Here is a 230,686-nt window from a genome sequence, read left to right on the forward strand (position 1 = left end):
GGAGCCCATTGGAAGGAATGAACTTCAATTCTAAAGTGACTCATACCTTTGTAAATGGAAATCTGGTCTACGACAATGGAAAAATAGCTGAAGAAAAATTCGGAGAGCGATTGCTTTTTGAGGTTCAGGAATAAAAAAAGAGGCTGTTTCAAAGTGAAACAGCCTCTTTTTTTATGTATAGAAATTATTTCTTAGGTTTATTGCTCATATAGAAAGTAAGTTTTCCCCCTTTTGTAATATCAGAATGTTTTAACGTAAAGTTTTTGATCTCTGTACCATTGAGGAGAATCTTTTGAACATATACATTTTTTGGATTCTGATTGATGGCTTCAATTTCAAAGGTCTTTCCATTTTCAAGGTTTAATACTGCGTGATCTATTGCCGGACTTCCAATTGCATAATCTCCGGAGCCTGGTGCCACCGGATAGAATCCAAGGGAGCTTAAAATATACCATGCACTCATTTGACCAGCATCATCATTTCCTCCTAATCCATCCGGAGTCGCTTTATACTGCATTTCCAGAATATGACGGATCTGGGCCTGTGTCTTCCATGGCTGTCCGGCCCAATTGTAAAAATAGGCTACATGATGAGCAGGTTCATTACCATGAACATACCCGCCAATAATCCCTTCACGGGTAATGTCTTCAGTATCAGCAAAGAATTCATCAGACAGATGCATTGTGAATAATTCATCAAGTTTGGAAGCGAATTTTTTCTTTCCACCCATTAAAGTGATGAGCGCATCAGGATTTTGAGGGACAAAGAAGCTGTAATTCCAGGAATTTCCTTCAATAAAACCCTGTCCGTGAGTACTTAAAATATCGAAATCTTTTTTAAAACTTCCATCTTCCAGACGAGGTCGCATAAAGCCAATGCTTTTGTCAAAATTATTTTTCCAGTTTTCCGAGCGCTTAATGAATTGGTTGTAAATTTCTGTTTCTCCTAAATGTTTTGCTAATTGAGCAATGGCCCAGTCATCATAAGCATATTCCAAAGTATTGGAAACAGAAGTTCCACTTTTTTCAGAAGGAATATACCCTAAATCGATATATTGTCCGATACCTTCGTAATCTCTTTTATTGGCTGTTTCTACACAGGCTTTCAAAGCTTCTTTCGCATCACCGGTATATATTCCTTTAATAATAGCATCTGATATTACACTTACACTGTGATAACCACTCATACACCAGTTTTCATTCGCATAATGAGACCATATGGGTAGCATTTTTAGAGAAAACTGTTCATAGTGTGCCATCATTGATTTTACAATATCATCATTTCTTTTAGGCTGAATAATGTTGAATAGGGGATGTAAAGTACGGTAGGTGTCCCAAAGTGAAAATGTTGTATAGTTTGTAAAACCATTTGCTTTATGAACATTCTGATCTAAACCTTTGTATTCTCCATTAGCATCCATATAAGTAGTTGGATTAATGAAAGTATGATACATTGCGGTGTAGAAATTTGTCTTTTCTGTCTCAGAACCTTTAATGATAATTTTGTTTAGCTCTTTATTCCAGCTTTCCTGTGCTTTAGCTTTTACTTGATCAAAAGATAAATTTCCAGCTTCTTTTTCCAGATTATCTATCGCGTTATTTTGACTTACGGGTGATAAAGCAAGCTTTACTTCGATGGCTTCATTTTCATTGGTGTCAAAGTCAAAATTCATTTTCAGATTTCTTCCGGCTATTTCAGGGAAATTTTTAGTCTGATCAAATTTTCTCCAGAATCCTCCATATACCTGCTTTCCATCATAATTTTTTTGACCATATGATTTGAATGGTTTTGAGAATTGTATCGCAAAATATACTGTTCTTGTTCTCGCCCAGCCACTGGTCTGCCTGTACCCGGTAAGGGTGTGGTCATTTTCTACACGCACGTATGTCCAGACATTTTTTCCATCATAATTATAAATTCCTGCCATCAGATCCAAGATAATATGGGCCTGATCAGATTTTGGAAATGTATAACGCTGAACGCCCACTCTGGTTGTTGCAGTAAGTTCAGCTAAGATATTATGATCCTCCAGTTTTACTTTGTAATAGCCTGCTTCTGCTTTTTCGTTTTGGTGGGAAAACCGACTTCTGTATCCGTTTTCTGGATTGGAAGCCGTGCCTGGATTAAACTGTAGTTTTCCGATAGTCGGCATCATTAATAAATCTCCTAAATCAGAGTGGCCGGTTCCGCTAAAATGGGTTGAACTGAAACCAACAATAGTTTTGTCCTCGTAGCGGTAGCCTGCACAATATTTATACACTTCTCCATTATACTTTCCATTGAGCGCATACGAAATGGTATCTGTTTCGGGACTTAACTGAACGGAACCAAACGGGACGGTTGCTCCGGGATAGGTATGACCCATTTTTTCAGTTCCGATTAAAGGGTTTACATAGTGTATCAGCTTTTCAAATTGTTGACCTTTTGAATAATGGCCGAGAAGTAAAAGGAATATAACTGCAAAAGTTGCCGTATTTTTCATGAATTAAGATATTTTCAACAGTAAAATTAATTAAAAATCGAAGAATAATCATTTACTGCTTTATTTTAGATGGAATTCGTTCGGTATTTATTTTTTTTCAGAAAAACGGAAACCTATTCCGTGCAGGTTTTCAATCAAAATATTCTGTTCATCAATAAGTACTTTTCGTAATCTGGAAATAAATACATCAAGGCTTCGACCCATAAAATAGTCATCATCTCCCCATATTGCTTTCAGGATATCCTGCCTTTTTACAACAATATTTTTGTGTTGAATAAAATATAAAAGCAGTTCAGATTCTCTTTGTGTAAGAGATATTCTGTTTTCTATATCCTGGAGGGTGTAGTTCCTGGGATCAAAATCATATTTTCCGACCTTGTATTTTAACTGGGGAATATCTGTTTTCCTTGTCCGTTTCAGGAAAACTTCAATTTTCAGGATCAATTCTTCTATGCTGAATGGCTTTACCAGATAGTCATCAGCTCCTATTTTCAGTCCTTTGATCCTATCTTCTTTTAAAGCTTTTGCAGAAATGAAAATGATGGGTATTTCAGAGTTTTTACTGCGGATTTCCTGGGCTACTTCAAAGCCATTCAGTTCCGGCATCATAATATCTAAGAGACAAATGTCAAAGCTCTGACTATTGAATGCATCAAGTGCAGATTTTCCATCCGAGTAACAGCTGATATCATAATAGCTTTCCAGGCTGTCCTCTATGAGAAAAGATATCGTTTGATCATCTTCTGCATATAAAATTTTAGATTTCTGCATACTACACATTATTATTAAATTAAATAAGGGAAAAAGAGTGTTATAGTAATTCCCTTATCTGCATTGTTCTCAACGGAAATTTTCCAGTTATGCTGTTTGACAACTTTTTTCACATAGAATAACCCTAATCCAAAGCCATTGATTTCCTCTGATCTTTTTGTATTTACCCTGTAAAACTTCTCGAAAATATCTGGAATATTTTTAGCAGGGATTCCCATTCCATTGTCTTTAAACTTTAAATATAAACCTTTTGAATCTTTATAGGCTGAAATTATAATCTCAGGTTTTGTTTCACAATATTTTATAGAATTATCTAAAATGTTATAGATGATATTTGTGAAATGAAATTCATCTGCCATGATGAAGAAGCTGTTTTCAATATCCACATGAATGGTGATATTTTCATTCTTTTGCTGTAGGGTATTCGCAATTTCCTGAATAAATGGAAGTAATATGATTTTCAGGGGTTTTAATAATAGCCCGGAAGAGTCATTTTTAGCGATATTAAGTATTTTTTCAATATGATGATTCAGCTTATAACTTTGATTAATAATGATGGAGGTATAAGTTTGCAGTTTAGGGTTTTCCTGTACAATATTCTGCTTGCTGAGAGATTCCGAAGCTAAAAGTATCGAAGATAAAGGAGTTTTAAATTCGTGAGTCATATTATTGATGAAGTCACGCTGTAATTCAGAAAACTTTTTTTGTTGAATAATAGTATAGATAGAATACACATAAACCAGCAGAATGATAATAAGCGCAAAGGTAAGTACATACCAAAACCTTAATGAGCTTGTCAGATAAGTTGCTTTATTAGGAAACCGTATTGAAAAATAATAAATGAGATTTTTGTGCTTGGGAAAATTAATGACCTTATCACTGGGAGGCTCTTGATTTTTAGACATAAATTTTCCATAAATCATTTTATCACTATGGCAGTTGTATAAGGCGTATACGTAATCTGTATTTATTTGGAAACGGGTAAATTCTGTCCTGAGGTAATGTTCCAGCACTACAGGGTGAAACTCATTGTTGGTATTAACCACATAATAGTCATTGGCAATATTCTGTACAGGATTTTCTGTAAAAGAAGCTTTTCCTCCGGACAATTTTTCTGCTACTTCTAATAATGCGATATTTACTTTTTGATTAAATTTTTTATCTTCAAGATTGTATGCCTGCCGGGTCCATAGAAGCTGAGCTATTAAAATTCCTATAATAGCAATGAATCCCAGTGTTATAATGATATTGAGTTTTTTGATTTTCATTTCTGAAACAATATTATCCAAAAATATCTATTAATCTTTTATCATTAACAACTTGTTAACAAATGTTTGACAGCGGTTAACAAGTTGTATAGGTAATCCACTTTACATTTACTATTATAAAAGATAATAACCGACTCTTTTCCTATTTATAACTATTAAAATTTATACTCATGAAAAAATTAAAAATCACTGCGCTTTTGGCTGTTTTGGCATTCGCGCCATTTTATGCAAACACTTTTGCTGTTGAAAATCCTTCATTGGTAAGAATCATTGCAGATGCAATTAAGTGGAAATCTGAATCTATAGATGTAGGAAATATTCCTCAAGGGAAACCAAAGCTGATCAGATTCGAATTTACGAATACCTCTTCGAAACCTGTTGTTATTGAGAATGTAGCACCATCATGTGGGTGTACTACAGCGGATTATACGAAGACTCCTATAATGCCAGGAAAAAAAGGATTTGTAGAAGCAAGCTTTAATGCAGCTGCCGCAGGTCCGTTTATGAAAACTGTTAATGTTACAACGAGCGAAAGTAAAACTCCTAAAACACTTTCATTTAAAGGGGTGGTTGTAGCGTAATATTTTACTGCCCAAACACATAAAAAACAAAGCAACCTTGTCATTCTTTACAGGGTTGTTTTTTTATAACCTTTACTGATCATGATTGATCTACTCTCCTTATTGTATGGAGCTATTGTTCTTTTTTTTGTTTGACCTTTTTAAGATAACCCAGAGAATAACTATTTATAACATTATTATTTATCCCATTATTTTAAATGGCATCAATCCAATATTTAGTATTTTTAGGAAAAAATAAAATTATATGAATTTATATACACAACCCATGTTGCGTGAGGACGCACTAAAAGATAAAGTAGCTATTGTCACAGGAGGAGGAAGTGGTTTAGGAAAAGCAATGACCAAATATTTTTTACAGCTTCGTGCTAAAGTGGTTATTACTTCAAGGAATCTGGAGAAACTGCAAGGAACCGCTAAAGAGCTGGAAGAGGAAACAGGAGGTAAGGTTCTTTGTGTAGCTTGTGACGTCAGAAACTGGGAGGAAGTAGAAGCAATGAAAGAGGCTGCTTTAAAAGAGTTTGGGAGAATTGATATTTTACTGAACAATGCAGCAGGTAATTTTATTTCTCCAACAGAGCGGTTAACGCACTCCGCTTTTGATTCTATTTTAGATATTGTTTTAAAGGGAACAAAAAACTGTACACTTTCAATAGGAAAATACTGGATAGATTCTAAAGTACCGGGAACGGTTTTAAATATCGTAACGACCTATGCATGGACTGGTTCTGCTTACGTGGTGCCTTCCGCTTGTGCAAAAGCCGGGGTTTTGGCAATGACAAGGTCTTTAGCTGTGGAATGGGCAAAATATGGAATCCGCTTTAATGCAATTGCTCCCGGACCATTCCCGACAAAAGGGGCGTGGGACAGATTGCTTCCTGGCGATCTGCAGGAAAAGTTTGATATGAGAAAGAAAGTTCCGTTAAGAAGAGTAGGAGAACACCAGGAGTTGGCTAATCTTGCCGCTTATCTGGTTTCTGATTATTCGGCTTATATGAATGGAGAAGTCGTAACCATAGATGGTGGAGAGTGGCTTCAGGGAGCTGGAGAATTTAACATGCTGGAAGATATTCCACAGGAGATGTGGGATGCTTTAGAAGCTATGATCAAATCAAAAAAATCGAATTAATTCTATAAGTTAAAAAATCCCGAAATTGTAACAATCTCGGGATTTTTTTTACCTATCTAGGAAGACTATAAATTTATTCTAATGAATTGTAAAATCCCAACCCTTGTTTCGGCTATTGCAGTATTCCTGTTTTCAGGTTCTGCATACGCTCAGGAGACTCCAAAATATGATTATGTAGAAGCATTTAAACCTTTTTTCTATCCTCAGACAGGTACGGAGACCCGTTCTGCAAGCGGACAGCCAGGCCATGCTTACTGGCAGAACTCGGCAGACTACAATCTGAATGTCAGCCTGAATGATGCTAAAAATGAAATTACAGGGACTGCTGAAATTAAATATACGAATAACAGCCCTGATCAGCTGAGCTTTTTATGGTTACAGCTTGATCAGAATTTATTCCAGAAAGATTCTCGTGGTAATGCTTTAGTCCCGATGTCGGGAAGCCGAAATGGAGCTCATGGCGAAAAGCTAGAGGGCGGATATAAAATTAAATCTGTAAAACTCGATGGTAAAGATGTGAAATACATGGTTACCGATACGAGAATGCAGATTGATTTACCAAAGGAACTCAAGGCTAAGGGAGGTGTTGCGAAAATTACAATTGATTATTCTTTTGTATCTCCGGAATATGGCTCTGACAGAATGGGGGTTCAGGAAACTAAAAATGGTAAAGTTTTCACCATGGCACAATGGTATCCGAGGATGTGTGTGTATGATGATGTTTTAGGCTGGAATACGATGCCATATCTCGGCGCTTCGGAATTCTATTTAGAATATGGGAATCTCACGGCCAATATTACAGTTCCTAATAATCAGTACGTCGTGGCCTCAGGAGAACTTCTTAACGAAAAAGAGGTGTACAGCAAAACTGAAACTGAAAGATGGAACCAGGCTAGGAATAGTGATAAAACAGTCATGATCCGCCCGGAATCTGAAATTACTAAAAATCCGTCCTCAGGAACTAAAACATGGAGGTTTAAGATTGATCAGGCAAGAGATTTTGCCTGGGCATCATCTTCAGCATTTGTTCTCGATGCTGCAAGGATTAATTTGCCAAGTGGAAAGAAATCTTTAGCCATTTCAGCTTATCCTGCGGAAAGTGGAGGGGATAAAGCATGGGGAAGATCTACAGAGTATACCAAAGCAGCTATAGAACATTACTCTCAAAAGTGGTATGAATATACTTATCCAGCGGCAACTAACGTTGCGGGTAATGAAGGCGGAATGGAATACCCGGGTATTGTATTCTGCCATATGGACTCTAAAGGAGATGACCTTTGGGGAGTTACGGATCATGAATTTGGACACAATTGGTTTCCAATGATCGTAGGGTCTAACGAAAGATTATTTGCCTGGATGGATGAAGGCTTTAATACGTTCATCAATGAGCTATCAACAGAAGCCTTCAATAAAGGTGAATATTATAAAAAAAGAAATATTGCCCAGACAGGAAGCTATCTGATGAGTGATAATTTTGAAACAATGATGGTAGGTGCAGACAATATGAAAGAAAGAAATATTGGTGTGCTTGCTTATTTTAAACCAGGTTTAGGAATGGGAGTTCTGAGAGAATCTATTCTGGGACCAGAAAAATTTGATAAAGCTCTGAGAACATATATTGCCCGTTGGGCCTTTAAACATCCTACGCCCTGGGATTTTTTCCATACCATGGAGAATGTTTCAGGAGAGGAGCTGAATTGGTTCTGGAGAGGTTGGTTCTTCAATAAATGGAAAATCGACCAAGCTGTTAAAGGAGTTAAATACGAGGATGGTGATTATAAAAAAGGAGCTCTGATCAGTATTGAGAATATTGGACAGCTTCCTATGCCGACCACTGTTCAGGTGAAGTTTAAAGATGGAACGACACAAACTATAAAACTTCCTATTGAGCTTTGGAAACGTAATAATGAATGGACTTTTAAAATAGATTCTGCGAAAGAAATTGACGAAGTAAAACTGGATCCAACTTCACAAATCCCAGATATAAATCCTAAAAATAACACCTGGACCTCTGCCAGCGCAAAACCTGCCGAAAAGATTGACCTGAAAGGATTTAACGGGACATATGGTAGTAAAGAAGTTCCCATTAAAATAACCTTTACTGAGAAGAATGGACAGCTTTTTGGACAGGGAACAGGACAGCCAGAATTTCCTTTAAGCTACGCTGGGGATAATAAATTTACTTTTGATGAAGCCGACTTGACGGTTACCTTTAGTAAAGACAAAAAAGTAATCACTTTTTCACAGGGCTCAAAGGAATTTAAATTCAACAGGGAATAATTTCTTTTCGTGAACTGCTGAATATTTAACAATATAGTCATCATTTTAAAGCTTCTCTCTTGTGGAGAAGCTTTATTTTTGTTGAATTATTATTTAAAATAGATGATTATGAATTTTAGGCTTTCAATTTTACTGGTGATGTTTTTTACCATTGGTTTTTCGCAGGATCTTAAAGTGATGAGTTTTAATATCAGGCTTCAGGTGGAATCTGATAAGGAAAATGCTTGGACGGAAAGGAAACAGGATGTAGAGGATTTATTAACGTACTATCACCCGGATTATTTTGGAGTCCAGGAAGCGCTTCCGGAACAAATGAGAGATCTTAAAAATGGACTGAAAAATTATGACTACATAGGAGTAGGAAGAGACGATGGGAAAGAAGAGGGTGAATTTTCAGCTATTTTTTATGATAAGGAAAGATTACAAGTGGTGAAATCCGGAACTTTCTGGCTTTCGGAGACACCTGAAAAAGTTTCAAGAGGATGGGATGCGGCCTGTAACAGAGTATGTACCTATGCCATCTTTAAGGATAAAAGATCTAAAAAAGAATTTCTGGCAATGAATCTTCATTTTGATCATGTAGGAAATGTTGCAAGAACAAAATCTGCAGAATTAATTCTAAAAAAAATAAAAGAACTGAATCCTAAAAATCTACCAATGACTTTAAGTGGAGATTTTAATTTAACAGATACAAGTGAGCCGATTAAGATTATTTCTCAGGATTTAAAAGATAGTTTTTATCATTCTGAAACAAAGCATTACGGTCCTGTAGGTACTTTCACTGCATTTAACGTCAATGAAATTCCAAAAGACAGAATCGACTATATTTTTGTAAAGGGAATGAAGGTGAAGTCTCATAGACATATCAACGACAGACGAAATAATCTGCTATATCCCTCAGACCATTTTCCGGTTATGGTAGATCTGTCTCTATAAGAACCATATTACTTTTTTGGAAAATCAATTTCGAATCCAATGCCTCTAAGGGATTGGATTTTTATTTGAGGGTCATCACTGAAATATTTTCGGAGTCTGCTGATAAATACATCAAGACTTCTTCCTGTAAAATAATCATTAGCCTCCCATAAATTATTAAGAATATCATCCCGCTTTATGGTTTGATGATTATGTTTAAGGAGGTAAAGTAAAAGATCCTTTTCGCGAATAGTGAGGCGCACATTTCCTTTGGGATGTGATAGTAAAAGCTTTTCTGAATCTAGAAAATAATCACCTATTTTGAGCTGTGTTTCTATAGCCGGAGGGGTGCTTCTTTTTAAGATATTCCTGATTCTAAGAATCAGTTCTTCAGGATCACAGGGTTTGGCGATATAATCATCAGCGCCCATTTTTAAACCGGTTAACCGATCTATTTTCTGATTTTTGGCAGTAAGAAAGAGCAAGGGAAATTCTGGTTTTTCTTTTAGAATTATTTTGGCTAAAGAAAAGCCGTCGATATTTGGCATCATAATATCAAGAATGCCAATATGAAAGGAGAAATCAGAATTTAATAAAGGCAATACTTCTTCAGGATTTTGAAACCAGGTTACCTCAAACTCATCCAGTTCCAGATATTGTTTAAGGATCATTCCAAAGTCTGGATCATCTTCTGCTAAAAGGATTTTAGTTTTCATAAGGCATCCGTATTTTAAAAGTTGTTCCTTCTTTTAGCTGGCTCATTACTTCTATCTTTCCATTATATTTTTCAATAATTTTTTGAATAAAATACAAGCCTAAGCCTAACCCTTTTGTATTGTGGATATTGTTTGATTGTATCCTGTAGAATTTTTCAAAAATATTTTTTAATTCCTTTTTTTCCATTCCTTGTCCATCATCGGATACTTTTATTTCCAAATGCTGTGACAGATGGGAAATACTGACCTGGATGGAAGATGCTCCATACTTTACAGAGTTTTCGCAAAGGTTTTTGATGATCGTTTCCATCATGCTTTTCTTAAAAGACAATTCCTGCGTGGCTTCATTTTTTAAAATAAACTGTATGTCTGGATAGGTGAATACCAGATCCTGAATGAAAAAGTCCCAGTCTTCAGGTTTTATGGTACTATCTCCTTCCCCTTCATCACTATGGAGCTGTGACATCAGATTTTCAAGCCGCATAATCTGTCTGTCTATAAGGGGGAGGGTTTCCGGGTCTAAATTCTTTTTTAAAGCCTTTGATGCTATTTTTAAGGTAGCAATTGGGGTTTTAAATTCATGTGAAATATTATCTACTACAGTATGTAAGACTTCAACCTGCTTCTGTTGCCTTATCAGATTGTTGAAAGTGAATAAATATAATAATAAAACACTTGATAAAAGGGCAACACAGCATAAGATCAGTAAGGTCATTTCTCTGAAGATAATGCTTTTAATATTCAGGATCTCAAAACCTGTTTCGCTGCTGGTTACAAATACATTCTTTCGGTCATAGTTTTGATTACTGTCCGATCTTGATGTAGAGGAAGTTTGCCACCTTCCTGTTTTTGAAATACCAGCTTTTATAAGTTTATTATCCGTTTCAAAAAGGGTAATAGGTTTATCAATAAGGTTGGTATTGGTAGGAAGAAAAACAATGGATAGATATTCAATTTTTACAGCGACTTTGTATCCCTCTTTTTCAAATTGTTTGTCTACGTAAAGACTGAATTGCTTTTTTGTTCTTTTTCTGGCTTCTTCAAAGAGATTTAAAAATACCTTTTTGCTGATCTTTTTTTGATGATACAAAATAAACGTGTGCTGCAGCGAATCATCTGATACCTTTCTGAGCCCGCTGTTGTCTTCCAGATCATCTGTATATATCGTTAATTTGTTATACACATTTTTGTAAACATCTCTCTTGGTTACCTGATATGTTTTATACATAAAATACCCCTGAATTCCTAATAGAAGTAAGAATACAGTCGTAAAAAGGCTAATAAGATTTTTACTTTTAGAAATCATCAGAACAAATATAAAACTTTCCCTTTCTCCCAATGGGCATTAACTCATCATTAACCTTCTATTAACCGAAATTATCCCTGATAATATACACTTTTGTACCAGGAGATTTTTCTTCACCTAAAATTAAAAAAATCATGTATAAGTTTCTACTTTTCTTATGTCTGCCTGTTCTTTTGTTTTCTCAGAAACAAAAAATAGAAGGGACCGTTCAAAATAGCCAGGGTGAAAAACTACCGTTGGTATCTGTTGCTGTTTTAAATACTAAAAATGAATTGCTAAAAACTTTAACGACCAATGAAGCGGGTGGTTTTACGATAGAAGGAGTATCTGAAAATTCAGTAAAGCTGGTTATTAAAGATCTTGAATATGCATCGTTTGAAAAGAATCTCGATCTGGGAAATCAAAATGGGGTTTTAACTATTATCCTGAAAAAAGATGTTCAGGATATTCAGGAAGTGGTAATGACGAAACAAAAGCCTTTGGTTAAAAGAAAAATAGACCGCTTAGAGTTTAATGTGGAAAATAGCAATATTGCATCTCTGAATGCGTGGGAGATCCTAAAAAAAACACCAGGTGTTACAGCAACTAATGATGTTCTGGGAATAAAAGGAAGTCAGGCGATTTTAGTTACCATTAATGATAAAAAAGTAATGCTGACAGGAGATGAGTTGAAGAATTTACTTGAAAATACACAGGGAGATGAGGTGAAATCCGTTGAGGTCATCACGAATCCACCGGCAAAATATGAAGCCTCAGGAAGTGCTGTTTTGAATATTGTGATGAAAAAAAATAAAATAGAAGGGTATCGCGGTGTTGCTTCTTCTAAATACATACAGACAGAATATGCAAAAGGAGTGGCCGGGATTTCCCAATATTACAAAAAAAATAAGCTATCCCTTATGGGAAGCTATTACTTTGGGACCGGAACTTATTATCGGGAAGGTGTAGATTATGTAAATTATATTGAAGACCAAAAACGATGGATAAGTACCATGAATAGGAAAGATAAAAATAAAAGCCAAAATACTTTAAATTTTAATCTGGAATATGAAATTGATAGCTTGACGAACGTCAGCCTTAATTATTCAGGATATTTCAGTCCGAAATCTTTTGGAACCTACGATGTGCCGACTTTAATATATAATAGTCAGGATGTTGTGGAATCCAATTACAGAACAATAAATGATCATTATTCAAGAGGGATCAATAATGCATTAAGTTTCCAGATGGATCGAAAATTGAACAAAAAAAGTCAATTGACATGGACGAATTATTTTGCAGGAAATAATGCCAGAAAGTTTCAGGATGTTCTTACTTATCTTGACTTTGTGAACCAGGCTCCACACGAGAATAATTTTATCACAGAAAATAAAAGTAATGTACAATTATATTCTACGCAGGCAGATTATCAATGGAAAGCCGATCACTGGGAGATCGAATCTGGTGCAAAATATAGTTTTGTAAAAACGGATAGTCAGCTTGATTTTTCTGATAATGAAAACGGCCAATTGCAGTACAGGGCAGATAAAAGTAATATTTTCAATTATAAAGAGCATAACTTTGCTCTCTATTCTTCACTGGCTTATAATCCAGGTAAATGGAACTTCAAGGCGGGGCTACGGGCAGAAAAGACTGATTTAGAAGGAATAGTCTCTGAACCTTATGAAGTGAACAAAAACAATTACTGGAAGTTGTTTCCAACCCTTTATGCGCAGTACACGACAGAAAGCAATCATCAGTTTGGTCTCTCATATGGGAAAAGAATATCCAGGCCCTCTTATTCCTGGCTGAACCCCGCAAAATCCTATTATAATTTGTTTTCATATTTTCAGGGAGATCCTAAATTAAAGGCGACTATCATTCATAATCTTAATTTTAATTACACGTGGAAGGAATGGAATCTCGAGCTGTATTACAGAAAAGAAATTGATCCATCTATGGAGATCTCCTATCAGGATCCAGGTAACAACAACTTAATTTATCATTATACCAATATTGAAAAAGCTCAGGCGTATGGATTGAGCTTCTATAAAAGCTTTCAGCTAAAGCCATGGTGGAGCTTAAGTTTATCCGAAAATGTAGAACATAATGAGAATTATTTCATCGGAGTTGATCATAATTTGTATAAAAATAAAGTCTGGAATTGGGTTTCTGATGTTTCAACAAGTTTTACTTTGGATAAGGCGAGTGAATGGAAAATAGAAGTGGGACACCGATATAATTCTCCTTCTATACAAGGGACTTTTAGAATTTCAAGTTCTTCGGTTAGTTATTTGGTGATGAACAAAAAGTTTTTCAACAAAAAACTGGAGGCAAGTCTTTTATTTAATGATATTTTCAGAACTTCCGGAGAGAAAATCAGTACCAGATATGCGAATCAGGATAATTACTATAAGGATTATCGTGATACGCGAAGCTTTTCAATTTCTTTAAAATATAATTTTGGAAATCAGTCCGTAAAAAATGCAAAAACGATCAAAAAGACAGATGAGCAGGGGCGGATGTAAAAAACATACGTTAAATTTTACTAAAATAAGGTTGTACTTCATGATTAATTGCAGTTCTCTGTTACATTTTCTCTAATTTTGAGACTTATTTTTAAAAATTAAATATGAAGAGACTGCTTTTTGGATGGTTAATGGTGGCTTCAATGCACTATTTTTCAGGACAAGAACTATACATGCCGAGAAATATAAAAAAAGCATATGAGAATGGGACGCGTGATATTTCCGGAGCTCCGGGAAAAAATTACTGGCAGAACAAAGGAGTATATAATGTTGAGGTAAAAGTAGATGCAGGGACAAAAATTGTTTCTGGAAAAGAAACAATTTCTTACACGAATAATAGTCCAAATGATTTACATTCATTAGCCATAAGATTCGTCAATAATCTTCATAAACCACAGGCTCCAAGATCTGGTTTTGTCTCAAAAGATTTCTTATCATCAGGTTTACATATCAAATCTTTTGTCGTGAACGGGCAAAAGTATAATATAAACAGTGATGATTGGGGAACGGTAGAGAGCGTTAAATTACAAACTGCTTTAAAGTCCAAATCAAAGTCTGAAATTAAAATAGAATGGGAATACCCCTTATCTGTACAGAGTGGAAGAGAAGGACAGATAGATCCTGAAACATTCTATGTTGCTTATTCATTCCCAAGAATCTCTGTATATGATGATTATAATGGGTGGGATATGCTGCCACATTCGGACAGACAGGAGTTTTATAATGATTTTAATGATTATAATTTTGCCATCACTGCTCCTAAAAATTATGTAGTTTGGGCAACCGGGGATTTTCTAAATCCTGAAGCAGTTTTGCAGCCTAATTATCTAAAAAGATATAAGTCTTCTTTAAAAAGTGATCAGCTGATTCATATTGCAACTCTTGATGACATGAAATCAGGAAAAGTCACTAAACAGAATAAATGGAATACCTGGAAATTTAAAGCAGGTAATATCACTGATTTTTGTTTCGCTCTTAGTAATCATTATGTCTGGGATGGAGCAAGTGTTCAGCTTAAAACAAAAAGAGCGAGTGTACAGGCAGCCTATAAGGATGGTGCTAAAGATTTTGAACATTATGTAGATTGGATGCGTTATAATTTAGACTGGTATTCTAAAAACTGGCCGGGGGTAGAATATCCATATCCTGTAATGACTGCTGTTCAGGGATATGCTGATATGGAATATCCAATGATGATCAATGATACAAGTATCCCTGATGATTTTCAGGATGCGAGATTGACAGCAGATCATGAAATCGCACATACCTATTTCCCTTTTTATATGGGGATTAATGAAACCCGATATGCTTTTATGGATGAAGGCTGGGCAACGACATTGGAATATCTCATTGGGATTGACGAAAATGGTGAAGCCAAAGCAAAAGAATTTTATCAGAATTTCCGAGTTAAAAAATGGATCAACGATCCTTCAGCAGAACAGGATCAGCCTATCATAAGCATGAGCACACAGGTAAGTGGTGCAGGATATGGAAACAATTCATATGTTAAGGCATCATTATCTTATTTAGCTTTAAAAGACTATTTGGGGGACGATTTATTTAAAAAAGCATTACATCATTATATGAACAACTGGAATGGAAAACATCCTGTTCCATGGGATTATTTTAATTCAATGAATACTGGTTCGGGAAAAGATCTTAATTGGTTCTGGAATAACTGGTTTTATACCAATAATTACATAGACCTAAAGGTTACAAAAGCGGTTCAGGAAAATGATCTGCTTACTGTAAATGTTGATAATGTTGGAGGATTTGCAATCCCTTTTGATGCAATAATCACTTATGATGACGGTGGAATGGAGAACCTTCATTTTACACCTTCTCTATGGGAGAAAAATCAGAAACAAACTACACTTACAGTTCCAATAAAGAAAAAGGTGAAATCGGTAAAACTGGACGGAGGTCTTTTTATGGATTATACTCCGGAAAATAATTCAAAAAATTTATAACAAAAAAGCCTTCAGAACTTTGAAGGCTTTTTTATTGACTAGAAGTAGGCGGTGAGCCTTAAGCCTATTGTTATATACCTGATTTTTTCTTTGGAAAAGGAAGTGTTAAAAACTTCATTCATTTCATCATCATTCGTGACAATATCACTGAAGTGATAATGTATGGTCGATTTTATCTGATTATATTCCGCATAAGCGGTAATTCCCAATTCAGGATTGAATTTATAAGTAAGTGCACTTCCCAAATTGAATCTAAAGGCATTCGAGGGTTTATAGCTCGCTAGTTCAAGTTGATTATCCGGTGTGTCAATATGTTCGCTTTTCACAAATATTTTTCCGCTTGCCGGGGTTGAATACCCTGCGGTTGCCTTTAGTGTAACTTCCCAGTTTTCAGAAAACTCATGAGAAAAATAGGGGCCAATCCCAAAATTTAAAAATCCTAAAGACTGGGTTGTGATATCAAAGTTTTCATAGTGTTCTTCGTCGTCTAATGTTAATCTTTGGGGTTTTATCGGGAAGCTGCTAAAACTCAGGTCTCCTCCGATTCCCCATTTTTTTGAAAAGAAGTAAGCACCTTCAAGTCCCGCTTCGAAACCAACTTGCTTTCTATCGTCAAGTTCAGATTCTTTCAAAAAGTTGGTGGTAGCCAGGGACGATCCCAGTTTTATAGAAAGAAAAGAAGGATTGCCATTGCTTTCTATTCGTGAAAGCAGGCTTAAATTATCCCCTTTGTTTTTATAAATTTTATCAATAAAAAAATATCCCAATTCTGTTGAGATAATCCCTACCCCTGCACCCGCGAGGATGTCAGGCATCCAATGTCTGTTGTTTAGATTCCGGCCAAGTCCTGTAAGAGTTGCTGCTCCATAACCTCCAATACTGTATGCGGGGTTTACAAGACCATATTCTTTATGTAAAAAACTAGCATTGGTAAAAGCCATTGCTGCATGTCCTGATGGAAAAGAGTTTTTTGCAGAAGCGTCCGGACGTTCAACCTTTGAGGTGTATTTTACTGAGTTTACAATGATTGCCATAATGGCTAAACTCGTGGCATAAGATAAAGTCGCTCTTCCCATATTATTCCGACCCTTAACTCCGGCTAATTTTAAACCATATACCGTAGCTGCAGGAGCGTACTGAAGATAATCATCAAAACTGGCCTTAAATTCGGGGATATAGCGATTTCTGATTTCACGGATATTTTTTCGTTCACCCCATGTGGCAGCTGATGCAGCAAATAATAAAGCAGGAGCAATCGATTTTTTCATCCATTCTTTTTTAAAGAGAGGTTCTTTTTTAGGAAGAGGAGCTGTTTCTAAAAGGGTATTCTGAAAGTTATTTTCAGGTTGAATGGTGTCTTGTGCTTTACATAAATATAATGTTAGCAACATGCAAGATGCTAGTGCAATTTTATTTATCATTCCGTGTTTTTTTGTGAAGTTTAATTTAAAACTTCGCCAAAAATATAAAAAAAATCCTTTCACAATTTTGTGAAAGGATTTTTTAACATATAAAAAATTTTATAAAACTCTTAAACCTGCTCTTGGACCAGATGAGGTGACAACAGCCTGCATTCTTGTTCTTTGTCCGGCTGAAAACATGAACATGGCAGCATCGTCTACATAATCCATATAGTTCATAAACATAATTGATCTAGATACACCACTGCATGTATTGTACTTAGGGTAGGTTGGTTTGCCACTGCTGGCTGTAGTCTGTGTAGGGGTATCAGCTACAAGGTCATTTCCGCAATTAGCATCTCCCCAGATGTGTCTTAGATTTAAATAATGTCCCACTTCGTGAGTTGCTGTTCTTCCAAGGTTGAAGGGAGAGGAAGCGCCTGTCTTTCCAAAAAATGGAGCAGCAATAACAACGCCGTCATTCCATAACCCTGCAGATTCCGGGAAAGTAGCATATCCAAGAATTTGTCCCTGGCTGCTTGGCATACTGCCTACCACCCAGATATTTAAATAGTTGGTAGGGTTGGTTGCATTGATACCTCCTGTAGACGTTTTTTTCATCGCGTCATTAGCACTCCAGCTTGTCTTCGTTGTGGATTTTCTAACTGTATTTGATAATTTAAATCTTACTTTTACATCACCGGATTTTACGGATTGAAACTCTGTAGGTATTTTTGTAATATCACTGTTTGAGCCTCCATAGTCAGCGTTAAGGACTGCAATCTGTTCTGCGATTCTGGCATCAGAAACATTTTGAGCTGCAGTGTTGTATAGTACATTCACTACCACAGGTATTTCAACTGTTCCGTCCGCAAGAACTTTTCCAAGTTTAATGTCATTGGCTAATTTTTCTGTATTCGCCTCAATAGTTGCATACTTTTGTCTGAGCTCAGGGTTGCTTTGAAGCGCTTGTTTTCTGATTTCTTCTGAAGGACAGAATCTTTTGCCATTTAAATCTGAAGAAGTGGCTGATTTGTTTGCTGCATCTTCACTCTGATTGGAAACATTGTCGCTGTTACAAGCTGACATAAACCCTAGTGCAAGGATTCCGAATGCTAGTTTTTTCATAGATTTCAATATTTATATAGTTTGTGGAAAAACTAAATTATAGTATTTTGGGCTAGTTTGCAAGATTCGGTTTTTTGTAAATTGATAATGATTTCTGATTTTTTGTATTCATTAATTTAGATATGTGTTTCATTTTTTATCTATTTTAGCTCTATTGATGCTGTTTTTATGTGTTTTCTGTATTTCTATAATTTCCATGTTTTATTTCATGTTTTTCGAATAATTATGTAATGAAAATTGCTATTCATTGCATACTTCGTAAATTAAAATTGTCTCATGTCGATATCATTAAATTAAATATAAGTCTGTGAAATAGTGAAATGTGTAAATATAATATGACTCTTAATTTTTTAAAAGAAAAAGACCTTTCTCAAGAATGAGAAAGGTCTTTCTAATATTATAAAAAAACTCTAGTAAAGTCTCAGTCCTGATCTAGGTCCAGAGGCTGATACTACAGCTTGCATTCTTGTTTTTTGATTAGCTGTAAACATAAACATTGCTGCGTCATCAACGTAATCCATGTAGTTCATGAAAATTTGAGAACGGCTTACACCACCGCATACTCTGTTAAGTGGATAAGAAGGTGTCCCGAAGTTTGGACCAGGTGAAGCTGGAGTGTCGTTTGAATAATCTGTCTGACAGCCAGCATCGGAAGAGCCCCAAAGATGCGGCAGATTAAGATAGTGACCAACTTCGTGAGTTGCAGTTCTTCCTTGATTAAATGGTGCCGAAGTTCCGGCTCCAGTTCCTATAAAAGGAGCACCTATTACAACTCCATCTAATGAAGAAGAGATTGTTCCTGGATAATACGCATAGCCCAATGTATCATCTGTCATTTTGTTCACGATCCATATATTTAAATAGTTGTCAGGTGAAGTGGCTGCAATACCTGTGCTTGCAGATTTCATTTTATTTTCATCAGGATTCCATACGCTTGTATTGCTTTGTTTTCTAACGATTTTCTCTAATCTGAATCGTATTTTAGTGTCTCCTGCTTTTACTGGGACGAATTCTGAAGGAGTGTTGTTGACGTCCGAATTGGTTGCTCCATAATCTTTATTCAGGACATTGATCTGCGCCTGTAGTCTTGCGTCAGATACATTGTCGGCGCTGGTTTTATAAACAACATTGAATACAACAGGAATTTCTACTGTACCATCAGCAAGTACTTTGCCTACTTTGATGTCGTTGATGTGCTTTGAAGTGTATTCTTCAATCGCAGTTACCCTTGCTCTTGCTTCAGGATCTGTGCTCAGTATTTTATCCCTCATTTTGTCTGATGGGCAAACTCTCTTGCCAGTTAGATTTGATGAAGACTCGGGATTGTTTAGTTGGCCTTCATTTTGGCTGGATAGATTGTCGCTATTACAAGCGGATAGGAATCCTAAGGTAAGGACTCCAAATAGTAGTTTTTTCATAAATTTCAATATTTATATATTTTGTGGAAAAACGAAAATATAGTATTTTGAACTATTTCACAAGGTGGTCATTTATGTATTGATACTTATTTTTATGTTTTTGTAATTAAATATTTAAATCTTCGTTTTGTTTTTTATGATTTTATATGTTGCCTGAGCTGTTTTTGCGTGTTTTTATTATTTATACAATTTCCATGTGTATTTAAAATACTGTATTGTAATTATGTAATGAATTGTTATTTTTATTGAATAATTAATAAATTACATCTCTTGTTTATTATATTAATTTTAATAACGTTTATAACGAATAAAATAAATTCAATTATTTATTTTGTAAAAATAAAACAAGCATTAAGTGTATTTTAGTGGATTTGTTTTTTACTTGAATGTAACGTGATTCATATGCTGAAAAATCCCTTTCTGATTTCAGAAAGGGATTTTTTTATATCATATTGAAAAAAATAGTAATCTGTTAAGTTGCCTTTGGATGCATAGAGAAGTATGTACTTTTCTGATGTTATCTATTTTGTAAAGGTTTAAGAAACTTAATCGAATCCATTTTTCATTGCGAAAACGGCCAGGCCTACCCGGGTTTTTAGATCTAACTTTTCACAAAGCTGATCCCTGTAACTTTCCACTGTTCTTGGGCTGCAGCACATCTTGTCTGCAATCTCTTTATAACTGAGTTCAGTTACAGTATATTTTAAAAACTCCTTTTCACGGTCAGAAATCCTGACACTGTCCTTGGCTTCTTTTTCGCTATTTAAGTTAGAAAATATAATGCGGGATGCCCATTCAGGATAAAAGAAACCTTCCGTATTTAACTTTACAAGGGCTGTTTCAAGATCTTTTGGATGCGTGTTTTTTAAAAGATAGCCTTTTGCTCCGTTTTTGATCATTTTAATTACACTTTTATCATCTCCCTGCATGCTCAAAGCCATCACCTTAATATCAGGATGGTTTTCCTTAAGCCAAAGAACAGTTTCGAAACCATCCATAATAGGCATACTAATGTCCAATAATATAATATCAGGAATTTTACTGTTATTTTCGAATTTCTGGATCATATCCTTTCCATTTTCACAGACGTAAATTACTTCAAAATCTTTAAAATTATCTATGATGCCCTCCAGCGCTTTTGCGATTAGGACGTGGTCGTCTACGATAACAATTGTCTTTTTCATGGCTGTTTTTTTAAAGTGATATTAACGGTAGTCCCTTTGTTTTTTAAACTTTCCAGGGTGAAATCTGCTCCAATGATTTCGGCTCTGTTTTTCATATTTGTTAATCCTATTCCATTCGATCTTATATTGGACCTGTCAAATCCAATACCGTCATCTTTAATATTTAGCTCCCAAAGAACTTCATCAGATGTGTTTAGGTTGATCAGAATATTCTTGCACTTAGCATGCTTGATGCTGTTTTGAATAAATTCCTGGGTAATCCGCAGGAGTACATTTTTATGGACAAACCCTAAATCAAGTTGATTGAAATTATAAGTGAAGCTTACATTGCATCTTTTGAAAGCATTGGTATTGTCTACTTCTTCCTGGATTAAAGTTACAATTTCCTTTTGGTTGATATTGTCATCAGTCAGTGTTTTCGAAAGACTCCTTAAATCCTGTAAAGACTGGTTGATAATCTGTGAAACTTGTTCTATTCGCTCGTTTACTTCAGAAACCTTATTTTCGTAAAGAAGTTGTTGAGTATAGAGACTTACCAATGTTAATTTTTGTCCGATATTATCATGGAGCTCACGTCCAATCTGCTGCATGGTTGCCTGCTGAATTTCCAATTGTGTAGCCAGAAGTTCTTTTTGATGAATTTCATTTTTTATTTCAATTTCAATCAAATACTCTTTTTTTCGTTGTTTATATTTTCTGATGTAAACCATTACGGCTGCTACAAACAGTACAAAGAATATATTGAATAAAATAATGGTTATTAAGAGCTCTGTTTTCCCCATATAAATGAAATTGAGAATAATAAGTACATGATAATCCCTGATATCAGGAAATAGTCAAAATAAATATTGAAGATTCCCCGGTACTCCCTGATTAAGGTCAAAAATGTCCAAAATGGCAAAGTTCCAATATAAAATAAAGTGACACCAAGATTAATATAAAACATCCTGTTTTTGCCAAAATCAAGAATGCTCGAAGAGTTGATCTGCTTATAATATTCCATTACCACGAGAATCATGAGTATAAGACAGCCCAGGGTATAATTTACTGAGAACATGATCTTATTGGTGGAAAAAAGAATTTCGCTTGGGATGAATGAAAGCAGATAGACTAATGATAAAACAGTGAATAGCTTCTTGTTTTCAAAAGACTTCGCTGCATACAGCCAGTAAAAGAATATAAACTGAACAGGGATGACAAAATAATTGTAAAAAGCAGCTTTATTGTATTGCATGATTTGATCACCCCATTTTCCTATGGCTTCACAAAGAAAAATAAAGATTAAAAAATACATGAAATATTTCCAATATTGATTTTTAATTTGCTTATATGATAAAATAGATATAAGTGCTGCAAGCCCCTCTATCCAGAACATAGATTCTTGTATCACTTTTTGGAAATCAGTCATCGTGCTTAGTGTTATTTAAATAAATTGTAAGAGGAATTTCTAGTATGATTCTATTTTAACGCCATCCGGTGGAATTAGATTTCCGTGATTTTGAGCTAGTCCTTCTTCTTCAGTAGGTTCTGCACTACGTGATTTTAAGGCCATTGCAATAGCTTGTCCATTAGAATTCGGATTAAAATCATAGTCTAAAAAGTGGCCCTTTTCATCCTGCTTTTTCATTGTAGGAACCATTACCAGTGTATGTCTTTCTGCATATTCTTTTGGTACGGTATGGTTTTCCATGATTTCCCAGTTTTCAGCTTTTGGATAAGCTGCATAGTAGAATCTGATGCCCAGATCATTTTCAGTTGTGGTAGGATTTACTTTTTTAGCTTCTTCTTCAAGGGTTGAAATAAACTTTTTCAATTTAGGTAGGTCAAACCAGATAGAGTGTGCATCACTCATTTCAAGATTTGAATTAATAGCTTCTAATTGATTATTACGGTAGTTGTTAATCAGTTCCTGAATAAATGCAGTTGTCATGGTGTTTGGACTGCTTAATGTGGCAGTGTCACCTTCAAGGGTAGGTTTTGTTTCCATAATGTTAGTTTTTAAACACATTGTTAGTTAGTAATGCAAATCTCGGAAAAATTTTAATTTAATTAACAGGTGTTTTTCCTATATGTTCTCCGTGATTTTACGGATTGTATTCTTTCGATGTATAAAATGGTATTTTTACTGAAAATGTGATATTTAAACTTTATGTTAATTATATTATTTTTTTTGTTAAAATAATGAATTATTACATTTAATTCTACAGAATTGGATATATTTACTATTCTAAAAAAATAATTTTGAAAACAAAAATTTTTAGCGTAGCCTTTTTAGGCCTTTTGTCGGTTTGGGTGTTATTTCAGTCATGTAATGGTGATAGTGAAAATGATTTGTCTAAAAATAAAATGATTTCTCAAAATTACAAAGATCAATTGATCAATAGTAAAACTGCGCAATCACTTGGAGACATTTATATGGCTAACAACTATCATTTATTGTCTGGCGGTAGAACAGCTAGGGGATTATCCGGAGAAGATGCAAAACAAGTAATCTATCCAATAGAAGTGTTGAGTTCCTATGTAGATTATGTGATCGGAAAAGTAGGTGAAGATGCATTAATTGGTGTCAATGTAGGACAGTATCCTCTTGATCAATTAATAGATAGTCGCCAGAGACAAGATTATGAAGGATATCAAACCATGTTCTTAATGGCATATAAAAATACAAGCGATACTATTTCAGTAAATAACGCAGTAGAAGCTCTGAATCATGGAAATCTTATTCCACCAGATGCAACATCCTATGATAAAGAGCTGTTGGATAAGAATTTTGAAAATTATGTAATTACAGATGAGGCCGCAATGCTTTTGTATAATACCTATACTTTTAATAATGAAAAGACATTGAATGCAGAAGGGGTTGAAGTACAACGACAATACTTTTACAGTGTCAACGTATTAAGAGATTATCTTCAGTATGTAAAAGAGCAGGCTAATTTGAAAGGAATTACCGATATAAATATTTCAATCAATATAGGACAGAACAGCTTCGGTTCAGATGTGTCGGCTAAAGGAAAGCAAAAGGCAGGAGATCAGTGTATTTATTTCACGGCATTTCCTAGAGGGAATAATATGAAAGATATGGCAGGGAATCCTCTTAATACCCTTTCTGCACTTAAATAAAATAAATTAAGATGAAATAAAAAAGGTGAGAATTTATTCTCACCTTTTATTTTTTAGACACATGGGTATCTCCTGATGTCTTTACATGTATTGTCTGCGGTACAGCATAATCCTGGTGGGCATCCGCCTCCGAGATCACAATAAATTGGTGCAGGGCCCGCTCCCACAATTTTCTTTAAATCATTTCTTTTTAACTTTTTCATAATAGTCTTTGTTTTAATTACTAAAAAATTTGGTAAGGATAAATGTATGAATAAGTATTCACATGGTGACTTATTTAGTAATAAAAAATAAGTGCTATAGATTTGGTCTACAGCACTTACCACAAAAATAATATATATGAAAAAAACTACTTTATTTTTCTGCTGGTCTGAAAACCAGTCCTGTTTCATCGAAATAATCTAAAGTGATTCTATCACCATCATTTACAGTTCCTGCCAGAATTTCTCTTGACAGTTTATTTAGAACTTCCTGTTGAATTACCCTTTTTAAAGGTCTCGCTCCAAAAGCAGGATCATATCCTTTATTCATCAGATAATCTACGGCATCCTGAGTAGCTGTCATGATAATGTTTCGTTTAGCGAGCATATCATTGAAACCTCTCAATTGATACTGAACGATTTTTCCAATTTCTTTTTTCCTCAATGGCTGGAACAATACGATCTCATCAATTCTGTTTAAGAATTCCGGACGTAAAGTTTGTTTCAATAAATCAAAAACTTCATCTTTTGTTTTATCTACGATCTGGTCCTGATTCTCTTCAGTGATATTTTCAAAATTCTCCTGAATTAAGTGTGAACCTAAATTCGAGGTCATAATGATGATTGAATTTTTAAAATTGACAACACGTCCTTTATTATCCGTTAAACGGCCATCATCAAGAACCTGCAACAGGGTATTGAAAACGTCTGGATGTGCTTTTTCAATTTCATCCAAAAGAACAACTGAATAAGGTCTTCTTCTTACAGCTTCTGTCAGCTGTCCACCTTCATCATATCCTACATATCCCGGAGGGGCACCTACCAATCTTGAGACAGAGTGACGTTCCTGATATTCACTCATATCAATTCTGGTCATATTATTTTCATCGTCGAATAGAAACTCAGCCAATGCTTTGGCTAATTCCGTTTTACCTACTCCGGTTGTTCCCAGGAAAAGAAATGAACCGATTGGCTTTTTCTCGTCACTTAACCCAGCCCTGTTTCTTCTGATCGCATCTGCGACAGCTTGTATAGCTTCGTCCTGACCAACAACTCTATGATGAAGTTCTGTTTCAAGATGTAATAATTTTTCTCTTTCAGACTGTAAAAGTTTAGTAACCGGAATTCCTGTCCATTTTCCAATGACTTCTGAGATATTTTCTGATGTTACTTCCTCTTTGATCAGCTCATTCTGATGATTTTGCATTTCCAATTCAAGTTTCTGCAAAGCATCCTCTTTCTCTTTTATTTTTCCATACTGGATTTCTGCTACTTTAGCATAATCTCCGGCTCTGGAAGCTCTTTCAGCCTCTAGCTTTAAAGATTCTATGTCTTTTTTGATCTGCGTAAGATCTTCGCTTTTTTGTTTTTCTTTCAACCATTTTGCGTTGATCTCATTTCTTTGTTCAGAAATTTTTGAGATATCTTCTTTTAAATGGTCTATTTTAGTTTGGTTACCTTCTCTTGAAATCGCAGCCAATTCGATTTCCATCTGCATCAGCTTTCTATCCAGAACATCCAGTTCTTCCGGTTTGGAATTGATCTCCATTCTCAATTTTGCGGATGCTTCGTCAATAAGGTCGATGGCTTTATCCGGTAAAAATCGGTCTGAGATATATCTCTGAGACATTTCAACGGCAGCGATAATTGCTTCGTCTTTGATTCTTACTTTATGATGCGCTTCATATTTGTCCTTAATACCCCTGAGAATAGAAATTGCAGATTCTGTATCTGGCTCTTCCACCATTACTTTTTGGAAACGTCTTTCAAGAGCCTTATCTTTTTCAAAATATTTTTGATACTCATTTAATGTAGTTGCTCCGATTGCTCTTAATTCTCCTCTTGCCAATGCAGGTTTAAGGATATTAGCGGCATCCATAGCGCCCTCTCCACCTCCTGCTCCTACCAAAGTATGGATCTCATCGATGAAAAGAATGATCTGTCCGTCGGACTTAATCACCTCATTAACTACTGATTTTAAACGTTCTTCAAATTCTCCTTTATATTTTGCACCCGCGATCAGTGCTCCCATATCCAATGAATACAATGTTTTATCCATTAGGTTTTCAGGAATATCGCCGGAAATAATACGATGAGCAATTCCTTCTGCGATAGCTGTCTTACCAACCCCCGGCTCACCTATAAGGATCGGATTATTTTTAGTTCTTCTCGAAAGGATTTGTAATACACGACGGATCTCTTCATCACGTCCGATTACCGGATCCAATTTTCCTTCGGCTGCTAATTCATTAAAGTTTTTAGCATATTTGTTTAAGGCTTGATAAGTCTCCTCTGAACTTGCAGAGTTTGCCTTGCTTCCTTTTCTTAATTCTTTTATAGCTCCTTCCAACAGGCTTTTGGTTACACCCATATCTTTTAACATTTTAGAAACCTCCGAAGATGTATCTAAAAGAGATAACCATAAATGCTCAATGGTCACAAATTCATCACCCATCTTTTTTGCGATATTGGGTGCATCCAATAAAACTTTATTGGCAGATTGTGATAGGTATATATTGCCCCCCTGAACTTTGGGAAGTCTTTCCAGGTTTTCCCGGTTACGTTCTCTTACTAGGGTGGCGTCTGCTTCAGACTTTTTCAGTAAAAATGGTGAAATGTTTTCATCTACCTGGAAAATACCTTCCAAAAGATGTTGTGGTTCTATGCTTTGATTGCCTAATTCCATAGCAACTTGTTGTGCTGCCTGGATGGCTTCTTGTGATTTTACAGTATATTGATTTAAGTTCATATTTTATATTTTTGGGTTGAGTTTTGGATTTTAGATTTCAGACATCAGATTTCAGACCATAAGACTTCGAATTAAAATAAATTTTAAAATCTTTATCTAAAGTCTGATGCCTTCATCTAATTTTAATCATTTAATTCGACTAGCATATCGCAAAAATTGTTCAATTATTGAATTTTCAAATTTTTAGGACAAAATTTCCGAATATTGTATTTTGGGTAAGGGTTTCACTAGACAAAATTTCCATTTTTTGAAATCCAGTTGTAAATTTTGACATCTTCAATAATTTCCAAGTAGGGTTAAAAGGAGTAAATGAAACTTTTATAACCCAAAAAACGACAGATTGGATCAAAAAAGTTACTTTTGTATTTTACTGATGGAACTTAAAGAAAAACAAAGAAAAATTTTAGACGAGGCCGTTCAGCTTTTCAAAGAGAAAGGTTATATGGGCAGCTCTGTGAGAGACTTAGCAACCCAGTTGAATATAAAGGCAGCTTCCCTGTATGCCCACATTCGGTCAAAAGAAGAGATTCTTGAGTGGATCTGCTTTGGAATTGCACAGGATTTCTTTATAGAACTTCAGGAAGTACAGAACACAGATATTGATCCAAAAGATAAGCTCAATTTGTTTATTGACAAACATTTATCGGTTGTTCTTAAAAATCCCGATGTTACCCATATTTATTCTAATGAATGGAAGCACCTTGAAGAAAGACTTCCTGAATTTGTGGAATTGAGAAAGAAGTATCAGCAAGAAGTTGAGCAATTAATTTCAGCCATTTATAAAGCTGAAAACTGGGAATTAAAATCATCTGTTTTTACAACGAGATTCATTCTTCATACTTTAAATAACTCTTATTTCTGGTTCAAAAGAAATACAGAATCTACCACAGAAATTACCGACGAGATCAGAAATAAAATACTGTTCGGGCTTTTGGGTAATCAAAAAAGTAATTAATTTTTACATCCTGATTATTTAGAACTATTCAAAATATGACGAAAATCATAAAAATTTTGTCAGCTCCCAAAATCTTTTTAAATTTACACCTAACAAATGTTAGTTAGTTTTTATGGATTTTGAAGTTGAATATTTGAAGCTTGACCAGTTGAGACAGCTCCAGTCCGAGAGATTGGTGAATTTGGTCAATTATCTTGAGGATAAATCGGATTTTTATAAAAGGAAATTTGATGAAGTAGGAGTAAACTCTAAGGAGATAAGGTCAATTGCAGATGTCACAAAGCTACCCATTACGTACAAACAGGATTTAAGAGATAATTATCCGTTCGGATTATTTACGGTTCCAAAGCATGAACTTCAACGAATTCATTGCTCAAGTGGAACTACTGGAAAGCCAACTGTTGTAGGATATACTAAAGAAGATGTGGATCTCTTCAGTGAAGTGGTTGCAAGATCATTGAACGCAGCAGGCGCAAAACCGGGAATGCAATTGCATAATGCTTACGGATATGGGATCTTTACAGGTGGATTAGGACTTCATTATGGAGCTGAAAAGTTAGGGATGAGTGTTCTTCCCATTTCGGGAGGGATGACAACAAGACAAGTCGATCTCATTATGGATTTTAAACCCGAAGTGATTTGTTGTTCGCCATCTTATGCACTGACAATTGCTGATGAATTTTCTAAACGGGGGATTTCAGCAGATGAGATTAGTTTAAAATATGCCGTTCTGGGTTCTGAACCCTGGACGGAGATTATAAGACACCATATTGAAGAAAGACTAGGTGTTCATGCAACGAATATCTACGGTTTAAGTGAAATTATCGGACCGGGAGTGTCGATGGAAGATTTTGAAGAGAAAGGAGGATCTTACATTTGGGAAGACCACTTTTATCCGGAAATTTTAGATCCCGTTACAAAAGAACCGGTTCCTTTTGGAGAGGAAGGAGTTTTAGTCATTACTACCTTAACGAAAAAAGCAATGCCTCTTTTAAGATATTGGACGAATGATATTACAAGTCTTTATTATGATGAGAATGGAAAAAGAGGAATGGTGAAAATGAGACCCCTTCTGGGAAGAGCAGATGATATGCTGATTGTAAGAGGAGTGAATGTTTATCCAAGCCAGATCGAAGAAGCTTTTTCACACGTAGAAGGAGTAGTTCCCAACTATTATCTCACGCCCATTGAAAAAGAACAGATGTGTGTAGCCTTGGATATTGATCTCGAAATAGATGATGATTTTGTTAAATCTCAACAACTTGAAATAAATACCGATGATTATCTTATTTTTGTCGGGAACTTTGGAAAAAATATAGAAAACGAAATAAAGAAAAGAGTAGGGATAACCACGAAGGTTAAAATTCATACTCAGGACAGCTTGCCGAAATGCGAGGGTGGAAAAATTAATAGAATACTTAAGAAAAAATGAATTCATTTTATAAACTAAAAACTGTAAAAGTTCAGAAAGATACTGATGAAGCTGTAAATGTTGCAGTGGAAATTCCTGATGAGCTAAAAGATAAATTCAGGTTTAAGCAGGGACAATACCTTAACTTCCGAATGATGATCGACGGAAACGAGGAGAGACGTTCTTATTCTATCTGTAATGCTCCAAGTGAAAAAAGCAATACATTAGAAGTATTGGTAAAACTTTTAGAAGGAGGAAAAGTTTCTGGATATTTTAATGAGCATCTTCATATGGATGAACTCTTGGAGGTGATGCCACCAATGGGAGGATTCAATACAAGCTATCACCCAACGAATACCAAAACATATGTTGGTTTAGCGGCAGGAAGTGGAATAAGTCCGGTTCTTTCCAATATTAAAGAAAGCCTTTATCAGGAACCTGACAGCAAAGCTTACCTGTTCTATAGCAACAGAAGCATGAATCATGTTATGAAAAAAGGTGAAATCGATAAACTGGTTGAGCATTTCAAAGGAAGGCTAAACGTTGTTTATCTGGTAAGCCGTGAAAAACATGAAGATCCTATTTTTGAAGGTAGAATTTCTCCTGAAAAATTAGATCATTTATTTGAAAGATATACGGACATCGATGTAAAAGAATCTACCTTTTTCATTTGTGGACCTGCCGAGATGATCAAAGGAATTTCTGATTATCTAAAGAAGGAGAAAAAAGTACCTGCTATTCAGGTTTTATTTGAATACTTTACGGCTCCGGATGATGAAAATTCTGAGGAAATGAGCGATGAATTCAAAGCTATTGCCAATATTGAAAGTATGGTAACGGTAATTATTGATGATGATGAATATTCGTTCCACCTTAATTCTAAAAAAGAGAGTATCTTAGATAAAGCATTGAAAGACAATCTTCCTGTACCGTTTGCTTGTAAAGGAGGAGTGTGCTGTACGTGTAAGGCAGAGGTTCTGGAAGGAGAAGTTTTCATGGAGAAAAACTTTGCGCTTACCGAAGACGAGGTAGCAAGAGGATTTGTTCTTACTTGCCAATGTCACCCAACTACCAATGTGGTGATGCTTAATTACGACGTTTAATTGTATTATTGATTCATTGTAAAATGTATTCATGAATACATTAATACTTTTTACATTTTACAAAAAATAAAAGATATGGACTTAGAAAAATTTGTTCAATACGTTCACGAAGAAAATAAAGTAGAACCAAAAGATGTGATGCCTGATGATTACAGAAAACTATTGGTTCGTCAGATATCACAGCATGCCCATTCTGAAATTGTGGGAATGTTACCGGAAGCTAACTGGATCTCCAGAGCTCCTTCATTGAGAAGAAAAATGGCTTTGTTGGCTAAAGTTCAGGATGAAGCAGGACATGGTTTGTACTTGTATTCTGCTACCGAAACTTTAGGAAACGGAACGATCAGAGCTGATAGAGATGCTACATATGATGATATGCTTGAAGGGAAAGCGAAATATTCAAGTATTTTCAACTACCCTACATTAAGCTGGGCAGATATCGGAGCAATCGGCTGGTTGGTAGATGGTGCTGCTATTATGAATCAGGTAATGCTAATGGGGAATTCCTATGGTCCTTATTCCAGAGCAATGGTGAAGATCTGTAAAGAAGAATCTTTTCACCAAAGACAAGGGTACGAAATCCTGATGGCTCTTTGCCGTGGAACGAAACAACAGAAAGAAATGGCTCAGGCTTCGTTAAATCGTTTCTGGTGGCCAGCTCTAATGATGTTTGGACCTAATGATGACAGCTCACCCAACTCTAAAATTTCAATGAACTATAGAGTAAAGCGCGAGAGTAACGACAGTCTTCGTCAGAGATTTATTGACGTTACCGTTTCTCAGGCTGAATTCTTAGGATTAACGGTTCCGGATAAAGACTTGAAATGGAATGAAGAAAGAGGTCATTATGATTTCGGAGAGCTTCCATGGGATGAGTTCATGACCATTTTAAAAGGAAACGGGCCTTGTAATAAGAAAAGATTACAGACAAAAGTAAAAGCGCAGCAGGAAAACCTTTGGGTAAAAGAAGCGGCGGCAGCTTTTGCAGAGAAACAAGGAAAAGAAGTAATATAGGAAATTAGTGAGAGTTTTATTTCAATTACTATTTTTCTTAAGTATTTCCTTTTTTAAAGGACAGGATCTAAACAAACTTGCAAACCTTTCTTCTAAAATAGAAAATGAAAGAGAAATAAGAATTTATGTAGATAATGGAATTACAAATAGCGGAAAAATTTTTAGAATTTATCAAGAGAATAACAATAAGTGGAATGCAGAAGTTATACAATGGTTTTTACCTGAAAAGATAAGTGAAGATGAGTTTGAAATGATTCCAGCCAAGGTAAATAAACTAAAATCCAAAGATATACTTGAGAAAGCCTTTGTAAATATTGAAGCTATGAATATAGGCCACCTGCCAAAAGAGGAAAATTTTAATTATAAAACATCTAAATCAAAAGCTGTTTATGATGATGAAAATGGATATGTATTATTGACGCGTGAAATTAGTATTACAGATGGGGTAGGCTTTTCAGTAAAATATAAATCGAATAAAAAAGAAAATGAATTTCATTATTCTAATCCTAAATCTTATTTAAAAGATACTCCAGGAATTGATGAATATGAAAGCTTCATGAAAATTTTAAAATATGTTGAAAATAATTTTAACATTCAGTTAGATTAAAAATAAAGAAAAATGAGTCAATTAGATATGTGGGAAGTGTTTATTCAGACTAAACCAGGTTTATCTCACAAACACGCCGGAATAGTACAGGCACCAACAGCAGAAATGGCTTTGCAGAATGCAAGGGACGTTTATACAAGAAGAAAAGAAGGAACTTCAGTTTGGGTTGTTCCAAGCAAATATATAGTGACTTCAGAAGGGGTAGATCAGGAATCTTTCTTTGATCCTGCAGACGACAAGCTATACCGTCACCCGACTTTCTATGAGATTCCTAATGATGTAAAAAACATGTAATTAATATAGATTTGAAGATATGAGATATCAGACCCCAGACTTAATGTCAACATCTGAAATCTAGTGTCTGAAATCTGAAATTTATTAAACAATGAACCCATTATATAATTATTTATTAAAACTAGCAGACGACAGTTTCATTATGGGACAGCGTTTGTCTGCGTGGTGCGGTGAAGGTCCTTATTTGGAGGAAGATATTGCATTAACAAACATCGCATTGGATGAACTTGGACAGGCCAATAACTTTTACGTTTATGCTTCAAGAGTGATCGATAACGGTAAGAGTGAAGATGATCTGGCGTTTTTAAGATATGAACATGAATATCTGAATGCGCATCTTACAGAACTTCCCAATGAAGACTATGCACAGACAATTCTTAAAGTGTATATTTTTTCTGTGTATCAGAAACTGATGTATGAAGCATTGTCAAACTCTACAGATGAAGAACTTTCAGCGATTGCTCAGAAATCTTTTAAAGAAGTCAGATATCATTACACTCATGCTGCATCGTGGATGAAAATTTTTGCCCAGGGGACAGAAGAAAGTAAAACCCGATTGGTTAAAGCAATTGAAAATATCTGGGAATATACAAAAGGATTATTTGCGAAAACAGAAGGTGAGGATGATTTAATAGCTCTGAATATCGTTCCTGATACTGATAATCTTTACGAGCAATTTATAGCGATTACAGAAAAGGATTTTGCTGATTTTGGATTAGACTACCCGAAAGATCATTTCATGCAGCCAAAATCAAGAACCGGATATCATACTGAATATTTTGGATTTATTCTTTGTGAATTACAATATATGCAGAGAGCTTATCCGGGATGTACCTGGTAACAACAAATGAGTTAATTTGAAAATAGGCTAATTTGAAAATGGCGGACTGCCTTAATTTTCAAATTTTCAAATTTTTTAATTCTCAAATTAATAAATGAAAAATCCTTTAGAAATATTAGAAATGGTTCCAGATCCGGAAATTCCGGTAATTAATATTGTGGAACTGGGTATTGTAAGAGAAGCGAAGGTTACCAGTGAGAATTCTGTTGAGGTAACAATTACGCCTACTTATTCTGCCTGCCCTGCTATGTTTACCATTGAAGAAGATATCATGAAGATCATGAAGGAAAACGGCTGGGATGCAAAAGTAGTGACTAAAATGTTTCCGATTTGGACAACAGATTGGTTGACAGATGAAGCAAGAGAAAAACTTCGTGTTTATGGAATTACACCTCCCGAAAAAGGAGCAGATGAACATCATATTGGGAAACCTAAAAAGTGTCCACGCTGTGGTTCGATGAATTCAAAACAGATAAGCAGATTCGGATCTACATTATGTAAGGCTTCCTATCAATGCTTAGACTGTTTAGAGCCATTTGACTATTTTAAATGTCATTGATTTGACCTGTAAATACGTGCCTGTAGGATTGAATTGGCTATTTTATTTGCTGCATTGTAAAACTGCTTAATTGTTACATTATTCTACATTGCTACATTGTTTTATATTGTTAAATTAGAGCATTGTTAAATAATAAATTAAAAAACTATGTATACACAACTTGATATTGAAACACATTTTGACGGAAAACTCAAAATCGCTTACCTGAATCAACCAGAAACGATGAATGCTCTTACAAAGCCATCTTTATCAGATTTAAAAGATTTTATTAGTGATTGTAATAATGATGATACGGTAAGATGTGTGGCAATTTCCGGAAGAGGAAGAGCATTCTGCTCAGGTCAGAATTTAGATGATGCTTTCGTACAGGGTAACGAACATCATGATAACGATATCATAAGAAAAATTGTCGTAGACTATTACAATCCTTTGGTTACAGAAGTGACACATTGCAGAAAACCTGTTATTGCACTGGTAAATGGCCCTGCAGTGGGAGCTGGTGCTATGTTAGCACTTATTTGTGACTTTGTTTTAGCTGTTGATAAATCTTATTTTGCTCAGGCATTTTCAAATATAGGATTGATTCCAGATACTGGAGGAACTTACTTCTTACCTAAATTATTAGGAAGACAGCTGGCTAATTACCTGGCATTTACAGGGAAAAGATTATCCGCGGAAGAATCAAAAGCCCATGGTTTGGTAGCAGAAGTTTTCACAGAAGAAGAGTTTGTTCCAAAATCTATGGAAATATTAGAAAAGATGGCCAATATGCCAACTGCTGCCCTAAAACTAACTAAAAAAGCTTTCGCTCAATCATATACCAACACACTAAAAGAACAACTTGAGCTAGAAGGTGATCTACAACAGGAAGCTGCTGAAACAGAAGACTTCATCGAAGGAGTAAATGCCTTTTTACAAAAAAGAAAACCTGATTATAAAGGAAGATAAACTTCGTATTAAAGTATTCATGTAAAATGTCTTGATGATTCTATGGGAGCTCTTAATAAGAACAAATTAGAATTTCACATCTTTTACATGAATACTTTTTACATAAATACATTGTACAAGAAAAATGAATGTAGGAATTATCGGTGCCGGAACTATGGGAATAGGCATCGCACAAGTAGCTGCAACGAATGGATGCAAAGTTTGGGTATATGATGCCAATCCAAAACAGGTAGAAATGGCTACTGTAGGTTTGGAAAAAACATTAACCAAATTGGTGGATAAACAGAAAATTTCGGCAGAGAAAATGACTGAAATTTTAGCTAATATTTCCATTGCTACAGAATTAAAGGATTTTAAAGACTGTGAACTAGTCATTGAAGCGATTATAGAAAACAAAGAAATCAAAACCAAAGTTTTCACAGAGCTGGAAAGTCATGTTTCAGAAAATTGTGTCATAGGTTCTAATACATCATCCATTTCTATCACCTCTCTTGGTGCAGAATTACAAAAACCTGAGCGTTTTATTGGAATTCACTTTTTCAACCCTGCGCCATTAATGCCTTTAGTGGAAATTATACCTTCTTTACTAACCGAGAAATCTTTAGCGGAGAAAATGTATAACCTCATGAAAGACTGGGGAAAAGTTCCTGTAATTGCTAAAGATATCCCAGGATTTATCGTTAACAGAATTGCACGCCCTTTCTATGGGGAAGGCTTAAGGATTGTTGAAGAGAATTTAGCAACACCGGAACAGGTAGATGATGCAATGAGAACATTAGGAAACTTTAAAATGGGTCCTTTTGAATTGATGGATCTTATTGGGGTTGATGTAAACTTCTCTGTAACCACTACTGTTTATAAGGATTATTTTAATGATCCGAAATACAAACCTTCTCTATTACAACAACGTATGTCTGAAGCTAAGCTTCATGGCAGAAAAACAGGGAAGGGTTTCTTCGACTATAGTGAAGGAGCTGAAAAACCTGTTGCTCAAAAGGATGATACTTTATATCAGGAGATCTTCCTAAGAATTATTTCAATGTTGATCAATGAAGCAGTAGAAGCTAAAAGATTAGGGGTTGCTAATGATGAGGATATTGAATTGGCAATGCAGAAAGGAGTGAACTATCCGAAAGGATTGTTAAGTTGGGGAAAAGAAATCGGCTATTCCAAAATATCTGAAACCTTACAAGGCCTTTACGAAGAATATCAGGAAGAAAGATACAGGCAAAGCCCTTTGTTGAAAAAGCTTGTATAGTTTGAGTACTACTGATACAATGGATTTAGACCTGTTCAGGTCTGAACTGGAGCAAAGGCTTTTGATGGCAAAAGAATATTTAATTCAGGAGCTTTCCTCGATTGATGATGATCAGGAAAGACTTGAATTATTAGGGAAATTCAATGACCAATATAAAGAGCTTACAAAAAGGATAGCCAATGAAAATAGGATTGATCTCAATGCTCAGTATCAATCCGGAGATTTTTCATATGAAAAAATAATTCTTGGTAAAACAATGGATATTTATGATAAGTTGGCCGATGAATTATATGAAGAAATAACAAGCGCAAATTAAAAATGAATCCAAGACAAGTTGCAGATTATATGCTCAATCAGGATTATTTTTCCCAATGGATGAATATCAGAATGATTGAGGTCAAAGAGAATTATTGTTTAATAGAAATGCCCATCAGGAAAGAGATGATCAATGGGCTTAAAACCGTTCACGGGGGAGTTACATTTGCTTTTGCAGACTCTGCACTTGCATTTTCGTCCAATAATTCCGGGGATGCAGCGGTAGCTTTAAACTGTATCATCAATTTTACCAAAGCGGGAAAAGAAGGTGATATTTTCAGAGCAGAAAGTAAATTGGTAAATGATACCAGAAAGACAGCCGTCTATGACATCCAGATTACCAATCAAAATGAAGAACTGATTGCAAAATTTGTAGGAACCGTTTATAAAATTGGAAAAAAAGTAACAGAATTATAAAAAGATAACAGACGTCAGATACCAGATATTAGATTAAAAATGTCTGACATCTGGTATCTGAAATCTCAAAATCTAAAATAAAAATGAAAAACGTATACATCATAGATTATATCAGAACTCCTATTTCAAAATTACAGGGAGGTTTGTCAGAAGTTAGGGCGGATGATCTGGCTGCTGTAGTCATTAAAGAAATTGTTGCCAGAAACCCTGAAGTTCCTGTAGAAGAAATTGAGGATGTTATTTTTGGTTGTGCTAATCAGGCGGGAGAAGATAACCGTAACGTAGCCAGGATGGCTCTTTTATTAGCTGGATTGCCGTACAAAATTGGAGGTGAAACTGTAAACAGGTTGTGTGCTTCAGGAATGTCAGCTGTAGCTAATGCATTCAGATCAATTGCTGCCGGTGAAGGAGAAATCTATATTGCTGGGGGAGTAGAACATATGACACGCTCACCTTATGTAATGTCAAAACCAGGCGCCGCTTTTGGAAGAGACAGTCAGATGTTTGACACCACATTTGGATGGCGTTTTGTCAACCCTAAAATGAAAGAGTTGTATGGGGTTGACGGGATGGGAGATACTGCTGAAAATTTAGCAGATATGCACCAGATCAATAGAGAAGATCAGGATCGGTTTGCTTTATGGTCCCAGATGAAGGCTACAAAAGCTCAGGAAAGTGGAAGGCTGGCAGAAGAAATTGTGAAAGTAGAAATTCCACAGAAAAAAGGAGAACCTAAAATTTTCGATAAAGATGAATTCATAAAACCTACATCTTCTATAGAAGGGTTGGGGAAACTTCGTCCGGCTTTCAGAAAAGAAGGAACCGTAACAGCAGGAAATGCTTCAGGAATGAACGATGGTGCAGCAGCACTTATTCTGGCAAGCGAAGAAGCAGTTAAAAAATATGGATTAAAGCCAAAAGCTAAGATCTTAGGATCTGCCGTAGCTGGGGTTGAACCAAGAATTATGGGAATTGGTCCTGTAGAAGCTACTCAAAAATTACTGAAAAGATTAGATCTTTCTTTAGAAGATATGGATGTTATTGAACTAAACGAGGCGTTTGCTGCACAAGCTTTAGCAGTAACAAGAAGTTTGGGATTAAAAGATGATGACTCAAGAGTGAATCCAAACGGAGGAGCTATTGCAATCGGACATCCGCTTGGAGTTTCAGGGGCAAGAATTATTGGTTCTGCGGCTATGGAACTTCATAAGCAAGATAAAAAATATGCTTTGTGTACCCTTTGTATTGGTGTAGGACAAGGTTATGCAATGGTAATTGAAAAAATGTAACAATCTAAAAATGTAGCAATGTAACAATCCATTATCATGCTGAGCGTAGTCGAAGCACCCAATTGGTATACTGTTACATTGATATATTGTTAAATTAAAAACTATGAACATCTACTCATATCATGGAATTCGTCCGGTTATAAAACCATCTGCCTATATTCATCCGCAAGCGGTGATTATTGGAAATGTGGAGATCGGCGAAGAAGTTTATATCGGTCCCAATGCTGTAATCCGGGGGGATTGGGGTAAAATAATTATTAAAGACGGTGCTAATGTTCAGGAAAATTGTACCCTACATGTATTTCCAAATATTGAAACCATTTTAGAAGAATCGGCACATATTGGTCATGGAGCAATTATTCATTCCGGACATATTGGGAAGAACTGTCTTGTTGGGATGAATGCCGTTGTAATGGACAAAGCGGTAATCGGAGAAGAATGTATTATTGGTGCATTAGCTTTTGTTCCTGCGAATTTTATATCTGAACCCAGAAAGCTGATCGTAGGAAGTCCCGCAAAGATTATCCGTGATGTTTCCGATGATATGATACGCTGGAAGACGGAAGGAACAAAATTGTATCAGGAATTAGCGAGAGAAGGAAAAGAGGCTATTTTACCTTGTGAACCTTTCTCTGAATTTGTAGAACAAACACCCACCAAAATTGTTGATTACAGCATTTGGGCGGACATTAAATAATTAGGAAGGTAGATTATGATAAAGAAAATTTTTATAGTATGCGGTATTTTACTGACCTTTAAGTTTGTAAGTATAGCGCAAACTACAACTGTAAAACCTCTTACCATTGGAGAAATAAGAACTTTAAAATCCAATGTTTTAAAGGAAGATAGAACCTTAAATATTTATCTTCCTAATGGTTATGATAAGACAAAAGCTTATCCCGTAATTTATCTTTTAGATGGAAGCATCAATGAGGATTTTATACATGTGAGTGGATTAGTACAATTTTTTAATCAAATGTATGCGATGCCACAGACTATTGTTGTAGGTATAGCTAATATCGACAGAAAAAGAGATTTTACTTTTCATACTGATTTAAAGGATTTACAGAAAGACTATCCTACAACAGGGCATTCCGATAGATTTATTAATTTTCTTGAAAAGGAATTAAAACCATATGTGGAAAGCCAATTTAAAACCACAGATAAATATTTGTTTGGCCAATCTCTTGGAGGACTTTTAGCAACAGAAATTCTTCTAAAAAAACCAGAGATGTTTGATAATTATTTTATCATTAGCCCAAGTTTGTGGTGGGATGATGAGAGTTTGTTAAAGCAGGCACCACAGCTCCTTGCAAAATCTGCAGATGCTAAAAAATTCGTTTATGTTTCGGTAGGAAAAGAGGAGCACCCTGTCATGGTAAAAGATGCAGCATCTCTATATGATGTTCTCAAACAGGCAGGAAAGAAAAACTGGACGGTTGAATACAAGGTAATGGAAACTGATAATCACGCTACGATACTTCATAGAAGCCTTTATGATGGACTGGTAAAACTCTTTCCTTACAAAGAACAAAAATAATTTAGAAGAAAATAATTAATCTCTTTTAAGTTTCAGGAAGATGAAGTCGCTTCTGTAATATTACAAAGCATTTTGTTGTATCATAGATAATAATTTTATACAAGTATTTTATCATGAAAAAACTATTGTTAATTTTAAGTATATTCTTAAGCTTTATCGTATACGCTCAAAATTCTATACCCTTTACCCTTAATGAATATGGGCATATTATGATTAAAGTAAAGGTGGATAATGTAGAAGGAAACTTTATTTTTGATACCGGAGCCGGGCTTAATGTGTACTTTGATAAATTTGCCAAAAAGCTTTCTAAAAAGGAATCGTATAATTTTTTTGTTGGACATAGAGCCACCGGAGAAGCGATAGATTGTCCTCTTTATCATTCTGAAAGTTTGGTAATAGGTAAAAGTGAGTTTAAGAATCAGACATACAGTACCTTTGATGTCGATTTTCCTGGTATTGATGGGTTAATTTCTCTTCAGATGTTTCAAAATATACCCGTAACCATTGATTATGAAAAGAGTAAATTGGTATTTGGGGAACTGAAGAATAGCGATAAAAAGAAATCTATTGATATTCAGGTTGCTGATCAGGCAGGAAAAGCAATTGATATTTTTACGAATGTCAAGCTAAATGATAAAATTACGATTCAGGTTTCTCTTGATTCAGGATCTGGAAAAGGAGCATTTAGTTTTAGTTCCCGGTTTTTAGATGTTTTGAAATTGAATAAAGCTGATTTTAAAATTACAGAAGCAAAGAGTGATTTTAATGATGCAAAATCCAATAAAGTGTACAGCGGCAGTATTGCTCAGATTTCTACAGCGAATGGACTCGCTAAAGTTCAAAATCTTAACGCCCGTTTTGTAGATGGGCTCATCTATGAGGGGATCACCGGAATCGAGTGGATCGGGAAGAAGATAACGATCAGTATTCCTGATAAGAAAATATATATCATAAAATAAATAAGACCAACCTATATTACAGTAAACTCTGTTTTAAATTATGGAAAAACTAAAGAATTACATCTACGGAGAATGGGTAGAAGGAACCGGAGCCGGTATTCCGCTTTATAATGCCGTAACCGGCGAGCAGGTAGCTATTTCGGATACTGAAGGCCTTCAATTTGAGCATGCTCTTGATTTTGGAAGAACTGTAGGATACAAAAATTTATCCTCAATGACTTTTTATGATCGTGGGGAAATGCTGAAGAAAGTAGCATTGTATCTTTTGGAAAGAAAGAAAAAATATTACGATTTATCATATAAAACAGGAGCAACTCACGTAGATTCATGGGTGGATATTGAAGGTGGTTTTGGTACTTTCTTTACCTATTCCGGACTAGCAAAAAGGATGCTTCCCAACACACCGTTTTGGGTAGATGGTGAAACACAGAAAATTTCTGCAAACGGAACTTTTTTAGGAACACATATTCTGACTCCAAGTGAAGGGGTTTCTGTTCAGATCAATGCTTATAACTTCCCTGTTTGGGGGATGTTGGAGAAATTATCCACTTCATTATTGGCGGGGGTTCCTTCTATCGTTAAACCTTCTCCTTTTGGTTCTTACCTTACTAATGCCGTATTCCAGGATATGATTGAAAGTGGTCTTCTTCCTGAAGGTGCTGTGCAATTAGTTTGTGGTGAACCCGGAAATATTCTCGACTATGTTCAGGATGGAGACTCAGTCCTATTCACAGGTTCTGCCAATACGGGAAGAAAATTAAAGTCTTTACCTTCTGTGGCAGGAAATGCAGTACGTTTCAATATGGAGGCTGATTCTTTAAACTGCTCAATCCTTGGATTAGACGCAAAACCGGGAACACCTGAATTTGATTTGTTTATCAAAGAGGTTCGTAATGAAATGACAACCAAAGCAGGGCAAAAATGTACAGCAATCAGAAGAATTATTGTTCCTGAGCATTTAATTGGGGATGTACAAAGTGCTTTATCGAAAGCTTTGGATCAGACTAAAATCGGAAATCCTTTAAGCAGAGAAACCAGAATGGGATCTTTGGTTGGAAAACAACAATATGATGAAGTTCTTAGAAAAGTAGATATACTTAAAACTGAAACAGAACTTGTATATGACGGAAAGCATGAACTTGTAGATGCCGATTATGAGAAAGGATCATTTATGAGCCCGAAATTATTTCTTAACGACAGACCTTTTGAAAAAAATATATCTCATGACGTAGAGGCATTCGGACCTGTTTCTACATTGATGCCTTATAAAGATGCAGAAGAAGCTGCAGCACTGGCAAAAAGAGGAAAGGGAAGTTTGGTAGGTTCTATTGTTTCTCATGATGAACAATTCGTTGCAGAAACTTCATGGAAAATGGCTTCACAGCATGGAAGAATTTTTGTTCTGAACAGAGACAGTGCAAAAGAAAGTACAGGTCATGGTTCACCACTTCCTACATTGATGCATGGAGGACCTGGTAGAGCTGGAGGAGGAGAAGAAATGGGTGGGTTAAATGGGCTTCATTTCTTCCTTCAAAAAACAGCAATTCAGGGATCACCGGATATTTTAACAGCGATCACTAAAATTTATCAACAGGGAGCTGAGAAAAAATTTGCAGATAAACATCCGTTCCAAAAATATTTTGAAGATGTTGAGGTTGGAGATTCACTTGAAACGGCGGGTAGAACTGTTACCGATGCTGATATCGTTAATTTCTCCAATGTTTCTTGGGATCATTTCTATGCACACACTGATGCTACGAGTTTAACAGGAACTATTTTTGATAAAACAGTAGCTCATGGATATTTCATTCTTTCAGCGGCAGCAGGATTGTTTGTTTCCGGTAAAAAGGGACCTGTAATTGCTAATTATGGACTGGAAAACTGTTCATTCTTCAAACCTGTTTATGCTGGAGATACAATTACGGTTTATTTAACAGCTAAAGAAAAGATCAACAGAGGCGTGAAAGGCAGAAACATTCCTTCTGGTGTTGTAAAATGGATGGTTGAAGTAATAAACCAAAGAGATGAGGTGGTTTGTGTGGCTACGATTTTAACATTAGTTGCAAAAAAATCTCCATTCATCGATTTAAACCTAAAAAATATTCAGAAAACTTTAAATGGTTTATCTGAAAATACTCAGCCTAACTGGGGAAAAATGTCTGCACAACAGATGATTGAACATCTTGAGCACGCGGTTTTGGTAAGTTTAGGTGAGCCTGAAGCTGAAAAATGTTTTACACCAGAAGAGCAATTGGAAAAATGGCAGGACTCTCTTTATAATCACAGAAAAATGCCAAAAGATTTTCCAGCACCTTTCTTAGCTGAAGATGAAACTCTGCTAGATCTACGTCATAAAAATCTGGAAGCAGCAAAGCAGTCTTTCATAGATAATTTGAAAAGATTCTCAATTTATTATAAAGAAAATCCACAAGCAGAACATATGAATTTTGTGTTTGGGAAACTAAATAAAGAAATGTGGGAACTGATGCATAGAAAACATTTTACCCATCATTTTGATCAGTTTGGGTTGATTTAATCCTTTATTAACAATACAAAAATCAGCAATCCATTAAAGATTGCTGATTTTTTATGAAGTAATCTCCTTAGTTTTCGGTTTTATATATCTTAAATACCAATAAGTTAAAACAGGAAGGGCAAGTATCTGAAATATGAAAACGAATAGTGATAAAAGACCTTCAAGTTTATTTTCATTAGCCTTAACGAGGATCTGATCTCCTAAAGGACCGTTCGAGAAAATAACGATATTGATTAAATTCCATCCCAGATGTAATCCTATCGGCAAATAGAGTGAACCTGTCTTTGCAAAGGCGTAAGCCAATATCCATCCGAAAATGGCTGTCATTGAAAAAATAATTCCCATTTGAAATGGGTTTCCGAAAGCATTGTAGGAAAACCAGTGATAGATGCCAAAGCTTACAGCGGACAGGATGCAGGCTATTTTTATTCCCAACTTTTCAATAGCTAAATAAAGCAAGGCTCCTCTGAATATAAGTTCTTCAAATAAAACAGATTTTACTGTAAACCATAAACTGATTAAAACAATATACCCAGTCACCTTTTTGTTCAATACCCAGCTATTGTCAGTGAAATTAACGGACATCAAATGATAAAGAGAACAACAGATAACGGCTAGCAAAAAACCAGCACCTAACTGATGTATTCTTTTTCTATACAGCTTAAATCCCAGGACAGATAGGTTTTTCCTATCAATAATCCAAAGCAAAAACCAGGAAATGATAAGCTCAGCTATAATTCCGATCATGGGTTAAAAGTTATTTTTTAAAATAACAGGTTGTGCTATTATTTTAAAACTAAAATTACTTAAATTAATTAAAAATCAAAATGTTTATCATAATAAGATATGGATCACAAATGGGTATTAACTTTGGTTCAAATAAACTATATTTTTAAAACTTAATACAAAATCATAAAGTAAAGAATGAAAGCAGTCTTTCATAGATAATTCGAAAAGACTCTCAATTTATTATAAATAAAATCCACAAGCAGAATATATGAATTTTGTGTTTGAGAAATTAAATAAAGAAATGTGGGAACTTATATATAGAAAACATTTTATCCATCATTTGATCAGTTTAGATTGATCTGGTTTAAAATAAAATAATGATATTTGAGGGAGTTATATGGCTCCATTTTTAATTAACAAAATATTATGGAATTAAAATTTTTTAAAGACTTTGACTTAACTGTTTTTTGGGATAATGATGATTATTCAATAAAGGAATATATTGATGTTCATCCAGATGACGAATTAATTTCATCAATTGAAAGAGATTTAGGATATAAATTATCAGATTCCTATATAGAATTAATGAAACTACAAAATGGAGGAACTCCAAAAAAGACCTGTTTTCCAACTTTTGAAAGTACTTCTTGGGCAGAAGATCACGTTGCAATTACAGGAATTATGGGAATCGGAAGAAATAAAAGATATTCTCTTTGTGGAGAATTAGGAAGTCAATTTATGATTACCGAATGGGGATATCCTAATGATGGAATTTATATTTGTGATTGTCCCTCTGCAGGTCATGATATGATTTTGTTGGATTATTCAAAATGTGGTAAAAATGGTGAACCGGAAGTTGTTCATGTAGATCAGGAAGATGATTATAAAAAGACATTCGTTGCTAAGAATTTTGAAACTTTTATTAAAGGTTTGAAAGATGATGAAGAATTTGATTAAGTAAGAGTCGAATAATGAAAGATATAACCTTTGCCGATAAAGTCATTGAATTTAATAAAAGTCTTCATTATCATGGAGACTTACCAGAGGAGTTTCATGTACTGAATCCTTATTTTGACAATCCTGAAACAATGGGGGTAATGCAAAAGTTTTATCACAAATATTACCATGATTCAGAACGTAGAAGATTTATCATTGGGATTAATCCCAGTCGGAACGGAGCAGGAGTAACTGGAATCCCATTCACAGATACAAAACGACTGGAAAGCGTCTGTGGAATACCCATGGAATCTGCCCATACCCATGAAATTTCATCTGTTTTTATGTATGATATGATTGAACAATATGGAGGCCCGGATGAGTTTTATAAGGAGTATTACATCAATTCCCCCTTTCCTTTAGCTATTGTAAAAAAATCAAAAAATGGTTGGTTAAATGCCAATTACTATGACGATCGCAGTTTATTTGAAGATGTTAAAGGTTTTATGATTACATCTCTAAAAAAGCATATCAGTTTAGGCCTTGATACTTCAGAGGTTTTTATTCTGGGGAAAAAGAACGCTGATTTTATTTCAAAACTCAATAAAGAAGCTCATCTCTTTGAAAAAATGACCATCTTGGAACATCCGAGATATATACAACAGTATAAACTGAAAGAAAAGGAATGGTATATTGATAAATATATTCTAGCTTTAAAGAGTAAAATCGAGTTTTAGTTCCTGTAATTACTTATCAATTTATGTGTTAATCCCACAGTTTTAAATTATTTTTTTATTAGATTGTATGAAATCCTTTCCTGAAAATATCAAATTTAAATACAGTTGGCGTACTTATCAGAAGAATTTTTTGAATCACCTTAATGAATATCTCATTGATAATCATTTGCATATTATTGCGCCTCCTGGATCTGGAAAAACAGTATTAGGACTAGAGGTTATGTTAAGGCTTAACAAGCCAACATTAATTGTTGCTCCCACACTTGCAATCAGAAACCAATGGGTGCAAAGATTTTGCGAATTGTTTTTAGAAGTTGAAGATATGCCGGAATGGATATCTACGGATCTTAAAAACTTGGGTTTTGTTACAGTTACTACTTATCAGGGTATTTATTCTGCGTTTACTAACTCGATGGATTTGGATAGAGAACAGGATGAAATATCCTCAAATTTTAATGTTTCAGAGATTGTAAAAAAATTAAAGAAAAATAAAATTGAGATTTTTATTTTCGATGAAGCTCATCATTTAAAGAAGGCATGGTGGAAAAGCCTGATAGAACTGAAGCATGAAGTTAATCCTATCATTATATCCCTTACTGCAACTCCTCCGTTTGATGTGTCAGCTTTAGAATGGCAAAGGTACATTCAACTTAATGGTAACATTGATGTGGAAATATCTGTTCCGGAGTTAATGCTTGAAGGTGATTTATGTCCACATCAAGATTTGGTTTATTTTACACTTCCAACAGAAAAAGAGCATCTGAAAATTGAACATTATTACACATCCGCAAATCAATTTTTTGACGAAATCGGAAATGATGATATGCTTCTTAATACTCTTGAAAATCACCCCGTTTATAGAGCTCCACAAGAGCATTTGGAATGGATATATGAAAATATTTCATCTTATTCATCCGTTTTGATTTATTTACATTTTAGAGGAAGGAAAATTGCCGAAGTACATTTTGAAATTATCGGAGATCAGGAAAAATACATTCCTGAGTTTGATTTTTTTTGGATGGAGGAACTATTGGATTTTTATTTATTTGTTGATGATAAAAATGTAACAGAACATCGTTTAAAATTAGAAAATAAACTTAGAAGAGAAGGTTTTATCGAAGACAAAATGGTGGTTTTTTTTAATAATAAAAATTTAGTTAAAACTTTAAATTCAAGTGTTGGAAAATTTAATGGAATAAAAGAAATTGTAGACTTTGAATATTCGGCATTGCAAGACGAATTAAAAATGGTGATCCTTACTGATTTTATTAAGAAGGAGTATCTTAGTAATGGGATTGAAAATAATTTTAATCTGGATAAATTAGGCGCAATCCCAATTTTTGAAAAATTAAGAAGGGAAAATACTCACAATGCAAAAATTGGGGTTTTAACAGGAAGTATAATTATTATTCCTATGACAGCTAAAGGTAGCTTCGATCAGCTTTGTTCTAAAATTTCTATTTCAAACGAGTTTATGTCATTACTGCCTTATGATGAAAACTATTTTATAATTCATGTTAATGATCAATTAAGAAGTCATATAGTTCATATCGTTACTGAAATTTTTCAATGGGGGCAAATTCAAATTTTGATTGGAACAAAGTCTCTTTTAGGGGAAGGCTGGGATGCTCCTAAAATGAATTCTTTAGTTTTGGCAAGCTTTGTAAGCTCTTTTGTTCTATCTAATCAGATGAGGGGAAGAGTGATAAGAACTCAAAAAGATAATCCGGATAAAACTGGAAATATTTGGCATTTAGTATGTTTTGATAAAAATAATACTTCAGGAGGAGAAGATTTTAACGTGCTGAAAAGACGTTTTAAAACTTTCGTTGGGATTTCTAATGACGATGACCCTATTATAGAAAATAATTTTGAAAGACTTCGTATTAAAACGATAGGGAATGTTAATGATATAGCATCGATTAATAAAAGCACTTTTTTATTAGCTAATGAAAGAAATCAATTAAGTAAGAAATGGAAACTAGCTTTGGATAAAGGGAATATTCTAATAGAAGAAATTAAAATACCTCTTGAAAGTAATCGAGAAGCTAAACAAATGAAACTGAGTTACCTCAGTAAGATGATGAGTAATTTTTCAATGATGATAATCTCTTCTTTTGTAATGTTTTGGTGGGATTTCTTTGTAGGAATGTTTAAGTCTGCAAAATCAGTACATTTTGAAAATAACTTCTCTTGGTTCGCTTTGATATTTGGATTTGTCGGATTTGTGACTTATAGTGGAAAGTTTTACAGAGCGCTGAAGCAATATTTGAAATATAAAAATATTGCAAAGCATATTGAAATATTTGGAGATATTATTTTAAAGAATCTTTTAAAAGAAAAGATTATAATCACGCCCATTGAAAAATTAAATGTTATTAGTACTAAAGATAGTGAAGGAAATGCAATTTGCTATCTGAGTGGTGGAACTAACTATGAAAAGGCTCAATTTATAATGACTCTACAAGAACTAATTTCACCAGTTGATAATCCCAGGTATTTACTTAAACAAAAAACTTTCTCATTTTTTATAAAAGGTGATAATTATTATCCGCTTCCTGAAGTATTTGCCAAAAATAAAAAGAGCGCTGAATTTTTTAATAAGACTTGGAGTGAATTAATGGACAAGTCAGAGTTAGTTTTTACAAGAACAATTGAGGGAAGAAAAATACTTATAAAATTGAGATTTCAATCACTAATGAAAAGGAATGCAAGAATTGAGCATTTACACAAATGGAGCAGATAAAACAAATCCCCTGAGTTATTCAAGGGATTTTCCATTTGTGTAAATAGAATACTTCACGGTACAATCTAGCTTATGATATAATTTTCATGGTTATTAGTTTTTATTGTCGTAAGCTATTTTTTTATGATCTTGTAGGATCCGGAAGAAGTTTTGATGTGATATACTCCTGTAGGGAACTCGGAAATATCTGCATCGGTCACTCCTTTTTTAATATTGATACTTTTTATCAGTTTGCCTTCCTGACTGTATATTTCAGCTTTTGAATCTTTTTGAGTTTCTATTGTAAGGGGGCCGGTTGTTGGATTAGGATAAATGCTGACTTTGTCCACTGTTGCTTTTGCATCATTTGTAGCAAGTACAATTCCGGTATCTTTCACCCAGGTAAAGGCATCAAAATCTGCATAAGTATATGCTCCACCTAATGTGAGTTGAAGTTCATCAATAATAATGTTTGAATAGTTCTGCCCATTAAGATTCGTCAAATCAACTAAGGTATGTCCATTTGTTGTTCCTAGAGAGGTTGCAAAACCGGTAATTTTCGTCTGCATAAACTTTGTTACCCCGTTCAGTTTACCAATGACTGTAAGATCTCCAACGACATTTTGATTCAAAGCGTTGTTGGATAGGAATACCCAAAACCGGTTTACTTTGAATAAGTTAGAGGTAGTCTTAATGCTGAAAGAAGCTCCTGCAGCTACAGATCCTGAATTATCAATATATCTGTTATCATTTGCTGTTCCGTTCCAGCCAGTTCCTGGGTAGTTTGCTTGTATATCAAAAGTTGATACATGAGATATTATGTTGAATATTACTCCATTATCAGTAAAGTTGGTACTACCGTTGGATTCTGTTTCAAATACTTCTGTACTCGTCTGCCCAAAAGAAAAAATAGAAATGAGCATACTACAGATCATTAAAAAAGTAGTGCTTTTCATAATTTTAATATTTAGATTATTGTATTTGTAGAATTTTTACTCTCTTGAAGGATAGATGCCAGCAATACAGATAATATAATTCAAACCAAGATATGGTGGCATATTATTAACGGGCATATTCTGTCCTGTAAATGAGATTGACTGAGGATTGATAACAGTATCTGGATTTGCATCATTCACAAAACTAGGTACTGCATTGAAATCTCTTCCTACCTGTGTTCCAGTCATAGCAATAGCCGATGATGCAGTAGGTGCCGATGAGTTGGCATTTTTGTTAGCCACTTTCAATTGAAAACCTCCCATACTTGGCATATTCTGCTGTAATAGAGTTGTGGTATCGCTCCCTGCAATAATACCTAGAGGATAAGATTTACCACTTGCATTACCTGCGCCTAATGCCATACGTCCAATTAAATTTGGTAAAGCAAAAGTGGTAATACCATCACCGCCATATGTTGTCCCTAATAAAGAGAATAAAGCGCTATTCTGTGCGATACTTAAAAGCCTTCCATCGCAGAACATCCAATTTCTTGGTGCAAAATTTCCTGCAAATAGCTTTACTATGCCCATGTATTCTTCCATAATAATAAGTTTTTTCGGTGTTAGCTTTTTACTACTCTTTGAATGATTTTAGAATATCGCTGAGTAGCTTGTTTTGGTATCCCAAAGGAACAACATAACTAAATGGAAGGGTAGAGTAGAAATTACTAAATTGTAGAGTCCGTATTTTTACGTATTGACTTTATAAGATGGAATTGGTTTTAAATTGCTATAAAATAAATACCGGATCAAAGCAGTAAATTTTATAGGTTTAATTTTCGTTAACAGCCTCTATTTAGTATTTTTGTGACAATCCAATTAAAATTAAAAATGAACGAGTTCGTAATATCAGAAATTAAAAACAATATCGCCGAAATTACTTTCGGAACTCCTAAAAGTAATGCACTTCCCGGAGCAATTTTAGAAAAACTTGCACAGACTATTTTAGATGAAGGTGAAAAGAGTGAGGTTAAAGCTATTCTCGTAAAAAGTGAAGGGGAGAAAGCTTTCTGTGCAGGGGCAAGTTTTGACGAACTTCTGGCTATCGAAGAGCTAGATGCTTCCACAAAGTTTTTTGGAGGTTTTGCTAAAGTTTTAAATGCAATGAGAAATTGTGGCAAAATAGTGGTGGTAAGAGTGCAGGGAAAAACGACAGGCGGGGGAGTTGGTATTGCGTGCGGTGCTGATTATTGTTTTGCAACAAAAGATTCTGCGTTGGCGCTAACGGAGATTAATTTAGGGATTGGGCCTTTTGTGATCGGTCCTTACGTTGAAAGAAAAATCGGAAAATCCCAATTTTCAGCAATGGCTATCGATGCTGATTTCAGATCTGCCGAATGGGCAGAACAACATAATGTGTATCATTCAGTTTCAGAAAATATTGAGGAAATGGATACTAAACTTGAGAAATTTTTGCAAACATTATCTTCAAGAAGTAGTGATGCATTAGCTTTAATTAAAAAAGTATCATGGGAAGGAACAGAGCATTTTAATGAATTAATGCCGGCAAGAATCCATATGAGTGCGAGCTTGATCCTGGAAGATTCTGCAAAGAAAAATATTGAGTCTATTAAGGAGAGACTGAGAGCAAAATAAATAGATAGTATTAAATAATTAATACCGCTGATGATGCCAGCGGTTTTTTTATTTAAAAACTTTAGATAATATTTTGGAGATTAAAAAAAATATTTAACTTTGTAATTCAAAGTTCTTTATATGGATTCAAAAAATTATCACGAAGATCTGTCCCATATTCGTTCTATGATGGAACGGTCATCCAGATTTATTTCACTGAGTGGGTTGTCTGGCGTTTTTGCTGGTCTTGCTGCTATTGCTGGAGCAGTATACGTCTATTTTGTTTTCCAGAGAGAAGGGATTGACTACTTTAATGGTGACCGGAATATTTACAGCCCTGCATTAGTTAGAGAATTGATGATCATAGGGACTTTGATCTTATTTGTTGCGGTGCTTAGCGGATATTTTTTTACGGCCAACAAAAGTAGAAGAAAAGGATTGAAAATCTGGGATGCTACAACAAAACGTCTTTTGTTAACCTTTTCTGTTCCATTAGTAACAGGAGGTGTCGTATGTCTTGCGCTCTTGTATCATCATCTTTTTCCATTAATTGCGCCTGCAACATTGATTTTTTACGGATTAGCGTTAGTAAGCGCTGAAAGATATACTTTGACCGATGTCAAATATTTAGGATATTGCCAGATTATATTAGGATTAATTACTTTATTCTTTTTAGGTTGGGGACTAATTGCCTGGACGCTTGGATTTGGAGTCTTACATATTGTGTATGGATTAATTATGCATAAAAAATATAAATAGATATATGAATTTTGGGGGTGAAGAACTAAATCCTGCAACCTAATACCTGATATCTTTAAATTATGATTAAAATAAATCAACTCAACAAAGAATTTGAAAGTCGCGTAAGATTGGGCATTATGTCCGTTCTTATGGTTAACGACTGGGTTGACTTCTCAGAAATGAAAGGATTGTTGGAAATTACAGATGGGAATTTGGCAAGTCATAGTAATGCATTGGAGAAAGCAGGGTATATAGAAGTGAAGAAAGAATTTGTAGGGAAAAAGCCAAAAACTTCCTATCGTGTTACCCAAAGCGGAAGACAGGCTTTCACAGAGCATTTGGATGCGCTTGAAAAATTAATAGCAAGATAACTGCTATATTTTTTTACCAATTAACTTTGTATTTCAAAGTTCTTTGTTTTGTTTAAAATTAGAAAAATAGCAATGACAAGAAAAACATTCTTAAAAAGGCTCTTTCAGCTTTCTGTGATCGGATCTTTTCCGGCCTTGTATTCCTGGCAGGTAGAGCCTTTCTGGGTTGAATTTGTTGAACACAAGCTTCCAATCCGGAATTTACCTGCGAATCTTGAAGGTAAGACTTTAATGCAGATTTCCGATTTACATGTAGGGAATCGCTTTGATTGGAACTTTTTGATCGAGTCTTTTCAAAAAGCGCAGGAGTTCAAACCTGAATTTGTAGTGTATACTGGAGATTTTGTTAATCATGGAACCATTCAGGAACAACAGGATTTAAAAACAGTAATGGAAAAAGCCGTCTATGGAAGTCTGGGAACCTTCGGAATTTTAGGAAACCATGATTATGGATCAAGCTGGAATGACATTGGACTTTCCAGAAGTATCTGTGAAATTTTAGGTGACTTTGGAATCAGAATGCTGAATAATGAGCAATATGAAAAGCACGGTCTCAACTTTATAGGTTTTGAGGATATGGTTTCACCCAATTTTAATCCTATGCTTGTCATGAAAGATTTAGATCATTCGAAAGCCAACCTCGTCCTTTGTCATAATCCCGATGTATGTGATAAAGATGTATGGAATGGATATAAAGGCTGGATTTTAAGCGGGCATACCCATGGAGGTCAGTGCAGGATACCCGGAGTGATCACCCCTATTCTCCCTGTAAAAAACAAGAAATATGTTTCTGGGGAAATTGATCTTAAGGATGGGAGAATGCTTTATATCAATAGGGCTATTGGACATTCCTATCAGGTCCGGTTTATGGTTCGTCCAGAAATTACAGTTTTCACATTAAGAAAGGCTTAATTAAAATAATCAAACTATGAAAAAATTACGTGTTCAGTTTTTACTTTTTGTATATGGGAAAACCCAGAAGCTATACAGGAAATACTTTAAAAAAAAGAAAAGGCAGTGGCAATTTAATGAACAACAATTGCTAAGCTTCCGCGAAGATTCTTTGGGCAGAAAACTTGGAGAATTTTATAAACGCTATGGTTTTACCATGATTCCTAAAATGGAAAATCATGATGTGCACCACTTGATAACGGGCTGTGGGACCAACTTTGAAGATGAAATTGCAATGCAATATCTTCTTTTAGGAAATGGGAAACTCAATGCACATCTTTTAGGAGCTATTGTACTGGGCACATTGATCTTACCTGAATATTTCAAAATGTATATAAAAGCATTTAAAAAAGGTCAAAGTATGAGGCCATTTTATCAGTGGGATTTTGAAGCATTGCTATGGCAGGATTTTGAGCATCTCAAAAACTTTATTCAGCAAAAAAATACAATAACATATTATTAAATACATCATGAAAACACATCACTATATATTACTTACGACCGCCATCTTTATCAGTCTCTTTTACAATGAGAATGTAGGGTTGAATTTAGGGATCTTAGGAATTGTTTATTCCTTATTGACTTTGTACAAAACACCGGAAAGAAATAGAACGAAAATCTTTTACGTTTTAACTGTTACAAGTATTGTTTCTTCCGTTGCTTTTGCATGGTATGGCGATTTTCCTTCATTTCTGGCGATCGTAAGTTCATTATTACTTTTGTCCTATAGATCTAAAAATAAAAGATTGAAACCTCTTTTATTAATTCCCGTTTTTGTTGTGAATTGCTTTACATTTTTATGTCGGTTTTTTAGTTTTGAGCAATGGCTTCCAAAAACAAACGTTTCAGGTTTGTGGCAAAAAGTTTTTGCTCTTATTCTAATCCCTCTGGTATTGATTGCCGTTTTCTTTGGAATTTATTCTGCGGGCAGTAATCATTTTGCCAATCTATTTACCAATATTGAAATAGATGTTAATTTCTGGCAATTATTCTGCATTACTGTTTTAGGGATTTTTATAGCGTTCAATTATTGGAATTACACGGTTGAGAAGCTTATTTATAAACAGAATCATTTTTTAGATAATGACTTTCACGAGAAAAATAAAACAATAAAATCCACCTATTCTTTTCTGGATCTTGATGTAGAGAGAATGAGTGGGGTTATCTCCTTTTTTTCATTAAATATATTGCTGGTTTTCTTTATCATTTCTTATAACTATGAACAGTTTTATGAAGTGTCGAAGACTCCCAATCAATTATCAGAAGAGACGCATGAAAGAGTAAATGCAGTAATTATGTCTATTGTTATGGCCATTCTTGTGATTATGTTTTATTTTAAATCCAGTTTTAATTTTGATCCAAAGGCAGGATTAATGAAAACCCTGGCGAAGGTCTGGATTTTTTTAAATGGAGTATTGATCATTTCTGCAATGATAAAAAATTCAGAATATATAATCAATTATGGCTTCACGTATAAACGACTGGGAGTTTACGCATTCCTCATTTTATCATTAATAGGACTTATAATGACTTTTATCAAAATACATTATAAAAAAAGGAATGCATTTCTTTTTAATACCATGACCTGGTATTTTTATGGAACAGTTTTGGCTACTAGTTATATCAATTGGGGAGGATTTATAACTTCTCAAAACATGAAAAGAAATGATTTTGTAGTCAAGTACCATTTAGATTCTATCAATTTCAATGAAAAAGAAATACTTGAATTTGCTGAGAAAAAAAATGATCAAATATTAAAAAAACAAATTATAAGTAAAGTTAGAAAAGAAATATCGCCAACTTTTCTTTCAAAAATTCTTTACTATGAAACACTAAAAGAATAGTTATTATGAAAAAGTCCTTATTGTTAATCCCTTTAATTATTATTTCTTGTAAAAAAGAACCAAGTTTGACAGAAGCAGTTAACAAAGATTCAGTAATGGTTGCGGATAAGCATCCTGAATCTACAGTTGATTCTGCTGAAATAAGAAAAAGAGATTCTATTATTAATAATTCTCCTGTCACTAAGCATGTCTTAAAAAAAGGAGTGATGCGAAGTGAAAAGGACGGACAAATTATAAGGACTGCTGATGCTTCCCAACTTCCCTTTACCGTAGGGGAACAATTTACTAAAGAAGGGCAGGAGCTGATTCTTAAAATTACAAATTATAAAAAGAGTGATGTTAAAGCTTCTATTTCTACTAAAGAAAAAGATTTTAATATCAGGTTTAATCAGATAAAATTACCGAATGGGGATTACGATGGTCCTTTTGGAAGAGAGATCTTTTATCAGGTTGCAGGCAAAGGAGAAATATGGTTGATTATCGGGAAAAGTAATATGGCGTCCGGGAATACAAAAGGAAGTTTTTCTGTAACTGTAGAATGATCTTTGGTATAGTTTCTGTAATGTAATTGTTATATTAAGATTTACAATTATGAAACATATATTTTTGACAGCAATTGTAGCTTCGGCTGCTCTTGTTAGCTGTGGAACAGTACAGTCATTAGTTCAAAATACATTTCCTTATACTGCCAGTGTTTTAGTTTCAACGGGAGTTCCGGCGGATAAAGAAGTTTCTTCTACCGCAACGGCCTCTAATGTGCAAACGTGGTTTGGAGGAAATAACAATGCCAAAATAAAAGATGTAAGGTTAGCCGACGCCAAAATTTCTGTAGTCTCCCCATCTGGCGGAAATTTAAGCGCTTTTAAAAATATTAAAGTATATATTTCTTCCTCAGGAACTGGAGAAAAATTGGTTGCTTCGCGTTCCAATATCTCCTCAAACAGTTCCAGTTTAAATCTGGATTTGAATAATAACGGATTTTTAGATGAGGTCGTGAAAAGCAATGGAGTGACCGTAAGAACGGTTTATGAATTGAAAAATCAAACAAGTTCAGATATGAACTTAAAAGTGGCACTTAATTTTAGCAGTATACCTGCAAATTAGTTTTTATAAAAGTTTATGTAAGAAAAACGTCTCTCATTTTGAGAGACGTTTTTTAATACTATTTATTCTTTAATGAATTTCTCAACAGTTCTTCTCTTACCGTCTGTTGCATTGAGAAGATAGTTTCCTTTTGGAAGATGAGAAATATTTATTTTTTTATCAGCCGAAGGAGTTCCTTTAAACATTAATTGTCCTGTCATAGTATAGATCTCGAAAGTTAGACTTTTATCCTCTGAATTTTTGACTGAAATGAAATTTGAAGCTGGATTTGGATAGACTTCAACTTTTAAAGGACTTAAAATCTGATTTTTAGCAGAAAGAGTATTTCGACTTCCTTCTAAATATTCTATAGCAGCTTTAATGTTCGGAAGAGGACCAATTTTTGTCGCTAAATTACCTCCTTGAGGAATACCTGTATTAATCAAAATATTTCTCATTTGAACAGGAGTAAGGTATTGCCCTGTTTGTTGATAATTAAATGACTGGATCAGTATAGCTGCGGAAGCAACTATTGGAGTTGCAGAACTGGTTCCATTAAAGAGATTATAAGTTCTGTTATTATCATTATCATATTTAGCCCAGGAGCCATAACCGGCAGCCAATACATTTTGACCCCAACCCTGTACATTTACTCTTGAACCATAAGTACTGAAGCTTAATTTAGAATGCTGAGCTGTATCGGATCCGGCACCTACCACAATGGCACCACTATTTCCCCTTGCGTTGTAAGCAGAATAAAATGGATCATCTAAATTTTCATTTCCATTTCCGGCAGCAGCTATAATAATAATTCCTGAATCAGTTGCAGCCTTTGTAAGATCCCAGATAACATTATTATATTCAGCGAGAACGTAGTTGGAATTTTGTCCTCCGGTTTGCATTTCATATAAAATAATGTCGCCAGCATGCGACGCATTTATTGAACGTGAAACAGCGGCAGCTCTATTGTATGAAGTTGTTGTCCATTCCAAAAAGCCTTTCATTTCAGCTGCATTATAAGCCGCTCCCGAAAGACCGATATTATCTTTTGCTGAACCAAGAATACTCATTACGGAAGTACCATGATCAAGAAAACCATAATAAGAACTATTCGGATTGGTTAAAGATGAGTTAGGAGATACTCCAGATTCAAATTGTATAGCATTTTGATTAACAAGCATTTCATGGGATTTATGGAAACCATATTCCACATCACGGACCCTTACGTTTTGGCCGGTAATTCCCCTGGACCATGCATAATTTACGTTGATCCCTGGATTAGCCAATAGATAAGTTTGATTGGATTCCAGGTTTGGAGTTGCAACAAAAGTATTGATGAATGGCGGAACAATGGGCTCATTGCTTAGTATTGAGGCATATTCAATTTCTTTAAAGTTTTCAAAGTTCTGAGCCAGCTTTATAATATGGTCATTATCTTTTACAGGAGCTTCCACTTTATAAATTCGTTTCAGCTTTTCAACGGATTCTCCCGAGTTGTTGTTCTTTTTACTGGCTTCTGTCATTTCATCCAGTTTTTTAGGGCTGAAATCCAGTTCATAGACAAATGAAAGCTCATTTTTTTTCACAAAATCCCTTAACGAAGGATTTTTGCGTAACACATCATTAATGAGATCATCCGGGTTATTTGTTTTCGTAAAACAGACATACAGGGAGTGAGATCTCGAATTTTTTTGTAGCTCAAACTGCCCTTTTCTGCTTTGTCCAAATGATAGGACAGAGACGGAAAGTAATAAAATAAGAATTTTTCTTTTCATAAGTTTTCGTATTAAAATTTCAATAATTGGTGAAATAAATGTATTAAATTCTATTGATATTTTAATAAAAACGAATGAAGTTTTAGAAATTTATGATTTTGTTTGGCTGTCTAATACTATTGTTACAGGGCCATCATTGGTCAGAGAAACCTTCATATCCGCTCCAAAAATCCCACTTTCTGTTTTTAAGCCTGATTGAGCAATCTCTTGCTTAAAATAATCAAAAAGCGGTATTGCCTTATCAGGTTTTGCTGCTTTTATAAAAGACGGACGATTCCCCTTTTTATAATCTGCTATAAGAGTAAATTGGCTGATGCAAAGAATTTCTCCTGAAATATCTTTTATGGAAAGATTGAGTTTTTCATCCTTATCACCAAAAATTCTAAGATTTAAGATTTTTTGTACCAACCAATCTGCATCAGTATTTTCATCATTTTCATCAACACCCACAAGAAGCATAAATCCCTTGTTAATTTCTCCTACGATTTTTCCATCTACTTTTACTTGAGCTTCAGAAACTCTTTGTACTACTACTTTCACGATTTAATAATAAATATTTAAGACTCTGCTTGCTGCATTGTAATTATAAGGATAAGTTTTGGGTGGCAGGTTGGTGCCTGCTGAAGGCTGACCGGTAAGCAAGATCCATTTTGCATTATCTTTAGGACAAACAATGCTGATGTTATCTTTTACCTCAAGAGTGGTATCAGCATCTGGGCAGATATGGGGTGCATTTCTATCAAACACCATAAATTGATTTTCAGATCTGCGCACAACAATTAAACCCCGTGTTCCGGATTGCTGCTCGTTGATATAGACCCAACCCTGAGGTTGTGTTAAATTATAATAGGCAGGAAGGTTAAGGTTTAAAACTACGTTAATCGGACTATTGGGAAAACAGCTTACAGTATCTTCTCTGCTTCCACAAGAATTAATAGTTAATATGCTGGTTATCAATAAAATAAAAAAGGATGAGATTGAAAAAGTTTTTTTCATTTCAATTTAAATTTTTATATATTTGTAAAAATTAAACGATTACAACACGAAAACATTGTCCGACAAATGTCGGATTATTTTTTTATACTAAAACTAAATTTTGAAAATTATGGCAAGCTATGTTACAAAGGAGGGGTTAGATAAAATGAAAGCTGAGCTGGAACAGTTAGAAACTGTAGAAAGACCTAAGATTACTCAGCAGATAGCAGAAGCAAGAGACAAAGGCGATTTGTCTGAAAATGCAGAATATGATGCAGCGAAGGAAGCGCAGGGAATGCTTGAAATGAGAATTTCTAAATTGAAAGACGTTATTTCTGGTTCTAAAATTATAGATGAAAGTCAATTAGATACTTCAAAAGTTTCCATTTTAACAACCGTGAAACTTAAAAATAATGCGACACAGCAACAGCAGGTTTTTACCTTGGTCCCAGATAATGAAAGTGATTTGAAGACAGGTAGAATTTCAGTTAATACGCCTATTGCTAAAGGCTTATTGGGTAAGGTGGTAGGTGAAACAGCAGAAATTGTTTTACCAAACGGAAATAAATTATCTTTCGAAGTACTTGAAATTACCTTGTAAAGACTAACTTCTAGAACCTGATTATGAGTACGATATTCACAAAAATCATTAATGGCGAAATTCCTTCTTATAAAATTGCAGAAGATGAGAACTTTATCGCATTTTTAGATGTAATGCCTTTGGTGAAGGGACACACCTTAGTAGTTCCTAAGAAAGAAGTTGACCTGATTTTTGATCTGGAAAGTGAAGAGTATAAGAATCTTTGGGCTTTTTCCCAAAAGATCGCTAAACAGATCAAAGATGCGATTCCATGTGTAAGAGTTGGAGTTGCTGTAGTAGGACTGGAAGTGCCTCACGCACATATTCATTTGATACCATTAAATAAAGTGGAAGATATGAATTTCAGAAATGAGAGATTGAAGCTAACGGCTGAAGAATACACCGAAATTCAAAACTCAATCATTAATTCTTAAAAAAGTAAAAAATCGTGAAAAAGAAATTTTTTGCGATTTTCTTTAACATATATAGTATATAATAGTATGAATTCAAACCAATGTTCTTTCTGTGGTAGAAAAAGAAATGAAGTACAGATGCTTATTTCAGGACAGAACGGATTTATTTGCGAAAATTGTATAGAGCAGGCACATTCCATTGTTAAAGATAGTGGGAGTAAAACTGAATTTTCACCTGCAGAAAATATAGACACCCTTAAAAAGCCTAAAGAAATTAAAGAATTTCTGAACCAATACGTAATTGGACAGGATCAGGCAAAGAAACAGCTTGCAATAGCAGTATACAATCATTATAAAAGATTGCTTCATGCCCAGGACGAGAACCGTGAAGTTGAGTTGGAAAAATCTAACATTATCATGATCGGTGAAACCGGAACTGGAAAAACATTACTTGCAAAAACTATTGCGAGAGAGCTTAATGTTCCTTTTTGTATTGTCGACGCGACAATATTAACGGAAGCGGGATATGTAGGGGAAGATGTAGAAAGTATTTTGTCGAGACTCCTTATGGTTGCTGATTATGATGTGGAAAAAGCAGAGAAGGGAATTGTATTTATTGATGAAATAGATAAGATTGCCAGAAAATCTGATAACCCAAGTATAACCAGAGACGTTTCTGGAGAAGGGGTTCAACAGGGCTTATTAAAATTATTAGAAGGGAGTATTGTCAATGTTCCACCTCAGGGAGGAAGGAAACATCCTGATCAAAAATACATCCAGGTAAATACACAAAATATATTATTCATTGCCGGTGGTGCTTTTGATGGGATCAAAGAAATCATCGAAAGAAGAATGAATAAACAAGCTATTGGATTTAGCTCTGAAAAAATAAATAAAATAGATGAGGATGACTATGTATTAACAAATATTAATGCAATTGACCTTCGTTCTTTCGGATTAATTCCCGAACTTTTGGGTAGATTTCCAATCATAACATATCTGGAAAAACTGACAAAGGAAACGATGGTCCGTATTATGAAGGAACCAAAAAATTCAATTATAAACCAGTTTATAGAGCTCTTTAAAATGGATGGCACAGAATTGGTATTTACGGATGGTGCTATTGAAAAAATTGTTGACGAAACTATTGACAAAGGATTGGGAGCCAGGGGACTTAGAGGAACAACTGAAAAAGTCTTGGAGGATCATATGTTTGCAATAGGTGAGGAGAAAAAAATAGTATTAACTGAAGATAATATTATTGTTAATAAATAAAAATAATTTTTTTATTATGAAAAAAATCATACCTTTGCGGGTGAGATTGTATTATAACACACACAAATAATTTATACAATGAGAAAAAGTTTATTTGCTATAGGTCTTTTAGCAATTAGTTATTCTGTTCAGGCGCAGATATTATGTCACGTAGACGCTAATGCTAATATGTATGTAAGTAAGGGCACGCTAGTTTATAGTGGTGGAGGTTTACAAATGAAAGCTAATGGTACTATCGAAAACCATGGGAATTTTATGGTTTCTGGTACAGGTACTGATCTTATTAAAACAATAGATGCTTCCAATGCTGATAAAACAGAAGCTAACGGAGGGGGAAATTTTATTAATAAGCTTAATGAGCCAACTGCTTATGCATCTGTAAATACCAATAGCTCTGCGGCTACTCCCGTTTATACGTATGGACAATTATTCATCACAGGTATTCCACAAGCGAATATTACTGGGATAGTTGATCAAGAGTTCAGACAAGTTCGTCACGGTGATTACCAACAAGTTGGTATGCCATTCTATTTTAAAACTCCATCTACTTTAAGTACTGAATTGGGTAAAACATTCACTCCAGTAAGAAAGTCAAAAAATGATGTTCTATATTGGAATAACAATACAGTACAATTTGTTCATTTATCACCAGTCAATGGTATTTACAAATTTGGTGATGCTGCACCTCCTTACGCTTATTGGGCATTGGGTGGAGCTACACTAGATGTAAGTAATACTACACGTACTGTAAAGGGACGTCCTGTGAGTGATGTCAGCGGAGCAGGTGTTTTTGGAACTAGCCCTACACTACAAAATGCAGGAGCTGGAATTAACTTTGGAGCAGGTGGAAATAATCTAAATGCATATAGAGAAAAATACAATACCTATGCATATGATCCATTCGAAATTCCTTCAGGTGGAGCAGCATGGACAGGTAATTATGCCAGAAACATGTATCAGTTTGGTAATCCATTTTTAACCAACCTTGACCTATCAAAGATTGCATATAACGAGCCTGCTGCTAATGGTGATGGCGTAAATCTTAGTAATATTTATGGTGTAGTACTTGATGTATCCGGAGTTGTAAATAACCAGGGTGGAACAACTACAAGTGCTTTTAAAGCGATCACATTCAATGCTGGTGTTCCAACAGGAGATATCGATTATATGATGATTAGACCTTTTGGTGCTTTTACCATTAAGCTTAATAACAATAATAATACTGATGTATTAAACTTTGGTAATCTTAGAAGATTTAATTACTACAGCAGAGCAGCAAATACTGATTATAATGTTAATGCAAGCAGATCTGCATCGGCTAATACTAACGGTACTGTAAAGCAGTTAGGAGTTATTGCTCTTGATGCTAACGGTGCTGAAATAGGAAAAACTTATTATGTAGTTTATCCTAATGGTACTACTGGTCATGCTGCAAATGCAAAAACACAATATGCAGCTTCAACAGCTGATGTTATTGGTACTTTTGAAGAAAACACAGCTGGAGGATACGACAATGACTATACTTCAAAATATTGGTTACGTATCAATGAAGCTAATGAAAATGATTTCAAAGGGAAAAATGTAATGTTAGCGACTTACAGTGCTAATATTAAATCTTTTAAATTTGAAATTAGAGAGAATGCTGAATTGGTAAATAAAGGGACACACCAATTATCTTCAGGTACAGGTTTCTATTACAAAGCTCCAAACGGAACAGTAACTGAAGCAAAACAAGGAGATGTAATTCCTGCTGCCGGAACTGAGTACAGTTTATATTACGGTGCACCTGAGGCATCCACAGCAAGAAATATTGCAAGTGATGGAGCAAATATTAAGCCTTCATCAAGAACTAAAGTAGTTTATAACCCGGATATTACAAATTATATAGTAAGATTTGATCCGGATTGGAAGAAAGCAGATATTGAAGTTTATGATATGAGTGGTAAACTAGTAATCTCTAAAAAAGCAGTTAATACTTCTACAGATTTTGTAATTGAATTAAGCAATTCTATTAAAAACTCTTATGTAGTAAAAATTGTTTCAGATAAGGGAGAAACTGTTAACACTAAAATCTTAAAATAAAATATATGAAAGCTTTAAATAAACTATTATATAGTCTTTTTCTTTTTGCCTTTTGTGTATTAAATGCACAAGGAACAGGCCCTGGGGGACAACCTCCTCAGCCAGGTGGACCACCTACTGGTCCTGGTGGAGATTCAGTGCCAATTGATATGTATGTTTATGTACTGTCAATAGTCGCGGTAGCATTTATTGTATTTTTCACAAAAAAATACAAAAGTCAAAAAATATAAAATTTTTATTAAAATAAATAAAACTCTCTGATTAGTCAGAGAGTTTTTTTATTTTTACATTATGAAAAAGATATTTGTATTATCAGCAGTTTTATCTGCTTTTTCTTTACAGGCACAATTTACAGTTACCGTTCAGGCGCCGGCAGATTTTAAAGATCAAGATGCAATTCTATATACTTTAAATGGTTCTAAAGATGTTATTTTTACTAAAGAACAAAGTAAAAATAATGTGTGGACTTTTAAATATCCTCAAAGTTATGTGGGTATGATGAAAATGTATTTTCCTAACACCAATAATACCTTTAATTTTATTTCTGAAAATAAAAATGTGAGTATTAAATTAGATACTCAAGGCAATAAAATTAAAGATGTTATTTATCAGGATGAGGCTAACAGCTTAATGAGCAAGCAACAGGAGGGATCACAAAAGAAGGAGCTTATACTTCCTGCTTTGACTCAAATCAAAGAATATTATAAAGATAATACAGACTTTGGTAAGGCTTTAAAAACTGAAATTGCCAGATTATCAGGTGGTAGTACTGAATTGAACCAGACGGATCATCCATTTATCTCTTACTACAATACTAATTATAGTAAATTTTTGACCAATGATCCATCCAAGAAAGTATCACAAGACGAAATCATTAATTTTATTGATAAGTCGAATGATATGCTTGAAACGTCATCTCTGCTAAGACCATTGCTGGTTTCCTATCTTAATTCAGGAGGGAATACTAATGTAGATGGTTCTGTAGATAAATTGCTTAATCAGTTGAAGGTTGAAACACCACGTGGACAAACTGTTTTATCCGAGTTAATAGATATCTTTGATGTTTATGAAATGGCTGATCTAAAGAAGAAATATCTAGATCAGGCTAAAGGCCTTAAATGTACCATTACGGATAGATTAGCATCAACGCTTAAATCAAATGCTAATGTGCAGATTGGAGCTGCTTTTCCTAACTATAAATTTCAATCACCGGTCAATACAACAGCTAAGTCCATTTACGATGTAAAAGCTGATAAAAAGGTTGTTGTTTTTTGGTCTTCGACTTGTTCACACTGTGAAACTGAATTGCCTAAGCTTCTTGAAAAATATAACGATTTAAAATCTAAAAATGTGCAGATCATTGGATTGTCTCTGGATGTAGATAAAGACTCTTATTCTAAGAGGATTACTGCATTTCCATGGATCAATGACTCTGAATTAAGAGGATGGAATAGCAGCTATAGCGAAACGTACAATATTCATGCAACACCTACTTATTTTATTTTAGATGCTAACAATAAGATAATCAGTAAACCAGACCATGTTGCCGATGTTTTGGAGTTTTTTAAGTTAAAATAATTTTGGAGGTATAGAAATATTTTATATATTTGCACCACCAAAAAGGCGAGGTAGCTCAGTTGGTTAGAGCGCAGGATTCATAACCCTGAGGTCACGGGTTCAATTCCCGTCTTCGCTACTAAAAAGGAAAAGTAATTAATTTACTTTTCCTTTTTTTATGTTCTTTAGTTGCAAAACAATATGCACAAATTTTACGATCAGTATTCTCCTGAATTTAATCTTGGTTATTTTCTTCGTGATTTATCGATGAGAATTTATTTATCATTTATTCAACCGATAAAGCATGCTGATCAGTTGTAATGGATATTGTTTTAAAATAGCCAAGATGTAGTATACGATATCCGATTTGGATTAATAGTAGGGCAAGGTGCTATAAAGACTAATGGTAAGCCTTGGAAATGTTGCTATGAAAAAGATATTAGCTATTCTATTATAAAAAAAGAAACCACAACTATATGTTGTGGTTTTTATCTTTTTATACTAGGTACTTTGATATCCCAAAAGCTTTCTTATCTGATAGAAGAACCTTTCAATAAGCCTTAAATCCTGAGTTACAATATCAGCATTCCCTTTAAGTTCTTTATCAAAAGTGAGCGTTCTGTTATAGGATGTTTTCAAGCCCTTAGGCAGGATTACATCGACATAATAATTTCCTTTGTCATCTGTAGAAAGGGAGATGTTTTGAACCTTTCCTTCTACGATACCATATTCCTGAAACCGGTAATTATCTAGTTTGATCAATACTTTTTCTCCCGGAATAATTTTACCTGAATTAATAGGAGGTACATACATTCTTCCCACTAAGTTTTCTTTGTTTCTGGGTAATATAGATAAAATTGCGTCACCCGTTTTTACGAATTGATTTTCACCAAAGAATTGTTGAAAGCTGGCAATACCATCTGTAGAAGAAATGACAAGAAAATTCTGTTCCCATTGCTTCATAGACTTCCTTAGTTGTTCAAATAATTGTAAACTTTGAGAAGAGTAATTGATCTTATCTTTTTCTGTATTAATAGCTGTTCCGCTTTTAGTTTTGTTAAGATTGGAAATTGCTTCCTCCATCTGCGATAGGGAAATTGTAATGTTTTCCACATTTTGCTGAGCCTGAATATATTTTATTTTTTCAGCCTCAAGTTCTACAGAGGCAATAACGCCCTGATTGAAAAGTTCCTGAGATCGCTGATAGCTTTTCCTGCTAAGTTCGTATTTTGCCTGTTCCAGCTTTTTCTGTTGTCTTGTGGTCGCAATTCTAACTCTGTACTCAGAAATGCTTTGATTGGCCGCCAGACTTTCAGGTGCATACGGTTGAAGCCTTGTAAATAGATCCTGATCCTGAAATGCTTTCGCAAAATTATTATAATCGCCCTGAAGTTCTCCAAGTTTGAAGTGTGAAGCCTCATTCATCGGGAAGGAGGAAAGCTGATTGGGAGAAAGGGAATCAATGATCTTTTTTAATGCAAGAACATCTTTATAATTAGCCGCAGATTGCATAACCATGAGGATGTCATTCTTTTTAACCTCCTGATGGTCTTTTATAAATATCTTTTCAATTTTAGAATTCGTTCTTGCCTCTATTTTTTCGGGTGGATTTTGAGAGGTAACTACGATTGGCGCTGAAACAAATTCAGGATACTTTATGATGTAGCTCATAATCAAAATGAGAATGAGGATAATGAATATAATGGTATTTCCCCAACGGATCATCCAGTGAGGTGGTCGTGTAAGTATGTCCTGAACACTTTCTGAACGAAGCTCAATATTATCTAAAATTTCTTTTTCCATATTAGAATAAACAATTGAAAATAAAAATCCTCAAAACGAGGATTTTGCTTTAATCTCTATATAAATTGATCTATAGAGGTAGTTTGTAATCACATTTAGGGTCATTGCCCATTTCAACACCAGGAATTACTCCTCCCGGACAGTACTGATTGCACGCATTCCATACTTTATTACTTCCGATAATACAAAAACAATTGCAAGGATAAGCGGGAATGGGCCCAGCACCGTAAACCTGTTTCAAATTTTGTCTTTTGATTTTCTTTAAATCTTTCATAGTTAATATTTTTTAGGATTAGTTTAGTGAAGTTAGTAAAAAGCTAAGACTAACTTCCTAATTCTAACTGATTTTTTACAAGTCTGTAATATTCGCCTTTTAATGCAACAAGCTCAACATGACTTCCTTCTTCCACTACTTTTCCTTTGTCTAAAACAATGATCTTATCAGCGTGCTTTACTGTAGAGAGTCTATGGGCAATGACGATTGCTGTTTTTCCTTTAAAAAACTGTTCCAGATTTTCCATAATGACCTTTTCATTATTTGCATCCAATGCAGAAGTAGCCTCATCAAAAAAGATATATTCAGGAGATTTATAAACAGCTCTTGCTATGAAGAGTCTTTGTTTTTGTCCACCGCTTACCCCAACACCTTCATTTCCTATTTTGGTATTATAGCTTAATGGAAGTTCTTCAATGAAATCTTTGATGTTGGCAATCTCTACAGCTTTTCGTAATTTCTGCTTGTCCACAGTATCTTCTCCGATAGCAATATTATTAGCGATGGTATCATTGAAAACGTATCCTTCCTGCATTACAACACCACAACGGTCTCTCCAGAACCTTGGGGAAACATTTTTTAACTTTGTATTGCCGATTTTAATATCACCGCTATTAGGGTCATAAAACTTCATTAAAAGCTTTAAAAGAGTTGTTTTTCCACTTCCACTGGCTCCAACGATAGCGGTAGTTTTTTGATACGGAATGGTCAAGCTTAGGTTTTCAAAAACATATACATCTGAACCAATATATCTGAATGAAAGATCCTCAATTTCTATGTCTTTTTGAGGGAGTTCTGTAGCGTATTGTTCATCTTTACTTTCTTCGTCGTCTTTATCATGTATTTCACCTAATCTTTCAAGGGAAATCTTGGCATCCTGAGTTTGTTTTATGAAATCAATTAGCTGTAGTAAAGGACTGTTTAGCTGGCCAATGATGTATTGTACGGATAACATCATCCCTAAAGTCAGGTTTCCGTCAAGAACCAGTTTTGCAGAAAGGAAACTTACCAGAATATCTTTCATCTGATTAATAAAGTTACCCCCAACTGATTGCCATTGCTCCAGAGAAAGAGATTTAATTCTGATTTTAAATAATTTGACCTGTAAGAATTCCCAATCCCACCGTTTTTGTTTTTCAGCATTATGCATTTTAATTTCCTGCATTCCGTTGATCAGTTCGATCACCTTGCTTTGCTCCTGGGAAACCTGGGAGAATCTTTTATAATCAAGTTCCTTTCTTTTGGCTAAAAAGAAGGTGATCCATCCGATATACAAAATGGCACCTACCAGATAAACAACAAACAGTCTGTAATCGTAAAATAAAAGTACAATACTGAAAATAATTAAATTTACTAAGGAGAATAACGTGTTGAGTGAAGAATTGGTAAGTAACTGTTCAATTCTGTGATGGTCGTTAATTCTCTGCATAATATCTCCCGTCATTCTGGTATCAAAGAAACTGATGGGAAGTTTCATAAGCTTGATAAAGAAATCCGAGATAATAGAAATATTTATTCTTGCTGAAAGGTGAAGTAAGATCCAGCTTCGGATAACTTCGATCCCCATTCTTCCTAAGAAAAGCATAATCTGAGCGAGTAACACAAGGTAGATAAAATGGATATCCTGATTCTGTATCCCAACATCGACAATACTTTGAGTAAGGAATGGAAATATAAGGGATAATAAACTTCCCGCTAAAAGTCCAACGGCAAGCTGAATAACCAGTGACTTATACTTTAATAGATACTTGGAAAGAAAAGAAAAACTGGCTTTACTTTCTTGGTCATCAAATTCAGTTTGAAAAAAGGCAGGAGTCGTTTCTAAAATAAGAACGATCCCTTCTTCTGTACTTTCATTGGCATTTTCACCAATCCATAATTTAATAAATTCGTCCTTGGTGTAGGTAATCAGACCATAACTTGGATCCGAGATGTATACCTTATTATTCTTGTCAACTTTATAAACAACGACAAAGTGATTTTTGTTCCAGTGGACTACGCACGGAAAAGGAACTTCTTCAGCAAATGTATTAAAATCAACCTGAACTCCTAAGGAACGGAATCCTAAATCTTCGGCAGCATCACTTAATCCGAGTAAACTACTTCCTTCACGGGTCGTTTCTGAAAGACTACGGATTTGTTGTAGAGATATACTCTTACCATAGTGTTTACTTACTATTCTAAGACATGTAGGACCGCAATCTTTTGCATCCGGCTGTCTGTAAAAGGGAAATTTCTTCAAAATTTATAATCATTTAAAAATGCCGTCATATTTGACGACATTTTTTATTAATAGTATTAATACCAATTTTTTACTACCTGTAACTGCCATCAGTGTTCATACATCTGGACAGTATTGCATTACACATCTCTATAGGGCAATAGTTCGAATATAGGGAAACTTCTCCTTCACTTGTCAAAGAGCACACGGTCAAAACTCCTCCAGTTCCGGTTTTAGGATTTTGTATTGAATGTTCTTTTAAGTTTTTCATGGTGAAGTTTTTGATATATCTTTCTATTGTAAGACTTTTAGTAGCCTGTCTATTTTTTTCCTAAATTAGTGAAATTTGTTAAATTAATTGAATTATTTTAAATTTCATCATCTTCAAGCAATTCGTCAATGAAGTAATGGATATCTTCACGGTCATACTTGTCCGGAAACTGAAATCCATTAATGATTAAAATAGGAGTGAAATTTAACCCTGCGTTCGCATTTTCTAACGACATTGAATTAAGAGAGCTGAGATCCTCTAACTGTCCGTTTATGCCCGCCAGATCTCTGATCTGCTTGTCATCTTTGTTTTCGAACCACGTCTCTACAGCTTTTAGAAATTCACTTTCATGTTTATTTTTATAAATACTCATGAAATCGGAGAGAAGCGCTGTCGATTTTTCGTTCGATTTTTCAGAGAAGTAATTAAATCTTATCTGAGCAGAAATGTCATTTGGATATTTCTTTAATAAATTTTCTAATATTTCATGTGCCCCTTTACAGAAACCACAGTATGGATTTGAAACGACAGCAATATTGATTTTTGCACTTTTATTTCCAAGTGAAAAAGTTTGATTGTCAGTAAAAGTAATTTTTTCTTTTTCTACAAGCTCTCTTTTAAATAGATCATAATTTCTTTTGAATCTTAGATTTTTGGCATTAGATTTTTGAAGAGCTTCTTTGTCATTAAGTAAATTATTGAAGTAAGAAACAATGAAAAAGATGATGCCCCATAATAATAAACTTAGTACAGCAATGTTTGTATTAAAATAAAAATTTTCGAAAAAGAATAAGGTAAGTACCACCTGAGCAACTAAAATTGAAATGATCAGAAGACATACCCTGCAAAATGTTTTTTCTACAAAAGCCTGAACATATAAAGAATAGCCTACAGCAATTAATGAAACAATTGTAAAGCCTTTAATGATATATCCTGTAGCGGGTAAAAAAAGTCCCAGTACTGTAATTCCTATAAAGTAGATCAGGGAAAAATCAGAAAATTTTAATCCCAATATGCTGGTCTTATCTTCATTGATGATTTTATTACATGAATTGGTGGTTTTGTTTGTCGAAGTGTCACCACAAATACTTCCAATAACTGCTGAAGTATTTCCGAATTTCTGATTGAAGATTTCCAATGAAATATATACCCCGGCAAGTGATAAGAGATTAAAAAGAATTCCATACCAGGAGAAGTTGAGAAGAGAATATAATAAGACTACTCCGAGAATTACATAGATGAAAGGCTTATAATTAGATATCTTTTGTTCCGCATTTTCAGTCTTTTCAAATAATAATACAAAATCAGTTGAATTTTTATGAAGTTCCTCTTTATTTAAAGTCTTGGATTTATCAGAATAAACGGAATATTGCGTTCCAGTTTTCTTGACCAAAGAAAATGAATTTTCAACAATCGCAATAAATTCTTCAGGAAGCTCATCCCAATATTCTTTATCGAGTTCATATGCATCATTTTTAACTCCCAAAAAGTTAAGAGTATCACTGAAAGCTAAGGCTGAAGGATAATTCGGATGCGAATTAAATTGAAAAAGAAACTCCTGTTTATCTAGTTTTAAATAGCTAATTAGTTTATCTAAGGTCATATTAATATTTTTATCTAAAATACAAAGATGTTTTAAAAAACCAAACGGTTTTTCATTTTTATGGGATATATCGTGTTTTTTAATTATTTAACTAAAAAACTATTATTGTAAATTTCTGATAATTATATATTTAGGAATTGATCAGTATTGGACGAATTGTATTGAAATATTGCTATTTCTATAAATAATGAGGTTTTTAATAGACTTGTTTTTATTGCTGCTGATGATTTAGACCTCAAAATATTGTTTTAAAGAGCTTTGAAATGAATATTTTTCCTGGAAAATATTATCAAAAATGAAAATAAGATGAGTTATGATAGTAATTCCGGGAATTAGTAAAAATCCATTATAAAAGTCAAATATGGGACAGGAGAAACAGGTAAGCGATAAAACAATTGAAAATGCTAATCAGACTCGGGGAAGTAGAACGGTGTAATGACAGTTTTATAGAGATTCCCACAATCGAAAAGTAGAGTTATTTAGGGAAAAGCTGTTTTTTTAGATTAAGCAATATGTGTTTATGTAATTGTTTTTTTATATAATTCTTACTGTTTGTATATTTTTTTTGAAGGAATTAAAATTTTACTATAAAAAATGCTTATTTGGTGTAAACTCAAAAAAACTTAAAAAATCATAAAGTTTTCATAAAGTTTTACAAAAGAATAAAAATGTTTTTGTTTTTATAAATAATGTTGTACTTTTACATCGCCTTGAATGAGGGAACAAGTCAAGGTAATAAATTTTTTTTCATCATTTGTGTTTTTAGAATCGTATCGCCTGATACGATTCTTTTTTATTGCTCATAATTCAACAGTAAATCAATGAAATAAGAATAGGTGATCGAGCCATCTTGTTGATTGCTTTGTAAAAAAAGATTGTTTGTAAAACCAAAAAAATCATCCAGCCATCCCTGGTGTCTGAGCATGAAGCTTTTTTCGTATAATCGATCTTTTTTCATCCCGATAGAATAGTTCCTTATTACGGATTTTACGAATGCTGGATCTTCTTCAACGATGAATCGTAAAAGGCTTTTTAACGTAAAATATTCAGTACTGTACCTGAGATCCAAATTCTCTGAATGAATACCCACTAAATAGCCAACAAAGTTAGCTTCCTGCTCTCTTGCAAAACCCAATTGGTGTGAGCTCTCATGAGCCAGTGTAAAAGGGGTAAATGACGAAGGTAATTTAGAGTTATACTGTGCTTCTGCAGTGAAAGGGTTGTAGTATCCTAGAATTCCTGTAAAGTTCATCACATATCCAAATAAACTTGGTTTAATGGAATTAATCTCGGTTGTATTTTTATCTGAAATATATAGGGGAAGTTTTTGCTGTTGTAAAAGAATTTCTTCCTGAACATTTTTTAAATCATGGACTACAAAGATTCCGTTTTTATCCTCAGATACAAGCTTTCGTGTGGCTTTACATTTCTCAAGATATATTACGGCCAGTCTTTTAGCTTTTTCTATGTTAGGTTTTTCCTGGTTTTTAAGTTTTTTAATTATCGGAGTTTGAAAATAGAGCATTCCCCATGAAATCTGATAGGAAAAGTAAAAAAGATTAATGATCAGTAAAAGCTTTAATAAGGCATTATTTCTGCTCTTTTTCTTGAAGCATTTAAGTATAAAGTATAAAGAGAAAACTCCTAGTAAGATGTATAAGACGTCGCCAAATGAAAAAGGAATCCACGAAAAGATAACCTGATGAAATCCTTTTTGAAATTCAAAAAACTTTTCAAAAAAAGAAATGATGGTTTTCGATTTTGAAAAAAGGAAAAACAAAAGAAATTGGGCAAGTAATATACCTGCCCAAAATCTTTTTTTCTTATATATATGCATATTATTAGTGTCCACTTCCTTTTGAAATTTTATCCAGATTAATTCCCTGAGATTTCAGAATTCCACTTACACGAATTGCATAGAATGCCAGATAAGCGAAGCAGATTACGCCTACGATATAACTGAAATGAATGTTCGTTAAATCGGCGATATACCCTTGAATGATACTTACAATACCTCCACCCATGATCATCATAATAAGGAATCCAGAACCTTGGTTGGTATGTTTTCCAAGCCCGTTGATCGCAAGGGCAAAAATACATGGCCATAAGGTAGAACAGAACAAACCGACACTTGTGAATGCGTATACAGAAACCATTCCTGTGGTAAGCATCCCTGTTAATAAAGCTACGATTCCTGCGCTGGAAAATATAAGAAGCATTCTTGCCGGATTTCCCTTACTCATAATATCACAGATAATCATAGCGATGATGATTACAGCATAAACATAGAAATGGGATAAATCGTGTTTTGCAATAGCATTAACCAATAAAAACACCCCAAAAGCAAGGTAAGGAGCTAAAAATCGTAAGATCTTTTTAAAGCCGGAACTCAGGTCAAATGCTTCAACAGCTCCGGTCCAACGTCCGATCATTAAAGAAGCCCAATATAAAGAGATGTAGGGAGCAACATCCTTTGTAGCGAATCCTAAGTTTTTTTCCATATAAGCCGGTAGATTACTTGCTGTAGAAACCTCCACACCCACATATACGAAAATAGCAATCATTCCTAATACAAGTTGTGGATATTGGAAGGCTGATTTTCTGTGCTCTCCAGGAGTTGCATCATCAGTATTTTCAAGATTAGTTGGCGTTACTGCTGGAAGAGAGGAGAATTTAAGCATTATAGCAACCAGAACAAAGGCAACACCTAATATCAAATAAGGTATTTTTACACTTTCTATGCTTGCTTCCGTATTCGCTGCGGCAGCAGAACCAAAAATAGCAAAAGAAACAATTAAAGGACCGATGGTTGTTCCCAGATTGTTAATACCTCCAGCCATTGTTAATCTCTGTGATCCTGTTTCTGTGGGACCAACCTCAATTGCCAAAGGATTTGCTACAATCTGCTGCAAAGAAAATCCAAGTCCTACAATGAACAAACCTGAAATCATTAATGGGAACGATCCCATATTCGCAGCGGGATAAAATAATAATGTTCCTGCTGCAGAAATAAGAAGCCCTACTATAAGACCATTTTTATATCCGATCTTGTTGACAAGATCTTGTTTTAAGCCTTTAGAGATCGCCATATAAATTAAAGAACCGACCGTATAAGCAACGTAGAAACAAATCTGTACGAGCATACTTTCGGTTTGAGTTAAGTTAAAAGCTTTTTGGAATACTGGGATCAGAATGTCATTACTAGCTGCAACAAATCCCCAGAAAAAAAATACAGTGACTAATGGGATGAATTGTCCCCAATTAGTTTGTTTAGAATAATTCGACATGTTTGTTAAAGATTTCTTAATAACAAATATAATTATTTCTTTTAAATAGAACGTTCTAGCAAGGTTTTTTTTATTTCGTTAAAAGCGGCTGTTTTCATATCCTTTTGTGAAGCTGAAGGTTCCATAATATCATTGAAATAAACCTTTACTTTACCTGGACGACCCTTAGAATTGTCAAATGGAAATATTTCTTTTAGCCCTACAAAAGTATAAACTGCTATTGGAGATTGATGTTTCGTAGATAAAGTGAAGGCCCCGTCTTTAAATTCATCTAAAAGGATTGAGGTGTCATCAGGAACACCGCCTTCCGGAAATAGAACAATACTATTCCCTTCCTCCATTTTTTCGGCACACCTTCTGTACACATCTGCACGGCTTCTTGCGCTGCCACGATCTACCATTACACAGATTCTTTTATATATCGTTCCAAAAATGGGAATTTTTACCAACTCTTTTTTTCCGACATAGCAAAGGGGATGATTGGGAAATAAAATGCAGGGAAGCATGATGTCCATAATAGAAGTATGATTTGAGATAACCACATATTGTCTGCCAGGATCAACTTTTTTATCCGTAAGATTAATGAGCTCATAACGGAGCCCCATTCCATAGAACATTCCATAGCACCAAAAACGGATAAACCGATAGGCGTATTTATAATGTTTTTTGTTAAAGGATAAAATGTAAACGGGTACTCCAAAAACAATAGTTAAAACAAAGGCTAATATCAGAAGCCAGAACCTCCATAAATAATTTAAGATCTTTACCACGGATTAACCATTAAATATTATTTTCTTTTTGACAGAATAATTAAGAATGGAAACCAATAGGATCGCAGCGATCTTACTGAGTATTTCCGGGCTTAAGGTATAAAAAATTAAATTGATATTATCTTTAAATATAAAACTGTAGAATATTTGAAAGAAACTAAGGCTTAATAATGTTGAAATAAAAGAGATCACCATAAAGTAGGCAAATTCTTTTCTCTTCGAATGTTTTCCTCTTTCAAAAACAAACCAGATACTTAAAAAATAATTGGTAATGATTCCGCAGCTGGTAGAGAAAATATTACTCAATGGATAATGTATTCCATGAAAATTGGTTTCCGAATGCAAAATTTGAGGAAGATAGGTACTGAAAATTTTAAAGCTTCCTATTTCCATAATAGCGCTTAGTCCTCCTGCTAATATGAAGAACAATATCTGTTTTTGACGTAGTAGTAATTCTCTCATCGAATTTATCTGATGTGCAAATTTATAACTATATGTTAAACAGTAAAAAAAGATGTTAAATATTTTTTTTAAATCAAAAAATGTTCTAATTTTAATTTCAGAAGTAAATAAAAAGCACCTGATAATAAATTCATTTTCAGCCAGTTGTGTTGATGGTTTTTTGTATCTTGTAATGCGCGATTGAAAGCATTCTCCTCAACTTTGTAACCCAATTTATAACAATATTTGTATGAAAAGTCAAAACAAATACAGAAAATTCCAGCTCCAGCAAAAAAATATTGAAGCTCTTGAGAAAGAAAACTCCCGCTTCAAAAGAGTCTATTCTGAATATGAAAATATGTCTGACGAGCTATGGAATCTTGAAAATTCAGAGGGTGAACAGGTACCAGATGATTTTATCAATGCTATGATTCTACAGACTTCTTATCTTGAAGATGAAATTAAGGATTGGCTGGTACAATTCAATGAAAAAAAAGATGATATAAAACATTCTTAGTAGAGGCCACCTTATGGCTTGTTTGTAAAGTGATTTAGAGATAAAATTCATAATTTAGCATCCTTAAATTAAAATGTAATATATGGTTGCTATTGTTGATGGTGGTTCTACCAAATGTGATTGGGTAATTTTAGATGACTTTAAAAAAGTCTTTATGAAGACAGAAACTATTGGTTTTAACCCCAATAATATTGCTGCAGAACTCATCGTACCTGAAATTGAAAAGAACATCAACCTTAGCGCTGTCAGGAACTCTATAACTAAAGTTTTTTTCTACGGATCAGGTTGTGGAATACCTGAAAACTGTGCGACCATCGAAAGAGAGCTAAGTAAATTTTTTACTAAGGCAGATGTTTTAGCAAAAGAAGATCTAATGGCTGCTGCATATGCTGCATATACTGGTAAGCCTGCTATTGTTTGTATCTTGGGTACAGGATCTAATTCATGCTATTTTGATGGGAAGAACCTAAAAATAAAACTTCCTTCTCTTGGGTTCCTTATCGGAGACGAGGGGAGTGGAAGTGCAATTGGTAAGCAATTGGTACGCCGCTTTTTCATGCAGAAACTCCCGAAGGATCTTCATGAAGAATTTGAAGATACTTATCATTTAACTATTGAGGATGCCCTTAAAAATATGTATCATACCTCAAGGCCGAATGCCTATTTGGCGAATTTCAATAAATTTGTTGTAGAAAGGAAGGATCATCCTTATTTTCAAAAAATGGTTTTCGAAGAAATGAAAAATTTCTTTGAATATCAGGTTCTTCCCTATGAAGAATCGCAGGAAGCCGAAATTAATTTTATCGGCTCTATTGCATATTACTATGAAGAAACTCTTCGATCTGCAGCTGCAGAACTTAATTTAAATGTTGGTAAGATTGTACAAAAACCTATTGAAAGTTTAGTAAATTACCATATTAAATATATACTTTAAAAAAATAAATTCTATGTCAAATAAAATCCATCGCGACGAAAAGAACTTTAATCAAGCAGCCTTAGATTATCATAAAGCTGAGCCTAAAGGAAAAGTTGAAGTAATTCCTTCAAAACCGCATTCTTCTCAAAGAGATTTGTCTTTGGCATATTCTCCGGGAGTTGCAGTTCCTTGTATGGAGATTCACGAAAAGCCGGAAACTGTTTATGATTATACAGGAAAAGGTAATCTTGTAGCTGTTATCTCTAATGGTACAGCTGTTTTAGGATTGGGTGATATCGGACCAGAGGCTTCAAAACCTGTTATGGAAGGAAAAGGGCTTTTGTTTAAAATTTTTGCAGATATCAATGTTTTTGACATCGAAATCAATGAAAAGGATCCGGATAAATTTATTCAGATCGTAAAAGGGATTGCTCCTACTTTTGGGGGGATCAACCTGGAAGATATAAAAGCTCCTGAGGCATTCTATATTGAGCAAAGATTAAAAGAAGAACTGGATATTCCTTTGATGCATGATGACCAGCATGGAACCGCAATTATTTCTGCGGCAGCATTAATCAACTCTTTACTGATCGCTAATAAGAATATAGAGGATGTGAAAATGGTTGTAAATGGTGCCGGAGCGGCAGCGATTGCTTGTACAAAACTTTATGTTTCTTTAGGTCTTAGGAAAGAAAATGTTCTGATGTGCGATAGTAAAGGGGTGATTAATCATAAAAGAGAAAATCTTACTCCTGAAAAATTAGATTTTATTGCTCAGACAGATATTGAAAGTCTGGAAGATGCGGTAAAAGGATCAGATGTTTTTGTTGGTTTGTCTAAAGGAAACGTAATGACTCCTGAAATGCTGAGCAGTATGAACGAAAATCCTATCGTATTTGCTTTGGCAAATCCAGATCCTGAGATTGCTTATGATGTTGCTCTTGAAACGCGCAAGGATGTGATCATGGCTACAGGAAGAAGCGATTATCCTAACCAGGTTAACAACGTATTAGGTTTTCCTTATATTTTCCGAGGGGCTTTGGATGTACAGGCAAAAGGGATCAATGAAGAAATGAAATTGGCGGCTGTCCATGCTATTGCTGATTTAGCAAAAGAACCCGTTCCGGAAGCTGTAATTTTAGCTTATAATGTTCAAAATCTTCAATTCGGCAGAGAATATTTTATTCCAAAACCGTTTGATAACAGATTGATTACAAGAGTTTCAAGTGCTGTGGCAAAAGCGGCTATTGACAGTGGAATTGCCGGAAAACCAATTTCCGATTTTGAAGAATATGAGAATCAGCTTCTCGATAGAATGGGAAGAGATGAGAAACTTGTACGAATGATGCAAAGCCGTGCTAAATCTAATCCAAAAAGGGTTACTTTAGGAAATGCAGAAGAGTATAATGTGTTGAAAGCAGCTCAGATTCTTTATGAAGAAGGGATTGCCTATCCAAGTCTTTTAGGTGAAAAGAAATACATCAAAGAGCAGATGGAGCGTTATGGAATTAACCTTGATGTTCCAATTATTGATCCAAGTGATGATGATCAGGAGGAAAATAGAAAAAAATATAGAGAAACACTTTGGAAACTTCGTCAGAGAAAAGGGATGAATGAGTACAAAGCGAAGAGATATGTGCGTCAGAGAGATTATTTTGGTCCACTTATGTTAAAGCATGGAGATACTGATGCTCTTATCGTTGGTTTTTCTAAAAATTACGCATCTGTTTTACGCCCGGTTTTAGAAATTATAGAGAAAGAAAAAGGGGTAGATAAAGTAGCAGCTATGATGATGATACTTTCAGAGAAGAAACCGATTTTCTTTGCTGATACATCGATCAACAATAATCCGACGGCTGAAGATCTTGTAAACATTGCTAAAATGGCTGAAATCACTGTTAAATCTTTTGCAATCGAACCTAGAATTGCAATGCTTGGATTTGAAAACTTTGCAGCGATCTCTGACACTTCCAAAAAAGTGGCTAAAGCGGTTAGCATATTACACGAGAAATATCCAAAAATGATTGTTGATGGAGAAATTCAACCAGATTTTGCTATGAATGCAGATCACCTTAGTGATTATCCTTTCTCAAAATTAGGAGAAACTCCAGCAAACACATTTATCTTTCCGAATCTGGAAAGTGCTAATTTATCATATAAAATTATCAGAGGGATGAAGGTGGCACAAGTGATTGGGCCGATTCTTATGGGATTAAAGCAGCCGGTGCATGTTTTACAAATGCGTTCCAGTGTAGATGAAATTGTAAATCTTGCTACTGTAGCGGTTCTTGACGCGCAGAGAAGAGAAACAAAAAAATAACTTTTTTTTAAAAATTATTGAATTAAATATTGAAAAACTCCAAATTTTGGAGTTTTTCGTTTTTATATCAAATGATTGAATATCACCTCAAAAATTAAGTTAAAAATCATTCGTACGTGAAATGAAAACATTAATTAGTTTAAATTACTATATTTGGGAGTTTTAAAACTTAATAATGATATTTTCTTTACAAGGCATTGTTCAAGAACTTACGCCAACTTATGCAGTAATCAACGTCAATGGAGTTGGTTATTATACAGGCATTAGTTTAATGACCTCACAGACTCTGAAGCTCAATCAGGAGACTTTTCTATTTATTCAACAGATTATTCGGGAAGATGCACATTTGCTGTTCGGCTTTAACAGTCGTTTGGAAAAAGAGATGTTCAATCTGTTAATAAGTGTTAATGGAGTAGGTGCCGTATCTGCCCTTATTTTGTTGTCAACATTAAGCCTCGATGAGATCGCTTCAGCGATCCTTTCAAGCAATAGTGCACTCATCCAAAAAGCCAAAGGAATTGGTACTAAAACGGCAGAAAGAATCATTGTGGATTTGAAGGATAAAGTCCAAAAATTCAGCAACCCCGAAGAAAATATTTCTACGGTTGCGAATAATAAAATCAAGGAGGAATCGTTATCTGCATTAGAAGTTTTAGGAATTCCTAAACGCATGAGCGAGAAGATTGCAGATCGTATGATAAAACAAAATCCAAGTATTTCAGTGGAAGAATTGGTAAAACAAATTTTAAAAAACCTTTAACATTTGGTGGCAAATAACAAGTATCTCAATATATTTCTGTTCCTGTCGTTCTTATGCATGTCAGTAAGTACCTTTGCACAGGTACGACGTGACACTGCAATTATTAAGAAGGACTACGAACTGGCTGACCCTACACAATTCGAAGCTTTTTACGACATAAAAACCGGAATGTACTATGTGTATCCTAAAATTGGAAATACGGTAACAGGGCCGCCAACTGCCATGTCTCCTCAGGAATATAAGGAGTTTATGATGGCAAGTCAGACAAAGGCTTATTATAAAGATAAATCCGATAAATACAATTTACTTTTCCGAAAAGATAAGACCGATGCGCAAAGGAGAGGGCTAATTCCTGCATTAACGATTCGTAACAAGCTTTTCGAAACTATTTTTGGAAGCAATAAAATTGAAATAATTCCCACCGGATTTGCATCTTTTGATTTTGCCGGGCTTTATCAGAAAATTGATAATCCATTAATTTTACCTCAAAACAGAACCAGTTTTACTTTCGATATTAATCAGAGGATTCAACTTGGCCTTTTAGGTAAAGTAGGAGAAAATCTACAGTTAAAGGCTAATTATGACACGCAAAGTGGTTTTGCGTTCGAGAATAGAATGAATCTTGTATGGCAAGCCAAAGGAAGCTGGAAAGATCTCCAGACAAAAGGTCTGGGCGATGTCAATGCACCTGGGGCCGGATCTGAAGATAAGATTATAAAAAGGGTAGAGTTTGGTAACGTAAACATGCCACTTTCTACAAGTTTAATCAGGGGTTCTCAATCTTTATTCGGGGTAAAAACCGAATTCCAGTTAGGGAAAACTTTTGGTACCGTAGTACTTTCCCAACAACAGGGAGAGGCGCGTAATATTGTTGTACAGGGTGGAGGAGCTGTCAATACCTTTAAGATCGATGCGATCAACTATGAAGATAATCAGCATTACTTTTTAGGACATTATTTTTTAGACAACTACGATCGATCGTTGGCTAATTATCCGCAGATCAATTCGAAGATTAATATTACAAGACTTGAAGTATGGGTGCTGGATCAAGGGAACACTAATCTGGCAGCTCAGAAAAGTATTGTAGGGATCAGGGATCTGGGAGATAAGGCGGGTGTATTTCCTGACAATCCTAATAACAATCTTTACCAAACGATTTCAACGACGATGGGGACTCGGGACCCTGGGATTAATTATAATGATCTTATAAAAAATCAATCACTACCTGATGCAACAGGAGCTTTAGTTCCATACATAGAAGGAGAACATTTTATTTTTAATAAAAAAGCAAGAAGATTAAATGCAAGTGAATATACACTACAGCCACAATTAGGATATATTTCATTAAACCAAAAGTTAAATGATAATCAATTGCTGGCGGTTTCGTATTCCTACACAGATGGTTCCAACAAAGTCTACAAAGTGGGAGAATTTTCGGAAGAAAGTCCGGTTTTGATGACCAAAGTTTTGCGCTCCAATACTACCGTAAATGTGGCTTCTCCTATGTGGCCATTGATGATGAAGAATATCTATGCGTTGGATGCAGGGCAAATCAGCCAGGATGGGTTTATATTGAATGTATTGTATAGAGATGGAGATAGCGGGGGTAAAGTAAATTATCTTCCGAATACAAGTGTTAAAGATATCAATTTACTAAAGCTGTTAAATTGGGACCGTTTGAACATGAACGGGGATATTCAAAATAACAGTGGCGGAGGTACTGGGGATGGTATATTTGATTTTGTCAATGGTATTACGATCAGACCTGAAACAGGAAAGATTATCTTCACAAAGACTCAACCCTTTGGTAGTTATATGGAAGGAGTATTGGGAAGCAGTGATCCTAAATACGTTCAAAAAGACATTTATGACCGACAGAAGAATCTTCCAACATCAATTCCTCAACGATATACATTAGAAGGACGATATAAAGGAACTGCAGGACAGGGAATCTCTTTAGGAGCTGTGAACGTCCCTCAAGGTTCTGTAAAAGTTTCCGCTAACGGGGTTCAGTTGACAGAAGGAATAGATTATACCGTAGACTACATGTTGGGAACGGTTACGATCATCAATGAAAATGTAAAACAGTCTGGTCAGGCAATCAATATTTCATTGGAAAACCAGTTAACTTTCAATACCCAGAGAAAAAGATTTTTAGGGTTAAACTTGGAGAGAAGGTTTAATGAGAATTTCATCTTAGGAGCTACTGTTGTTAATTATTCTGAATCACCACTTACTCAAAAGGTAAATTATGGTCAGGAGGCTGTAAACAATACAATGGCTGGGATTAATTTGATGTATAATAATCAGGTTCCTTTCCTTACAAGACTTACCAATAAAATTCCAATGGTGAAAACCGAAGCCCCTTCCAATTTGAATTTTAAAATGGAGGGCGCTTATTTGCTACCAGGGCTAAATAAAGGAACGAATGATCAATCTTATATTGATGATTTCGAACAGACAACATCTAAAATATCACTAAAAGAGCCGGCTGCATGGAGCTTAGCGTCTAAACCAGAAAAATCCGGTGGTGTATTCCAGGGAGCAGGCGCAAGTAATGATATTACCAACGGCTATGGAAGGGGACTTTTATCCTGGTATACCATTGACCCTAGATTTTGGGGGATTGGAGGAAGAGCACCTGCTGGAATAACTCCTCAATCGGTATCTAATCACGCATCCAGAAGAGTTCAGTATTCTGAGATCTATAATAACAGAGATTTTGTTGCGGGTGAGCAAACCTTTTTGAATACGATGGATATTTCTTATTATCCTGCTGAAAAAGGACCGTATAACGTTAACCCTAATAATGAAACGACTCAGCAGAGATGGGCAGGGATGATGAGACCTATTACTGTTTCCAATTTTACAAACTCAAATATTGAATATGTAGAATTCTGGATGATGGATCCTTATGCAGATGGAAACAATCTTGGTGCTGATCCAAAATTATTACTTCAATTAGGGAATGTGTCTGAAGATGTTTTGAAAGATGGTTTTATGCAGTATGAAAATGGTTTACCTACAGCTACTGCACCGTCTGTTACAACGAGTTCAAATTGGGGAACACAGCCAAAACAACCTCCTATTCTTTACGCCTTTTCTAGTGAAGGGCAGGATAGAACGATACAGGATGCCGGGTTTGATGGTTTGACATCAGATCAGGAATCCATGAGATTCGGAAATACATTTACCAATCCGGTGACCAATATTGCTGACCCTGCGGTTGATGATTTTGTATTCTATATGTCAGCAAAATTTACTGGAGGTCAGGCTTCATCACTGATTCAGAGGTACAAATATTTCAGAGGGCCCGAAGGGAATTCTCAAAGCAATTCATTAGAAGTGGCTTCACAAACTCCTGATGCTGAAGATATCAATAAAGATTATAACCTTGATCAAAGTGAAAACTATAATGAGTATCAAATTAAATTAGATCAGGGAAGCTTAGCTGTAGGACAGAATAATATCGTCGACATGAAAACTGTCCAGGCGCAATTTCAGAATGGGCAGACTGCACCTGTAAAATGGTATTTATTTAGAATTCCTGTTGCTTCATATGTGATGGATGCTGGTGATCATAATCCTGGTATTCTTAATAACGTCAGATTTGCAAGAATGCTATTAACTGGTTTTGATCAGACTTCTACATTAAGATTTGGAACCATGGATCTTGTGAGATCGGATTGGAGAAAATATCCTAAAAAAACAGCGGCAACTGGAGAAATAGCTCCAAATGATCCAGGAGATGAAGGTGCTGCAAATGTCTCTGACGGCGAGTTGGCAAAATTTGAAATAGGGAGTGTTAATATTGAAGAAAATGCTTTAAATCAACCTCCATATGTTTTACCTCCTGGAATAGACCGTCAAATTCTAAGTGGAAATGCTGGGGTACAAAGACAAAATGAAAGTTCTTTATACTTAAAAGTAACAGAACTTCCAAAGAGCGAATCAAGAGGTGTATTTAAAAATACAACCTTGGATATGAGAAGATATAAGAAATTAAAAGTTTTTGTACATGCAGAAGACCCTACAAGAAGAGTAGAAGGTATGGATGAAAAAACTAAATTTTTTATTCGTTTTGGAAGTGATGCTGCAGATAATTATTATGAATATGAAGCTTCATTAAAGATAACACCTAAAACAGCGACAGCACCAATGGAAATATGGCCAATGGAGAATGATGTTGATTTAGAAATTCAGAATTTTGTAGATGCTAAAATCAGGAGAGATAAGAATTCTCCAAACGATATAGCGAAAAGAATTTTAGATCCAGTCTTTGGTACTACGGATAAACTGAAAAATATTTACATTAAAGGACGCCCAAGTTTAGGGAACATCACCACTATTGTAATTGGTATAAGAAATGGAGTGCCAAGAGGTGAAGAGGGCACATCAATTGATAGAGTGTTATGGGTTAATGAACTTCGTCTTTCTGAGATTGACAATAAAGGAGGGTATGCCGGAAATGCAAGCTTAAACTTTAACCTGGGTGATTTTGCAGTAGTTAACACAAGTGCTTCCTATAGCTCTGTTGGATTTGGTAATATAGATTCAAAACCTGCTGAAAGAAATCAATCTACACAATCAGCCTTCAGTATTAATACCGCTGTCAATTTAGATAAACTTCTTCCGGAAAAAACAGGGGTTAAAATTCCGGTCAACTATTCCTACTCACAAACGATTGAAGACCCAAAATATAATCCTTTAGATACGGATGTTGAGTTTAAGAAAGCAGCGAACAGAGAACAGCTTAAAAAAGTGGCAAGGACTTATACGCAGCAGAGAAGCTTGGGGGTTGTAAATATGCATAAAGAAAGGGTTAATCCAAATAAAAAACCTAAATTTTATGATGTGGAGAATATTTCGGTTACCGCTGTTTATAATGATGATTTTTTTAGGGATATTTATACGAAGAAAAACTACAGACAATACCTAAGAGGGTATGTAGATTATAACTATACGTTCAAACCTTGGGTGATTAAACCGTTCAACAAAATGATCAGCGACACGGCTAAGTCTACAAAATACCTAAGATGGATCAAAGAATTTAACCTGAACCCAATTCCAACGAGATTTTCTTTCAGAACTGAAATCGACAGGAATTATAATGAACTTGAGTTCAGAAGCGTTGATGCGATTATCAATGGAAATTTCAATGATGAGTCTCAGGCGATAAGAAATAGAAATTTCTATTTTGGATGGCAGTACGGTTTAGGATTTAATTTTACAAAATCATTGAAACTGGAAATCAATTCTGCAACAAGAACATTGAATGATAATGTAGATGTGAATACAATGGATAACTCTTCCATCTTTGGAAATGTATTCAGATCCGGAAGGCCCGTACTATACAATCATAGAGTACAGTTGAACTATAAGCTTCCGTTCCAGTATTTACCATATCTTGATTTTATCGACGCAGAATTGGGGTATGGATTTACTTATAACTGGAATGCCAGATCTACTGCTTTATTATATGATCAAGAAGGAAGTTTGGGTTCTGTGGGTCAGAATACCAATGTTATTCAGGCTACAGCAACTGCAGATTTTCCAAAATTCTTTGGTCAGTTCAAGTATTTCAAAAATATAGCGACCAAACTTTCAAAACGTAAACAGGAAATTGACTCATTAAATAATGTATATACCCAGCAGTGGGAAAAGAAAAGATACAAGTTTAAAAACTATAAATTTAAAAATAGACTGACAGTTTTACAAAGTGCAGCATTTTTACTGACTTCTTTCAAACAGCTGGATGTTAATTATTCTGAGAATAATGGTACGGTATTACCTGGTTTACTTTCTGCTCCGAATTGGTATGGGTATGGTCAGACTTTGGGTGGTCCTACAATCGGATTCTTGTTGGGATCTCAGGCAGACATCAGAAGAACGGTTATTGAAAATGGCTGGGTAAGTACAAGAGATTTAATGACAGATCCATATGTAAGGATGTCAACACGCGAATTGAGGGCCAATTTACAAGTCGTACCAATGAATGATTTGAGAATTGATGTCAGTGTATTGCATAATTATAATAGGAACTTCTCACAAACAGGTTTTAATAATCCATTAAATTTAGGTAGGGCTAATCATGATTATGCTTTTGCTAATGATTTGATTACCTATTCGAACTCTGTAATACTTTTGAAGACTTCTTTCAAAGATGGGCAGGCAGTATATCAATCAATCAGAGAAAATGCCAGGGCAATTTCACAAAAAATGGGAGATATGTCAACTGTCGATAATAATGGATTCACTTCTGGATACGGTATTGGTAATGCATATGTTTTAATCCCTGCGTTCAGAGCAGCAGTAGAAGGAAAGTCTCCTAGGGGAATTGGTAATGCTAAGAAAGCAGGATTACCAATACCAAACTGGAAAGTAATCTATTCTGGTTTAAGAAATGTTCCAATTATCAACGGACAATTTTCAAAATTTGATTTGTTACATAGTTATAATGCCACTTATACAGCCACAGGGATACAATCAAGTATAGACTATTTTAATGCAATTTCTACAGGAGGAAGTCTGTTTGATGTTAACAAGAATAGAATTAATCCATTCACATTCTCTCAGGTAGGATATGTAGAATCCTTCTCGCCACTGATCGGGGTTGATGTCACCATGAGAAACAATATGCAGTTTGGTATCCAGTATAATAGAAACAGAATGTTGTTACTAGGATTAGTTAATCAAACACTCACAGAAGATGCCAATACAGAATACGTAGTTAGGTTAGGATACATTATCCGTAACTTCAGATTAGGAGTGAATGATACCAGAAGAAGAGGTAAAGGAAAAGGAAGTGATCTTAACATCCGTGGAGACTTCTCGTTAAGAGACAGCAGAACCAGTATTACCAATATACTGCTAGATGATTCTCAGGTTACAGGCGGACAGAAATTAATGAACATAAAAATTTCTGCAGATTACAATGTTTCTGAGAATTTAAATCTAAGGGTCTTCTACGAACAAATGACCTCTAAGTATAAGATCTCTACGGCATTCCCGCTATCAACAGTTAGAGCTGGGTTATCGGCAACGTTTACATTCGGAGATTCCGGAGGCTTTTAATGAGTAACATATATAAAAAAAATATCCCTTTCTAAATTAAGAAGGGGATATTTTTTATATAAAAGTATATTGAAAGAACAAAATTAGAATTAATAAACAATTTGTATTGCATTTACCAATGTTATGTATTGGGTAAGTTTGTTATTTTAGTTAACTCAAAAAACATTTTAAATAAACAAACATACTTTTTTTGGACCTTATAGAATTTTGAATAAATTTGTAGAATAATAAAAATCAAAAAATGAACACACCATCGGAATTAAAGTACACTAAAGATCACGAGTGGATCAAGATTGAAGGAAACATCGCTACTATTGGTATTACTGATTTTGCACAGGGAGAGCTTGGGGATATCGTATATGTTGATATAGACACTGTTGATGACGATCTTGAGGCTGGAGCTGTTTTTGGAAGTGTAGAAGCAGTAAAGACTGTTTCAGATCTATTTTTACCTATTGCTGGAAAAGTTAAAGAGTTTAATGAAGAATTAGAAGCTCAACCGGAGTTGTTAAATACGGATCCTTATGGAGACGGATGGATCATCAAATTAGAGATTGCTGATGGTGCAGATCAGTCTGAATTACTTTCTGCAGAAGAATACCAGGCTATCATTGGATAGGCTTTCAAAAATATTTAGTAAGATATTGCCCATTTATTGGGCATTTCTTACTTATATGCTTCTCAAGCCCGGAGAAGAGAACCGTGAATACTTCTTTATGTTCAATGGGTTCGATAAAGTTTTGCATCTGAGTATATTTGCAATGCTGAGTTTCTGTTTTATTGCGGCATTTCCAAAAATCAAATTTTCTTATTTTTTTCAGATCATCCTTATATATGCATTCCTTACAGAAATACTACAGGAAGAAATGCATTGGGGTAGATCCATGGAAACTTTAGATGTAGTTGCAGATGTTATTGGATGCTTACTGGGGTACTATATATATAAGGTGCTTGTCAAGCGTTTTTTCTCATCAGATCATTCACTATAGAATCAAAAGCTTTTTAGCTTTCCTTTCCTGGGAGCTTAATCCCGCTATCCACTCTTACTCCTCGTTCCTGCGTTTTCTTTCAGAGCCATGCTTACTGTGGGGTAACCGTTACTATCGGGGCTAGGATGTTCGGCGTTTTATTGCTGTACTAATATATTATATATAGATTCCTTATCAAATGAATTTTCCTTTGTCGCTTTACTTGGAGCCTTCGTAAGGGACTTCGATTCTTAATAGTTGTTGGGATGAGAAAGTTATAGGGCCTTAAAGAATACCTTTTTTAAGATATTTGTCTCCCTCCAGAAGGGCAATCTGATCCCTTAAGCCCATCTTCCGATAAAATGAAAAATTAATTTGATAATGTGGATAACTGTATTTGTGTTTTAAGTTATGTGATATCAGTTGTTTATGCGAATACTTTTCCACGCTGCTTGATTTTATGTTAAATAGATTTGGAAGTGTAGGGTAATAAGCTCTACTTTTGCACCACTGAAAACGAGAGATAGTAGGTAGCGCAGAAGAACAGTAATAAAGAGAAACTTTTAAAAAAAAATAAATGAGAATTTATTTTGAAAAGTGAGAAAAGTTTGTATCTTTGCAATCCCAATTAAGGGAGCGCAGAAGTAGAGAAGATTGAATGAATGATTTAAGATTTAGGGTTAACAATAAACTTTAAAATTTCTTAAAAAACATTTGGTCATATTAAAAACATTTATTACTTTTGCACTCGCAAATCGGTAGCTAAAACGACAGAAAAATTAGCTACAGTATAAAGCGGAAGAAAAGAGATCATTGAAAAATAGATATAACAACCAAGTAAGGAAAAACTAAAGCGTCAAAACTTTGAGTGAGTCAGACAAACATACAATGGAGAGTTTGATCCTGGCTCAGGATGAACGCTAGCGGGAGGCCTAACACATGCAAGCCGAGCGGTAGGGTTTCTTCGGAAACCTGAGAGCGGCGCACGGGTGCGGAACACGTGTGCAACCTACCTTTATCAGGGGGATAGCCTTTCGAAAGGAAGATTAATACCCCATAATATATTGAATGGCATCATTTGATATTGAAAACTCCGGTGGATAGAGATGGGCACGCGCAAGATTAGATAGTTGGTGAGGTAACGGCTCACCAAGTCAATGATCTTTAGGGGGCCTGAGAGGGTGATCCCCCACACTGGTACTGAGACACGGACCAGACTCCTACGGGAGGCAGCAGTGAGGAATATTGGACAATGGGTGAGAGCCTGATCCAGCCATCCCGCGTGAAGGATGACGGCCCTATGGGTTGTAAACTTCTTTTGTATAGGGATAAACCTTTCCACGTGTGGAAAGCTGAAGGTACTATACGAATAAGCACCGGCTAACTCCGTGCCAGCAGCCGCGGTAATACGGAGGGTGCAAGCGTTATCCGGATTTATTGGGTTTAAAGGGTCCGTAGGCGGACTCGTAAGTCAGTGGTGAAATCTCATAGCTTAACTATGAAACTGCCATTGATACTGCGGGTCTTGAGTAAAGTAGAAGTGGCTGGAATAAGTAGTGTAGCGGTGAAATGCATAGATATTACTTAGAACACCAATTGCGAAGGCAGGTCACTATGTTTTAACTGACGCTGATGGACGAAAGCGTGGGGAGCGAACAGGATTAGATACCCTGGTAGTCCACGCCGTAAACGATGCTAACTCGTTTTTGGGTTTTCGGATTCAGAGACTAAGCGAAAGTGATAAGTTAGCCACCTGGGGAGTACGTTCGCAAGAATGAAACTCAAAGGAATTGACGGGGGCCCGCACAAGCGGTGGATTATGTGGTTTAATTCGATGATACGCGAGGAACCTTACCAAGGCTTAAATGGGAAATGACAGGTTTAGAAATAGACTTTTCTTCGGACATTTTTCAAGGTGCTGCATGGTTGTCGTCAGCTCGTGCCGTGAGGTGTTAGGTTAAGTCCTGCAACGAGCGCAACCCCTGTCACTAGTTGCCATCATTCAGTTGGGGACTCTAGTGAGACTGCCTACGCAAGTAGAGAGGAAGGTGGGGATGACGTCAAATCATCACGGCCCTTACGCCTTGGGCCACACACGTAATACAATGGCCAGTACAGAGGGCTGCTACCAGGCGACTGGATGCTAATCTCGAAAGCTGGTCTCAGTTCGGATTGGAGTCTGCAACTCGACTCTATGAAGCTGGAATCGCTAGTAATCGCGCATCAGCCATGGCGCGGTGAATACGTTCCCGGGCCTTGTACACACCGCCCGTCAAGCCATGGAAGTCTGGGGTACCTGAAGTCGGTGACCGTAACAGGAGCTGCCTAGGGTAAAACAGGTAACTAGGGCTAAGTCGTAACAAGGTAGCCGTACCGGAAGGTGCGGCTGGAACATCTCATTTTAGAGCGTCTTTAGACGATAAAAAAAACAAAGGTACTTAAATGTACCATGCACTTACTTAAAGAGAAGCTTTAGTTTTTTATTTGGTTGATATATTAAAAAAAATACACACCCACTAGAAATTAGTATCAGAGGGAGAGAGATTTTAGATTATAAATTATAGATTTTAGATTTGAAAATTAATTTAAAATTCAAAATTTAAAATTTAAAATTAATGAAGTCTCGTAGCTCAGCTGGTTAGAGCGCTACACTGATAATGTAGAGGTCGGCAGTTCGAGCCTGCCCGAGACTACTAATTGAAAAGACGGGAGATAAAAAGACAAGAGATGTGAGACAAATGATAGTCTCAGTTCTCAAATCTCTTCATCTTCAAGTCTAACTAGAGGGGGAATTAGCTCAGCTGGCTAGAGCGCCTGCCTTGCACGCAGGAGGTCAAGGGTTCGACTCCCTTATTCTCCACTATAGATGGTTTAAACTTAAAAAAGCAGATAGAGCCAAATACAATATTTGCGGATTATATCATCGATAGAATAAAGATCATTGACATTAACGGTAAAAATATCACAAAGAGATAACCGAGCACTTTCGAGTGCCGAGTTTATAAAAATAGAGTTCAACAATTAATTGTTGGATAAAAAAAATACTGAACTAATATAATTATTAGGAAAGAAATCGTTAAGGGCGTATGGCGGATGCCTAGGCTTTCAGAGGCGACGAAGGACGTGGTAAGCTGCGAAAAGCTCGGGGGATTGGCACACACGAATTGATCCCGAGATGTCCGAATGGGGCAACCCGGCTGGTTGAAGACCAGTCACCTCTTAGGAGGAGCAAACCCGGAGAACTGAAACATCTAAGTACCCGGAGGAAAAGAAATCGAAGAGATTCCGTAAGTAGTGGCGAGCGAAAGCGGATTAGCCCAAAAGCTTTTATATGTTTAATAGAATGTTCTGGAAAGAACAGCCATAGAGGGTGATAGCCCCGTATATGAAAGGCATATTTAAGTGATAAATGAGTAGGGCGGGACACGTGAAATCCTGTCTGAATATGGGGGGACCATCCTCCAAGGCTAAATACTCCTGAAAGACCGATAGTGAACAAGTACTGTGAAGGAAAGGTGAAAAGCACTTCGAATAGAAGGGTGAAATAGAACCTGAAACCGTACGCCTACAAGCGGTCGGAGCCCACAAGTTGGGTGACGGCGTGCCTTTTGCATAATGAGCCTACGAGTTAATTTTACTAGCGAGGTTAAGGACTTCAGGTCCGGAGCCGGAGCGAAAGCGAGTCTGAATAGGGCGTATAGTTAGTAGGATTAGACGCGAAACCTTGTGATCTACCCATGGGCAGGTTGAAGCTCTGGTAACACAGAGTGGAGGACCGAACCGGTTGACGTTGAAAAGTCTTCGGATGACCTGTGGGTAGGGGTGAAAGGCCAATCAAACTGGGAGATAGCTCGTACTCCCCGAAATGCATTTAGGTGCAGCGTCGTATATAAGTTTATTAGAGGTAGAGCTACTGATTGGATGCGGGGGTTTCACCACCTACCAATTCCTGACAAACTCCGAATGCTAATAAATGTTCTACGGCAGTGAGGGCATGGGTGCTAAGGTCCATGTCCGAGAGGGAAAGAACCCAGACCAACAGCTAAGGTCCCCAAATATATGTTAAGTTGAAGCAACGCGGTTGGACTGCATTGACAGCTAGGATGTTGGCTTGGAAGCAGCCATTCATTTAAAGAGTGCGTAACAGCTCACTAGTCGAGCGGTCCGGCATGGATAATAATCGGGCATAAACATATTACCGAAGCTATGGATTTACAACCGTTGGGTTGTATCTGGTAGGGGAGCATTCTATTTGCGCCGAAGCAGTATCGTGAGGTATTGTGGAGCGGATAGAAAAGAAAATGTAGGCATAAGTAACGATAAAGGGGGCGAGAAACCCCCTCACCGAAAGACTAAGGTTTCCTCAGCCATGCTAATCAGCTGAGGGTTAGTCGGGACCTAACGCGAACCCGAAAGGGGTAGTGGATGGACAATGGGTTAATATTCCCATACTTGCTCACACTAAAAAGGGGACGGAGTGCCGTACTTACTGGAGACTGACGGAATAGTCAAGGCCTAGCCTTCGGGCGAAGCTGCTGTAGGGAAAGTGCTTCCAAGAAAAGCCGAAGTGAAGCAACCCGTACCAAAACCGACACAGGTAGTCGAGGAGAGAATCCTAAGGTGCTAGAGTGAATCATGGTTAAGGAACTAGGCAAAATAGTCTCGTAACTTCGGGAGAAGAGACGCCATCAGCAATGGTGGCCGCAGTAAAGAGGCCCAGGCGACTGTTTATCAAAAACACAGGACTCTGCAAAATCGAAAGATGCAGTATAGGGTCTGACACCTGCCCGGTGCTGGAAGGTTAAGGAAGGGCGTTAGCGTAAGCGAAGCGTTTGACTGAAGCCCCAGTAAACGGCGGCCGTAACTATAACGGTCCTAAGGTAGCGAAATTCCTTGTCGGGTAAGTTCCGACCTGCACGAATGGTGTAACGATCTGGGCACTGTCTCAACCATGAGCTCTGTGAAATTGTAGTCTCGGTGAAGATGCCGAGTACCCGCAATGGGACGAAAAGACCCTGTGAACCTTTACTATAACTTCGTATTGACTTTGAGTAAGTAATGTGTAGGATAGGTGGGAGACTTTGAAGCAGGCACGCTAGTGTTTGTGGAGTCAACGTTGAAATACCACCCTTTACTTACTTGGAGCCTAACTTCTTTTAGAAGGACATTGCGTGGTGGGTAGTTTGACTGGGGTGGTCGCCTCCAAAAGAGTAACGGAGGCTTTCAAAGGTACCCTCAGCACGCTTGGTAACCGTGCGTAGAGTGTAATGGCATAAGGGTGCTTGACTGTGAGACCTACAAGTCGATCAGGTGCGAAAGCAGGACATAGTGATCCGGTGGTTCCGTATGGAAGGGCCATCGCTCATAGGATAAAAGGTACTCCGGGGATAACAGGCTAGTCTCCCCCAAGAGCTCACATCGACGGGGAGGTTCGGCACCTCGATGTCGGCTCGTCACATCCTGGGGCTGGAGAAGGTCCCAAGGGTTGGGCTGTTCGCCCATTAAAGTGGCACGCGAGCTGGGTTCAGAACGTCGTGAGACAGTTCGGTCTCTATCTATTGCGGGCGTTAGATGTTTGAGAGGGCTTGATTCTAGTACGAGAGGACCGAATTGAACAAACCTCTGGTGTATCAGTTGTACCGCCAGGTGCACTGCTGAGTAGCTACGTTTGGAAGAGATAAGCACTGAAAGCATATAAGTGCGAAACTCGCCTCAAGATGAGACATCTTTTAAGGGTCGTGGGAGATGACCACGTTGATAGGCTATAGGTGTAAAGGCAGTAATGTCATAGCCGAGTAGTACTAATTACCCGTAGATTTATAGCCTAATAAGGCGCACGAAAGTGCAGCAAGGTTACCTCTTTGTGATTGTTTTTATCGATTAAAACAGACAAGAGATGTAAAGATAAGAGAAAAGAGACTAAAAGTCTCGTGTCTCGACTCTTAAAATCTCAAAGTCTTATATACCTTCTTTAGGGTGGTTTTAGCGGTGGGGCTCACCTGTTCCCATTCCGAACACAGAAGTTAAGCCCACCAGCGCCGATGGTACTGCGAAAGCGGGAGAGTAGGTCGCCGCCAGTTTTTATTTAAAAGTCTCATACATTTATTTGTATGAGACTTTTTTTTGGTACATACATTATCATTATCCATACATACCCAATCAATAATCAATAATTGATCAATCATAAATGATCAATGATTAATGATAAAAGATAAGAGATAAGAGACAAGAGATAAATGTTGATTAATAGGTAACAGGAGTTATGAGTTATGAGTTATGAGTTATGAGTTATGAGTTATGAGTTATGAGTTATGAGTTATGAGTGCGAAGTAATCTGTCATTATTGATCAATGCTCCCTTCTAATATATTCCTTACTACTACTACTACTACTACTACTACTACTACTACTACTACTGATTGCCTTATCACTAGAGGTGGGCTTTAGCCCGCCTTCAATAAAAAGTGCAAAAGCTTATTGGCTTTAGCCAAAACTTAGCTGTGGACATACAAAACTCTCAAATCTCCATTTTCAACTTTCAACTTTCAATTTTACAACCATACTGTTATTTAAAGAATAAGATTCATTTGATTCTTCTTATTTTTGATAATAAAACTCCCATAAAAAACTCGGACTTAAATAATAACTATCAAAAGCTAATTCCCATTGAAAAAACAAATTCCTCTATTCATCCTTTTCCTTCTCATTGTATCGCATACCTATGCCCAATCATTAATAGTTCCTAAAGTCCTGGCTTTTTATACCGCTAAAAATGATCTTGCCCATATCAGTTATGTAGACGAAGCGAATCAATATTTTACTTCTTTGACCCAAACTAAAAAACTAGATTACACTTCAACAAATAATTGGGAGAAAATGGTAATTGATACCCTCTCGAAATATGATGTCATCCTATTTTTAGACACCCGTCCCGAAAAACCAGAACAACGTGAAGCTTTTAGACAGTATATGGAAAAGGGAGGGGGATGGATGGGATTTCACTTCGCCGCTTTTTCATTACACTCATCCGCATATGATAATAATTGGAGCTGGTATCATGATACTTTCCTGGGTTCCGGGGAATATAAGAGTAATACCTGGAGACCCACTAAAGCATTCCTTGAGCGGATCACTAAAAATAAGTTCACCCGATCATTACCTTTATTGCATGCACCAGCCAATGAATGGTATTCCTGGAAAAATGATCTTACCAAAAATAAAGATATCCAAATATTATATGCTATCGATCCCAAAAGTTTTCCCTTAGGAACAGGACCCAAACAACATGAAATATGGACCCAGGGTTTTTACCCCATCATTTGGACCAGTACAAAATACAATATGATCTATTCCAATATTGGACATAATGATATGGACTATGAACATCAGTACAGTAAAGACCAAACAAAAAGCCTTTCTTCAACTTTTAGCAGTAAAGAATATACCCGGTTTATAATTAGGGCGATTAATCACCTGGCAAGAGAAAAGAGAAAAAGATTTAATAAAGAATAAAGAATAAAGAATAAAGAATAAAGAATAAAGAATAAAGAATAAAGAATAAAGAATAAAGAATAAAGAATAAAGAATAAAGAATAAAGAATAAAGAATAAAGAATAAAATAATAGCTAATAATAAATAAGAAATATACATCCAAATACTTTTATAGCTGTTACAATATTTTCATTCCTTATATCGTAAAACTCTTTTTATTTTTCTAAAACCCAACGTAAGTATAGGTCCTTTTAAGTCGAATATTCTTTTTTATTCCCAAAATCAAAAATAAAGACCCTTACTTTTTACTATTTTCCATTCGGATATCCTCCTTTCCCTTTTCAAATTTCCACTTTCCACCATAGTTTTCATCTTTTTCCCAGTTATTCTTCTGTATTTTTTCCTCCAGCTTGCTTAGTTTTTCCTCGTAGTTATTACATTTTGCTCTGTTTCTATCGCATTTATAATAAATCCCCAGTTAAAAGCTTAAAATTTTTCCACTTGCCTTTCAGTTAGTTAAGGGTGAATATGAATTAAAAGTAAATTTTATGTTAAATAGATTTGGAAGTGTAGGGTAATAAGCTCTACTTTTGCACCACTGAAAACGAGAGATAGTAGGTAGCGCAGAAGAACAGTAATAAAGAGAAACTTTAAAAAATAAATGAGAATTTATTTTGAAAAGTGAGAAAAGTTTGTATCTTTGCAATCCCAATTAAGGGAGCGCAGAAGTAGAGAAGATTGAATGAATGATTTAGGATTTAGGGTTAACAATAAACTTTAAAATTTCTTAAAAAACATTTGGTCATATTAAAAACATTTATTACTTTTGCACTCGCAAATCGGTAGCTAAAACGACAGAAAAATTAGCTACAGTATAAAGCGGAAGAAAAGAGATCATTGAAAAATAGATATAACAACCAAGTAAGGAAAAACTAAAGCGTCAAAACTTTGAGTGAGTCAGACAAACATACAATGGAGAGTTTGATCCTGGCTCAGGATGAACGCTAGCGGGAGGCCTAACACATGCAAGCCGAGCGGTAGGGTTTCTTCGGAAACCTGAGAGCGGCGCACGGGTGCGGAACACGTGTGCAACCTACCTTTATCAGGGGGATAGCCTTTCGAAAGGAAGATTAATACCCCATAATATATTGAATGGCATCATTTGATATTGAAAACTCCGGTGGATAGAGATGGGCACGCGCAAGATTAGATAGTTGGTGAGGTAACGGCTCACCAAGTCAATGATCTTTAGGGGGCCTGAGAGGGTGATCCCCCACACTGGTACTGAGACACGGACCAGACTCCTACGGGAGGCAGCAGTGAGGAATATTGGACAATGGGTGAGAGCCTGATCCAGCCATCCCGCGTGAAGGATGACGGCCCTATGGGTTGTAAACTTCTTTTGTATAGGGATAAACCTTTCCACGTGTGGAAAGCTGAAGGTACTATACGAATAAGCACCGGCTAACTCCGTGCCAGCAGCCGCGGTAATACGGAGGGTGCAAGCGTTATCCGGATTTATTGGGTTTAAAGGGTCCGTAGGCGGACTCGTAAGTCAGTGGTGAAATCTCATAGCTTAACTATGAAACTGCCATTGATACTGCGGGTCTTGAGTAAAGTAGAAGTGGCTGGAATAAGTAGTGTAGCGGTGAAATGCATAGATATTACTTAGAACACCAATTGCGAAGGCAGGTCACTATGTTTTAACTGACGCTGATGGACGAAAGCGTGGGGAGCGAACAGGATTAGATACCCTGGTAGTCCACGCCGTAAACGATGCTAACTCGTTTTTGGGTTTTCGGATTCAGAGACTAAGCGAAAGTGATAAGTTAGCCACCTGGGGAGTACGTTCGCAAGAATGAAACTCAAAGGAATTGACGGGGGCCCGCACAAGCGGTGGATTATGTGGTTTAATTCGATGATACGCGAGGAACCTTACCAAGGCTTAAATGGGAAATGACAGGTTTAGAAATAGACTTTTCTTCGGACATTTTTCAAGGTGCTGCATGGTTGTCGTCAGCTCGTGCCGTGAGGTGTTAGGTTAAGTCCTGCAACGAGCGCAACCCCTGTCACTAGTTGCCATCATTCAGTTGGGGACTCTAGTGAGACTGCCTACGCAAGTAGAGAGGAAGGTGGGGATGACGTCAAATCATCACGGCCCTTACGCCTTGGGCCACACACGTAATACAATGGCCAGTACAGAGGGCTGCTACCAGGCGACTGGATGCTAATCTCGAAAGCTGGTCTCAGTTCGGATTGGAGTCTGCAACTCGACTCTATGAAGCTGGAATCGCTAGTAATCGCGCATCAGCCATGGCGCGGTGAATACGTTCCCGGGCCTTGTACACACCGCCCGTCAAGCCATGGAAGTCTGGGGTACCTGAAGTCGGTGACCGTAACAGGAGCTGCCTAGGGTAAAACAGGTAACTAGGGCTAAGTCGTAACAAGGTAGCCGTACCGGAAGGTGCGGCTGGAACATCTCATTTTAGAGCGTCTTTAGACGATAAAAAAAACAAAGGTACTTAAATGTACCATGCACTTACTTAAAGAGAAGCTTTAGTTTTTTATTTGGTTGATATATTAAAAAAAATACACACCCACTAGAAATTAGTATCAGAGGGAGAGAGATTTTAGATTATAAATTATAGATTTTAGATTTGAAAATTAATTTAAAATTCAAAATTTAAAATTTAAAATTAATGAAGTCTCGTAGCTCAGCTGGTTAGAGCGCTACACTGATAATGTAGAGGTCGGCAGTTCGAGCCTGCCCGAGACTACTAATTGAAAAGACGGGAGATAAAAAGACAAGAGATGTGAGACAAATGATAGTCTCAGTTCTCAAATCTCTTCATCTTCAAGTCTAACTAGAGGGGGAATTAGCTCAGCTGGCTAGAGCGCCTGCCTTGCACGCAGGAGGTCAAGGGTTCGACTCCCTTATTCTCCACTATAGATGGTTTAAACTTAAAAAAGCAGATAGAGCCAAATACAATATTTGCGGATTATATCATCGATAGAATAAAGATCATTGACATTAACGGTAAAAATATCACAAAGAGATAACCGAGCACTTTCGAGTGCCGAGTTTATAAAAATAGAGTTCAACAATTAATTGTTGGATAAAAAAAATACTGAACTAATATAATTATTAGGAAAGAAATCGTTAAGGGCGTATGGCGGATGCCTAGGCTTTCAGAGGCGACGAAGGACGTGGTAAGCTGCGAAAAGCTCGGGGGATTGGCACACACGAATTGATCCCGAGATGTCCGAATGGGGCAACCCGGCTGGTTGAAGACCAGTCACCTCTTAGGAGGAGCAAACCCGGAGAACTGAAACATCTAAGTACCCGGAGGAAAAGAAATCGAAGAGATTCCGTAAGTAGTGGCGAGCGAAAGCGGATTAGCCCAAAAGCTTTTATATGTTTAATAGAATGTTCTGGAAAGAACAGCCATAGAGGGTGATAGCCCCGTATATGAAAGGCATATTTAAGTGATAAATGAGTAGGGCGGGACACGTGAAATCCTGTCTGAATATGGGGGGACCATCCTCCAAGGCTAAATACTCCTGAAAGACCGATAGTGAACAAGTACTGTGAAGGAAAGGTGAAAAGCACTTCGAATAGAAGGGTGAAATAGAACCTGAAACCGTACGCCTACAAGCGGTCGGAGCCCACAAGTTGGGTGACGGCGTGCCTTTTGCATAATGAGCCTACGAGTTAATTTTACTAGCGAGGTTAAGGACTTCAGGTCCGGAGCCGGAGCGAAAGCGAGTCTGAATAGGGCGTATAGTTAGTAGGATTAGACGCGAAACCTTGTGATCTACCCATGGGCAGGTTGAAGCTCTGGTAACACAGAGTGGAGGACCGAACCGGTTGACGTTGAAAAGTCTTCGGATGACCTGTGGGTAGGGGTGAAAGGCCAATCAAACTGGGAGATAGCTCGTACTCCCCGAAATGCATTTAGGTGCAGCGTCGTATATAAGTTTATTAGAGGTAGAGCTACTGATTGGATGCGGGGGTTTCACCACCTACCAATTCCTGACAAACTCCGAATGCTAATAAATGTTCTACGGCAGTGAGGGCATGGGTGCTAAGGTCCATGTCCGAGAGGGAAAGAACCCAGACCAACAGCTAAGGTCCCCAAATATATGTTAAGTTGAAGCAACGCGGTTGGACTGCATTGACAGCTAGGATGTTGGCTTGGAAGCAGCCATTCATTTAAAGAGTGCGTAACAGCTCACTAGTCGAGCGGTCCGGCATGGATAATAATCGGGCATAAACATATTACCGAAGCTATGGATTTACAACCGTTGGGTTGTATCTGGTAGGGGAGCATTCTATTTGCGCCGAAGCAGTATCGTGAGGTATTGTGGAGCGGATAGAAAAGAAAATGTAGGCATAAGTAACGATAAAGGGGGCGAGAAACCCCCTCACCGAAAGACTAAGGTTTCCTCAGCCATGCTAATCAGCTGAGGGTTAGTCGGGACCTAACGCGAACCCGAAAGGGGTAGTGGATGGACAATGGGTTAATATTCCCATACTTGCTCACACTAAAAAGGGGACGGAGTGCCGTACTTACTGGAGACTGACGGAATAGTCAAGGCCTAGCCTTCGGGCGAAGCTGCTGTAGGGAAAGTGCTTCCAAGAAAAGCCGAAGTGAAGCAACCCGTACCAAAACCGACACAGGTAGTCGAGGAGAGAATCCTAAGGTGCTAGAGTGAATCATGGTTAAGGAACTAGGCAAAATAGTCTCGTAACTTCGGGAGAAGAGACGCCATCAGCAATGGTGGCCGCAGTAAAGAGGCCCAGGCGACTGTTTATCAAAAACACAGGACTCTGCAAAATCGAAAGATGCAGTATAGGGTCTGACACCTGCCCGGTGCTGGAAGGTTAAGGAAGGGCGTTAGCGTAAGCGAAGCGTTTGACTGAAGCCCCAGTAAACGGCGGCCGTAACTATAACGGTCCTAAGGTAGCGAAATTCCTTGTCGGGTAAGTTCCGACCTGCACGAATGGTGTAACGATCTGGGCACTGTCTCAACCATGAGCTCTGTGAAATTGTAGTCTCGGTGAAGATGCCGAGTACCCGCAATGGGACGAAAAGACCCTGTGAACCTTTACTATAACTTCGTATTGACTTTGAGTAAGTAATGTGTAGGATAGGTGGGAGACTTTGAAGCAGGCACGCTAGTGTTTGTGGAGTCAACGTTGAAATACCACCCTTTACTTACTTGGAGCCTAACTTCTTTTAGAAGGACATTGCGTGGTGGGTAGTTTGACTGGGGTGGTCGCCTCCAAAAGAGTAACGGAGGCTTTCAAAGGTACCCTCAGCACGCTTGGTAACCGTGCGTAGAGTGTAATGGCATAAGGGTGCTTGACTGTGAGACCTACAAGTCGATCAGGTGCGAAAGCAGGACATAGTGATCCGGTGGTTCCGTATGGAAGGGCCATCGCTCATAGGATAAAAGGTACTCCGGGGATAACAGGCTAGTCTCCCCCAAGAGCTCACATCGACGGGGAGGTTCGGCACCTCGATGTCGGCTCGTCACATCCTGGGGCTGGAGAAGGTCCCAAGGGTTGGGCTGTTCGCCCATTAAAGTGGCACGCGAGCTGGGTTCAGAACGTCGTGAGACAGTTCGGTCTCTATCTATTGCGGGCGTTAGATGTTTGAGAGGGCTTGATTCTAGTACGAGAGGACCGAATTGAACAAACCTCTGGTGTATCAGTTGTACCGCCAGGTGCACTGCTGAGTAGCTACGTTTGGAAGAGATAAGCACTGAAAGCATATAAGTGCGAAACTCGCCTCAAGATGAGACATCTTTTAAGGGTCGTGGGAGATGACCACGTTGATAGGCTATAGGTGTAAAGGCAGTAATGTCATAGCCGAGTAGTACTAATTACCCGTAGATTTATAGCCTAATAAGGCGCACGAAAGTGCAGCAAGGTTACCTCTTTGTGATTGTTTTTATCGATTAAAACAGACAAGAGATGTAAAGATAAGAGAAAAGAGACTAAAAGTCTCGTGTCTCGACTCTTAAAATCTCAAAGTCTTATATACCTTCTTTAGGGTGGTTTTAGCGGTGGGGCTCACCTGTTCCCATTCCGAACACAGAAGTTAAGCCCACCAGCGCCGATGGTACTGCGAAAGCGGGAGAGTAGGTCGCCGCCAGTTTTTATTTAAAAGTCTCATACATTTATTTGTATGAGACTTTTTTTTTGGTACATACATTATCATTATCCATACATACCCAATCAATAATCAATAATTGATCAATCATAAATGATCAATGATTAATGATAAAAGATAAGAGATAAGAGACAAGAGATAAATGTTGATTAATAGGTAACAGGAGTTATGAGTTATGAGTTATGAGTTATGAGTGCGAAGTAATCTGTCATTATTGATCAATGCTCCCTTCTAATATATTCCTTACTACTACTACTACTACTACTGATTGCCTTATCACTAGAGGTGGGCTTTAGCCCGCCTTCAATAAAAAGTGCAAAAGCTTATTGGCTTTAGCCAAAACTTAGCTGTGGACATACAAAACTCTCAAATCTCCATTTTCAACTTTCAACTTTTCCTAATTGGATTACTTTAATGAATAAATATTATAGAACAAATCTTTTAATAACCTTTCAATTTAAGTTGTAACTTTATATTATGAAAGAGCATATTGTGAGAGGGTTCAGATTTGAAACTTATAAAGCTCCAGAACTATCAGTGTTTGATCGGTTGCTGGAAATCTTTACAGATTTGCTGACCCACACTTCAGGAGACTTTGATGAAGCGATAGATTGGCTTCGAATGCTGGATGATGAATACCAATTAACGACACCTGATTATACCATAGATGATTTTATCGAAGACCTTAAGAAGAAAGGATATATTCGTGAGGAAGTAGATCCTAGCGGAAATGGAACCGGTATAGGCTTGAGTGCAAAGATGGAACAAAATATCCGTAAGCAGGCTTTAAAGCAAATATTTGGAAATCTTGAGCGCAGTGGTAATGGAAATCACAAAACGAATAAAAGTGGGATTGGCGAAGACTCAATAGGAGAGTTTAGAAATTATAATTTTGGTGATCCTGTAGAGAAAATTTCTATCACTGAAAGTCTTAGAAATGCACAGATCAATAATGGGATTGGTGATTTTCACCTTACAGAAGACGATCTCGTTGTAGAAGATAGCATTCATCAGTCTCAGATGAGTACCGTTTTAATGATTGATATAAGTCACAGTATGATTTTGTATGGGGAAGACAGGATCACACCCGCTAAAAAAGTGGCGATGGCTTTGGCGGAATTGATTACTACGCGCTATCCGAAAGATACTTTAGATATTATTGTTTTTGGAGATGATGCATGGCCGGTTAAGATTCAGGAGTTGCCATACTTGCAAGTTGGTCCCTATCATACCAATACCGTTGCAGGATTACAGTTGGCAATGGATATACTAAGAAGAAAACGGAATACCAATAAGCAGATCTTCATGATCACAGATGGAAAACCAAGTTGTGTACGTCAGGCAGATGGTACTTACTATATGAATTCTTATGGTCTGGATGAATACGTTGTCCAAAAATGCTATAATATGGCAAGCCAGGCCAGAAGGTTACACATTCCAATTACCACTTTTATGATTGCGCAGGATCCTTATTTGCAACAATTCATAAGAGAATTTACAGAAGCTAATCAAGGAAAAGCCTTTTACACAGAACTTAATGGACTCGGTCAAATGATCTTTGAAGATTATGAAGCCAACCGCAAAAAAAGAATACGTTAAAAATTAAGTGTTGATATTTAATTATAGATAATTAAAAGGTCAACGAATTATTATTTCAAAAAGTTATAAATCAGATTTTAATTAAAATGACTGAAAAGCCAGATATAAAAACACTAGGTTCGTTAAAAGCAACAGGATATAAAGTAAAAAGTATCAAAGACGAATTAAGGGATAATTTAAGAAGTAAGATTCTCAATAAAGAATCTGTATTTAAAGGAATTTTCGGATATGAAAATACAGTTATTCCTCAGCTAGAACAAGCCATTCTAAGTCGTCATAATATCAACTTATTGGGTCTTCGGGGGCAAGCTAAAACCCGGTTGGCAAGGATGATGACGACGCTGTTGGATGAATGGATTCCTTTTATTGGAGGAAGTGAAATTAATGATGATCCGTTCAATCCTATATCACGTTATGCTAAAGAGCTCATTGATGCAGAAGGAGATAATACTCCGATAGATTGGTTGCATCGTGATGAAAGATTTTTCGAGAAACTAGCAACGCCGGATGTTACAGTTGCGGACCTTATTGGTGATGTTGATCCTATCAAAGCAGCTAATCTGAAACTTTCATATGCAGATGACCGGGTGATCCATTTCGGGATGATCCCCCGTGCGAATAGATGTATTTTTGTTATTAATGAATTACCGGATCTTCAAGCGAGAATCCAGGTGTCATTATTTAATATATTACAGGAAGGTGATGTACAGATTCGTGGTTTCAAAGTTAGAATGCCTTTAGATATACAATTTGTCTTTACTGCTAACCCAGAAGACTATACGAACAGAGGAAGTATTGTGACTCCACTGAAAGATCGTATCGGATCGCAGATTCTTACGCACTATCCGGAAAATATACATGTCGCAAAGGAAATTACAAAATACGAATCCAGTATGGATGATCGTCAGGCAAGTACAGTGTATGTTCCTTCTTTAGCTAAGGATCTTTTGGAGCAGATTAGTTTTGAAGCACGGGATAGTGAATTTGTAGATTCAAAAAGTGGTGTGAGTGCCCGTTTGAGTATTACAGCTTTTGAAAATTTGTTAAGTACCGCAGAGCGAAGATCTCTTTTAACAGGTCAGGAAAAAACTTCCGTAAGATTAAGTGATTTTGTCGGAGTAATTCCAGCGATTACAGGAAAAGTTGAATTGGTATATGAGGGTGAACAGGAAGGTGCGGAAGCTGTGGCTCAGATGCTTATTGATAATGCTGTCAAGGCTTTATTTATATCTTATTTCCCGAAAGTTGAAAAATTGGAAAAGAGAGAAGTTGCAGGCCCGTTTCATCAAATTACCGATTGGTTTTTGGATGATAATGGCTTTTTGGAAATTACGGATGAATCTCCAGATGCAGCCTATGCAAAAAATTTAAATAAGATAAGTCCGCTTGATGCTATTATTAAGAAGTATCAGCCGGAAACGAAGAAGGAAGACCTTCTATTTATGAAAGAATTTATCCTTTGGGGACTTGCTGTCAATAAAAAACTGAATAAGGAACGATTCAGGACGGGAGTATTCTTTTCATAAAAGGATAGGATTCATTTATATATCATAAAATAAAAGGCTGGAGCACATATGCTCCAGCCTTTTATCATGCTGAACAAAATTGGTATCAGACCTGAATTACTCCTAAATTGAATTTTTCGGTAATAGGGGAATGATTAGCAGCTTCAATTCCCATGGAAATCCATTTTCGGGTATCTACAGGGTTAATGATTGCATCAGTCCATAATCTTGAAGCAGCGTAAGTTGCTTCAGTTTGCTTTTGATATCTTTTAGAAATAGTGTCTAAAATTTCGTCGTGCTCCTCTTCACTAATTTCTTTCCCTTGTTTTTTTAAGGTAGATTCCTGAATTTGAGCTAAAACTTTTGCAGCCTGTGATCCGCCCATTACTGCAAGATCTGCCCATGGCCATGCGACAATTAATCTTGGATCATATGCCTTACCACACATTGCATAGTTTCCAGCTCCATAGGAATTTCCGGTAATAATTGTAAATTTTGGAACTACAGAATTAGCTACAGCATTGACCATTTTAGCGCCATCTTTAATAATTCCCCCATGCTCAGATTTTGAACCTACCATAAATCCGGTAACGTCCTGTAAAAAGATTAAAGGAATTTTTCTTTGATTACAATTAGCAATAAACCTTGTTGCCTTATCAGCTGAATCCGAATAAATAACCCCACCGAACTGCATTTCTCCTTTACCGCTTTTTACCAGTTTTCTCTGGTTGGCAACGATTCCAACGGACCAGCCATCAATTCTGGCCGTAGCACAGACAATAGTCTTACCGTAGTCGGGTTTATATTCTTCAAATTCAGAATTATCAACCATACATTTTATAATATCTAATGTATCATACTGTTCAGCCCTTGAAGCTGGCATAATACCAAAAATATTTTCAGGATTTTCTCTAGGTGGGAAACTTTCTATTCTATCAAAACCTGCTTTTTCAGTACTTCCGATAGATTTCATGATATTTTTAATTCTGTCTAAAGCATCTTTGTCATCTTTGGCTTTATAGTCAGTAACTCCAGAAATAGAACAATGCGTTGTTGCTCCTCCCAGGGTTTCATTATCTATACTTTCCCCAATTGCTGCTTTCACAAGATAACTGCCGGCTAAGAAAATAGAACCTGTTTTATCAACGATCATTGCTTCATCACTCATAATAGGTAAATAGGCTCCTCCTGCTACACAACTCCCCATTACCGCAGAAATCTGGATAATTCCCATTGAGCTCATTTTAGCATTATTTCTGAAAATTCTGCCAAAATGCTCTTTATCAGGGAATATTTCATCCTGCATTGGAAGATAAACACCTGCAGAGTCTACCAGATAAATAATGGGAAGTTTATTTTCCATTGCAATTTCCTGGGCTCTAAGGTTTTTCTTTCCTGTAATGGGAAACCAGGCACCTGCTTTCACTGAAGCATCATTGGCTACAACAAGACATTGTCTGCCTGAAACGTATCCGATGACAACTACAACTCCTCCTCCGGGGCATCCACCATGTTCAGGATACATTTCATAACCTGCAAAAGCTCCTACTTCTATGGAATCTGAATTTTTATCAAGAAGATAATCAATTCTTTCTCTTGCTGTCATTTTTCCTTCTTCACGTAACTTCTGAAGTTTTTTCTCTCCACCCCCCTTTTTTATTTCGGCAAGTAAACGATTTATTTCGGATAATTTTAATCTATTTTGATCTTCTCGTTTGTTGAATTCGATATCCATAAAATTTTAATTTTTTACGCCTAAAGATACTATTTTTAAAGAGAATATTAATTGTAATAAAACACATGTTTAATACTTTGGTTTACAGAAAATTGTGAAATATTTAACAGGAAATTATTTTTGATTAATTGATATTTTTGCTAACTTTACGTAAGAGTATGAAGGAGGTTTTATTGCCTCTTGCAGTACTCTGTTCCTAGTTTATTTTTTTAATAGTTTATTATTTGAAAGCCCCGAAAATTGAATAAATTTTCGGGGTTTTTTATTGCCATTTGTAATTGAAAATTAACTAGTAATATTTTCTATATTCAACAATATTAAGATCTGTAATTGAATCTTTCTCCTTCTTATATTTTTTAAATGGGCTAAAATCAAATTTTTCAGGAATTTTTCTGCTCGCTATATTGTCTTGATCTACAGGATATAAAATATACCTGAAAGTAAAATTATCTTCTGCAAACTGAATTAGATTTTTTATAATTTCGGTTCCGAATCCTTTCCCATGAGCACTTTTTTTTAACCACAATCCAAGCTCAATGGATTCTTCTGTAATATTGTGAATACCACAGCATCCGATAAAATTTTTATTTAAGTCTAGTACGACCATTACCAAATCAGTGTTTTCTAATAAAGTTCTTTTTGACTCATTAACAAAACTGATAATTTCATTTCTATTACCTTTAGGGTTAAAGGGCATATATCTGGTAATTTCACTAGTAAAATGTTGCAGGATATCATCTATATATAAGTCATCAACTGGCTGTAAAATTAGATGCCCTGTTTTGATTGTAATATTTTTATGTAATATCATATTTTAAAAGAGTATGGGTATTTTATCTCCTTGTTTGACATTATTTTTTTATTAAAGTAAATTTATATTTTTTGAAAGATTTATAAAAGCCTATTCGTAAATTTGCATCTTAAAAATTTAAAGGAGGTTATGCATAAATTAGCACTTTTCAGATTGCATTTGATTATTTTTTTATGGGGGTTTACAGCGATCTTAGGAAAATTAATTGATGCTAACGCTCAGGTTCTTGTATTTTACAGAATGTTGTTTGCTGCTATTTTCTTGTATGCCTATATCAGAATTTATAAGAAAGAAAGTATTAAAGTTTCAAAAAAAATATTTTTTCAATTAGCAGCTATTGGTACTGCTATGGCCGCCCATTGGTTTTGTTTTTTTTATTCTATAAAAGTTTCCAACGTTTCAATAGCTTTAAGTTGTTTATCATTATCTACTCTTTTTGCCTCGATATTAGAGCCTATTATTTTTAAAAGAAAAATTGATATTTCAGAGGTCATAATGGGAGTTGTAATTGTGGCTTGTATTCTTTTAATTTTCAAAACAGAGTTTCAATATAAGGAAGGTATTCTTTTCGGGGTTTTATGTGCAATTTTTGGAACGATCTTTTCCGTTTTTAACGGTAAAATGTTTGGAAAGACAAGCTCCGGAAACATTATTTTTTACGAAATTTTCTGTGGTTGGTCCGTTTTGTTGATATTTTATCTGTTTTCCGGACAAATTTTTCAAATGAACGAAATAAACTACAGGGATTTGGCGTTAATATGCTTGTTAGCAAGTGTTTTTACGGCTTTTCCAATGTTGGAATCTGTGAATCTGATGAAGTATATTTCTCCATTTACACTAATTTTAACAGTTAATTTAGAACCAGTTTACGGAATTATACTAGCTTTTTTTATCTTTGGCGAATCAGAGCATATGAGTTCAATATTTTATATTGCTTCACTTGTGATGATACTGGCAATTATTGCTAATGGATTGATAAAAGCCAGGAAACAACAAAAAACTAATTAAGCATCAAATTTATATGATGAAAAAATACTTATTATTTTTATTTTCCCTGTTATTTGGGATGTCTCAATCTCAGATCATCAGGAAATATTCCAACGAATTTCTCAATATTGGAGCTGGTGCAAGAGGATTGGCGATGGGAGGAGCGGTCATCTCAAATCAGGATGATGTTTATTCACCCATGTGGAACCCGGCAGGTTTGATGTCTATTGAAAGGGATTGGCAGGGGGCGGCTATGCACGCCGAGTATTTTGAGTCTATTGCAAAATATGATTACCTGGCCTATGCAAAGGTTTTGGAAGAAGGAGTTTTTGGAGTTTCAGTAGTAAGACTTGGTGTTGATAATATTTTGAATACTACCCAGTTGATTGATACGGAAGGAAACATTGATTACGATAAAATTACAAAATTCTCACAATCGGATTATGCGGCGATTCTTTCTTACGCCTTTCATCCTGGTGGAAATACAAGGCTTGATGTGGGGGTAAATGCTAAAATAGTATATAGAAATGTAGGTAAATTTGCCAATGGATATGGATTTGGATTTGATATCGGGGCAATCTATAAAGCAGATAATGGATGGAAATTTGGAGGAATGCTTCGTGACGCGACAACAACTGTTAACTTTTGGAGTATCAATCAAAAAGAATTATCGACCATTGTGAATGGGGAAGAGTTTAACCCTGCTCCAAAGGATAAAATGGAACTTACGATGCCTAAGCTGAATGTGGGAGCAAGTAAAGTATTTGAAATTAACAGCAGTTTATACGTGTTACCTGAAGCCGGGATCAATGTAGATTTTGCAAAAACAGCAGCGCTTGTTTCAACGGACTTTGCAAGTATTACGCCTTACGCCGGTGCTGAATTAGGATATCAGAAAATGATCTTTGTAAGACTTGGGGTAAATCGTTTCCAGTCTATTACAGATATTGAAGATTTAAAAAGAAAAGTTTCCTTTCAGCCAAGTGCGGGTATAGGAATTAGATATAGAGGTCTTACTCTTGATTATGCCATTACCAACTCAGGAATTGGAGGATCTAATTTTTACTCCAACTTTTTCTCGCTTAAGCTGGATATGGGAACTTTTAGAAATGATTAAAAAATAAAAAAATGAAAAAAGCATCACTATTTATATTAACAGTTTGTTCAGTACTGGCTTTCGGGCAGAAGGTTTCAGATTATAAATATGTTTCTATTCCGGAAAAGTTTAGCACCTTTAAAGAAAAGTTCGGTATGGATACCTTTTTGGCAAAATCTTTAAAAGGGAAAAAATATGTTGTCCTTCAAGGCAGTAAAGACCAATGGCCTTCAGAAGCAAAAGAAAATTCCTGCAATGTTTTAAATGCAGATATTATAGATGACAGTGGTTTCTTGAGAAACAAAGTTATGTTGCAGTTTAAGGATTGCAATGACAAAGTTATACAATCCAATAAAGGAGCTTCAAATATTAAAGACTATGAACAAGGATTTCAGGATGCTTTAAGACAAAGTCTCTTAGCAGTTCCTGTTTCTAACCCTACGATATTAGCTCCGGTTGAAACAAAAACTAATGAACCTGTAAAAACTACTCCGACAACTGAAAATACCTCCAATGCAAGTATGGCAAGTAAGTACAGTAATGGAACTCTTGTTTTACAGAAGGTACAAATTGATAATAGCCAGTTTATTTTGGTGAAATCCGACAGTTCAGTTCCTTACGCAACGTTTAAGGAAACTACAAAAAGAGACGTTTTCAGAGTGAAATTTGAAAATGGGGATACAACAATTGGTTATTACGAAAATGGAAATATAGTGATCGAAATTCCTACCGCAAATGGAGGATATTCTAAAGATGTATTTTCGGGCAGATAAAATAAGTTATCGTATCTAAGAAATAAAACAACCCCTTACCTGAAAAGATAAGGGGTTTTATTAAACCATAAAAAAATTAAAACTATGGCATTAGGACTGTGTCTATGACATGAATAACCCCGTTAGACTGATTAACGTCGGCTATTGTAACTTTGGCACTGTTACCTTTAGCGTCTTTAATGTAAAGATCTTTACCCTTTGTCCAGAAAGTTACATCTTCTCCCTCTACCGTTTTCATCATACTTTTTCCATTTCCAGCTTTTACTGCGGCCCATATTTCTTTAGCATTGTACTTTCCAGCCAGCACATGATAGGTTAAAATTTTAGTAAGCATTTCTTTATTCTCAGGCTTAACCAGATTTTCCACGGTTCCTTTTGGAAGTTTAGCAAATGCTGCATCAGTAGGAGCCAATACTGTAAAAGGTCCGCTTCCCTGCAATGTTTCTACCAGTCCGGCAGCTTTCACTGCAGCGACTAGTGTTTTGTGGTCTTTAGAATTTACAGCATTTTCAATGATATTTTTTGATGGATACATAGGAGCTCCTCCTACCATTACTGTTTTTTCTTTCATTGTCTGTGCAGTTACTGTTCCACTAAATGCGAATGATAAAGCAACCATTCCGAATACTGCGATTTTTGATCTTGTGTTCATTTTTTTGATTTTTTAAATTAAATAGTATTTGATTTCTTATTCTTATCATCATTTACGACATTGATGAAGTTTTAGATTTAAAAGATTTTTATTTTTTTAAATTATTTTAAATGCTCCGCTTGTTTTTTTGAATTAGGAACAAAGTCCAGACAAACTGAATTCATACAAAAGCGTTTTCCTGTTGGTTGGGGCCCGTCATCGAAAATATGCCCGAGATGAGAACCACATCTTCCACAAAGAACTTCAGATCTAACCATATTATGCGAAGTATCTTTTCTATATTTTACGCTGTTACTACGGACAGGCTGGTAGAAAGAGGGCCAGCCACAGGTTGTTGCAAATTTTGATGTAGAAAGAAATAATGCATTTCCACAAACAGCACAATAGTAGGTGCCTTTTTCATCAAATTCATAATATTTTCCAGTGAAAGCTGTTTCTGTAGCACCTTCCCTGGCGACCTGATATAATTCCGGACTTAGAATTTTTTTCCACTCCGTATTGCTTACTTGTAGGGGAGCGGTTAATGTGCGGGAATAATAAGGATTCTTGGTTTTGAAATTTTGGGATTGTGCCACATATTTTCCACAGCCTATAATTAAGAATATAGCAATTGTTTTTAAAAATATATTTTTCATATTCCTGAATTTTTACTTAAAATCATATACGAAATAAAAGAATTTTCAGATTTTGCTTGTTATTTGTAATATTTCGTTACATTTGGATTGAAAAATATTCGCTATTAAAACAACTTATTCGGAGGACGAACTCATCGTTTTATTGAAAGAAAAAAACGAAGCTGGTTTTCATTACTTGTATGACCACTATTCTGGTGCACTGTATGGTGTAGTACTCCGAATTGTACAATCAAAAGAATATACTGAGGAAATTATTCAGGATGTTTTTGTCAAAATCTGGAATTCCATTCATCAATATGATATCAGTAAGGGAAGATTCTATACCTGGATGATCAATATTGCCAGAAATACAGCGATTGATTATTTAAAATCTAAAAGTTTTCAAAACGAACTAAAAAACCAATCAATTCCAGATTTCGTATATAACAGTGCGGAACTTTCTACCACAAATAATGCATCTGATTTTATTGGTTTTAATAATGTGCTGGGAAGTTTGGAGTCTGATAAACAGGAGCTTATTGATTTAGCTTACTATCAGGGATATACACAGAATGAAATATCTGATAAATTGAAAATACCCTTGGGTACTGTAAAAACGAAGATGCGAAATGCATTAATAAAATTAAAGGATTTGTTAAAAGATTATCAATAAATTGGACACTAAGGAATACATATCATCCGGAATTATAGAATCTTATATTCTAGGTCTTGCTTCTCCCGAGGAGGCAGGCATTTTGGAGTGTGTGATGAAAAATAATGCTGAAGTAAAGGCTGCTTTTGAGGAAGCACAAAAAACCTTGGAGGATCTGGCAACGGCACAAGCTGTAGCCCCGCCGGTTAATTTAAAATCTAAAATCTGGGATAAGATTCAAAAGGAACAAACGATTGAAGACGCCCAACCTGTAGTGTTACAAAATCAATCGAATGTAAATTCAGAAAAAGAAGTACAGCCAATTGCCATTCAAAAAAATAACAACTGGAAAACGTATGCTATTGCTGCTTCGGTTTTGTTTTTGGTAAGTATTGCGGGAAATCTTTTCTGGATGAATAATCAATCTAAAAACAAAGCTGATTTGGCCAAATTAGAGGCTGAAAAACAATCTAAAGATCTGGCCCTGCAAAAAATGAATGTCAAGTGGAAAATGCTGTCCAGTCCGGATATGCAGATGGTGATGTTGAAGGGAGTGGAGAAACATGAAGACTCTAAAGCCATGGTTTTTTGGGATAAAAAAACGAAAGAAGTTTACCTTAATGCAGAAGATCTGCCAAAAGCACCGGAAGGGATGCAGTATCAGCTTTGGGCTATTGCGGATGGTAAACCTGTAAGTGCGGGAATGTATACAGAAGAAAAAGACAGTAAGATTGCCTTAGCCAACATACCAAAAGCGCAGGCATTCGCTATTACTCTTGAGAAAGCAGGGGGGAGTGATGTGCCGACAATGGAAAACATGTATGTAATGGGAGGAATATAAAGCTATATTCTTCTGCTGAATATAAAAAAACTCTCGAAAGAGAGTTTTTTGTTTTTTAAGTTTATCTAGTCATTAAAATATTCCCAGATTACTTTGGCCTTGCTTTTACCCAATATTTCTTCCAGAGTTTCCAAATTGGACTCTTTGATCCTTTTAACGGATTTTAATTTAGATAATAACAGTTCAATTGTTTTCTCTCCAACTCCTGGAATCTCTTCTAATTCGGATTTTATGGTGGAATTTTTCCTTCTTGTCCTGTGATGTTTCACGCCAAAACGGTGAGCTTCATCCCGAACCCTCTGTAAGATTTTTAATGTTTCAGATTTTTTATCTAAATATAATGGGATAGAATCCTCAGGGAAGAAGATTTCTTCGAGTCTCTTGGCAATTCCTACAATGGTAATTTTTCCGTAAAGGCCTAATAGTTTTAAACTTTTCACAGCAGAAGATAGCTGTCCTTTTCCTCCATCTATCAAAATGAGCTGTGGTAATGCTTCACCTTCATCAGCCATTCTTTTATAGCGACGATAGATGACCTCTTCCATCGTTGCAAAGTCATTCGGGCCTTCTACTGTTTTTGGATGAAAAATTCTGTAATCTGCTTTGCTGGGCTTTCCGTCCTTAAAAACAACACAGGCCGAAACAGGATTCGTTCCCTGGATATTGGAGTTATCAAAACCTTCAATATGTCTAGGCTCTACAGGCATTCTCAAGAGCTTTTGCATTTCAGCCATTATCCGGTTGGTATGTCTGTCAGGATCTATGATCTGAACTTGTTTTAATTTTTCCAAGCGATATTCTTTCGCATTTTTCTCAGAAAGTTCAACGATCCTTTTTTTATCACCTACTTTAGGAACAATTAGTTTTACGTTGGGAATCTCTACGGATAAATGAAAGGGAAGTAATACTTCTTTGGAGTCAGAACCGAACTTCTGACGAATTTCGATCAATGCTTCTTCTAATATATCTTCATCACTTTCTTCAAGAATTTTTTTGATTTCGGTAGTGAAACTCTGAATGATATTTCCATTTCTGATTTTAAAGAAATTGACGTAAGCCGCAGTTTCGTCACTGGTCATTCCGAAGACATCTACATCATCGATATTCGGATTTACAACGGTATTTTTCGCCTGATAATCTTCCAGGATATCCAATCTTTCTTTAATGATCTGGGCATCTTCAAACTGTAGATTGGAAGCATGTTTCATCATCTGGCTGATCAGATAATCTTTAGCTTTTCTGAAGTCTCCTTTTATTATTCCCCTGATGGAATCAATTTTCTCATCATATTCCTCCTTACTTTCCAATCCTTCACAAGGTCCCTCACAGTTCTTAATATGGTATTCGAGACAGACTTTATACTTACCATCTTCAATTTTACTGGGAGCAAGATTTAGATTACAGGTCCTGAGTTTATAAATATGCTTTATCGTATCCAGTAATATTTTTGCAGGGCGTACTTTGGCATAAGGACCGTAGTATTCTGAACCATCTTTAATGATATTTCTCGTCAGAAAAATTCGTGGAAAAGCTTCATTCTTAATACAGATCCAGGGATAGGTTTTATCATCCTTGAGCATTACATTATAGAAAGGCTTATGCTCTTTGATCAGGTTATTTTCCAACAAAAGAGCGTCATATTCGCTGTTAACGATCGTCGTCTCCAATCGCTGGATCTTTCCAACCATTATTTTTATCCTGTAGCCTGGCAGATTCTTATTAAAATAAGAGAGAACTCTTTTCTTTAGGTTTTTTGCTTTTCCTACATACAAAAGATGATCGTTTTTATCATAGTAACGATAAACACCGGGTTCAGAAGGTAAAGTTTTGAGTTGTAATTCTAAAGAAGGATTCATATAACAAAAATACGGAATCCTATCGTGATTTAAAAGAACAAAAAAACTGTAGAATTTTCTACAGCTTTTAAAGTATCATTTTAGATTATTTTATCCATTACTCATTTCAGTGTACTCGTTCACCAAAAAACTGAAGTAATCCCATTCAGTAGATTTTTTCGGATATTTTTTCATGAATTCTGCATTGTCTCCGAAAAGGAAATCATAGTTATCTTCGAAATCATCTTTATGAAGCCACATAATTTTGTCTCCTTTTTTTACATAATAAGATTTAATAACCCCACCTCCGAGCTGAGGAGAACCTCCAATTGAAAATCCACCAGTTTCTTTTGCTCTTGGGTCATGATAAACAGAAATGATTTCACTAAAATCAGGATTGATGAGTTGCATCAAAAATTCTTTATCCTCTTTTTTATTTTTTAATGAAACGGTTTGATTGATAAAGTGAATTCGCTCTCCCGTTGTATTTTTAGTTAATTTCTTAGTTCCAAAGTTTCGGATATTTCCCATGTACTTTGCAACCTTTGCAATTTTTTCGACATTGCTGGGATATAGATACATTTCACTGATCTGGTCAGCATTAAATGCCTCATTTTTTTTAGAAATACTGTCTTTTATGGACACTTCGTAGATCTGTCCTTTTTTTGTTTCAATTTTGCCGCAAAACCCTTTGTGTGTACTTCCATCTTTTAGAATAATAGTTGAGGTCTTTTTTGGAGATGGAAGATTGAAGCCTTCATTAAAAAGATAAGTTTCCATCTTTTTAATCTGCTCTTTTGAGTATTTTACTTTGTCTTGTGCAAAGGAGGCTGTGCTTACAAAGCATAGCGCAAGTAGTAGAGTTTTAACTTTCATAGGTTATTATTTTATTGGGCGTAAAAATAATAAAATAAACGACCTGTAAATAAAATATGTTCTGTTGAAAATTAGTTTTTACAATTATTGTTAAATGCGTATTTTTAAGGAAATTTTTAGAAATGATATACGGAGTAGATATTTTCAGTTTCCATGATGTATTGGAAATTTGTAAAAAACCAAATAAAGCCAAACTTAATAAGGCAGCAAAAGATCAAATTTTAAAATCCCAGAAAAATGTTCAGAAGATTGTAGAATCGGATCGTTGTGTTTACGGAATTAATACAGGATTTGGACCTCTTTGTGATACTAAGATCTCTGCAGACGAAACCGCGCAGTTACAATATAATTTAATTATTTCTCATGCGGTAGGAGTTGGTAAACCAATTAACAAGGAGTTTTCTAAGATCATGATGATTGCAAAAGTTCATGCTTTATCAAAAGGATTCTCAGGAGTTTCTCTTGATGTTATCGAAAGGCTGATACTTATGCTTGAAAAAGATATTATTCCTGTGGTACCAGAACAAGGATCTGTTGGGGCATCGGGTGATTTAGCTCCCCTGGCACATTTAGTACTACCTTTATTAGGGCTTGGACAGGTTTGGGAAGGAGATAATATCTATGAAACTTCAGAGATTTTAGAAAAACATAATCTGGAGCCTTTAGCTTTAGGGCCAAAAGAAGGGCTGGGACTAATTAATGGAACCCAGTTCATTTTAGCTCATGCAATTAAAGGTTTGGAGAAATTCGAGTATTTATTAGATCTTGCTGATATGACTGCCGCAATGAGCCTTGAAGCTTACAGAGGATCTGAAAGTCCATTTAAAAAAGAACTTCATGAGATCAGGCCGTTTGAAGGAAGTAAAAAAGTAGCAGCGAGAATGTTGAAGTTCCTTAAGGGGTCTGAAAATATGAAAGCGCATGAAGATTGTGAAAGAGTACAGGATCCTTATTCCATGCGTTGTGTACCCCAGGTCCATGGAGCAAGCAGAAATGCCTTTGAGCATTTGAAAATGATGGCTGAGACTGAATTAAATTCTGTGACAGATAATCCAATTGTATTAAGTGCCGAAGAATCTATTTCAGGTGGAAATTTCCATGGACAGCTTATGGCTTTACCATTGGATTATGCAACATTGGCAGTAGCAGAATTAGGAAATATTTCTGATAGAAGAAGTTATTTATTATTAGAGGGTAAATATGGACTTCCTAGATTATTAACAGAAAGCTCCGGATTAAATTCTGGATTCATGATTCCACAATATACTTCTGCTGCGTTGGTTACTGAAAACAAAACATTATGTTTCCCTGCTTCCGCAGATTCCATTCCTACTAGTTTAGGTCAGGAAGATCACGTTTCTATGGGAAGTATTTCAGGAAGAAAATTCAATCAGGTTTTAGGGAATCTGGTAAATATCCTATCTGTAGAACTAATGTTTGCCGCTCAGGGACTGGAATTCAGAAGACCTGCTAAGTGTTCAAAAATTATCGAAGAAAATTATGCAATTCTTCGTTCTAAAGTAGCGAAGCTAGAGGATGATAGATTAATTGGTAAGGATATGCTGGCGATTGCAGAACTAATTAATGATAGAAAATTTGTAGTGAATTAATTAGTGACTAGGATGAAGAAGGCGGTTATTGTATGTGCTTTATTTCTTGGAATAAGCACTTTTTCTCAGGTAAAAGAGTCAAAAATCAAAGAACTTATTATTCTTACAGAAGTTGATAAACTCGCTTCTCAAGAAGTGAAACAAAATATCGGAAAATATCAAAAGGCATATCCAGGAGCATCAAATAAATTTTGGGAAGAATTTTTAAAAGAAATGAGTCCTGAAAAGTTTGCAGATCTTTATGCACCGATTTATAGTGAATATTACACTGAATCTGAAATAGATGATTTGATAAAGTTCTATAATACCTCTGCCGGTAAAAAAATGATGGAGGTTACGCCATTAATTTTAAAAGAGGGTATGAAGGCCGGAGAGAAAATGGGAAAAGAAACAGTTTCGAAATTAATGAAGAAAATTGATTAGAGAAAAGGTATTAGAAACCTCGAATCTTTTCGTAAAAATAATAAAAAGCTTCCATTAAGGAAGCTTTTTCTATTATACCATCTTTCAATTTTTAAACGACCTTAAATCTTTAAATCCTCGATTCCTTATCTTTGTTTAAACAAAAAATAATGGAAACAAAAAGAGTTGACTCTTCAAACATCGACTTTCAAAACCTTGTACAATTCCTTGATGCAGATCTGGCTATTCGTGATGGTGATGATCATGCGTTCTATCATCAGTTCAACGGAATTGATATGCTTAAAAGTTGTGTAGTAGCATATATTGATAACAGAGCTGTTGCCTGTGGAGCAATCAAACCTTTCTCCGGGGATACGGTTGAAATCAAAAGAATGTATACAAACCCTGAATACAGAGGACAGGGACTAGCATCAAAAACACTGGATGAACTTGAAGCGTGGGCAAAAGAATCCGGTTATAAGAAATGCATTTTAGAAACCGGGATCATGCAACCGGAAGCGATTGCTTTATATGAAAAGAAAGGATACAGAAAAATTTCTAATTATGGACAATATATTGGAGTTGAAAACAGTGTTTGTTTTGAGAAATTGATATAACATCAATTACTACATCTTCTATTCATTCGGAAAAATTAATATTCGGGAAATACTAAATTAATTTTTAAAGAATTGTAATTCAAAAGAAAGTGATATCTTTTGTTGACCAATCAAAATTAATTTATATGAAAAAAAATGTATTTTACCTTTTAGTCTTGTTGTTCTTTGTTGTTTCGTGTAACAGGGAAGGTATCCAAAATGAGACGGCTGGTACAGAGGCTTTTCAAAAAGATCCTTTAACAGGGAAACAGATCAACGCTGAGATCAATCAATCCATCAAAAACAAAGGTTCTTTTAATTGGAGCCAGTCTTCCAATCATGTTCTTTGGAGTGCTGTTTTCCGGGGAAACAGAATGGTATCTATCGGCTTTGGTTCTTCCAAGGATGATTTCGACAGAAGTAAATCCCCGAACCACAGCGATATGGAACGAGAAGTTCTCTCGGTGATCAAAAAATATGAAGGAAAAGATGAAAGAGGATTTCTTCTGCTTTCTGATGAGTACCTCAACCAGATGGATGTTATCATTGAAAAAGAAGAAACAATTGCTGCTCTCCGACAAATGAAAATAATTCGCTATGTGGAACCTGGAGATTACCATTATTTTGAGTTTGAATCTGCAAATAATACAACAGCGAAATCTTCAGGAAGTGGTTCTTCGGGATGTGGTTTTTCATCATCCACTTTAACCGCAGCAGACTATACGTCTACAACACCAAGCGCAAGAGTTCCTTGGGCTTTCACAAAACATAATATTCCTAATGCCTGGAACTACAGTACAGGAGCCGGAATTACTATCGGTCTGATTGACACAGGGGTTTCTCCCGAGCAGACTTTGTTGGGAAGCAGCTTTAATAATGGAGCTTCTTCCGGAAGAACAATCAGTAAATTTGGGGTGTATAATTCTGACGGATCAGCAGATCAGTGTGGGCATGGAACAAAAATGGCTTCTGTAATGACTGCTCCACGAAATAATGCAGGATTGCCTGTGGGAGTTGCCTATAATGCCAATTTAATTGCATACCGGGCTGCTGAAAACGTTGTATTGGAAACTTCCAGTGAGCAGACTGGTGTTAAGACAGCTTTTACGGAACTGGCTAATAATACCAATGTAAAAATTATTTCAATGTCGATGGGGCATATATTTTCGGTGGGCAAAATTGAGGATGGTGTAAAGTATGCCTATTCTAAAGGGAAGTTGATTTTTTGTGCAGGTGGGACATCTACCAGCTTTACCAATTTTGTGGGGGTAATATTCCCGGCATCCATGTCAGAAACTCAGGCGATCACAGGAGTAAAAGAAAATACTTCCAATCAGAAATGTGATGTTTGCCACTCCGGAAGTCAGATAGACTTTACTTTTCAGATGGAAAGGGCTTCAGGAAATACCGTTCCTGTTCTAAGTTATTATAACGGACAGGCCGATTATGTAGGCGGTTCTTCTGTTGCTACAGCAGCAACGGCAGGAATTGCGGCTTTGGTTTGGTCTAAAAATCCTTCATGGACAAGAGAGCAGGTGCTTAACAAAATGAGACAGTCGGCAACTTATTATCCTAATCCGAATTCAAGTTATGGATATGGAAATATTAATGTTTTAAATGCTGTTCAATAAATAATAATGTAAAAAAGGAAATATTTCAAACGAAATATTTCCTTTTTTACTTTTGGAAAGCATACACCTTAGTTTAATCTTTATCAAATAATCTTCAGACTTTTATTCGATCTTACATTAATCTTTTAATTGATAGTCCAAAGGGAGCAGGTTTTCAATTTTATTTTTTGAAAAATCTCCTTCATTGATCAGTAGGTCAGGAGTGGTAATATTTCCTTCTTTAGAAACTTCAAAAGTTTCACCCTCGGGATGTAGGTAAGAAGACAATACTACAGGAATAGTACTTTTTACAAATTGCCCACCCTTAAGTTCGTAAAAATGTTTAACATAGTTCACCTGAAGTATATCTGCAAAACTGAAAACTACATTGTTTTCATTTCTTGTCGTATAATTGGACGTAGGGATTTTAAGCTGAGTAATTGCTAAAGCATATTGTTTTTCAGTATTTTTCCTACGCATAATATTGCCAATATCTTCGGGTATTTTTAGATCCCTTGAATTTTTCATGATCTCTCTGAAATCATTCAGCTTAGTCAATTCTTCTTCGGTAGGATATTTTGGGTTAGGGACCTGGATCACCTTATTTGTAATAAAGCCTTCCTCGTAAACAGTATTGTTGAATACACTCCGGAAGAAATGAAGTAAACTTCCTTCGTAGGCATTCATCCTGTTGAGTTTTATCCGATCTGTATTTTTTGTTTTTTTGAAAAAACTTGTTCCGGTATAATTGAACATATTAGCATTAAAATCAGCAGAAAAGCTCATAAGATTGTACTCAATTTCATATCCCAGATTTTTATTTTCTATAATTAACGTTGCCGGAGCTTTTACGTTAAGTATTTTGTTTTTTTTATCGTAGGAAAACTTTAAGGTCCGTTGATTTTTAATTCTTACATTTTCCCTGTCGGAACCTATAAAAGAACTTAGAAAATAGTTAATAAAGTTTTTATAAGACTCCTCAGTATAAGGAATGATTTGAACCTCTTCAATGGTTTGGGCTTTCATTAGAACCACCTTAACCATTTTATTAATTAAGCTCTCAATGGGAGCGGTAGAGGTTTCATAATTTTCTTTTTGAAAAACAAGATTGGCATTTTTCTTTGAGGATATATCAAGGGTAAAACTTCCGTCCTCCTTAGAGGTTGTTCCTATAGTTGTTCCATCCAGATAGATACTGGTATTGGGAATAGGCTGTTCTATTTCGTTAACGATTTTACCTTTGATCACCTGACCAGTAAAAATGTAAAAAGGCAGAATAAATAAAAGTAGTACTAGTGTTTTTTTCATGGTAAACAATATTACTAAATTTATAGTGATAAAAAAAGAAGAAAAATATTCTTAATTTTAGCCGATTCTTACACTGGTCATACTTAAAGAACCACCAATCAACTCATCATTAAACAAAACAAGTTCTTCAGATTTATTTTTTAATCCTAAAGTATACATGAGCGGCAGATAATGATCCGGTGTTGGAACAGCATACTGTAAAAAGGCACCCTGTTTCTGATAATCAATTATATTTTGGAAATTTCCGTCAAGAAGCCAGTTGTTGGTTTTCTCTCTTGCTTCTATGGCCCAGTCCCAGCCAGCTCCAACGGTATTGATATTTCTCCAGTCGATCAATCGTAAGTTATGAACAATATTTCCGCTTCCAATAATTAAGATTCCCTTTTCCCGAAGTTGGTGTAACCTTTTTGCCAGATCATAATGATACTGCGGGGGCTGTCTGTAATCAATGCTTAACTGAACCACTGGAATATTGGCATCCGGATACATATGTTTGATCACCGACCATGCACCATGATCAAGTCCCCAATTATGATCCTCTTCAACGAAAACAGGAGTCAGAAGTTCAGCTGTTTCTTTTGCCAGTTCAGGGCTCCCGTGAGCGGGATATTCCACATCAAACAAGGCTTGAGGAAAACCTCCAAAATCATGAATTGTTCTGGGCATATCCATTGCTGTAACAAAAGTTCCCGGTGTGTACCAATGAGCAGAAATACATAAGATCGCATTGGGGGTAGGAATTTCCGTAGCTGCTTTTCGGAATCCCTGTACAAACTGATTCTCTTCAATTGCATTCATCGGTGAGCCATGTCCCAAAAATAGAACTGGCATCCTTTCGGTATTGTTGAAATTATCGCTGATATTTTGTAGATCGTTGAGGTTCATGATAGCGTTGTATTAAAAAGAAAAAGGTTCAAGGCTTTAGAAAATCCCTGAACCTTAAAAAATATCTGAATGAAAATTATGCTTGTTTTACAAACTGTAGTTCTCCAGCTAATTTTACTTCTTCACTTACCATCACACCACCAGCTTCAAGAGCAGCATTCCAGTTTAATCCGAAGTCTTTTCTGTTGATTTTCCCTTCAAAAGAGAAACCTGCTTTTGTATTCCCCCAAGGGTCAACATTAATACCATTAAAATCAACATCAAGAGTGACAGGTTTTGTAATTCCGTTGATGGTAAGATTTCCGGTTACATCTCCGTTCAATGCCTGAGATTCGAAGGTAATTGTAGGGTTTGCTTCAGCATTAAAGAATTCCTCACCCTTTAAATGATTATCTCTGTCTACATTGTGAGTTGCAACAGAGTTCGTTTGAATGGTAGCTGTTGTTTTAGCATTGGAAAACGTATCGTCATCAGCTTCAATTTCTGCATTGAAGTTGGTGAAGTTTCCTTTAATATTAGAGATCATCATGTGTTTTACTTTGAAAGTAATTTCACTGTGTGCTGGGTCTAAATTCCATTTTGTTGCCATTGTGTTGTATTTTTTATTGTTATTTATATTGCAAATCTACATTAAGAATAGAGTACAAATCATTGATATAGGATAAGAAATTAAGCTTAACTATTTATTCATATTGGTCACATGTTTTTCGGAGCTATTTCCCGCTATCCACTTTTACTCCTCGCTCCAAAGCTTTTCCCTATTCCTGCTGTGGGGTAACCGTTACTATCGGGGCTAGGGTGTTCTTCCTGTCATTGTGAGCAAAGCGAAGCATTCTTAAAACTGACCAGCAGATTATTTGATATAACATTTCACTTATAGGAATTATTAAAATCAGGATTTAGATTCCAGGCTTCTGTTCGGAACCATGCTCGCATGATTTCATCCTGTGCGCTGAATGGGAACTATCCATCAACTAAACACCCGCAACAAAATCCAGATATTAAGTTAAGCAATTATTTAATTAACATAATAATATCATTTTATGAATGTTTTTAATTTAACATTTTCTTAACGGGTGATATTTATTTCTTACTTTTGGTGGATTCAATTTTATATAATGAAATTACATAAGTTTACTTTATTGATGGTGGTTTTGGGCGGATCTGTTTTTGCTCAGACCCAAAAATTTACAATGGCAGAGGCTGTAAATGGGTTAAGAACGAATTTAGCGGTAAAAAATATCTCTCAATTTTCCTGGTCTGAAGATGGCAAATCTTACATTCAGGCTGTAAAGGGAGGATATTTAATTACTGATTTAAAGACTAACAAACAGGATACTTTGTTGTCCCTGAATCAATTAAACAAACAATTATCAACAAATAAACTAAATGCAGTTCCTTCTGTTAAATTCCTAAATAGTTCAAATGGCTATTTTAATGCGAACAACCAAATGTTCTGGGTCGAAAGATCAGGAAACGATTGGAAGGTAAAAAGTACTTCAGTACTTGATGAAAATGCGTCGAATTTAAGGATTTTAGGAGATAACCAAACCCTGGTGTATACTGTTAAAAATAATTTATACATTAATAGAAATGGGAAACCTGTTGCTATTACCAGTGATACCGATGAAAATATCATTAATGGACAAGCTGTTCACAGAAATGAATTTGGAATTGACACAGGAATTTTTCCAGCTCCAAATTCTGAATCTGTAGCGTTTTACAGAATGGATCAGACTATGGTAGCTGATTATCCTGTAATCGACTGGTCTGTAACGCCCGCGGTGAATCACAATGTGAAATATCCGATGGCAGGAAATGTATCACATCAGGTGACTTTAGGCGTTTATAACATTAAAAATCAATCTACCACTTTTTTAAAGATTGAAGGTGAAAAAGATCAATATCTAACAGCCATTACCTGGAGCCCCGATTCAAAATATATCTTTGTTGGTGTTTTAAACAGAGGTCAGAATCATTTGAAAATGAATCAATATGATGCTGCAACCGGGAGTTTTGTGAAAACCCTGTTTGAAGAAACAAATGATAAATATGTGCAACCTCAGCATCCACTTGTATTTTTCCCAAACTCTAACACCGATTTTATCTGGCAGAGTCAGAGAACTGGCTACAATCACCTGTTCCATTATAGTTTAGAAAAAGGATTGATTTCGCAGATAACGAAAGGCGATTGGTTGGTTACTGATATATTAGGTTTTAATGAAAAGAAAAAAGAAATTTATTTTGTTTCAACTAAAGAAACTCCTTTAGAAAGACACTTGTATAAAATCAACTGGACGAATTTCAGAATGCAAAAGCTGGATGATGCGGAAGGAATGCATTCAGGAGTTTTAAGCAGTGATGGAAATTATTTATATGATGTATATAGCAATGCGAAAACTCCAAAAGTTGCCAATATTATTAATACCAATACCCTAAAATACACCAATATTCTTACCGCTGAAAATACATTGAAGAACTATCAGCGACCAGAGATTAAAAATGTAAGCCTTAAAGCAGATGATGGCACCTCTTTATATGGGAAAATTATTCTTCCAACGAATTTTGATCCTAATAAAAAATATCCGGTGATCGTTTATTTGTATAATGGACCTAACGTTCAGTTAATCACTAATACTTTTCCTGCATCAGGAAATCTTTGGTACGAATATATGGCTCAGAATGGATACATTATTTTCACGATGGATGGAAGAGGCTCTTCAAACCGTGGATTGAAATTTGAGCAGGCAGTATTCAGAAATCTGGGAACTACAGAAATGGATGATCAAATGAAAGGAGTGGAATATTTAAAGTCACTTCCTTATGTAGATGCTGAGAGAATGGGAATTCATGGATGGAGCTTTGGTGGATTTATGACGACAAGCTTTATGCTTCGCAAGCCTGATGTTTTCAAAGTTGGGGTAGCTGGAGGACCGGTAATTGACTGGAAGATGTATGAAATCATGTATGGTGAAAGATATATGGATACTCCACAGGAAAATCCTGAAGGATATGCAAAAGCAAACTTACTGGACAAAGTTCAGAATTTAAAAGGGAAACTTTTAATGATCCACGGTGCCCAAGATGATGTTGTCGTGTGGCAGCACTCAATTAAATTCATCAAATCTGCCGTTGATAACGGAGTTCAGTTAGATTACTTTGTATACCCGGGACATCCTCACAATGTAATTGGGAAAGACAGAGTACATTTGATGCAAAAGATTACAGACTATTTTGATCAGAATCTGAAAAAATAATTTTAAATCCAACCGATAAGGTTGGATTTTTTCTTTAGAAGACTGATTTCCGTTCTTACCATTGATCAATGTTTTTGATTTTTGATTCCTGTAATTTTGGGATCAATAAAAAACATACAATATGGAATTAGGTATCGGAATGTTTGGGGACTTGGCTTTAGACCAAACAACAGGAAAATACAAAGATGCAGGAGTAAAGATCAGAGAGATTCTTGAACAGGTAAAATTAATGGATGAGGTTGGAATTGATGTTTTTGCAATGGGAGAACACCACCGTCCGGATTATGCTGTTTCGTCTCCGGAAATGGTTTTGGCTGCTGCGGCCAGCATTACAAAAAATATTAGATTGGCAAGTGGTGTTACCGTTTTGAGTTCATCTGAGCCTGTAAAAGTATATGAAGACTTTTCGACATTGGATTTAATTTCTGATGGAAGAGCTGAAATATTTGTCGGTAGAGGGAGCTTCATTGAATCTTTTCCTCTATATGGATATTCTTTAAATGATTATGAGCAACTCTTTGATGAGAAATTGGAATTGTTATTAAAGATCAATTCTGAAGAGAATGTTTCATGGTCAGGGGAGCTTCGTGCACCCATGCAAAATCAGACCGTATACCCAAGAGCAAAGAATGGAGGTGTACTTCCTATTTGGAGAGCTGTTGGGGGAACTCCACAGTCGGTTTTAAGTGCTGCAAAACTAGGAATGCCATTGGTGGTAGCAATTATTGGTGGAATGCCAATCCAATTTAGAAATCTGATTGAATTTTATAAACAGGAATATCAGAAAGCAGGACATGATGTCGCTCAGATGCAGATTGCCGTCCATTCTCATACTTTCGTTAGCGATGATCAGAATGTAATAGACGGCTATTTCAATAATTATAAGTCACAGATGGACAGAATTGGATCTTCCAGAGGTTGGGCTCCTTATACAAAGGCGCAATATGAAGGAGGAAGAAGTAAAGATGGCGCTCTATTTATTGGAAATCCGGCTGAGGTTTCTGATAAGATTGCTTATATGAAAGAGATTTTTGGAATTACAAGATTTATCGGACATATGGATGTAGGGGATCCTGATCATCATTTGATGATGAAATCTATAGAACTGTTTGGTAAGGAAGTTCTTCCAAAAGTAAAAGCATTATAAAAATATAAACTCCATTGAAAATCAATGGAGTTTTTTAATTGAATAACACTCAATATAATATTCGAAAAGATGTTTTAAAACAGAACCTGTAAAAATAGCTTATACCTTCTCTATAAGGCTTCCCCGTTCTTCATCTTTGATAATACTTAGGGAAATCGGAATTTTTTCTTTGAGTTCTTCAACATGAGAAATAATGCCAACGATTCTGTTTTCCTTTTGAAGGCCCATCAGTGTTTCAAAAACAATATTCACGGACTCCAGGTCCTGAGTTCCGAAGCCCTCATCTATAAAGAAGAAGTTTTTTTCTGCTTTTGTAGAAGCCTGAACACTTTCTGCCAAAGCCAGAGCTAGACTCAAAGAAACCTGAAATGCCTGGCCACCGGATAACGTTTTTACACTACGGCTTCGTCCCTCGTTCAGATAATCAATGATTTCAAAATCATTGTTTTCATTTAATTGAAGACTCAATTGATTTCTTGTCATTCTATGGAATCGTATATTCGCATGATCGCACAATTGTCTCAGGTAGATGGAAGAGACATACTGAACAAAACCAGCTGCTTTAAACAGGTTAGTCATTACTTTTAAATTGTCAGACCGTTTTTGAAGTTCAGCCAGGGTTTTTAAAAGGGTTTCTTTTTTCCGGAACTCTTTTTCAAGTCTTTCAATTTCAGAAGTTGTTTTTACAACGGCGGTATTTGCTTGTTTTAATGTAATTTCCAAAATTTTAAACTGCTCTTCAACAGAATGAAACTGCTCTTGGTCAAAAGAAAAGTCCTTGAGTTTTGTCTCCAATTCACTAATCCCATTCTTTAATGTTTCAAACTGAATTCTGAATACTTGAATTTGATTTCGTATTTCCTGAACGGGAACTTCTTCCTTTAAAATATTTTGTACCTCTGTGAGCTCAGTGATTCTTTGTTGTAACAAAGCCAATTGCAAAGACTCTTCATTAGAAGATCTTTCTTTTTCCAGCTCTGTGATTCGGATATTTAACTGGCTGACAATTGTTTTTTGTTCAGCTAATTTAGGTGCCGCTTCTTTTTCCTGATTGATCAGGATATGATATTTTTTCTCAACTTCCAGATTCTTTTCAGTTAATTTTTGATGAAGTTGCTGAATTTCCTGGTAGGATGTACCCGCATAATCATTCCAATCTAAAGTCTTTAAATTGGAGCGATTAGTATTGATTTGCTCTTCTTTCTTTGCTTCTTCTACTTTAAAATCAGTTAATGCCTTTTTATATTTTTCAAGGATCTCTTGTCCTTTTTCAAAAATTTCTCTCTCCTTTAAGATCTGCTGATTAATTTGTTCAATTTCTTTTTCAATCGTAAATGACTGCTGTCTTTTTAATTCAAAATCATTTTCATGATCAGCATTAAAGTCTATCCATATGAAGTTTTTGCGATGAACTTGAGCCTCCTTTTGAACCTGCTCTAAAACTCCCTCTTCTGCCTGCAACTGATCTTCAAAAATCTTCTTACGATCTAAAATCTTTTCAATTTCCGTATGTTCTTTCTGGAGTTTTGAAATGGCATTTTCATCAGACTGTATTTTCTCCTGAATTTCATTCAGTTCTGTATGTACATCATGGAATTCAATAATATGAGGATGTTCGGAAGAACCACAAAGCGGACAGGATTCACCTTCATGAAGTTTACTGGCATAATGGGATAACTCTTTCTGTACTTTAAGATGATCCAGTTTTTGCAGTGATTCTTTTCTGCTAAGCTCTAAAACCTCAGTTTTTCTTTTAAATTCTTCTTTAAAATTAAGAGGATCAACAGTAAGAGGTTTCAGCTCTTCCAAAACCTTCCCGATTAAGCCTTTCAACTCAATTAGCTTATGAGATTGCTTCTGCTGTAGATCATTTAAGCTCTTATTTTGAACGAACCAATTTCCAACATTGATTAATACGTTCGCTTCGACCTTTTTAGTCCGTAACGCATTTGTTTCCTTAGTAAGAGTATTTATTTTTGACTGACTGAGCTTCTGCTTTTCTTCGATCTCCTGGACTTTTTCAGAACCTTTCTGTGTCCTTTCTTCAAGTGCTTTTATCTCTGTTGAATACTTTTGTATTTGTAAGATCAGCCCCAGATCATTTTCCGTTATTTTTGATTGGTTTAAAACATCAAATTCAGGTTGAAGTGCATGGATCTGTTCTTTTATACTGGTGAAGCTTTTTTCTGTTTCTTCAACAGCTTTTGTGTGAGTTTGCAGTTCCTTTTGTCGGTCTGAAATTTCACCAGAAAGCCTGTTTTTTATGTCAAGTAAAGGGCTAAAAAGCCTAAATATGATATCATAGAGCTCTGTTTTCTTTTCCAGCTCATCAATTTTTATTTTCTCAGCGGATATTTTTTCAAAATCTTCTCTTTTTTGCTGTAAGCTTTCAAAATCTGTTTTTAAATTTTTTAACTGCTGATATTTTCCTGAAACTTGCTCGTGCTCTTTTTGTATCCCATTCAATTTTTGCTGTTCCTCTTTGAGGTGTTCTTTGTGGGAATTAATATGTTCCTCGGTTATTTCCTCAAAACCTTTTAGCTCACCCTGAAGTTGATCGAGTTCAGATCTGTTTTTATTACTTAAAATTGAAACATTATTTTGAAGATCAAATCTTTGCAGATTGAAGATCTCTTTCATCATGTTTGTTCTGTCTGCTGCTCCTAACTCCAGAAATTCTTTAAACTGACCTTGTGGAATAATGATCGTCCGCTTAAAATTTGCATAGCTTAATCCTATAATCTTCTCAGCATCAGAGTGATCAAGGGGTGTCCATTTCTCATTCTTACTTTCATAAAATGTCACCGAAGATGGTTTTACATCCTCAAACTTCTTTGAATTTCTTTTAAAATCCCGGGTAGCGCGAAACAATTTATTCTCATGATTTACAAAATCAAATTCAATATATGAGCTGTTCGATTTAAGGTTCATCATATTGTAAGCCCTTTTATCGCGCATGTTAAGGCGCTCTGTTTCTCCATAAAGAGCAAAAGAAATAGCTTCAAGTATTGATGATTTTCCAGATCCTACCGAACCGAATATGCCAAATAAACCGGCTTCTGTAAGGTTTTTAAAATCAATGGTCTGACGCTCCTGATAAGAATATAAACCTTCTATTGTTAATTGAATGGGGAGCATAGTTAAGCGTTTAGAATTTCGTTAAACAGATTCATTAAGTCTTCATTAACTTCCTGTCCATTATTCTTAGATTTAAAATAATCCTTAAATAAAGACTGTATATCCTGATTCAAATTAATATCATGCAGTTGATTTTCATTAAGATATTGATTTTTGACCTTAGGAATTAAATGAACAATACCATTATGAGACTGGTAAATAAGTTTTCGGTCTTCTGCCCTTAAAAAAGTTTCACTTTCCAAAGTTAATTCAATTAAGGTATTAGGATTTTCAAGCAACCATGAAACAGTATTTTCCACGGAATCAAAAGTTTTTCTGATCAGAGCTTTTCCATTTTTTAAAGTGATCCTTTCATACGAAACTTCTTTATTAGGTTCTGCCTCAATAATATTCACATATTTTGTCTGCCCTGCTTCACTGAAGCTATAGCATAATGGTGAGGACGAATAAATAACGGGCTTTTCTTTAGATCCAATATTCTGAAAACTGTGAAGATGTCCTAATGCGGTATACTGAATCTGATCCGGAATAATATCAGAATAAATGAGATCTGCAGCTCCAACTTTAATTGGTTTTTCACCTTCCGGTTCCTCAAGGAGTTCCGCGCCTCTTTTATTCATATATAAATGGGCGGATAAAATATTAACACCTTTATGATCGCAAAATTCGTCAGCGAGCTGTTTCCAGTTTTCAGCTAAAACTTTATTTAATTCTTCTTCTTTATTTTCTCCAAAATATTCTTTTAGCCGGATTTCATTCGCATAAGGAGTATGCAAAATTCGGATAGGAAAATCAAAACCCTTAAGCTGTAATTCAATCAGCCCCTCAAGTGAATTTGATATTCTGAAATTTTCCAATTCAAATGGATTAACCCTGGCCTTTGGGTAGCCAATTAAAATAATTCCACATTCTCTTGCAAGAGGATCCGGAGCATCAATTAAGTTAGGAGAATCATGATTCCCCGAGATTGCAATGACGGGACGTTGCCCATTTAAAGATAAACGTTTTAAAGTTTTATAAAATAACTCAACAGCTTCAACACTTGGGTTGAAATTATCAAATAAATCTCCGGCAACAATAATCAGATCAACCATTTGATCATCGGCTATCTGAACAATTTCATCCATAACCTGGACTTGCTCTTCCAGACGTGAAAATCGATCAAGACGTTTCCCTAAATGCCAGTCGGCAGTATGCAGAATTTTCATATCTCAAATGTAAGAAACAAAAAAGGGAAAGTGAAATTTAAAGATGATTTCATTAATTCCGGTGATAAAGATTTCGATTATTAAATAGTGTTGCTTGTAACTTACATCACTTCGAGTACGAAACGAAGTGGAGTGTATCGAGAAGTGGTTTAACTAGCCTGTTTAGTTAAGGTTCTCGATACAAAATTCTTCTCCATTGCATTTCGAATAATTTCACTCGAACTGACGGTTGGGCTATTGTGACTTCGAGCCTGGGATGAAGTGGGGTATATTGAGAAGTGATTTATCATATTTCTTTATAGTTTAAAGTCTTATCCTTATTTTTACAAAAAAAATATGCACGAAAAATCTCCAGATCCCTTACACGGAAAAAGACTTGATGCTATTCTTGAAGAATTAGTGGAGTATTATAAAGGGTTTGAGAAGCTGGGTGAACAAATCAACATCAAATGTTTTACAGATAATCCAAGTATCAGCTCTTCTCTGAAATTTTTGAGAAAAACTGATTGGGCAAGAACAAAAGTTGAAAGTCTGTATCTCTTTATGTTGAGACAGAAAAAACGTGACGAAGCAAAGAGAAAGTAGAAGACAGGATATTGTTTTAAAACTCTTTAGCGTTTTTTCTCTAAATAATCAAAAATAGTATATTTGCACATTATTAATCGTGAAAAACTCACGAAAAAAAGAAAAAATATGACAATCGAAAACAATCATGTTGTAGCTGTAAGTTACATACTTCACACAATCGAAGAGGATGGAAGTAAGATTCTTGTAGAAGAAACAACAGCAGAAAATCCACTTACATTTTTGCATGGTGTAGGAATGATGATTCCAAAGTTTGAACAAAATATCCTTGGTTTAAAAGCTGGTGATAAAACAAGCTTTACGATTCACCCTGAAGAAGCTTATGGTGAAAGACAACCGGATGCTATTGCACAATTACCGATTGATATGTTTAAAGAATCTGGAGTTCCTCCTGTTGGAGCTATTTTGCCTTTATCTGATAATCAAGGGAATAATTTTCAAGCATTAGTGGTAGAAATAACACCAGAAGTTGTGGTAGCAGATCTTAACCACCCAATGGCTGGTAAAGTTTTAGATTTCCAGGTGGAAATTTTAAATACACGTCCGGCTACGGAAGAAGAATTAGCGCATGGTCATTCTCACGGAATCGACGGAACAGAAGCTCACTAAGAATAATATAAATGTCCGATTTTATCGGACATTTTTTTGTAATATACTATTGTTGATGAGGATTCTAATCTAAAAATTCTCCTGAAACATAATACCATCGGTCATGCATTTTTTGAAAAATAGAAAACTCATGATGGAGCTGAGAGTTCCCATCCTGATCGATATAATGTGCTTTGAACTCCACATGGTTTAAAGCTGGTGTTTGAATGATTTCCAGTTTTACCCATTGATTGATCTCTCCCCATTCTTGAAGGTCTTTTTTATTATGCAGTTTACGCTTTCCGGGCAGAGTAGTTTCCATTAGATATTCTCCGTTAGGGATAGCAAACGCAGAAAACCGGGAACGCATTAAAGCTTCTGCAGTGGGAGCATGTTTTTCTCCAGTATGATAAGGTTTGCAACATTCTTCATAGGACTTTCCGGAGCAGCAGGGACAGTTCATTGTTTTAAATTTTTTAAAACACAAAAATCACAATTTTTTACCACAAATGACACAATTTTATCTGCTTATTACAATTGACCAAATCCACCGGAATGATAGGGAGTCAAAGTTTGTGTTAATCAAAAGAATTATTTGTGGTTATCCGTGGATTTATTTGTGTTATTAGTGTCTGAAAAAAAGAAAAGCATCCAACTTAATGAATGCTTTACAATTTTATTTAATAAATCCTCTGTTTCTCAATAAAGGTTTAATATCCGGATCATGCCCAGTAAAGTCTCTGAATGCCTGATTCAGATCTACGGAATTTCCTACAGATAAGATATATTTTCTGAAACGGTCACCATTTTCCCTTGTTAGTCCACCATTTTTTTCAATCCATTCCCATGCATCATTATCTAAAGTTTCAGACCATAAATAAGCATAGTATCCTGCTGAATATCCACCGCCCCAGATATGAGCGAAATAAGGAGTGTGATATCTTGGCGGAACAGTTGCCAGATTAAATCCGTGTTTAGCCAATGACTGTTTTTCGAAATCCAACACTGGAATAAGCTGACTGTCATTAGTTACAGTATGCCAGTCCATGTCTAGTTCTGCTGCAGAAACTAATTCTGTTGTCATATACCCCTGATTGAAAGTTCCCGCCTTTTTGATTTTATCAACCAATGCTTGTGGGATAGGCTGTTTAGTCTCATAATGAAGGGCATAGTTTTTTAGAATAATAGGATCTAAAGCCCAATGCTCATTAATCTGTGAAGGAAACTCTACAAAATCTCTTGGTACATTAGTTCCTGAAAGAGAAGGATATTTTTGACTTGCAAACATTCCGTGGATAGAGTGCCCAAATTCATGGAACATTGTAGAAACATCATCATAGCTAATTAAGGATGGTTTTCCCGGAGCTGGTTTTTGATAATTATAACAATTGACGATTACAGGTTTTGTTCCTAAAAGATATGATTGTTCAACAAAATTACTCATCCATGCACCACCATTTTTAGAATCTCTGGTATAGAAATCCAAATAATAGATCGCAATTGATTTTCCGTCATGATCAAAAACCTCATAGGTTACTACATCAGGATGGTAGGTCGGAAGGTCAGTTCTTTTTTTGAATGTAAGCCCATAGAATTTTTCAGCAGCATAGAAAACTCCTTTTTCTAAAACTGTAGTTACCTCAAAATAAGGCTTAATCTGATTTTCATCCAAATCGAATTTTGCTTTTCTTACCTGTTCTGCATAGAAAGTCCAGTCCCAGGGTTCTACTTTGAAACCACCTTTTTGCTGATCGATCAGATCCTGGATATCTTTGGCTTCACGTTTTGCAGTTTCTACGGCAGGAGTTGCAATCTGATTCATTAATTGAGTAGCAGCCTCCGGAGTTTTTGCCATCTGATCCTGAAGTTTCCATTCTGCATAGCTCTTTTTACCTAAAATCTGAGCTTTTTTCAACCTTAATTTAGCTAATTTTTCTATTGTTTCTCTCGTATCATTAGCATCACCTTTTTCAGCTCTTAACCAAGAAGCTTTGAATAGTTTTTCTCTGGTAGCTCTGTTTTTAAGGTTTTGTAATAATGGTTGTTGTGTAGTGTTTTGTAATGCCAACAAATATTTTCCGGGCTGTCCTGCTGTTTTTGCATCAGCGGCAGCTGCTTCTATTTCATCAGCAGAAAGGCCATCAAGTTCTTTTGCATCCGAAAAGAAAACGCCTCCTTGCTTCCTTGCTTCTAATAATTTATTTGAATATTGGGTAGAAAGAGAAGCTTGTTCCTGATTCACCTGCTTTAATTTTTCTTTATCTGCAGCAGATAGATTAGCACCCGCGATCTCAAAATTCTGTTTGTAGAATTGTAATAACCTTTTACTTTCAGAATCTAAACCATCATCTTTGATCAATTGTATTCTTTTGTACAGGTTATCATTAAGATACATTTTGTCAGAATGTGCCGCAAAAATTGGTGCATATTCTTCATCAAGAGCTTGTAATGTAGTATTCGTATTTGCACTTGTTAAGTTTGAAAATACTATTGTTGCTCTTTTTAAGACTTCACCGCTTTTCTCTAATGCAACTATAGTATTTTCAAAAGTAGGAGCACTGGGGTTGTTCGCAATTTTAATGATTTCAGCATCATGCTGTTTTAATCCAAAATCAAAAGCAGGTTTAAAATCTTCATTCTTGATTTTATCAAACTCAGGAGCTTCATATTGGAGCTTACTTTTTTTCATAAAAGGGTTTGACGAAAGAGAAGGGTCTGGAACAGGAACTTCCTGTTGGGTATCGGTTTTTTTCATTGTTGTACAAGAGTAGTTAAATGCCAAAGCAGAAATTAATAATACCGATGAAATATTTTTCATAAAATTAGTTATTATTGAAGCATAAAGATATTAAAAACTAACGTATTGATACGAACGTCTTCTATGAAAAAGATTGGCAAGTATTTGAAGAAAGTTCATTTCTATAAAAAGTGTAGTGCTTTCTGGTAATGGATGAATATAATTATCAAAACGGTTGTAATATTTTTTATATTTTAGTTGTTATAATTATATAATACTAAAACTTAATAAAAAATGATACATATGAAAACTACAACTCTATTTATTTTTTCAGCATTTGTGGTGTTGTCCTCATGTAATGAAAGACGCGATAGAAAAAACAACGAAAAAAGTGACTGGGTGTCTAAAACAGTAGATAATGTGGTAGAAAAAGGGAGTGGTCCTACCAGAGAGAAGGAGTATAAAGGAGATTTTGATGAAATTGAGATTTCGCAGGCTATTGATGCTCAAATTATAAAATCCGAGACAGAGAGAGTTGTTATTTCAGCCCCTGAAAATATTATCAATGAGATTCTTGTTGATAACAATGGTGGAAAACTGCATATACATTATAAGCCTGGAATAAGAGTGATGAATTCAAGCAATGTATCAGCAAAAATTTATACTAAAGATTTCACTAAACTTGAAGCTAATTCTGCAGGTAAGATCACGCTTAAAGATAAATTTACCCAGGAAAAAACGGAGATAGAGATTTCTAGTGCTGGAAGCATTAGCGGAGATATCGAAGCCAATAATCTGGATATTTCTGCGGGAAGCAGCAGTAGTTTCGATGGGAAAATATGGGCTGTTGATCTTGGGATCGATGCTTCTTCTGCGGCAAGTATTTCATTGTCCGGTAAGTCTAAGAATGCTGATATTACTTCTTCTTCGGGAAGTAGTATTTCTGCTGAAAATGTTATTGCTGAAAATGTAAAAGCGGAGGCATCAAGTGGAGCAAGTGTAGAAATAAGTGCAACATCAAAAATTGAAGCCAATGCCTCTTCAGGAGGTAGTATTGACATACGTAAAAAAGGGAATGTTACTGTTGTAAACAAAGAAGAAAGCAGTGGCGGTAGTGTTAATGTACACTAAGGATTAATTTTCGGATTCCTCTTCTTCGTCTTCATCGGCAGTTGAGGATCCTTCCCAATCTTTATTATCAAAGCTAAGATTATCAAATGCTAATAATTCCTCCTCTCTTTGGAGGATTTCTTTTGTGGTAAACTGAAGAATTTCATCTTCCTCTTTAGCTTTGGCTAATTTTCGGATCGAAGCTTTGTCGATAGCCATAAACCTTTGGCCCAGCCGTCTGGCTGCATATTTCCTCATTCCTGTTTCGTTAAGGACGTCAATAGCCATGTCTACAGCCGTACCCAGCGTTTCACGGTAAATATTATCAATACCGTTATTGAGATAGGCGTAAGCATCAATTCTGTTTTTTGCCCGGACAAATATTTTCACCTTTGGATAATGTTCACGAACCAGGTCGGCAATAAACATGTTGTCATTAGCATTTTCAAGACAGAGAACCAGCAACTCTGCATCTTCAATTCCTGCTGCTCTTAGAATCGGAATTCTGGTTGCATCCCCATAGTATACTTTAAAACCATAGCTTCTTAATAATTTTACCCGATCCGAATCCCGATCCAAAACCGTAGCCGGAATTTTGTTCGCTTTAAGCAGCCGTCCTACGGTACTTCCAAAATGTCCAAAGCCTACAATGATTATTTTCTTTTGAACAACATCGCTTTCAAGAATGTTATAATCATGTTCACCTTCCGGTTTTTCTTTAATGAATTTTGGGGTAAGGAATTTATCATTTACTATAAGAAGGAATGGGGTGATACACATAGTGATCGCCGTTACAGCCATCATTTGAGCATTTAATTCCGGACTTAAAAGATAAAGGTCTGAGGCATAATTAATGAGGACAAAAGAAAATTCTCCAACCTGCGAAAGTGCAAATGCATAAAATAAACTCTGCGGAGTATCGATTTTGAAAAACTTTCCAATAGCATATAGAACGACAAATTTTACAGTTAAAACCGCAAAGACAGTACTAAAAATAAATATAGGGTCTTGCTGAATGATATTAAAATTCATTGTTGATCCTACACTTACGAAGAAAACGGCTAACAATAGCCCTTTAAAAGGATCGATCTGCGCTTCCAGTTCATGTCTGAATTCGCTGTTGGCAAGCATTACTCCAGCTAAAAAGGCTCCTAATGCCGGCGATAATCCTATTGCGACCATTAATTCTGAAACTCCGATAACAAGAAATAGGGATGAGGCGGTTAGTAATTCTGTCATTCCTGATTTTGAAACATAGCGCAGAAATGGTACAAAAACGTACCTGCCCAAGAGGATCAGAAAAACGACTCCAAAAAGGACGGTAGCTGCTTGTAACCATTCAGGAAGCTTTTGAATGATAATTTGTATTTCATTATTATGATTGGTCGTTTTATAATGGGCTATAAGCGGAAGAATGGCAAGAATAGGAATCACTGCAATATCCTGAAATAGCAAGGTGGAAAAAGATGCTTCTCCGGCAGTTGTTTTGAAATTGTCTTTTTCCTGTAAGGTCTGTAAAACAATTGCCGTAGATGACAAAGCGAAACACATAGCGATAGCTATTGCCTGATCAATCCTCCATCCTACACCAGTGAAGACTAAAAATAAAATTGAAATACTGAGGAGCATTTGAGTCAGTCCCAGTCCCACAATCTTTTTCCGCATTTCCCAAAACTTCCTGGGTTCCAGCTCAAGTCCTACTAAAAATAGCAGCATAATTACTCCGAACTCACTGGCATGCATAATATCATTAACATTCTTTCCGGTAAGCCTGAGAACATAAGGGCCAATAATGATCCCTCCTGCAATGTATCCGATCACAGAACTTAATCCAAATTTCCTTGCCAGTGGAACCATAATAATGGCTACACCAAGGAAAAGTAGCGTATTCATTGCTAAAGAAGATTCCATATTTTATTGGGTCAGTAATTCCATAAATTCTTTTTTGTGGAGAATAATTTCCTTTTTTGTGAGCTTGTTTGCCTCATAGACGATTTTAATATTTTTGATATTGGCTTTAAATACATTCAGAGAAACAATCAATCCACTGATTAGCTCGTCAATCGTGTACTTATAGGTTCCTGTTTTGCTGAAAGATCTTTCTTTTCCGCCTGTTGTAACCAGAATATAAACTTCTTTGCCCTCTAATGGATTATATTCTCCCTCTTTTAACCAATCACGATCAAAAACTTCATCGATCCATAATCTTAGCAGAGGAGGCATCCCAAACCAGATAATTGGAAATTGAAAAATAAAACGCTCATAATGATTCAGGCGTTTCCGCTCTCTGAATGCAGCAATATGAAAGTCGGGATAATCCTCATAAAGATCACGTAAGGTAAAGTGCTGATGACGAACATAGAAATTGATAAGCTCTACATTCGAGTTTGAATGTTCCAGATATGGATGTGCAAAAACCACCAATGTCTTTTTCATAACCCCTGTTTTTAGTAAATATATTAAAAATTTAATGAATAAACGGTAGTTTTTAAGAGGTTTTGTTAATTTATTAATATGTAAAATTAAATTTATTGTTAAAATATAGCAATAAAATGCACTTATTTTGAATTTTTAAATAAAAAAATCAGCCACATGATGACTGATTTGTATTTATGTATGTTTTCTATTACCATCCTCCGGAAGCACCACCGCCACCAAAACTTCCACCGCCGCCGAAGCCTCCAAATCCGCCGCCCCCTCCAGAACTTCCCCCTCCAAAACCGCCGCCGCCAAAACTACCAGGGAAAGGAAAGAATCCACCAGGATAATTTCTTCGGCCTCTTCTTGTAAGGATCACATCATCGTCGTCATTATTTCCTCCTCTGCCACCACCTCTGTTACCGAAAAGGATGGCAAGAATAATGAATATGACAAAGGCAATGATAAGAACCTTGAAAGCTTTTCCATTTCCGCCTCCTGTCGGTTCATTGATGGGTTTAAATTTCCCCTGTACCGCTTCCATAATGGCAGAAGTACCTCGGTTAATACCTTCATACCAAAGTCCTTGCTTAAAATTTGGAGTGACAAGATAGTCTAATATCTGTCCCGAAACAGAAGCGGTCAGATATTGTTCAACAGCTCTCCCTTGCTGTATAGACATTGTTCTGTCCTGGGTAGCAATAAGAAACACGACTCCATTATCGATTCCTTTCTTTCCGATTCCCCATTTTTGACCAAACATGGTGGCCAGAAAATTGACATCTTCACCTTTTGTACTTGGAATAATAATCACCTCAATTTCTGTTGAGGTAGAATCTGCGAATTTGATCAGTTTATTGTTGAGATCATTTTTTTCCTGTTGGGAAAGTAAATTGGCCTCATCATAAACGGGGTATAGAACATCTGGCTTTTTTGGTATCGTATATTGTGCTGATACAAAACTGTAAAAGCAAACCAGTAGAAATGAAAATACTAATTTAAGAGAACGTAATTTCATTGGGAAGTTGATTGGGATTTTCTCCTTTTACAGGAAAATATTTTTTTAGTTCAATACCGGTTTCCAGAATAGCACTTTTCAGTGCTCTGTAATAGTTTCCTTTTACAAATTCAGATGTAATATAATCATGCAAATGATCCCAGTAATGTTGCTGCACTTTTTCATGGATTCCAATATCTCCGATAATGGTAAGATATTTTTGCTCAAAATGAACATAAAAAAGGACTGCATTTCTTTCTGCAGTTTTATGCATATCGAGTTTTTTAAAAACTTCTAATGCCGTTTTCGCATGCAGGGCTTCTGTATTGGAGTCAATGTGCACTCTGATTTCGCCTGTAGAATTTTCTTCCGCAGATTGAATAGCTTCCACGAGGGAAGCTATTTGCTGATTTGTTAGGAAATTGCTCATTATTCAGAGAAAACATCAGGTGCTTTATTAGCTCCGGCTTCTGCTTTGAAATATGGTTTTTCTTTAAAATTTGTAAAATTTGCCAAAATATTATTTGGGAAAGTTTTTATGGATGTATTATAATCCTTAGCTGCGTCATTAAAATAGACAGTTTCTGATCGGATACTGTTTTCAATTGCAGTATATTCTCTTTGGAAATTAATGTATTGTTGATCCGCTTTTAAATTAGGATATGATTCTACAACCGCCATTAATCTGCTTAAAGCTCCGGATAATTCTCCCTGGGCAGCCTGGAATTTAGCAAGATCTGCTTCCGTCATATTCGTAGGGTCAACGTTAATAGAAGTAGCTTTAGAACGTGCTTCTACTACTTTAGTTAAAGTTTCCTGCTCAAATTTAGAATATGATTTTACAGTTCTTTCAAGATTGGGTATTAGGTTGGCCCTTTTTTGATAAACAGTCTCTACATTAGACCATTTGCTGTTAACATTCTGTTCTTTGGTTACGAAATTATTATATCCGCTTTTTCCCCAGAAGAAGATGACAGCAATAATAATAAGAAGAGCGATGCCAATGGTTCCGGCGCTCAAACAGCCCTTATTTTTCATAGTTTATTTTTTTTAAATTTTTTGTGCTAATCAAATATACAAATTATGTGCTAATTTTGTAGAAAATAATTTGAATGACAACGATAGTGGTAGCAATGGGAGAGAAGAATGAGATTGGTTTTAATAACCAGTTGCTTTGGCATCTTCCTAAAGATTTAAAACACTTTAAAGACATAACTTCAGGACATCCGATTATTATGGGGCGAAAGACCTATGAAAGCATTGGAAAGCCCCTTCCTAATCGTACCAATATTGTTATTTCACGCAAAAAAGATTGGTTTGAAGAAGGTGTCCTAATTGTAGGAAGTATTAAAGAAGCTGTAAAGTTTGCCAGGAAAATTGATGAAAATGTCTTTATCATTGGAGGCGGAAATATTTATGAACAAACAATGGATGTTGCAGACAGACTTGAGGTGACTTTAGTAAAAGCAGATCTTAAAGCCGATACATTTTTCCCTAAAATTGATGGGAAGGTCTGGAAGAAGACCAGCGAAGTGTATCACGAAAAAGATGAAAAAAATCAATACGATTTCTACTTTCAGACGTTTGAAAAGATCAAAAGTGAATAGTTGTAAATTCTAATCTCTAACTTCTAGCTTCTAACCTCTAAATTTTTTATCTTTGCACTTCTAAAATTGAATAATGAATAAGTACATAAAAATAATTATCGCAGCTCTTCTTATACTTGGTGGACTTGCTATGATGATTTTCACAAGAAACTTAGGTTGGGGGATTGTTATATTTCTCCTGGCAGCGCTTCCTATTTTTCTTTTCTTTAAAAATGAATACATCCTTTTGGCATTCTGGCAGCTGAGAAAACAGAATATGGAGAAAGCAGTGACCTATTTAGATCATATTACCAATTACCAAAGTCAACTTCATAAATCTCAATATGGATATTTCCATTATTTGCAGGGGCTTACTTTAGCTCAGGAACATCCAACAAAAGTAGAGCCTTTAATGAAAAAAGCATTGGAGTATGGCCTTAATATGAAACATGACAGAGCTATGGCTACTTTGAATTTAGCCGCTTCAGCAATTTCTAAAGGAAGAAAGCAGGAAGGGCAAAAATTATTAGAAGAAGCAAAGAGGTTAGACAGTGCCGGTATGATGACGGATCAGATCAAAATGATGAAAGATCAGTTGAAGATGCCAACCATGCAAAAGCATATGCATAACCCTAACATGAGACAGCGAGGAGGGAAAATAAGATAACCACGTTAAAATATAAAAGGCAGAAAATTTATTTTCTGCCTTTTTTCTTGTCGCTATTTTGTGCTTTTTTACCATTTACATTTCGGAATTGTGATCATAACCATAAAATTTGGGCATCTGCCAATGGTATTTTACGGCCAGTGTCCGTATCGTAACAATCAGTATAATTGTAAATATCTGGATAAATGTATAAGATAGGGCCGTATATTTAGTCATTAATAGGAATGCAGCCCCACCCACGATACATGCAGTGGCGTAGATTTCTTTTCTGAAGATTAATGGTATTCTGTTGAGCAGGATATCACGGATAATCCCTCCAAAACACCCAGTAATGGTTCCTAAGCCAATACATATTAAAGGATGAATGTCTGCATTAAGACCTTTTTGAACCCCTATTATGGTAAATAAACCAAGACCCAGGCTATCAAAAATAAACAGTGTCACACGAAAGTTTTTTTCAAAAGATTTAAATACCATCGTAAAGATACTGGTCATAATGATCACAGCACAGGTCAGTAGATCATGCATCCAGAAGACCGGAATGTCTAATAATAAATCCCTTACAGTTCCTCCTCCCACAGAAGTTACAAATGCAATAATAAGAACCCCAAAAGGATCAAGGCGTTTTTGCATAGCTGCAAAGCTCCCGGACATTGAAAAGGAAATAGTTCCCAATACCTCTATTGCAAAATTGAACTGTTCGTGCATATATTATCAATTAAGAATAACAAATGTACGGTTTAGATTGATTTGTTTAAAATTGAAGGACTGATAAGGTAATTATAATTTGCTCAATGACATTTTACCGATATTTCCTTTTGATTATTTTAAAAGGCTAAAAAATCCGGTTAATTCATCAATTAATTAAAAGAACGGGTTTAATAACATCTCCTTTTTGAGTATCAGATATAGCTTGATTAATATCTTTAAATGCATAGGTTTTAATTAATTTATCAAATGGAAACTTCCCCTGTTGATATAACTGAACCAATGACGGGATAAAATCATCAGGAACACTGTCTCCCTCAATAATACCTTTGAGTTTTAATCCTTTTAGCATAAAACTATTCATATCAAGTTCTAATGGGTGTTTTGAAATTCCTACGATCCCGCAGATTCCAAGCGAACGTAAAGAAGCCAGTATAGCATTGACAATCTCATTTCTGCCCGTAGTATCAAATGCAAAATGAAACCCTGAAGGTACTATTTCAAGGAGTGTCTTTGTGACATCTACTTCTTTACTGTTTACAATATGAGTGGCTCCTAATTCTTTTGCAAGCTGTAATCTTTCTGCATTGATATCTATGACACTTATTGTCGTTGCTCCACAGATTTTTGCAGCAAGCACTCCTGCAAGCCCTACGGCACCAGCACCGGATATCACTACTGACTTTCCAGGGGTTACCTTCAAAGAATTAATAATTGCGCCGGCACCGGTTTGTATTCCACAGCCTAATGGACCCAATAATTCTAATGGGGCATCATGAGGTACTTTAACTACATTTTTTTCAGTAGCAATTGAATAGGTGGCAAATGAAGACTGAGAAAAGAAGTTTCCATGTAAAGTCATTCCATGATTGTGATGCGGATGTGATCCGTCCGGTCTGCTTCCACCCATATTTAGCTGTACAGCATTTTCACAATAAGCAGGAAGACCATTTTCGCAATTACCACAGCCCCCACAGTATCCAAAAGTGAGAACAACATGATCCCCCTTTTTTACTTTCGTTACACCTGTTCCTACAGATTCAACGATTCCTGATCCTTCATGTCCTAAAATAATCGGATATTTTGTCTGGCCGAGAATATTGTCCCTTGCTGCTATATCTGTATGGCATATGCCGGTAGCAACAATTTTTACTAATACCTCATTTTCCCGAGGACTATCTAAAGTAACGTTTTCAAATACAAAGTCACCTCCTTTTTCTTTTATGACAGCAGCTATTGTTTCCATAGAATTGTATTGCTTATGACTTAATCTCTTCTCAGTAAGAAGAAGTAGGGTTGAGGAACGTATTTAAGATCCATTACTCCTAAAACAGTATTCTCATCAATTTTTCTGAAAATATCATTAATAGGTGCCTCATCGTAAATCATGGTAGCAGAAATTACTCCCCGATGCTCCAGCATTCGTAATCTTGCCTTGAATTCTTTTGTTTCGAGCTGTTCTCTGAAATCTCCAAGGAATACGCCTTCTTTTCTGTATTGCTCCTGATTTTCATTCATAATGCTTATTGGATTTACCATAAAGGTTTCTTTATGATCACGATCAGTATAGAACAATAATGGTCCTACACTTTCTGCATCTTCAAACACTTTTCCATACCATCCTGTTGATTTTAGTTGTCCGTCCATCGGATGTTCTGTAAATAATTCTTCGCCTTTCCATCTACCTAACATAAAATCAATGGAAACTGCGGGTAATTCATCGAAAAATAAGATGGCTTTTTCTGAACTTGTAGCGCCATTTTCCAAAATTTCTTCTTTTGTATTCATTATTTCTAATTTTATTAATACAAAGGAAGGGCAATGGGTCAACTTTCTTCTTGAATTAATTCAAGAAAAGAGCTTGCGTCTTATTTTACTTAACCACTCTGGAGTGATGCCCATAAAACTAGAAATGCTGCTTAGTGGAAATATTTGAAACAAAAAGGAATAATTTGAATAAAGCCAGCGTAGAAATTCTTCAGAACTTTCTGATAAAAGCTCTCCTCTGATGTTTTCAATAATATAGTATTTATAGGTAACGTAATTTGAAGAAAACATGGCAAACTCATGGCTTTCCTGAAGTAGCTGGTTTACAAAATCGAAGGGTACTTCTAAAATCGTAGAACGCTCATTAATCAATAAGCTATATTCTGTTCGTTTATTTAAAACATAACTGTCAATACAGGTTACTATGGGAAGGAATTCTGATGTGTGAAACATGACTGTTTTTTCAATTCCATCCTTGTTTAGTATTTTTCTTGTCAGGCTTCCCTGAAGAATAATGTAGACCGTCTTCTTTATTTCTCCCCAAGAAACAAGAGTTTCATTTTTTTCTAACTCCAAAATTGTTGCATGCTGTATAATTGAATCAACAATTTCTTCGTTTAATGAATTTGAAAGTATTTGATTAAGCCTGTCTTTTATTGAAATCATAATCCCGTTATATAAAATATTATATAGGGTTTTCAATTTTTGCATCTGTAATCCAATGCAAAAATTGAAAACCTCAAAAAAATGATCTTTTATAATGCCTCGATTGGCGCCTATTTTTCTACCCTCACAGAATCAGGAACCAATAATTCATATTCTCCGCCATGATTAATGATCTCTCTTACAATGCTACTGCTGATGAAAGATTTTCCTGATGAGGTTAATAAAAATACCGTTTCTAATTTTTTATGGGCTAAAGTCCTGTTTGTATGAGCGATGGCTTTCTCAAATTCGAAATCTGCAGGATTTCTTAATCCGCGGATAATATATTGAGCATTTTTTTCAAAACAATAATCTACTGTCAGGCCTTCGAAATAATCGACCTCCACATTAGGAAATTCTGCAACAGAATTTTGAATGAATTCCATTCTTTTTTCTAAAGGAAACATATATTTCTTTTGAGAGTTTTGCCCAATTGCAATGATCAGCTTATCAAAAAGTGGAGCAGCTCTCTCAATAATATCATAATGTCCTAAAGTAATAGGATCAAATGATCCTGGAAAAACAGCAATCTTCATAACTAGTTCTTTTTTTTCGCTAATGCTTTTTCAACTTCATTTCCGCAAAGATCCATAATAGAAATTCCATAATGTTTTGCCTGCTGTGGTAAAATACTTGCCGGGGAGAACCCTGGATTTGTATTCATTTCCAGCATATAGGGAATACCATCCATCAAGATGAATTCACTGCGGGAAAAACCACTCATGCCTAAAGAATCATACGCTTTTTTCGAAATCTCTTCGACTCTCTTCGTTGTTTCCGCATCTATTCTGGCAGGGGTTATTTCTTCTGAAGCCCCTTCATATTTAGCTTCATAATCGAAAAATTCATTTGTAGGGACAATTTCTGTAATTCCTAAAACAATCGTTTCTCCCTTAAAGTCGATAACTCCTACAGATACTTCCATACCGTCCAAAAAGCTTTCAATAAGAATTTCATGATCCTCTTTGAAGGCGATTTCAGTTGCTGCAAGTAATTCGGATTTATCTTTTACTTTTGAAATTCCCAAAGATGAACCGGATTGGTTAGGCTTAACAAAAACCGGAAGACCAAGTTCATTGATAATTTCGTCTACATGAATATCCTGTCCCTGTCTTAAATAAATACTTTTTGCGGATGGGATACCATATTTTGATAGTACAGACAAAGTATCTTTTTTATTAAACGTGAGTGCACTCTGATAAAAATCACATCCCGTATATGTTTGTCCAATAGCATCCCAGTAAGCCTGCAGGATACCATTTTCACCTGGTGTACCATGAATAATATTAAAGCAGACATCAAATGTTAAATGCTTGTTGTTTTCTAATGTTACAGAGAAATCTCCTTTGTTGATCGGATATTCTTTATCATTTTCATCTAAGAAATACCACTTATTTTTTAAAACAACTACTTTATATACATTATACAGATCCCTGTCTAACGAATCATAAATTAATTGACCGCTTTTCAGGGAAACAACATATTCATCAGAATAGCCACCCATAACTACGGCAACATTTTTTTTGCTCATAACCATATAGTATCAATTAGGGCAAATTTAATCATTTTATACAATGCAATAAGTGAAAATTCAAAATTTTGAAACCAAATATGAATTGTGATAAATAAAAAGTACATTCTAAAATTATTAGCTATATTTGCCATTATAATTAAAGTATTTTTAAGTATGCTTAAATCACTTTTCAACTGGAAAGTTTTACTGAATTTGTTAATAGCCATCGGTGTTTTTGTGGGGTTGGTCTGGCTTACATTTCGTTGGTTAGAATACCATACTAACCATGGTCAGGAAATTCCGGTTCCCAATGTTGTTAATAAATCCGTACACGAGGCGGTGAAAATATTAGATGATGCTGGCTTGAGCTATGAGGTGGATAGTGCTGCTTATGATCCTAAATATAAGCCTTTTCAGGTTTTAAAAATGTCCCCTACACCGGGTTCCCATGTAAAAGATGGACGGGCAATTTATTTAATTGTCAATCCTAGAAGCTGGGCTCCGGTTGCGGTTCCGGATGTTATTAATAAATATTCAGGATTGGCTTTCCAGAGAATAGATCAGGTTGGATTAAAGGTAGGAGACACTATTTTTGAGCCGAGTATCCAAAAGGATGCAATTCTTAGAATCTTATTTAAAGGAAATCCTGTGAAGCCAGGATCATTAATTCCTAGATTCTCAACGATTGATGTTGTAGTTGGTTCCGGACCAATGAGAAATATTTCTATTCCTAACGTTGTTGGTTTATCTGTAAAAGAGGCTAGGGCAGTAATTGCCAGAAGTATGTTTGAAGTAGGATTGGTAGAACATGAAGATGGAGGAAAAGATGAATCTGATATTATTTACTATCAGGATCCTGCAGCAGGAGATGTAAGGGATCAGGGAATGCAGATGGATCTCTGGTCTAGTAAAAAAACACCAGCAGAACTGCGGTCTAAAATAGAGGAACTAAACTCTATATATCGTTTGAAAGTGGATACCTCACTTCCACCGATACAGTATGAAGAAGTTCCTATTCATAAAGAACCCGTTTATGAACCAGTTCCAACACCTGTTGTTCATAAAAAAGTAGAACCGGCGAAGGTAGAAGCTCCAAAAGCTTCAGTTTCAAAGCCTGTAACTGCTGAAACAAAACCAAAAGTTACAGAAAATAAGCCAAAGACCACTAATGCTTCTCCTGCGGGAACTAGTGTTGGAAGTACTAACAAACCGACGACAAATGGTACACAGCAACCTACTCAAAAGCCAAAAGCTAAGAAAGTTGTAGTAGAATAACCATTATTGATTATAAAAAATAAAGGCTTCAACTTTTTATGTTGAGGCCTTTTGTGTAAAAAATAAAATCATGACAGAAGATAACGAAGATTTTTTAGATGAAGAATTATTAGACTCCAATAGTATTGATATTGATGAGGAAAATAAAGGATTGTATGAACATGTTAATATTACTGTCGATAAAAATCAGGAACCTTTAAGAATAGACAAGTTCCTGTTGATATTCAGACAAAACTCTTCAAGAAATAAGATTTCTCAAACCTGCAGGGCAGGGAATGTTGTTGTAAATGGTACTCCGGTAAAGCAAAATTATCGTGTAAAACCAGGCGATCAGATTTCTGTTTTATTGGCTCATCCTCCTAGAGAGAATGTAATTATTCCGCAGGATATACCGATCAATATTATATATGAAGATGATGATCTTGTGGTAGTAGATAAAGAGCCGGGGATGGTTGTACATCCGGGATTTGGAAACTGGGATGGTACTTTAGTGAATGCTTTGGCATTTCATTTTGCGCAAAATGGGGAGAAATCTGATTTAGATCGGGTAGGACTTGTTCATCGAATAGATAAAGACACATCCGGGCTTTTGGTGATTGCTAAGAATGAATATGCATTAAGCTTTTTGGCCAAGCAGTTTTTTGAAAGAAAAACAAAAAGGTTGTACTGGGCTTTCGTTTGGGGGAACGTGCAGGATGATGAAGGTACTATAAAAGGGCATATTGGAAGGCATCCGAAGAATCGGATGCAGATGTCGGTTTATGAAGATGGAAGTCATGGGAAACATGCCGTAACACATTATAAGGTTCTTGAAAGGTTCAGATATATGACATGGGTAGAATGTAAACTGGAAACAGGAAGAACCCATCAGATCAGAGCCCATTTCAAACATATAGGACATACTTTGTTTAATGATGAAAGATATGAGGGGCATACACCTTTAAGAGGGGTTAATTTGCCAAAATACAAGCATTTTATTAAGAATGTTTTCGAAATTCTGCCTAGACATGCACTTCATGCCCATACTTTAGGATTTATACATCCAACGACTAAGAAGGAATTGTATTTTGAGAGCCCAATGCCTCAAGATATGGCGGATGCTGTAAAAAAATGGAGAAATTATTTGGAAAACTAAAAATATATTGAGATTTTTTTTATATTTGTTGAATTGAAATCAAGATTTGTTATGAGAAAACTATATGCTATAGTGGGTTTGGCTCTTTTGTCAAATGCATACAAAGCACAAGAAACATTACCATACTATCAACAATATCTCTTGGATGGTGAGTTCCTGTTCAACCCAGCACAATACGGTAAAACAGACTATGTACAGCTCAACCTCAACTATCAACAACAATTTTCAAAATTTAACGAATCCCCTAATGTACAATCTGTAGGGATTAATGCTAATATTTTTGATAGAGTTGGGGCAGGGATATCTGTTTTTAGAGACAGTAATGGTCCTATTTCAGCAGGAGGTATTACGGCAGGTGCTTCATATTTTATCCCATTAAGCAGCGAGGGAGAAAGAAAAGATCAATTCTCTTTCGGTACGAGTGTTAGTTTTTACAATATGAATTTTGATTATACTAAAATTAATACAGAAGACGGTTATGATCCTTTATTACAAGGAACAGAAAGTAATATTTTCATGGCATATGCTAACTTCGGTTTAGCAGCTACTTTCAGAAATATCTTTGCTGGAGTATCTGTTAATGATATTGCTTTAACGAATGATGAGTCTATCGTTAATGGCCGTGAGCCATCGCCGATCAAGTTCTTCTTAAACTTAGGATATGACTGGCATTTTGCAGATAATATGTATGTTACGCCATCTGTATTAATTAACTTAAATACCAATTCTACAAGAACGATTGACGGTAATTTAATGGCGACCTTCTTTAATGATGTCAATTCATTCTCTTTTGGAGTTAGCTATAGATCAGTTCAAAACAGATTTGACAATCAACAGTTGAGTATCTCTCCACTTGTGAAAGTAAGATTCAATAAGTTTATGATTGGAGCTACTTATAACCTTGGATTGTCTGATATTCAGACTTATGGAGGAAACAGCTTTATGATCGGATTAGGTTATAATTTTGATAACTTCATTAATCATAGAGGATATAGATATTAATTAATTTAATTTAAATAAATTTGAGCTCTGAATTTTTCAGGGCTTTTTTTATGATCTATATCCACATTCCTTTCTGTAAACAAAAATGCAGTTACTGTAATTTTCATTTCTCAACCTCTTTGCAATCTAAAGATGAGGTGCTTGCTGCTATTAAGAAAGAACTCTTTTTGAGAAAAGATGAACTGGAAAATAAAACACTTCAATCCCTATACTTTGGAGGTGGCACGCCATCAATACTATCCGGTGATGAAATTAATTCAATCGTCGATGAGGTGTTGAAATATTATAATTTTGAGAAGGGGATAGAAATTACTTTGGAAGCTAATCCGGATGATTTGGATAAAAGATTTCTTAAAGATCTTTCGGGGTCACCGGTCAATCGTTTGTCCATAGGCACACAGAGCTTTTTCGACGAAGATCTTAAGCTCATGAACCGTGCTCATAATGCTTCGGAAGCAGAGGGTTCGATTAAAAGAGCTCAGGACTTTGGGTTTGAAAATTTAAGCATTGATCTTATTTATGGATCTCCGACATCTAATTTAGAAATATGGAAGGAAAATCTTAATAAAACGATCGCTTTAGATGTTCCTCATATTTCCTCCTATGCTCTGACCGTGGAACCTAAGACCGCCTTGAATGATTGGATTTTAAAAGGAAAAGTTGCTAATCCGAAAGAGGAAGAGCAAAATAAGGAATTTTATTACTTATCAGACTTTTTAAAAGATAATGGATTTGATCATTATGAAGTGTCTAATTTTGCTAAACCTGGTTTTTATTCCAGGCATAATTCAGCATATTGGAAGTACAAAGAGTATTTGGGGATCGGACCCTCTGCACACTCCTATAATGGATCTGATATCAGGAGCTGGAATGTTGCTAATAATCAAAACTATATAAAAAAGCTCAATGCCAATATGCTGGCAAAGGAGACAGAGGTTCTTTCCCAGGAAGATCAGTTCAATGAAATGATTATGATTGGATTGAGAACTATGTGGGGAGTTGATTTAGACAGCCTGAATTCTAAGTTTTCAGATGACATACTGCAAAAATTTCAAAATGAGAGCAAGCAAAAGATTGCAGATGGTACTTTAGTGATTGAAGATAGCCATTTAAAAATTCCTGAAAAGCATTGGTTTATGGCGGATGGGATTGCTTCAGATCTTTTTTTTGTGTAACTATTACATTATATTTGAATTAAATAAGAAAAACTTTTATGAGAATAAATTTATTATTTTTCTTCCTATTGGTGGGTGCCTTACATTATGCCCAAAAGCCAATTTTTACGAAGGCAAAAGTTAATGCAGTGAATGTATATAGAAGTTCAGCAGAGCTACAGAATTTAGCCGGTTTTTCTCTTCCAGCTGGCATGTCGGAAGTTGTAATCACTAATATTTCTGATGATATCGAAGAAAAATCACTGCAAATAAATATTAATAATAAAAATGTATCTATTCTGTCTTCCCAATTTACAGATGACTACAGCTCTGAATATGATATGGATAAGACGAATCCGATGATTAAAAGGGTAACAGACAGTATAACTATAGTAGAGAATCTTGTTTCAAAATCCAATATAGAATTAGAAGCGAATAATAAAACTCTTGAACTTTTGGATAAGAATCAAACTGTTTTGGTTGGTAGCAATACTTCAAATGTTTCACAGTTAATGCAATTGACAGAATTCTATAAAAATAAAAGGGTTGAAATAAGCAATGCTATCAATCTAATTAATAAAAAGAACACTGAACTTCAAAAAAAGCTCGTAAGATTAAAAAGCAGTTTGAAAATAAACTCTGAAATGGAAGAGACATCTTCAGATGGAGTTCTAATTTTAAAATTGATGAGTAGTGCTGCTGTGACCGTGAAAGCCGAGATAAATTATTTGGCTAGGAATGCTTCGTGGCAGCCTTTTTATGAAGTAAGGGGGAATAAGCTGTCCGAGCCTTTAGATATTATATTCAAGGCTAAAATAAAACAAGATACCGGATTAGACTGGAAAGGAGTAAAGCTATCCTTAATTAATGGAAGAGCCTCTCGCAAGAATACTGCACCGGTATTGAGTCCCTGGTTTCTAAATTCTTATAAGAATGAGGAAAAAGCTCTTGTAGGGAGAGTATACGGTGTTCAAACCGATACTACGGCTAAAGAACAAGAGATAGAAGAAGTTGTTGTTACAGCGGTAGGATTTACCTCTGTTGAAAACCAATTTAATATTAGTTTTGATGTGGATGTTCCATATGATATATTAGGTAATAACCAAGATCATCTCATTAATCTGAAGCAAATAAAAGTTCCTGCTATTTATAAATATTATGCAATTCCAAAATATAATAATGATGCATTTTTAATTGCAAAGATTAAAGATTTTAATAAATTCAATCTGATTTCAGCGCCTGCTACGGTAGTGTTTGAAAATATGTTTATTGGAGAAACAAATATTAAACCGGACCAAACCAGCAATGAACTTAGCATCACTTTAGGGGATGATAAAAAAATAAGTATTCTAAAAGAACTTATTGATGATAAAAATAGTGTCAAGATATTTTCATCTTATCAGGAAAAAACATACACGTACGACATTGTGGTGCGTAATAATAAAAAAGATCTTATAGATATGGAACTTAAAGATCTAATTCCTCTTAGTAAAGATGATTCAGTAAAAGTTGAACTCTTGCAAAGTGATAATGCTGAAATTGATAAAGAGAAAGGTTATATGACCTGGAAGGTGAAGATCTCTCCATCTGAAACCAAAAAATTCAGAGTGAGCTATAAAGTAAGGTATCCAAAGGATTATTCGATCAGTAATCTTAATTAACTTATCGTACTATTTACTATTTTTGTATAAAATTTCAATTCCTTTGAAAACAAAAAAACAAGACTATTCGCATCTTTCAGCAAAACAACCTATCGGAATTTTTGATAGTGGAGTGGGAGGCCTAACGGTTGCTAAGGAGATAAAGAGGCTCCTTCCTAATGAGGACCTCATTTATTTTGGTGATACAAAACATCTTCCCTATGGAGAGAAGTCTCGTGAGGCAATTATAGAATATTCTACAAAGATTACTAACTTTCTGTTGGAACAGAATTGTAAGGCAATTGTTATTGCCTGTAATACTGCGACGGCAAACGCTTTAAACGAAGTTATGCAGGCCGTAGCTGGAAAAGTTCCCGTTATTGATGTTATTAATCCTGTTGCGGAAAAAGTATCTTATGAAATTCATACTAATGTTGGAGTAATTGCGACGAAGGCGACTGTAAATTCGGGTTTGTATAAAAAGAGTATCAGAAAGCATAATAAATGGATCAAAGTAGATGAGTTGGCAACACCATTATTGGTGCCTGCTATAGAAGAAGGCTTTAAAAACCATCCTATCACACATGCGATCATTTATAATTATTTAAGCAATAGCAAATTAAAAAATATTGAAACCCTGATTTTAGGCTGTACGCATTATCCCTTGTTAATTGATGAGATCAAGCAATACTATGGGAACCGGGTTAGGGTTATTGATTCGCCTAATATCGTTGCAAGTCATTTAAAAATTATTTTGGATAAATACAACCTTTTAAATGATCAGAATATAAAGCCAAGCTATCATTTCTATCTTTCAGATTTGACGAAAAATTTCGAAAAGATTTCTAAAAAATTCTTTGGTAAAAGTATTGATCTTGAATTAAAAGTATTATAAATAGAAAGCTGTTACAGAAATGTAACAGCTTTTTTATTGTGCCCCGTTTTTAGAATTACAATTCTACAATGATCTTTTCAGATTCTAATCTTTTCTTTAGAGTTACTGCAGGGTGATTAGAGTCATGTTCTGACCTCTCACCAATGGCAACAGCAAATAACGTTTCATAAGAGTCATTTTTTAGAATTCCATCATACTTATCTGTTTCAATTCCCTCCATTGGAGTAGAGTCTATTCCCATATCTGCACAGGCTGAAAGTAAAACGCCTAAAGAAAGATATACCTGATGAGCCAACCAGGATTTTATAACAGCCTCTCCTTTAGGTTGAACCATAGTTCGGTAATAGTTTATAGAACCTTCCGGTAGGTTTTCTTCTATTTGCTTTTCAAAATCTTCTATATTTTTTAAAACCTGAAAAACAATCAGATGGTTGCTGTCTGCTATTTTTTCTTTGTTAAAATAGGACGCTTCCGCTAATTGCTCTTTTATTTTCGTATCGTTTACAAAAACAAAATTCCAGGGCTGACTGTTGATAGAAGAAGGGCTCAGGTTGAGAATCTCTTTTAACTGTGCAATTTGTTCGTCGCTTATTCTGCCTTGTGAGTTATACTTTTTTACAGTATATCTTGTTTTCATTTTGCTTAAAAAGTTCATATTTTTATACTATATTTTTTATAGTTGCAAAACTAATGTAAGTTTAGTACATTTGCAATAACGGTCAAAAATGATAGTAGTAAAATGTATACCATAGACAATAAAACATATCCGTGCTGTACCAGCGTTACCATGAAATTTATAGGTGGAAAATGGAAAGCTGTGATCTTATATCATCTCATTGAAGGTGCTAAAAGATACAATGAGATCCGGAAAGAAATCCCTACGATTACTGAACGGACATTAAGTCTCCAGTTGAAGCAGTTGGAGGAAGATGGAATTATCAGCAGAAAAGTTTTTACAGAGAAACCACCCTTAGTGGTAGAATATGCATTGACAGATTTTGGGGAAACGCTGCTTCCGGTCTTGAATGAAATTACAAAATGGGGAAATGGAGCAATAGAGCAATCAAATAAAATAACCAGGGATTAAATCTCCTGGTTATCTGTATCTGATGTATTAGGTTTAAAAAAGCTAAAACTTACGTTTCCGTACTTTCTTGTATCGATTAAATTAGGATGATCGAGCTTTAATCGGCTCTGATGTTCTATAATCAAAATTCCGTTTTCTTTCAGGTATTTATTGTTTAAAACCAGAGAAAGGATTTCCTGATATTTATTTTCTTCTGTTTCAAAGGGAGCGTCGGCGAAAACAATTTCGAATGACTTTTTATTTCTGAACTTTTTAAGCCAATCAGTAACATCTCCTCTTTGCACATTGATTTGTGACGACATATCCAATTCTGAAGCGGTCGAATTGATAAAGCTGGTATGTTTAGGATTAAGCTCTACAGAAAAAACATCTTTGCAGCCTCTGGATGCAAATTCCAATGAAATAGAACCTATGCCTGCAAAAAGATCCAATACGGATATGGATTGCATATCATATGTGTTTTCCAGGATGCTAAACAAAGCTTCCTTCGCAAAATCTGTTGTGGGTCTTACATCGAAGTGTTTTGGGGCGGATATTTTTTTTGATTTCCAGCGGCCTGATATTATTCTGTACATGTTGTCGAGATATTAGATGGCAGGTAATGGGTAGCAGGTGTTCATCTGCAACCTACGACCTAATTAAGTATGAAATTCTTATTAGGAACGTTATCGAATACAATTTTTAGATTCTTTACGAATTTTTGTAATTCAGAAATGAAAGTTTCGTTTTCCGTAGTCTCTCCATAAGCATAAAAATTGGTTTCATTAATTCCAAAACCTATTTTACTTAGTGTAAACATTACAAAATAAAGAAAATCTACCTCTGAATTCACATCAAGGTTATTATATAAAATAAGTTTCTTGTTGTCAATAGCGAAAAACTCACATTGATTATGATAAAGGTTAATATGAATTTCTTTATTGCTTTTATGATTGATAGAATTGAGAAACTTTTCACCGGAGAAATTAAAATGAACAGGAATAGCTAATTCTTTTATTTTCCTGTAAAAGTTCTTAGGAAAAGTATAATAAAACTGGATCCTGAATTTTTTATTCAGGGAAAGCATTAGTTCTTCATTTTCTTTATCTACAGGTGCGTTGAATGCAATGAGATCATATCCGGTTTCGTGCTCTGAAAAACCTTCAGGCATTAACATAAAATGATTAAAAGCAGAAATGACAGAAATCTCGTCAAATCGCTGCTTGATTAACACTTCATCCAGTTTATCAGCAATAAAATTTTCAGGAGACTCTTCATTGACGAAATAAGACTTTTCCTCCAAAATGCTTTTGTTTCTCGCAATTTGGTAGATTAATCCGTCTTTTGTAAAAAGTAAATTGAGTACGTTCATATTCTAATGATGCAAATTTAGTGAAATTCTACCATTACAGCACCTGATTGATGGTGAAGTATCTCCTTATTATAAAAATCCAGATGGGTCTGGCTTTCCAGGACATCAAAAACCATCCTTTGAAGCACTCCGTCACCAATACCATGAACGATTTCCAGCCTTTTAAGGTGATTTTTTCTACAAAAAGCAATCACCTCCAATAGTTTTTCTTTTTGAATGAAAAGTCTTTCAAAACCATCATAATCATTTGGGTTTTTGACCAGATTGTGAAAGTGGAGGTCTAAAATAATGGCTTCCTTTTGATGTTTTTTTGATATTATTTTTTTGGGTTCAGCCTTTTTAATGACCTGAATATCCTGATATAGGGACGCGTTTTTTGGAACAAGCTTTTCCTTTGGATATTGATGGGTAAATCCATACTCATCTTTTAAAACAACAATATTGCCTTTTACTGAAGTTACAACTCCGCTTAAATCTTCATCTACTACAGAAACCTGATCACCAATTTTCATATTCAAACTATTTAGGTCCTAATTCTATAACTTCCAAATCTTTTACTTCCTGATCATCAACCACAAAACGCATCATCGTTCTTATTTTGTGCCATCCCTGTTTTCCACAAGCCCCCGGATTAAGATGGAGCAAATTATTCTTGGAATCGAACATTGCTTTTAAAATATGAGAATGTCCGGAAATAAATAGTTTTGGAGCTTTTTCACCAATTTCCTTTTTAGCCAATGGCGTGTATTTTCCCGGATAACCTCCAATATGTATCATTAAAACTTCAAGGTTTTCACAGAAAAAACGGCTCACCTCCGGAAATTCGGAGCGGATTTTAGCATTATCGATATTTCCGTAAACACCTTTTAAGGGTTTGATTTTTTCAAGCTGTTCGATGATTTCAAAACTGCCAAAATCTCCACAATGCCAGATCTCGTCTGCATCTTTGGCGTATGCTAAAATGCGATCATCAATATAGGAATGGGAATCGGAGAGAAGGAGGATTTTAGTCATTATCTTGATGTATTTTCAATACTATTTTATGTATTTAAAATAAAGTTCAAATTTACTTAATAAATGTCGAATTGATTAACTTTGAGAAAATTTATAAAATAATGAAACAGAAAATCTCTTTTTTCATTTTTCTTTTGACAGTAGGTGTATTCAATGCTCAGGTTGAAGAGAAAAAGTTGGATGAACTTATTCAGAATACGATAAAGACCTTTGACGTTCCCGGAATGTCTGTGGGAGTCATCAAAAATGGTCAATTAATCTATTCAAAAGGTTTTGGTGTCCGTTCTTTAACTTCAAAGCAACCGATGGATGAGAATACTTTGGTCGGTATTGCTTCAAATTCCAAAGGGTTTACCTGTACCGCACTGGCTATTTTAGCAGATGAAGGGAAACTGAACTGGGATGATAAAGTTTCAAAATATCTTCCAGAATTTCAGATGTATGATCCTTATGTTTCACAAAATGTTACTATTAAAGATCTGGTTACTCACAGAGCCGGATTAGGTTTAGGACAGGGAGATTTGATGTTCTTTCCTGAAGGGGGAAGTGTAACGGTGAATGATATCGTACATAACGTAAGATATCTGAAGCCTGAAAATCCATTCAGAACGACATTGGATTATAACAACATTATGTTTATTGTGGCCGGAGAAGTGATTCATAGGGTTTCCGGGTTAAACTGGGCTGAGTTTATCGAGCAGAGAATCATGAAACCTGTAGGCATGACATCCAGTTTTGGAAGCTATAACAGAGCAAAAGCTGTAACCAATAAAATTGATGCTCATGCTCCGGTAGATGGAAAAGCTGTTGCCGTTCCCCATGATTGGAATGAAACAGGAAATGCTGCCGGTGGGATTTTGAGTAATATCAAAGATATGACGACATGGGCGAAATTCCTGTTGAATAATTTTACCACCAAGGATGGGAAAAAATTAGTTTCTGATAAACAGGTTCAGCAGTTGTGGAGTTTACAGATTCCTAGTAATGTGGCGATGAAGAATCCATACGATACAAGCTTTTATGGATATGGGATGGGATGGTTTTTAAGTGATGTTAAAGGACATAAACAAATCCAGCATACAGGAGGATTAATAGGAACTGTTACACAGTTTACCTTAATTCCTGATATGAAGCTAGGTATTGTGGTTTTAACCAACCAACAGTCTGGAGCCGCATTCAATACAATTACCAATACACTGAAAGATTCTTACCTGGGTATAGCTGATAGAAACTGGCTAAAGACCTATAGTGATAGAATGGCAAAAATGAATGGCGAATTTGAGAAACAGAAGAAAGATGCTTTTGCCAAATCAGAGATTTTTAAAAAAGATAAAAATTTACAACCAAAGGCGGATCAGTTTGTAGGAAAATATAATGACATCTGGTTTGGCGATGTAGAAATAACGCAGGAAGGTAGCAGCTATAGAATTTCGTGTAAAAATTCACCGAGATTAAAAGGGGAGATGTTGCCTTATTCGAATAATACCTTTATCATTAAATGGGATGATAGGAGCTATGATGCAGATGCCTATATTATTTTTAACTACGATGAAAATGGAAAAGCAGTATCTGCAAGATTAAAACCCATATCAGATGTTACAGATTTCAGTTTTGATTTTGATGATCTGGACCTTAGAAGAAAATAAAATAGGTAATTAAAATTAAAGAATAAAAAGCTCCAACATCGGTTGGAGCTTTTTATTTTTCACTTATTCTTTGATGAATTTTTTAATAATATCTCCTATTTGAATAATATAAGCCCCTTTTATAAGTTGGCTTACATTGACAGTATCTCTTTCCAATTTTCCGGAAAGAACTAATTTCCCAACCATATCAAATATTTTATAGTCTTTTGATTTAGTGTTCAGAACATTTAGAAGATCTTTGGCTGGATTTGGATAAATAAGAGTTTTGTTTTTGTATTGCTGTTCAGATACTGATAAAGCGGCTAAATCAGCTTTTAACAAAGAATTGCTAAAAAAGTCAGTAATGTAGATGGTATTATTTTTCACAGCTAATCCCGATGGGTAGCTAAACTGACTGGAAACTATGCCATCTGATACTGTAGGGTTTCCACTGGTGAAATTCAGTTTTGATATCTTAGAGGCTCCCGCTTCGGAAATAAATAACTCATTTCCATATGATGCCAATCCAGATGGATAATTTAGACCTTGTGCAATTATAGTTGGTGAAGTGGAACTGTTAAGCTTAAATTTGGAGACTCTTCCCTCAAATCTTTCGGTAAAGAAAATTTCGTTTCCAATGATTTCGATTTCAAATGGAGAAGATGCCGGAGTTATATCTATTAACTGTGGTATTGGTTGTGTTACATCTATTTTAGCAATCTTGTTGTCTCCTTCAAGGGCCATATACAAATCATTTCCTACAAATTCAAGTCCCAGAGGGCTCTTTATATTCGTTAAGACAATCTCACGAGTGGGAGTAGGAGCGTTCAGATTGACTTTGGAAAGCTTATTTCCTCCAAACTCTGAAATGTATAGAACGTTATCCTTTAAGGCTAGACCATAAGGGCGGTTTACACCAGTCACGACATCTACAGCAGGTGCCGAAGGATTGTCAAGATTTACTTTTATAACCTTATCCAGATAGTAAAGCCCGATAAACATTTCATTTCCATCAATTACCATTGGATTTGGAGTATTCAAATTGCTGATAATAGGGCTGGCCGAAATTTGTGAATACATTTTGTTTCCTGCAAATAACAGGACAAAAAATAAGAAATAGAGTTGCTTCTTCATTGTAATTTTTATTTAGAATAATTATATATAACGCAAAAGTATTTTATTCTAAATGGAATGACAAAAAGGAGAACATGATATTTTCCCAGATTGATAAGGGATTTGGGCGATGCTTTTTAATGAATAAATAAAAAAAAATCTTTTTTAATTAAATTCACAATAATTATTTTCATGCTTTGGACATGAAAATAAGAATACTAATACAGTAAATATTAAATTTTGAAAATAATATTAGATCTTTCCGGGTTCATAAAAAAATAATAATCTCTTAGTAGCCCCATCAAATTCAGACCACGAGTTGCAGTCTATTTCAAAACCGGCAACACCACATGTAGGAAAATGAAAAATATCCTCAGATATAGAATTGGCAAAATTCGAAATCCCATTATTATGTGAGAAAAATGCTACAGAATCATGATGATCATCCAGGCTGTAAATTACAGATTCAAAATTCCTTTCTGAGGGATTATAAAGCTTTTCGTCAGTTAAAATATTTAACTGATAGGTTTGGTTGAATATTTTACAGGTATTCAATGCACGGACTGCGGGGCTTGATACCAGGTAATCTATAGAAATACTATTGCTTTTTAAGAATCTGGACATGTTCATAGCGTCTTCTAAACCCTTGTCTGCCAAAGGTCTGTCGAAGTCTTCAGTTTCCTCCGGCCAGTCGCTTTTCGCATGTCTCACAAGAATGAGTCTCTTCATAATTTCGTTTTTTGGAAGATTAAAATTATAAAAAAAAATATGGAATAGAACACGATTTATAAAAAAACTACGTTATGAATAAAATCATTAAAATTTACTAAATTTGCAAACCTATGGGACAAATCCTTGCAATAGACTATGGAAAGGCTCGTTGTGGTATTGCTGCAACGGATGATATGCAGATTATAGCGAGTGGCCTTGATACTATAGAAACAAATCATTTACTGACTTTTTTGAATAAATACTTCAATGAAAATAAAGTAGATGAAGTGGTAATAGGCCTTCCAGTAGATTTGAAGGGAAATGTTTCCGAAGTGGAAACTGATATTTTAAAATTCATTGAAGAATTTAAAAAAGAATTTCCAACCATTTCTGTGCACCGTTTTGATGAAAGATTTACATCTAAAATGGCCTCTTTTTTTATTTCTCAAAGTGGGAAAAATAAAAAGAAAAGACAGGAAAAAGGGTTAATAGATAAAATAAGCGCAACTATTATATTGCAGAATTTTTTAGAACAAAAAACAAGATGATTCTACCAATAAGAGCCTTTGGGGATCCTATTTTAAGAAAAGTAGGCAAAGATATAGACAAAAATTATCCCGATTTAAAAGAACTTATCGATAATATGTTCGAAACTATGAATAGTGCGAACGGAATTGGATTGGCCGCTCCTCAGATCGGTCTTGATATTCGTATGTTTGTAATAGATGTAACTCCCCTGGCAGAAGATGAGGATTATGAAGACATCAAAGACGAGTTGAAGGATTTTAAAAAGGTTTTCATCAATGCTAAAATTCTTGAAGAATCCGGAGAAGAATGGAAGTTTAACGAAGGGTGTCTTTCTATTCCAGATGTTAGAGAGGACGTTAAAAGAAAAAGTACGATCCTTATAGAATATTATGACGAAAATTTTGTTAAGCATACAGAAACTTTTTCCGATATTAGAGCCCGCGTAATTCAACATGAATATGATCATATTGAAGGGACACTATTTACAGATCATTTAAGTGCTTTGAAAAAGAAATTGGTGAAAGGTAAATTAACGAAGATATCTCAGGGAGACGTAAGTATCAATTATAAAATGAGATTTCCGAAATAATAAGTGTAATTAATTAAATAGAAAAATAATAGGCAGTAAAAAGTCTCGCACTGATTACTAAAATTAAAAAAAATAAAATTATGTTGTTAGAAAAAATAATTTCAATCTCTGGAAAACCGGGACTTTTTAAATTAGTTTCTCAATTAAGAAACGGATTTATTATTGAAGATGTAACTACAAAGAAAAAAGTAAGTATTGGAAACTCAAGTCAGGTAAGTTTGCTGGATAATATCGCGATGTTTACATTTGATAAAGAAGTTCCTTTGTTTGAGGTTTTTGAAAATATTGCTAAAAACCAGGATTATAAAGAAACAATATCTCATAAATCTTCTGATGCTGAATTGAAAGAATTTATGGGCGCTTCACTTCCTAATTATGATACAGAAAGAGTATATGCTTCTGATATCAAAAAATTAGCGCAGTGGTATAACATTCTTCACAAAGCTGGATACATTACTCCTGAAAGTTTTGTAAAAGCTGAACCTGAAACTTTAGATCCGGCAAATGAAAATGAAGAAGTAACTTTAACGGACAAAGAAGCTCCGAAAAAAGCAGCTCCAAAGGCTGATAAACCAGTTACTCCGAAAGTAAAGGCTTCAACCGGAGCAAAAGCTGCTACAAAAAGCACACACAGAAAAATGGGATAATTCATTCATTGATTTGAATTACAGAATATTGCCTTGTTGAGAATTTCTTGACAAGGCTTTTTTTTTTAATTGAAAGTGGAAAATTGAAAATTGAAAGAGGCCAGTTTGGTGGTATTTGTAATTTTGCTTCTAACTTCTAACTTCTAACTTCTAACTTCTAACTTCTAACTTCTAACTTCTAACTTCTAACTTCTAACTTCTAACTTCTAACTTCTAGCTTTCAACTTTCAAATTCCAACTTTTAACTTCCAACTTCCACAGAAGCTAAATATCCCTTACATTTGTATAAGATTGAATTTCCAATTACCTATGAATACCAAACAAGAAAAATTAGAAGCCTTCGGAAGATTATTGGATATTATGGATGACCTGCGTGAAAAATGCCCGTGGGACCAGAAACAGACCTTAGAATCTCTCCGACACTTAACTCTTGAAGAAACCTACGAACTTTCCGATGCAATTCTGCAGGAGGACTTACTGGAGATAAAAAAAGAGTTGGGAGATGTATTGCTACACCTGGTTTTCTATGCTAAAATAGGTTCTGAAAAAGGAAGTTTTGATATTGCTGATGTCATTAATTCTTTAAATGAAAAGCTTATTTTCCGTCATCCTCATATCTACGGTGATGTTGAGGTAAAAGATGAAGAAGAAGTAAAGCAGAACTGGGAAAAATTGAAACTCAAAGAAGGCAACAAATCCATTTTAAGTGGTGTTCCTAAAAGCCTTCCAAGTATGGTAAAAGCCTATAGGGTTCAGGATAAAGTAAAGGGAATCGGTTTTGAATTTCATGATGCTGAAGATGCCTGGGCAAAGGTAGATGAGGAACTTGGAGAATTTCATGCTGAAACAGATCCGCTGAAAAAAGAACAGGAACTGGGAGATGTATTTTTTTCCCTGATCAATTATGCCCGCATTACAGGAATTAATCCGGATTCCGCATTGGAAAGAACCAATTTGAAATTTATTTCAAGATTTCAAAAAATGGAGGAGATGGCTGTAGAAAGGGATTTGAAGTTAGGAGAAATGTCTTTAGAAGAAATGGACCTGCTTTGGGATGAGGTTAAAATATTAAATAAAAATTGATGAAAATGTATATTTTGTGTGCTGTAACCGCGATTTTAATGTTAGGATGCCATCCTAAATCTTCAAATGAACAGGTTGAAGGAGATACCTTAAAAGTTGAATTTTCCTTACCTAAAAAACTGGAAGAGGTTTCTGGAATTACCCTTTCCCAAGACCAGAAAACAATTTGGGTAATAGAAGATCAGGGAAATAAAAATATGGTGTATGGATTGGATAGACAGGGGAAATTAATAAAAGATGTTCTTGTAGAAGATACCGAAAATAATGACTGGGAAGAAATTACAAAAGATTCCAAAGGGAATATTTACATCGGTGATTTTGGGAATAATGACAATGACAGAAGGAATCTGGCTATTTTGAAGATTGACCTGAAAGATCCTTCGCAGAACACTACAAAAGTCACCCAAACCACAAAATTCCATTATGAGGGGCAGACGGAATTTCCTCCTAAGAAATCGAATTGGTTATATGATTGCGAGGCATTCGTAGAAATGAATGGAAATTTTTATCTTTTTACCAAGAATAGAAGTAAAGGTTTTGATGGCACTTTTCTGGTTTTCAAAGTTCCTAATCAGAAAGGAGATTTTGAAGCTAAATTAGTAGGTAAACTGAAGCTGGATGGAAAATATAATGATGCCGCAATCACTTCCGCATCGATCAACAGTAAACAGGATCAGATTGTATTATTAAATCACAAATATGTGCGTATCCTTTCCGGATTTACCCCGGATAATTTCAATACGGCTAAAATCCAAAAGATAGCATTGAACCATAATTCGCAAAAAGAAGCTGTTGTTTTTCTAGATGATAAAACTCTTTTAATAGCTGATGAAAAGGCGAAAAAGGTAGGCGGAAACGTTTATCTATTTAATATAAATCCTCACAAATAGACTTTGTGAGGATTCTTTATTCTGAATGTGATCCCTATCTCTATGGAGTAAGATAAGAGATGTGAATATTACCGCTCGATAACCTGAAACTTTGGGTGTATACGCAGCGTATTCTAAAGGTTTCCCCGGTATTAAAATAAGTAATTGAGGAAAGATTATGATTAATACCTGTGGTGCGTTCTCCATGACCGGTAGATATGGCTGCCAATGTAGCTGTTGGAGATGAAACTTTTTGAATCGATGATTTTGCGGTTCCGGCTGTTCTCCCATTACCGTTTAAGTTTAAATCATAGGTGACATAGGGTACGATATTGTAAAAGCCGGGTTTGACCACAGTAAATATTCCGCTGGTTGAATTATAAGTTATATAAGCAGTATCAATTTTGTTACTGATATTGAAGACATAGGTCTGGGTATAGTTTTCATGTGTGCTGATAGGATTACTCCCGGTTCCTGTATAACTGCCGCTACCTGGACTGATATCAGTTTTGTTGCCTACAAAAATTACCTTTAAAAAATTTTCAGATTCAATATTTCTCCAGACAGGTGCATTTCCAGAACCGTTAGACATCAGGAACTCGCCCCGGTTTCCGGAATTCCCTTTTGTATTGGCATTTCCTCCAACATTGAAGTCTTTTACAACCTGTAAGGATCCATTGATATGGAATGTGCTTTGTGGAGTGGGAGTATAAATACCTACTTGCGCACGGTATTGTAAAGATATGGCAAATAATGCCATAAATAATAGCTGTTTTTTCATCATTTTTATCGTGTTAAAATAATTTTTACAAATATAAATTTTTAAAAAATATTGATTTTTTTTAAAATTTAACAAGCATATTCAGCTATGGTTGAGTTTGAGTTGTAAAGATGGGAATATGCTCTTATGTTGCTGATTGTAATTATTTTATAAGTAATGATTTAGAAATAGAAAATAAAAATACAAGAATTTTTTATTTATGAAATTTATAAACAAAACCCATTGTAGTGGAAAGTACAATGGGTTTTGTGAAATTAATATGGATTGGATATTAATTGTATCTTAGAAATTCATTCCTATACCTGCTGAAATCCTTCCACCATCGGAACCATAGAAATAATTTAGCCTTGCTGAAAACATTTCAACAACACTTAACCATAAACCAACTCCTGCAGCCTGGTGCCATTTTCTTGAATATTCGTTGTCATTCCAAACCCTTCCCAAATCATAGCCTATTAAAATACCCATATTGGCAGGGATGATATTGTTTTTAATTCTTCCAAAATCCCAACGGATCTCAGAATTATTGGTGAAATAAGATTTTCCTGAAAAACGGTCATTTCTAAAAGCACGAAGGCCGTTATTCCCACCGATACTGGCAGCCTGATAGAATTCAAAATTATTATTGTTGATCCACATTACATTGTTGGAGTTTGAAAAAACGAAGTTTCCTCTTTTATCAATTCTATGGTGAAGGTTTAATGAGCCATTTAAAACTAAAAAGTTTCTGTCAAAATCTGAAAGGTTGGTTTTCCAGTTAACATTAGCAACTAACTCTAGGCCTAGCGTAGGAAAGGCGTTATTATCCAGGTTTTTATAGCTAAAAGTATAATTAGCTCCTCCAAACTGCTGGCTGTTGAAGACCGCAGGATTTACATCCGGAGATTGGTCTACAAAACGATCACCATTTCTTTGTACTTTATTGTCTTCAAAGGTAAGCTGGAACTGATGTTGCAGATTAAGCCAGCTTTTTCTGGAAATTGAGGGTGCAAAATTAAATCTTGAAATTCTCGCTCTATTGTATTTTGTTTTGGTGTCATCTTTATCGTACTCACTCTCATTGGACAGTCCGAAAAAGTTTTCAGAAAATCGGGGAGTTGTGTAGGCCGCATCAATATTAAAATCCCACCCGTAAATAGCCTTTTTAAAGATTCCTTTGTACGCCAGATTGAAACCAGCCGTGTTTGTATAGAAATTAGCTTTTAAGCTGTGCTTTTGGGTATAAGGATCACGAATAAAATTATTCACTGTATAATTGGTAAGAAGTCCAATAATAAGCCCATCATCAGGATTATAATCAGCATTAGGATATCCTGCCAAGAAATTGTATTTCGGATGTTTATAATTGTAGGTATTAATATCAAAATCGTCGGAAATATTTTTGGTGGCTGTATCAGCGTTATACGTATTCTTTTGAGATTTGAAATCGTAAATTTTCACCTTACTTCCGTTGGCAACATTATAGACGTCATGATTGGGGCCACCAACAAGTCTTATAGTCATCTTAGGCCTTCCATTTCCCGATACTTCATAAATATCATCATCTTCCAATCCGTAGATCCAGAGTTCCTTTGTTTTATTATCGTGATAGGTTTTCTCAAATACCAATTCAGGGTTTTCACCTTTTTTATCAAGTTTATATTGTTTTACTTCAACCGAATGTCCGTTTTTTGTAATGACAAATTTATCCTGATTTACAGTACCTGCTAACGGAACTTTTTCCTGCAATACATCGTAGTATTGTGCTGCATAATTCTGTAATTTTTCTTTTCTTGATTTTAGCTTTCTTTGAATATCGGTTATCGTTTCATCTTTAACTTCTTTTGGTAAATTGTTGAAAGCATCGTCAATATCTTTATCTGTCAAATGCTCCTGAATATATTTCGCCTGAGCAATCCATTCTTCTTGTGTAGATCCCTTTAAAAATACCAGGTCAATAGGATAAGGTTCCATGGCCAGGCCTTTTACATTTTTAATATCATCCTTAAATGTTTGCATATGACGAACTGCCGGAACATTCATGATCAATTTAAAGGCTGCACCATCATATTTGCTAAAAGCCTGATCCCGGTCTCTTGGAATCGGTTTATAAGTTATTTTGTCACCATCTTTATATTCCGCCCATTTCCATTGATCGGAATGTCTGTCCCAATCTCCCAGTAGCATATCAAAGATTCTGGCTCTTATGTAAATATCTTTATCAACAGAATATTTGTAATTTTTGGAAATATTTTTCAATACATCATCAGTAGAAAGAATATCTCTGGCATTATCCAGATATTGAAGTGTTTTAGGATCTGAAGAGAAACGCTCTTCGACCATATACATTTCATCACCATAATGTTCATTGTATTCCCCCAAAGCTTCTTGCTTAGGGATATAGAATAATCGGGCATTACTGTGGAAAAGATCTAATTTGTCTGCCAGATTTCCTACAGCAAAGGGAGTGAAGGGGTGATTGGTTGTATAAAAATCAAGTAAAAATTTATCCGGAAATGTATTTTCAAGCTCATCTCCAAATGTACTTTTCTTAAAGGCCATATTATTCAGAAAACGAACTGCACTTTTTTTGATCCCTCTCATCACAAATTCCTGTCCGTCTTTGGCTTTCAGCCTTAAACTATTGGATTGATTTCCCCCACCTTCTCTAAAAGGGGTATAGCCGCCATCCAATTCGGAAATATTAGCAGTTTTTGCTTCGATAGGTATTCCATAGTATTTCCTATAATGATCTCCCCATAGCCATCTGTAAAATTTTCCCTTTTCGGTTAAATTTTTAGGATATATTGTCGAAGTGATGGTTGCGGGGAAAGAATTGGGATAATTATTTACAAAATTATCAGGCTTGGCAATGACATCAATATGAGCCAGAGATTTTAGTTGAGCATCTTTAGTAGAAAAGTATTCAACATCACTGCTTTGATCTTTTCTGATATTCAGGACGGCAAAACCACTCCCTCCGTAAGAAAAATCTGTTGGCTCAGCTATTGTAGCCGGATCAACTTTAGAACCAGCTCCGCTAACGATCTGTCTGATATTTCTTTCTGAATGATATTGTAAATTATGATCATGGCCGGAGACAAAAATGACATTTTCTTTATCCTGAACAATACTCTTTAACCGATTAGCCAAATCGGCATAATGCTGATTGTTTATGTCCTGTGTGCTGGCACCAGAAGTATTTCTAAGAAAATTAATAACAGTTGCAATTCCGGGAGCAGGAATATTTCCTTTAAACGGAAACAGATGGGATCTTGCAGAATTGTATCCAGCATGGGTTCCACTGCTGATCACAGGATGGTGCAAAGCAACAATAATTCTTTTATTCTGATTTTTAGTAATCAGATCCTGGAATTCGTAAAACAAGTCATCCCGGGTTTTTATTGTACAGTTTTTATTGATCCCCGGATACCGGTCCCAATTGGCTAAAACCCATTCGCTATCAATTACGATTAATTTAATATCATCAGTAAGGTTGATGTCATCAATAGGGCATGAATTTTTCGGTAAATATGCTTTTTTGTCGTTAAGGTAACTTTTAACAAATTCTTCCTGCGCTTTTAGCCCGTCTATTCCATGATACCAGTCGTGATTTCCCGGAATAACGAGCGTTTTTCCTTTGAAATTCTTTGTAATGGAAAGCTGTTTTTCCATTTTATCTTTGGCCAGGGGATAATCTTTGTCCTTTTCTTTAGGCATTCCTGAAGGATAGATGTTGTCACCAAGAAAAATAAGCATAGAGTTCTTATCTGCCGAATCCAGCTGAGTTTTCAAGAGATTGAGCGTCTGCTTTCCCTGAGCTTCATCGGGGTTACCAGCATCTCCGACTAAGAAAATCTTAAAATCATTTTCAGATTTTATATTAGAATTTTTAGCTTCCAGTAAGTTTTTGCCTTTTTTTACGTTATAGGTAGCACAAGAATACAGGACTCCTGACACCAACAAGAACCTAAATGGAACAGAAATTATTTTTAAATGAGTTTTAAAGGATAAATTCATAAATTTACATTAACAAAAATTCAGTAATGGATATTTTACAAAAAGCTAAAAATTATGTTGAAATCTTATTCAAAGATAAGTTATCTTCTGTATATTTCTATCATAATTTTATTCATACCACGTATACGGTTAATAAAGCCGAAGAAATAATGAAAAATACTCCGGTCTCTAAGGAAGATCAGGAGAAAGTAATATTGGCACTTTGGTTTCATGATACGGGATATATAGAATGCGCACAGAATCATGAAGAGAAAGGCGTTGAGATTATGAAAAATTTTCTGATTAATGAAAATTATCCGGAAAATTATATCGAAGATGTCTCTCGCTTGATTCTGGCAACAAAAATCAATTACGAGCCTCAGAATTTACTGGAGAAAATAGCTAAGGATGCTGATTGCAGTCACTTTGCCAGTCATGATTACAACGATATTTCTGATGCTCTGAGAAAGGAGTGGGAACTTACCAATGTTCGATGCTTTTCCAATGACGAGTGGAATTCCGGAAATCTTGATATGCTGAAAAATAAGCATCAATATTACACGGACTATGCCAAAGAAAATTGGGAACCTTTAAAGCAGAAGAATATCAAAAAAATTGAGAAAAAGCTGGAAAAAGAAGAGGATAAAAAAATGAATTCTGAAGCTAAAGAAAGTAAAAAGGAACCAAAGGAAAAAGAACCGAAGTCAGACAGGAGTGTAGATACACTATTCAGAGTTACCTTAAACAATCACACCCGGTTGAGTGATATTGCGGATAGTAAAGCAAACATCTTACTTTCTGTAAATGCAATTATTATTTCAGTCTGTTTGTCTGTATTGGTTCCAAAATTAGATGCTCCTAAAAATGCACATCTGATCATTCCAAGTTTTCTTTTGTTGATCTCAAGTGTAATGACCATTATTTTTGCCATATTATCCACAAAGCCTAATGTTACAAAGACCAGGTTTACGAATCAGGATATTCAGAACAGAAAAGTGAATCTTTTATTCTTTGGAAATTTTCATCAAATGATTTTTGATGATTATCATAATGCAATGAAGGATCTTATTAAAGACAGGGATTACATTTATGATTCTATGGTAAAAGATTTATATTATCTGGGTAAAGTTTTAGATAGAAAGTATAAGCTTTTATCAATCACTTATCAGATTTTTATGGCAGGAATTATTATTTCTGTACTTTCTTTTGCATTTGCATTCCTTACGCTTTAATTTTTAAATTGTATAGGAGATGATTGTAAGGCAGCGTACCAATTGGCTTAAAATGTTATTTATATGGCGGGGTTCAGTGTTGAAGAAAATAATTGTTCAGCTTATTGCGATTACGTTGTTTTCTATTGGAGTTTATTTTTTCAAAGGAAAAATATATGATTACAAAGTTCATTTAAATCCTACCATTTTTACATTGATAGGTTTGGCGTTGGCCATTTTTATGGGATTTTGTAATTCAGCGAGTTATGATCGTTTCTGGGAAGGACGGAAGCTTTGGGGGTTATTAGTCATAGAAACCAGGTCACTAACCAGACAGATACTATCTTACGTTAATGATTCTTCGACGCAGGCATTGGATGAAAAAAAGGAGATTGTAAAAATGATCTCTGCTTTTTCCTGGTCTTTAAATTATCAGTTACGTGATAAATCAGGAACAGAGCATCTTTCCAGACTGCTTTCCCCGGAACAGGTGGAACAACTTAAAAACAAAAAATTTATTCCGAGCATTATCCTGGGCTTCATCGCCGATTGGCTGAAAGTGCAGAATAAAAAAGGAAATATGGATACCATTGTAATGGCATCAATGGATCAGCAACTCAATCAGTTTTCCAATATTTCAGGAGGTTGTGAGAGGATCTATAACACTCCTTTACCTTTTGCTTACAGTGTTCTTTTACACCGTACCGTTTATCTTTATTGTTTCTGGCTGCCATTTGGTTTGGTCGATAGCCTGGGTTGGATGATGCCGCTGATTGTGCTCTTAATCAGTTATACTTTTATAGCTTTAGATGCAATAATTCAGGAGATAGGGGAACCATTTGGAGAAGAGGAGAATGATCTCGCACTGAATAGTATATGCCGAACGATTGAGTTTTCAATTTTCGAACAGGCAGGAATTCCACAAGGCGAATTGAAGAAACCGGATACTTATTTTGTTGATTAGATCATTAAACAATTGAAACTCTTAACGCTAATAAACCTGTAATTCCCTGCAGGTCTTCTACCTTTAAAAATTCGATATCAGATTGAAGAATTTCTTTTCTCTGAAGCTTGTAAATGTATTCCAGATATTCTTTTTGATTTTCCATTCCAAAATAAACGATGGTTATTTTTCCAGGGCAGGTAATTCTTTCCGTTGAGTTTTTAATGTGTGCTTTATCAATTCTCTTTTTTATGATTTCATAATAAGAATTATAAGCTCCGTCTACATCAAAACGCTTTTCATCCATTCGGAAACGAATATCTATTTTTTCGTTATAGACAAAAATCAAAGAAGCAATATCCAAAGGAATGGGAAGTTCTTTTTTAAAAGTCTGAATTTCCTGTTCCATTCTGCATATGGTTTTCAATTGCCAGTATCTCAATTGATGAACTACTTTAGAGGTGTAATGAAGATCAGGTGAAATAGTGGGACCGATAAACAAATTATGCTCCACACCGTCTGATTTAAAACGTTCATAGTAATGTGGAAATATTAATTGTGCTTTTGCCTGACTTTCATCAAGCATATCTGCAAGCTTTCTATTAATTAGGGTGATAGAATCATCCAAACTTTTCCGGCTGTTATAAAACAGGTCGTTTTGAATGAAAACCTGCTCAAAGTATTCTAAAATTTTTGTTTTTATTTCTTTTGTAGAATGTACTTCCAGCTGTCCCTGCAGGTATGGGTGAATTTCATTACGCAATAATCTCTGGAAGCGCTGTTCTGTATCAGCTTTTATTTCATTGTTCAGTTCATTTTCAAAAATCTCCAGGGCAAGTAGGTATTTCTCTGAATCAGAGTTGATCAAAGAAAAAATATCATGAAGGCAGTCAATCTGCTTATTAAGATCTTCCAGCATCAGATTGAATCGTTTTTCTGAAGAAGAACGTATATCAGAGAATCCAAATAATGGTGTAAGATTTTTAAAGGAGATCTGTTTTAAAGTATATATTTTTTTTGCTAAAGAGGCATTAAAATACTTCTCAGCTTCATTTCTGAATTTCCATACCACACTGTCATGTATGGAAGTATATTCACGCTGAATGATGGCTTCAATCTGGTAATTTTTTTCAAAGCTAAACCGGTTAAGAGAGAAAAGGATCATATCCGTGAAAAATTCCAGTTTTTTTAGCTTTAATCCATTAAAACTATTGGGAATAGAAGAAGTAAATTCCATGATCGCCAGCAATTCATTATCCCTCATAATAGGAATTACCATAAAACTGTTGATATGATGTTCTTTTAAAATACTGAACGAGGGCTGATCTTTTATTTCCTGCCCCATCTTATCAACATTGGAAATAACAATCGGCTTAGAGTTGTTATTTAAATTTTCAAAAGTATTTTTTTGGGTTTCCTCGTCAAAAGTATTGATCCAGAAATCAAGAATATGATTAGTGAACAGACTTTCATAGATGGGAATCTTTTCCAGTCTATTGTCTTTTTTATTAAAGAGCATTAATCCGAAATTGAGATCTGCCACATCAAAATAAGATTTGAAGATTTCAATTAAATTTTCATCTGGTGTCAGATTTTCCGGATCGATCTGTATCATACTTGATTTCAAATCAGATAAAGCCACTTCTGAGGTACAGTCTACCAGGGAAATAATTGTAAATCCTTTTAGCACCCATGATTTAGGTGGGAAATGTTTCTTCCACAATCTGAAATCATCTAAATTTTCTAAAAGCATGTCTATGACATCATCAGTTGGAACTTTAGCTCTTTCAGTAGGATAAATATCAGTAAAATCCGAATTTACAGTGATCTTATAGTGTTTCATGATTCCCTGTTTATTAGGGATATCATAATAGAAAGGAATAAAACTTCTTACATCTCTTTTAAAATAAGCCTGAAGAATCAGACAGCAACAGAAAACATAAAATTCATTATCATCAATATTTCTAAGCTCTATTTCAAAATCTTTTCCTGCATCTTTAAGAATACTTTTAAACCTTTCTGTGTAATTGAAGGTGATCTTAGAGAGAGGGATACTTGCTGCTTTTATTTCATTATTCGTCAAGCCGGTTGGAAAAAGATCTGCCAGTAAAAGCCTGATGAGATCTTCGTGCTTTTCTAATAATTTTACATCCTGAAAGCCTTCTTTCAGTTCTTTGAAATTCTTTGTTCTGTCAATAAGAGACTCTGCATAATTCACCCGGTATTCTAAACGGTCATTATATCGGATATGCTCAAGAACATCCAAATATTTTTCGAATGATATATAAACCTGAAACGGGGCGTCTTTTTTGTAAAGATGTAGCAATGCTGGAAATTATAAAGTAAAGTTATAAAAAAAGCACAACTTTTGGTTGTGCTTTTCTATTTTTATGATGATTCTTACAAACCAAATTGTTTAGCAAACATGTCAGGGAAGACACCTAAAATAATAATCGAGGCAATAATAACAACTGCTACAACATTATAAGTAAGCGTTACCTTTTCTGAAGTTTTGAATGTTGTTTCTTTGAAGAAGAACATAGCAATAATTAATCTCAGGTAGTATGCAATCGAAACTGCAGAACCCAGAACTGCGACTAAAACAAGAAATGCTGCTCCATTAATCGCTTGAGAGAATAGGGCAAATTTACCCATAAAACCAGCTGTTAATGGAACTCCTGCCATTGAAAGCATAGAAATAGCTGCAACAACTGCTAAAAGAGGTTCAGACTTAGCCAATCCTTTAAAAGCACCAAAGGAGGTTTCTCTTTTTAATTTTTCTACCCAGATCAGACACATAAATACTCCAACAGTAGATAGTGAGTAAGCAAACAGGTAGAATGCAAGATTATAAGTAGACAGATTTGTCATTCCAAAGAATACCAATCCAATATATCCAGCATGAGAAACAGATGAATAGGCTAACATTCTTTTTACATTAGTTTGCGCAAGTCCCATTACATTGGCTAAAAGTAATGTAATGATCACAAATACACCAAGAACGTTGATCCATTCATGCGTAACTCCTGTAAACCCTATCGTCATTAATCTGAAAAATGCAAAAAATCCGGAGATCTTTACTACACTTGCCATAAAGGCTGTGATCAATGATGGAGAACCATAATAAACATCAGGGCTCCACATGTGGAAAGGAGCTAATGCCACTTTAAATGCCAATGCACATAACATCAGGATTACTCCAAGAATGAACATTACATTTTTAGGATTTGCTGCTCCGAAATCATGTATTTTATAGAGATCAAAAGTTCCTGCACTACCATAGATGAATGTGATACCAAATAACAGGAATCCGGTTGCAAATGCACCCATCAGGAAGTACTTTATAGAAGCTTCATTAGATCTTAAATCAGTTTTATTGGCACCGGCCATTACGTATAATGGGATGGAAAGAATTTCAATACCTAAGAACAATGTCACTAAGTTCTGGAAACCGAAAAGAATAATACCACCACAGAGTGCGAATAGCATTAATGCATACAGTTCGGACTGGTGACTTCTATGGTTGCTGAACGCAAAACCTCCCAGAAAGAACAATAGTAAAGTAGTTACAATTGAAATTTTTGTGAATAAAGCCGTATTAGAACCATATTCATACATATGTCTGTAATGTTCGAAGAATGAACATTCAGGCAGGAAGCTAACATATAATGCAATGATTAACCCCAAAATCCCAATGTATCTTGCGAATTTCCCTTGTTCAAAAACTCCTGAAAATAACGCAGCAACTGCAGTTAGGAAAACAATAATTAAAACACTCATTTCTTAAAATATCAAATTAACTAACCATTGATTGGTAGATAAACTTTAACGAACTACTCACCATTTCGATTACCGGCTGAGGGAAAATACCAAGTACTATCACAAAAACCGCCAAACTAGCCAACACAGAAAATTCTACGCCTGATAAATCTTTTGCTGTATTTAATACTGCCTCATCTCCTTTACCAAACATTGCTTTTCCGTAGAATCTCAATAGGTAAACTGCAGAAAGAATTATGGTTAAACCGGCAATAACAGCAGCTAAAACATTGAAATCAAAAATTGATTTAATCAAAATAAATTCTCCAATGAAACCATTAGTCAATGGAACTCCCATTGAGCCTAACAGAATAAGAAGGAATAATACTGCAAACTTAGGAGCTACTTTCGCTAAACCTCCCATTTGTCTTATATCTCTTGATTTAAATCTTTTATATAAAATATCTGCACAGTAGAACAAACCTACCACATTAATACCGTGAGCAAAAGTTTGTACCAGAGCACCTTCAGCACCTTCAGTTGTAAAAGTTCCTCTCAGTGTCAAAACAGCTGACGCAAAAATACCTGCCACCATTAATCCAACGTGAGAAAAAGATGAATAAGCAATAATTCTCTTCATATCATTTTGGATAATGGCAATCAGTGCTCCGTGAAGGATACCTACAATTGCCAGGATAATTACGATCTGTCCGGAGATTCCCATAATAGGAATAGGAGTGATTGGTAATAGGTAACGGATTACACCATATACTGCCATTTTCAACATGATCCCTGATAACAACATCGATCCCTGAGTAGGAGAGTAGGTATAAGTGTCAGGCTGCCACGTATGGAACGGGAATATGGGTAATTTCACTGCAAAAGCAAAGAATATAAACCAAAATACGACCGTTTGCTGAGTTTCGTTCAATGAAGCATTGTATAGATCTGTTAAAGCAAATGACGCAGAGTGATTGTAAACGTAAATCAATCCTGCTAACATGAACAGTGATCCTACAAATGTATATACGAAGAACTTCGTTGTAAATTCAAATCTTTTATTTTCCTGACCCCAAAGTCCAGCGATTAACCAGATAGGAATCAATGTTACCTCCCAGAAAATATAGAATAATAAACCATCTAAAGAAGTGAAAACCCCTACAAGTCCGAACTGCATCAACAGGATCAGACCGTAAAAAGAGTTTCTGTAGTTTACATTCTCATTAAATGAAGATAAAATAATTAAAGGCGAAAGAATATTGGTCAATAACAAAAGCAACATGCTCATCCCGTCAATACCGAAATGAAGAGAGCTTTTGATAAATTGTGACCAAGGATAATTGATCTCATGCTGCAATACACTATCTACAGTCGGCGTAAAATCAAAATCCGAAAGTATATAAAATGTAAGAAGCATTTGTACCAATGCAATTCCTAACGCCAAATATTTGCTGGATTTATTTTTCCAGGCAAAAACTAATCCCGAACCTACTAGAGGTAATAGTAATAATGTTAATAATAAACCAGACATTATTGTAATATAAAGTTAACAATCAGTATAATTCCCACCGCTAAAGACATGATAAGAATGTATGTCTCAACATTTCCGTTTTGAATACGTTTCATAGATTTTCCGCTATCTTCGGCACCTTCACCTACAAAGTCTACAAAACGATCTAGAACACCCTTATCAAACATTTTACCTCCACGTCCTAATCCTTCAACAGTTTTTACAATTAATGCATTGTAAAGTTCGTCAATATATAATTTTTTAGCAGAAAGCTTTTCCCATCCGGTATAACTTTCCTCCGGTAAAGCTCTCTTTTTCTTATTCACATACGTATTTTTAACAATGAACCATACAGAGAAGAACATCACAACCGTTGCTCCTAAAAGTATCATTTCAGTATTAAAATCAACTCCTGAAAGGGTAGCTTCCATTTGCTTGAAACTTTCTTCAGTCAAGACAGGTTTCAACCACTCCATTAGTTTTGCGTAATGACCGTGACCAATAAAGTGTGGTAAATTAATGAAACCTCCGATTACAGACAGAATAGCCAATACGACCAATGGTAATGTCATATTCATCGGGCTTTCATGCAAATGATGTTTTTGCTCTTCAGTACCTCTGAACTCCCCATGGAAAGTTAAATAATACAATCTGAACATATAGGTAGCCGTAATTGCCGCTAAAATAAACAGCATTACCCAATAGATTGGATTTTTAGCAAATGCTGCAACTAAAATTTCATCTTTAGAAATCATCCCTGATAATAAAGGGAATCCTGAAATTGCTAAAGTTCCGATAAGGAAAGTAGCATGGGTAATTGGAATTACTTTTTTAAGTCCACCCATAAAACGCATATCCTGTTCATTGCTCATAGCGTGGATCACAGAACCTGCACCTAAGAATAATAAAGCTTTGAAGAATGCGTGTGTCATTACGTGGAACATAGCTGTTGTATAAGCTCCTAATCCTAAAGCAATGAACATAAATCCAAGTTGTGAAACTGTAGAATAAGCCAATACTTTTTTGATGTCGTTTTGGCGAAGTGCATAGAAACCTGCTAACGCTGCAGTTAAGAATCCTATCAATAAAATTCCTCCCTGAACAGTTGGCGCTAAAGTGAATAAGAAATTAGATCTTACTACCAAATAGATCCCTGCAGTTACCATCGTTGCTGCGTGAATTAACGCAGAAACAGGTGTTGGTCCCGCCATTGCATCCGGTAACCATGTATATAAAGGAACCTGAGCAGATTTACCGGTAGCACCGATAAATAAACTTGCCGTAATAAAGATAATTACCGTTCCGTCTAATTCAAATTTTGAAGAATTTTGTGCTACTGAAAGGAAATCAATAGCGTTGGTTTGAGAAGCGATCATAAAGATACCGATCAATAAACCAAGGTCACCAATCCTGTTCATGATAAATGCTTTTCTTGCAGCTTTACCATATTCTTCGTTTGTGAACCAGAATCCGATCAATAAATAAGAACACAAACCTACACCTTCCCATCCGATGAACAGGATCAGGTAATTGCTTCCCATTACCAAAAGTAACATAGAGAAGATGAAAAGATTCAGATAAGTAAAGAACTTATAGAAACCTTTATCATGACTCATATATCCGATAGAGTATAAGTGGATCAATGATCCGATACCTGTAATGATCATAATCATCATTAAAGATAACTGATCGATCTGGAAACCAAAGTTAATCTGAACTCCATTGACTCTAAACCATTCGAAAGCTTTTACGATTATCGGCTGACTTTCAGAATTGAAATTCATGAAAATACTTACAGCAATGCAGAAAGATCCGAAAACCGCTGCTGTTGCTAATCCTCCAACTAATATTTTTGGAAGGTTTTTTCCGAACAAACCGTTTATAAGAAAGCCTAAAAGTGGTAAAAGTATTATTGCATACACTAAATTTTCCATTCTTTATCCTCTTAATTTATTAAATATACTAACATCTACAGAACGGGTATTTCTATATAGCATAGCAATAATTGCCAAACCTACTGCAACTTCTGCAGCAGCAACCACCATAATGAAGAAAACTAAAAGTTGTCCATCGCTATTTCCTTTATATGCTGAAAAAGCAGCTAATAAAAGATTTGCAGAATTGAGCATAAGCTCTACACAACCCAAAATAACAATAGCGTTTTTTCTCAATAATACTCCCAACACTCCCAAACTGAATAATACTGAAGAGAGGATGATGAAATAATTTAAAGGGACGCTTTGTATAAATGTATTTACTTCTCCCATAATTTTATAAATCTTTTTTACCGATTAATACCGCACCTACAATACCTGCCAAAATAAGGATCGAAGCAAGCTCAAACGGTAAGACATATTCATTAAATAAAAGCTTACCCAGATTTTTAGTAAGTCCAACCCCTCTGTCTACATTCTCTACTACAATGTGGTTGTCCTGAACTCCTCTGAATACTCCTAAAATACCAATCAATAAGAGACCAGCTGTAAAAACTCCAATAAATTTTAAAGTATTGTTCTTCTTACTTTCGTCTTCCTTATTAAGATTAAGCATCATTAGAATATAAAGGAACAATACCATGATTGCTCCGGCATACACTATAATCTGAATAATTGCTAGGAATTGTGCATTTAAAAGGATGTACATTCCGGCAATAGAAAACATTGTAACAATTAATGACAAAATAGCATATAAAGGATTTTTTGCAAATACGAAGTATACTGCACTCGCCACTGCTAAAAACGCCACCAAGAAAAATAAAAACTGATCCATTATTTTACCGCATTTTTTTGTTTCTCGGACTGTCTCGCTGTGATGTCAATCCTTTCATTTATCTTTTCAACTAGTTTATCTTTTCCATAGATAAAAGAACCTCTGTTGGTTTCCACATCCACCAATCTATCGGTAAGATAAATTGCTGATTTTGGACAGGCCTCTTCACACATTCCACAGAAAATACATCTTAGCATATTGATTTCATACACAGAAGCGTATTTCTCTTCTCTGTAAAGACCTTTCTCTTCTTTTGTTCTTTCTGAAGCTGTCATTGTAATAGCTTCAGCAGGACAAGCTACGGCACACAGTCCACAAGCTGTACATCTTTCTCTTCCTTCTTCATCTCTTTTCAGTACATGCTGGCCACGCCAAACCTGAGCTCTTGGTTTCTGTACTTCTGGATACGAATAAACTGCAGGAGCACCTTTTACTACGGTTCTTACAGCATGCTTGAATGTAATCCCCATACCTTTGAAAATCGCCGGAAGGTAGATTTTTTCAGCAAGGGTCATTTCTTTATTAGAAACAACTTTGGATCTGTTAGTAAGTTTCATTTAATTATAGATGTTAGATGTTAGACATTAGATTCTAGACTAATCTTGTCTCTTATCTTAATTTTTAATATTTTATGTTTGAATAAAAGCTAAATAAAGATAAAATTTTGATTCTATTTTCAAATTAGCTCATTTTCAAATTATCAAATTTTTAATGTCCGAATGCTAAAATTAAAGCTCCGGTAATAACAAGGTTTACAACCGCCAATGGAATTAATGTTTTCCATCCTAAATGCATCAACTGGTCGTATCTGAATCTAGGAAGCGTCCATCTGATCCACATAAAGATCAGAATTCCGACAATGGTTTTGGTTAAAAATGCTACAATACTTAAGATTCCAGCAATGTTTTCACCCCAATGTTGTGTTACCCATTCAATTCCAGGGTAGTTATACCCCCCAAAGAATAGAACCACCATAAAAGCATTTGAAATAAACATGTTCACATATTCTCCGAACATGTATAACCCTAACTTCATTGAAGAATATTCCGTAGAATATCCTGTTACCAATTCAGATTCACACTCAGGTAAATCGAAAGGGTGTCTGTTGGTTTCCGCTAACGCAGCAACCATAAAAATAAGGAAAGCTAATGGTTGATAGAAAATATTCCAGTTCATCCCATCAATATGGATAAGTCCCCATAATTTTCCTGTAGTCTGAGTTTCAGTAATTACTTTTAAATCTAAACTTCCTGTCATCATGATGATAGAAAGCAAAGCTAACCCCATTGCTAATTCATAAGAGATCATCTGTGAAGAAGCACGGATAGCACCTAATAATGAATATTTATTATTTGAGGCCCAACCTCCGATCATGATTCCGTAAACACCAATAGAAGCCATTCCGATAATGAAAAGTACACCAACATCAATGTTGGCAACCTGAAGATCGTAAGACATCCCACCAATATTTAAGCTTTTACCCCAAGGGATAACGGCACCCGTGATCAATGAAATAAACATTACCAATGCCGGCCCCAATACGAAAAGGAATTTTTCTGCATTGGCAGGAGTAAAGTCTTCTTTAAAGAAAAACTTTCCACCATCAGCAAGAGGCTGCAGCAATCCGAAAGGACCTGCTCTGTTTGGTCCGATTCTATCCTGCATAATAGAAGCCACTTTTCTTTCTGCCCAGGTAGAGTAGGCTGCTATCGTTAGTGAAAGCAAGAAAAGCGCTAGTACAAGTATTAATTTAAATGTAATTAAATCCATTTTATTATTAAAGATGTTAGATACGAGATATTAGATGCTAGATTCAGATCTTAAATCCGATGTCTGTAGTCTGATATCTGAAATCTTATTAAAGTTATTTTTCGTCTTTTTCACTAATTTCCTTTGCCATTGGATTGTCAAGAACTCTTAGCTGATCCTTAGGCTTCTCATAATGGTTGAGTGAAATTACAGAGTGTCTGTCGATATGTCTAGGACCTTCAATATTCCAGTCTTTCAATTCTTTTCTTTCGAAACGGCAAGTGTCACAGATGAATTCTTCAACCTCTCCCCACTGATCTTTTCTTGCGGTAACTCTTACCACTTCATCACCTTTCATCCAAACAACAGCCTTTCCTGAACACTTATCACATTTACATGATGCATTCATTGGGTTGGTAAACCAAACTCTGCTTGCGAAACGTGCTGTTCTGTCCGTTAAAGCTCCCACCGGGCAAACGTCAATTACGTTTCCGATGAAATCATTATCCAGGGCTTTATTTAAATAGGTTGAAATTTCAGCATGATCACCTCTGAAAAGAATACCGTGTTCTCTGGTATTGGTAAGTTGATTCGCTGTAAGTACACATCTTGCACAAAGAATACAACGATTCATGTTCAGCTTAATATTCGGACCAAGATCATCTGCTTCGTAGGTATTTCTTTCAAACTCAGTTCTGGTACTTTCAACCCCATGCTCATACCCTAGATCCTGAAGATGACATTCTCCAGCCTGATCACAAACCGGGCAGTCTAACGGGTGGTTAACCAATAAAAATTCAGTAACGGCTTTTCTACCTTCTTGAGCTTTATCCGATGTAAGGTTTTTCACTTCCATCCCGTCCATTACATTAGTTCTGCAACTTGCCACTAATTTAGGCATGGGACGAGGATCTGCTTCAGATCCTTTAGAAACCTCTACCAAACAAGTTCTGCATCTTCCTCCACTGGTTTCCAATTTGCTATAATAGCACATTGCCGGAGGGACTGATTTTCCACCGATCTGTCTTGCTGCTTCCAAAATGGAAGTTCCAGGCAATACTTCAGCAGTCTGTCCGTCTATAGTGATTTTGAATTTTTTAACTTCTTCGCTCATATTATACGCTTTAAGCTTTATGCAGTAAGCAATAGGCCTTGTTATTTATATTTTTTCGTATTAAATGTATATCCAATTCCGGCCAGAACCTGTCCGAAAACAAAATCCTGTCTGGCTTTGTCCGGTTTATTATTCAATGTGGTTTTAATATCCCACATATTAATATAACCCGCTTTAGCCTCTAACCTTGCCATCCAATGATTCCAGAAAACTAAGTTTAAACTGGTTCTTACATCGGTTCCCATACCTGCTACATGAAAACGATCACTTCTTTCATTACCAAAAAGTTTTATATTACTTTTCGGAAACATCACCCCGATTCCAGCTCCATAAGACCATACCAAATCAATATTCTTTTTATTAATAAGGTTTTGGTATTTCTCAAGACCTAAGTTTTCATAATTAAGTCCATCAGTATGTTCGAAAGTAAGAAACTTTTCGTCTGCTAAATTTACCTGTCCGTTTTGCACCATTCCAGCATATTCAGGGTCTGAAATATGTCCTTTAAAGCCAACGGTCTGATTTTGATCCATTACATATTTCATATGGTCAATTCCCAGAACCAAAGCCAAATTATCTTTAATAAAGTAACCCGCTCTGAAGTTATATTGCACTACCGTAAACCAACCTGGATTTACGTAAACGATACCAAACTTTGTAGGTCTGTCCTGTGCTGATACATTATTCAACTGAAAATTATAACCATTTCCTGAAAAATTGATATCGGAATTGCTGAAAGCAGCTCTGTTCCAACCAAAGAAAACGAACATCTGACCTTTCTTTGATAATGGTTCTGGTTTTTGTTTCTTCTCAATAGGTGCTGAACCTAGTGTTGATAATTGTAAAGTATCACTTTTAGTTTTTTGTGCAAACACAAAATTCGAGATAACTAAACTAACAACTAATAACTTCTTCATTTTAACTACGCATTTTTTTCAACAGCAGGAATTGGATTAGCATAATTGGCCAGTCCATAATTTTGAGTTAAACACAACTCAGGATTTTTAATGTGCCATTCAAATTCATCTCTGAAATGGCGTATAGCTGCTGCAACAGGCCATGCTGCTGCATCACCTAAAGGACAAATAGTATTTCCTTCGATTTTTCTTTGGATATCCCAAAGTAGATCAATGTCTTCCATTTTTCCTTGTCCGCTTTCAATTTTCTTCAAAATTTTGTACATCCATCCCGTTCCTTCACGGCAAGGAGTACATTGTCCACAACTTTCGTGATTATAAAATCTCGCAAGTGTCATGGTATGTTCTACGATACACTGGTCTTCATCCAAAACGATAAAACCTCCTGAACCCATCATTGTTCCGGTAGCAAAGCCACCATCAGCTAAAGATTCGTAATTCATATATCTCGGTTCTCCGTTTACTGTTCTTAGCAATAGATTGGCAGGAACAATTGGAACAGAACTACCACCTGGAATACAGGCTTTTAGTTTTTTTCCATTGGGAATACCACCACAATATTCGTCGGAGTAAATGAATTCCTCAACGGTTATTGTCATATCAATTTCGTAAACCCCAGGCTTATTGATGTTTCCACAAGCGGAAATCAATTTAGTACCCGTAGATCTTCCTACTCCTATTTTTGCAAATTCAGCTCCTGTAATGTTGATAATTGGAACTACTGCTGCAATAGATTCAACATTATTTACCACAGTTGGTCTTTCCCAAAGTCCTTTTACAGCTGGGAATGGTGGTTTTAATCTTGGGTTTCCTCTTTTACCTTCAAGAGATTCAAGCAATGCTGTTTCTTCTCCACAGATATAAGCTCCACCACCTCTCTGAACATAGATTTCGCAATCGAAACCTGTTCCCAGAATGTTTTTACCTAAAAATCCAGCTGCTTTTGCCTCTTCAATCGCTTCTTCCAAGATATCCGGAATCCAAGAATATTCTCCACGGATGTAGATATAAGAAACATTTGAACCTAAACAAAAAGAAGAGATAAGCATTCCTTCAATCAATAAATGAGGAAGGAATTCCATTAAATATCTGTCTTTAAAAGTTCCCGGCTCAGATTCATCTGCATTCACTACCAAGTGTCTTGGAATACCTTCCGGTTTTGCCAAAAAGCTCCATTTCATCCCTGTAGGAAATCCTGCACCACCACGACCACGAAGTCCTGAAGTTTTTACTTCTTCTAAAATCTCATCGGGTGTCATCTTCAAGGCTTTTTCTGCAGCTTCGTAACCTCCCTGTTTACGGTATGTTTCGAAATAGCGAATGCCTTCTATATGTGCGTCTTTAAGTAAAAGTTTTTTACTCATTGTTATTTGCATATTGCAATTGGCTTTTGGCTTCTTGCATTAATTATTATTAAACGTTAAGTGAATAATTTAAAATCTAAAATTTAGAATTTAAAATTTCTATTAATCTAAAGCAATCTGGCCCTCTCTGCAAAGATCAAGGATTTCGTCTACTTTTTCTATCGTTAAATTTTCATGAAAGAATTTTCCTAACTGCATCATCGGTGCATATCCACAAGCACCAAGACATTCAGCAGGCTTTAATGTGAACATACCGTCTTCAGTAGTCTGTCCATCTTTAATGTTCAGTTTCGTTCTGATATGATTTAGAATCTTTTCGCTTCCGCAAACCATACATGGTCCCGTTCTGCACACTTCTAAAACATATTTACCAACCGGTTTCATATTGAACATGGTATAGAAAGTAGCTACTTCGTATACTTCAATTGGCGTAATACTCAATAATTCTGCAACATAATCCATTACCGGAACATCCAGCCATCCTCCAAATTCTTTTTGTGCTAAATGAAGAACAGGAAGAAGAGCAGACTTTTGTCTTCCTTCAGGATATCTTGCGATAATTTTATGTACCTGTGCTAAACTTTCCGGTTTAAAAGCTATTGTTTCGCTCACTTTTTTAAATTTTAAATTTTGAATTTTAGATTTTAGATTCTAAAAAATTTCAATTTTTATATTAGTTTGGATTAATCTAAAATTCATAATCCAAAATCTGTAATTTTTTTATGCGTCTAATTCTCCCGCAATAATATTCATACTACACATTGTTACAATCGCATCAGATATTACAGCACCTGTAATCATTTCCGGATATGCCTGGTAGTAGATAAAACATGGTCTTCTGAAGTGCAGTCTGTAAGGACTTCTTCCTCCATCACTCACTAAATAGAATCCTAATTCTCCATTTCCTCCTTCTACTGCATGGTATACTTCTCCTTTAGGAATTTCAGTTTCTCCCATTACAATTTTGAAGTGGTAGATCAAAGCTTCCATTTTATTATAAACATCTGCCTTCTCCGGAAGATAGAAATCAGGTACATCAGCATGGAAATCTCCTTCCGGAAGATTGCTGTATGCCTGTTCGATTATTTTAATTGATTCCCAGATTTCCTGTTGACGAACCATGAAACGGTCGTAAGTGTCACCTGCTGTTCCCACTGGAATAATGAAGTCGAAATCCTGATAAGAAGAATAAGGTTGTGCAACTCTTACATCATAATCTATACCCGCTGCACGTAAATTAGGACCTGTAAAACCATAGCTTAATGCTCTTTCCGCAGAAATGGCTCCTGCACCAATGGTTCTGTCCATAAAAATTCTGTTTCTTTCCAGAAGTTGGCCAAATTCAGCAAACTTTTTAGGGAAAGTTTTTAAGAAGTCTTTGATTAATTCATGACACTTTGGGGTCAGATCTCTTTCAAAACCTCCGATTCTTCCCATATTGGTCGTCATCCTTGCTCCACAGATCTGCTCATAAATATCATAGATACGCTCTCTTTCAATAAACATATACGTAAGACCTGTAATCGCTCCGGCATCCATTCCTGTTACTCCATTACAGATCAGGTGATCTCCGATTCTTGCCAGCTCCATTAGGATTACACGAATATAATCTACACGTTTAGGAACCTCAATCCCTATAAGCTTCTCAACCGTCATGTGCCATCCCAGATTGTTGATCGGGGCAGAACAGTAGTTCATACGATCGGTAAGGGTAGTGATCTGAGTATAGTTTCTTCTTTCAGAAATTTTTTCAAATGCTCTGTGAATGTATCCTACTGTTTGCTCTGCATGAAGAATTCTTTCTCCATCCATCGTTAGGACATTCTGGAAAATCCCGTGAGTTGCAGGGTGAGTTGGACCTAAATTGAGGGTGTATAATTGTCCGTCAATCTGTTCCTTACTTTCGTATTGGTTAAGTATATTAGATAATGAGTTATCTTTCATAATGATTGCTTTTAGCTGTTTGCTTCTGGCTATTGGCTACCTGCCATTGGCCATTCGCTTTTTATCTTCCGAACATGCTATCGTTCTTGTCAGTTCTGGTACCATCTTCAAGACGATATTCTTTCAACATTGGGTGATAACCCAGATCCTCCATATTCAAGATTGCTCTTAAATCCGGATGTCCTTTAAATTTAATTCCAAAGAAATCAAAAGTCTCTCTTTCCATCCAGTTAGCCCCGGCATATAATTCTGTAAGAGAATCTACCTCTATATTTTCTCTGGACATGAATACCTTAAGACGAATTCTGAAATTGGTCATCATATTATGCAAATGATAAACTACTCCGATTTCTTTTTCAGGGAATTCAGGATAATGTATTCCACAGATATCTGTAAGGAAGTTAATTTCTAAAGACGAATCCTTAAGGTAATGGATTACTTTTTTAATATCTTCTTTTTTCACTTCAACGGTCAGCATTCCATAAGGTTCCGAACTGGAAAGTACAGTATCCGGAAATTCTCTTGTTATTGCTTCTAATACAAATTCGTTCGTCATTTCCGTTTAGTTGCTTATGTTGTAAGAATCTAATAAATTCTGATATTCAGGCATATCTCTTCTTCTGATGCTTTCGCTTTCTGCAAGAGCCTGAACCTGCATTACTCCTTCAATGATCTGCTCTGGTCTTGGTGGACATCCAGGAACATATACGTCTACAGGAATGATTTTATCTATTCCCTGTAAAACAGAGTAAGTGTCGAAAATACCACCACTAGAAGCACAAGCTCCTACTGCAACCACCCATTTTGGCTCTGCCATCTGGGTGTATACTTCTTTTAGGACAGGGCCTAATTTCTTCGATATAGTTCCACAAACCATCAACATGTCTGCCTGTCTTGGTGAGAAAGAGTTTCTTTCCATACCAAATCTTGAAGCATCATAAGTAGGGTTTAGGGTAGCCATAAACTCGATACCACAACAAGAGGTTGCAAATGGTAACGGCCAGAGAGAAAACTTTCTTGCCATCCCGATTACACTGCTCAATTTTGTTGCGAAAAATCCTTCTCCTTCAAATCCTTCCGGAGCAGGTGCATCTGTTCTTATTACTGGTTTTTGATCTGACATTTTATTAAATATTTAAAGATTAAAAATCTAAAATTTAAAAACATAACAATTTTTAAATTCGTTAAATAATTAAACCTTTTTAATGTTAAAATTTATTTATCCCAATCTAATGCGCCACGTTTCCACACATAGATAAATCCTACAAAGAAAATAGCTACAAATGTAAGTACCGCTAGAAATCCTTCAAATCCGAATTCTCTGAAGTTAACAGCATACGGATAAAAAAATACGATTTCAATATCGAATAGAACAAACAATACAGCGGTAAGGAAATACTTAATAGAAAAAGGTGTTCTGGCATTACCTTCTACAGGTATACCACATTCCCAGCTTTGATTTTTTACAGAATTTCCTTTCTTCTGACGAGGTCCTAAGAAATGCGCTCCAAGCAAAGAAACAGCCACAAAACCAATTGCAACACCGGCTTGGATAAGGATCGGAATATAACTTTCAGGTAAATTCATTTTTGCATTATTATCTCAATTTGCAAATTTAGCGAATAAACAAGAAAGCATGAAATTAATAAGCTTAAATGTGGAGTTAAAATAGGGAAAACCGGTAATTTAGAATGAATAAAAATTAGAGACTGATTATTATTTTTTTAGTGTATTTTTCACCATTTTTTGTAGTCACTATCAAAAGATATTGTCCATGTGTTATATCAGAGACATCTAATTTTTCAATGCTGTTCTGTTTTGAAAAATCTTTAATAAGCTTTCCGGAACTATCAAACATTTGTATGGACGTGATTTGTTGCCTTTCAATATTAGTTTTGCAAATAATATTGGTTTTGGTTGGATTAACCACATTGAAATAGATACCTGTAGTATTGGCTTCCTGAACTCCCAAAGTTGGTATACATGTCGATTCTATACCCGTTAAGTCATAATAGGATGCTGCACCGTTAATCTGATAATTGTATGTTCTGATTGGTGGTCCAACTTGTTTAGTGATCATGTCCAGTTCATGTAGGGTAGAGTTATATCCTGAAGAGCCTATAACATATACTTTGGAATAGCTTCCATAATGTATTGAAAAAGCTGAGTATAGGTTTGATAAGGTACCGAAATTGATAAACGGGCAGCTTGCCGAAGGGGTATTCATATTGATTTCAAGTATCCCCGTTAACGTAGTTACGAAAAGCCTCCTGTCATAAAAAAAGAGATCTCCTGCTACGTATTGTCCGGACGGCAGATCGCCCATATACGAAAACGTTCCGGTACTAATTTCATATTTGTAAAGCTTGGCCGGAGATCCTACTGCGTATAAATAGGGTCCGGAATCGGAAGTTAAAGCTCTAATTGAGCCGTATGGATTAGTGAAATCACCAAGGAATTCGCAGGTGTCGTTAGAGCTTTTTTTTCTGTATAATGATCCTGAAGTAGTTACATAATACAGATTGTTGGAAGCGTCTATGGCAATATCTGTATACACTTCGTTTGCGGGATTCGTAGGCGGGCAGAAAGTTTCTTCTATTTCATTTGTATTTGCAACGTTAAGCTTATATACCTTATTTACGTTACTGGTGAAGTTTAAAGTAGTGCTTACATAAAATTCCTGGGAATCTATTTTTATTAAAATAAAAAAAGCTCCTAAAAGGATAGTTTTTAATAATAAGTTCATGGTATACAGTGTATTAGTGTAGTGTAAAAATATAAAAATATTTTTAACAAAACTAAAAAATACTCTGTAAGGAGCTGTTACTTCTTCATTTTTTTAAGAAGTGAGTAAGCCATAAATGAAATATAACCAAAAAGAATACTTGCATATGCAATGTTGATTACCGTATTCGTCTTGTCATCTCCGTTTTGAAAAAAGAAGTTGTACACGATAAACCCGGCAATAAGAATGGCGAAAACGATAAGATGTGGTTTCATGAGGAGAATTGTATTTTATTTGTTACGAGATGCGGGGTTCGGGTTATCAGATGTGGATTTCGGGGTTGTGATCAGGATGAGAAATGATGATCTCATTTCAAATTTGGATAGGATTTTCTCCAATCTCACAATCCGAATCTCGAATCTTATTAGCCATTTACCATTAAAGAATACGTCCTCCTTCTTTTATGATTCACGGGGTTATAATCCTGCCAAAGAACCTGTACGCTTTTATTTTCCTCTAATTCAGGATTGGTTTCAGCGAATTCAATTCCCATACTGGTAAAACGGACAAAAATTTCTTTAAAAATAATTGCGGTAACACCTCTTCGCTGATACTCCGGATGTATTCCGATAAGATAGAAATTAGCGCGGTCATTCTTCTTGCCAGCTTGTAAAAAATGCCACCATCCAAATGGGAAAAGTTTACCTTTTGATTTTTGTAAAGCTTTTGAATAAGATGGCATGGTAATAGCGAATGATACAAGTTGGTTATTTTCATCAACAACGCAGATTACATAATTTTTATCTATAAAAGGAAAGTATTTTTCCCTGTATGTTTTTATTTGTTCATCAGAAATAGGTGTGTATGTAGACAGGTGTTTGTAGGTTTCGTCCAGTAATTTGAACATAGGTTCTACAAAAGGAAGAATCTCTTCTTTAGATTTGAAATTAAGGACCTTAAGTTTGTATTTCTGTGCAATCAACCCACTGAATTTTTCCACTTTTTCGGGTAAAACTTTTGGGAAGTTCATTTCGTATTCTACCCATTCCTTTTCTTTGACCATTCCCAGTGCTTCAAGATGTTTTGGATAGTATTCGTGATTGTAGATCCCTATCATTGTTGCCAGTTTGTCAAATCCCATGGTCAGCATTCCTGCTTTGTCGAGATTTGTGAAGCCCATTGGCCCTTCAATCATATCAATTGTATGTTCCTTGGCATAATCAATCACTTTTTGAATAAGTGCCTTAGAAACTTCTTTGTCATCAATGAAATCTATCCAGCCAAATCTTACTTTCTTTATGCCAAGTTCTTTTTCTTCTTTGTGATTAATAATTACCGCAATTCTTCCAACTACTTTTTGGTCTTTAAAGGCAAGGTACTGTTTTGATTCTGAATAGTTAAGTGCCGGGTTTTCTATAGCATTCCAGATTTTAAATTCATCTTTTATGAAAGACGGAACGTAATACGGATTGTTTTTGTATAAATCCATCGGGAATTTTACAAACTGTTTTAAATCGTTCTGGGTTTTTACTTCTAGAATTGAAACTTTTGACATAGTTTTTGAGGGTAATTTAAAAGACAAAGATAAATAATAAAATGTAATACTTTGGCACAGTTTTTACATCTTACAGGGTAAAAATATCTATAAAATTTAATAAAAAATGATTGGTTATTATGTAATTATTGGGATTACAATGCTGGTGAGCTGGTATGTTTCATCAAAATTGAAATCTAAATTTGAGTATTATTCCAATGTGCACCTTCGAAATGGCCTATCTGGGAAAGAAGTGGCCGAAAAAATGCTAAGAGATAACGGAATTAATGATGTTCAGGTAATTTCAGTTCCTGGACAATTAACAGATCACTATAATCCAGGAGATAAAACGGTTAACCTTTCAGAAGGGGTGTACATGCAGAGGAATGCAGCCGCAGCAGCGGTAGCAGCTCACGAATGTGGTCATGCGGTACAGCATGCAGTAGGATATTCGATGCTGCAATTGAGGTCAAAATTAGTGCCCATTGTTAATATAAGCTCTAATTTGATGCAGTTTGTTATTATGGCTGGTATTGCTGTAATGGTTGCCAGTAGAAGTATTGAAAACCCTAACGGGAATACAACGGTATTAGCTATAGGGGTAGCCTTGTTTGCAGTTACTACTCTTTTCGCATTTGTAACTCTTCCTGTGGAATATGATGCAAGTAACAGGGCGATGAAGTGGCTAAAAGACACCGGAACAGTAACAGCCGAAGAGTATGTAGGTGTACAGGATAGTTTAAAATGGGCTGCAAGAACATATGTTGTGGCGGCGATTGGATCTTTAGTTCAACTTCTCTATTGGGTATCCTTATTGATGGGGGGACGAAGAAATTAATCTTTAAATTCAAAAGAAACATATTGCATCTCTGATAGTTTATCGGAGATGTTTTCTTTTTGTGCTGTCTTTAAGGAAGCGGTAAGAATGCAGTTGTCATCCGCATCGAAATTCAAGACTTTTGCATCAAACTTTGATAACAGGGTAAAGATAGTGTTCTGCTGGTTAAAGTTAAATTGAATTTCAACTTCTGTTTCCAGTTCTCTGGTAATAATGTGGGCTTCTTCCAATGTGAATTTTGCAGATTCTTTGTATGCTTTTACCAAACCCGAAACGCCCAGTTTAGTCCCTCCATAATAACGGACAACAATAACCAGGACGTTTGTTATTTCATGAGCAAGCAACTGATTGTAGATGGGCAGGCCAGCACTGCCTGAAGGTTCACCATCATCATTTGCACGGTAATTTTCACCGTTTAATCCCATTCTGAAAGCGTAACAATGATGCGTGGCTTTTGGATGCTCAGTTCTTACTTTTTCCAGAGCATTTTTAAGTTCATTGTCATTATTAACAGGATAAGCAAATCCTATAAACTTGCTTCCTTTCTCCTTTATTAATGTATTTTCAATAGGGTTTTCGATTGTTTTATACTCGTGCATTTAGTCAGTTGTCATTTTGCTGATTTACAAAGGTAAGATTTTACACAAAAAAAGAGCGTTTCCGCTCTTATAATCATTGTCAGTTAAATTTTTTAACATGCTTCAGGGAAACTACCCTCAACCCAGGCTGGTGGACAGTTCATGTCCTGTGAGTTTGTACAACATTTTGCCTGTAATGATGGTGGGTAATAGGTGCAGCATTGAGCGTGCACTCCTCCGGTTACTTTTTTTAAATTCTGACGTGTCACTTTTTTAAGATTTTTCATAATGATATATTACTTAGTTTGGAATGTATAAATTGTTTAATATATATGGGACGGTTTAGTCACATAAATCCATTGGGAGTAGGCACATATTGGTATTTGGACCACAAAAATCTGCTGGACAGTGATCTTTACAAGTAGTCGTTTGTCCGTTTGGTAAAATGCATGCTACCCGTGCTCCTCCAGTAATACTTTTCAAATTGATTCTGGTGATTTTTTTAAGATTTTTCATAATATGATAGTTTAGTTTAAGCCAAATTACTCATATTATTTCAAATCATTGTGATAATTTAATGAGAAATTAAGAATTGTCAGAAGAGTAAAATGACAATGTGTTATCTCTTACTGTTTGATTTTTAAATGGTTTTGAATCTAAGTGAGGTGCTTTTGTTCCACTATCAAGCTTTAGATTCTCATTTTTAATAACGATCGCTTCATCCCAAAGGCCGGCATTAATAAATTGCTGTAAGGTAAAGCTTCCTCCTTCTATAATAACAGATTGGATCTGTTCTTTATATAAAGCGCTCATTAGAGTAGGGATAAAATTATCTTTTTCAATTTTGATCCAGTGGATATGATCTTTTTCTTCTTCTTTGATGGAGTTAAAAACTAATGTTTTTGCTTCATTATTATAGATCTTAAAATCAATGGGAACCTTTAAATCAAAATCAATTAAAATTCTTACAGGGTTGATACCCTCAACATTTCTGACCGTTAAGCTAGGATTGTCATTAAGTGCAGTTTGGGTTCCTACTAAAATAGCATGTTCGTCGGCTCGTAATTGATGGACAAACTGATTGACGAGCGAATTTGAAATGGATACCGGTTTAAAATCCTTATCTAAGAATCCATCTGCAGATTCCGCCCATTTTAGAATAATATAAGGTCTTTTCTTTTCGTGATAGGTGAAAAATCTTTTATTGAGTGCAATACATTCTTTTTCCAGGATACCAGAAATTACTTCTATTCCTGCATCCTGAATAATCTTTTTACCCTTACCATTCACCTTGTCATGGGAGTCCATAGCTCCGATTACAACTTTTTTGAATCCAAGTTCTTTGATCTTTAAGGCGCATGGAGGTGTTTTTCCATAATGCGCGCATGGTTCAAGAGATACATAGATGGTAGATTCAGGAATAAGATCTTTGTCGATTACAGAATTGATGGCATTGATCTCAGCATGAGGTTCACCGGCCTTGTGATGATATCCTTCCCCAATGATTTCATCTTTGTAAACAATAACACTTCCTACTAAAGGATTGGGATAGGTTCTGCCCAAAGCTTTTTGGGCCAGTTCAATACATCTTTGTAAATATAGTTCGTCCTGCATGATATAAAAAAGGCGAAGACAAATTTCTTTGCTTCGCCCTTATAATTTTTTTATGAATTAGTCTCCTACAATAATATTGTGAAGATTTTGTTTTAAAGTTTCCAGATGTGCTTTCTTTTCATCAATCGTATTGAAAGTATCTGTTAATAAAGGATTATCTCTTGAAGGCTTATTGAAGAATGCGAGGTTGTTTTCTAATTTTACAATTTCAGATTCAAGATCAGAAATCTGACTCTTCATTTTTCTTGCTTTATCTGTCAATTGGTTTTCAGAAAGGCCATCTTCTTTCAATTCAAGTTCGTTGATCTTATTCAGCTTTAATTTTTCTCTTAAAGTTTTATTGAACTCGGAGTTGATCGAGATTTTATCTCTAGGAACTTTACCAATATTATTCCACGATGTTTTTATGGTTTCAATTTTCTCTATACTTCCTTCATCGTTAGAAATAGTTTTCAGTTCTTCAAGAAGTTCTTTTTTCTGTTTGTAATTTTCTTTCCAGTTATCGGTGGAAGCATTACTTTTTTCTCTGTAGTTATTGAAGAACGTGTTGCAGGCATCACGGAATTCATCCCATATTTTATTGGTCATGCTTTTTGGTACATGGCCAATTTTTTTCCAGTCTTCCTGAAGCTTTTTGAACAATGGAACGGCAATATCCCATTCTTCGTTATTCATATTGTCCTGAGCCGTTTGAATCAATTTTAGTTTTTCTTCTAAATTGGTTTGCTGAGAGCCTTTTAAGGACTTGTAATAATTGTTTTTTGTTGTATTAAAGTTTCGGAGTGTCGTTTTGAAATCATTCCAGTTTTGATTGGATAGTTTTCTTGGAACACTACCGGTTTTTAAAAAATCAGAACGTAAATCCTCAACTCTTTTAATCGCATTTTGCCAATAGTTGTGGTTAGGTGTTTCTGAAGGTTCTGAGAGTTTTTTAATTTCTTCAATAACCTTGTTTTTCTTTTCAAGGTTTTCAGTTTGCTCGGATTCAATAGCAGCAGAAAGTTCTGATTTTCTTTCGTGAATTTTATTAGAGATCTCTTTAAATTCTTCCCATGTTTTTTCACGGAATTCTTCAGCTACAGGTTCAGCTTCCTCTTTCCAAAGTTTATGAAGGTATTGAAGTTCATTCAACGCCTTTTGGATCACGGGTTCATTTTCAAGTTCTTTTGCACGGGCAATGATGTGTTGTCTTTTTTCAAGATTATGACCATATTCCTGCTCCAGAAATTCTTTATTCAGATCCAGCATTTGATAAAACTGATTCAAATGGTGGAAATAATTATTGTTAAGAATTTTAAATTCAGATTTTGCAACTTGCCCTGCGTTAGACCAGTCTTCTTTTATCTCACGGATAGATTTGAATAAATTAGTATTGGGCTCTGAATTGGTATATAGATTTTTAAGTCTTTCAATAATGCTCTGACGGTGTTCCAGATTTTTCTTTTGCTCCTGTTCCTGTCCTTTCTGGAAGTTGTCATGCTTTTCTCTGAAAATATTAACTAAAGCCGAAAGTTTTGATTGTGAAGGGTGTTCATAGCTGAAGTTTTCAGCTGGGTTTCCTGCTTCTACATAATCATGCTTTTTGTCCTCTACTTCGTCGTGGATGTAATGACTTGCTTTTTCTTTTAATTGATTGAATCTTCTGTTATCTTCGCCTGCGTTGGGAGCGTTGATGATTTTTTCCATTTCTTTCAATGCATCAGCAAGGGAAATATCGGCATCCGCATGCTCTTCAAGGTGCTCAACATCTTCATGCTGATTTTCATCCTGAGGTACAGCGTTTTCCAAGGTTTCTTCTTGAGGTACTTCGATCGAATTTTTATTTTCTTCGTTTTCAGAAAGATTATTTTCTGTTGTCATAGCAAATCTTTTATGTGAGCGGCGTTAATATCTTTTGTAAGTAGCTAAAATGCCAATTAATGCACTAATTTATGTTATTTTTTTTGAAAATTCCAAATTTCCCAAGCTTTTTCTGCTTGTTGTTCAAGCATGTAATATCCGTTCACTGTTTTCGCTCCTTTTTCGGATGCATTAATAATGAACCTCGTGTAATTGGGATTATATATTAAATCGATGACCAAATGTTGCTTAGAAAGTCCCTCAAATGGGAATTTTAGGCAATCGTTAATGTTAGGGAAAGTTCCCACCGGAGTAGTCTGAATAATGAGCTTGTGATCCTGAACCATCTCTGTGCTAAGATTATCAAAATTTAATATAGAATTTCTTGAAATAATTTCTGAGGGAATTCCGTTTTTGTCTAATACATACTTCACTGCTTTTGCAGCACCTCCGTTTCCTAAAATTAATGCAGATAGGTGATGTTCTTTTTTATGTAAAAGCAATGTCTTCTCGAATCCAACGGCATCTGTATTGTAACCTGTTTTTTTTCCGTTTTGAATCAGAACACAGTTGACTGCACCAATTTTTTCAGCTTCCTCACTTAATTCATCCAGGTAGTCAATGATTTTTTCTTTGTAGGGAATAGTAACATTAAACCCTAAAACCTCCGGTTGTGAAAATAAATTTTCAACTTCATCAATTTCTTTAAGATCAAAAATATCATAAGAAATACCTTTTAACATTAATTTTTGGAATTTATTCTCGAAGAATTTTTTAGAAAAAGAATACGAAATATTTCTTCCTACTAAGCCTAATTTTTTATTGGAATCCATCTATCAAAAATAAAAAAAAGACCGAACAAATCGGTCTTTAAAGATTAAAAAATTTTTAAGATTATTCTACAATGAATTTTGTAGATATATTATCTGTTTTAAGGATGTAATTTCCTTTTACTAAACCTTTTAACTGAATTTTATTAGAGTTCTTGAATGGGTTTACAAAGACCTCGATCAATTTTCCTGAAAGGTCATAGATCTCAGCTTTAGAAATTTTACTTAAATGATCTCCTTTTACATACAATTCATTGTTTTTAACCGGGTTAGGGTATACAATGAAAGGAGATTGGTTTTTAGTGGAGTCTACTGTTCCTAATGTTGAATTACATGTCCAGCTAAGATCATCCATTGCTATTCTATTGCTCGAAGAAGAAGTCGTGATAATCTTAATTACAGCATTTCCTACAACATTAATATTGTTGATCGTTGTTGTGTTAACTGTAGCACTATATGGGATTGTACCTACAACGGTTCCATTAACTTCGACATTTAATGTTCCTGCGCTACCGGTATATTTTAATTGTGTTGTTAACGTTAAGCTTTGTACACCTCCGGAAATTGTTGAACTTGTAAGTACTCCATTACGAATTGTGATTGATTTTCCGTTAATCGTTTCGTCTGTTCTGGCTGAAGTTGCAGTCCAGGTAATGCCATTATTAGTCCACGTTCTGTCAATGTAAGAACTAGGAGTAGGGGTTGTTGGTATCGTGTCAAAAGTTTCTGTTCCACAGCTACCTCCTGTTTGCCCTGCTAATGTTGTTCCCTGGGCAATATTACTTTGCGGAGATGAATTTCCTCCGGCATCTTTGGCGATAACATAGAAATCATAGTTTGTTGATGGAGATAATCCTGAAACCACAGCAGAAGTTCCTGTGACATAAGTTTTGAAAGTATTGTTCGCATAAATATCATAACCAAGCACTCCAATATTGTCGGTTGCTGCAGTCCAGCTTAAAGACATCGAATTCGATGTTGGATTGCTTGCGATAAGGTTTGTAGCTGCTGTCGGTGCCTGAGTGTCGATAACAGGTGTTCCCCAGATCTGAGCTACATATTCAGGGTGATCAATATAAGGGTTTCTATTATTCTGGTAAATGTAAGATGCATTGTTTCTTGCAATTTCTTCTGGTGAAACAGGATCTGCGGCATGCCATGCTAAGAGTTGATTCAATTCCCAAGGCTGTAAACCTGGAAAAGCAGAACCACCCAGTATATTTCCTGTACTGAATGTGGAAAGCTGGTCTTCATATCTTGTTACAAAGTAAAGAACCATTCTTGCAACATCACCTTTAAAGGCATTGTTTGGTTCAAATACAGTATCTGTATATCCTGCAGAAGCTGAGTTTCCAAGTTTAGATCCGTTTTGGGAAACGAATGTAGGTGTTTCTACAACTCCAAACGGATAATTAGACCTCATGCCGTTTACTTTGTAATCTGTAGGGCGGATAAAGTGTACATCCGACTTCATAGGCAGGTTTTCACTGAAAAGACTTTGAGGAACTATATGTTCTCTATTGTAGCAGGTTCCTTCAGGTCCGTTATTGCTTCCGCATTGATTGACTGTGAAATTGAAATTGTATGGATCAACCCCTGTTGGGTTTTCAGAATAAATATCTAAAACAGTCCCATCGTTCTCGTAAAAACTGTCTTTGTCTGTCGTTTGATAGGCTCCCCAAAGGTCATTATAAGTGTGCTGAACATATCCGGTAGAAATGATTTCCTTTAGTTTGGTCTTTAGGGGTGCTCCTGATAATCCGGCAGCCGGATCATAGTATCCTGCCGGAATCTGTGCAAATGTATAAAATGAGACAAAAGCAAGTAAAAAAGAGAGTAAAATTCGTTTCATTGTTTAAAAATTGGGAGCCAAAGGTACAAAAAAACGTATGCGAGGTGTATTAACTTTTAGTAATATACTCTTTGCTTATTTTTGAGAACACCCATGAAATAATGAAGCCGAATAATGATGCAGTGACCGCAACAATAAGATAGTTTTTGCCAACGATTTTTACAGGGAATGGAAGTGTTTCATTAGCTTTAAAAAATTCCGTGAACAATTGGAAATAGCAAAGTGCTGTTCCCAAAATCAATCCGGAAATAATTCCCGAAATAACGATCAGGAGACCTGTATAAAAATAGATCCTTCTTAAATGGTTTAGAGGGAACCCTAAAGAGATCAGTGACCTTGCCTGTTCTTTTTTATCAAGCTGTAAAATAATAATGGCGCCTGCGAGATTAAAAGTGGTAATAAATATGACTAAAGCAAAAATTAGATAGATAAAAAGCTTTTCTGTATTAATCATTTTCCAGAACGCCGCATTTTCTTCTTCCTTGGTTTTGATATCAATACCTTTTCCTAATGTGGAAAGAAGCTTACTTTTGATCTGGTCTGCATTTTCCGGACTTTTTAATTTTACAACAATTTGATAAGCAGAATTTTTCGGGAGACTGAGGAGCTGTTCCGTCAGTTCGATAGGGGAAATGATGTAACTGTCGAGTTGGTCTTTCCCAGGAAAGATACCTGTAACCAGAATATCTTTTTTATTATAAATATCTTCTTCTTTACTAATAATCCCTAATCCGGGTTTAGGCATAAAGATCGTGGCATAATCTTTTGAGGAAGCCACCGGAATTGATAATCTGTTGTCTAAAGAGTTTTCCATTAGTACTTCATTCGAATACTCGAAGCTTGGATAGCTTCCGTAAAAAACATCTCGATTAATAGGATTTACAATGGTGTAAGCGGAATCAACACCCCGCAGATAAGCAATGTCTCCTTTGCCGTTATAATTGATGTAAACCTTTTCTTCAATAACTCTTGAAAAACTAACGATATCCTGATTCTTTTTTAGTATATCTTCAATTTTGGTCAGATTTTTTAAAGTTTTTCCTGAAGAACTTTTAATGGTGAGATCAGCATGAAGATTGGAGATCAGATCCTTATTAAGATCTTCCAGTCCTGAGAAAACGGATATGATAACAAACATTGCAGTTACAGCAACCATCATTGCTCCCACGGATAACCATGTGATAAAAGTAACGGCTGTGCTTCCTTTTTTAGCTAAAAGGTATCTGGAAGCAATATAAAATGCAATGTTTTTCAAGATCTACAGTACAGGATTATCTCCTTCTCCTCTTAATTCTTTTTCAATTTTTTCAACATCATCCAGAGTGGTATCCAGATAAAAATTAAGCTGCGGAATAATACGCACCTGTTTAGCCATTTTCTGACCTATGAAATTTCTGTATTGGGTTTTATTTTCCTCGATCTCCTTCATAATGTTAGGACGGAATTCCTGAGGAAAAATGCTTAAGTAAATTTTTGCAATACTTAAATCTGCAGTTACTTTAACATCAGAAACAGAAACTAAAATATTCTGCTTGCTTTCAGCAGACTGTTTGCGGAACAATTCTGCAAAATCTTCCTGTATAATCTGTGCTACTTTTCTTTGTCTGTTACTTTCCATAATTTATGCAAATTTACTACTTTTGTTTGAATTGCTCATTTGAAATGTAATGGGTATTTCAAATTTACGATTTAATTATAGTATTTTACTTATGAAGTTAGAACATATCGGCATTGCCGTGAAATCTTTAGGTGTTTCCGATGAACTTTTTGAAAAGCTTTTAGGAAAATCTTCTTATAAAAAAGAAACCGTAGAAAGGGAAGGAGTGGTAACTTCTTTTTATGAAACAGGAGAAAGCAAAATCGAGCTTCTTGAAGCCAGCAATCCTGAGAGTCCGATCTCAAAATTCATCGATAAAAAAGGGGAGGGTATCCATCATTTAGCCTTTGGTGTTGAAAACATCGTGGAAGAAGTAAAAAGATTAAAAAAAGAAGGCTTTCAATTTATCTCCGAAGAGCCGAAAGAAGGTGCTGATAACAAATTAGTTGTCTTCCTTCATCCCAAATCTACCAATGGAGTACTCGTAGAACTTTGTCAAGAAAAGTGATAAAAAGTTTTGTAGTGAAAGAAATTTTACTATTTTTGCAAGCACAAAATTTAACCAAGTTTTGAGGTCCTATAGCTCAGTTGGTTAGAGCACCTGACTCATAATCAGGTGGTCCCTGGTTCGAGCCCAGGTGGGACCACACAAAAAGCCACTTACAGTAGATGTGAGTGGCTTTTTTATAGGTTGTAAGGTAATGTCAAAATTTTATCTCAATTCTAATAATAATTATATCAAAAAAAATCATGAAAAATATTTTACTTAGTTTCTTTGCCATTCTATTAGGTGCTTTCATAATATTCAATGTTTGGTGGTCTCATGGTGGAGGAAGATTTTTGGGGATCATAGCTTTTTTTGTTATTGCTGGTGGTTCTCTTTTTTTAAGTATTTCTTTGACAAAAATTATGATCCCAATCCAGGCAGATATTAGTTTTTCAGTTCTTTCAGAAAAAGATAAATATGAAATTCTCAAACGTTCTATTGGTCAGAAAAAACTAAAAATGATCAATATTTGCTACATTTCATTATTTCTGATTTTATTTGCTGCTACAGCCGTTGGATTGGTTATTTCTGTAAACAAATATGAAAAATATCAACTGAAAACTTACGGACTTATTCAGAAAGTGAAAATCAATACGATTGAGCATAAAGGAAAGGGGGATCCCTATGCGTTTTTCGATTTTTATCTTGATGGTAAGAAATATTCTACAGACTTAAGTCAGAAAAACTATACTGTAGGTGATAGTGCAACTATTATTTTTTCTACTGATAATACTGATATTGTAGACTGGGCTGAAGACTTCAATGTCAGTGAATAAATAAACCAGTTTTTACTAAACCAACCCAAACAATCTCACCAAGTAAATGGATATTAAGCATCAGTTCACTTATCATGATTGTTTTATCTTTTTCAGCTTATGTTGTTCAGTCACCTACATTTCCTGAAATTTTATTTACTCAGCCATTCTGTATAGTATTTTGATATAAAATGTAATATTATATCTGTTGCTTTTATTTACTGGTATTTAAGCAAAGGACATCGACGATCGATCCATCAAATTTTATAATGACTGCAAAATCAGATGAAAAGATTAGGCAGTTGAACTATCTGCCAGGAATATATGTGCTATTAGTGAGATTATAAGGTCCGTAAATAAAATTACTTTTCAATGCCAATTAAAAATTATATTTCAGCCCACCGGTAATGTAGCCTTGTAAAGCTGTTATAGAGGCTTCATCGGTACCTAATTGTGAAGTGTAACTATTTATATAATTGAAGGATTTAAGATTCAAAATATTATTAAATCTTATGTTATATTCCCAGTCAGACTTTTCTTTTCGATAAGATACCTGTCCACCAATTAAAAAATTTCTTAATGTATTCTGTTCAGTTTTCTGGATTAAATACTCTCCCAGAATATTTCCTATTAATTCTTTTTTATATTCGTTCTTATACCCAATGATATTTTTAGATTATCTTGTTTAGAGTTTGTATTAAAGAAACTTTGCTCAAAAATACCTTTTGTGAAAGTGTACCCCAGATCAAATTGTAAAGGTCTGTTTTTAAAATTAGTCGATAATTTTTGAGAAAGCTCAAAGTTGTAAATAGAAGTTACATTATTATTTCCTGCAATAAAATTTGAATCTTTAAAAATAGATCCCGAAAATTTTGATTTCAAATTCAGACTTTTTGATAGTCTGTTGTCACTGGAAAGCACTGAGACATATCTGTCTTTAGATTGTCCTATAGTATTTTGTAAAGCTGAAAATGTTCCAAAGTTTTTTAAATCAGAAGTGATACTTGGCTTAATCTTCTCATATATAAAAATAAAAAACAGTAAAGAACCTTTTTCCATATTAAACCTGTTCCAGGTGAATTTGTAGTTTTCGATATTACTTAACAGATCAGGCGTCAGTAATCCATTTTGGGAAGAAGATAATTCTTTTGTATATACAGGGCTATATTGAAGAAGTCTTATGTTGGGAGTTGTATATCTGGAATTATATTCTATTCCGATCTCCGTGCTAGCTTCCGATTTCGGGCTATATTTTATTTTAAAGCTTTTTTCAAAATAGTGTTTTTCGGACTCATTTATGGTGAGAAAATGAGAACTTAACGATCCGGAAAAATCAAATTTACCAAACTGTTTATAGAAGCTTAAATCATTTATATAATGATATATCTTTATCTTTTTGCTTTCATTGGTTTGAGAAGCAAACTCTAAGAGTTCAGATGCATCTTTTTTGTAAGAAAGCCCGGAATGAAAGTTGAAATTTACAAGCTTATTTTTATTTTTCAAATAAGCATCTAACGAATATTTATTTGAAGTGATATCATATCTTTGAGAAAGAAAATCGTTATTCGTTAAGAACAGATTGTTATTGGAAAGCACATTCAATCTACCCGAATAATTTTCATTTAATTGGCTTAAGGCTAATATTATTTTTGAATTATTCATTTGCTTATTCCAGGATAGAAAGTTGCTCAGATTATTATTTTTTACAGTATTCCGGATGTCATAAAAAGTAGAAGCTTCAGAATAACGTTCAGTTTGTTGATTGAAATTATCCTGAGTAGGGTTGTATCCAAAATTGTAATATAAAAAGCTTTTGTCATCAAAACTCTTTTTAATTTTAATCTGGGTTGTTCCTAAATAACCTTTATTTTTTTCTGCCTTTTGTTCATTGAAATTATAATTTTGCGGTTGCCCTTCAAATGCAGTTCTTTTTGTAGTTGAAAGTTTTTCCAAACTGGCATTATTTAAAATTGAAAATGCAGTGATGCTAAAACTCTTTTTTGATTTGGAATATTGTAAAGCTCCAAACTGATTAGATTTAGATTTTACTTTATTATCATTATTTAAAAAAGAAGGGATCTCCACATCCACAGAACTGCTCGAATTTTCTATGTTTTCCTGAGAATTCATTTCATAGAAATCCATAAAGCTAATTGGGTCTTTAGCAATATTATTTGCATCTGCAATTAAAGCAAGATTACCGATTTTACCAAGCTTAAATAGATTAGAATGAGCAAGATAAGAATTTTTAGTACCATAATTTCCTTCAATATTTCCTGTTATTTTTCCTTTGTATTCTTCTTTTAATTTTAAATTTAAAGCGGTGGATTGGTTTCCACTTAAAGTAGTGAAATTCTGCCAGAGATCAATCCCACTAATCATATCAGCTGAAAGATTTTGAGTTGCTATTTTATGATTTTTTCCAAAAAATTCATTTCCTTCGACCAAAACCTGACCAATTGTATTTCCTTTGTAGGTTACTTTCCCATTATCTGAAATATCTAACCCCGGAAGTTTTTTAATCAGATCTTCCGTGGTTCTTTCTGTTCCGTCGCGAACAGCTTTTAAGTTAAAAGAAATTGTATCTTCTTTTGCTTTTGCTATTTTAGGACGGGATTTTATTTCGACCTCCTGTATTTCTTGTACCTGTGGTTCTAAAACGATTTCAAAATCAGATTGATCAAGAGTGTTGATCTCAAGGATTTTTGTTTTATAAAAAACAGAAGTGAATTTTAAAGAAAAAACCCCCTTTTCAGAGAGTTCAAATATACATTGTCCTGCATTATTAGTTTTTTTGAAATCTATTGTTTTACCATTTTTAATGAGTTGTACATTTACATTTTCAGAAGATTTATTTGTATTGTCTTTTATTTTAATGTGAATACTTTGAGACCATGCTATTGAAAAACTCATTAAAAATAGAACGTATAGTAATTTCTGCATTATTTTAAAGCTTTATTTCTTCAAAAGTAGGTTTGCTTCTTTGCTCATTAACCTCTTTTAATTTTTTATCATAGTCTTCATTTTTAAATACTTTTAATCTTGTATTAATTTTTTCAATATCAGACTCTTTTGCATCATTGCTAATTTTTGTGGCAGTTATGGTATAGTTTTCAGTTTCAACTCTTAAAACGAGTCCCGGGAAATTATTAAATGAAAAAGGACCAGCAGAAATAGGAATCGCTTCCGTATACCAAACTTTATAATTTGTCATTGAATCAAAACTTACTTCAACCAGTTTACAAACATAGTTGTCTATATTCATCGTATCATCTTTGTACTCTATTTTCGCAAATTTTGTGTCTTTATAGCCGTAAAATTCTTCATTAGTATCTTTAAAATTATGATAAGCATAATTGCCGTCATCATTTTTATTATGGTACATTTTTAGTTCGATTTCTTTATAGATTTCTCTTTTATGAATTTGTACATCATTTTCCTTTTTGTCTCCTGCATTATGGGATATTGAATTACGGGGAATGGACTTAAAAAATGAATATCCATCTGTATAATAAAGAAAATATTTCTGCGGCTTTTTACGCTCGGTATTTACTTTGTCCTGGTATTCTTTTGTTAAATTACTATTATGGTCTATATCTTTTAGGTCATATTTTTCATATTCAACCTTTAGATGTTGGGAGGAAATCAGGATGTTGATCAGTAATGTAGCTAATAAAATTAATTTAATTCTAAATTTCATATTTATTATATTTAAAAAATAGTGTGTATTAAAATTATACACACTATTCAGTTTAGTTCTAAGGATTTGGATTTCCGTCAACAAAAGTAGTTCTTGGATCGTTTGCTCCACACCAGCTAGATGTTTGTGCTGTGTGCTGTTGTGTATTAACATATGTCTGACCATCCATTCCTACGGAAGTAGTCTCAGTAGTCCAGCTCCAGATTGTTGTACAGATTTTACGAAGTTGTACATCAATCTCTTTTTGTTCTTTAGTTTTAGAATCTACATTAGTCTTAATGTTTACAACATTTTCTTTTGCGAACCCTAAAGTTGTTCCGCCTAATAAGATTGCTCCTAATAATACTTTTTTCATTTTTTTAACTATTTAAAATATGCTATTATTTTTTTGTCATATGATCCCTGACATGGGTTTGCTGATCAGCTCTATTTATACTTTTCATACTGCGCATTATGAAAAGAAAATATTATGTTTTGTCTGAGGCAAAGATGCAGCAAAGCGAAATTACTTTACAAGTGATCGCTTTATAAATTCAAGAATCAATAGGTATAGATTCTTGAATTTATAAGTTTTAAATAGTGTAAAATGAGTGTTTTATGCTTTTTTTATTTCTAGGGCTTCAATTTCTTTTAAATAAATGGAAAGAGTTGTTCCTGTTCTTTTTTTGAAAGCTAATGTGAAAGCCTGCTCGTTATTGTATCCCAGTTCTTCAGCAATAAATGGTATTTTATAGGATCTGAATTTTCTATCATTTGCTAATCTGCTAATTGCATAATCAATACGAAGATCATTCAAATAGGTTGCGAAATTTTTTTCTTTATAAATGTTGATAATCTCAGATAGATATCGGGAATTTGTTTTTGCTTTTTTTGCAACACTATTTAAAGTAATTCCTTTTTGAAGAAATTGCCTTTTTGCCTCAAAAGAATCGAGTTCTCTTAGAATGTTTTGTGCAACATCCTCGGAAGTAGCTCTGATAATTTTAGATTCTGTATTTTCAAAATTTACTACTTTAGATGGCGGATCATCTAATTCGTCCTTTGTTATTTGTACTTCAACCTTATTGTATACAGACTGCAATAATTCCTGAGCAATTTTTTTATATTTCCTTTCTGATTTATAATATAAGAATAATACTAAAGCAAGTACCAATGTTAGAATACCAATAGAAAAATAGAGAATTATTTTTCTGTTTTCAAGTTCCGAGATGATTTTAGCTTTTTCATTAACAAGACTTGGTGTATCATATCTTCTGGGAAGCTCTCTTGATACATACCTAAACCGGGAATCAAGCTGCTTATCAATATTTAAAAACCGATCAATATAATAAAGTTGCTTTTCTTTATCACCTTTTTCCTTGTAATATCCTATAATATAAGGATACACTTCACGAAGCTCAGGGAAAGTACTATTGTTCTTTTTTATCAAAGAGTCTATTGCCAAAAAGTTTTGCATAGCTTTTTCTTTTTGTCCCATTCCTGCATATGACTGTCCAAGATAGAATGTCGCATAATTTATACTTAATGCATCTGAACCGGATTTAATAAAATATTGCCTGGAACTCATTAAATTATTGACAGCATCTTTGTAATTTTTTACCTTTAGATTGTACAGTCCGGATAATGATAAATATTGATTATAACGATAAATATTATCCTTTTGAAATGATTTTAGGCCTTCTCCGATAAGTACCTTAGCAGAGTCTAGCTTTTCAATATCAAGATAAGTACTTGCTAAACTTAAATGAATATCAGAAAGTTCATTTTTACTAAGGTATGGAGCATTATATAAATAAAATCTTAGTTTTTTTGCAGCTTCATAATGTTTTCCAATATAGTTATTAAGGTATGCAATACTTACTTCTGCAAAAGCAATTTGTCGTTTATTACCTTTTTCCTGAGCAAACTTTAAACCTAATACATAGTTATTCAGGGCTTCTTTTTGATGATCGTAGCGGAAATATATATTTCCCCTTAATAAATAGAGACGTGCAGGATAAGTTTCTTTTTTTGAATTTCTTGTAGATATTTGCACACTATCAAGATATTTTAGCGCATTGGGAAATGATTCATTAAAATGCATGAGAACATAGCCCTCCACAATTTTTTCACTATTTTTTTCACTTTTGGCTTTTTCAAGATAATAATGACTGATCAAATTTGCATCCTTAATCTTATCAATACTGTTGTATTCATAGTATTTTGTTTCTAATTCGGAGAATGAGTATTTTTTTAGGGTGTCGGGCTGATTAGTTTGTGCTACTAATACACGAAAAGATAGAAGGAGTAAAAAAATAAGTCTAATTTTCATTATTAATTTTCAAATATGTTGTAAAAATATTATTTTAATTTATCATAAGTCCAATGGTTTCATTTTTTTTTGATTTTCTATAGTAAATGATTGTCATTTAGATATTTATTGTTGGTATTGTGTTGATAGATTCTTGAATTTATAGAAGTACTCTTTAGTATATTGAAAAAATATTATTTTATTTGCCAACGATTTTAGTTTAAAATAATTTGAAAAATGAAAAAACGAAAGCAAGTTCAAAGTGAAAAAAAGTTATCTTTGATAAAATTACAGCTTAGTAAAATTAATAACATGGCTAGTATTCATGGAGGTATACGATTACCAATTCAAGAAGTAATTGGTGATGGTTCTGACGGATGTATATTTCCAGAAGATGCCAGCGCTCCTGTAGACCATGGTATTAAACCACCTACACAATAATTTTGTAGAAACTTTATGAAACACAGAATATTTATTATTACTTCTTTTTTGTCAGTTTTCCTTCATGCGCAGAAAACAAATCTTGCACCTTCAGTACCAGTAATAGAGGAAAATTTTGGAATTTCAATTACAGACGATTACAGAAATCTCGAAGATGTAAATGATCCTTTAACTAAGCAATGGATGAAATCTCAAACAGATTATACACATTCTACGCTTAGAAGTATTCCTAATTGGAATAATTATTTAAATCTAAGAACTGAATTGGATAAAAAACAAGGATATTCTATATCTGATTTAAGAATTACAAGTAATGATAAATATTTTTATTTAAAAAGAAATGCTGGCGAAAAGACAGCAAAAGTATATTATAGAGAAGGATTTGCGGGTAAAGAAGAACTATTATATGATCCATCTAATTTTGTTTCTGCAGGTGCAAACAAAACTTCGGGCAGTCACGAATTTGTAATCAATGTAATAAGTCCGAGTTGGGATGGTAGCAGGTTAGCTATTTCCTTATCTGAAAAGGGAAAAGAAATATCCGAAGTAGTCATTATGGAGGTAAAAACCAAAGCTGTTCATCCTGAAATTATCACACAACTTAATCCATCTACAATTGGTGGTATTAAATGGTTGGAGGACAACTCTGGCTTTTTGTATGTACACTATCCTGATGCAGATGTGAAGTCTCCGTTGTTTGCAAAAAATACCCAAACCGTCATGTATAAAATTGGGGAAGATCCTAATAAACGGAATGTTGTTTTTTCAAACCTTCATAATCCTGACCTAAACATTACAAAGAATGAATATCCTGCAATACTAACGTATGATCCTAGTGATAAGTATTACATTGGGATATTAGTTGATGCAGAAGATTTTAGGAAGACATTTATTATAGATAAAAAAGACTTTCTGTCTGGCAAAAAAAATTGGAAACCTTTATATAATAAGGATAGTAAGGTATTTTTTTTAAGAGTTGTTGGAAATGAAATTTATTTCTTGTCAGGATTAAATTCTTCCAATTATAAATTATGCAAAACCAATCTCAAAAATCCAGACTTCAAAAATCCAGAGGTATTAGTTCCTGAAAAGAAAGACGAAGTGATAAAAGGTTATTCGATCACTAAAGATGGAATTTATTACAATACTACTAAAAACGGAGTAGAGGCAAAATTGTATGTATTGAAGGGGAATAAAGAAATTTCTATTAAGCTTCCATTTGTTTCTGGAAATATTGATTTGTCATCAAAAGGGAAAGATTTTTCTGATATATGGGTAAAATGTTCAGGCTGGGCAAATGCAGAACAAAGGTACAGATACATACTTAATACAAACACTTTTACTAAAGAGAATATTGCTCCGGTTCTTGAATATCCGGAATTTAAAGATATTATAGTAGAAGAAATAACCGTAAAATCATATGATGGGACCGAAGTTCCTTTATCCATAATTTATAGTAAGAACCTTAAAAGAGATGGTTCAGCACCAGTGCTTATGCAGTGTTATGGGGCATTTGGTGAATCTTATTCTCCATTTTTTGCCATTAGCTATCTGTCTTGGGCAAGCCAAGGAGGAATTGTAGCAGTACCTCATGTACGTGGAGGAGGAGAAAAAGGAGAGCAATGGCATATTGATGGAAAAAAATTAAAGAAGCCGAATTCATGGAAAGATTTAATTGCTTGTACAGAATTTTTAATCAATGAAAAATATACTTCAGCTAAAAAAGTTGCTGTATGGGGTACAAGTGCAGGGGGAATATTAGTGGGTAGAGCCATTACAGAAAGACCTGATTTATTTGGTGCTGTTATTGCAGAATCGGGAGTTTTAAATCCACTTCGAGTAGAAAAGAGTGGTAATGGAGGAACCAGTATTAAAGAATATGGTGATCCTAATGATTCAACTGAGTTTAAAGGGGTGCTTGAAATGGACGCTTATCAGCATATTAAAAAGGGTATTAAATATCCATCTATGTTGCTTTGTGCAGGAATTAATGATCCAAGAGTTGCACCATGGCAATCCGCTAAATTTTCTGCAAAGGCGCTAGCAAGTAGCACATCTGATAATCCAATTTTATTAAATATTGACTATGAAGGAGGGCATGGAAGTGATATCACAGTATTGAAAAGATACACAAGTTTAAGCGAGATCTTTGCTTTTGCCTTCTGGCAGTTGGGGCACCCAAATTATCAGAAAAAATAAAGCAGAAAGTAAATGCCAAGTTTTCCGTATCAGTTTTTTGAAGAATTCGCAGTTCGGACACCCTTATTTTCATATAAAACATTTATGAGTCGTTTGAGTCAGGACGACATTTCAGATAATGAACTCAAGGAGATTTATTCAGATGCTTCTTTTCAAGAAGCAGTCTATCTTGCCTCACCAGATCTGTATAATGAATTAAGGAAATGGTTTAGTGGGGAAAAAGAATATTCGGATAAGGATCAATACAGATTAAAAAATACGCTTTTAAAATATTTCAGTCGTATTAGTTCACGATGTACGCCGTTTGGACTGTTCGCTGGAGTAAGTTTAGGAGAATTCAATAAAGATATTTCAATTTTATCTGAAAAAGAAAATGTGGAATTCAAAATAGTTCGGAATACTACATTGGATATGCATTTTCTTGTTTTACTATCTCAACATTTTACTGAAGTGCCTGAAATTAGGGAAAAATTGTTGTTTTTCCCGAATACCTCTATTTATAAGACAAGAAATAAACTAAGGTACATAGAATTTGAAAACCTTAATGGAAGAAGAGAATATGTAACATCAGTTGCAGCTCTTTCCAATGAACTAGACAAAGTATTGCAATTTTCCAGACAAGGTAAAGCCATTTCTCAAATTGCAGATATTCTGGTTAATGAGGATATAACAAAGGAAGAAGCAGAAGAGTTTATTAATGAACTTATAGAAAATCAGATATTAATTAGTGAATTAGAGCCTTGTGTATCTGGAGTAGACTTTTTATCTAAACTTATTTCTCTGTTAAAAAGTAAGGAAATAACAGAAGCATATACTATTTTGATGACCATCCGGAAAAAGCTTGAAAGATTGGATGAAAATATTTCTAATAACATACAGCTTTACCACGAAATTGAAGATCTTATAAAATCTTTTAAGATAAAATATGAAGGTAAATTTCTTTTCCAAACTGATTTATATTATCAGAATAAAGCAGAACTTCCAGTACGTTGGAAAAAAGAAATAAAAACAGGAATAAGCTTTTTAAATAAAATAATATCAGCTAATACAGATACCTATATTGATAATTTTAAAAAAGCATTTCTTGAAAGATTTGAGCATGAAGAAGTTCCATTGCTTTTTGCTTTAGATACGGAAATAGGAATTGGATATCGACAGGATATTCTAGCTAAAGGTGTACATCCATATCTTGATGATCTGCCTAAACGTAAGTCTAAAGTAAAGCAAGAGCTAACTATAAAACTAACTCCCATACAACTTCTCCTTAATCAAAAGCTGCAGGAAATACAGCTTGAAAATACGACGATTGTTCAATTAACAAATGAAGATTGTAGCCATTACACAGAAAATTGGGAGGATATCCCAGATACTTTTTCTATCGTTGCAGAGATTATTTCTGAAAATAATGAAGAAAAAATTGTATTGCAAGGATTTAGGGGTGGCAGTGCTGCTAACTTATTAGCAAGATTTTGTTCTGAAAAATCTGATATACAGGATGTATTAAAAAAAATTACAGAAAAAGAAGCCGAATTAAATTCTGATTATATTCTGGCAGAAATCATTCATTTACCAGAAGCCCGAATTGGAAATATAATAAGAAGGCCAACGCTTAGAACTTATGAAATTCCATATTTAGCACAATCTATTCTACCTAAAGAAAATCAAATACCTGTTGATGATTTATATATTTCCGTGCGGGAAAATAAAATCATTTTACGGTCTAAAAAATTAAATAAAGAAATACGACCTTATTTAACCAATTCTCATAATTATTCAGCGAATTCACTACCTGTTTATCATTTTCTGTGTGATTTACATTCACAAAATAGTAGGCCACGATTGCAGTTCGATTGGGGAGACATGAAGTTTTTATATAACTTCTTTCCTAGAATAGAGTACCGGAATATTATTTTTTCTAAAGCATGCTGGAAAATTAATGAAAAAGAAATTGAGGAGATAAATAAGATAGCTGACAACAAGATAAAATTGTTAGAGCAAGCAAATGAGTGGAGAAGAAAAAGAAAAATTCCTACATGGATACAATGGGTAAGGAATGATAATACCTTAACCTTGAATTTAGAGAATTATGAAATGTTAAAATTATTCATTCAAATTGTTACTAAGGAAAAAACAATTTTGATAGAGGAGTTTTTGTACAATGAAAATGATGATTTTAAACGTGAGTTTATCTTTCCTATGTATAAAATAAACACTTAAGGATGAAAAGAAAATTTACACCTGGGTCAGAATGGATATATCTCAAAATTTACACGGGGGTCAAGACTGCTGATATTATTTTGGAAGAAGCAGTATTGCCTTTAATTGATTATCTGAAACAAACTCATGGTATTTCTTGCTGGTTTTTCATTCGTTATAACGATCCTAAGTCTCATTTAAGAATAAGAATTAAATGTAATACTCAGAATCATAGCGAAATTTTTGCTAAGATTAATAAGGATTTTTATGAATATGTAGAAAGTGGGGAAATATCCAATATACTATTTGACAGCTATCACAGAGAGATTGAAAGATACGGAGTAAATACCTATCACAATGCTGAGGTATTATTCCATCAAAACAGTGAATTCGTAGTAGAATGTCTGGATTATGATGATGAAGAAAAAATCATTATTTCCCTATTTTATATTGATGAAATTCTGAATAAATTAAATCTTCCCATTCAGGAAAAATTGGAATGGATCAAAGGTTTTAATTTTTCTTTTAAAGAAGAATTCAATGCAGATAAAAAACTTAATTCGCAGCTTGATAAAAAGTATCGGGAGTTGAAACCAAAGTTTCTTGAATTTCTTAATTCTGAAGAATTTTCAGAAGAGAGAAATGAGGTTATTGCCAATATTGAAGAGAGTAGTGCTGAATTTCAAAATATATACAGCTGCCATGAAAACCAGTCTTTGGGAATGCCATTGCAGAATTTTTTCCAAAGCATATTTCATATGAACATCAACAGGCTTTTTGTTTCTAATCAGAGAGTATTTGAAATGGTGATCTATGATTATCTATTCAGATATTATAAAAGTAGTGTTTATAGCCTTCGTAAATAGATCGGTAAAAGCTTATTATAAGGTATTTAAAGTGAAAATAAAAATTAAATACTGTTAAAAAGTATAACATCTCAACAGTATTTTGAAAGGATAAAGATTATTAATCAAATGACCCTCAATATTATCAGGAAACGATTGTTCAAGATTGTCAACCCATTTATCTCTTAGAATGTTTTTTATTACTGTTACAATACCGTCACAATCATAATCCACGAACCTTTGTTGTTTATTGGTCTCGAATGTGGAATTTATCTTCTGGTCATCATACTGAAATCTAAGTTCTTTATCTTTTCTGCAATTATTTTCAGTTCTTTAATAAAATATAGTTGCATTAAAAGCAAAACCCTCGCAAAAGCGAAGGCTCTGTTATCTACAAAGGCCCGTGCAGTATACTCGCACAGGCCTAGAGAACTTTATTTTATTATTTTTAAAGTATTTATTTTTATCAAATTCCTAGCGGCATTTTTGGTATGATAATACTTTACAATTTTCATATCCTTATCTATGCATATTCTAATGGATAATTCTTTTTTATCGTAGTTCCATTTTTTTATTTCTTTTTGGTCGTTTTGTACAAAATCCACATAGGCAAAACAATATTTTTTAGTTTCACATGATTCTGAATTTAAAAACACTTTATCAAAAATATCCCCATTTCTAAATGTACCAAAACCCAATCCTCTTTCAAAAATAATACTTTTTGCATTTTGTAATATTTTCTGCTTGGAGATCTCTTTGGGGTCTTCTAGATTTATTTTAAAATGAAATGGTATAAAGATCATGTCATAATAACTTCCACTATCTATTTCAAAATAATAAAAAATACCTAAACCTTTGTAAGAGTTTTCGTTAATACTATTATTATTATTATTATTTGTACATCCAAATGTAAAAATGAGCAAAAGTAAGAAACATAATATTTTAATTTTTTTCTTTAGCATAAATGTATTTTCATTATTTAATTAAGTTTCCTTTCTTATCTCTTCCAATTTGAATATAGGATGGTGTATCTTTACCCTTATTTTTATTTGCCCTTTCAAGATAATCCTTATAATAATTGCTATTTAGTTTTTTTCCTTTATCACCCATCAAATCACCAACGAAGCCGGAATGCGCCTTTGAAATAACATTACCTTTTTTATCAGTAACATCCGTATACCTATCGGGTAAACCGATAAAGTGACCTGTTTCATGCATGATAGTCATATTATCACCGTCTGAATAAATAGTTCCTGTATTACCTGTAAAGTGTGTTAAACTGCCATCAAATGAGTCTTCAGATATAACTCCATTGACTTCTGATCTCCCACTCTTATTAACTAAATTTAAAATATTTTCTCCATCTTTTAAATCATTAGAATTAATATTCTTTTTATAAACATACTTTATATTAAATCCTACTTCCGCTCCATCAACTTTTTTACTTTTAAATGTACCTTTTGCTAAAGTGTTCAACTCTTTTGCTCGTGCTGCTGATGCATTTGCTCCAGTAATATAAACTGTTGCTCTTACTTCCATTTTAGATACAGTTCTATCTTTACGGAACATTCCTAAAATTCCAAGTATAAAATCTCGCCCATCAGGATCAACATATTTTACGGGGTTATTAGCTGTATAAACGTATGGAGACATTTCAGGATACTTCTCAGCTAATGGATCAACTCCATACCAGATACTCAATCTCGGATTATAATATCTCGCTCCATAATAATATAATCCAGTGTCTTCATCTAATTCTTTTGCATTGAATTTATATGGATTGTTGTATGAACCATCCATTTGTTCCAACATTGTTTCCCCGAAAGGTAAATTTACAAAAAACTGGGTAGCTTGTGAAAATGAATTGGTTACAAATGTAGATGTTCCGAGATGGTCTCCATGCAGGTAATATAATCCAGGATTTTGATTCGTTTCTCTCAATTCTGTAGAAATATCCTTGCCTAGTCCTGCTTTTTTAAGATAAGCTTTGAAATCTACTTCAGGATCTACTGTTTCCTTTTTATTGCTTTGATCTGCTATTTTTGTAGTTGTTGGAAGGTTTTCAAAAATAGAGGCATTATCAAGGAGTCGGCTTGCAAATCTTTTTGATCCTTCAAAATAATGTTTTGTATACTGCCCGGTAGAGCTTACGGTAACATATGCATTTGGATAAATTTTGTAATCAATAAGTCTTACATCATCCGGATTAATCAATTCGCCATTCTGATAAAGATCCGCAGGACGTTCTAATCCATATCTAATGGTTCTTTCCCCTTCATCATCATATACATGGTATTGATATAGTCCCGAGTTATCATTATAAAATGCTTTCATACGGTCTTGTTCATCCCAAAACATTCGTTTTTCTCCAGTAGGATCAATATGTCGGACAGGGTTTCCGTTTAAGTCATATTCAAATTTTTCAACATTTCCGGAAGCTCCATCCGCAACCTCTGCTACTTGATGAGTTTTTGGAATGTATTCATATTTATTCTCATAAGTATTCTCATGGACAACGTTTTGGTCTCTTTCATGGAATTGGTTTTTTGATATGATTCCTCCTGATTCATTATATTTCATTTCCAATTTATAGGATGTAGGAACGTTCATCGTAACTGGGATAGGTTGGTTTTCTCCATCCGTCAATACTTTTTCGGAACCAGTACCTATCAGTCTGTTAAGGGTATCATATTTGAAACCAAATAAAAACATTCCTCCCATTCCATTAGCTAGCTGAGAAGCCTCATTCTTAATTGTTGTAATGTTTCCAAAATCATCATACTCGTAGGTATTTCTAAGCATCTGATTATTGGAAGAGTTTCTCAGCCCATAATTTCGTAATCTACGGTTGCTATCATTGTAATAATAATCATGAGAAGTTCCATTTCCATTGATAATTGATGTTCGCTGTTCATAATGATCATAGGTTATATTCTGGATATAAGTTTCACCTCTGTCGTTATTTACTGATTTAAGATTACCACCCAGATCATAGTGATAGGAAACTATTTCATTGTCAGGATATTTAATTTTGGTCACACGGTTCCAACTGTCATAATTAAAGTAGGTTTTAAAGTACATATTAGGGAAATAATAACCGCGTATAAATCGCTCTTCTGAAATAACTTCTCCCATTCTTCCATACGTGTATTTTGTATTACCTGTACCGTCATATTTTGCAATAAGTCTTCCTAGGTTGTTATTACCGGCTCCAATGTATCCATACTGATAAGAAACATTATTGGGATTAGGGTGTCCATTAGGAAGGTCCGGTAACTTAATGTCAGTAAGCCTGTTGTATTCATATGTATATTGAATAGCGGGTTGTCCTGCAGCGCTCAGATTATTGGTTAACAACTCAGTAAGATTTCCTGAAGGATCATAACGATACGTTGTAATTCCTTTGTCAGGATGTATTTGTTGTGTCTTCCTTCCCGCAAGGTTGTAGGAGTATTCAGTTCTCAATCCTTGAGGGTCTTCAGCAACCATGAGTTCACCAATAGTATTATATTTAAATTTGGTGGAAAGTGGTTGAGTGTAAAGGTAATCGTTTTTCTGAATCATTTTCCCTTCAACATTAGATAAGATTTCTGATTTTTCTGACAAAAACTCGTCAGTCACTTTTAACAAATTATTTTCAATACTATACGTTGTCTTTTTAGTGTTGTTGTCTTCATCGGTATCTGCAATTACCCGATCCTGGCTGTCATATAGCTTTGAGGTAGATGCATATCCCGTAGCAGTATTGAAGTTTTGCATACTTGCAGCTTCATAAGTAGGATGATACTGGCGAATAACTCTTCCCAAATTATCAAATACTTGTTTCCCTGATACGGATCTGCTTTCAGCACCTTGTTGTTCAATATCCTTTTTGACCTGTATGATTCTTCCAAGGAAATCAGAATAGGTTTCTGTCATAATTTTATTTCCGGCAGCAGCATATTCCGGATCAAAATTGGCCGTTGATGCACGGTATACTTTAACTGTCGCGTCATTGTTTGGAATTCCTGCATGATCGAACCAATAACGGTAGGCTACTGTTGGGACAGTAGAACCACTTGCGATCTCATTAGGTCCCATAATTGATTTTGTTCTTCCAAATCCATCATAATAAAAGACCATTGCATTTCCTCCTGTATCTACTTTTCTGGTTACCACATCAAAAAGAGGATTATAAATAGCAGTAGAAGTTAATTGGAAGGTGTCCTTTGTTTTGATGATATATTTTCCCGTTACTGTATCATCATATGTATAATCTAATGTATATCGCTCGTTGTTATTATTCGGAGGATAGGTGACTTTAATAATATTTCCTGCAGCATTATACTTTATATCAGTAGCGATATACTGTGAACCATCAAAGGTAGAAAAAGTTCCAATATCTCCTGTATTCAAATTGATATTAGAGGCTTTTCTTCTTCTTAACAGCTGACCTGTAGTAGTTCCTTCAAACACTTCAATAAGGGTAGGGACTCCGATAATATTATTATTAAGTGCCTGGTATTTAATATTAGAATTATAAATAGCAGAAGGACTGGTATATTGATATTTTGAAATTTGCCCTTTGGTTGTATAGGTAAATTGTTCAGTAGTTTTTATACTGCCTCCTGGCTCAGAAATTGTTTTTGTCTTTTTATCTAATAAAGCAATAGCCATTTTCCTTCCTTCTCTACCTCCTGCATCATAATCTAATGATAGATCTGAAGCAAGGTCTATTTTTGTCACATTATCTGTGAACTTTCGAAGTTTATAGGTGTAGCTTACATCTGAAGATGAGCTTCCACCGCTAACTGTGCTTCGTTTTATAAGACCGTTCAGTAAATAAGTGTTGGTGAAATAAGTATCTGTAGATGTTCTTACAACTGAACTTCCATCCATCTCTTGTTTTGTCACAGTTCCAAACCCAAAGTCTTCTCTCTCTCTTCTGTCGTACCTTCTATTGCTAAACGAATATCTGGTTTCCATTTTATTTCCTTGCTCAGTAGTGTAACCGGAAGAATACATATCTGGATTGACAACGTTTATTTTGCTCACAACTAATTTAGCATGAGGGTTAGCATAATTAGCCCTTGCGAATTGGTAATCCAGTAAATATTTCCCTTTTGTAAAACTGTTGGTAACGGATTTAAGTTTATTGGTTCTGCCAATTAATGAATAATTCACCGTAAAACCTGAGTTGTCATCGATTACAAGATCTGTAAATCCATCACCGTTCATATCTTTAAACGCTTTTCTCGTTTCAGATACATTGAGCCCTAAATTAGCTGTTGCGCCAAGTCCTGCCTTAATATAAAGGATAAGGACAATGAAAGGGGGAATAAGGGTAATTGGACCAATATTGAACATATAGTTCCCTCCAAAAGAGAATGAACCATTAAATGATCTGGTTTCATCTGTAAAGTCCACATTTCCTGTGCTTTTTACTAGAGGAACAGCTGTATCAAATTTACTTCCAAGATTATATCGAACGGTAGTTGAGTTATTAGAATTGTTGATCTCAAGAATATCTATTAAGCCATCCCCATTTACATCTTCATATACAACATCTCCAGTTCCAATAGAGGCAGAGGCTCCTACGCTTGCACTGATTCCGAAACCAAAACTACTTAAAGCTCCCAGATTAGCAGATGAACCAAGTCCGCCGCCAATTCCAAGGCTTAAGCTTCCTTTAGGGTGAGAACGATAGGTAATCATATTTTCATATGGAGCTGCGGCCCCTAATCCTTTTCCAAGATTTAATGCATATCCCATATTGGCACCAGCGCCACCAACCACTCTATCAGGGAGACCATCCCCATTAATGTCCATCCAGAAATTAATCCCAGAGTCACTAGAGTCATAATAAGAATTTGCTCCTGCACTTATGGATCCTCCTCCTGACCATGGTAATCCTGAATCTGGTTTGGAAGACGTTCCCAGGTCACCCTGAGCGCCTAATCTTCCTGCAACAGAAAAAGCATTATAAGAGAATCCTACAGAGTTCATTTTCAGGTGACTTGAATTGCTTGTTGGATAATCATCAACAGACATAAGTTGGATATCCTCTAAACTTCCTGTAGAGTTTGTAAACTGCATTGATTTAGGATATATGATATCAGGATATCCATCCCCGTTAAGGTCAGAGAACATCTGTGTTTCCACACTCCCGATTCCTGTAAGATAGGTTTCAGAATTTCCTCCGCTTCCCATATTGAAGCTTAATCCATCAGTCGTATTACGTGAGCTGCTTTTCTGTATTTTACTAATTGCTTTCATCGTAGTACTTACCGATAATTGCCCAGATGTGTACGTTGTAGGTACTACGGCAGGTGTAGAAGGTACAGGGTTGCTGAAATAATCTACAGTTTCATCATTTTGAAATCCTAAATCTGTTGAATATTGATTTGGAGCTATACCTACCCAGTAACTTCTGAAATACATTCCTCTGGTTCTTTGTATACTTGGCTTCATGGAAGCAATATTCTGAGAAACAGTATTATTTCCGGCATTTGGATCGCTGGTTGCATTTAGAATACACTGAGCTAAAGCAGCATTATCATTGGTTATACTATAACATGACTGATATGGGTTTTGCGTTGAAACTGCCGCTGAAAAAGCTGATATTTCAATTGGTCCTCCATAGGCGTAATCACTTAAGATTCCAGGTTGATACAAAAATTGTCCCCAGTTGTTAAAAAGTGGTGTTTTTGTATTGTACATGGCCGTATTTACTGCTGTTGCAGAAGTATTAGCATAAAAGCTTGTAGTATCATAATAAACAGTAAATGGCTTACCCTGGAAATACTCTGAATATTTATTAAATAAAGCATAATCACCTCCAGTTTTACAATATACCTCAACGGTTACTAAAAGATTATTTCCTGCAACAGTGGAAATATCTCCATTAAAGATTTCGACTGGTGAAGTACCGGAAATAGTTTGCCCTGAAACCATATCTTCTTCTATGAGGATGCTGTTGGTATGAGATACAACAACTTTCCTTTTACCGAGAACTTCATTCCCTCTTTTGATGATATAATAAAAGGATCCTGTTCCTAAGCTGGAGAAATTGATGTTATCTTTTTTGATCTGTACGCCAAAAGTATGGTTGCCAAGAATACCTGTCATGGATACATTTCTGATATCCAGTTTTTTGGTTAATTGAGTAACTGCAAACGAAGGATACTCTACGATAGGTAAAAAGTTAACATTAACATTTTGATTGGTAGTCGTTGATGCATTATAATCAACAGTTATCTTATTCGTCCAGTTTGAATTAAGGAAATTAGTGTGAGAATCGGATTCTACGATAAATCTCAAATAAACGGGTTCAGCTGGATTAACGTTAAGTGTTAATGAATGGGAAGGTGTAAATGCTGAGGTGTTATGAAGGTATACTTCTGGTGTAATTAAGTTTGTAATTGCACCAGTAACTGCATTTTCAGTTACGATCTTAAATGTAAAATCATCACTGATATTCCCAAGCATAACACTATCCACATTAATGGTAGCTGTTCCCTGTGCATCCAGATAGATAGGTGCTGACAGATTATTCAAAAGCATATTGCTGCCATAGCTACCATTATTTAACTGAAACTGATTTTGGGAAAGTTCAACAGTGTTTGGAATGGCATTTCCCATTGAATCAACATAAGTAATATTCGGATCACATGATACAGCATAATTCTTTACCATATTTTTATGCAGTCTTACATATACTTTATCCCCACTTTTAACAAACAATCTGTTAGGATTGTCAATACCCCATACATTATTGGATGCGAACTGAGGAACGGTTTGCATTTGGGCATAATAGCTGTTGTATCTTTCTATAGTGATGAATTGATAAGGATCACCCGCATGGAGTTCGGTAAGATAAATTCTTCCGTTTTTGTAAATATTGGTGCTTCCATTAGGAGTAGGATCCTGAATCTCCACTGAATAGTACATTTTTTGTGGTGGAGTTTGAATCACACCATAAGAAGACATTACTATATTATCTGTAAACTTAATATAGCCATCCATAGGAGCTACCCAAACTTTAACAACATCGGTGATAGAAGTTGGAGGGTATACAGGCTCGATAGGATCTTTAGGTCCCGGATTGATAATTGGAGGTTGTATAGCTTTTGCTTTGACTACCATATTTTCGGTGTATTCAGAGTGTTTTGTCATTTCTGAAATACCAGTGCTGGGAGTGTATTTGTTAAACCAAACGTCTCCATTATCTACAATGTCTATTAATCCATCAGCATTAGCATCTGTAAGATAGATAGGTGTTTTACCTGTACTTGAAGAGCTTGTTTTAGAATGGCTGTAAACGATTGCTCCCATGTCCCAACCTGAATTGGTGGTGCTGGTTTCTGTATAAGAAAAATCGCCGCCATAATTGGAAATCTTTTTCGAAAGAGAAAACGTAAGGTTGCCCTGAGCGTCTAAGATTCCGGATCTTAAGAAAAGTCCTTCGCCGGGAACTCTGTAGATCATATCCTGTATTCCGTCACCATTGAAGTCGATAAGCTGTTGCGCATTTCTTGCCTCAGCATTCGAGTATCCGAATGGAAACCCAAACATCAGGTGTCCGTAGGCATCACTTGAAGGATAATAGAAATTTAATCCGGCAGCAGGTCTGAAATTAAGTCCTTTTTCTGAAGAAATGTTACCGTTAATTTTGGAAGGACTGACAAGACCTCTTATAAAACCTGAGTACGCTTCTTTGTCATTCTGAAGATTAATATGAGTGTCAGGTCCAAATATTCTTACATTTCCTTGGGCATCTTTAACGTCATTATGATATTCGAAAACGTAGCTGTCACTAATTTCGTTACAGGTGGGTTCGATACCCCCGTTGGTACCTCCGCCTCCGCCACTCCCATCATCCATGGGATCGCGTTCACCAGCCTTATTGGCAAGAGTAGTTGAACAAGGATTATTAGGAACTATATATAGTCTTTTTAAAAGAGTTTTATAAAACTCTCCATCTATATAATCCATTTTATAGGTTCTGATAATCTCCGTTTTATATTTAACCTCGATGTTTTTCAGTAAATAAGGCTCAACACTTTTGAAGCCTTGTTTTCCATTGATACTGATGTCTTTGCGGGTAATAGTCGTCTCTTTATTGAAATTCACACTGTAATCCTTGTTTTTTCCATAAGCGATTTTTTTGATCTGGAAGAATTTTCCACCCGAAACGCTGGCAGGTGCCGATGATACAGATTCGTTGTAATAGGTGAATTCCATCGTGTTTCCGTGGACATCTTCAATCATTCGAAGACCCCAATGAACAATTCCTCCGGAGCCATAAAGTACAGAATCTGGCGTACCCCCATAATAGCTTTTCGTTCCATTAGTAGAAGTTACTTTCCAGGAATAATCACTTGGGCTGGTTCCGATTCTTTCGATAAGTGTAAAGTCATGATTTTTTCTAAGATAAAATTGCTTTACACCACCGGTAGTGTAGTCGGTTCTCAGCTGTCTTTCTGTAGTAATGGCAGTATTGGTCTCACTCACATCGTTATGTCTGTGAGGCATATATCCATTGGGATATACCAGCATTTCTCCATCCAAAGAATAGAGTTCTGTTTCCCCGCTTCCAAATGAAGGGACCCCCCATTTTGTATCTGCGCTGATAGAGGAGAGGCCGTTGATATTCCAACCGTCACCCATCCAGCCGTTGCCTCCGCCACTATTATATCCTATAGATAAAGAAGGCTGCAGGCCTCCTAAGCCTGAAGGAACACGAATAGGGTAGTTCATATTGGCATCTCCCTTTTGTGTTGCGGTTGGGACTTCCATGAGTTGTAGCCCGGAAGTCGGGTCAGCTGCTTTTAGTCCACTGATGCTGGTTGGAGCAAAGGCCTCCAATTGTGATGATTCAGGGACGGAAATGATCCCGTTGATATAATCTCCATCACCCTTATTTTCAACGGTGATAACCTTTTTCTCGGTGTCGACTACTGAGGTTGGATCTACTTTCCATTTCCTTGATGCATAATCGAAGTAAAACGCCTTGATCTCTTTTGCTGATCTTGCTCCCAACTTCTTTTCATCGTACGGAAAAGAGAATTTAACAGCCTTGGTCAACTCTCCTGATTGGGTTTCTAAACGATACGCATAAGAATTTGCTGTGAGGTTTTTGATGTCTCCGGAAAGTGCAGGGTAGTCCTTTTTTCTAAGTTTTAGGACCTGTATCCTAGCAACATCTGCCACGGAATTTTTTTCAATGGAGATCGTTGTGTTCTCATAATTTTCCTTGTATTCAGAATCTTTGGAGATATTTATAGTAAGCGGATTGAACTTCTCTTCGCTTAAAACCTTGAAAGAACTTGTATTTTGTGGGATTTTGTATTCTTTTACTCCCTTAGCCCCTGTAATTGTTACGAAACCTCTGACTTTATCTTCTTCTGTTAATTTAACTAAAGTTTCATATTCTCCTTTTAGGGATGGAATTGTTTTATTGTTAATTTGAACAGGATTCAATGTAGCTGTGCTTTCAACACCTTTTATGTAAAGCTGGTCTCCTGATAATAATGAAGAAACATCTTGTTGGGAATTTCCATTATTTTCCAGTATGATTTTTACATTTTTAACTTTATACTTGATGCCATTTGCGGAAGAAGTAAAAAGAATACTGTTTTTACCTTGTTTTAAAGAATTTAAACTGATTTCTTCTTTTTGTGGACTCCACGTATTCCCCGAAACAATAATATTACCTCCAAAAGCAATGTTTCTGTTGATAGATCTCGAAACAGAATGGTATGAACCAAGACCCAATAGATCATATACTAAGTATGCTCTGGTATTTTGGTTTTTTATCTCAGGAATATTGATGGTGAAAAAGTTGTCAGAAGGGCTGTCAGGCTCCTCATCAGAAAACTCTCCAATCATTCCCTGTTTTTCTTCAGAATCAAAAACGTTATCAATGCTTTTGTATTCTGAGGTCCTAGGCAATAATGAGGTAAATGTATTATTTCCTGTTTGTATCTCCTTTCCTGGTATAGGTGAAAGAATATCATTTGTAAGACTGTCCTTTTTTGGGTTATCTGTTGAAGTACCATCTTCTATCTTATGATGATAGATATATTTATCCATCATTTTCAATTTGAAGGCTCTTACTTTGAGCCGGTCTTCTTTAGTAAAGCTGGCAAAAACAAATATATTCGCAAAGAATAATAGTTTAAGGAGCAGACTTTTTCTAAGCCTAAATTTAAATTTGGTTTCCATAGAACGAGAAAATGGTATTAGTTAGTCAACAATAACTTTAAAAGCCTTTATTATTTTTTTGTTTTCCTTAAGAATGACAAGGTATACACCCTGTACATTAAGTTTGTTTTGATATATCTCGGAATTAGAGGCAATTTTTTCGGATGAGAGTATTCTTCCACCTCCATCGTATATTAAAATTTCTAAGCCCTCAGTGGGTGGGAATTTAACAGTGAAAAGAGCATTCATTTTTACCGGGTTGGGATACAGGAGATATTTTAAATCGGAAGTGCCGTCTCCGGGTCCCTTTGTCCGAATAGGAACCTGGTTTCCATTCGGATTTCCGGCACCCGGCTGGGATTCTTTGCTTATGTTTGTGGCAAAAGTGAAGAGAGAGCTGTTTTTTTCTTCAGGAAATGAGACATTTGGATACTCTATGAAGTCCTCTTTGGGTTTACCTTCTATCTTTTGAATTGTACCATCATCATTTTTAATAAGCATCCAATAGTCTAAGGAAAGATCATCAGGGTTCATCAGGTTTTTACCAATCTGAACGGCATATCCTTTTTTAGGAATCGATTTGCCGACAAAATTAATTTCCCAGTTTCTTTTTAAGACTTTTAAACCTTCTTTATCTTCAAAACTGAGATCTTTATTATCATCTGACCAGATAGCAAAGTTGTTATTGTCTAATGCTGAGGTGTTTTCAAAATTGGTTCTTGAAATTCCCTCTCTGCCAATGGTTACAACTTTATCCTCCTGATTTGAAGATTGTTTTTGATAGAGCTCATTGGAATCATCCCGACCTATTCCTGTGGGTCTTTTTTTGAATTCTTTGTGTTTTTCAGGGTCCCAGATCACATCACCGTTGCTGCTAAAATACTTAACGCCTTCCAGTGATATCCCATATTTAATGGAAAGATAAGTGTGGATCCTTTCTAAATCGGTCTTTTTAATCTTTTTGGGAATAAATAATGATTCATAAAGATTAGTATCCTTCAATCTAACACTTAAAGTATCTTTTGCAGAACTTCTGGCATTTTTAGAACCGAGATAGGAAAAGATGCTTGGCTTCATCCTAAGCGTTATAGATTTTCCATTTTTTGAGCTTTTATAAGAGTTGCTGTTAAGCTCGGCAATCACATCTTTGTTGTTCCATATATTTTCTTCATCATTTGAGTTGTGGACAACAATAAGAGTCTGAGAGTCATTCTTATTATATTTTATAGGTTGCGAAATCTGTTCTCTGATATTACAGTGAAAATTAAGAAGAGATTCCTTGTCGCATTTGTTAGTATTACGGGACATTTCAGGTTTTGCTTTTTGCCAAGCTTTATTTTCCTGATTGACGATTTGGGCTTGTAGCGAAAAGAATCCAGCGAAAAGTATTGATAGACATGTGAAATGTTTACTTTTGGTATTCATGTCGTGGTAAATTTGATTGTTAGTTTTTAATTGGCTGTTAAATTAACTAAAATTATGATTTAGTTGATATTTTATTTTGTGTAATTTTGAATTTGTAGTATCCATGGTGTATCTGGTGTTCTTTTTCATCACTTTTTTGTGACTTTTTAAAGATTTAATCGATTTTTTAAGATATTTTGAAAATCATGGTTATTATTTTTTACTATAATCAAAGATGTCATGATTTTCGTTGCCTTACAAATAAATACTTTATAGATTCATGAATTTATATAGGTGATTTTATGATTTGTAATATTTTAATTAGTTGTTTTTCAGTTGTTTGTGTTTGTTGGTTTAATTTTTTTCTCTCTCTATTCTATTTCTTGTTATATGTGTCATTCCAATAGGTTCATATTGATATTTGTCAATGTTTTTTTCGGTCAAAAATCAATGAAAATATTCTTATTGATCATGCAACTTTGTACTTGTAAATGATTATGAAAATTCAGATCTAATTAAAATAAATAGCGAAAATGAAAGCTCAACATTATTCTCACTATCGCTTTTACTTATACTGTCATCTTGTAAGCAGAGCAGTACAGACAGTCCAAACAATTAAATTTCACATTCTATGACAGCAAAAGAATTATTATTGGAATATTTGCAGAACATTCAAAACCCCCAAAGAGTAGCAGAATTGTTTGCCGAAGATGGCGCGATAGAATTGCCTTATTTTAAATCAGTTAACATTCCTCCAAGATACCAGGGGAAGAAGGAGATTGAAACTTTTATTTCAGACCTCTTAGAGCAGGCTCCAACTTTCGAATTTATTAATATCAAAGTATTGATTGAAACCCCGGAGCAAGTATTTGCAGAATACGAAATCAATACAGTTTTTAATGGTAAGCCTTACAAACAATTGTATATGGGACGACTGGTTTCTAAAAACGGAAAGATCGTTTTACTTCGGGAAGCATGTGATACTGTACCCATTGAAAGACTTAAAAATTAAAATTCAAAATTCAAAATCGGCAAGGCTACTACATTTAAACTAAAACATTTTAATTCACTAACTTTGTTGCTCCAAATGAGCACGTAACTATGTCAGCCATAGTCATGAGGCTTGGAAAATTATATGAATTAAAAATATAACAATGTCAATAACAAACGAATCCGAATTAGCAGGAATGCAAAAAGCAAGTGAAGCGGTTGCCTATACCTTAAAGGAGATGATCAATTATACTCAGCCTGGTATGACGACTAAGGAGCTTGATGAGTTTGGAGCAAAAATACTTTCCGATTTTGGTGCGAAATCGGCACCTTATCTTACATATGGATTTCCAGGATGGACGTGCATCAGCGTAGATAATGAATTTTGCCATGGTATTCCGACTGAAGAGAGAGTTTTAAAAGAAGGAGACTTGATTAATATTGATGTTTCCGCAGAATTAAATGGATTCTGGGCAGATAATGGAGGGTCTTTTATTATTGGAAAGGACATCAACCAGCACCAGAAACTGGTGAACGCTTCTAAGGATATTTTAGAAAAAGCAATCAGTAACATAAAGGGCGGGGTCAAAATAGCAGATATTGGATTGCTTATGGAGACTGAAGCTAAAAAAAGAGGTTTTAAGGTTATTAAAAATTTAGCAGGACATGGCATCGGAAGAAGTCTGCATGAACAGCCTGATGAATTGTTTAATTATAAAAATCGTTTTGATTCAAGGAGATTCAAGAAAAATTCCGTTGTTGCAATTGAAACATTTATCTCGACCTCTTCCAATTTAGCTGTTGAATTGAGTGATGGATGGACAATGGTAGGAAATAACGGGGGATATATGGCGCAACATGAACATACGATTGTAGTGACTGATGGTAAGCCAATCATTTTAACTGAAATGAATGGAATATTGAATTAAAAAAATTTGGTATTTAAAAAATATAGAAGCCATTGACAAATAAAGTCAATGGCTTTTTTGTAAGAATATCTGGTCTTTATTTCGTTTTGAATCTTATAGTCTGACTATCACCGATAAGAGGATGCCCATCTTTTGACATAAATTCATTGCCAATAATAAATTCGTATTCGCTGTCAGGTTTTAGACTCATTTCCATAACAAGAATTTTATCATCGTTTTCAAATCCGATTGTTTTTTTAAAAGGAAATACTTCCTTTCCTTTCTCAGAAAGCTTTATTGACATTATTTTTGTATTCATTTCCTTTGAAAATACAATTCGGAATTCTTTCGTCGCGGGATCAACATTTACTGAGCCATTTTCAAAGGGTTGGGTTTTTATAACATAAGGTGATTTTTTCTGATACTCTTTTACTAATTCTTCTTTATTAAAACCTTCTTTATAGAATTTGGATTTTCTCAAAAACTCTTCCACAGTGTGATCATCACCATAATTTAATTCTATGATATCTTTTATTGCCTGTTTCTTATTTTTAGCATTTTTATAATAGCTTTTGGAAATTTCGTAACCCATAAAATAACCAAGATCGGCAGCCTCTCCTTTCTGATTACCATTATAAAGCCAATTAGTGTATGAATTAGAAAACATTTCTTCTTTAAATAATTTTTTCAATTCCGGAAAATGAGCTTTACCATAAGTGATATATTTTCTTTGCAGAGGTTTTTGTAGAACCAATTCTGTAATGAAGTCACAAGAGCCTTCCCTGATGACTTGGTTTATAAGTGTATTGCCTTTTCTTGGTTTTTGTTGGGTATGAACATATTCGTGGATATTTACAGAAACAATGTTGTTAAGATCCTGAGAGGCAAAAACATTTTTCAGCCAATTGCTTTTAAATTCAGAAACATCTGTTTCAGGTGTCGCCATTGAAATTTCTGCTCCTATCAGAACCATATTATCTGTGATGGTTCCTCCTGAGTTTAGGGCACCTATTGTAAAATACATATCAGAATTTTTGAGGTCCGGATAAAGTTTTTGAAAGCTCTGAACTGCACTCTCAAATTCCGTTATCTTATTTTTAACTGTTAAGGTATTGGACCTGATGGAATTCCAGAACTTTGGATATTCTTCAATTGATTTTATGTAAAGAGAATCGTTATAATCTCTCAATTTCATAAATTCTTTTAAACCCTTTGTGCCTTTGTCAATATAAAGCTTATTGATGAAGTTCAATTTTTTTGAAAAGTCATGAGTTTTTTGGATGCTGTCATAAGCCACCCAGAAGTTGTCAATATCGGATGTGAAAATTTTGTTTGAAGATTGGGAATGAAAGAGTCCAAATAAGAACGTGAAAAGGAAGAGGAAAACTGATTTCATTAGTTATTTTTATTATAAAACAATGTGGAAGTTAAATTTGTTACATTGGGAATGTATGTTTCCATTTTATGATGTAAACTACATTTGGTCTTTATCTGGTCATGGGATGACCTTTAATATAACAGAAAAGAACTTTTTGAATTTAAAAAGTTCCTTTCGATTTATTAACAATTAAAAATTTTATTTACTTTTCACCGCCGCCACCTTTTTCAACATCGGTCTTGGTGTTGGTTTTTACTTTCTGGTTTCCGAAACGCTTTACAAAGGAAAGTGAAATTCCGTACCAATCCGATTGTGCAGAATCTCTGAAAGTTCCCACCGGACTGAAGGTGGTTGTGTCAAAATTAGGTCGCTGGAAGATATTCATCAGCTGAAGGCTGACTTCCATTTCTGTTTTTGGAAATATTTTTGTTACCGAAATATTATGAAAGATGTTGGTGTTATTTGCATAAGAATTTCCATTATTTTGATTAGATACTTCAACCCATGCACTTAAATTAATGTTCTTATTAAACAGATTGGTATAGGAAAGATTGGTGGATCCTCCCCAATAGCTGACGTAGTTTCTTGCCTTTAAATCATTTCTTTCATTAAAGTCACTGTTATCAATATAATACCAGCCAAATCCTACGTTTACACTAAATTTATTCTTTAGGAAAGTCTGATTGGTGCTCGCAAAGAGGTAATATTTCTGAACTTTTCCACTGAAATTACCAGGATAGGTAATTGTTTTGTCTCCCTCAGTAGTAAAGGTTGTCCAATAGTCCTGCTTGGTGAACATATACCTTGCAGAAAGGAAATATTTTTTCAAAATTCCGAACTTCATATAAAGACGGTCACTTGGATTAGGCTGTAAGTCGAGATTTCCTCTGGAGTAAATTCCATCATTATTCGGGATAAGAAATGGGTTAAACTCTGTATACCACGGACGCCAGATATTCCGATTATAAGTTAGGCTCAGATCATATTTGTCTGAAAAAGAATATTTCAATAATAAATTAGGGAGGAAAGTTCCGTAAGAATCTCTTCTTGAAGTACCTGCCACGTCCTGTCTCAGTTTGAAATCAATATATTCATAGCGTATTCCGATTCTGGTTTCCAGTTTTTTAAAGAAGGTTTTACTGAAGTTAGCATATAGGGAATTGATGTTATCCTCATAATGAAAACGATCATTTTTTTGGAGTGATCCCAGTTTATTTCCAGTCAGGTCATTAGGTGCGATATTATTGTTGAAATCCATTTTTCCTCCCGCTTCAAAAGTTGCTCCTGATTTCCCCAACGATTGCGTGTAATCTATTTTTAGGTAATAATTACGGGTCTGATTATGAATATTGACTCCTATCTCATCAGGAATAGGGAGGTTACTGAAAGTTTTTGTAAATTCATTATCCTCTTTTCGTGAATTATAGTTGGTGCCCAAGTTAACATCTAAAATTCTGTTCTTTTCCTTATCATAATATTTATAAAAAAGATTGGTTCCCAAAGTACGGTTTGTACCCGTTAAGTATTGATTCTGATTATAAGAATATTTTAAAGAATCATTGGCATAGTTGGTCGCATTAGCCTCTGATGAAGAAATTACTTTACTTTGGTTATATTCCAGAATAAATCCAATATTATTTTTATCATTCAACTCAAATTCAGAAGTAGAAGAAATAGAAGGAGTTTTACTTTTATCTGAATTTAATGTATTGATGCTTGTCACTTCATTGTTTTTATACAAGGAATTGGTGATCGAATTTCTCTGAACCCATGTATTGTCATTGTAACCTCCAATAACCGTTTGAGTAAATTTTTTCTTATGATAATTAAGATTAAAGTTTGAGTATTGCGAATTTTTTCTGTTTTGTCTGTTGTTCAAGGTCACACTTCCTTTTATTCCCTCATCGTCCCTTTTTTTCAAAACAATATTGATGACTGATCCAGTCGTTTCATAACGTGAAGAGGGGCTTGTGATTACCTCGATTTTCATCAGGTTGTCTGCCGGTATCGTAGCCAGATATTGCTTTAGTTCTTTTCCTGTAAAAACCGATTTTCTGTCGTTGATATAAACAGTAACATTTTCGCCTTCTGCTTTAATAGCATCATTATTATCAATACTTACCAAAGGAGTCATTCTGAGAACATCCCATGTCGTATTTCCAGCCAGAATGGAGCTGTTGGAGACATTAAAAACCGTTCTGTCAATTTTAGATTCTACCGTTGGTTTTCTTACTACTAACGTGACCGCTTCTATATCTTTTTGTTTAACCGTATCTTTTTTTGCCTGAGCAAAAGCTAAAGAAGCAGTTAATATGGTGATTATCGATATAATTCTTTTCATTTTCCTGGGAAGTTTCAACTAATAAGACAACTGTTAGGTGATATATGTTACATAGATATTAAAAAAAATGAAAAAATTAACTTTAAATTTAAAAAATAGTGATGTTTATTTGATATTTTGGGGTTAGATGAAGTAGATATTTAAGGAAATCAGGCTGCCTTAATAACAAAACCTGCTTAACTAGCAGGTTTTGTTATTTATTTAAAAAGAATACTAAGGCTCAGGATGATTCGTTGGAGTGTGAATGATATCATAGTATACAGATAGATTATTAGCATCAGGGTATATTCTGTATGTAAATTCCTGTTTTGTTAAAACGATAATTTTTACAACTCTGGTGAAAAGAGCATTTCCATTGGCATCTTTTGTAGTAATCGTTCTGGTGGAACCATCAGCTGAAACCGACCAATCCCCGTGC

At 35.2% G+C, this 230,686-nt stretch carries 189 protein-coding genes, 6 tRNA genes and 6 rRNA genes (2 of these 201 running past the window's edge); 104 read left to right on the forward strand and 97 right to left on the reverse strand.

Annotated features, from left to right (window positions below; all coding sequences use genetic code 11):
• Nucleotides 1-134, forward strand: partial view of a dihydroorotase gene (locus tag CEY12_RS17270; RefSeq protein WP_089028864.1) — the 3' end only. The gene continues 1,204 nt to the left of window position 1, outside the view; only the last 134 of its 1,338 coding nucleotides appear in the window; its start codon lies beyond the left edge, outside the window; its stop codon occupies nucleotides 132-134.
• 50 nt (nucleotides 135-184) lie between these two features.
• Here the strand turns inward: CEY12_RS17270 and CEY12_RS17275 are convergent, their stop codons facing one another.
• The 3 genes from CEY12_RS17275 to CEY12_RS17285 all read right to left on the reverse strand — a co-directional run bounded on the left by CEY12_RS17275 (nucleotide 185) and on the right by CEY12_RS17285 (nucleotide 4,521).
• Nucleotides 185-2,482, reverse strand: coding sequence for a GH92 family glycosyl hydrolase (locus CEY12_RS17275; RefSeq protein ID WP_089028865.1), 2,298 nt, complete (start codon nucleotides 2,480-2,482; stop codon nucleotides 185-187).
• Nucleotides 2,483-2,569: 87 nt separating this feature from the next.
• Nucleotides 2,570-3,253 carry a response regulator transcription factor gene (locus CEY12_RS17280; RefSeq protein ID WP_089028866.1) on the reverse strand — a complete coding sequence of 228 codons (684 nt, stop codon included), beginning with the start codon at nucleotides 3,251-3,253 and terminating at the stop codon, nucleotides 2,570-2,572.
• A gap of 14 nt (nucleotides 3,254-3,267) precedes the next feature.
• Entirely contained in the window at nucleotides 3,268-4,521 is a 1,254-nt protein-coding gene (locus CEY12_RS17285) for a sensor histidine kinase (RefSeq protein WP_089028867.1), read from the reverse strand.
• 170 nt (nucleotides 4,522-4,691) lie between these two features.
• Here CEY12_RS17285 and CEY12_RS17290 point away from each other — a divergent pair, with 170 nt between their 5' ends.
• The 4 genes from CEY12_RS17290 to CEY12_RS17305 all read left to right on the forward strand — a co-directional run bounded on the left by CEY12_RS17290 (nucleotide 4,692) and on the right by CEY12_RS17305 (nucleotide 9,444).
• The gene (locus tag CEY12_RS17290) at nucleotides 4,692-5,102 is read left to right on the forward strand and encodes a DUF1573 domain-containing protein (protein WP_089028868.1); all 411 of its coding nucleotides are present in this window, start codon (nucleotides 4,692-4,694) and stop codon (nucleotides 5,100-5,102) included.
• A 244-nt stretch (nucleotides 5,103-5,346) separates the two neighbouring features.
• Complete coding sequence (locus CEY12_RS17295; protein ID WP_089028869.1) at nucleotides 5,347-6,228, forward strand: SDR family oxidoreductase; 882 nt, start codon at nucleotides 5,347-5,349, stop codon at nucleotides 6,226-6,228.
• A gap of 81 nt (nucleotides 6,229-6,309) precedes the next feature.
• Nucleotides 6,310-8,508, forward strand: coding sequence for a M1 family metallopeptidase (locus CEY12_RS17300; RefSeq protein WP_089028870.1), 2,199 nt, complete (start codon nucleotides 6,310-6,312; stop codon nucleotides 8,506-8,508).
• Between the two features lie 108 nt (nucleotides 8,509-8,616).
• Nucleotides 8,617-9,444: an endonuclease/exonuclease/phosphatase family protein gene (locus tag CEY12_RS17305; protein ID WP_089029915.1), complete on the forward strand. Its 828-nt coding sequence runs from the start codon at nucleotides 8,617-8,619 to the stop codon at nucleotides 9,442-9,444.
• An 8-nt stretch (nucleotides 9,445-9,452) separates the two neighbouring features.
• Here CEY12_RS17305 and CEY12_RS17310 read toward each other — a convergent pair whose 3' ends face one another.
• Both CEY12_RS17310 and CEY12_RS17315 read right to left on the reverse strand, forming a co-directional pair.
• On the reverse strand, nucleotides 9,453-10,139 hold the full coding sequence (locus CEY12_RS17310) for a response regulator transcription factor (protein ID WP_089028871.1): 687 nt from the start codon (nucleotides 10,137-10,139) through the stop codon (nucleotides 9,453-9,455).
• Nucleotides 10,129-11,445 carry a sensor histidine kinase gene (locus tag CEY12_RS17315; RefSeq protein WP_089028872.1) on the reverse strand — a complete coding sequence of 439 codons (1,317 nt, stop codon included), beginning with the start codon at nucleotides 11,443-11,445 and terminating at the stop codon, nucleotides 10,129-10,131. Before CEY12_RS17315 ends, CEY12_RS17310 begins: the two co-directional genes overlap by 11 nt.
• Before the next feature lie 134 nt (nucleotides 11,446-11,579).
• Here CEY12_RS17315 and CEY12_RS17320 point away from each other — a divergent pair, with 134 nt between their 5' ends.
• Nucleotides 11,580-13,952: an outer membrane beta-barrel family protein gene (locus tag CEY12_RS17320; RefSeq protein WP_089028873.1), complete on the forward strand. Its 2,373-nt coding sequence runs from the start codon at nucleotides 11,580-11,582 to the stop codon at nucleotides 13,950-13,952.
• A gap of 104 nt (nucleotides 13,953-14,056) precedes the next feature.
• The gene (locus CEY12_RS17325; protein WP_089028874.1) at nucleotides 14,057-15,922 is read left to right on the forward strand and encodes a M1 family metallopeptidase; all 1,866 of its coding nucleotides are present in this window, start codon (nucleotides 14,057-14,059) and stop codon (nucleotides 15,920-15,922) included.
• Between the two features lie 38 nt (nucleotides 15,923-15,960).
• Here the strand turns inward: CEY12_RS17325 and CEY12_RS17330 are convergent, their stop codons facing one another.
• The 7 genes from CEY12_RS17330 to CEY12_RS17360 form a co-directional block, all read right to left on the reverse strand.
• On the reverse strand, nucleotides 15,961-17,343 hold the full coding sequence (locus tag CEY12_RS17330) for a phosphatase PAP2 family protein (protein WP_089029916.1): 1,383 nt from the start codon (nucleotides 17,341-17,343) through the stop codon (nucleotides 15,961-15,963).
• Between the two features lie 99 nt (nucleotides 17,344-17,442).
• A complete protein-coding gene (locus CEY12_RS17335) occupies nucleotides 17,443-18,450 on the reverse strand; it encodes a zinc metalloprotease (protein WP_089028875.1) in 1,008 nt (335 codons plus the stop codon).
• Nucleotides 18,451-18,860: 410 nt separating this feature from the next.
• On the reverse strand, nucleotides 18,861-19,868 hold the full coding sequence (locus CEY12_RS17340; protein WP_089028876.1) for a zinc metalloprotease: 1,008 nt from the start codon (nucleotides 19,866-19,868) through the stop codon (nucleotides 18,861-18,863).
• A 545-nt stretch (nucleotides 19,869-20,413) separates the two neighbouring features.
• Nucleotides 20,414-21,052, reverse strand: a complete 639-nt coding sequence (locus CEY12_RS17345; protein ID WP_089028877.1) for a response regulator transcription factor — start codon at nucleotides 21,050-21,052, stop codon at nucleotides 20,414-20,416.
• On the reverse strand, nucleotides 21,049-21,834 hold the full coding sequence (locus CEY12_RS17350; RefSeq protein WP_089028878.1) for a sensor histidine kinase: 786 nt from the start codon (nucleotides 21,832-21,834) through the stop codon (nucleotides 21,049-21,051). The genes CEY12_RS17345 and CEY12_RS17350 overlap by 4 nt, the downstream gene beginning before the upstream one ends.
• The gene (locus CEY12_RS17355) at nucleotides 21,813-22,460 is read right to left on the reverse strand and encodes a hypothetical protein (RefSeq protein ID WP_089028879.1); all 648 of its coding nucleotides are present in this window, start codon (nucleotides 22,458-22,460) and stop codon (nucleotides 21,813-21,815) included. The genes CEY12_RS17350 and CEY12_RS17355 overlap by 22 nt, the downstream gene beginning before the upstream one ends.
• Nucleotides 22,461-22,499: 39 nt before the next feature.
• Entirely contained in the window at nucleotides 22,500-23,039 is a 540-nt protein-coding gene (locus CEY12_RS17360) for a hypothetical protein (protein ID WP_089028880.1), read from the reverse strand.
• A gap of 254 nt (nucleotides 23,040-23,293) precedes the next feature.
• Here CEY12_RS17360 and CEY12_RS17365 point away from each other — a divergent pair, with 254 nt between their 5' ends.
• On the forward strand, nucleotides 23,294-24,175 hold the full coding sequence (locus CEY12_RS17365; RefSeq protein WP_157676844.1) for a hypothetical protein: 882 nt from the start codon (nucleotides 23,294-23,296) through the stop codon (nucleotides 24,173-24,175).
• A gap of 354 nt (nucleotides 24,176-24,529) precedes the next feature.
• Here the strand turns inward: CEY12_RS17365 and clpB are convergent, their stop codons facing one another.
• Nucleotides 24,530-27,124, reverse strand: coding sequence for an ATP-dependent chaperone ClpB (gene clpB, locus CEY12_RS17370; RefSeq protein WP_089028882.1), 2,595 nt, complete (start codon nucleotides 27,122-27,124; stop codon nucleotides 24,530-24,532).
• Between the two features lie 340 nt (nucleotides 27,125-27,464).
• On the opposite strand from clpB, the gene CEY12_RS17375 reads away from it, so the two are divergent.
• The 17 genes from CEY12_RS17375 to paaZ all read left to right on the forward strand — a co-directional run bounded on the left by CEY12_RS17375 (nucleotide 27,465) and on the right by paaZ (nucleotide 43,170).
• Nucleotides 27,465-28,079: a TetR/AcrR family transcriptional regulator gene (locus CEY12_RS17375; protein ID WP_228409724.1), complete on the forward strand. Its 615-nt coding sequence runs from the start codon at nucleotides 27,465-27,467 to the stop codon at nucleotides 28,077-28,079.
• Between the two features lie 112 nt (nucleotides 28,080-28,191).
• A complete protein-coding gene (locus CEY12_RS17380) occupies nucleotides 28,192-29,511 on the forward strand; it encodes a phenylacetate--CoA ligase family protein (RefSeq protein WP_089028884.1) in 1,320 nt (439 codons plus the stop codon).
• Nucleotides 29,508-30,593: a 2Fe-2S iron-sulfur cluster-binding protein gene (locus CEY12_RS17385; protein WP_089028885.1), complete on the forward strand. Its 1,086-nt coding sequence runs from the start codon at nucleotides 29,508-29,510 to the stop codon at nucleotides 30,591-30,593. Before CEY12_RS17380 ends, CEY12_RS17385 begins: the two co-directional genes overlap by 4 nt.
• Before the next feature lie 75 nt (nucleotides 30,594-30,668).
• Nucleotides 30,669-31,607: a 1,2-phenylacetyl-CoA epoxidase subunit PaaA gene (gene paaA, locus CEY12_RS17390; protein WP_089028886.1), complete on the forward strand. Its 939-nt coding sequence runs from the start codon at nucleotides 30,669-30,671 to the stop codon at nucleotides 31,605-31,607.
• A 7-nt stretch (nucleotides 31,608-31,614) separates the two neighbouring features.
• The gene (locus CEY12_RS17395) at nucleotides 31,615-32,214 is read left to right on the forward strand and encodes a hypothetical protein (RefSeq protein WP_089028887.1); all 600 of its coding nucleotides are present in this window, start codon (nucleotides 31,615-31,617) and stop codon (nucleotides 32,212-32,214) included.
• Nucleotides 32,215-32,226: 12 nt separating this feature from the next.
• Nucleotides 32,227-32,508 (forward strand): 1,2-phenylacetyl-CoA epoxidase subunit PaaB, encoded by a 282-nt coding sequence (gene paaB, locus CEY12_RS17400; protein ID WP_089028888.1) that lies wholly within the window; start codon nucleotides 32,227-32,229, stop codon nucleotides 32,506-32,508.
• Nucleotides 32,509-32,599: 91 nt separating this feature from the next.
• The gene (gene paaC / locus CEY12_RS17405; RefSeq protein WP_089028889.1) at nucleotides 32,600-33,349 is read left to right on the forward strand and encodes a 1,2-phenylacetyl-CoA epoxidase subunit PaaC; all 750 of its coding nucleotides are present in this window, start codon (nucleotides 32,600-32,602) and stop codon (nucleotides 33,347-33,349) included.
• Between the two features lie 94 nt (nucleotides 33,350-33,443).
• Nucleotides 33,444-33,908 (forward strand): 1,2-phenylacetyl-CoA epoxidase subunit PaaD, encoded by a 465-nt coding sequence (gene paaD / locus CEY12_RS17410; protein ID WP_089028890.1) that lies wholly within the window; start codon nucleotides 33,444-33,446, stop codon nucleotides 33,906-33,908.
• 147 nt (nucleotides 33,909-34,055) lie between these two features.
• Entirely contained in the window at nucleotides 34,056-34,856 is an 801-nt protein-coding gene (locus CEY12_RS17415) for an enoyl-CoA hydratase/isomerase family protein (protein ID WP_089028891.1), read from the forward strand.
• Nucleotides 34,857-34,980: 124 nt separating this feature from the next.
• The gene (locus CEY12_RS17420; protein WP_089028892.1) at nucleotides 34,981-36,114 is read left to right on the forward strand and encodes a 3-hydroxyacyl-CoA dehydrogenase NAD-binding domain-containing protein; all 1,134 of its coding nucleotides are present in this window, start codon (nucleotides 34,981-34,983) and stop codon (nucleotides 36,112-36,114) included.
• A 1-nt stretch (nucleotide 36,115) separates the two neighbouring features.
• Nucleotides 36,116-36,430, forward strand: a complete 315-nt coding sequence (locus CEY12_RS17425; RefSeq protein ID WP_157676845.1) for a hypothetical protein — start codon at nucleotides 36,116-36,118, stop codon at nucleotides 36,428-36,430.
• 2 nt (nucleotides 36,431-36,432) lie between these two features.
• Complete coding sequence (locus tag CEY12_RS17430) at nucleotides 36,433-36,846, forward strand: PaaI family thioesterase (RefSeq protein ID WP_089028894.1); 414 nt, start codon at nucleotides 36,433-36,435, stop codon at nucleotides 36,844-36,846.
• Between the two features lie 83 nt (nucleotides 36,847-36,929).
• Nucleotides 36,930-38,135, forward strand: a complete 1,206-nt coding sequence (gene pcaF / locus CEY12_RS17435; RefSeq protein WP_089028895.1) for a 3-oxoadipyl-CoA thiolase — start codon at nucleotides 36,930-36,932, stop codon at nucleotides 38,133-38,135.
• A gap of 103 nt (nucleotides 38,136-38,238) precedes the next feature.
• On the forward strand, nucleotides 38,239-38,832 hold the full coding sequence (locus CEY12_RS17440; protein WP_089028896.1) for a transferase hexapeptide repeat family protein: 594 nt from the start codon (nucleotides 38,239-38,241) through the stop codon (nucleotides 38,830-38,832).
• Nucleotides 38,833-38,847: 15 nt separating this feature from the next.
• Entirely contained in the window at nucleotides 38,848-39,675 is an 828-nt protein-coding gene (locus CEY12_RS17445) for an alpha/beta hydrolase (protein WP_089028897.1), read from the forward strand.
• A gap of 113 nt (nucleotides 39,676-39,788) precedes the next feature.
• The gene (locus tag CEY12_RS17450) at nucleotides 39,789-40,634 is read left to right on the forward strand and encodes an aspartyl protease family protein (RefSeq protein WP_089028898.1); all 846 of its coding nucleotides are present in this window, start codon (nucleotides 39,789-39,791) and stop codon (nucleotides 40,632-40,634) included.
• Nucleotides 40,635-40,674: 40 nt separating this feature from the next.
• Nucleotides 40,675-43,170 carry a phenylacetic acid degradation bifunctional protein PaaZ gene (paaZ, locus tag CEY12_RS17455; RefSeq protein WP_089028899.1) on the forward strand — a complete coding sequence of 832 codons (2,496 nt, stop codon included), beginning with the start codon at nucleotides 40,675-40,677 and terminating at the stop codon, nucleotides 43,168-43,170.
• 51 nt (nucleotides 43,171-43,221) lie between these two features.
• On the opposite strand, the gene CEY12_RS17460 is transcribed toward paaZ, so the two are convergent.
• On the reverse strand, nucleotides 43,222-43,917 hold the full coding sequence (locus CEY12_RS17460; protein WP_089028900.1) for a CPBP family intramembrane glutamic endopeptidase: 696 nt from the start codon (nucleotides 43,915-43,917) through the stop codon (nucleotides 43,222-43,224).
• A 408-nt stretch (nucleotides 43,918-44,325) separates the two neighbouring features.
• On the opposite strand from CEY12_RS17460, the gene CEY12_RS17465 reads away from it, so the two are divergent.
• From CEY12_RS17465 to CEY12_RS17475, 3 genes are all read left to right on the forward strand, one after another.
• On the forward strand, nucleotides 44,326-44,856 hold the full coding sequence (locus CEY12_RS17465; RefSeq protein WP_089028901.1) for an SMI1/KNR4 family protein: 531 nt from the start codon (nucleotides 44,326-44,328) through the stop codon (nucleotides 44,854-44,856).
• Nucleotides 44,857-44,870: 14 nt separating this feature from the next.
• Nucleotides 44,871-45,572 (forward strand): SMUG2 DNA glycosylase family protein, encoded by a 702-nt coding sequence (locus tag CEY12_RS17470; RefSeq protein ID WP_089028902.1) that lies wholly within the window; start codon nucleotides 44,871-44,873, stop codon nucleotides 45,570-45,572.
• A 67-nt stretch (nucleotides 45,573-45,639) separates the two neighbouring features.
• Nucleotides 45,640-48,318 (forward strand): DEAD/DEAH box helicase family protein, encoded by a 2,679-nt coding sequence (locus CEY12_RS17475; protein ID WP_089028903.1) that lies wholly within the window; start codon nucleotides 45,640-45,642, stop codon nucleotides 48,316-48,318.
• 113 nt (nucleotides 48,319-48,431) lie between these two features.
• Here the strand turns inward: CEY12_RS17475 and CEY12_RS17480 are convergent, their stop codons facing one another.
• Nucleotides 48,432-49,253, reverse strand: a complete 822-nt coding sequence (locus CEY12_RS17480; RefSeq protein WP_089028904.1) for a T9SS type A sorting domain-containing protein — start codon at nucleotides 49,251-49,253, stop codon at nucleotides 48,432-48,434.
• Nucleotides 49,254-49,289: 36 nt separating this feature from the next.
• Complete coding sequence (locus tag CEY12_RS17485; RefSeq protein WP_089028905.1) at nucleotides 49,290-49,835, reverse strand: phage tail protein; 546 nt, start codon at nucleotides 49,833-49,835, stop codon at nucleotides 49,290-49,292.
• Between the two features lie 288 nt (nucleotides 49,836-50,123).
• Here CEY12_RS17485 and CEY12_RS17490 point away from each other — a divergent pair, with 288 nt between their 5' ends.
• The 8 genes from CEY12_RS17490 (at nucleotide 50,124) to CEY12_RS17525 (ending at nucleotide 55,878) form a co-directional block, all read left to right on the forward strand.
• Nucleotides 50,124-50,888: an enoyl-CoA hydratase/isomerase family protein gene (locus tag CEY12_RS17490; RefSeq protein WP_089028906.1), complete on the forward strand. Its 765-nt coding sequence runs from the start codon at nucleotides 50,124-50,126 to the stop codon at nucleotides 50,886-50,888.
• A 120-nt stretch (nucleotides 50,889-51,008) separates the two neighbouring features.
• Nucleotides 51,009-51,626, forward strand: coding sequence for a hypothetical protein (locus tag CEY12_RS17495; protein ID WP_089028907.1), 618 nt, complete (start codon nucleotides 51,009-51,011; stop codon nucleotides 51,624-51,626).
• A 62-nt stretch (nucleotides 51,627-51,688) separates the two neighbouring features.
• Nucleotides 51,689-51,979: a winged helix-turn-helix domain-containing protein gene (locus CEY12_RS17500; protein ID WP_089028908.1), complete on the forward strand. Its 291-nt coding sequence runs from the start codon at nucleotides 51,689-51,691 to the stop codon at nucleotides 51,977-51,979.
• A 72-nt stretch (nucleotides 51,980-52,051) separates the two neighbouring features.
• Nucleotides 52,052-52,891, forward strand: coding sequence for a metallophosphoesterase (locus CEY12_RS17505; RefSeq protein WP_089028909.1), 840 nt, complete (start codon nucleotides 52,052-52,054; stop codon nucleotides 52,889-52,891).
• Nucleotides 52,892-52,907: 16 nt separating this feature from the next.
• Nucleotides 52,908-53,393: a Coq4 family protein gene (locus CEY12_RS17510; protein ID WP_089028910.1), complete on the forward strand. Its 486-nt coding sequence runs from the start codon at nucleotides 52,908-52,910 to the stop codon at nucleotides 53,391-53,393.
• 7 nt (nucleotides 53,394-53,400) lie between these two features.
• A complete protein-coding gene (locus CEY12_RS17515; RefSeq protein WP_089028911.1) occupies nucleotides 53,401-54,774 on the forward strand; it encodes a DUF4153 domain-containing protein in 1,374 nt (457 codons plus the stop codon).
• Between the two features lie 5 nt (nucleotides 54,775-54,779).
• On the forward strand, nucleotides 54,780-55,316 hold the full coding sequence (locus CEY12_RS17520) for a hypothetical protein (RefSeq protein WP_089028912.1): 537 nt from the start codon (nucleotides 54,780-54,782) through the stop codon (nucleotides 55,314-55,316).
• A 49-nt stretch (nucleotides 55,317-55,365) separates the two neighbouring features.
• Nucleotides 55,366-55,878, forward strand: coding sequence for a hypothetical protein (locus CEY12_RS17525; protein ID WP_089028913.1), 513 nt, complete (start codon nucleotides 55,366-55,368; stop codon nucleotides 55,876-55,878).
• Between the two features lie 62 nt (nucleotides 55,879-55,940).
• Here the strand turns inward: CEY12_RS17525 and CEY12_RS17530 are convergent, their stop codons facing one another.
• From CEY12_RS17530 to CEY12_RS17540, 3 genes are all read right to left on the reverse strand, one after another.
• Nucleotides 55,941-57,632, reverse strand: coding sequence for a S8 family peptidase (locus tag CEY12_RS17530; protein ID WP_089028914.1), 1,692 nt, complete (start codon nucleotides 57,630-57,632; stop codon nucleotides 55,941-55,943).
• 90 nt (nucleotides 57,633-57,722) lie between these two features.
• Nucleotides 57,723-58,172, reverse strand: coding sequence for a D-aminoacyl-tRNA deacylase (dtd, locus tag CEY12_RS17535; RefSeq protein WP_089028915.1), 450 nt, complete (start codon nucleotides 58,170-58,172; stop codon nucleotides 57,723-57,725).
• 3 nt (nucleotides 58,173-58,175) lie between these two features.
• Complete coding sequence (locus CEY12_RS17540; protein WP_089028916.1) at nucleotides 58,176-58,628, reverse strand: hypothetical protein; 453 nt, start codon at nucleotides 58,626-58,628, stop codon at nucleotides 58,176-58,178.
• 109 nt (nucleotides 58,629-58,737) lie between these two features.
• Here CEY12_RS17540 and greA point away from each other — a divergent pair, with 109 nt between their 5' ends.
• The 7 genes from greA to CEY12_RS17575 all read left to right on the forward strand — a co-directional run bounded on the left by greA (nucleotide 58,738) and on the right by CEY12_RS17575 (nucleotide 64,653).
• On the forward strand, nucleotides 58,738-59,208 hold the full coding sequence (greA, locus tag CEY12_RS17545) for a transcription elongation factor GreA (RefSeq protein ID WP_089028917.1): 471 nt from the start codon (nucleotides 58,738-58,740) through the stop codon (nucleotides 59,206-59,208).
• A gap of 23 nt (nucleotides 59,209-59,231) precedes the next feature.
• Nucleotides 59,232-59,621: an HIT family protein gene (locus CEY12_RS17550; protein WP_089028918.1), complete on the forward strand. Its 390-nt coding sequence runs from the start codon at nucleotides 59,232-59,234 to the stop codon at nucleotides 59,619-59,621.
• Between the two features lie 66 nt (nucleotides 59,622-59,687).
• A complete protein-coding gene (clpX, locus tag CEY12_RS17555) occupies nucleotides 59,688-60,875 on the forward strand; it encodes an ATP-dependent Clp protease ATP-binding subunit ClpX (protein WP_089028919.1) in 1,188 nt (395 codons plus the stop codon).
• Between the two features lie 78 nt (nucleotides 60,876-60,953).
• A complete protein-coding gene (locus tag CEY12_RS17560; RefSeq protein ID WP_089028920.1) occupies nucleotides 60,954-62,957 on the forward strand; it encodes a T9SS type A sorting domain-containing protein in 2,004 nt (667 codons plus the stop codon).
• A gap of 5 nt (nucleotides 62,958-62,962) precedes the next feature.
• The gene (locus CEY12_RS17565) at nucleotides 62,963-63,187 is read left to right on the forward strand and encodes a signal peptidase (protein WP_089028921.1); all 225 of its coding nucleotides are present in this window, start codon (nucleotides 62,963-62,965) and stop codon (nucleotides 63,185-63,187) included.
• 61 nt (nucleotides 63,188-63,248) lie between these two features.
• Entirely contained in the window at nucleotides 63,249-64,535 is a 1,287-nt protein-coding gene (locus CEY12_RS17570) for a TlpA family protein disulfide reductase (protein ID WP_089028922.1), read from the forward strand.
• Nucleotides 64,536-64,579: 44 nt separating this feature from the next.
• Nucleotides 64,580-64,653, forward strand: a tRNA-Met gene (locus tag CEY12_RS17575).
• A gap of 362 nt (nucleotides 64,654-65,015) precedes the next feature.
• Here the strand turns inward: CEY12_RS17575 and CEY12_RS17580 are convergent.
• The 7 genes from CEY12_RS17580 to CEY12_RS17615 all read right to left on the reverse strand — a co-directional run bounded on the left by CEY12_RS17580 (nucleotide 65,016) and on the right by CEY12_RS17615 (nucleotide 75,205).
• Nucleotides 65,016-66,317 (reverse strand): HlyD family secretion protein, encoded by a 1,302-nt coding sequence (locus CEY12_RS17580; RefSeq protein ID WP_089028923.1) that lies wholly within the window; start codon nucleotides 66,315-66,317, stop codon nucleotides 65,016-65,018.
• A 323-nt stretch (nucleotides 66,318-66,640) separates the two neighbouring features.
• A complete protein-coding gene (locus CEY12_RS17590) occupies nucleotides 66,641-68,833 on the reverse strand; it encodes a peptidase domain-containing ABC transporter (protein ID WP_089028925.1) in 2,193 nt (730 codons plus the stop codon).
• Between the two features lie 347 nt (nucleotides 68,834-69,180).
• Nucleotides 69,181-70,686, reverse strand: a complete 1,506-nt coding sequence (locus tag CEY12_RS17595) for a vitamin K epoxide reductase family protein (RefSeq protein ID WP_089028926.1) — start codon at nucleotides 70,684-70,686, stop codon at nucleotides 69,181-69,183.
• Nucleotides 70,687-71,479: 793 nt separating this feature from the next.
• Entirely contained in the window at nucleotides 71,480-72,523 is a 1,044-nt protein-coding gene (locus CEY12_RS17600; RefSeq protein ID WP_172821044.1) for a DUF3810 domain-containing protein, read from the reverse strand.
• A gap of 4 nt (nucleotides 72,524-72,527) precedes the next feature.
• A complete protein-coding gene (locus CEY12_RS17605; protein WP_089028928.1) occupies nucleotides 72,528-73,973 on the reverse strand; it encodes an MFS transporter in 1,446 nt (481 codons plus the stop codon).
• 41 nt (nucleotides 73,974-74,014) lie between these two features.
• Nucleotides 74,015-74,743, reverse strand: coding sequence for a lysophospholipid acyltransferase family protein (locus CEY12_RS17610; RefSeq protein ID WP_089028929.1), 729 nt, complete (start codon nucleotides 74,741-74,743; stop codon nucleotides 74,015-74,017).
• Between the two features lie 3 nt (nucleotides 74,744-74,746).
• A complete protein-coding gene (locus tag CEY12_RS17615; protein ID WP_089028930.1) occupies nucleotides 74,747-75,205 on the reverse strand; it encodes a GtrA family protein in 459 nt (152 codons plus the stop codon).
• 229 nt (nucleotides 75,206-75,434) lie between these two features.
• Here CEY12_RS17615 and CEY12_RS17620 point away from each other — a divergent pair, with 229 nt between their 5' ends.
• The 20 genes from CEY12_RS17620 to CEY12_RS17720 all read left to right on the forward strand — a co-directional run bounded on the left by CEY12_RS17620 (nucleotide 75,435) and on the right by CEY12_RS17720 (nucleotide 104,533).
• Nucleotides 75,435-75,701 (forward strand): hypothetical protein, encoded by a 267-nt coding sequence (locus CEY12_RS17620; RefSeq protein ID WP_089028931.1) that lies wholly within the window; start codon nucleotides 75,435-75,437, stop codon nucleotides 75,699-75,701.
• An 82-nt stretch (nucleotides 75,702-75,783) separates the two neighbouring features.
• Nucleotides 75,784-76,635, forward strand: a complete 852-nt coding sequence (locus CEY12_RS17625; protein WP_089028932.1) for a BadF/BadG/BcrA/BcrD ATPase family protein — start codon at nucleotides 75,784-75,786, stop codon at nucleotides 76,633-76,635.
• Between the two features lie 13 nt (nucleotides 76,636-76,648).
• Nucleotides 76,649-78,937 (forward strand): NADP-dependent malic enzyme, encoded by a 2,289-nt coding sequence (locus CEY12_RS17630; RefSeq protein ID WP_089028933.1) that lies wholly within the window; start codon nucleotides 76,649-76,651, stop codon nucleotides 78,935-78,937.
• A gap of 175 nt (nucleotides 78,938-79,112) precedes the next feature.
• Nucleotides 79,113-79,697, forward strand: a complete 585-nt coding sequence (ruvA, locus tag CEY12_RS17635; protein ID WP_089028934.1) for a Holliday junction branch migration protein RuvA — start codon at nucleotides 79,113-79,115, stop codon at nucleotides 79,695-79,697.
• Between the two features lie 57 nt (nucleotides 79,698-79,754).
• Nucleotides 79,755-86,771: a cell surface protein SprA gene (gene sprA, locus CEY12_RS17640; protein WP_089028935.1), complete on the forward strand. Its 7,017-nt coding sequence runs from the start codon at nucleotides 79,755-79,757 to the stop codon at nucleotides 86,769-86,771.
• A gap of 241 nt (nucleotides 86,772-87,012) precedes the next feature.
• Nucleotides 87,013-87,390, forward strand: a complete 378-nt coding sequence (gene gcvH / locus CEY12_RS17645; protein WP_089028936.1) for a glycine cleavage system protein GcvH — start codon at nucleotides 87,013-87,015, stop codon at nucleotides 87,388-87,390.
• Nucleotides 87,332-87,760, forward strand: a complete 429-nt coding sequence (locus CEY12_RS17650; protein WP_172821045.1) for a VanZ family protein — start codon at nucleotides 87,332-87,334, stop codon at nucleotides 87,758-87,760. Before gcvH ends, CEY12_RS17650 begins: the two co-directional genes overlap by 59 nt.
• Nucleotides 87,761-88,624: 864 nt before the next feature.
• A 16S ribosomal RNA gene (locus CEY12_RS17655) occupies nucleotides 88,625-90,141 on the forward strand.
• Between the two features lie 217 nt (nucleotides 90,142-90,358).
• Nucleotides 90,359-90,432: transfer RNA gene (locus tag CEY12_RS17660), tRNA-Ile, on the forward strand.
• A 93-nt stretch (nucleotides 90,433-90,525) separates the two neighbouring features.
• Nucleotides 90,526-90,599, forward strand: a tRNA-Ala gene (locus CEY12_RS17665).
• Nucleotides 90,600-90,805: 206 nt separating this feature from the next.
• Nucleotides 90,806-93,564, forward strand: a 23S ribosomal RNA gene (locus CEY12_RS17670).
• 147 nt (nucleotides 93,565-93,711) lie between these two features.
• Nucleotides 93,712-93,819: ribosomal RNA gene (gene rrf / locus CEY12_RS17675) — 5S ribosomal RNA — on the forward strand.
• The 16S, 23S and 5S rRNA genes sit together here with 2 tRNA genes alongside, the layout of an rRNA operon.
• A gap of 585 nt (nucleotides 93,820-94,404) precedes the next feature.
• Nucleotides 94,405-95,250, forward strand: a complete 846-nt coding sequence (locus CEY12_RS17680; protein WP_089028028.1) for a ThuA domain-containing protein — start codon at nucleotides 94,405-94,407, stop codon at nucleotides 95,248-95,250.
• Nucleotides 95,251-96,198: 948 nt separating this feature from the next.
• Nucleotides 96,199-97,715 (forward strand): 16S ribosomal RNA (locus CEY12_RS17690).
• A gap of 217 nt (nucleotides 97,716-97,932) precedes the next feature.
• Nucleotides 97,933-98,006 (forward strand) — tRNA-Ile (locus tag CEY12_RS17695).
• A 93-nt stretch (nucleotides 98,007-98,099) separates the two neighbouring features.
• Nucleotides 98,100-98,173, forward strand: a tRNA-Ala gene (locus tag CEY12_RS17700).
• Between the two features lie 206 nt (nucleotides 98,174-98,379).
• Nucleotides 98,380-101,138, forward strand: a 23S ribosomal RNA gene (locus CEY12_RS17705).
• Nucleotides 101,139-101,285: 147 nt separating this feature from the next.
• Nucleotides 101,286-101,393 (forward strand): 5S ribosomal RNA (rrf, locus tag CEY12_RS17710).
• Between the two features lie 492 nt (nucleotides 101,394-101,885).
• A complete protein-coding gene (locus CEY12_RS17715; RefSeq protein WP_089028938.1) occupies nucleotides 101,886-103,007 on the forward strand; it encodes a vWA domain-containing protein in 1,122 nt (373 codons plus the stop codon).
• An 86-nt stretch (nucleotides 103,008-103,093) separates the two neighbouring features.
• Nucleotides 103,094-104,533 (forward strand): AAA family ATPase, encoded by a 1,440-nt coding sequence (locus CEY12_RS17720; RefSeq protein ID WP_089028939.1) that lies wholly within the window; start codon nucleotides 103,094-103,096, stop codon nucleotides 104,531-104,533.
• Nucleotides 104,534-104,618: 85 nt separating this feature from the next.
• Here the strand turns inward: CEY12_RS17720 and CEY12_RS17725 are convergent, their stop codons facing one another.
• Both CEY12_RS17725 and CEY12_RS17730 read right to left on the reverse strand, forming a co-directional pair.
• Complete coding sequence (locus tag CEY12_RS17725) at nucleotides 104,619-106,247, reverse strand: acyl-CoA carboxylase subunit beta (RefSeq protein WP_089028940.1); 1,629 nt, start codon at nucleotides 106,245-106,247, stop codon at nucleotides 104,619-104,621.
• 289 nt (nucleotides 106,248-106,536) lie between these two features.
• Nucleotides 106,537-107,058: a GNAT family N-acetyltransferase gene (locus tag CEY12_RS17730; RefSeq protein ID WP_089028941.1), complete on the reverse strand. Its 522-nt coding sequence runs from the start codon at nucleotides 107,056-107,058 to the stop codon at nucleotides 106,537-106,539.
• Nucleotides 107,059-107,187: 129 nt separating this feature from the next.
• Between CEY12_RS17730 and CEY12_RS17735 the strand changes: the two genes are divergently transcribed.
• Genes CEY12_RS17735 through CEY12_RS17745 form a run of 3 tightly spaced genes read left to right on the forward strand, consistent with a single transcriptional unit; the run spans nucleotide 107,188 to nucleotide 109,914 of the window.
• Nucleotides 107,188-108,066, forward strand: coding sequence for a DMT family transporter (locus CEY12_RS17735; RefSeq protein ID WP_089028942.1), 879 nt, complete (start codon nucleotides 107,188-107,190; stop codon nucleotides 108,064-108,066).
• Nucleotides 108,067-108,079: 13 nt separating this feature from the next.
• A complete protein-coding gene (locus CEY12_RS17740) occupies nucleotides 108,080-109,162 on the forward strand; it encodes a PorV/PorQ family protein (protein WP_089028943.1) in 1,083 nt (360 codons plus the stop codon).
• 11 nt (nucleotides 109,163-109,173) lie between these two features.
• Complete coding sequence (locus tag CEY12_RS17745; protein WP_089028944.1) at nucleotides 109,174-109,914, forward strand: hypothetical protein; 741 nt, start codon at nucleotides 109,174-109,176, stop codon at nucleotides 109,912-109,914.
• Nucleotides 109,915-109,996: 82 nt separating this feature from the next.
• On the opposite strand, the gene CEY12_RS17750 is transcribed toward CEY12_RS17745, so the two are convergent.
• Together CEY12_RS17750 and msrB are read right to left on the reverse strand one after the other, a co-directional pair.
• Entirely contained in the window at nucleotides 109,997-110,566 is a 570-nt protein-coding gene (locus tag CEY12_RS17750; protein ID WP_089028945.1) for a fasciclin domain-containing protein, read from the reverse strand.
• A gap of 101 nt (nucleotides 110,567-110,667) precedes the next feature.
• The gene (gene msrB / locus CEY12_RS17755; RefSeq protein WP_089028946.1) at nucleotides 110,668-111,201 is read right to left on the reverse strand and encodes a peptide-methionine (R)-S-oxide reductase MsrB; all 534 of its coding nucleotides are present in this window, start codon (nucleotides 111,199-111,201) and stop codon (nucleotides 110,668-110,670) included.
• Between the two features lie 142 nt (nucleotides 111,202-111,343).
• On the opposite strand from msrB, the gene CEY12_RS17760 reads away from it, so the two are divergent.
• Both CEY12_RS17760 and CEY12_RS17765 read left to right on the forward strand, forming a co-directional pair.
• Nucleotides 111,344-111,853: an RNA polymerase sigma factor gene (locus CEY12_RS17760; RefSeq protein ID WP_228409726.1), complete on the forward strand. Its 510-nt coding sequence runs from the start codon at nucleotides 111,344-111,346 to the stop codon at nucleotides 111,851-111,853.
• Between the two features lies 1 nt (nucleotide 111,854).
• On the forward strand, nucleotides 111,855-112,673 hold the full coding sequence (locus tag CEY12_RS17765; RefSeq protein WP_089028947.1) for an anti-sigma factor domain-containing protein: 819 nt from the start codon (nucleotides 111,855-111,857) through the stop codon (nucleotides 112,671-112,673).
• Nucleotides 112,674-112,738: 65 nt separating this feature from the next.
• Here CEY12_RS17765 and uvrC read toward each other — a convergent pair whose 3' ends face one another.
• Together uvrC and CEY12_RS17775 are read right to left on the reverse strand one after the other, a co-directional pair.
• The gene (gene uvrC, locus CEY12_RS17770; RefSeq protein WP_089028948.1) at nucleotides 112,739-114,529 is read right to left on the reverse strand and encodes an excinuclease ABC subunit UvrC; all 1,791 of its coding nucleotides are present in this window, start codon (nucleotides 114,527-114,529) and stop codon (nucleotides 112,739-112,741) included.
• A 90-nt stretch (nucleotides 114,530-114,619) separates the two neighbouring features.
• A complete protein-coding gene (locus CEY12_RS17775; protein ID WP_089028949.1) occupies nucleotides 114,620-115,384 on the reverse strand; it encodes a hypothetical protein in 765 nt (254 codons plus the stop codon).
• A 122-nt stretch (nucleotides 115,385-115,506) separates the two neighbouring features.
• On the opposite strand from CEY12_RS17775, the gene hutH reads away from it, so the two are divergent.
• From hutH to CEY12_RS17795, 4 genes are all read left to right on the forward strand, one after another.
• Complete coding sequence (hutH, locus tag CEY12_RS17780; RefSeq protein ID WP_089028950.1) at nucleotides 115,507-116,994, forward strand: histidine ammonia-lyase; 1,488 nt, start codon at nucleotides 115,507-115,509, stop codon at nucleotides 116,992-116,994.
• Between the two features lie 12 nt (nucleotides 116,995-117,006).
• A complete protein-coding gene (locus CEY12_RS17785; RefSeq protein WP_089028951.1) occupies nucleotides 117,007-117,417 on the forward strand; it encodes a DUF2059 domain-containing protein in 411 nt (136 codons plus the stop codon).
• Between the two features lie 149 nt (nucleotides 117,418-117,566).
• Entirely contained in the window at nucleotides 117,567-118,013 is a 447-nt protein-coding gene (locus tag CEY12_RS17790) for a GNAT family N-acetyltransferase (RefSeq protein ID WP_089028952.1), read from the forward strand.
• 125 nt (nucleotides 118,014-118,138) lie between these two features.
• Nucleotides 118,139-119,623 carry a S8 family peptidase gene (locus CEY12_RS17795; protein WP_089028953.1) on the forward strand — a complete coding sequence of 495 codons (1,485 nt, stop codon included), beginning with the start codon at nucleotides 118,139-118,141 and terminating at the stop codon, nucleotides 119,621-119,623.
• 117 nt (nucleotides 119,624-119,740) lie between these two features.
• Here CEY12_RS17795 and CEY12_RS17800 read toward each other — a convergent pair whose 3' ends face one another.
• The 3 genes from CEY12_RS17800 to CEY12_RS17810 form a co-directional block, all read right to left on the reverse strand.
• Nucleotides 119,741-120,910: a carboxypeptidase-like regulatory domain-containing protein gene (locus CEY12_RS17800; protein WP_089028954.1), complete on the reverse strand. Its 1,170-nt coding sequence runs from the start codon at nucleotides 120,908-120,910 to the stop codon at nucleotides 119,741-119,743.
• 57 nt (nucleotides 120,911-120,967) lie between these two features.
• Nucleotides 120,968-121,795 carry a 4,5-DOPA dioxygenase extradiol gene (gene ygiD / locus CEY12_RS17805; RefSeq protein ID WP_089028955.1) on the reverse strand — a complete coding sequence of 276 codons (828 nt, stop codon included), beginning with the start codon at nucleotides 121,793-121,795 and terminating at the stop codon, nucleotides 120,968-120,970.
• A gap of 76 nt (nucleotides 121,796-121,871) precedes the next feature.
• Nucleotides 121,872-122,384, reverse strand: a complete 513-nt coding sequence (locus CEY12_RS17810) for a YceI family protein (RefSeq protein ID WP_089028956.1) — start codon at nucleotides 122,382-122,384, stop codon at nucleotides 121,872-121,874.
• Between the two features lie 529 nt (nucleotides 122,385-122,913).
• Here CEY12_RS17810 and CEY12_RS17815 point away from each other — a divergent pair.
• Together CEY12_RS17815 and CEY12_RS17820 are read left to right on the forward strand one after the other, a co-directional pair.
• Complete coding sequence (locus CEY12_RS17815) at nucleotides 122,914-125,052, forward strand: S9 family peptidase (protein WP_089028957.1); 2,139 nt, start codon at nucleotides 122,914-122,916, stop codon at nucleotides 125,050-125,052.
• A 121-nt stretch (nucleotides 125,053-125,173) separates the two neighbouring features.
• The gene (locus CEY12_RS17820) at nucleotides 125,174-126,199 is read left to right on the forward strand and encodes an LLM class flavin-dependent oxidoreductase (protein WP_089028958.1); all 1,026 of its coding nucleotides are present in this window, start codon (nucleotides 125,174-125,176) and stop codon (nucleotides 126,197-126,199) included.
• 99 nt (nucleotides 126,200-126,298) lie between these two features.
• On the opposite strand, the gene CEY12_RS17825 is transcribed toward CEY12_RS17820, so the two are convergent.
• Nucleotides 126,299-129,337, reverse strand: coding sequence for an AAA family ATPase (locus tag CEY12_RS17825; protein WP_089028959.1), 3,039 nt, complete (start codon nucleotides 129,335-129,337; stop codon nucleotides 126,299-126,301).
• A 2-nt stretch (nucleotides 129,338-129,339) separates the two neighbouring features.
• On the reverse strand, nucleotides 129,340-130,545 hold the full coding sequence (locus tag CEY12_RS17830; protein WP_089028960.1) for an exonuclease SbcCD subunit D: 1,206 nt from the start codon (nucleotides 130,543-130,545) through the stop codon (nucleotides 129,340-129,342).
• 336 nt (nucleotides 130,546-130,881) lie between these two features.
• Between CEY12_RS17830 and CEY12_RS17835 the strand changes: the two genes are divergently transcribed.
• A complete protein-coding gene (locus CEY12_RS17835; RefSeq protein WP_089028961.1) occupies nucleotides 130,882-131,130 on the forward strand; it encodes a VF530 family DNA-binding protein in 249 nt (82 codons plus the stop codon).
• Between the two features lie 108 nt (nucleotides 131,131-131,238).
• Nucleotides 131,239-131,739, forward strand: coding sequence for a peptidylprolyl isomerase (locus CEY12_RS17840; RefSeq protein ID WP_089029918.1), 501 nt, complete (start codon nucleotides 131,239-131,241; stop codon nucleotides 131,737-131,739).
• 64 nt (nucleotides 131,740-131,803) lie between these two features.
• Here the strand turns inward: CEY12_RS17840 and CEY12_RS17845 are convergent, their stop codons facing one another.
• On the reverse strand, nucleotides 131,804-132,181 hold the full coding sequence (locus CEY12_RS17845; RefSeq protein WP_089028962.1) for a YchJ family protein: 378 nt from the start codon (nucleotides 132,179-132,181) through the stop codon (nucleotides 131,804-131,806).
• A gap of 213 nt (nucleotides 132,182-132,394) precedes the next feature.
• Nucleotides 132,395-134,536, reverse strand: a complete 2,142-nt coding sequence (locus CEY12_RS17850; RefSeq protein ID WP_089028963.1) for a M3 family metallopeptidase — start codon at nucleotides 134,534-134,536, stop codon at nucleotides 132,395-132,397.
• A 222-nt stretch (nucleotides 134,537-134,758) separates the two neighbouring features.
• Between CEY12_RS17850 and CEY12_RS17855 the strand changes: the two genes are divergently transcribed.
• The gene (locus tag CEY12_RS17855; protein ID WP_089028964.1) at nucleotides 134,759-135,586 is read left to right on the forward strand and encodes a head GIN domain-containing protein; all 828 of its coding nucleotides are present in this window, start codon (nucleotides 134,759-134,761) and stop codon (nucleotides 135,584-135,586) included.
• A 3-nt stretch (nucleotides 135,587-135,589) separates the two neighbouring features.
• Here the strand turns inward: CEY12_RS17855 and CEY12_RS17860 are convergent, their stop codons facing one another.
• The 5 genes from CEY12_RS17860 to CEY12_RS17880 all read right to left on the reverse strand — a co-directional run bounded on the left by CEY12_RS17860 (nucleotide 135,590) and on the right by CEY12_RS17880 (nucleotide 140,018).
• On the reverse strand, nucleotides 135,590-137,476 hold the full coding sequence (locus tag CEY12_RS17860; protein ID WP_089028965.1) for a monovalent cation:proton antiporter-2 (CPA2) family protein: 1,887 nt from the start codon (nucleotides 137,474-137,476) through the stop codon (nucleotides 135,590-135,592).
• Between the two features lie 3 nt (nucleotides 137,477-137,479).
• A complete protein-coding gene (locus CEY12_RS17865; RefSeq protein WP_089028966.1) occupies nucleotides 137,480-138,001 on the reverse strand; it encodes an NAD(P)H-dependent oxidoreductase in 522 nt (173 codons plus the stop codon).
• 190 nt (nucleotides 138,002-138,191) lie between these two features.
• On the reverse strand, nucleotides 138,192-139,001 hold the full coding sequence (locus tag CEY12_RS17870) for a TPM domain-containing protein (RefSeq protein WP_089028967.1): 810 nt from the start codon (nucleotides 138,999-139,001) through the stop codon (nucleotides 138,192-138,194).
• Nucleotides 138,982-139,413 (reverse strand): TPM domain-containing protein, encoded by a 432-nt coding sequence (locus tag CEY12_RS17875; protein ID WP_089028968.1) that lies wholly within the window; start codon nucleotides 139,411-139,413, stop codon nucleotides 138,982-138,984. Before CEY12_RS17875 ends, CEY12_RS17870 begins: the two co-directional genes overlap by 20 nt.
• Nucleotides 139,410-140,018 carry a LemA family protein gene (locus CEY12_RS17880; protein ID WP_089028969.1) on the reverse strand — a complete coding sequence of 203 codons (609 nt, stop codon included), beginning with the start codon at nucleotides 140,016-140,018 and terminating at the stop codon, nucleotides 139,410-139,412. Before CEY12_RS17880 ends, CEY12_RS17875 begins: the two co-directional genes overlap by 4 nt.
• Nucleotides 140,019-140,092: 74 nt before the next feature.
• Here CEY12_RS17880 and CEY12_RS17885 point away from each other — a divergent pair, with 74 nt between their 5' ends.
• A complete protein-coding gene (locus CEY12_RS17885; protein ID WP_089028970.1) occupies nucleotides 140,093-140,587 on the forward strand; it encodes a dihydrofolate reductase in 495 nt (164 codons plus the stop codon).
• A gap of 73 nt (nucleotides 140,588-140,660) precedes the next feature.
• Complete coding sequence (locus CEY12_RS17890; protein ID WP_089028971.1) at nucleotides 140,661-141,233, forward strand: tetratricopeptide repeat protein; 573 nt, start codon at nucleotides 140,661-140,663, stop codon at nucleotides 141,231-141,233.
• A gap of 75 nt (nucleotides 141,234-141,308) precedes the next feature.
• Here the strand turns inward: CEY12_RS17890 and CEY12_RS17895 are convergent, their stop codons facing one another.
• The 6 genes from CEY12_RS17895 to CEY12_RS17920 form a co-directional block, all read right to left on the reverse strand.
• Nucleotides 141,309-141,941: a trimeric intracellular cation channel family protein gene (locus CEY12_RS17895; protein WP_089028972.1), complete on the reverse strand. Its 633-nt coding sequence runs from the start codon at nucleotides 141,939-141,941 to the stop codon at nucleotides 141,309-141,311.
• A 148-nt stretch (nucleotides 141,942-142,089) separates the two neighbouring features.
• Nucleotides 142,090-143,187, reverse strand: a complete 1,098-nt coding sequence (locus tag CEY12_RS17900; RefSeq protein ID WP_089028973.1) for an NAD(P)-dependent alcohol dehydrogenase — start codon at nucleotides 143,185-143,187, stop codon at nucleotides 142,090-142,092.
• 20 nt (nucleotides 143,188-143,207) lie between these two features.
• Complete coding sequence (locus CEY12_RS17905) at nucleotides 143,208-143,729, reverse strand: DUF4334 domain-containing protein (RefSeq protein WP_089028974.1); 522 nt, start codon at nucleotides 143,727-143,729, stop codon at nucleotides 143,208-143,210.
• Between the two features lie 60 nt (nucleotides 143,730-143,789).
• Entirely contained in the window at nucleotides 143,790-144,374 is a 585-nt protein-coding gene (locus CEY12_RS17910) for a Crp/Fnr family transcriptional regulator (RefSeq protein WP_157676846.1), read from the reverse strand.
• Nucleotides 144,375-144,484: 110 nt separating this feature from the next.
• Complete coding sequence (gene coaD, locus CEY12_RS17915) at nucleotides 144,485-144,949, reverse strand: pantetheine-phosphate adenylyltransferase (RefSeq protein WP_089028976.1); 465 nt, start codon at nucleotides 144,947-144,949, stop codon at nucleotides 144,485-144,487.
• A gap of 2 nt (nucleotides 144,950-144,951) precedes the next feature.
• Nucleotides 144,952-145,944, reverse strand: coding sequence for a D-alanine--D-alanine ligase (locus CEY12_RS17920; protein ID WP_089028977.1), 993 nt, complete (start codon nucleotides 145,942-145,944; stop codon nucleotides 144,952-144,954).
• Nucleotides 145,945-146,100: 156 nt separating this feature from the next.
• Between CEY12_RS17920 and CEY12_RS17925 the strand changes: the two genes are divergently transcribed.
• The 6 genes from CEY12_RS17925 to murI all read left to right on the forward strand — a co-directional run bounded on the left by CEY12_RS17925 (nucleotide 146,101) and on the right by murI (nucleotide 153,027).
• Nucleotides 146,101-147,201 (forward strand): PASTA domain-containing protein, encoded by a 1,101-nt coding sequence (locus tag CEY12_RS17925; protein ID WP_089028978.1) that lies wholly within the window; start codon nucleotides 146,101-146,103, stop codon nucleotides 147,199-147,201.
• A 70-nt stretch (nucleotides 147,202-147,271) separates the two neighbouring features.
• The gene (locus tag CEY12_RS17930) at nucleotides 147,272-148,336 is read left to right on the forward strand and encodes an RluA family pseudouridine synthase (RefSeq protein ID WP_089028979.1); all 1,065 of its coding nucleotides are present in this window, start codon (nucleotides 147,272-147,274) and stop codon (nucleotides 148,334-148,336) included.
• 51 nt (nucleotides 148,337-148,387) lie between these two features.
• On the forward strand, nucleotides 148,388-149,338 hold the full coding sequence (locus CEY12_RS17935; protein WP_089028980.1) for a type IX secretion system membrane protein PorP/SprF: 951 nt from the start codon (nucleotides 148,388-148,390) through the stop codon (nucleotides 149,336-149,338).
• Nucleotides 149,339-149,388: 50 nt separating this feature from the next.
• Nucleotides 149,389-150,513, forward strand: coding sequence for a radical SAM family heme chaperone HemW (gene hemW / locus CEY12_RS17940; protein WP_089028981.1), 1,125 nt, complete (start codon nucleotides 149,389-149,391; stop codon nucleotides 150,511-150,513).
• A 38-nt stretch (nucleotides 150,514-150,551) separates the two neighbouring features.
• The gene (locus tag CEY12_RS17945) at nucleotides 150,552-152,153 is read left to right on the forward strand and encodes a DUF4139 domain-containing protein (RefSeq protein ID WP_089028982.1); all 1,602 of its coding nucleotides are present in this window, start codon (nucleotides 150,552-150,554) and stop codon (nucleotides 152,151-152,153) included.
• A 43-nt stretch (nucleotides 152,154-152,196) separates the two neighbouring features.
• A complete protein-coding gene (gene murI, locus CEY12_RS17950; RefSeq protein WP_089028983.1) occupies nucleotides 152,197-153,027 on the forward strand; it encodes a glutamate racemase in 831 nt (276 codons plus the stop codon).
• Nucleotides 153,028-153,082: 55 nt separating this feature from the next.
• Here the strand turns inward: murI and CEY12_RS17955 are convergent, their stop codons facing one another.
• Nucleotides 153,083-153,682: a nitroreductase family protein gene (locus CEY12_RS17955; protein ID WP_089028984.1), complete on the reverse strand. Its 600-nt coding sequence runs from the start codon at nucleotides 153,680-153,682 to the stop codon at nucleotides 153,083-153,085.
• An 84-nt stretch (nucleotides 153,683-153,766) separates the two neighbouring features.
• Between CEY12_RS17955 and CEY12_RS17960 the strand changes: the two genes are divergently transcribed.
• Nucleotides 153,767-154,114, forward strand: coding sequence for a winged helix-turn-helix transcriptional regulator (locus tag CEY12_RS17960; RefSeq protein ID WP_089028985.1), 348 nt, complete (start codon nucleotides 153,767-153,769; stop codon nucleotides 154,112-154,114).
• Here CEY12_RS17960 and rsmD read toward each other — a convergent pair.
• From rsmD to CEY12_RS17980, 4 genes are read right to left on the reverse strand one after another with little or no spacing between them, the layout of a single operon-like run.
• A complete protein-coding gene (gene rsmD, locus CEY12_RS17965) occupies nucleotides 154,111-154,689 on the reverse strand; it encodes a 16S rRNA (guanine(966)-N(2))-methyltransferase RsmD (protein ID WP_089028986.1) in 579 nt (192 codons plus the stop codon). The genes CEY12_RS17960 and rsmD overlap by 4 nt on opposite strands.
• 59 nt (nucleotides 154,690-154,748) lie before the next feature.
• A complete protein-coding gene (locus CEY12_RS17970) occupies nucleotides 154,749-155,465 on the reverse strand; it encodes a DUF3822 family protein (protein WP_089028987.1) in 717 nt (238 codons plus the stop codon).
• A 17-nt stretch (nucleotides 155,466-155,482) separates the two neighbouring features.
• A complete protein-coding gene (locus CEY12_RS17975; protein WP_089028988.1) occupies nucleotides 155,483-155,977 on the reverse strand; it encodes a Smr/MutS family protein in 495 nt (164 codons plus the stop codon).
• Between the two features lie 7 nt (nucleotides 155,978-155,984).
• Nucleotides 155,985-156,479, reverse strand: coding sequence for a metallophosphoesterase family protein (locus CEY12_RS17980; protein ID WP_089028989.1), 495 nt, complete (start codon nucleotides 156,477-156,479; stop codon nucleotides 155,985-155,987).
• A gap of 101 nt (nucleotides 156,480-156,580) precedes the next feature.
• On the opposite strand from CEY12_RS17980, the gene CEY12_RS17985 reads away from it, so the two are divergent.
• Nucleotides 156,581-158,125, forward strand: a complete 1,545-nt coding sequence (locus CEY12_RS17985) for a serine hydrolase (protein ID WP_089028990.1) — start codon at nucleotides 156,581-156,583, stop codon at nucleotides 158,123-158,125.
• A gap of 63 nt (nucleotides 158,126-158,188) precedes the next feature.
• Here the strand turns inward: CEY12_RS17985 and CEY12_RS17990 are convergent, their stop codons facing one another.
• Nucleotides 158,189-159,238, reverse strand: a complete 1,050-nt coding sequence (locus tag CEY12_RS17990; protein ID WP_089028991.1) for a T9SS type A sorting domain-containing protein — start codon at nucleotides 159,236-159,238, stop codon at nucleotides 158,189-158,191.
• 231 nt (nucleotides 159,239-159,469) lie between these two features.
• Nucleotides 159,470-159,946 carry a SixA phosphatase family protein gene (locus CEY12_RS17995; protein ID WP_089028992.1) on the reverse strand — a complete coding sequence of 159 codons (477 nt, stop codon included), beginning with the start codon at nucleotides 159,944-159,946 and terminating at the stop codon, nucleotides 159,470-159,472.
• Between the two features lie 113 nt (nucleotides 159,947-160,059).
• Here CEY12_RS17995 and ruvX point away from each other — a divergent pair, with 113 nt between their 5' ends.
• The 5 genes from ruvX to CEY12_RS18020 all read left to right on the forward strand — a co-directional run bounded on the left by ruvX (nucleotide 160,060) and on the right by CEY12_RS18020 (nucleotide 163,665).
• Complete coding sequence (gene ruvX / locus CEY12_RS18000) at nucleotides 160,060-160,476, forward strand: Holliday junction resolvase RuvX (RefSeq protein WP_089028993.1); 417 nt, start codon at nucleotides 160,060-160,062, stop codon at nucleotides 160,474-160,476.
• Nucleotides 160,473-161,045, forward strand: coding sequence for a peptide deformylase (def, locus tag CEY12_RS18005; RefSeq protein WP_089028994.1), 573 nt, complete (start codon nucleotides 160,473-160,475; stop codon nucleotides 161,043-161,045). The genes ruvX and def overlap by 4 nt, the downstream gene beginning before the upstream one ends.
• Nucleotides 161,046-161,125: 80 nt before the next feature.
• Nucleotides 161,126-161,692, forward strand: a complete 567-nt coding sequence (locus CEY12_RS18010; RefSeq protein WP_089028995.1) for a DUF5606 domain-containing protein — start codon at nucleotides 161,126-161,128, stop codon at nucleotides 161,690-161,692.
• A 309-nt stretch (nucleotides 161,693-162,001) separates the two neighbouring features.
• On the forward strand, nucleotides 162,002-162,775 hold the full coding sequence (mazG, locus tag CEY12_RS18015; RefSeq protein ID WP_089028996.1) for a nucleoside triphosphate pyrophosphohydrolase: 774 nt from the start codon (nucleotides 162,002-162,004) through the stop codon (nucleotides 162,773-162,775).
• Entirely contained in the window at nucleotides 162,775-163,665 is an 891-nt protein-coding gene (locus CEY12_RS18020) for a hypothetical protein (protein ID WP_228409727.1), read from the forward strand. Before mazG ends, CEY12_RS18020 begins: the two co-directional genes overlap by 1 nt.
• 40 nt (nucleotides 163,666-163,705) lie before the next feature.
• On the opposite strand, the gene CEY12_RS18025 is transcribed toward CEY12_RS18020, so the two are convergent.
• Both CEY12_RS18025 and CEY12_RS18030 read right to left on the reverse strand, forming a co-directional pair.
• Nucleotides 163,706-164,428 (reverse strand): hypothetical protein, encoded by a 723-nt coding sequence (locus CEY12_RS18025; protein WP_089028997.1) that lies wholly within the window; start codon nucleotides 164,426-164,428, stop codon nucleotides 163,706-163,708.
• A gap of 279 nt (nucleotides 164,429-164,707) precedes the next feature.
• Nucleotides 164,708-168,424, reverse strand: a complete 3,717-nt coding sequence (locus tag CEY12_RS18030) for a metallophosphoesterase (RefSeq protein ID WP_089028998.1) — start codon at nucleotides 168,422-168,424, stop codon at nucleotides 164,708-164,710.
• A 26-nt stretch (nucleotides 168,425-168,450) separates the two neighbouring features.
• Between CEY12_RS18030 and CEY12_RS18035 the strand changes: the two genes are divergently transcribed.
• On the forward strand, nucleotides 168,451-169,635 hold the full coding sequence (locus tag CEY12_RS18035) for a Pycsar system effector family protein (RefSeq protein ID WP_089028999.1): 1,185 nt from the start codon (nucleotides 168,451-168,453) through the stop codon (nucleotides 169,633-169,635).
• A gap of 19 nt (nucleotides 169,636-169,654) precedes the next feature.
• The gene (locus CEY12_RS18040) at nucleotides 169,655-170,578 is read left to right on the forward strand and encodes a bestrophin family protein (protein ID WP_089029000.1); all 924 of its coding nucleotides are present in this window, start codon (nucleotides 169,655-169,657) and stop codon (nucleotides 170,576-170,578) included.
• A 4-nt stretch (nucleotides 170,579-170,582) separates the two neighbouring features.
• Here the strand turns inward: CEY12_RS18040 and CEY12_RS18045 are convergent, their stop codons facing one another.
• The 19 genes from CEY12_RS18045 to CEY12_RS18130 all read right to left on the reverse strand — a co-directional run bounded on the left by CEY12_RS18045 (nucleotide 170,583) and on the right by CEY12_RS18130 (nucleotide 189,963).
• Entirely contained in the window at nucleotides 170,583-172,883 is a 2,301-nt protein-coding gene (locus CEY12_RS18045; RefSeq protein ID WP_089029001.1) for a GAF domain-containing protein, read from the reverse strand.
• Nucleotides 172,884-172,957: 74 nt separating this feature from the next.
• On the reverse strand, nucleotides 172,958-174,337 hold the full coding sequence (locus CEY12_RS18050; RefSeq protein WP_089029002.1) for an NADH-quinone oxidoreductase subunit N: 1,380 nt from the start codon (nucleotides 174,335-174,337) through the stop codon (nucleotides 172,958-172,960).
• Between the two features lie 16 nt (nucleotides 174,338-174,353).
• Nucleotides 174,354-175,847 carry a NuoM family protein gene (locus CEY12_RS18055; RefSeq protein ID WP_089029003.1) on the reverse strand — a complete coding sequence of 498 codons (1,494 nt, stop codon included), beginning with the start codon at nucleotides 175,845-175,847 and terminating at the stop codon, nucleotides 174,354-174,356.
• Nucleotides 175,847-177,760: an NADH-quinone oxidoreductase subunit L gene (gene nuoL, locus CEY12_RS18060; RefSeq protein ID WP_089029004.1), complete on the reverse strand. Its 1,914-nt coding sequence runs from the start codon at nucleotides 177,758-177,760 to the stop codon at nucleotides 175,847-175,849. The genes CEY12_RS18055 and nuoL overlap by 1 nt, the downstream gene beginning before the upstream one ends.
• Nucleotides 177,761-177,763: 3 nt before the next feature.
• Nucleotides 177,764-178,093 carry an NADH-quinone oxidoreductase subunit NuoK gene (gene nuoK / locus CEY12_RS18065; protein WP_089029005.1) on the reverse strand — a complete coding sequence of 110 codons (330 nt, stop codon included), beginning with the start codon at nucleotides 178,091-178,093 and terminating at the stop codon, nucleotides 177,764-177,766.
• A 4-nt stretch (nucleotides 178,094-178,097) separates the two neighbouring features.
• Nucleotides 178,098-178,595, reverse strand: coding sequence for an NADH-quinone oxidoreductase subunit J (locus tag CEY12_RS18070; RefSeq protein WP_089029006.1), 498 nt, complete (start codon nucleotides 178,593-178,595; stop codon nucleotides 178,098-178,100).
• A complete protein-coding gene (locus tag CEY12_RS18075; RefSeq protein ID WP_089029007.1) occupies nucleotides 178,595-179,152 on the reverse strand; it encodes a NuoI/complex I 23 kDa subunit family protein in 558 nt (185 codons plus the stop codon). The genes CEY12_RS18070 and CEY12_RS18075 overlap by 1 nt, the downstream gene beginning before the upstream one ends.
• Before the next feature lie 151 nt (nucleotides 179,153-179,303).
• Nucleotides 179,304-180,365, reverse strand: a complete 1,062-nt coding sequence (nuoH, locus tag CEY12_RS18080; RefSeq protein WP_089029008.1) for an NADH-quinone oxidoreductase subunit NuoH — start codon at nucleotides 180,363-180,365, stop codon at nucleotides 179,304-179,306.
• Nucleotides 180,366-180,459: 94 nt separating this feature from the next.
• Nucleotides 180,460-181,458, reverse strand: coding sequence for a 2Fe-2S iron-sulfur cluster-binding protein (locus CEY12_RS18085; RefSeq protein ID WP_089029009.1), 999 nt, complete (start codon nucleotides 181,456-181,458; stop codon nucleotides 180,460-180,462).
• A 41-nt stretch (nucleotides 181,459-181,499) separates the two neighbouring features.
• The gene (locus CEY12_RS18090; RefSeq protein ID WP_089029010.1) at nucleotides 181,500-182,375 is read right to left on the reverse strand and encodes a hypothetical protein; all 876 of its coding nucleotides are present in this window, start codon (nucleotides 182,373-182,375) and stop codon (nucleotides 181,500-181,502) included.
• A 5-nt stretch (nucleotides 182,376-182,380) separates the two neighbouring features.
• Nucleotides 182,381-183,739 carry an NADH-quinone oxidoreductase subunit NuoF gene (gene nuoF / locus CEY12_RS18095; RefSeq protein ID WP_089029011.1) on the reverse strand — a complete coding sequence of 453 codons (1,359 nt, stop codon included), beginning with the start codon at nucleotides 183,737-183,739 and terminating at the stop codon, nucleotides 182,381-182,383.
• Between the two features lie 102 nt (nucleotides 183,740-183,841).
• The gene (gene nuoE / locus CEY12_RS18100; RefSeq protein WP_089029012.1) at nucleotides 183,842-184,351 is read right to left on the reverse strand and encodes a complex I 24 kDa subunit family protein; all 510 of its coding nucleotides are present in this window, start codon (nucleotides 184,349-184,351) and stop codon (nucleotides 183,842-183,844) included.
• A gap of 108 nt (nucleotides 184,352-184,459) precedes the next feature.
• Nucleotides 184,460-185,683, reverse strand: a complete 1,224-nt coding sequence (gene nuoD, locus CEY12_RS18105; protein ID WP_089029013.1) for an NADH dehydrogenase (quinone) subunit D — start codon at nucleotides 185,681-185,683, stop codon at nucleotides 184,460-184,462.
• Between the two features lie 61 nt (nucleotides 185,684-185,744).
• A complete protein-coding gene (locus CEY12_RS18110) occupies nucleotides 185,745-186,239 on the reverse strand; it encodes an NADH-quinone oxidoreductase subunit C (protein WP_089029014.1) in 495 nt (164 codons plus the stop codon).
• Between the two features lie 6 nt (nucleotides 186,240-186,245).
• Nucleotides 186,246-186,806: an NADH-quinone oxidoreductase subunit B gene (locus CEY12_RS18115; RefSeq protein ID WP_089029015.1), complete on the reverse strand. Its 561-nt coding sequence runs from the start codon at nucleotides 186,804-186,806 to the stop codon at nucleotides 186,246-186,248.
• 92 nt (nucleotides 186,807-186,898) lie between these two features.
• Nucleotides 186,899-187,270, reverse strand: a complete 372-nt coding sequence (locus CEY12_RS18120) for an NADH-quinone oxidoreductase subunit A (protein WP_089029016.1) — start codon at nucleotides 187,268-187,270, stop codon at nucleotides 186,899-186,901.
• Nucleotides 187,271-187,385: 115 nt separating this feature from the next.
• The gene (locus tag CEY12_RS18125; protein WP_089029017.1) at nucleotides 187,386-188,429 is read right to left on the reverse strand and encodes a T9SS type A sorting domain-containing protein; all 1,044 of its coding nucleotides are present in this window, start codon (nucleotides 188,427-188,429) and stop codon (nucleotides 187,386-187,388) included.
• A 77-nt stretch (nucleotides 188,430-188,506) separates the two neighbouring features.
• On the reverse strand, nucleotides 188,507-188,683 hold the full coding sequence (locus CEY12_RS22485; protein ID WP_172821046.1) for a hypothetical protein: 177 nt from the start codon (nucleotides 188,681-188,683) through the stop codon (nucleotides 188,507-188,509).
• A gap of 149 nt (nucleotides 188,684-188,832) precedes the next feature.
• A complete protein-coding gene (locus CEY12_RS18130; protein ID WP_089029018.1) occupies nucleotides 188,833-189,963 on the reverse strand; it encodes a GTP cyclohydrolase in 1,131 nt (376 codons plus the stop codon).
• A 106-nt stretch (nucleotides 189,964-190,069) separates the two neighbouring features.
• Here CEY12_RS18130 and CEY12_RS18135 point away from each other — a divergent pair, with 106 nt between their 5' ends.
• Nucleotides 190,070-190,780, forward strand: coding sequence for a zinc metallopeptidase (locus tag CEY12_RS18135; RefSeq protein ID WP_172821047.1), 711 nt, complete (start codon nucleotides 190,070-190,072; stop codon nucleotides 190,778-190,780).
• Here CEY12_RS18135 and CEY12_RS18140 read toward each other — a convergent pair.
• From CEY12_RS18140 to rbfA, 9 genes are all read right to left on the reverse strand, one after another.
• Nucleotides 190,777-191,379 (reverse strand): IMPACT family protein, encoded by a 603-nt coding sequence (locus CEY12_RS18140; RefSeq protein WP_089029019.1) that lies wholly within the window; start codon nucleotides 191,377-191,379, stop codon nucleotides 190,777-190,779. The two genes, CEY12_RS18135 and CEY12_RS18140, sit on opposite strands and share 4 nt — an antisense overlap.
• A gap of 92 nt (nucleotides 191,380-191,471) precedes the next feature.
• Nucleotides 191,472-191,645, reverse strand: coding sequence for a bacteriocin-like protein (locus CEY12_RS22335; RefSeq protein WP_157676847.1), 174 nt, complete (start codon nucleotides 191,643-191,645; stop codon nucleotides 191,472-191,474).
• A gap of 55 nt (nucleotides 191,646-191,700) precedes the next feature.
• On the reverse strand, nucleotides 191,701-191,874 hold the full coding sequence (locus CEY12_RS22890; protein ID WP_410493864.1) for a bacteriocin-like protein: 174 nt from the start codon (nucleotides 191,872-191,874) through the stop codon (nucleotides 191,701-191,703).
• A 69-nt stretch (nucleotides 191,875-191,943) separates the two neighbouring features.
• On the reverse strand, nucleotides 191,944-192,972 hold the full coding sequence (ribD, locus tag CEY12_RS18145; RefSeq protein WP_089029020.1) for a bifunctional diaminohydroxyphosphoribosylaminopyrimidine deaminase/5-amino-6-(5-phosphoribosylamino)uracil reductase RibD: 1,029 nt from the start codon (nucleotides 192,970-192,972) through the stop codon (nucleotides 191,944-191,946).
• Between the two features lie 57 nt (nucleotides 192,973-193,029).
• Complete coding sequence (locus CEY12_RS18150) at nucleotides 193,030-194,832, reverse strand: DUF349 domain-containing protein (protein ID WP_089029021.1); 1,803 nt, start codon at nucleotides 194,830-194,832, stop codon at nucleotides 193,030-193,032.
• A gap of 74 nt (nucleotides 194,833-194,906) precedes the next feature.
• Nucleotides 194,907-195,644, reverse strand: a complete 738-nt coding sequence (locus CEY12_RS18155) for a shikimate dehydrogenase family protein (protein ID WP_089029022.1) — start codon at nucleotides 195,642-195,644, stop codon at nucleotides 194,907-194,909.
• Nucleotides 195,645-195,705: 61 nt separating this feature from the next.
• Complete coding sequence (locus CEY12_RS18160) at nucleotides 195,706-197,493, reverse strand: endonuclease (RefSeq protein ID WP_089029023.1); 1,788 nt, start codon at nucleotides 197,491-197,493, stop codon at nucleotides 195,706-195,708.
• A gap of 49 nt (nucleotides 197,494-197,542) precedes the next feature.
• Nucleotides 197,543-198,748 (reverse strand): ABC transporter permease, encoded by a 1,206-nt coding sequence (locus CEY12_RS18165; protein ID WP_089029024.1) that lies wholly within the window; start codon nucleotides 198,746-198,748, stop codon nucleotides 197,543-197,545.
• A 3-nt stretch (nucleotides 198,749-198,751) separates the two neighbouring features.
• Nucleotides 198,752-199,111, reverse strand: a complete 360-nt coding sequence (gene rbfA, locus CEY12_RS18170) for a 30S ribosome-binding factor RbfA (RefSeq protein WP_089029025.1) — start codon at nucleotides 199,109-199,111, stop codon at nucleotides 198,752-198,754.
• Between the two features lie 91 nt (nucleotides 199,112-199,202).
• On the opposite strand from rbfA, the gene mce reads away from it, so the two are divergent.
• The 3 genes from mce (at nucleotide 199,203) to CEY12_RS18185 (ending at nucleotide 200,413) form a co-directional block, all read left to right on the forward strand.
• Entirely contained in the window at nucleotides 199,203-199,598 is a 396-nt protein-coding gene (gene mce, locus CEY12_RS18175; RefSeq protein ID WP_089029921.1) for a methylmalonyl-CoA epimerase, read from the forward strand.
• 65 nt (nucleotides 199,599-199,663) lie between these two features.
• A tRNA-Ile gene (locus tag CEY12_RS18180) sits at nucleotides 199,664-199,737 on the forward strand.
• 103 nt (nucleotides 199,738-199,840) lie between these two features.
• Entirely contained in the window at nucleotides 199,841-200,413 is a 573-nt protein-coding gene (locus tag CEY12_RS18185; RefSeq protein WP_089029026.1) for a hypothetical protein, read from the forward strand.
• A gap of 609 nt (nucleotides 200,414-201,022) precedes the next feature.
• Here the strand turns inward: CEY12_RS18185 and CEY12_RS18190 are convergent.
• The 4 genes from CEY12_RS18190 to CEY12_RS18200 all read right to left on the reverse strand — a co-directional run bounded on the left by CEY12_RS18190 (nucleotide 201,023) and on the right by CEY12_RS18200 (nucleotide 206,403).
• Nucleotides 201,023-203,335, reverse strand: coding sequence for a hypothetical protein (locus CEY12_RS18190; protein WP_157676848.1), 2,313 nt, complete (start codon nucleotides 203,333-203,335; stop codon nucleotides 201,023-201,025).
• A 4-nt stretch (nucleotides 203,336-203,339) separates the two neighbouring features.
• On the reverse strand, nucleotides 203,340-204,092 hold the full coding sequence (locus CEY12_RS18195; RefSeq protein WP_157676849.1) for a GLPGLI family protein: 753 nt from the start codon (nucleotides 204,090-204,092) through the stop codon (nucleotides 203,340-203,342).
• Nucleotides 204,093-204,150: 58 nt separating this feature from the next.
• The gene (locus tag CEY12_RS22340) at nucleotides 204,151-204,447 is read right to left on the reverse strand and encodes a hypothetical protein (protein ID WP_157676850.1); all 297 of its coding nucleotides are present in this window, start codon (nucleotides 204,445-204,447) and stop codon (nucleotides 204,151-204,153) included.
• Nucleotides 204,448-204,687: 240 nt separating this feature from the next.
• The gene (locus tag CEY12_RS18200; protein ID WP_089029029.1) at nucleotides 204,688-206,403 is read right to left on the reverse strand and encodes a helix-turn-helix domain-containing protein; all 1,716 of its coding nucleotides are present in this window, start codon (nucleotides 206,401-206,403) and stop codon (nucleotides 204,688-204,690) included.
• 291 nt (nucleotides 206,404-206,694) lie between these two features.
• Here CEY12_RS18200 and CEY12_RS22765 point away from each other — a divergent pair, with 291 nt between their 5' ends.
• From CEY12_RS22765 to CEY12_RS18220, 4 genes are all read left to right on the forward strand, one after another.
• Nucleotides 206,695-206,823 carry a hypothetical protein gene (locus tag CEY12_RS22765; protein ID WP_262484855.1) on the forward strand — a complete coding sequence of 43 codons (129 nt, stop codon included), beginning with the start codon at nucleotides 206,695-206,697 and terminating at the stop codon, nucleotides 206,821-206,823.
• 15 nt (nucleotides 206,824-206,838) lie between these two features.
• Nucleotides 206,839-209,022 carry a prolyl oligopeptidase family serine peptidase gene (locus CEY12_RS18210; RefSeq protein WP_089029031.1) on the forward strand — a complete coding sequence of 728 codons (2,184 nt, stop codon included), beginning with the start codon at nucleotides 206,839-206,841 and terminating at the stop codon, nucleotides 209,020-209,022.
• Between the two features lie 84 nt (nucleotides 209,023-209,106).
• On the forward strand, nucleotides 209,107-211,239 hold the full coding sequence (locus tag CEY12_RS18215; protein WP_157676851.1) for a lantibiotic dehydratase family protein: 2,133 nt from the start codon (nucleotides 209,107-209,109) through the stop codon (nucleotides 211,237-211,239).
• Nucleotides 211,240-211,241: 2 nt separating this feature from the next.
• The gene (locus CEY12_RS18220; RefSeq protein ID WP_089029033.1) at nucleotides 211,242-212,084 is read left to right on the forward strand and encodes a thiopeptide-type bacteriocin biosynthesis protein; all 843 of its coding nucleotides are present in this window, start codon (nucleotides 211,242-211,244) and stop codon (nucleotides 212,082-212,084) included.
• 413 nt (nucleotides 212,085-212,497) lie between these two features.
• On the opposite strand, the gene CEY12_RS18225 is transcribed toward CEY12_RS18220, so the two are convergent.
• From CEY12_RS18225 to CEY12_RS18235, 3 genes are read right to left on the reverse strand one after another with little or no spacing between them, the layout of a single operon-like run.
• The gene (locus CEY12_RS18225) at nucleotides 212,498-213,025 is read right to left on the reverse strand and encodes a hypothetical protein (RefSeq protein WP_089029034.1); all 528 of its coding nucleotides are present in this window, start codon (nucleotides 213,023-213,025) and stop codon (nucleotides 212,498-212,500) included.
• A gap of 13 nt (nucleotides 213,026-213,038) precedes the next feature.
• Nucleotides 213,039-223,268: a SpvB/TcaC N-terminal domain-containing protein gene (locus tag CEY12_RS18230; RefSeq protein ID WP_089029035.1), complete on the reverse strand. Its 10,230-nt coding sequence runs from the start codon at nucleotides 223,266-223,268 to the stop codon at nucleotides 213,039-213,041.
• A 21-nt stretch (nucleotides 223,269-223,289) separates the two neighbouring features.
• A complete protein-coding gene (locus tag CEY12_RS18235; RefSeq protein ID WP_089029036.1) occupies nucleotides 223,290-224,672 on the reverse strand; it encodes a T9SS type A sorting domain-containing protein in 1,383 nt (460 codons plus the stop codon).
• Nucleotides 224,673-225,282: 610 nt separating this feature from the next.
• Between CEY12_RS18235 and CEY12_RS18240 the strand changes: the two genes are divergently transcribed.
• Both CEY12_RS18240 and map read left to right on the forward strand, forming a co-directional pair.
• Nucleotides 225,283-225,663, forward strand: a complete 381-nt coding sequence (locus CEY12_RS18240; RefSeq protein WP_089029037.1) for a nuclear transport factor 2 family protein — start codon at nucleotides 225,283-225,285, stop codon at nucleotides 225,661-225,663.
• Between the two features lie 142 nt (nucleotides 225,664-225,805).
• Nucleotides 225,806-226,570, forward strand: coding sequence for a type I methionyl aminopeptidase (map, locus tag CEY12_RS18245; protein ID WP_089029038.1), 765 nt, complete (start codon nucleotides 225,806-225,808; stop codon nucleotides 226,568-226,570).
• Between the two features lie 76 nt (nucleotides 226,571-226,646).
• Here the strand turns inward: map and CEY12_RS18250 are convergent, their stop codons facing one another.
• The 3 genes from CEY12_RS18250 to CEY12_RS18260 form a co-directional block, all read right to left on the reverse strand.
• Entirely contained in the window at nucleotides 226,647-227,945 is a 1,299-nt protein-coding gene (locus CEY12_RS18250; RefSeq protein WP_089029039.1) for a DUF2268 domain-containing putative Zn-dependent protease, read from the reverse strand.
• Nucleotides 227,946-228,129: 184 nt separating this feature from the next.
• Nucleotides 228,130-230,268, reverse strand: coding sequence for an outer membrane beta-barrel protein (locus CEY12_RS18255; protein ID WP_089029040.1), 2,139 nt, complete (start codon nucleotides 230,266-230,268; stop codon nucleotides 228,130-228,132).
• A 213-nt stretch (nucleotides 230,269-230,481) separates the two neighbouring features.
• Nucleotides 230,482-230,686: the final stretch of a DUF4822 domain-containing protein gene (locus tag CEY12_RS18260; protein ID WP_089029041.1), read on the reverse strand. The gene runs 281 nt beyond the window's last position; only the last 205 of its 486 coding nucleotides appear in the window; its start codon lies beyond the right edge, outside the window; its stop codon occupies nucleotides 230,482-230,484.

The organism is Chryseobacterium sp. T16E-39 (assembly GCF_002216065.1).
Taxonomy (GTDB): domain Bacteria; phylum Bacteroidota; class Bacteroidia; order Flavobacteriales; family Weeksellaceae; genus Chryseobacterium.

What these genes read in the sequence shown, in the direction of transcription:
- paaZ (WP_089028899.1), top strand. Translation starts at nt 40,675, where the DNA reads ATGGAAAAACTAAAGAATTACATCTACGGAGAATGGGTAGAAGGAACC.
- gcvH (WP_089028936.1), top strand. Translation starts at nt 87,013, where the DNA reads ATGAACACACCATCGGAATTAAAGTACACTAAAGATCACGAGTGGATC.
- CEY12_RS17445 (WP_089028897.1), top strand. Translation starts at nt 38,848, where the DNA reads ATGATAAAGAAAATTTTTATAGTATGCGGTATTTTACTGACCTTTAAG.
- CEY12_RS17570 (WP_089028922.1), top strand. Translation starts at nt 63,249, where the DNA reads ATGAAAAAGATATTTGTATTATCAGCAGTTTTATCTGCTTTTTCTTTA.
- CEY12_RS17890 (WP_089028971.1), top strand. Translation starts at nt 140,661, where the DNA reads ATGAATAAGTACATAAAAATAATTATCGCAGCTCTTCTTATACTTGGT.
- CEY12_RS18075 (WP_089029007.1), bottom strand. Translation starts at nt 179,152, where the DNA reads ATGAAACTTACTAACAGATCCAAAGTTGTTTCTAATAAAGAAATGACC.
- def (WP_089028994.1), top strand. Translation starts at nt 160,473, where the DNA reads ATGATTCTACCAATAAGAGCCTTTGGGGATCCTATTTTAAGAAAAGTA.
- CEY12_RS17830 (WP_089028960.1), bottom strand. Translation starts at nt 130,545, where the DNA reads ATGAAAATTCTGCATACTGCCGACTGGCATTTAGGGAAACGTCTTGAT.
- CEY12_RS17900 (WP_089028973.1), bottom strand. Translation starts at nt 143,187, where the DNA reads ATGGAAACAATAGCTGCTGTCATAAAAGAAAAAGGAGGTGACTTTGTA.
- CEY12_RS17820 (WP_089028958.1), top strand. Translation starts at nt 125,174, where the DNA reads ATGGAATTAGGTATCGGAATGTTTGGGGACTTGGCTTTAGACCAAACA.
- CEY12_RS18010 (WP_089028995.1), top strand. Translation starts at nt 161,126, where the DNA reads ATGTTGTTAGAAAAAATAATTTCAATCTCTGGAAAACCGGGACTTTTT.
- CEY12_RS17880 (WP_089028969.1), bottom strand. Translation starts at nt 140,018, where the DNA reads ATGAAAAATAAGGGCTGTTTGAGCGCCGGAACCATTGGCATCGCTCTT.
- CEY12_RS17985 (WP_089028990.1), top strand. Translation starts at nt 156,581, where the DNA reads ATGAAACAGAAAATCTCTTTTTTCATTTTTCTTTTGACAGTAGGTGTA.
- rsmD (WP_089028986.1), bottom strand. Translation starts at nt 154,689, where the DNA reads ATGTACAGAATAATATCAGGCCGCTGGAAATCAAAAAAAATATCCGCC.
- nuoK (WP_089029005.1), bottom strand. Translation starts at nt 178,093, where the DNA reads ATGGGAGAAGTAAATACATTTATACAAAGCGTCCCTTTAAATTATTTC.
- CEY12_RS17430 (WP_089028894.1), top strand. Translation starts at nt 36,433, where the DNA reads ATGAATCCAAGACAAGTTGCAGATTATATGCTCAATCAGGATTATTTT.
- CEY12_RS17775 (WP_089028949.1), bottom strand. Translation starts at nt 115,384, where the DNA reads ATGAAAGTTAAAACTCTACTACTTGCGCTATGCTTTGTAAGCACAGCC.
- nuoF (WP_089029011.1), bottom strand. Translation starts at nt 183,739, where the DNA reads ATGAGTAAAAAACTTTTACTTAAAGACGCACATATAGAAGGCATTCGC.
- coaD (WP_089028976.1), bottom strand. Translation starts at nt 144,949, where the DNA reads ATGAAGATTGCTGTTTTTCCAGGATCATTTGATCCTATTACTTTAGGA.
- CEY12_RS18135 (WP_172821047.1), top strand. Translation starts at nt 190,070, where the DNA reads ATGATTGGTTATTATGTAATTATTGGGATTACAATGCTGGTGAGCTGG.
- CEY12_RS17415 (WP_089028891.1), top strand. Translation starts at nt 34,056, where the DNA reads ATGTATACACAACTTGATATTGAAACACATTTTGACGGAAAACTCAAA.
- CEY12_RS17715 (WP_089028938.1), top strand. Translation starts at nt 101,886, where the DNA reads ATGAAAGAGCATATTGTGAGAGGGTTCAGATTTGAAACTTATAAAGCT.
- CEY12_RS17490 (WP_089028906.1), top strand. Translation starts at nt 50,124, where the DNA reads ATGAACGAGTTCGTAATATCAGAAATTAAAAACAATATCGCCGAAATT.
- CEY12_RS17720 (WP_089028939.1), top strand. Translation starts at nt 103,094, where the DNA reads ATGACTGAAAAGCCAGATATAAAAACACTAGGTTCGTTAAAAGCAACA.
- CEY12_RS18215 (WP_157676851.1), top strand. Translation starts at nt 209,107, where the DNA reads ATGAGTCGTTTGAGTCAGGACGACATTTCAGATAATGAACTCAAGGAG.
- ygiD (WP_089028955.1), bottom strand. Translation starts at nt 121,795, where the DNA reads ATGAACCTCAACGATCTACAAAATATCAGCGATAATTTCAACAATACC.
- CEY12_RS17335 (WP_089028875.1), bottom strand. Translation starts at nt 18,450, where the DNA reads ATGAAAAAACTAGCATTCGGAATCCTTGCACTAGGGTTTATGTCAGCT.
- mce (WP_089029921.1), top strand. Translation starts at nt 199,203, where the DNA reads ATGAAGTTAGAACATATCGGCATTGCCGTGAAATCTTTAGGTGTTTCC.
- CEY12_RS18195 (WP_157676849.1), bottom strand. Translation starts at nt 204,092, where the DNA reads ATGAAATTTAGAATTAAATTAATTTTATTAGCTACATTACTGATCAAC.
- CEY12_RS17835 (WP_089028961.1), top strand. Translation starts at nt 130,882, where the DNA reads ATGCACGAAAAATCTCCAGATCCCTTACACGGAAAAAGACTTGATGCT.
- CEY12_RS17945 (WP_089028982.1), top strand. Translation starts at nt 150,552, where the DNA reads ATGAGAATAAATTTATTATTTTTCTTCCTATTGGTGGGTGCCTTACAT.
- CEY12_RS17350 (WP_089028878.1), bottom strand. Translation starts at nt 21,834, where the DNA reads ATGGGGAAAACAGAGCTCTTAATAACCATTATTTTATTCAATATATTC.
- CEY12_RS18055 (WP_089029003.1), bottom strand. Translation starts at nt 175,847, where the DNA reads ATGTCTGGTTTATTATTAACATTATTACTATTACCTCTAGTAGGTTCG.
- CEY12_RS18020 (WP_228409727.1), top strand. Translation starts at nt 162,775, where the DNA reads ATGAAAATGTATATTTTGTGTGCTGTAACCGCGATTTTAATGTTAGGA.
- CEY12_RS17795 (WP_089028953.1), top strand. Translation starts at nt 118,139, where the DNA reads ATGAAAAAAAATGTATTTTACCTTTTAGTCTTGTTGTTCTTTGTTGTT.
- CEY12_RS18150 (WP_089029021.1), bottom strand. Translation starts at nt 194,832, where the DNA reads ATGACAACAGAAAATAATCTTTCTGAAAACGAAGAAAATAAAAATTCG.
- CEY12_RS17925 (WP_089028978.1), top strand. Translation starts at nt 146,101, where the DNA reads ATGCTTAAATCACTTTTCAACTGGAAAGTTTTACTGAATTTGTTAATA.
- CEY12_RS17275 (WP_089028865.1), bottom strand. Translation starts at nt 2,482, where the DNA reads ATGAAAAATACGGCAACTTTTGCAGTTATATTCCTTTTACTTCTCGGC.
- CEY12_RS17295 (WP_089028869.1), top strand. Translation starts at nt 5,347, where the DNA reads ATGAATTTATATACACAACCCATGTTGCGTGAGGACGCACTAAAAGAT.
- CEY12_RS17920 (WP_089028977.1), bottom strand. Translation starts at nt 145,944, where the DNA reads ATGAGCAAAAAAAATGTTGCCGTAGTTATGGGTGGCTATTCTGATGAA.
- CEY12_RS17910 (WP_157676846.1), bottom strand. Translation starts at nt 144,374, where the DNA reads ATGATTTCAATAAAAGACAGGCTTAATCAAATACTTTCAAATTCATTA.
- CEY12_RS22765 (WP_262484855.1), top strand. Translation starts at nt 206,695, where the DNA reads ATGGCTAGTATTCATGGAGGTATACGATTACCAATTCAAGAAGTAATT.
- CEY12_RS17485 (WP_089028905.1), bottom strand. Translation starts at nt 49,835, where the DNA reads ATGGAAGAATACATGGGCATAGTAAAGCTATTTGCAGGAAATTTTGCA.
- CEY12_RS17745 (WP_089028944.1), top strand. Translation starts at nt 109,174, where the DNA reads ATGAAAAAAGCATCACTATTTATATTAACAGTTTGTTCAGTACTGGCT.
- CEY12_RS17510 (WP_089028910.1), top strand. Translation starts at nt 52,908, where the DNA reads ATGAAAAAATTACGTGTTCAGTTTTTACTTTTTGTATATGGGAAAACC.
- CEY12_RS17845 (WP_089028962.1), bottom strand. Translation starts at nt 132,181, where the DNA reads ATGAACTGTCCCTGCTGCTCCGGAAAGTCCTATGAAGAATGTTGCAAA.
- CEY12_RS18070 (WP_089029006.1), bottom strand. Translation starts at nt 178,595, where the DNA reads ATGGATCAGTTTTTATTTTTCTTGGTGGCGTTTTTAGCAGTGGCGAGT.
- CEY12_RS18120 (WP_089029016.1), bottom strand. Translation starts at nt 187,270, where the DNA reads ATGAATTTACCTGAAAGTTATATTCCGATCCTTATCCAAGCCGGTGTT.
- CEY12_RS17605 (WP_089028928.1), bottom strand. Translation starts at nt 73,973, where the DNA reads ATGTCGAATTATTCTAAACAAACTAATTGGGGACAATTCATCCCATTA.
- CEY12_RS17995 (WP_089028992.1), bottom strand. Translation starts at nt 159,946, where the DNA reads ATGAAGAGACTCATTCTTGTGAGACATGCGAAAAGCGACTGGCCGGAG.
- CEY12_RS18155 (WP_089029022.1), bottom strand. Translation starts at nt 195,644, where the DNA reads ATGGATTCCAATAAAAAATTAGGCTTAGTAGGAAGAAATATTTCGTAT.
- CEY12_RS17500 (WP_089028908.1), top strand. Translation starts at nt 51,689, where the DNA reads ATGATTAAAATAAATCAACTCAACAAAGAATTTGAAAGTCGCGTAAGA.
- nuoD (WP_089029013.1), bottom strand. Translation starts at nt 185,683, where the DNA reads ATGAAAGATAACTCATTATCTAATATACTTAACCAATACGAAAGTAAG.
- CEY12_RS17480 (WP_089028904.1), bottom strand. Translation starts at nt 49,253, where the DNA reads ATGAAAAGCACTACTTTTTTAATGATCTGTAGTATGCTCATTTCTATT.
- CEY12_RS18130 (WP_089029018.1), bottom strand. Translation starts at nt 189,963, where the DNA reads ATGTCAAAAGTTTCAATTCTAGAAGTAAAAACCCAGAACGATTTAAAA.
- CEY12_RS17560 (WP_089028920.1), top strand. Translation starts at nt 60,954, where the DNA reads ATGAGAAAAAGTTTATTTGCTATAGGTCTTTTAGCAATTAGTTATTCT.
- greA (WP_089028917.1), top strand. Translation starts at nt 58,738, where the DNA reads ATGGCAAGCTATGTTACAAAGGAGGGGTTAGATAAAATGAAAGCTGAG.
- CEY12_RS18225 (WP_089029034.1), bottom strand. Translation starts at nt 213,025, where the DNA reads ATGCTAAAGAAAAAAATTAAAATATTATGTTTCTTACTTTTGCTCATT.
- CEY12_RS17360 (WP_089028880.1), bottom strand. Translation starts at nt 23,039, where the DNA reads ATGGAAACAAAACCTACCCTTGAAGGTGACACTGCCACATTAAGCAGT.
- ruvX (WP_089028993.1), top strand. Translation starts at nt 160,060, where the DNA reads ATGGGACAAATCCTTGCAATAGACTATGGAAAGGCTCGTTGTGGTATT.
- CEY12_RS18235 (WP_089029036.1), bottom strand. Translation starts at nt 224,672, where the DNA reads ATGAATACCAAAAGTAAACATTTCACATGTCTATCAATACTTTTCGCT.
- CEY12_RS17970 (WP_089028987.1), bottom strand. Translation starts at nt 155,465, where the DNA reads ATGAACGTACTCAATTTACTTTTTACAAAAGACGGATTAATCTACCAA.
- hemW (WP_089028981.1), top strand. Translation starts at nt 149,389, where the DNA reads ATGATCTATATCCACATTCCTTTCTGTAAACAAAAATGCAGTTACTGT.
- ruvA (WP_089028934.1), top strand. Translation starts at nt 79,113, where the DNA reads ATGATATTTTCTTTACAAGGCATTGTTCAAGAACTTACGCCAACTTAT.
- CEY12_RS18255 (WP_089029040.1), bottom strand. Translation starts at nt 230,268, where the DNA reads ATGAAAAGAATTATATCGATAATCACCATATTAACTGCTTCTTTAGCT.
- CEY12_RS17540 (WP_089028916.1), bottom strand. Translation starts at nt 58,628, where the DNA reads ATGAAAAAAACTTTTTCAATCTCATCCTTTTTTATTTTATTGATAACC.
- CEY12_RS17905 (WP_089028974.1), bottom strand. Translation starts at nt 143,729, where the DNA reads ATGAATACAAAAGAAGAAATTTTGGAAAATGGCGCTACAAGTTCAGAA.
- CEY12_RS18110 (WP_089029014.1), bottom strand. Translation starts at nt 186,239, where the DNA reads ATGACGAACGAATTTGTATTAGAAGCAATAACAAGAGAATTTCCGGAT.
- CEY12_RS17550 (WP_089028918.1), top strand. Translation starts at nt 59,232, where the DNA reads ATGAGTACGATATTCACAAAAATCATTAATGGCGAAATTCCTTCTTAT.
- sprA (WP_089028935.1), top strand. Translation starts at nt 79,755, where the DNA reads ATGTCAGTAAGTACCTTTGCACAGGTACGACGTGACACTGCAATTATT.
- CEY12_RS17810 (WP_089028956.1), bottom strand. Translation starts at nt 122,384, where the DNA reads ATGGCAACAAAATGGAATTTAGACCCAGCACACAGTGAAATTACTTTC.
- CEY12_RS17860 (WP_089028965.1), bottom strand. Translation starts at nt 137,476, where the DNA reads ATGGAATCTTCTTTAGCAATGAATACGCTACTTTTCCTTGGTGTAGCC.
- CEY12_RS18035 (WP_089028999.1), top strand. Translation starts at nt 168,451, where the DNA reads ATGGATATTTTACAAAAAGCTAAAAATTATGTTGAAATCTTATTCAAA.
- nuoH (WP_089029008.1), bottom strand. Translation starts at nt 180,365, where the DNA reads ATGGATTTAATTACATTTAAATTAATACTTGTACTAGCGCTTTTCTTG.
- CEY12_RS18210 (WP_089029031.1), top strand. Translation starts at nt 206,839, where the DNA reads ATGAAACACAGAATATTTATTATTACTTCTTTTTTGTCAGTTTTCCTT.
- CEY12_RS22340 (WP_157676850.1), bottom strand. Translation starts at nt 204,447, where the DNA reads ATGAAAAAAGTATTATTAGGAGCAATCTTATTAGGCGGAACAACTTTA.
- CEY12_RS17840 (WP_089029918.1), top strand. Translation starts at nt 131,239, where the DNA reads ATGACAATCGAAAACAATCATGTTGTAGCTGTAAGTTACATACTTCAC.
- CEY12_RS17870 (WP_089028967.1), bottom strand. Translation starts at nt 139,001, where the DNA reads ATGAAATTACGTTCTCTTAAATTAGTATTTTCATTTCTACTGGTTTGC.
- CEY12_RS18030 (WP_089028998.1), bottom strand. Translation starts at nt 168,424, where the DNA reads ATGAATTTATCCTTTAAAACTCATTTAAAAATAATTTCTGTTCCATTT.
- CEY12_RS17565 (WP_089028921.1), top strand. Translation starts at nt 62,963, where the DNA reads ATGAAAGCTTTAAATAAACTATTATATAGTCTTTTTCTTTTTGCCTTT.
- CEY12_RS18125 (WP_089029017.1), bottom strand. Translation starts at nt 188,429, where the DNA reads ATGAACTTATTATTAAAAACTATCCTTTTAGGAGCTTTTTTTATTTTA.
- CEY12_RS17850 (WP_089028963.1), bottom strand. Translation starts at nt 134,536, where the DNA reads ATGAAAAATATTTCATCGGTATTATTAATTTCTGCTTTGGCATTTAAC.
- CEY12_RS17385 (WP_089028885.1), top strand. Translation starts at nt 29,508, where the DNA reads ATGAATTCATTTTATAAACTAAAAACTGTAAAAGTTCAGAAAGATACT.
- CEY12_RS18040 (WP_089029000.1), top strand. Translation starts at nt 169,655, where the DNA reads ATGATTGTAAGGCAGCGTACCAATTGGCTTAAAATGTTATTTATATGG.
- CEY12_RS17750 (WP_089028945.1), bottom strand. Translation starts at nt 110,566, where the DNA reads ATGAACACAAGATCAAAAATCGCAGTATTCGGAATGGTTGCTTTATCA.
- CEY12_RS17325 (WP_089028874.1), top strand. Translation starts at nt 14,057, where the DNA reads ATGAAGAGACTGCTTTTTGGATGGTTAATGGTGGCTTCAATGCACTAT.
- CEY12_RS17990 (WP_089028991.1), bottom strand. Translation starts at nt 159,238, where the DNA reads ATGAAGAAGCAACTCTATTTCTTATTTTTTGTCCTGTTATTTGCAGGA.
- CEY12_RS18140 (WP_089029019.1), bottom strand. Translation starts at nt 191,379, where the DNA reads ATGCACGAGTATAAAACAATCGAAAACCCTATTGAAAATACATTAATA.
- CEY12_RS17595 (WP_089028926.1), bottom strand. Translation starts at nt 70,686, where the DNA reads ATGACCTTAGATAAACTAATTAGCTATTTAAAACTAGATAAACAGGAG.
- map (WP_089029038.1), top strand. Translation starts at nt 225,806, where the DNA reads ATGTCAATAACAAACGAATCCGAATTAGCAGGAATGCAAAAAGCAAGT.
- CEY12_RS17790 (WP_089028952.1), top strand. Translation starts at nt 117,567, where the DNA reads ATGGAAACAAAAAGAGTTGACTCTTCAAACATCGACTTTCAAAACCTT.
- CEY12_RS17785 (WP_089028951.1), top strand. Translation starts at nt 117,007, where the DNA reads ATGAAGAAGGCGGTTATTGTATGTGCTTTATTTCTTGGAATAAGCACT.
- CEY12_RS17980 (WP_089028989.1), bottom strand. Translation starts at nt 156,479, where the DNA reads ATGACTAAAATCCTCCTTCTCTCCGATTCCCATTCCTATATTGATGAT.
- pcaF (WP_089028895.1), top strand. Translation starts at nt 36,930, where the DNA reads ATGAAAAACGTATACATCATAGATTATATCAGAACTCCTATTTCAAAA.
- CEY12_RS17290 (WP_089028868.1), top strand. Translation starts at nt 4,692, where the DNA reads ATGAAAAAATTAAAAATCACTGCGCTTTTGGCTGTTTTGGCATTCGCG.
- CEY12_RS17310 (WP_089028871.1), bottom strand. Translation starts at nt 10,139, where the DNA reads ATGAAAACTAAAATCCTTTTAGCAGAAGATGATCCAGACTTTGGAATG.
- CEY12_RS17730 (WP_089028941.1), bottom strand. Translation starts at nt 107,058, where the DNA reads ATGATATTACATAAAAATATTACAATCAAAACAGGGCATCTAATTTTA.
- CEY12_RS17955 (WP_089028984.1), bottom strand. Translation starts at nt 153,682, where the DNA reads ATGAACTTTTTAAGCAAAATGAAAACAAGATATACTGTAAAAAAGTAT.
- CEY12_RS17315 (WP_089028872.1), bottom strand. Translation starts at nt 11,445, where the DNA reads ATGATTTCTAAAAGTAAAAATCTTATTAGCCTTTTTACGACTGTATTC.
- CEY12_RS18220 (WP_089029033.1), top strand. Translation starts at nt 211,242, where the DNA reads ATGAAAAGAAAATTTACACCTGGGTCAGAATGGATATATCTCAAAATT.
- mazG (WP_089028996.1), top strand. Translation starts at nt 162,002, where the DNA reads ATGAATACCAAACAAGAAAAATTAGAAGCCTTCGGAAGATTATTGGAT.
- paaA (WP_089028886.1), top strand. Translation starts at nt 30,669, where the DNA reads ATGGACTTAGAAAAATTTGTTCAATACGTTCACGAAGAAAATAAAGTA.
- CEY12_RS17460 (WP_089028900.1), bottom strand. Translation starts at nt 43,917, where the DNA reads ATGATCGGAATTATAGCTGAGCTTATCATTTCCTGGTTTTTGCTTTGG.
- clpX (WP_089028919.1), top strand. Translation starts at nt 59,688, where the DNA reads ATGAATTCAAACCAATGTTCTTTCTGTGGTAGAAAAAGAAATGAAGTA.
- CEY12_RS18115 (WP_089029015.1), bottom strand. Translation starts at nt 186,806, where the DNA reads ATGTCAGATCAAAAACCAGTAATAAGAACAGATGCACCTGCTCCGGAA.
- CEY12_RS17630 (WP_089028933.1), top strand. Translation starts at nt 76,649, where the DNA reads ATGTCAAATAAAATCCATCGCGACGAAAAGAACTTTAATCAAGCAGCC.
- CEY12_RS18240 (WP_089029037.1), top strand. Translation starts at nt 225,283, where the DNA reads ATGACAGCAAAAGAATTATTATTGGAATATTTGCAGAACATTCAAAAC.
- CEY12_RS17930 (WP_089028979.1), top strand. Translation starts at nt 147,272, where the DNA reads ATGACAGAAGATAACGAAGATTTTTTAGATGAAGAATTATTAGACTCC.
- CEY12_RS18085 (WP_089029009.1), bottom strand. Translation starts at nt 181,458, where the DNA reads ATGAGCGAAGAAGTTAAAAAATTCAAAATCACTATAGACGGACAGACT.
- CEY12_RS18230 (WP_089029035.1), bottom strand. Translation starts at nt 223,268, where the DNA reads ATGGAAACCAAATTTAAATTTAGGCTTAGAAAAAGTCTGCTCCTTAAA.
- CEY12_RS17855 (WP_089028964.1), top strand. Translation starts at nt 134,759, where the DNA reads ATGAAAACTACAACTCTATTTATTTTTTCAGCATTTGTGGTGTTGTCC.
- clpB (WP_089028882.1), bottom strand. Translation starts at nt 27,124, where the DNA reads ATGAACTTAAATCAATATACTGTAAAATCACAAGAAGCCATCCAGGCA.
- CEY12_RS17975 (WP_089028988.1), bottom strand. Translation starts at nt 155,977, where the DNA reads ATGAAAATTGGTGATCAGGTTTCTGTAGTAGATGAAGATTTAAGCGGA.
- uvrC (WP_089028948.1), bottom strand. Translation starts at nt 114,529, where the DNA reads ATGAATCCTTCTTTAGAATTACAACTCAAAACTTTACCTTCTGAACCC.
- CEY12_RS17300 (WP_089028870.1), top strand. Translation starts at nt 6,310, where the DNA reads ATGAATTGTAAAATCCCAACCCTTGTTTCGGCTATTGCAGTATTCCTG.
- CEY12_RS17650 (WP_172821045.1), top strand. Translation starts at nt 87,332, where the DNA reads ATGGTGCAGATCAGTCTGAATTACTTTCTGCAGAAGAATACCAGGCTA.
- paaC (WP_089028889.1), top strand. Translation starts at nt 32,600, where the DNA reads ATGAACCCATTATATAATTATTTATTAAAACTAGCAGACGACAGTTTC.
- CEY12_RS17520 (WP_089028912.1), top strand. Translation starts at nt 54,780, where the DNA reads ATGAAAAAGTCCTTATTGTTAATCCCTTTAATTATTATTTCTTGTAAA.
- CEY12_RS17615 (WP_089028930.1), bottom strand. Translation starts at nt 75,205, where the DNA reads ATGAGAGAATTACTACTACGTCAAAAACAGATATTGTTCTTCATATTA.
- CEY12_RS18160 (WP_089029023.1), bottom strand. Translation starts at nt 197,493, where the DNA reads ATGAAACGAATTTTACTCTCTTTTTTACTTGCTTTTGTCTCATTTTAT.
- CEY12_RS17525 (WP_089028913.1), top strand. Translation starts at nt 55,366, where the DNA reads ATGAAACATATATTTTTGACAGCAATTGTAGCTTCGGCTGCTCTTGTT.
- CEY12_RS17530 (WP_089028914.1), bottom strand. Translation starts at nt 57,632, where the DNA reads ATGAAAAGAAAAATTCTTATTTTATTACTTTCCGTCTCTGTCCTATCA.
- CEY12_RS17885 (WP_089028970.1), top strand. Translation starts at nt 140,093, where the DNA reads ATGACAACGATAGTGGTAGCAATGGGAGAGAAGAATGAGATTGGTTTT.
- paaB (WP_089028888.1), top strand. Translation starts at nt 32,227, where the DNA reads ATGAGTCAATTAGATATGTGGGAAGTGTTTATTCAGACTAAACCAGGT.
- CEY12_RS17330 (WP_089029916.1), bottom strand. Translation starts at nt 17,343, where the DNA reads ATGATAAATAAAATTGCACTAGCATCTTGCATGTTGCTAACATTATAT.
- ribD (WP_089029020.1), bottom strand. Translation starts at nt 192,972, where the DNA reads ATGCAGGACGAACTATATTTACAAAGATGTATTGAACTGGCCCAAAAA.
- CEY12_RS17895 (WP_089028972.1), bottom strand. Translation starts at nt 141,941, where the DNA reads ATGCACGAACAGTTCAATTTTGCAATAGAGGTATTGGGAACTATTTCC.
- CEY12_RS17475 (WP_089028903.1), top strand. Translation starts at nt 45,640, where the DNA reads ATGAAATCCTTTCCTGAAAATATCAAATTTAAATACAGTTGGCGTACT.
- CEY12_RS17420 (WP_089028892.1), top strand. Translation starts at nt 34,981, where the DNA reads ATGAATGTAGGAATTATCGGTGCCGGAACTATGGGAATAGGCATCGCA.
- CEY12_RS17580 (WP_089028923.1), bottom strand. Translation starts at nt 66,317, where the DNA reads ATGGAAAAAGAAATTTTAGATAATATTGAGCTTCGTTCAGAAAGTGTT.
- CEY12_RS17740 (WP_089028943.1), top strand. Translation starts at nt 108,080, where the DNA reads ATGATGAAAAAATACTTATTATTTTTATTTTCCCTGTTATTTGGGATG.
- CEY12_RS17380 (WP_089028884.1), top strand. Translation starts at nt 28,192, where the DNA reads ATGGATTTTGAAGTTGAATATTTGAAGCTTGACCAGTTGAGACAGCTC.
- CEY12_RS17515 (WP_089028911.1), top strand. Translation starts at nt 53,401, where the DNA reads ATGAAAACACATCACTATATATTACTTACGACCGCCATCTTTATCAGT.
- CEY12_RS17345 (WP_089028877.1), bottom strand. Translation starts at nt 21,052, where the DNA reads ATGAAAAAGACAATTGTTATCGTAGACGACCACGTCCTAATCGCAAAA.
- CEY12_RS17305 (WP_089029915.1), top strand. Translation starts at nt 8,617, where the DNA reads ATGAATTTTAGGCTTTCAATTTTACTGGTGATGTTTTTTACCATTGGT.
- CEY12_RS17450 (WP_089028898.1), top strand. Translation starts at nt 39,789, where the DNA reads ATGAAAAAACTATTGTTAATTTTAAGTATATTCTTAAGCTTTATCGTA.
- hutH (WP_089028950.1), top strand. Translation starts at nt 115,507, where the DNA reads ATGATATACGGAGTAGATATTTTCAGTTTCCATGATGTATTGGAAATT.
- CEY12_RS17440 (WP_089028896.1), top strand. Translation starts at nt 38,239, where the DNA reads ATGAACATCTACTCATATCATGGAATTCGTCCGGTTATAAAACCATCT.
- CEY12_RS17320 (WP_089028873.1), top strand. Translation starts at nt 11,580, where the DNA reads ATGTATAAGTTTCTACTTTTCTTATGTCTGCCTGTTCTTTTGTTTTCT.
- CEY12_RS18025 (WP_089028997.1), bottom strand. Translation starts at nt 164,428, where the DNA reads ATGATGAAAAAACAGCTATTATTTATGGCATTATTTGCCATATCTTTA.
- CEY12_RS18090 (WP_089029010.1), bottom strand. Translation starts at nt 182,375, where the DNA reads ATGAAGAAGTTATTAGTTGTTAGTTTAGTTATCTCGAATTTTGTGTTT.
- CEY12_RS17355 (WP_089028879.1), bottom strand. Translation starts at nt 22,460, where the DNA reads ATGACTGATTTCCAAAAAGTGATACAAGAATCTATGTTCTGGATAGAG.
- msrB (WP_089028946.1), bottom strand. Translation starts at nt 111,201, where the DNA reads ATGAAAAATATATTTTTAAAAACAATTGCTATATTCTTAATTATAGGC.
- CEY12_RS17735 (WP_089028942.1), top strand. Translation starts at nt 107,188, where the DNA reads ATGCATAAATTAGCACTTTTCAGATTGCATTTGATTATTTTTTTATGG.
- CEY12_RS22485 (WP_172821046.1), bottom strand. Translation starts at nt 188,683, where the DNA reads ATGAAACCACATCTTATCGTTTTCGCCATTCTTATTGCCGGGTTTATC.
- CEY12_RS17285 (WP_089028867.1), bottom strand. Translation starts at nt 4,521, where the DNA reads ATGAAAATCAAAAAACTCAATATCATTATAACACTGGGATTCATTGCT.
- CEY12_RS18250 (WP_089029039.1), bottom strand. Translation starts at nt 227,945, where the DNA reads ATGAAATCAGTTTTCCTCTTCCTTTTCACGTTCTTATTTGGACTCTTT.
- CEY12_RS17495 (WP_089028907.1), top strand. Translation starts at nt 51,009, where the DNA reads ATGGATTCAAAAAATTATCACGAAGATCTGTCCCATATTCGTTCTATG.
- CEY12_RS17935 (WP_089028980.1), top strand. Translation starts at nt 148,388, where the DNA reads ATGAGAAAACTATATGCTATAGTGGGTTTGGCTCTTTTGTCAAATGCA.
- CEY12_RS18200 (WP_089029029.1), bottom strand. Translation starts at nt 206,403, where the DNA reads ATGAAAATTAGACTTATTTTTTTACTCCTTCTATCTTTTCGTGTATTA.
- CEY12_RS17825 (WP_089028959.1), bottom strand. Translation starts at nt 129,337, where the DNA reads ATGCTCCCCATTCAATTAACAATAGAAGGTTTATATTCTTATCAGGAG.
- CEY12_RS17815 (WP_089028957.1), top strand. Translation starts at nt 122,914, where the DNA reads ATGAAATTACATAAGTTTACTTTATTGATGGTGGTTTTGGGCGGATCT.
- CEY12_RS17280 (WP_089028866.1), bottom strand. Translation starts at nt 3,253, where the DNA reads ATGCAGAAATCTAAAATTTTATATGCAGAAGATGATCAAACGATATCT.
- CEY12_RS17340 (WP_089028876.1), bottom strand. Translation starts at nt 19,868, where the DNA reads ATGAAAAAACTACTATTTGGAGTCCTTACCTTAGGATTCCTATCCGCT.
- CEY12_RS17505 (WP_089028909.1), top strand. Translation starts at nt 52,052, where the DNA reads ATGACAAGAAAAACATTCTTAAAAAGGCTCTTTCAGCTTTCTGTGATC.
- CEY12_RS17620 (WP_089028931.1), top strand. Translation starts at nt 75,435, where the DNA reads ATGAAAAGTCAAAACAAATACAGAAAATTCCAGCTCCAGCAAAAAAAT.
- CEY12_RS17600 (WP_172821044.1), bottom strand. Translation starts at nt 72,523, where the DNA reads ATGCATATATATAAGAAAAAAAGATTTTGGGCAGGTATATTACTTGCC.
- rbfA (WP_089029025.1), bottom strand. Translation starts at nt 199,111, where the DNA reads ATGGAAAGTAACAGACAAAGAAAAGTAGCACAGATTATACAGGAAGAT.
- CEY12_RS22890 (WP_410493864.1), bottom strand. Translation starts at nt 191,874, where the DNA reads ATGAAAAATCTTAAAAAAATCACCAGAATCAATTTGAAAAGTATTACT.
- CEY12_RS18185 (WP_089029026.1), top strand. Translation starts at nt 199,841, where the DNA reads ATGAAAAATATTTTACTTAGTTTCTTTGCCATTCTATTAGGTGCTTTC.
- CEY12_RS18190 (WP_157676848.1), bottom strand. Translation starts at nt 203,335, where the DNA reads ATGCAGAAATTACTATACGTTCTATTTTTAATGAGTTTTTCAATAGCA.
- CEY12_RS17470 (WP_089028902.1), top strand. Translation starts at nt 44,871, where the DNA reads ATGAAAGATATAACCTTTGCCGATAAAGTCATTGAATTTAATAAAAGT.
- CEY12_RS18050 (WP_089029002.1), bottom strand. Translation starts at nt 174,337, where the DNA reads ATGAGTGTTTTAATTATTGTTTTCCTAACTGCAGTTGCTGCGTTATTT.
- CEY12_RS17625 (WP_089028932.1), top strand. Translation starts at nt 75,784, where the DNA reads ATGGTTGCTATTGTTGATGGTGGTTCTACCAAATGTGATTGGGTAATT.
- CEY12_RS17465 (WP_089028901.1), top strand. Translation starts at nt 44,326, where the DNA reads ATGGAATTAAAATTTTTTAAAGACTTTGACTTAACTGTTTTTTGGGAT.
- nuoL (WP_089029004.1), bottom strand. Translation starts at nt 177,760, where the DNA reads ATGGAAAATTTAGTGTATGCAATAATACTTTTACCACTTTTAGGCTTT.
- CEY12_RS17865 (WP_089028966.1), bottom strand. Translation starts at nt 138,001, where the DNA reads ATGAAAAAGACATTGGTGGTTTTTGCACATCCATATCTGGAACATTCA.
- paaD (WP_089028890.1), top strand. Translation starts at nt 33,444, where the DNA reads ATGAAAAATCCTTTAGAAATATTAGAAATGGTTCCAGATCCGGAAATT.
- CEY12_RS22335 (WP_157676847.1), bottom strand. Translation starts at nt 191,645, where the DNA reads ATGAAAAATCTTAAAAAAGTGACACGTCAGAATTTAAAAAAAGTAACC.
- CEY12_RS17960 (WP_089028985.1), top strand. Translation starts at nt 153,767, where the DNA reads ATGTATACCATAGACAATAAAACATATCCGTGCTGTACCAGCGTTACC.
- CEY12_RS17725 (WP_089028940.1), bottom strand. Translation starts at nt 106,247, where the DNA reads ATGGATATCGAATTCAACAAACGAGAAGATCAAAATAGATTAAAATTA.
- CEY12_RS17800 (WP_089028954.1), bottom strand. Translation starts at nt 120,910, where the DNA reads ATGAAAAAAACACTAGTACTACTTTTATTTATTCTGCCTTTTTACATT.